Source organism: Streptomyces sp. WAC 01529 (genome assembly GCF_003945545.1).
Classification (GTDB): Bacteria; Actinomycetota; Actinomycetes; order Streptomycetales; family Streptomycetaceae; genus Streptomyces; species Streptomyces anatolicus.
In genome coordinates, this window is record NZ_CP029617.1 from 453009 (window position 1) to 683694 (window position 230686).

At 70.6% G+C, this 230686-nt stretch carries 149 protein-coding genes and 1 pseudogene (2 of these 150 only partly in view); 68 read left to right on the forward strand and 82 right to left on the reverse strand.

Going from position 1 to position 230686, the window contains the following annotated elements:
• From DMA15_RS01975 to DMA15_RS02045, 6 genes are all read right to left on the reverse strand, one after another.
• Positions 1 to 1515 carry the beginning of a type I polyketide synthase gene (locus tag DMA15_RS01975; protein WP_125510932.1) on the reverse strand. The gene continues 5088 nt to the left of window position 1, outside the view, so the window shows 1515 of its 6603 coding nt (coding positions 1–1515); the start codon lies at positions 1513 to 1515; its stop codon lies beyond the left edge, outside the window.
• On the reverse strand, positions 1512 to 20285 hold the full coding sequence (locus DMA15_RS37235; protein WP_276314315.1) for a type I polyketide synthase: 18774 nt from the start codon (positions 20283 to 20285) through the stop codon (positions 1512 to 1514). The genes DMA15_RS01975 and DMA15_RS37235 overlap by 4 nt, the downstream gene beginning before the upstream one ends.
• Before the next feature lie 65 nt (positions 20286 to 20350).
• The gene (locus DMA15_RS02030; RefSeq protein WP_125510933.1) at positions 20351 to 23473 is read right to left on the reverse strand and encodes a type I polyketide synthase; all 3123 of its coding nucleotides are present in this window, start codon (positions 23471 to 23473) and stop codon (positions 20351 to 20353) included.
• Positions 23474 to 23561: 88 nt separating this feature from the next.
• A complete protein-coding gene (locus DMA15_RS02035; RefSeq protein ID WP_125510934.1) occupies positions 23562 to 24299 on the reverse strand; it encodes a thioesterase domain-containing protein in 738 nt (245 codons plus the stop codon).
• Positions 24296 to 25546 (reverse strand): cytochrome P450, encoded by a 1251-nt coding sequence (locus DMA15_RS02040; RefSeq protein WP_125510935.1) that lies wholly within the window; start codon positions 25544 to 25546, stop codon positions 24296 to 24298. Before DMA15_RS02040 ends, DMA15_RS02035 begins: the two co-directional genes overlap by 4 nt.
• A complete protein-coding gene (locus tag DMA15_RS02045) occupies positions 25543 to 25812 on the reverse strand; it encodes a phosphopantetheine-binding protein (protein WP_125510936.1) in 270 nt (89 codons plus the stop codon). The genes DMA15_RS02040 and DMA15_RS02045 overlap by 4 nt, the downstream gene beginning before the upstream one ends.
• Before the next feature lie 231 nt (positions 25813 to 26043).
• Here DMA15_RS02045 and ddaH point away from each other — a divergent pair, with 231 nt between their 5' ends.
• On the forward strand, positions 26044 to 26862 hold the full coding sequence (ddaH, locus tag DMA15_RS02050) for a dimethylargininase (RefSeq protein WP_206302626.1): 819 nt from the start codon (positions 26044 to 26046) through the stop codon (positions 26860 to 26862).
• Positions 26863 to 26939: 77 nt separating this feature from the next.
• Complete coding sequence (locus DMA15_RS02055) at positions 26940 to 30107, forward strand: BTAD domain-containing putative transcriptional regulator (protein ID WP_125510937.1); 3168 nt, start codon at positions 26940 to 26942, stop codon at positions 30105 to 30107.
• Here DMA15_RS02055 and DMA15_RS02060 read toward each other — a convergent pair.
• The 11 genes from DMA15_RS02060 to DMA15_RS02110 form a co-directional block, all read right to left on the reverse strand.
• Positions 30091 to 30855 carry an ABC transporter permease gene (locus tag DMA15_RS02060; RefSeq protein ID WP_125510938.1) on the reverse strand — a complete coding sequence of 255 codons (765 nt, stop codon included), beginning with the start codon at positions 30853 to 30855 and terminating at the stop codon, positions 30091 to 30093. The genes DMA15_RS02055 and DMA15_RS02060 overlap by 17 nt on opposite strands.
• The gene (locus DMA15_RS02065; RefSeq protein ID WP_125510939.1) at positions 30852 to 31790 is read right to left on the reverse strand and encodes an ATP-binding cassette domain-containing protein; all 939 of its coding nucleotides are present in this window, start codon (positions 31788 to 31790) and stop codon (positions 30852 to 30854) included. Before DMA15_RS02065 ends, DMA15_RS02060 begins: the two co-directional genes overlap by 4 nt.
• A 25-nt stretch (positions 31791 to 31815) precedes the next feature.
• Entirely contained in the window at positions 31816 to 32568 is a 753-nt protein-coding gene (locus DMA15_RS02070; RefSeq protein WP_125510940.1) for an alpha/beta fold hydrolase, read from the reverse strand.
• Positions 32565 to 36386 carry a non-ribosomal peptide synthetase gene (locus DMA15_RS02075; RefSeq protein ID WP_125510941.1) on the reverse strand — a complete coding sequence of 1274 codons (3822 nt, stop codon included), beginning with the start codon at positions 36384 to 36386 and terminating at the stop codon, positions 32565 to 32567. Before DMA15_RS02075 ends, DMA15_RS02070 begins: the two co-directional genes overlap by 4 nt.
• Positions 36387 to 36391: 5 nt before the next feature.
• Positions 36392 to 45283 carry a non-ribosomal peptide synthetase gene (locus DMA15_RS02080; protein WP_125510942.1) on the reverse strand — a complete coding sequence of 2964 codons (8892 nt, stop codon included), beginning with the start codon at positions 45281 to 45283 and terminating at the stop codon, positions 36392 to 36394.
• A gap of 5 nt (positions 45284 to 45288) precedes the next feature.
• A complete protein-coding gene (locus tag DMA15_RS37885; RefSeq protein WP_125510943.1) occupies positions 45289 to 53940 on the reverse strand; it encodes a non-ribosomal peptide synthetase in 8652 nt (2883 codons plus the stop codon).
• Between the two features lie 42 nt (positions 53941 to 53982).
• Positions 53983 to 55170: an NAD(P)/FAD-dependent oxidoreductase gene (locus DMA15_RS02090; RefSeq protein ID WP_125510944.1), complete on the reverse strand. Its 1188-nt coding sequence runs from the start codon at positions 55168 to 55170 to the stop codon at positions 53983 to 53985.
• Positions 55171 to 55183: 13 nt separating this feature from the next.
• Entirely contained in the window at positions 55184 to 55414 is a 231-nt protein-coding gene (locus DMA15_RS02095) for a phosphopantetheine-binding protein (RefSeq protein WP_125510945.1), read from the reverse strand.
• Complete coding sequence (locus tag DMA15_RS02100) at positions 55414 to 56976, reverse strand: amino acid adenylation domain-containing protein (protein ID WP_125510946.1); 1563 nt, start codon at positions 56974 to 56976, stop codon at positions 55414 to 55416. The genes DMA15_RS02095 and DMA15_RS02100 overlap by 1 nt, the downstream gene beginning before the upstream one ends.
• Positions 56977 to 57051: 75 nt before the next feature.
• Entirely contained in the window at positions 57052 to 57735 is a 684-nt protein-coding gene (locus DMA15_RS02105; protein ID WP_276314316.1) for an LmbU family transcriptional regulator, read from the reverse strand.
• A 29-nt stretch (positions 57736 to 57764) separates the two neighbouring features.
• Positions 57765 to 57980, reverse strand: a complete 216-nt coding sequence (locus tag DMA15_RS02110; RefSeq protein ID WP_125510947.1) for an MbtH family protein — start codon at positions 57978 to 57980, stop codon at positions 57765 to 57767.
• Between the two features lie 430 nt (positions 57981 to 58410).
• On the opposite strand from DMA15_RS02110, the gene ccrA reads away from it, so the two are divergent.
• Genes ccrA through DMA15_RS02125 form a run of 3 tightly spaced genes read left to right on the forward strand, consistent with a single transcriptional unit; the run spans position 58411 to position 61684 of the window.
• Positions 58411 to 59793 carry a crotonyl-CoA carboxylase/reductase gene (gene ccrA / locus DMA15_RS02115; RefSeq protein WP_125510948.1) on the forward strand — a complete coding sequence of 461 codons (1383 nt, stop codon included), beginning with the start codon at positions 58411 to 58413 and terminating at the stop codon, positions 59791 to 59793.
• Positions 59794 to 59810: 17 nt separating this feature from the next.
• Positions 59811 to 60806, forward strand: coding sequence for a ketoacyl-ACP synthase III (locus DMA15_RS02120; protein ID WP_125510949.1), 996 nt, complete (start codon positions 59811 to 59813; stop codon positions 60804 to 60806).
• Entirely contained in the window at positions 60803 to 61684 is an 882-nt protein-coding gene (locus tag DMA15_RS02125) for a 3-hydroxybutyryl-CoA dehydrogenase (protein ID WP_125510950.1), read from the forward strand. Before DMA15_RS02120 ends, DMA15_RS02125 begins: the two co-directional genes overlap by 4 nt.
• 4 nt (positions 61685 to 61688) lie before the next feature.
• Here the strand turns inward: DMA15_RS02125 and DMA15_RS02130 are convergent, their stop codons facing one another.
• Entirely contained in the window at positions 61689 to 62792 is a 1104-nt protein-coding gene (locus DMA15_RS02130) for a hypothetical protein (RefSeq protein ID WP_125510951.1), read from the reverse strand.
• Positions 62793 to 63005: 213 nt separating this feature from the next.
• Between DMA15_RS02130 and DMA15_RS02135 the strand changes: the two genes are divergently transcribed.
• From DMA15_RS02135 to DMA15_RS37890, 3 genes are all read left to right on the forward strand, one after another.
• Positions 63006 to 63773, forward strand: coding sequence for a thioesterase domain-containing protein (locus DMA15_RS02135; RefSeq protein WP_125510952.1), 768 nt, complete (start codon positions 63006 to 63008; stop codon positions 63771 to 63773).
• Entirely contained in the window at positions 63760 to 64584 is an 825-nt protein-coding gene (locus tag DMA15_RS02140; protein WP_125510953.1) for an SDR family NAD(P)-dependent oxidoreductase, read from the forward strand. The genes DMA15_RS02135 and DMA15_RS02140 overlap by 14 nt, the downstream gene beginning before the upstream one ends.
• A gap of 71 nt (positions 64585 to 64655) precedes the next feature.
• Complete coding sequence (locus tag DMA15_RS37890) at positions 64656 to 67553, forward strand: amino acid adenylation domain-containing protein (protein WP_276314317.1); 2898 nt, start codon at positions 64656 to 64658, stop codon at positions 67551 to 67553.
• Positions 67554 to 67620: 67 nt separating this feature from the next.
• Here the strand turns inward: DMA15_RS37890 and DMA15_RS02150 are convergent, their stop codons facing one another.
• The 3 genes from DMA15_RS02150 to DMA15_RS02160 all read right to left on the reverse strand — a co-directional run bounded on the left by DMA15_RS02150 (position 67621) and on the right by DMA15_RS02160 (position 70443).
• Complete coding sequence (locus tag DMA15_RS02150; protein WP_125510954.1) at positions 67621 to 69342, reverse strand: acyl-CoA dehydrogenase family protein; 1722 nt, start codon at positions 69340 to 69342, stop codon at positions 67621 to 67623.
• Between the two features lie 46 nt (positions 69343 to 69388).
• Entirely contained in the window at positions 69389 to 69946 is a 558-nt protein-coding gene (locus DMA15_RS02155; protein ID WP_125510955.1) for a PadR family transcriptional regulator, read from the reverse strand.
• Between the two features lie 74 nt (positions 69947 to 70020).
• Positions 70021 to 70443, reverse strand: a complete 423-nt coding sequence (locus DMA15_RS02160) for a secondary thiamine-phosphate synthase enzyme YjbQ (RefSeq protein ID WP_125510956.1) — start codon at positions 70441 to 70443, stop codon at positions 70021 to 70023.
• A gap of 110 nt (positions 70444 to 70553) precedes the next feature.
• On the opposite strand from DMA15_RS02160, the gene DMA15_RS02165 reads away from it, so the two are divergent.
• Complete coding sequence (locus DMA15_RS02165) at positions 70554 to 71678, forward strand: NAD(P)-binding domain-containing protein (protein ID WP_206302908.1); 1125 nt, start codon at positions 70554 to 70556, stop codon at positions 71676 to 71678.
• Here DMA15_RS02165 and DMA15_RS02170 read toward each other — a convergent pair.
• The 5 genes from DMA15_RS02170 to DMA15_RS02190 form a co-directional block, all read right to left on the reverse strand.
• Positions 71627 to 72856 carry a PHB depolymerase family esterase gene (locus DMA15_RS02170; protein WP_125510957.1) on the reverse strand — a complete coding sequence of 410 codons (1230 nt, stop codon included), beginning with the start codon at positions 72854 to 72856 and terminating at the stop codon, positions 71627 to 71629. The genes DMA15_RS02165 and DMA15_RS02170 overlap by 52 nt on opposite strands.
• A 176-nt stretch (positions 72857 to 73032) precedes the next feature.
• Positions 73033 to 74958: a GAF domain-containing protein gene (locus DMA15_RS02175; protein WP_125510958.1), complete on the reverse strand. Its 1926-nt coding sequence runs from the start codon at positions 74956 to 74958 to the stop codon at positions 73033 to 73035.
• Positions 74959 to 74998: 40 nt separating this feature from the next.
• The gene (locus tag DMA15_RS02180; RefSeq protein WP_125510959.1) at positions 74999 to 76426 is read right to left on the reverse strand and encodes an MFS transporter; all 1428 of its coding nucleotides are present in this window, start codon (positions 76424 to 76426) and stop codon (positions 74999 to 75001) included.
• A 77-nt stretch (positions 76427 to 76503) separates the two neighbouring features.
• Positions 76504 to 77307, reverse strand: a complete 804-nt coding sequence (locus DMA15_RS02185) for a 3-hydroxybutyrate dehydrogenase (protein ID WP_125510960.1) — start codon at positions 77305 to 77307, stop codon at positions 76504 to 76506.
• A gap of 138 nt (positions 77308 to 77445) precedes the next feature.
• Entirely contained in the window at positions 77446 to 78873 is a 1428-nt protein-coding gene (locus DMA15_RS02190; protein ID WP_125510961.1) for a 3-hydroxybutyrate oligomer hydrolase family protein, read from the reverse strand.
• 301 nt (positions 78874 to 79174) lie between these two features.
• Here DMA15_RS02190 and DMA15_RS02195 point away from each other — a divergent pair, with 301 nt between their 5' ends.
• The gene (locus DMA15_RS02195; RefSeq protein ID WP_125517206.1) at positions 79175 to 79957 is read left to right on the forward strand and encodes a CoA transferase subunit A; all 783 of its coding nucleotides are present in this window, start codon (positions 79175 to 79177) and stop codon (positions 79955 to 79957) included.
• A 1-nt stretch (position 79958) separates the two neighbouring features.
• Positions 79959 to 80618 (forward strand): CoA transferase subunit B, encoded by a 660-nt coding sequence (locus DMA15_RS02200; protein ID WP_125510962.1) that lies wholly within the window; start codon positions 79959 to 79961, stop codon positions 80616 to 80618.
• Between the two features lie 54 nt (positions 80619 to 80672).
• Here DMA15_RS02200 and mltG read toward each other — a convergent pair whose 3' ends face one another.
• On the reverse strand, positions 80673 to 81485 hold the full coding sequence (gene mltG / locus DMA15_RS02205) for an endolytic transglycosylase MltG (protein ID WP_125510963.1): 813 nt from the start codon (positions 81483 to 81485) through the stop codon (positions 80673 to 80675).
• Between the two features lie 43 nt (positions 81486 to 81528).
• Positions 81529 to 83415, reverse strand: a complete 1887-nt coding sequence (locus DMA15_RS02210; protein WP_125510964.1) for an ABC transporter ATP-binding protein — start codon at positions 83413 to 83415, stop codon at positions 81529 to 81531.
• 104 nt (positions 83416 to 83519) lie between these two features.
• Between DMA15_RS02210 and DMA15_RS02215 the strand changes: the two genes are divergently transcribed.
• From DMA15_RS02215 to DMA15_RS02225, 3 genes are all read left to right on the forward strand, one after another.
• Positions 83520 to 83960 (forward strand): MarR family transcriptional regulator, encoded by a 441-nt coding sequence (locus DMA15_RS02215; RefSeq protein WP_125510965.1) that lies wholly within the window; start codon positions 83520 to 83522, stop codon positions 83958 to 83960.
• Between the two features lie 59 nt (positions 83961 to 84019).
• On the forward strand, positions 84020 to 86980 hold the full coding sequence (locus DMA15_RS02220) for an FAD-binding and (Fe-S)-binding domain-containing protein (RefSeq protein ID WP_125510966.1): 2961 nt from the start codon (positions 84020 to 84022) through the stop codon (positions 86978 to 86980).
• Positions 86981 to 87149: 169 nt separating this feature from the next.
• Complete coding sequence (locus tag DMA15_RS02225) at positions 87150 to 88631, forward strand: Gfo/Idh/MocA family oxidoreductase (RefSeq protein WP_125510967.1); 1482 nt, start codon at positions 87150 to 87152, stop codon at positions 88629 to 88631.
• 42 nt (positions 88632 to 88673) lie between these two features.
• On the opposite strand, the gene DMA15_RS02230 is transcribed toward DMA15_RS02225, so the two are convergent.
• Together DMA15_RS02230 and DMA15_RS02235 are read right to left on the reverse strand one after the other, a co-directional pair.
• Positions 88674 to 90392, reverse strand: a complete 1719-nt coding sequence (locus tag DMA15_RS02230; RefSeq protein ID WP_206302628.1) for a peptide-N4-asparagine amidase — start codon at positions 90390 to 90392, stop codon at positions 88674 to 88676.
• A 97-nt stretch (positions 90393 to 90489) separates the two neighbouring features.
• A complete protein-coding gene (locus tag DMA15_RS02235) occupies positions 90490 to 91245 on the reverse strand; it encodes a L,D-transpeptidase family protein (protein WP_125510968.1) in 756 nt (251 codons plus the stop codon).
• A 269-nt stretch (positions 91246 to 91514) separates the two neighbouring features.
• On the opposite strand from DMA15_RS02235, the gene DMA15_RS02240 reads away from it, so the two are divergent.
• From DMA15_RS02240 to DMA15_RS02255, 4 genes are all read left to right on the forward strand, one after another.
• A complete protein-coding gene (locus tag DMA15_RS02240) occupies positions 91515 to 93455 on the forward strand; it encodes an ABC transporter ATP-binding protein (RefSeq protein WP_125510969.1) in 1941 nt (646 codons plus the stop codon).
• Positions 93452 to 95233: an ABC transporter ATP-binding protein gene (locus DMA15_RS02245; RefSeq protein ID WP_125510970.1), complete on the forward strand. Its 1782-nt coding sequence runs from the start codon at positions 93452 to 93454 to the stop codon at positions 95231 to 95233. The genes DMA15_RS02240 and DMA15_RS02245 overlap by 4 nt, the downstream gene beginning before the upstream one ends.
• 126 nt (positions 95234 to 95359) lie before the next feature.
• Positions 95360 to 97198 (forward strand): ABC transporter ATP-binding protein, encoded by a 1839-nt coding sequence (locus tag DMA15_RS02250; RefSeq protein ID WP_125510971.1) that lies wholly within the window; start codon positions 95360 to 95362, stop codon positions 97196 to 97198.
• The gene (locus DMA15_RS02255) at positions 97195 to 99111 is read left to right on the forward strand and encodes an ABC transporter ATP-binding protein (protein ID WP_125510972.1); all 1917 of its coding nucleotides are present in this window, start codon (positions 97195 to 97197) and stop codon (positions 99109 to 99111) included. Before DMA15_RS02250 ends, DMA15_RS02255 begins: the two co-directional genes overlap by 4 nt.
• 41 nt (positions 99112 to 99152) lie before the next feature.
• Here the strand turns inward: DMA15_RS02255 and DMA15_RS02260 are convergent, their stop codons facing one another.
• A complete protein-coding gene (locus DMA15_RS02260) occupies positions 99153 to 99947 on the reverse strand; it encodes a metal-dependent hydrolase (protein WP_125510973.1) in 795 nt (264 codons plus the stop codon).
• Between the two features lie 121 nt (positions 99948 to 100068).
• Here DMA15_RS02260 and DMA15_RS02265 point away from each other — a divergent pair, with 121 nt between their 5' ends.
• The 4 genes from DMA15_RS02265 (at position 100069) to DMA15_RS02280 (ending at position 105395) form a co-directional block, all read left to right on the forward strand.
• Positions 100069 to 102582: a DEAD/DEAH box helicase gene (locus DMA15_RS02265; protein ID WP_125510974.1), complete on the forward strand. Its 2514-nt coding sequence runs from the start codon at positions 100069 to 100071 to the stop codon at positions 102580 to 102582.
• Between the two features lie 46 nt (positions 102583 to 102628).
• Complete coding sequence (locus tag DMA15_RS02270; protein ID WP_125510975.1) at positions 102629 to 103528, forward strand: acyl-CoA thioesterase II; 900 nt, start codon at positions 102629 to 102631, stop codon at positions 103526 to 103528.
• Positions 103529 to 103571: 43 nt separating this feature from the next.
• Entirely contained in the window at positions 103572 to 104747 is a 1176-nt protein-coding gene (locus tag DMA15_RS02275; RefSeq protein WP_240659653.1) for a winged helix DNA-binding domain-containing protein, read from the forward strand.
• Between the two features lie 138 nt (positions 104748 to 104885).
• Positions 104886 to 105395: a tetratricopeptide repeat protein gene (locus DMA15_RS02280; protein ID WP_125517211.1), complete on the forward strand. Its 510-nt coding sequence runs from the start codon at positions 104886 to 104888 to the stop codon at positions 105393 to 105395.
• Between the two features lie 33 nt (positions 105396 to 105428).
• Here the strand turns inward: DMA15_RS02280 and DMA15_RS02285 are convergent, their stop codons facing one another.
• Together DMA15_RS02285 and DMA15_RS02290 are read right to left on the reverse strand one after the other, a co-directional pair.
• Positions 105429 to 106352, reverse strand: a complete 924-nt coding sequence (locus tag DMA15_RS02285; RefSeq protein ID WP_125510977.1) for a DUF6397 family protein — start codon at positions 106350 to 106352, stop codon at positions 105429 to 105431.
• A gap of 155 nt (positions 106353 to 106507) precedes the next feature.
• The gene (locus DMA15_RS02290) at positions 106508 to 106921 is read right to left on the reverse strand and encodes a roadblock/LC7 domain-containing protein (protein WP_125510978.1); all 414 of its coding nucleotides are present in this window, start codon (positions 106919 to 106921) and stop codon (positions 106508 to 106510) included.
• 92 nt (positions 106922 to 107013) lie between these two features.
• Between DMA15_RS02290 and DMA15_RS02295 the strand changes: the two genes are divergently transcribed.
• A complete protein-coding gene (locus DMA15_RS02295; RefSeq protein ID WP_125510979.1) occupies positions 107014 to 107442 on the forward strand; it encodes a PPOX class F420-dependent oxidoreductase in 429 nt (142 codons plus the stop codon).
• A gap of 3 nt (positions 107443 to 107445) precedes the next feature.
• Here the strand turns inward: DMA15_RS02295 and DMA15_RS02300 are convergent, their stop codons facing one another.
• The 5 genes from DMA15_RS02300 to DMA15_RS02320 form a co-directional block, all read right to left on the reverse strand.
• A complete protein-coding gene (locus tag DMA15_RS02300; protein WP_125510980.1) occupies positions 107446 to 108051 on the reverse strand; it encodes an ATP/GTP-binding protein in 606 nt (201 codons plus the stop codon).
• Entirely contained in the window at positions 108032 to 108445 is a 414-nt protein-coding gene (locus tag DMA15_RS02305; protein WP_125510981.1) for a DUF742 domain-containing protein, read from the reverse strand. The genes DMA15_RS02300 and DMA15_RS02305 overlap by 20 nt, the downstream gene beginning before the upstream one ends.
• A gap of 19 nt (positions 108446 to 108464) precedes the next feature.
• Positions 108465 to 108899 (reverse strand): roadblock/LC7 domain-containing protein, encoded by a 435-nt coding sequence (locus tag DMA15_RS02310; RefSeq protein WP_125510982.1) that lies wholly within the window; start codon positions 108897 to 108899, stop codon positions 108465 to 108467.
• Positions 108896 to 111526, reverse strand: a complete 2631-nt coding sequence (locus DMA15_RS02315; protein WP_125510983.1) for a nitrate- and nitrite sensing domain-containing protein — start codon at positions 111524 to 111526, stop codon at positions 108896 to 108898. The genes DMA15_RS02310 and DMA15_RS02315 overlap by 4 nt, the downstream gene beginning before the upstream one ends.
• 77 nt (positions 111527 to 111603) lie before the next feature.
• Complete coding sequence (locus DMA15_RS02320) at positions 111604 to 112377, reverse strand: MHYT domain-containing protein (protein WP_125510984.1); 774 nt, start codon at positions 112375 to 112377, stop codon at positions 111604 to 111606.
• 151 nt (positions 112378 to 112528) lie between these two features.
• Between DMA15_RS02320 and DMA15_RS02325 the strand changes: the two genes are divergently transcribed.
• Complete coding sequence (locus DMA15_RS02325; protein WP_125510985.1) at positions 112529 to 113128, forward strand: class I SAM-dependent methyltransferase; 600 nt, start codon at positions 112529 to 112531, stop codon at positions 113126 to 113128.
• A gap of 12 nt (positions 113129 to 113140) precedes the next feature.
• Here the strand turns inward: DMA15_RS02325 and DMA15_RS02330 are convergent, their stop codons facing one another.
• Positions 113141 to 113917 (reverse strand): alpha/beta hydrolase, encoded by a 777-nt coding sequence (locus DMA15_RS02330; protein ID WP_125510986.1) that lies wholly within the window; start codon positions 113915 to 113917, stop codon positions 113141 to 113143.
• Positions 113918 to 114051: 134 nt separating this feature from the next.
• Here DMA15_RS02330 and DMA15_RS02335 point away from each other — a divergent pair, with 134 nt between their 5' ends.
• Complete coding sequence (locus DMA15_RS02335; RefSeq protein WP_125510987.1) at positions 114052 to 114585, forward strand: PadR family transcriptional regulator; 534 nt, start codon at positions 114052 to 114054, stop codon at positions 114583 to 114585.
• Here DMA15_RS02335 and DMA15_RS02340 read toward each other — a convergent pair.
• Complete coding sequence (locus DMA15_RS02340) at positions 114562 to 115467, reverse strand: oxygenase MpaB family protein (RefSeq protein ID WP_125510988.1); 906 nt, start codon at positions 115465 to 115467, stop codon at positions 114562 to 114564. The two genes, DMA15_RS02335 and DMA15_RS02340, sit on opposite strands and share 24 nt — an antisense overlap.
• A 98-nt stretch (positions 115468 to 115565) precedes the next feature.
• Here DMA15_RS02340 and DMA15_RS02345 point away from each other — a divergent pair, with 98 nt between their 5' ends.
• Together DMA15_RS02345 and DMA15_RS02350 are read left to right on the forward strand one after the other, a co-directional pair.
• Entirely contained in the window at positions 115566 to 115865 is a 300-nt protein-coding gene (locus DMA15_RS02345) for a hypothetical protein (protein WP_125510989.1), read from the forward strand.
• A gap of 127 nt (positions 115866 to 115992) precedes the next feature.
• The gene (locus DMA15_RS02350; protein ID WP_125510990.1) at positions 115993 to 116817 is read left to right on the forward strand and encodes a hypothetical protein; all 825 of its coding nucleotides are present in this window, start codon (positions 115993 to 115995) and stop codon (positions 116815 to 116817) included.
• 18 nt (positions 116818 to 116835) lie between these two features.
• On the opposite strand, the gene DMA15_RS02355 is transcribed toward DMA15_RS02350, so the two are convergent.
• Both DMA15_RS02355 and DMA15_RS02360 read right to left on the reverse strand, forming a co-directional pair.
• Positions 116836 to 117018 (reverse strand): hypothetical protein, encoded by a 183-nt coding sequence (locus tag DMA15_RS02355; protein ID WP_125510991.1) that lies wholly within the window; start codon positions 117016 to 117018, stop codon positions 116836 to 116838.
• Between the two features lie 165 nt (positions 117019 to 117183).
• Positions 117184 to 118233 (reverse strand): acyl-CoA desaturase, encoded by a 1050-nt coding sequence (locus DMA15_RS02360; RefSeq protein ID WP_125510992.1) that lies wholly within the window; start codon positions 118231 to 118233, stop codon positions 117184 to 117186.
• Positions 118234 to 118482: 249 nt separating this feature from the next.
• On the opposite strand from DMA15_RS02360, the gene DMA15_RS02365 reads away from it, so the two are divergent.
• Positions 118483 to 121362 (forward strand): DEAD/DEAH box helicase, encoded by a 2880-nt coding sequence (locus DMA15_RS02365; protein WP_125510993.1) that lies wholly within the window; start codon positions 118483 to 118485, stop codon positions 121360 to 121362.
• 83 nt (positions 121363 to 121445) lie between these two features.
• The gene (locus DMA15_RS02370; protein WP_125517213.1) at positions 121446 to 122681 is read left to right on the forward strand and encodes an SWF or SNF family helicase; all 1236 of its coding nucleotides are present in this window, start codon (positions 121446 to 121448) and stop codon (positions 122679 to 122681) included.
• A 456-nt stretch (positions 122682 to 123137) separates the two neighbouring features.
• Here DMA15_RS02370 and xylA read toward each other — a convergent pair whose 3' ends face one another.
• Complete coding sequence (xylA, locus tag DMA15_RS02375) at positions 123138 to 124304, reverse strand: xylose isomerase (protein WP_125510994.1); 1167 nt, start codon at positions 124302 to 124304, stop codon at positions 123138 to 123140.
• 121 nt (positions 124305 to 124425) lie between these two features.
• Between xylA and xylB the strand changes: the two genes are divergently transcribed.
• Positions 124426 to 125880 (forward strand): xylulokinase, encoded by a 1455-nt coding sequence (gene xylB, locus DMA15_RS02380; protein ID WP_125510995.1) that lies wholly within the window; start codon positions 124426 to 124428, stop codon positions 125878 to 125880.
• Between the two features lie 14 nt (positions 125881 to 125894).
• Positions 125895 to 127103, forward strand: coding sequence for an ROK family protein (locus tag DMA15_RS02385; protein WP_125510996.1), 1209 nt, complete (start codon positions 125895 to 125897; stop codon positions 127101 to 127103).
• A 14-nt stretch (positions 127104 to 127117) separates the two neighbouring features.
• On the opposite strand, the gene DMA15_RS02390 is transcribed toward DMA15_RS02385, so the two are convergent.
• On the reverse strand, positions 127118 to 127351 hold the full coding sequence (locus DMA15_RS02390; RefSeq protein ID WP_125510997.1) for a hypothetical protein: 234 nt from the start codon (positions 127349 to 127351) through the stop codon (positions 127118 to 127120).
• A 276-nt stretch (positions 127352 to 127627) separates the two neighbouring features.
• Between DMA15_RS02390 and DMA15_RS02395 the strand changes: the two genes are divergently transcribed.
• From DMA15_RS02395 to DMA15_RS02410, 4 genes are all read left to right on the forward strand, one after another.
• Positions 127628 to 128665 (forward strand): acetamidase/formamidase family protein, encoded by a 1038-nt coding sequence (locus DMA15_RS02395; protein ID WP_125510998.1) that lies wholly within the window; start codon positions 127628 to 127630, stop codon positions 128663 to 128665.
• A gap of 79 nt (positions 128666 to 128744) precedes the next feature.
• Entirely contained in the window at positions 128745 to 129341 is a 597-nt protein-coding gene (locus DMA15_RS02400) for a peptidoglycan recognition family protein (protein WP_125510999.1), read from the forward strand.
• 127 nt (positions 129342 to 129468) lie between these two features.
• The gene (locus DMA15_RS02405; RefSeq protein WP_125511000.1) at positions 129469 to 130746 is read left to right on the forward strand and encodes a GAF domain-containing protein; all 1278 of its coding nucleotides are present in this window, start codon (positions 129469 to 129471) and stop codon (positions 130744 to 130746) included.
• Between the two features lie 144 nt (positions 130747 to 130890).
• Positions 130891 to 132414: an aldehyde dehydrogenase family protein gene (locus DMA15_RS02410; RefSeq protein WP_125511001.1), complete on the forward strand. Its 1524-nt coding sequence runs from the start codon at positions 130891 to 130893 to the stop codon at positions 132412 to 132414.
• 105 nt (positions 132415 to 132519) lie between these two features.
• On the opposite strand, the gene DMA15_RS02415 is transcribed toward DMA15_RS02410, so the two are convergent.
• From DMA15_RS02415 to DMA15_RS02435, 5 genes are all read right to left on the reverse strand, one after another.
• The gene (locus DMA15_RS02415; protein ID WP_240659654.1) at positions 132520 to 132723 is read right to left on the reverse strand and encodes a hypothetical protein; all 204 of its coding nucleotides are present in this window, start codon (positions 132721 to 132723) and stop codon (positions 132520 to 132522) included.
• 468 nt (positions 132724 to 133191) lie between these two features.
• The gene (locus tag DMA15_RS02420) at positions 133192 to 134508 is read right to left on the reverse strand and encodes a hypothetical protein (RefSeq protein ID WP_164551664.1); all 1317 of its coding nucleotides are present in this window, start codon (positions 134506 to 134508) and stop codon (positions 133192 to 133194) included.
• A 26-nt stretch (positions 134509 to 134534) separates the two neighbouring features.
• Entirely contained in the window at positions 134535 to 138176 is a 3642-nt protein-coding gene (locus tag DMA15_RS02425) for a hypothetical protein (protein ID WP_125511003.1), read from the reverse strand.
• Entirely contained in the window at positions 138176 to 140413 is a 2238-nt protein-coding gene (locus DMA15_RS02430; protein ID WP_125511004.1) for a hypothetical protein, read from the reverse strand. The genes DMA15_RS02425 and DMA15_RS02430 overlap by 1 nt, the downstream gene beginning before the upstream one ends.
• 6 nt (positions 140414 to 140419) lie before the next feature.
• Complete coding sequence (locus DMA15_RS02435; RefSeq protein ID WP_125511005.1) at positions 140420 to 143698, reverse strand: DUF6603 domain-containing protein; 3279 nt, start codon at positions 143696 to 143698, stop codon at positions 140420 to 140422.
• Between the two features lie 129 nt (positions 143699 to 143827).
• Here DMA15_RS02435 and DMA15_RS02440 point away from each other — a divergent pair, with 129 nt between their 5' ends.
• Entirely contained in the window at positions 143828 to 144121 is a 294-nt protein-coding gene (locus DMA15_RS02440; RefSeq protein WP_125511006.1) for a hypothetical protein, read from the forward strand.
• A gap of 766 nt (positions 144122 to 144887) precedes the next feature.
• Here the strand turns inward: DMA15_RS02440 and DMA15_RS02445 are convergent.
• From DMA15_RS02445 to DMA15_RS02470, 6 genes are all read right to left on the reverse strand, one after another.
• The gene (locus DMA15_RS02445) at positions 144888 to 145724 is read right to left on the reverse strand and encodes a sulfotransferase (RefSeq protein WP_125511007.1); all 837 of its coding nucleotides are present in this window, start codon (positions 145722 to 145724) and stop codon (positions 144888 to 144890) included.
• Positions 145725 to 145763: 39 nt separating this feature from the next.
• Positions 145764 to 147641, reverse strand: coding sequence for an ATP-binding cassette domain-containing protein (locus DMA15_RS02450; protein ID WP_240659655.1), 1878 nt, complete (start codon positions 147639 to 147641; stop codon positions 145764 to 145766).
• Between the two features lie 107 nt (positions 147642 to 147748).
• Complete coding sequence (locus tag DMA15_RS02455; RefSeq protein WP_125511009.1) at positions 147749 to 149161, reverse strand: sulfotransferase; 1413 nt, start codon at positions 149159 to 149161, stop codon at positions 147749 to 147751.
• On the reverse strand, positions 149158 to 149787 hold the full coding sequence (locus DMA15_RS02460) for a sulfotransferase family protein (protein ID WP_125511010.1): 630 nt from the start codon (positions 149785 to 149787) through the stop codon (positions 149158 to 149160). The genes DMA15_RS02455 and DMA15_RS02460 overlap by 4 nt, the downstream gene beginning before the upstream one ends.
• A complete protein-coding gene (locus tag DMA15_RS02465; protein ID WP_125511011.1) occupies positions 149784 to 150776 on the reverse strand; it encodes an NAD-dependent epimerase/dehydratase family protein in 993 nt (330 codons plus the stop codon). Before DMA15_RS02465 ends, DMA15_RS02460 begins: the two co-directional genes overlap by 4 nt.
• Complete coding sequence (locus DMA15_RS02470) at positions 150773 to 151912, reverse strand: glycosyltransferase family 4 protein (protein ID WP_164551665.1); 1140 nt, start codon at positions 151910 to 151912, stop codon at positions 150773 to 150775. Before DMA15_RS02470 ends, DMA15_RS02465 begins: the two co-directional genes overlap by 4 nt.
• A gap of 644 nt (positions 151913 to 152556) precedes the next feature.
• Between DMA15_RS02470 and DMA15_RS02475 the strand changes: the two genes are divergently transcribed.
• The 7 genes from DMA15_RS02475 (at position 152557) to DMA15_RS02510 (ending at position 160424) form a co-directional block, all read left to right on the forward strand.
• Entirely contained in the window at positions 152557 to 153459 is a 903-nt protein-coding gene (locus DMA15_RS02475; RefSeq protein ID WP_125511013.1) for an HEXXH motif-containing putative peptide modification protein, read from the forward strand.
• A 23-nt stretch (positions 153460 to 153482) separates the two neighbouring features.
• Complete coding sequence (locus DMA15_RS02480; RefSeq protein ID WP_125511014.1) at positions 153483 to 154652, forward strand: YcaO-like family protein; 1170 nt, start codon at positions 153483 to 153485, stop codon at positions 154650 to 154652.
• A 20-nt stretch (positions 154653 to 154672) separates the two neighbouring features.
• Positions 154673 to 155413 (forward strand): class I SAM-dependent methyltransferase, encoded by a 741-nt coding sequence (locus DMA15_RS02485; protein WP_125511015.1) that lies wholly within the window; start codon positions 154673 to 154675, stop codon positions 155411 to 155413.
• On the forward strand, positions 155410 to 156270 hold the full coding sequence (locus DMA15_RS02490) for a class I SAM-dependent methyltransferase (RefSeq protein ID WP_125511016.1): 861 nt from the start codon (positions 155410 to 155412) through the stop codon (positions 156268 to 156270). Before DMA15_RS02485 ends, DMA15_RS02490 begins: the two co-directional genes overlap by 4 nt.
• Before the next feature lie 25 nt (positions 156271 to 156295).
• Complete coding sequence (locus tag DMA15_RS02495; RefSeq protein ID WP_164551666.1) at positions 156296 to 157174, forward strand: phytanoyl-CoA dioxygenase family protein; 879 nt, start codon at positions 156296 to 156298, stop codon at positions 157172 to 157174.
• A gap of 1172 nt (positions 157175 to 158346) precedes the next feature.
• The gene (locus tag DMA15_RS02505) at positions 158347 to 159603 is read left to right on the forward strand and encodes a DUF4365 domain-containing protein (protein ID WP_125511018.1); all 1257 of its coding nucleotides are present in this window, start codon (positions 158347 to 158349) and stop codon (positions 159601 to 159603) included.
• 215 nt (positions 159604 to 159818) lie between these two features.
• On the forward strand, positions 159819 to 160424 hold the full coding sequence (locus DMA15_RS02510) for a hypothetical protein (RefSeq protein WP_125511019.1): 606 nt from the start codon (positions 159819 to 159821) through the stop codon (positions 160422 to 160424).
• Positions 160425 to 160786: 362 nt separating this feature from the next.
• Here the strand turns inward: DMA15_RS02510 and DMA15_RS02515 are convergent, their stop codons facing one another.
• Positions 160787 to 161350 carry a hypothetical protein gene (locus DMA15_RS02515; protein WP_125511020.1) on the reverse strand — a complete coding sequence of 188 codons (564 nt, stop codon included), beginning with the start codon at positions 161348 to 161350 and terminating at the stop codon, positions 160787 to 160789.
• A gap of 107 nt (positions 161351 to 161457) precedes the next feature.
• Between DMA15_RS02515 and DMA15_RS37265 the strand changes: the two are divergent.
• Positions 161458 to 161597 (forward strand): annotated as a pseudogene (locus DMA15_RS37265) (transposase); the annotation flags it as partial.
• A gap of 412 nt (positions 161598 to 162009) precedes the next feature.
• Here DMA15_RS37265 and DMA15_RS02525 read toward each other — a convergent pair.
• Together DMA15_RS02525 and DMA15_RS02530 are read right to left on the reverse strand one after the other, a co-directional pair.
• On the reverse strand, positions 162010 to 162456 hold the full coding sequence (locus DMA15_RS02525) for a DUF4383 domain-containing protein (RefSeq protein WP_125511021.1): 447 nt from the start codon (positions 162454 to 162456) through the stop codon (positions 162010 to 162012).
• A gap of 27 nt (positions 162457 to 162483) precedes the next feature.
• On the reverse strand, positions 162484 to 164559 hold the full coding sequence (locus DMA15_RS02530; protein WP_125511022.1) for an MMPL family transporter: 2076 nt from the start codon (positions 164557 to 164559) through the stop codon (positions 162484 to 162486).
• 84 nt (positions 164560 to 164643) lie between these two features.
• Here DMA15_RS02530 and DMA15_RS02535 point away from each other — a divergent pair, with 84 nt between their 5' ends.
• Complete coding sequence (locus tag DMA15_RS02535) at positions 164644 to 165159, forward strand: MarR family winged helix-turn-helix transcriptional regulator (protein WP_125511023.1); 516 nt, start codon at positions 164644 to 164646, stop codon at positions 165157 to 165159.
• Between the two features lie 249 nt (positions 165160 to 165408).
• Positions 165409 to 167391, forward strand: a complete 1983-nt coding sequence (locus tag DMA15_RS02540; RefSeq protein WP_164551667.1) for an amino acid transporter — start codon at positions 165409 to 165411, stop codon at positions 167389 to 167391.
• A gap of 1105 nt (positions 167392 to 168496) precedes the next feature.
• Here the strand turns inward: DMA15_RS02540 and DMA15_RS02545 are convergent.
• The 10 genes from DMA15_RS02545 to vioD all read right to left on the reverse strand — a co-directional run bounded on the left by DMA15_RS02545 (position 168497) and on the right by vioD (position 184304).
• Entirely contained in the window at positions 168497 to 171673 is a 3177-nt protein-coding gene (locus tag DMA15_RS02545) for a non-ribosomal peptide synthetase (RefSeq protein WP_164551668.1), read from the reverse strand.
• Positions 171674 to 171750: 77 nt separating this feature from the next.
• Positions 171751 to 172551, reverse strand: coding sequence for an NAD(P)-dependent oxidoreductase (locus tag DMA15_RS02550; protein ID WP_164551669.1), 801 nt, complete (start codon positions 172549 to 172551; stop codon positions 171751 to 171753).
• A gap of 113 nt (positions 172552 to 172664) precedes the next feature.
• Positions 172665 to 174494, reverse strand: a complete 1830-nt coding sequence (locus DMA15_RS02555; RefSeq protein ID WP_125511026.1) for a non-ribosomal peptide synthetase — start codon at positions 174492 to 174494, stop codon at positions 172665 to 172667.
• Entirely contained in the window at positions 174491 to 175696 is a 1206-nt protein-coding gene (locus DMA15_RS02560; protein ID WP_125511027.1) for an alanine--glyoxylate aminotransferase family protein, read from the reverse strand. Before DMA15_RS02560 ends, DMA15_RS02555 begins: the two co-directional genes overlap by 4 nt.
• A gap of 66 nt (positions 175697 to 175762) precedes the next feature.
• Positions 175763 to 177067: an MFS transporter gene (locus DMA15_RS02565; RefSeq protein ID WP_125511028.1), complete on the reverse strand. Its 1305-nt coding sequence runs from the start codon at positions 177065 to 177067 to the stop codon at positions 175763 to 175765.
• Between the two features lie 28 nt (positions 177068 to 177095).
• Positions 177096 to 177308, reverse strand: coding sequence for an MbtH family protein (locus DMA15_RS02570; protein ID WP_125511029.1), 213 nt, complete (start codon positions 177306 to 177308; stop codon positions 177096 to 177098).
• A 46-nt stretch (positions 177309 to 177354) separates the two neighbouring features.
• A complete protein-coding gene (locus tag DMA15_RS02575) occupies positions 177355 to 178698 on the reverse strand; it encodes a condensation domain-containing protein (RefSeq protein WP_125511030.1) in 1344 nt (447 codons plus the stop codon).
• A gap of 163 nt (positions 178699 to 178861) precedes the next feature.
• Positions 178862 to 182041 carry a non-ribosomal peptide synthetase gene (locus DMA15_RS02580; RefSeq protein WP_125511031.1) on the reverse strand — a complete coding sequence of 1060 codons (3180 nt, stop codon included), beginning with the start codon at positions 182039 to 182041 and terminating at the stop codon, positions 178862 to 178864.
• A gap of 89 nt (positions 182042 to 182130) precedes the next feature.
• The gene (gene gntD / locus DMA15_RS02585) at positions 182131 to 183162 is read right to left on the reverse strand and encodes a guanitoxin biosynthesis L-enduracididine beta-hydroxylase GntD (RefSeq protein ID WP_125511032.1); all 1032 of its coding nucleotides are present in this window, start codon (positions 183160 to 183162) and stop codon (positions 182131 to 182133) included.
• Between the two features lie 23 nt (positions 183163 to 183185).
• Complete coding sequence (vioD, locus tag DMA15_RS02590; protein ID WP_125511033.1) at positions 183186 to 184304, reverse strand: capreomycidine synthase; 1119 nt, start codon at positions 184302 to 184304, stop codon at positions 183186 to 183188.
• A 569-nt stretch (positions 184305 to 184873) separates the two neighbouring features.
• On the opposite strand from vioD, the gene DMA15_RS02595 reads away from it, so the two are divergent.
• Positions 184874 to 186106: a cytochrome P450 gene (locus tag DMA15_RS02595; protein ID WP_125511034.1), complete on the forward strand. Its 1233-nt coding sequence runs from the start codon at positions 184874 to 184876 to the stop codon at positions 186104 to 186106.
• An 88-nt stretch (positions 186107 to 186194) separates the two neighbouring features.
• On the opposite strand, the gene DMA15_RS36970 is transcribed toward DMA15_RS02595, so the two are convergent.
• Together DMA15_RS36970 and DMA15_RS02610 are read right to left on the reverse strand one after the other, a co-directional pair.
• Positions 186195 to 189590 carry a thioester reductase domain-containing protein gene (locus DMA15_RS36970; protein ID WP_206302637.1) on the reverse strand — a complete coding sequence of 1132 codons (3396 nt, stop codon included), beginning with the start codon at positions 189588 to 189590 and terminating at the stop codon, positions 186195 to 186197.
• Positions 189591 to 189666: 76 nt separating this feature from the next.
• On the reverse strand, positions 189667 to 191559 hold the full coding sequence (locus DMA15_RS02610) for a non-ribosomal peptide synthetase (RefSeq protein ID WP_125511035.1): 1893 nt from the start codon (positions 191557 to 191559) through the stop codon (positions 189667 to 189669).
• A gap of 402 nt (positions 191560 to 191961) precedes the next feature.
• Here DMA15_RS02610 and DMA15_RS02615 point away from each other — a divergent pair, with 402 nt between their 5' ends.
• Positions 191962 to 193173 (forward strand): cytochrome P450, encoded by a 1212-nt coding sequence (locus DMA15_RS02615; protein WP_125511036.1) that lies wholly within the window; start codon positions 191962 to 191964, stop codon positions 193171 to 193173.
• 627 nt (positions 193174 to 193800) lie between these two features.
• On the opposite strand, the gene DMA15_RS02620 is transcribed toward DMA15_RS02615, so the two are convergent.
• The 3 genes from DMA15_RS02620 to DMA15_RS02630 form a co-directional block, all read right to left on the reverse strand.
• Positions 193801 to 194652, reverse strand: a complete 852-nt coding sequence (locus tag DMA15_RS02620; RefSeq protein ID WP_125511037.1) for an AraC family transcriptional regulator — start codon at positions 194650 to 194652, stop codon at positions 193801 to 193803.
• Between the two features lie 769 nt (positions 194653 to 195421).
• A complete protein-coding gene (locus DMA15_RS02625; protein ID WP_125511038.1) occupies positions 195422 to 196099 on the reverse strand; it encodes a hypothetical protein in 678 nt (225 codons plus the stop codon).
• A gap of 611 nt (positions 196100 to 196710) precedes the next feature.
• Positions 196711 to 197088, reverse strand: coding sequence for a MerR family DNA-binding transcriptional regulator (locus tag DMA15_RS02630; protein ID WP_125511039.1), 378 nt, complete (start codon positions 197086 to 197088; stop codon positions 196711 to 196713).
• Between the two features lie 76 nt (positions 197089 to 197164).
• Here DMA15_RS02630 and DMA15_RS02635 point away from each other — a divergent pair, with 76 nt between their 5' ends.
• Both DMA15_RS02635 and DMA15_RS37895 read left to right on the forward strand, forming a co-directional pair.
• A complete protein-coding gene (locus tag DMA15_RS02635; protein WP_125511040.1) occupies positions 197165 to 197893 on the forward strand; it encodes an SDR family oxidoreductase in 729 nt (242 codons plus the stop codon).
• 400 nt (positions 197894 to 198293) lie between these two features.
• Positions 198294 to 198425, forward strand: a complete 132-nt coding sequence (locus tag DMA15_RS37895) for a hypothetical protein (protein ID WP_276314319.1) — start codon at positions 198294 to 198296, stop codon at positions 198423 to 198425.
• Positions 198426 to 198487: 62 nt separating this feature from the next.
• Here the strand turns inward: DMA15_RS37895 and DMA15_RS02640 are convergent, their stop codons facing one another.
• A complete protein-coding gene (locus DMA15_RS02640) occupies positions 198488 to 199228 on the reverse strand; it encodes an alpha/beta hydrolase (protein WP_125511041.1) in 741 nt (246 codons plus the stop codon).
• Positions 199229 to 199794: 566 nt separating this feature from the next.
• On the opposite strand from DMA15_RS02640, the gene DMA15_RS02645 reads away from it, so the two are divergent.
• Positions 199795 to 200106: a hypothetical protein gene (locus tag DMA15_RS02645; RefSeq protein WP_125511042.1), complete on the forward strand. Its 312-nt coding sequence runs from the start codon at positions 199795 to 199797 to the stop codon at positions 200104 to 200106.
• Positions 200107 to 200266: 160 nt separating this feature from the next.
• The gene (locus DMA15_RS02650; protein ID WP_125511043.1) at positions 200267 to 200956 is read left to right on the forward strand and encodes a hypothetical protein; all 690 of its coding nucleotides are present in this window, start codon (positions 200267 to 200269) and stop codon (positions 200954 to 200956) included.
• A 3-nt stretch (positions 200957 to 200959) separates the two neighbouring features.
• Here the strand turns inward: DMA15_RS02650 and DMA15_RS02655 are convergent, their stop codons facing one another.
• From DMA15_RS02655 to DMA15_RS02665, 3 genes are read right to left on the reverse strand one after another with little or no spacing between them, the layout of a single operon-like run.
• A complete protein-coding gene (locus DMA15_RS02655; RefSeq protein ID WP_125511044.1) occupies positions 200960 to 201991 on the reverse strand; it encodes an NAD(P)/FAD-dependent oxidoreductase in 1032 nt (343 codons plus the stop codon).
• On the reverse strand, positions 201988 to 202503 hold the full coding sequence (locus DMA15_RS02660; RefSeq protein ID WP_125511045.1) for an isoprenylcysteine carboxyl methyltransferase family protein: 516 nt from the start codon (positions 202501 to 202503) through the stop codon (positions 201988 to 201990). The genes DMA15_RS02655 and DMA15_RS02660 overlap by 4 nt, the downstream gene beginning before the upstream one ends.
• A gap of 9 nt (positions 202504 to 202512) precedes the next feature.
• Positions 202513 to 203706 carry a 3-oxoacyl-[acyl-carrier-protein] synthase III C-terminal domain-containing protein gene (locus DMA15_RS02665; RefSeq protein WP_164551670.1) on the reverse strand — a complete coding sequence of 398 codons (1194 nt, stop codon included), beginning with the start codon at positions 203704 to 203706 and terminating at the stop codon, positions 202513 to 202515.
• A 135-nt stretch (positions 203707 to 203841) separates the two neighbouring features.
• On the opposite strand from DMA15_RS02665, the gene DMA15_RS02670 reads away from it, so the two are divergent.
• The 3 genes from DMA15_RS02670 (at position 203842) to DMA15_RS02680 (ending at position 206114) form a co-directional block, all read left to right on the forward strand.
• Positions 203842 to 204612, forward strand: a complete 771-nt coding sequence (locus DMA15_RS02670) for a UbiA family prenyltransferase (protein ID WP_240659656.1) — start codon at positions 203842 to 203844, stop codon at positions 204610 to 204612.
• A gap of 72 nt (positions 204613 to 204684) precedes the next feature.
• Positions 204685 to 205485, forward strand: coding sequence for a DUF2071 domain-containing protein (locus DMA15_RS02675; protein ID WP_125511047.1), 801 nt, complete (start codon positions 204685 to 204687; stop codon positions 205483 to 205485).
• Positions 205482 to 206114: a hypothetical protein gene (locus DMA15_RS02680; RefSeq protein ID WP_125511048.1), complete on the forward strand. Its 633-nt coding sequence runs from the start codon at positions 205482 to 205484 to the stop codon at positions 206112 to 206114. The genes DMA15_RS02675 and DMA15_RS02680 overlap by 4 nt, the downstream gene beginning before the upstream one ends.
• Positions 206115 to 206346: 232 nt before the next feature.
• Here the strand turns inward: DMA15_RS02680 and DMA15_RS02685 are convergent, their stop codons facing one another.
• Positions 206347 to 207426 carry a S1 family peptidase gene (locus DMA15_RS02685; RefSeq protein WP_125517219.1) on the reverse strand — a complete coding sequence of 360 codons (1080 nt, stop codon included), beginning with the start codon at positions 207424 to 207426 and terminating at the stop codon, positions 206347 to 206349.
• Between the two features lie 210 nt (positions 207427 to 207636).
• Here DMA15_RS02685 and DMA15_RS02690 point away from each other — a divergent pair, with 210 nt between their 5' ends.
• A complete protein-coding gene (locus DMA15_RS02690) occupies positions 207637 to 210090 on the forward strand; it encodes a SpoIIE family protein phosphatase (protein WP_125511049.1) in 2454 nt (817 codons plus the stop codon).
• Here the strand turns inward: DMA15_RS02690 and DMA15_RS02695 are convergent.
• Both DMA15_RS02695 and DMA15_RS02700 read right to left on the reverse strand, forming a co-directional pair.
• Positions 210068 to 210742 (reverse strand): alpha/beta fold hydrolase, encoded by a 675-nt coding sequence (locus tag DMA15_RS02695; protein WP_125517221.1) that lies wholly within the window; start codon positions 210740 to 210742, stop codon positions 210068 to 210070. The two genes, DMA15_RS02690 and DMA15_RS02695, sit on opposite strands and share 23 nt — an antisense overlap.
• Before the next feature lie 135 nt (positions 210743 to 210877).
• Entirely contained in the window at positions 210878 to 212485 is a 1608-nt protein-coding gene (locus DMA15_RS02700; protein WP_240659657.1) for an AMP-binding protein, read from the reverse strand.
• Between the two features lie 291 nt (positions 212486 to 212776).
• On the opposite strand from DMA15_RS02700, the gene DMA15_RS02705 reads away from it, so the two are divergent.
• From DMA15_RS02705 to DMA15_RS02720, 4 genes are all read left to right on the forward strand, one after another.
• Positions 212777 to 214399 (forward strand): hypothetical protein, encoded by a 1623-nt coding sequence (locus DMA15_RS02705; protein ID WP_125511051.1) that lies wholly within the window; start codon positions 212777 to 212779, stop codon positions 214397 to 214399.
• Between the two features lie 63 nt (positions 214400 to 214462).
• Complete coding sequence (locus DMA15_RS02710) at positions 214463 to 215209, forward strand: DUF4239 domain-containing protein (RefSeq protein WP_125511052.1); 747 nt, start codon at positions 214463 to 214465, stop codon at positions 215207 to 215209.
• Positions 215210 to 215345: 136 nt separating this feature from the next.
• On the forward strand, positions 215346 to 216764 hold the full coding sequence (locus DMA15_RS02715) for a lipase family protein (protein WP_125511053.1): 1419 nt from the start codon (positions 215346 to 215348) through the stop codon (positions 216762 to 216764).
• Between the two features lie 75 nt (positions 216765 to 216839).
• Entirely contained in the window at positions 216840 to 218315 is a 1476-nt protein-coding gene (locus DMA15_RS02720) for a hypothetical protein (protein WP_125511054.1), read from the forward strand.
• A 26-nt stretch (positions 218316 to 218341) separates the two neighbouring features.
• Here DMA15_RS02720 and DMA15_RS02725 read toward each other — a convergent pair whose 3' ends face one another.
• Positions 218342 to 219082, reverse strand: a complete 741-nt coding sequence (locus DMA15_RS02725; protein WP_125511055.1) for a 1-acyl-sn-glycerol-3-phosphate acyltransferase — start codon at positions 219080 to 219082, stop codon at positions 218342 to 218344.
• A 102-nt stretch (positions 219083 to 219184) separates the two neighbouring features.
• On the opposite strand from DMA15_RS02725, the gene DMA15_RS02730 reads away from it, so the two are divergent.
• The 7 genes from DMA15_RS02730 to DMA15_RS02760 all read left to right on the forward strand — a co-directional run bounded on the left by DMA15_RS02730 (position 219185) and on the right by DMA15_RS02760 (position 229250).
• Positions 219185 to 219484, forward strand: a complete 300-nt coding sequence (locus DMA15_RS02730; RefSeq protein ID WP_125511056.1) for an acyl carrier protein — start codon at positions 219185 to 219187, stop codon at positions 219482 to 219484.
• Complete coding sequence (locus DMA15_RS02735) at positions 219481 to 220683, forward strand: beta-ketoacyl-[acyl-carrier-protein] synthase family protein (protein ID WP_125511057.1); 1203 nt, start codon at positions 219481 to 219483, stop codon at positions 220681 to 220683. Before DMA15_RS02730 ends, DMA15_RS02735 begins: the two co-directional genes overlap by 4 nt.
• 70 nt (positions 220684 to 220753) lie before the next feature.
• Positions 220754 to 221161 carry a CU044_2847 family protein gene (locus tag DMA15_RS02740; protein ID WP_125511058.1) on the forward strand — a complete coding sequence of 136 codons (408 nt, stop codon included), beginning with the start codon at positions 220754 to 220756 and terminating at the stop codon, positions 221159 to 221161.
• A complete protein-coding gene (locus DMA15_RS02745) occupies positions 221158 to 223449 on the forward strand; it encodes a trypsin-like peptidase domain-containing protein (RefSeq protein WP_125511059.1) in 2292 nt (763 codons plus the stop codon). The genes DMA15_RS02740 and DMA15_RS02745 overlap by 4 nt, the downstream gene beginning before the upstream one ends.
• Positions 223446 to 224396 (forward strand): MoxR family ATPase, encoded by a 951-nt coding sequence (locus tag DMA15_RS02750; RefSeq protein WP_125511060.1) that lies wholly within the window; start codon positions 223446 to 223448, stop codon positions 224394 to 224396. Before DMA15_RS02745 ends, DMA15_RS02750 begins: the two co-directional genes overlap by 4 nt.
• Before the next feature lie 747 nt (positions 224397 to 225143).
• On the forward strand, positions 225144 to 228488 hold the full coding sequence (locus tag DMA15_RS02755) for an SAV_2336 N-terminal domain-related protein (RefSeq protein ID WP_125511061.1): 3345 nt from the start codon (positions 225144 to 225146) through the stop codon (positions 228486 to 228488).
• A gap of 18 nt (positions 228489 to 228506) precedes the next feature.
• Positions 228507 to 229250 carry a TioE family transcriptional regulator gene (locus DMA15_RS02760; RefSeq protein ID WP_125511062.1) on the forward strand — a complete coding sequence of 248 codons (744 nt, stop codon included), beginning with the start codon at positions 228507 to 228509 and terminating at the stop codon, positions 229248 to 229250.
• Here DMA15_RS02760 and DMA15_RS02765 read toward each other — a convergent pair.
• Positions 229171 to 230106, reverse strand: a complete 936-nt coding sequence (locus DMA15_RS02765) for a LysR substrate-binding domain-containing protein (protein WP_125511063.1) — start codon at positions 230104 to 230106, stop codon at positions 229171 to 229173. The two genes, DMA15_RS02760 and DMA15_RS02765, sit on opposite strands and share 80 nt — an antisense overlap.
• A gap of 149 nt (positions 230107 to 230255) precedes the next feature.
• Here DMA15_RS02765 and DMA15_RS02770 point away from each other — a divergent pair, with 149 nt between their 5' ends.
• Positions 230256 to 230686 carry the 5' portion of a cytochrome ubiquinol oxidase subunit I gene (locus tag DMA15_RS02770; protein ID WP_125511064.1) on the forward strand. It continues 847 nt past the right edge of the window, so the window shows 431 of its 1278 coding nt (coding positions 1–431); the start codon lies at positions 230256 to 230258; its stop codon lies beyond the right edge, outside the window.

Below are 230686 nucleotides of genomic sequence, written 5' to 3' on the forward strand. Positions count from 1 at the left end.
CAGCTTCGCCGCCTGCGCCCGCAGGGCTTGCCGCGACCGCGCGGACACGATCCACGGCACCAATCCGGCCGCGGTGCCGGGCGTCGTGTCCTGCTCGGGGGGCGGCTCGATGGCCGGGGCCTCGGGAGCCTGCTCGATGATCAGGTGCGCGTTGGTGCCGCTGACGCCGAACGCCGACACCGCCGCCCGCCGGGGCCGCCCCTCGGGCGTCGGCCAGGGCCGCGCCTTCGTGAGCGGTTCCACCGCGCCGGCCGACCAGTCCACGTGCGGCGTCGGCTCGTCCAGGTGCAGTGTCCTCGGGAGCGTGCCGTGGCGCATGGCCATGACCATCTTGATGACGCCCGCCGCGCCCGCCGCGCACTGCGGGTGGCCGATGTTCGACTTCACCGACCCCAGCCACAGCGGCCGGTCGGCGGGCCGGTCCTTGCCGTAGGTGGCGATCAGCGCCTGTGCCTCGATCGGATCGCCCAGCGTGGTGCCCGTGCCGTGTGCCTCGACGGCGTCCACCTGGTCCGCCGTCAGCCGCGCGTTGGCGAGGGCCTGGCGGATGACGCGTTGCTGGGAGGGGCCGTTGGGGGCGGTGAGGCCGTTGGAGGCGCCGTCCTGGTTGACGGCCGAGCCACGCACGACAGCAAGCACGTGATGGCCGTTTCGGCGCGCGTCGGAGAGGCGTTCGAGCAGCAGCATGCCCACGCCCTCACCCCAGGCCGTGCCGTCCGCGGCGGAGGCGAAGGGCTTGCACCGGCCGTCCGGGGCCAGCCCGCGCTGGCGGCTGAACTCGATGAACACGCCGGGCATCGCCATGACCGTCACGCCGCCCGCCAGGGCCATCGAGCACTCGCCGTTCCGCAGCGCCTGGGCCGCCATGTGCAGCGTCACCAGCGACGACGAGCACGCCGTGTCGATCGTGACGGCCGGCCCCTCGAACCCTCCGACGTAGGCGATGCGTCCCGAGGCGACCGCCACCGAGGTGCCCATCATCAGGTAGCCCTCGAGCGCTTCCGGTGACTCGTGCAGCGGCGGCCCGTACTCCTGGCGCGCGATGCCCACGAAGACCCCGGTGCGGCTGCCGCGCAGCGTCGTCGGGTCGATGCCGGCCCGCTCGATCGCCTCCCACGAGGATTGCAGCAGGAGGCGTTGCTGCGGTTCGATCGCCAGCGCCTCGCGCGGACTGATCTCGAAGAAGGCCGGGTCGAACTCGTCCGCGTCGTAGAGGAAGCCGCCTTCGCGCACGTACGACTTGCCGGGGGTGCCCGGCTCCGGCGTGTACAGCTCGTCGAGATCCCAGCCACGGTTGTGCGGAAATCCGGAGATGGCGTCCCGCTCGGCGGCGACCAGTTCCCACAGGTCTTCCGGAGAGCGCACTCCGCCCGGGTAGCGGCAGCTCATGCCCACGATCGCGATCGGCTCGTGCGATGCGGCCGACAGTTCGGCGTTGGCGCGGCGCAGGTGCTCGGTCTCCTTGAGTGAGGCCCGCAAGGCCTCGACCACGGCATCCTTCGATTCGGCCATCATGACCTCCGCGTCTCGTCAGGAACGTCGTTCTTCATCGCCATGCGCACCAGGTCGTCCACGCCCATGTCGTCGAGCGACGGCCCTTCGCCGTTCTCCGGCGCCCGCTCCGCACCGTTCGCTCCGCTCGTCCCGTTCACCCCGTCGCCCTCGCCGTCACCGTCGCCGCCGTCGGCCGTCCGCTGCGGGAACAGTTCCTCCCGCAGGTACCGCGCCGCGACGAGCGGCGTCGGGTAGTCGAACAGCAGCGTGCTGGGCAGTTGCAGCCCGGTCACGCGCCGCAGCCGGTTCCGTAGCTCCACGGAGGTCAGCGAGTCGAACCCGACCAGGCTGAACGCCCGTTCGGGGCCGATCGCGTCCGGTCCGCTCAGGCCGAGGACCGCCGCGGCGTGCGTTCGGACGGTCTCCAGCAGGGCGTCGTCGACCTTGCCGTCCGGGAGCCCTTTCAGCCGGGCCCGCAGGTCACCCTCCGGCGCTTCGGCCGCGAGGTCGCCGGAGTGGGCGGCGGGCACGGCGATGTCGGGGAGATCGGCGAGGAGCCGGCTGGGGCGGATCGCGGTGAACACGGGCGCGTACTCCGCCCACTCCACCTGGGCCACCATCACCTGCGTCTCGCCCTGGCCCAGCGACGCGGCAAGGGCCGCGAGCGCCGTGTCGGGATCCATCGGCGGCAACCCCAGCCGGCGCAGGCGTTCCTCCGCCTCGCCGGACACCATGCCGCCGCCGCCCCATGACCCCCAGGCCACGGAGGTCGCGGGCAGCCCTGCCGTACGCCGCACCTGCGCCAGCGCGTCGAGGAAGGCGTTCGCCGCGGCGTATCCGCCCTGGCCGCCGCTGCCCCAGATCCCGCCGACGGCTGAGGAGAAGAGCACGAACGCGTCCAGCTCCAGGTCGGCGGTGAGTTCGTGCAGCACCGTGGCGGCGGCCACCTTGGGCCTGAGCACGCGCTCCAGCTGCTTGGCCGTGAGGGATTCCACCAGCCCGTCCGCGAGTACCGCCGCGCCGTGGATCACCGCGGTCAGCGGGTACTCCCGCGGAAGCGAGGCCAGCACCTTCCGCAGCCCGTCCCGGTCGGCGGCATCGATCGCGGCCACGGTCACCCGCGTCCCGAGCTCCGTCAGTTCGGTCACCAACTCCGCGATGCCGGGCGTGTCCTTTCCTCGCCTGCCGACCAGCAGGAGGTGGGGCGCGCCGGCCCGGGCCAGCCAGCGGCAGACGTGCGAGCCGACCGCGCCCGCGCCGCCCGTCACCAGCACGGTGCCCCGGGGACGCCACTCCTGCGGCGGCGCGTCACCCAGCGGTGCCCGCGTCAGCCGCCGCCCGAACGCTCCCGAGGTGCGCACCGCCACCTCGTCCTCGCCATGGACTCCGTCCTTGGCGTCGACGCCGCCTAGGACCGCGCACAGCAGGTGCGCGGCGCGCCCGTCCAGCCGGGCGGGCAGGTCCACGAGCCCGCCCCACCGTTCGGGCCGCTCCAGCGCCACCACCCGGCCGAGTCCCCAAATCTGGGCCTGCAGCGGATTGGTGACGGTGTCGGCGTTGCCCGTGGACACCGCCTCGCGCGTCAGGCACCACAGCCGGGCCTCGACACCCGCGTCGTCCAGGGCCTGCACCAGGGCGACCGTGCCCGTCAGACCGTCGGAGACCGGTTCGTGCGCGGCGGCCAGGCCTTCGTCGACGAGTGCGGCGAGCGAGAGTACGCCGGTGAGACGGCTCGGGTTCTCCTCCTCCGCGAGCAAGGCGGCGAGCCCTCGGCCGAGGGCGGCGCGGTCCCGCAGGTCGGCCGGTGCGATGTCCCACCGGATCACCTGGGCACGGCGTTGCCGCAGCGCGTCGAGCACGGTCTCCACGGCGGGGTCCGCGGCGGCGGCCTCGGGGACGGCCACCAGCCAGGCGCTTCCCTCTCCGCCGGGTGTCGTGGGCCCGTCCCCGACGCCGGGCAGCGGCTTCCACGTGGCGCGGTAGCGACTGCTCTCCAGCGCCGACCGGTCCAGCCGGCGCCGCCGCCACGCCGCCATGGCGGACAGCACGGCGGGGAGAGCGGTGCTCACACCGTCGCGCTCACCCTGCGCGTCGCCGAGTCCCAGCGTGCTGATCAGCGCGTCCAGGTCCTCTCGGTCCACCGCGTCCCAGAACTCGGCCTCGACCGGGTCCTCGGAGGTGCCGGTCGCACGGTCGGTGTCGGCTTTGCCGGAGTCGAGCAGCCAGTAGTGCTGGTGTTGGAAGGGGTAGGTGGGCAGGTCGAGGTGGGTGGGTCGGGTGGCCGGGTAGAACGCGGTCCAGTCGGCGGCGGTTTGGGTGGTCGCCAGGGAGGTCAGCACGCGCTGCCAGGTGTCGTCGTCGCGGCGCAGGGTGCCCGTGACCAGAGCCCGTTCGCCCACCGCGTGCTCTTCGGCGGTCTCCTGGAGGGGGTGGGTGAGGACGGGGTGGGGGCTCGCCTCCACGAACAGGGTGTGCCCGTCGTCCAGAAGGGAGCGGGTGGCGCCCTGGAAGTCGACGGGGGTGGCCAGGTTGTCGTACCAGTACTGGGCGTTCATCACCGTGGTGTCGGCCATCGGACCACCCACATGACCGGTGACAGAGGAGTAGAACGCCACCATGGCCGCACGCGCCTCGACCGGCGCCAGCAGCTCCGCGAGCCGGTCCCGCAACGCCTCCACGTGCCAGGTGTGCGAGGCGTAGTCGACGGGGATGCGACGGGCCCTGATGCCCTCCCCTTCACAGTGGGCGAGCAACTCATCCAACGCGTCGGCGTCACCCGCGACCACCGTGGACGACGGCCCGTTCACCGCCGCCACCGCCACCCGGCCCGTCCACCGGGCGATCAACTCCGCGGCACCAGCCGCGGGCAGAGGCACCGAGACCATCCCGCCCCGGCCCGCGATGCCCGTGATGGCCTGCGACCGCAACGCCACCACCCGGGCAGCGTCCTCCAACGACAACACCCCAGCCACATGCGCGGCAGCGATCTCACCCTGCGAGTGACCCACCACCGCATCCGGCACCACACCCACGTGCTCCCACAACCGAGCCAGCGACACCATCACCGCCCACAGCGCAGGCTGCACCACATCCACTCGGTCAAAACCGGGAGCACCCTCCACCCCACTGAGCACATCGATCAAGTTCCACCCGGTGAACGGCTCAAGCGCCGCAGCACAGGCCGACAGATGCTCGGCGAAGACGGGGCTGGTGGCCATGAGTTCGACACCCATGCCCACCCACTGCGAACCCTGCCCGGGGAACACGAACACCGTCTTGCCGCGCTCAGCTGCCACCGTGCCGGTGACCACACGCGAGGAGGGCTGATCGGCGGCCAGAGCCGCCAACGCGTCCCGATAGTCGGCCGGTTCACGGCCGATCAGGACCGCCCGGTGATCGAACACCGAACGCCCCGCCACCAGCGCGTGCCCCACCTCGGCGGGCGTCACCTGCGGCTGCTGGTCCAGGTGGTCGAGGAGACGCCGCGCCTGATCACGCAACGCCGCATCCGACTTCGCCGACACCACCCACGGCAACGTCCCATCCGTCACCACCACCGGCTCCGGCACACCCCCACCAGTCGCCTGCTCACCCTCCGGAGCCTGCTCGACGATGAGGTGAGCGTTCGTACCACTCACACCGAACGACGACACACCGGCGCGACGAGGGCGGCCGGTCTCCGGCCACGACCGTGTCTCCGTCAGCAGTTCGACGGCTCCGGACGCCCAGTCGACGTGCGGGGTCGGCTCGTCGACGTGCAGCGTGCGGGGCAGCACGCCATTGCGCAGGGCCATCACCATCTTGATGACACCGCCCACACCCGCCGCGGCCTGCGTGTGACCGACGTTCGACTTCAGCGAACCCAGCCACAACGGCCTGTCCTCCGGCCTGCCCTGACCGTAGGTGGCGAGCAGCGCGTGAGCCTCGATGGGGTCACCGAGGGGGGTTCCGGTCCCGTGTGCCTCGACCGTGTCGATCTCGTCGGGGGTGAGGCGGGCGTTGGCGAGGGCCTGCCGGATGACGCGCTCCTGCGCGGGCCCGTTGGGGGCGGTCAGGCCGTTGCTGGCACCGTCCTGGTTGATGGCGGAACCGCGGACGACCGCCAGCACCTCATGGCCGTGTCGGCGCGCGTCGGAGAGGCGTTCCAGGAGCAGCAGGCCCACGCCCTCCGCCCATCCCGCGCCGTCGGCGGAGGCGGCGAAGGCCTTGCACCGCCCGTCGGCGGAGAGTCCGCGCTGCTTGCTGAACTCGGTGAAGACGTCGGGCGTCGCCATGACGGTGACGCCGCCGGCCAGGGCGAGCGAGCACTCGCCGTTGCGCAGGGCCTGCGCCGCCAGGTGGATGGCGACCAGGGAGGAGGAGCAGGCGGTGTCGACCGTCACCGCCGAACCCTCGAACCCGAAGGTGTAGGCGACACGGCCGGAGGCGACGCTGCCCGCGCTGCCGTTGAGCAGGTAGCCCTCCAGGTCTTCGGGGACGGAGCTGAGGCGGCTGCCGTAGTCGCCGTACATGACGCCGGTGAAGACGCCTGTGGGGGTGGCCTGAAGGGTGGTGGGGTCGATGCCCGCGCGTTCGACGGTTTCCCAGGCGACCTCGAGGAGGAGGCGCTGCTGGGGGTCCATGGCGAGGGCTTCGCGGGGGCTGATCCCGAAGAAGGCGGGGTCGAAGCCGTCGGCGTCGTAGAGGAAACCGCCCTCGCGCACATAGGTCTTGCCGGGCCGGTCGGGGTCGGGGTCGTAAAGGTTCTCGACGTCCCAGCCACGGGTGGTCGGGAACTCCGCGACGGCGTCGGACTCGTCCGCCACCAGGGACCACAGGTCGTCGGCGGATCGTACGCCGCCCGGGTACCGGCAGCCGATGGCCACGATGGCGATGGGCTCGTCGGAGGCGGCGGCGGTGGCGACCGTGTTGGCCGGGGTGACGCTCGGCGCTTGGGAGGCGGGGGCGAGGGCGGCGTGGAGGTGGGTGACCAGGCGGCGCGGGGTCGGGTGGTCGAAGACGAGGCCGGCGGGGAGGCGCAGGCCGGTCGCGGCGTTGAGCCGGTTACGGAACTCGACCGCGGTCAGCGAGTCGAATCCGAGGTCCTTGAACGCCTGGGTGGGGCTGATGGTGTCGGGCGTGGCATGGCCGAGGACGAGGGCCGCCTCGGCGCGGACGAGGGTCGCGAGGGTCTCCTCGGCCTCCTCGGGGGAGAGACGGGCCAGGCGATCGCGGAGCCCGGCGGCGTCGGTCGCCGTGGCGGCGGTGGCCCTGCGGACGGGAACGCGTACGAGGCCCTGGAGGACGGCGGGAACAGTGCCCGTCTCCAGGTGCGGGCGGAGCAGCGCGGGAACGATCTTGGCGGGGATCTGGCAGGCGCCGCGCGTGGCACGTGCGGCCTCGAACAGCGCCAGCCCCTCCTCGGCCGTGATGGCCTTGATCCCGAGGCGAGCCGCGCGGGTCAGGTCGGCGTCGTCCAGGTGGCCGGTCATGTCGCTGCGCTGTTCCCAGAAGCCCCAGGCCAGCGAGGTGGCGGGCAGGCCGTCGGCGTGACGGCGCTGGGCGAGCGCGTCGAGGAAGACGTTCGCCGCGGCGTAGTTGCCCTGCCCCGGAGTGCCCAGAACGCCCGCCATGGAGGAGAAGAGGACGAACTCCGCGAGGTCCAGTTCGCGGGTGAGTTCGTGCAGGTGCCAGGCGGCGTCGACCTTGGGCCGGAACACGCTGTCCACGCGTTCCGCCGTCAGGGAGGTGACGATGCCGTCGTCGAGGACACCGGCGCTGTGCACGACGACGGTGAGGGGGTGTTCGGCGGGGATCTGCGCGAGCAGCGCGGCGAGTGCGTCACGGTCGGCGGTGTCGCAAGCGGCGACGGTGACCTTCACGCCCAACTCTCGCAGCTCTGCGGCGAGTTCGGGCGCACCCGGCGCGTCGGGGCCTCGTCGGCTGGTCAGCAGCAGGTGGCCGGCCTGTCCGGTCATGGCGTAGCGGCGGGCGAACAGCGAGCCGAGGGTGCCCGTACCGCCGGTGATCAGGACCGTGCCGCCCCTGGCCGTTTCCGGCACGGCGCTGCCGTCGCGCGAGGTCTCCCGCACGAGCCGGGGAACGTACAGCTGTTGCTCATCATCGTCGCGGAGGGCCACCTGCGGCTCGCCGCCTCCCAGCGCCGCGAGGAACGACGCGGTGGGGACGGTGGTCTCGTCCGCGAGGTCGATCACGGTGAAGCGGCCGGGGTTCTCGGTCTGGGCCGTACGGATCAGACCCCAGGCGGCGGCGTCCGCGGGGTCGGGCGACTCGCTCTCGGCGTGGACGGCGACGGCTCGCCTCGTGAGGAACACCAGTCGGCTGTCGGCCAGGCGCTCTTCGGCCAGCCACGCCTGGACCGTGTCCAAGGCGTACTGAACGGCCTCGCGCGCGGCGCCGGGGACGTCCTCGGCCAGGCCGGAACTCCCCAGCAGGCCGGTGGCGATGACCAGGTCCGGGAGGGTGGCGTCGGCTGCCAGCAGGGTTGCAAGCTCCGGATGGCTCTCGACCGCGACACCCTCGGGGAGCGACGTGATCAGGGCGCCGGGAACGTCGGCGCCCAGGAATGCCACCCGGTCGGCCTCGATGCCCGTCACGGCGGGCATGGGGGTCCACTCCAGGCGGAACAGGTGGTCGTCGCCGCCCTTCGCGACGGCCTTCGCCAGCTGCTCGGCGGTGATCGGCCGCATGGCGAGCGACTCCACCTCGGCGACCGGCCGCCCGGCGGGGTCGGCAAGCCTGACGCCCACCGTCCCCGTCTCGGAGAAGGTGATCCGCACGCGCAGCGCCCGGGCCCCCACGGCGTGCAGCCGCACGTTCGACCAGGCGAAGAGCAGGGGCACTTCATCCGAGCGCTCTTCGGAACGGGCGAAGACAGTGGGGTGGAGCGCGGCGTCGAGAAGAGCGGGGTGGATGCCGTAGTGGTCGGCGTCGGTGGCGCCCTCGGAGTGGTCGCCGGCGGGGAGGCTCACCTCGGCGTAGAGGGTGTCGCCCTGACGCCAGGCGGCGGTCACGCCCTGGAAGGCGGGGCCGTACTGGTAACCGAACCCGGCGATGAGGTCGTACAGGGTATCGGCGGGCAAGGGGGTGGCACCGGTCGGCGGCCAGGCCGTCGGCTCCGCCCACGCCGTCGTGTCCGGCGTGGCGGACGGCTGCGGGCCGAGGGTGCCGGTGGCGTGGCGGGTCCAGGGCCGGTCGGGTGTGGCGTCGTCGGACCGGGAGTGGACGGTGAGGGCACGGCGGCCGTCGCCGCCGGGTGCCGCGACGTGCACCTGGAGGTGGCATCCGCCGGCGGTCGGGAGAGTCAGGGGTGCTTCGAGGGCCAGGTCCTCCAGGTACGGGGTGTCGATGGTGTGGCCGATGTGGAGGGCGAGGTCGACGAACGCGGTGCCGGGCACGAGGGGGGTGTCGTGGACGGCGTGGTCGGCCAGCCAGGGGTGGCTGCGCAGCGACAGGCTCCCGGTGAAGAGGTCGCCGTCGCCGTCCGCGAGGGTGACGGCGGCACCGAGCAGGCCGTGGTCGGTGGCGCGCAGGCCGAGGGTGTGGGGGTCGGTGGCGGTGGTCGTGTCGAGGAGCCAGTAGTGCTGGTGTTGGAAGGGGTAGGTGGGCAGGTCCAGGTGGGTGGGCCGGGTGGCGGGGTAGAACGCGGTCCAGTCGGCGGCGGTGTGGGTGGTCGCCAGGGAGGTCAGGACGCGCTGCCAGGTGTCGTCGTCGCGGCGCAGGGTGCCGGTGACGGTGACCTCAGCGGGGCCCGCGTGCTCTTCGGTGGTCTCCTGGAGCGGGTGGGTCAGGACGGGGTGGGGGCTCGCCTCCACGAACAAGGTGTGTCCGTCGTCCAGAAGGGAGCGGGTGGCGCCCTGGAAGTCGACGGGGGTAGCCAGATTGTCGTACCAGTACTGGGCGTTCATCACCGTGGTGTCGGCCATCGGACCACCCACATGACCCGAGACGCTGGAGTAGAACGCCACCGTGGCCGCACGCGCCTCAACCGGCGCCAAAAGCTCCAGCAGTTGGTCGTGGAGAGCTTCCACGTGCGGCGTGTGCGAGGCGTAGTCGACAGGGATACGACGGGCCCTGATGCCCTCACCCTCACAGTGCGCCACAAGCTCGGTCAACGCGTCGGCGTCACCGGCCACCACGGTGGACGACGGCCCGTTCACCGCGGCCACCGCAACCCGGCCCGCCCCCCGGACGATCAGCGCCGAGGCGTCAGAGACGGCGAGCGGCACCGAGACCATCCCGCCCCGGCCCGCGATGCCCGTGATGGCCTGAGACCGCAACGCCACCACCCGGGCAGCGTCCTCCAACGACAACACCCCAGCCACATGCGCGGCAGCGATCTCACCCTGCGAGTGACCCACCACCGCATCCGGCACCACACCCAAGTGCTCCCACAACCGAGCCAGGGACACCATCACCGCCCACAGAGCAGGCTGCACCACATCCACCCGCTCCAGGCTCGGAGCACCAGGCACCTGGTGGAGGACGTCAACCAGACTCCAGCCCGTGAACGGCTCAAGCGCCGCCGCACACGCCGCCACATGCTCGGCGAAGACGGGGCTGTTGGCCATGAGTTCGACACCCATGCCCACCCACTGGGCCCCTTGCCCGGGGAACACGAACACCGTCTTGCCGCGCTCAGCCGCCACGGTCGTGGTCACGACGTTCGCAGAGGGCTCACCGGCGGCCAGGGCCGCCAAAGCCCCTCGGTAGTCGGCCGGCTCACGGCCGATCAGGACCGCCCGGTGATCGAACACCGAACGCCCCGCCACCAGCGCGTGCCCCACCTCGGCGGGCGTCACCTGCGGCTGCTGGTCCAGGTGATCGAGGAGACGGCGCGCCTGATCACGCAACGCCGCGTCCGACTTCGCCGACACCACCCACGGCAACGTCCCATCCGTCACCACCACCGGCTCCGGCACACCCCCACCGGTAACACCGTCACCCTCCGGAGCCTGTTCGAGCACCAGGTGCACGTTGGTCCCGCTGACGCCGAAGGAGGAGATTCCGGCGCGGCGCGGACGTCCCGCCTCCGGCCAGGGCCGCTCCTCGGTCAGCAGCTCCAACGCGCCCGCCGACCAGTCGACGTGCGGGGTCGGCTCGTCCACGTGCAGCGTCTTCGGCAGCACGCCGTTGCGCAGAGCCATCACCATCTTGATGACGCTGCTCACGCCGGCCGCCGCTCCCAGATGGCCGATGTTGGACTTCAGCGAACCCAGCCACAGCGGCCGGTCCTCCGGCCTGCCCTGACCGTAGGTGGCGAGCAGTGCCTGGGCCTCGATCGGGTCACCGAGAGTGGTTCCGGTCCCGTGGGCCTCGACCACGTCGACCTCGTCGGCCTGGACCCGGGCGTTGGCCAGGGCCTGCCGGATGACGCGCTCCTGTGAAGGACCGTTCGGAGCGGCGAGCCCGTTGGAGGCGCCGTCCTGGTTGACGGCCGAGCCACGGATGACGGCGAGCACGGGATGGCCGTTGCGCCGAGCGTCCGAGAGGCGTTCCAACAGCAGCACGCCCGCGCCCTCGCCCCAGCCGGTGCCGTCGGCGGCGGCCGCGAACGCCTTGATGCGCCCGTCCGCCGCCAGCCCGCGCTGCCTGCTGAACTCGGTGAACAGGCCCGGGGTCGCCATCACGGACACGCCACCGGCGACCGCGAGGGTGCACTCCCCCTGCCGCAGCGCCTGCGCCGCCTGGTGCAACGCCACCAGCGACGACGAGCACGCCGTGTCCACGGTGATCGCCGGGCCCTCAAGCCCGAGGAAATAGGCCAGTCGGCCGGAGATCACGCTGGTCATCTTGCCGGTGACCAGGAGGCCGTCCATCCCCTCGGCGGCCTCGTGGAGCTGGGGCCCGTACTCCAGCCCCACCGCGCCGACGAATACGCCGGTCCGCGTGCCGTGCACCGACTCCGGGCGGATGCCCGCGCGCTCGAACGCCTCCCAGGCCGTCTCAAGGAGCAGCCGCTGCTGGGGGTCCATGGCGAGGGCTTCGCGGGGGCTGATCCCGAAGAAGGCGGCGTCGAACTCGGCCGCGCCGGAGAGGAACCCGGCCTCACGGACGTAGCTCTTGCCCGGTCGGTCCGGGTCGGGGTCGTAAAGGCCCTCGACATCCCAGCCGCGATCGGTCGGCAGCCCGGAGATCGCCTCACTGCCTGAGGCGACGAGGTCCCACAGTTCCTCGGGCGATCCCACGTCGCCGGGGAGGCGGCAGCCGATGCTCACCACGGCGATGGGCTCGTCCGGCGCGGTGGTCGTCACGACGGGTTCGGCGGCGGACGGCGTCTCCCCGAGCAGCGCGCCGCGCAGATGCCGGGCGATCGCGGCCGGTGTCGGATGGTCGAACACCGCCGTCGGCGACAGGCGCAGGCCGGTGGCCGCGGTCAGGCGTTTGCTCAGCTCGACCGCGGACAGCGACTGGAAGCCGAGGTCCTTGAACTTGCTGTCCGGCAGGACCGCCTCGGCCGTCGTGTGCCCGAGCACGGTGGCGGCGTGCGCGCACACCACCTCCAGCAACTCGCGCTCCGCCTCTGCCCCGGACAGCCCGGCGTACCGGTTCCCGCTCGCCACACCGTCCGCCGAACCGGTCGCCGCCGAAGCCGCCGCCGGTCCGGTCGCGCCCTCTCCGGCCGCGATCACGTTCACGGCGCTCCCGGACGTCTCCAGCCAGTACCGCTGGTGTTGGAAGGCGTAGGTGGGCAGGTCCACCACCCGTGCTCCCCGGCCCGCGAACACCGCGGGCCACTCCACCTCCACCCCCGACACCCACGCCTCACCCAACGAGGCATAAAACCGCCCCAGCCCACCCTCACCACGGCGCAACGTCCCCACCGCCGCCACCTCACACCCGACATCCTCAGCGGTATCCACCACCCCCAACGTCAACACCGGATGCGCACTGGACTCCACAAACACCCGAAACCCATCCCCCAACAACGACCGCACCACCGGCTCAAAACCCACCGGCCGACGGCAATTCTCAAACCAATACCCCGCATCCAACTCCGACCCGTCCAACACCCCACCCGTCACCGTCGAATACAACGGCACCGACCCCACCCGAGGCCGCACAAAACCAAGCAACCCAACCAACCGCTCCCGCAACCGATCCACCTGCCCACAATGCGAAGCAACCGTCGCCGGCACCACCCGCGCCCGCACACCCTCCACACCCAACGCGGCAACAAACTCCTCCAACGCCGCCACCTCACCCGCCACCGTCACCGCACGAGGACCATTCACCCCCGCCACAGACAACCGACCCCCAAACACCCCCAACCGCTCCTCCACCTCCCCACACGACAACGCCACCGACGCCACCGCACCACACCCCACCAACTCATCCGCGAACAACTGCGAACGCACCACCACCAACCGCGCCGCATCCCCCAACGACAACGCACCCGCCACACACGCCGCCGCAATCTCCCCCTGCGAACTCCCCACCACCGCCGAAGGCACCACCCCACACGAACGCCACAACTCCGCCAACGACACCATCACCGCGAACAACACCGGCTGCACCACCTCAATACGATCCAAAGACGGCGCACCCTCCACCCCCCTCAACACATCCACAACCCGCCACCCCACCCACTCCTCAACCGCCCCCGCACACTCCCCCAACCGCGCCGCGAACACCGGCGAAGAATCCAACAACTCCACCGCCATCCCCACCCACTGCGACCCCTGACCCGGAAACACCAACACCGTCCGGCCGGGTTCAGCGACCTGCGTGCCGGTGACCACCTGCGGGGAAGGACGGCCGGTGGTCAGCGCGGCCAGCGCGTCCTTGTGGTCCGCCTGCTCCCCGCCGATGACGACCGCGCGGTGCTCGAACGCCGACCGCGACACCGCGAGCGACAGCCCCACATCCGCCACCGACACATCCGCCCCGGCACCCGTGGCCAAGAACTCCCCGAGCCGCCCCGCCTGCGCCTCCAGCGCTGCCGCGCTCTTGCCCGACACCACCCACGGCAGCGGACCGTCCGTCGCCACCACCGGCTGCTCGGGTACGTCTTCTCCGGTGCCGTCCGTGCCCTGCGGGGCCTGTTCCAGCACCAGGTGCGCGTTGGTGCCGCTGATGCCGAAGGAGGAGATACCCGCGCGCCGCGGCCGGTCGGTCTCCGGCCAGGCCTGGTTCTCGGTCAGCAGTTCCACCGCGCCCGCCGACCAGTCGACGTGCGGGGTCGGCTCGTCCACGTGCAGCGTCTTGGGCAGCACACCATTGCGCAGGGCCATCACCATCTTGATCACACCTGCGGCCCCGGAGGCCGCCATGGTGTGGCCGATGTTGGACTTCAGCGAACCCAGCCACAGGGGCCGGTCCTCCGGCCTGCCCTGACCGTAGGTGGCGAGCAGCGCCTTCGCCTCGATCGGGTCGCCGAGGGTGGTGCCGGTGCCGTGGGCCTCGACCACGTCGACCTCGTCGGGCGTGAGGCGGGCGTTGGCCAGGGCCTGGCGGATGACGCGTTCCTGCGAAGGGCCGTGCGGCGCGGTCAGACCATTGCTCGCGCCGTCCTGGTTGACTGCTGAGCCACGGATGACGGCGAGCACGGGGTGGCCGTTGCGCCGAGCGTCCGAGAGGCGTTCCAGCAGCAGTACGCCCGCGCCCTCGCCCCAGCCGGTGCCGTCGGCGGCGGCCGCGAACGCCTTGATGCGTCCGTCCGCCGCCAGCCCGCGCTGCCTGCTCAGCTCGGTGAACACACCGGGCGTGGTCATCACCGACACACCGGCCGCGACCGCGAGGGTGCACTCGCCCTGCCGCAGCGCCTGCGCCGCCTGGTGCAACGCCACCAGCGACGACGAGCACGCCGTGTCCACGGTGATCGCCGGGCCCTCAAGCCCGAGGAAATAGGCCAGCCGGCCGGAGATCACGCTGGCTATCTTGCCGGTCAGCAGCAGGCCGTCCAGCCCTTCGGCGGGCTCGTGGAGCAACGGTCCGTACTCCTGGGTCATGGCGCCGACGAACACGCCGGTCGAGCTGCCGCGCAGCGTGGTCGGGTCGATGCCGGCCCGCTCGATCGCCTCCCAGGCGACCTCGAGGAGGAGCCGCTGCTGCGGGTCCATGGCCGTCGCCTCGCGCGGGCTGATCTCGAAGAACCCGGCGTCGAACGCCGCCGGGTCGGAGAGGAATCCGGCCTCGCGGACGTAGCTCTTGCCCGACTGGTCCGGGTCGGGGTCGTACAGGCCCGCGACATCCCAGCCACGGTTCGTCGGCAGACCGGAGATCGCCTCACTGCCGGAGGCGACCAGGTCCCACAGCTCCTCGGGCGATCCCACGCCGCCGGGAAGGCGGCAGCCGAGGCCCACCACGGCCACCGGCTCGTCGAGCGCGGCAGCCGCGACCGCGGGTCCGGCGGCGGAGGCCGTCTCCCCGAGCAGCGCGCCGCGCAGATGCCGGGCGAGGGCGGCCGGCGTCGGATGGTCGAACACCGCCGTCGGCGACAGGCGCAGGCCGGTGGCGGCGTTGAGGTGGTTGCGCAGCTCGACGGAGGCCAGCGAGTCGAAGCCGAGCTGCTTGAAGGCGCTGTCCGGCCGGACCGCCTCCGGCGTCGCGTGCCCCAGGACGGTCGCGGCGTGCGCGCGCACCATCTCCGTCAGCTCGCGCTCCGCCTCGGCCACGGACATCCCGGCGAACCGCTGCCCGCCCCCGGAACCGCTCGCCGAACCGGCCGCGGCCGTACGCCGGGTGGCACGGGAACGCACCAGGGCGCCGAGCACCGCGGGCAGCGGCCCACCGCCGCCCTGGGCGAGCCGCGCGGTGTCGAGGCGGGCGGGGACGAGCATCGGCTCGTCGAGAGCGACGGCCGCGTCGAACAGGGCAAGCCCCTCCCGCGACCGCAGGGGCGTCAGGCCGACCCTGGCCATCCGGGCCAGGTCCGCCCGGTCGAGCTCCCCCGTCATGTCGCTGCGCTGGTCCCACAGGCCCCAGGCCAGCGACGTGGCCGGAAGTCCCTCGGCCCTTCGGTGCGCGGCCAGGGCGTCGAGGTAGACGTTCGCCGCCGCGTAGTTGCCCTGCCCCGCGCCGCCGAGCGCGCCCATCACCGAGGAGAACAGGACGAACGCCGCCAGATCCCGGTCCCGGGTGAGCCGGTGCAGGTGCCATGCCGCGTCCGCCTTGGGCCGCAGCACGGCGTCGAGACGCTCGGGCGTCAGCGAGGAGACCAGGCCGTCGTCCAGCACGCCCGCCAGGTGTACGACCGCGGTCAGCGGATGCTCGGCGGGTATCGCCTCCAGTACGCCGGAAAGCGCCTCGGGGTCGGCGACGTCGCACGCCACCGCCGTGGCCGACGCCCCGAGCCCGGCCAGCCGCTCCACCAGCTCCTCGGCGCCCTCGGCCCCGGGCCCACGGCGGCTGACCAGCAGCAGATGCCGCACCCCGTGTTCGGTCACCAGGTGGTGGGCGAGCAGACCGCCCAGCGTGCCGGTGCCGCCGGTGACCAGGACCGTGCCCTCGGGGTCCCACGCCGTCTGCTCCCGCGAGGGAGTCGGTGCGCCATCGGCCGCGACCCGTACGAGCCGTGGCACCAGGACCGCGCCCCCGCGCACCGCCAGCTGCGGTTCCCCGCCCGCGAGCGCGGCGGGCAGGGCTCGCAGGGAACGCTCGTCCTCGTCGATGTCGAGGAGTACGAAACGGTCCGGGTTCTCCGTCTGCGCGGTGCGCAGCAGACCCCACACCGGCGCGGAGGCGAGATCCGGCCGCTCAGCGGGGTCGGCCGCCACCGCGCCGCGCGTGATCAGCACCAGCCGGGTGTCGGCGAACCGCTCGTCGGCGAGCCATGACCGCACCAGGGAGAGCGCCTTGAGGAGTTCGGTACGAGCGGCGGCGGGGGCGTGGCCGACGTCCTCGGCGTCGGTGGTGTCTTCGGTCGGGGCGGTGGTGTCGTCGGGCAGTTGGCAGGCCAGGACGAGTTCGGGTCGGGAGTCGGTGGCGGCGAGTTCCTCGAACGCGCCGCTGAGTTCGGACAGGTCCGCGTACCGTCGCACCCGCGCGCCGTCCAGGACGGCATCCAGCCCGAGTCCGTCGTCGCCCACCAGCGCCCACCGGCCGGCGGGGGTCTGCTCGGCATCCCGCACGGGCGGACTCACCGGCACCCATTCCATGCGGAACAACGCGTCGTGGCGTCCGTCCCGCGCCCCGTCCAGCTTCGCGGGATCGACGGAACGCATCGCCAGCGACCCGACCGACGCGACCGGCGCGCCCTCGGTGTCGGCGACCTGCACCGCGAAGGCGTCGTGACCGGTCGGGGTCATCCGCACCCGCACGTTCGTGGCACCGGTCGCGTGCAACCGTACGTCGGACCATACGAACGGCAGCCTCGGCGGCTCCGTTTCCCGCTCGGCCCCCGGGCCGACCGGGGTGAGCCCGGCGTGCAGGGCCGCGTCGAGCAGCGCGGGGTGGATCCCGAAGGCGGTGGCCTCGGTGTGCCGCTCCTGCGCCAGCACCACCTCGGCGTACACCTCGTCCCCGTGCTTCCACATCGCCCGCACTCCCTGGAAGGCGGGGCCGTACTGATAGCCGAGGGCGGTCAGCGACGGGTAGAGCCCGTCGATGTCCACCGGTACCGCGTCCACCGGCGGCCACACCCGCGGATTCCACGCGGACGTCGTGGGACCCCCCGAGGTGAGCGCGCCCGTGGCATGGCAGGTCCAGGGCACACCTGTCCCCTCGCCGTCGGGTCGGGAGTAGACGTGCACGGGGCGCCGTCCGGCGTCGTCGGCCTCGCCCACCTCGACCCGCAGTTGAACGCCGTCGGTCGCGGACAGGACGAGCGGCGCCCGCAGGGTGAGTTCCTCCAGGTGGTCGGCGCCCACCTCGTCGCCCGCGCGGAGCGCCATCTCGACGAAGGCCGTGCCGGGCAGCAGAACGGTGTCGGAGACCGCATGGTCGACCAGCCAGGGATGTGTCCGCGACGACAGCCGGCCGGTCAGCACGGTGACGTCCGTCCCCGCAAGCTCCACCGCCGCCCCGAGCAGGGGATGTTCCACCGCGGCCTGTCCGGTCGCACCCGCGTCCCCCGCGGCAGCGGTCGTCTCCAGCCAGTAGTGCTGGTGTTGGAAGGGGTAGGTGGGCAGGTCCAGGTGGGTGGGCCGGGTGGCCGGGTAGAACGCGGTCCAGTCGGCGGCGGTGTTAGTGGTCGCCAGGGAGGTCAGCACGCGCTGCCAGGTGTCGTCGTCGCGGCGCAGAGTGCCGGTGACGGTGACTTCGGCGGGGCCCGCGTGCTCCTCGGCGGTCTCCTGGAGCGGGTGGGTCAGGACAGGGTGGGGGCTCGCCTCCACGAACAGGGTGTGCCCGTCGTCCAGAAGGGAGCGGGTGGCACCCTGGAAATCGACGGGAGTGGCCAGGTTGTCGTACCAGTACCGGGCGTTCATCACCGTGGTGTCGGCCATCGGACCACCCACATGACCCGAGACACTGGAGTAGAACGCCACCGTCGCCGCACGCGCCTCAACCGGCGCCAGCAGCTCCGCCAGCCGGTCCCGCAACGCCTCCACGTGCCAGGTATGCGAGGCGTAATCCACCGGAATCTTCCGGGCCCTGATGCCCTCCACTTCACAGTGGGCGAGCAACTCATCCAACGCATCGGCGTCACCCGCGACCACCGTGGACGACGGCCCGTTCACCGCGGCCACCGCCACCCGGCCCGTCCACCGGACGATCAGCGCCGAGGCGTCAGAGACGGCGAGCGGCACCGAGACCATCCCGCCCCGGCCCGCGATGCCCGTGATGGCCTGAGACCGCAACGCCACCACCCGGGCAGCGTCCTCCAACGACAACACCCCAGCCACATGCGCGGCAGCGATCTCACCCTGCGAGTGACCCACCACCGCATCCGGCACCACACCCAAGTGCTCCCACAACCGAGCCAGGGACACCATCACCGCCCACAGAGCAGGCTGCACCACATCCACCCGCTCCAGGCTCGGAGCACCAGGCACCTGGTGGAGGACGTCAACCAGACTCCAGCCCGTGAACGGCTCAAGCGCCGCCGCACACGCCGCCACATGCTCGGCGAACACCGGCGAGGTGCGCATCAGCTCCACACCCATGCCCACCCACTGCGAACCCTGCCCGGGGAACACGAACACCGTCTTGCCGCGCTCAGCCGCCACCGTGGCGGTGACCACACGCGGCGAAGGCTCCCCTGCGGCCAGAGCCGCCAAGCCGCCCCGGAAGTCGGCCGGTTCACGGCCGACCACCACCGCGCGGTGGTCGAAGACGGAACGGCCGGCCACCAGCGCGTGGCCGAGCTGAGCGGGCGTCACCCGCGGCTGCTGGTCCAGGTGGTCGAGGAGACGCCGCGCCTGCTCACGCAACGCCGCATCCGACTTCGCCGACACCACCCACGGCAACGTCCCATCCGTCACCACCACCGGCTCCGGCACACCCCCACCGGTAACACCGTCACCCTCCGGAGCCTGCTCGACGATGAGGTGAGCGTTCGTACCACTCACACCGAACGACGACACACCGGCGCGACGCGGACGGCCGGTCTCCGGCCACGACCGGCTCTCGGTGAGGAGTTCCACGCCACCCGCGGCCCAGTCCACGTGCGAAGACGGTGCGTCCACGTGCAGCGTCTTCGGCAGCACGCCGTTGCGCAGAGCCATCACCATCTTGATGACACCGCCCACACCCGCCGCGGCCTGCGTGTGACCGACGTTCGACTTCAGCGAACCCAGCCACAACGGCCGGTCCTCCGGCCTGCCCTGACCGTAGGTGGCGAGCAGCGCCTCTGCCTCGATCGGATCGCCGAGGGTGGTCCCCGTCCCGTGGGCCTCGACGGCGTCGACGTCCTGCGCCGAGAGTCCCGCACCGGCGAGGGCCTGGCGGATCACGCGCTCCTGGGAGAGGCCGTTGGGGGCGGTCAGGCCGTTGGAGGCACCGTCCTGGTTGACGGCCGAGCCACGCACGACCGCCAGCACCTCGTGGCCGTGTCGGCGCGCGTCGGAGAGGCGTTCCAGGAGCAGCAGACCCGCGCCCTCCGCCCAGGCCGTGCCGTCCGCCGCCTCGGCGAACGCCTTGCACCGCCCGTCCGCCGCGAGCCCACGCTGCCTGCTGAACTCCACGAACATGCCAGGCGTGGCCATGACGGCGACGCCGCCCGCCAGGGCGAGCGAGCACTCGCCGTTGCGCAGCGCCTGGGCCGCCATGTGCATCGAGACCAGCGAGGAGGAGCAGGCGGTGTCGACCGTCACCGCGGGGCCCTCGAACCCGAAGGTGTAGGCGACACGGCCGGAGGCGACGCTCGCGGTGTTGCCGGTCAGCAGGTACCCGTCGAATCCGGCGGCGCCGTCGTGCAGGTGAGGGCCGTAATCCTGGGTCATGGCGCCGACGAACACGCCGGTCCGGCTGCCGCGCAGTGCGGCGGGGTCGATGCCCGCCCGCTCGAACGCCTCCCAGGAGGTCTCGAGGAGGAGGCGCTGCTGCGGGTCCATCGCCGTCGCCTCGCGCGGACTGATCCCGAAGAACGCGGGGTCGAACTCGGCCGCGCCGGAGAGGAATCCGCCCTTCGCGACATAGGACGTGCCGGGGCGGTCCGGGTCGGGGTCGAGGAGTTTCTCGGTGTCCCAGCCGCGGTCGGTGGGGAAGTCGCCGATGGCGTCGCCGCCTTCGCTGACGAGGCGCCAGAGGTCTTCGGGGGCGCGGACGTCTCCTGGGTAGCGGCAGGCCATGCCGACGATCGCGATGGGTTCGCGGGCGGAGTCCTCCAGCTCGCGGACCCGCTCGCGCAGGGCCTGCGCGTCGTCGACGGCGCGTCGCAAATAGGACCGGAGCTTGTCGACGTCTTTCACCAGGGCCTCCCCCAACGGTTGTTGCTTGGACGTACGGGCGGTGCTGCGGTGTCAGCGGTGCGGTCTCACGCGTATCCGCGGTCGATCAATTCGTACAATTCGTCGTCAGTCCGGCTCTCCGGGCTCGCTTCCCTCACCGTTTCCGGAGCATCGGGTGCCTCCGGTTCGAGACGGGCGCAGATGTGGCCCGCGAGCGCCCGCGGAGTGGGGTACGAGAACGCGACGGTGGCCGGGAGCCGCACTCCGGCCGTGGCGGTGAGCCGGTTGCGCAGACGCACCGCCATCGAGGAGTCGAAGCCCAGATCCTTGAAGGTCTCGGTGGGCCTCGCCGCGAGATCGGCGCCCGTCAGCTCCGCGTCCGCGCTGTTCAACACCGCTGCCGTTTCGGCGAAGACGAGGTCGAGGACCGCCTGCGGAGTCAGGACCGCCTGCGGAGTCAGGTCCGCCGCCCGGGTACCGGTGGCAGCCGGCCGCTGCGTGCCCGTGCCGCTCGCCTGCGCGGAGGGCCCCGTGGCGCCGGTGTCATCGGGCGCCGTCAGCCAGTACCGCTGCCGCTGGAACGCGTAGGTCGGCAGACCGACCCGGCGCGGCCGGTCCGCGGCGTACACCTCCGCCCAGTTCACCGGCACACCCCGCACGTGCAGTTCGGCCAGCGAGGTGACGATCTTGCGCGCGCTTCCGTCATCCTTGTGCAGGGTGCCCGCCACCACCGGCGAGAGCGCCAGCGCGTCGGCGGTCTCCTCCATCGCCACCGCGAGCACCGGATGCGGGCTGACCTCCACGAAGACCCCGCCGCGGGTACGCATCAGGTTTTCGACCACCTCGCCGAAACGTACCGGCGAGCGCAGATTGTCGTACCAGTACGATCCGTCGAGCCTGCGCGTGTCGAGCAGTCCCCCGGTGACCGTGGAGTGGAACTCCACCGCTGTCCGCTCCGGGGAGAGATCCGCGGCGGCCTCGAGCACCCGGTCACGGATGCGCTCGACCTGGTGGGAGTGGGACGCGTACTCGATCTTGACGCGGCGTACGCGGACACCGTCACCGGTCGCCATCGCGGCGAACTCGTCCAGTGCCGCGAGATCCCCGGAGATCACCACGGACGAAGGGCCGTTGACCGCGCCCACGCAGAGCCGCCCGGGCCACCGCCCCAGCCGCTCCTCGACCCAGGAGAGGGGCGCGGACACCGCGTTCAACCCGCCCAGACCGGCCAGGTCGGTCAGGGCCCGGCTGCGCAGGGCGACGATCCGCGCCGCGTCCTCCAGCGGAAGCGCACCCGCCACGCAGGCGGCGGCGATCTCTCCCTGCGAGTGCCCCACCACCGCGTCGGGGACCACCCCCAGCGACCGCCACACCCGGGCGAGGGAGACCATCATGGCGAAGAGCGCAGGCTGCACCACGTCGTCGCCCCGTTCCAGCGACGGTGCCGACTCCGCGCCGGTGACCACGTCCACCAGCGACCAGTCCACCCACGGCTCAAGAGCTCGCGCGCACTCGTCGATGCCGCGCGCGAAGGTCTCCGACTCCGCGTACAGCCGCCTTCCCATGCCCGTCCACTGCGACCCCTGGCCGGGGAAGACGAAGACGACCGGGCCCACCGGCCCCTCGGCCACCCCGCGCACCACCCGCGCCGAGCCGCTGCCCACCGCCACCTCCGCCAGGGCCGCCAAGGACTCCGTCCGGCCGCCGCCGAGCACCACCGCCCGGTGCTCGAACAGCGTCCGCGCCGCCACCAGCGAATGGCCCACGTCGGCCGCCGACACCGATGCGTCGGCTGCCACGAACTCCCGCAACCGCGCCGCCTGCTCCCGCAGAGCCGGTTCCGACCGCGCCGAGAGCACCCACGGCGCCACCCCGAAAGCGCTCGCGGAGGACTCCCCCGCGGTATCGGGCCCTGTCCGCTTCTCGGGAGCCTGCTCCAGGATCACGTGCGCGTGCGTGCCGCCCATTCCGAACGCCGACACCCCTGCCCGCCGCGGCCGGTCCGGCACGCCCGGCCAGGGACGAGCGGCGTCAAGGACCTCGAAGTCCTCCCGGAAGTCCGGGATGGCGGGGTTCGGGGAGCGGAAGTTCAGGCTCGGGACCAGCTGGGCGCGGTCCACACAGAGCGCCGCCTTTATGAAGCCGACGATTCCCGCGGCCGGCTCCAGGTGCCCGACATTCGTCTTCACGGAACCGATCGCCAGGGGGCGGCCGCGGCCGGTCTCCCGGAAGACCTCGCGCAGCCCGGATATCTCGGCGGGATCGCCGAGCCGGGTGCCGGTGCCGTGGGCCTCCACGTAGTCGATGTCGTCGAACGGAACGCCCGCGCGTCGCAGCGCGGCCAGCGCGGTCGCCGCCTGCGCGCCGGGGCTGGGGTCCGGCATCCGGGAGGTCGCGCCACCGCTGCCGACGCTCCAGCCGCGGACCACCGCGTAGATGTGATCACCGTCGGCGACGGCGAGGTCCCGCCGCTTGAGCAGGACGAATCCCCCGCCCTCGCCTCGGACGAAGCCGCTGGCGCGTTCGTCGAAGGTGAAGCAGCGGCCGTCGGGCGACAGGGCGCCCAGATTGGCCATGCCGAGTCCCGCTTCCGGGTCGACGATCAGGTTCACCCCGCCCGCGATCGCCATGTCGACCGCGCCGCCGCGTATGCGGTCGCATGCCAGCGCCAGCGCCACGAGCGACGAGGACTGGCCCGAATCCGCGCAGAAACTCATGCCGCGGACGTCGAAGAGGCTCGATATCCGGTTCGCGATCAGCGCGCCGCTCGAACCGAGCGCGGCGTAGTGGTCGTCCCGGTCGCTGCCGGACAGCGTGCGCAGCACGTCGTATCCGGAGGACGCGGCGCCGACCAGCACGTCGATCTCGCGGCCCGCGAGCGAGGTCGCCGTGATCCGGGCGTCTTCGACCGCCTCCCAGGCGAGTTCCAGCCCCAGTCGCTGTACGGGGTCCATGGCCGCCGCCTCCGCCGGACCCGTTCCGAAGAACTCCGCGTCGAACCCGTCGACGGCGTCGAAGAACGAACCCGCGCGGACGGTGGCGGCGTCCGGGTGGGACGCGTGCTTCGAGGGGACCGCCCGCTGCTCGGGGAACGTTCCGACGGTCGACTCCCCGTCGAGCAGGAGGCGCCAGAACTCCCCCGGCCCGGGAACGCCGGGGAAGCGGCACGACATCCCGATGACGGCGATATCGGTGGCTTCGCCACTCATGCGAATTCCTTCCGGTTGCCTCGGCGTACGGCGCTCAGGGGCCGCACCGCCTGCACCGCCCTCACTGCCTTTACTGCCTGCACTGCCTTCACCGCCAAGAGGTCAGCGACTTCCGCAGCTCGTCCGGTGCGTTCATGAAGTCGTGGTGGCCGCCGTCGACCACGAGGAGGTCGACCGAGTCCGCGTACGCGCGCCACCCGTCGAGCTGGTCGACGCTCACGTCGGGGTCGTCCCGCCAGTGCAGTACGACGATGGGGCAGCCCACCGCGACCGGCTCGGTCCGCCGGTAGGCACGGGCGGCGGCGAGATCGCGGAGCAGCACGGCCATGCCCAGATCGATCATGTCCGGCCTCGGTTCGATCCCCCGGCCGCGGATGACCGACTCCAACTCGGCGCGCAGCTCGGACTCGGTCATGGTGAGCATCCGGTCGCTCGCGGCATCGTGCGGGGCCGGCTGGCCCGACACGAAGAGGCAGGCAGGCCGGGGCAGGCCCCGTTCGGCGAGCCGGACCGCGGTCTCGTAGGCGGGCAGCGCACCCGCACAGTGCCCGAAGAGGGCGAACGGCCGGTCGAGCAGGGGGCTCAGTGGTCCGATGAGGTCGGCGGCGAGGTTCTCGTAGGTGCCGTAGTGAGGTTCGGCCAGCCGGTTCTCGCGGCCGGGGAACTGCACCGGGCAGACCTGGACGTCGTCGAGTGCGGCAGGCCAGGCGCTGAAGGCCGAGGCGCCGGAGCCGGAGTAGGGGAAGCAGAAGAGCCGGGCGGGGTGGTCGGCGGAGTGCGGCCGGACGAACCACGGCGACGCGGCGGGCGGGGAGCCGGATGTCATGGCGTCATCCGTTTCTTGGCGACGATGGGGAGGTGGGTCATCCCGGCGATGAAGTACGACCGCAGATGCCGCGGCTCGCCGTCGAGGGCGATCGATCCGCACCGCTGGAGCAGTTCCTCGAAGAAGACGCGCAGCGTCAGGCGGGCGAGCGGTGCCCCGACGCAGAAGTGCGGCCCGAAGCCGAACGCGACCTGACGCTTGGCGTTGTCCCGTGTGATGTCGAACTGGTGCGGATCGGCGAACTGGGACTCGTCCCGGTTGGCCGATCCGATCCAGGCGACGACCGCGCCACGGGCCGGAATCATGCCCCCGCCCAGTCGGATGTCGCTCACCGCGTACCGCATGAAGTTGCAGGCGGCCGACGTCCAGCGCAGCCCTTCCTCGACCAGGTTCGGGACCAGCGACGGGTCGGCCTGCGCCTTCGCGTACTGCTCCGGGCGTTCGATGAGGGCGTGCACCGTGCCGGAGACGGTGTGCGGCGTCGTCACGTTGGCGCCGAGGAGGATGCTGTAGCCGTCGAGGGCGATCTCCTCGTCGGTCAGCGGCGCCTCTCCCGCGCGGACGTTCATGAGGTGGTCGAGGAGGCTGCCGTCCGCGTCCCCGGTCGCCCGGCGCAGTTTGACCCACTCGGTGACGTAGGTGACCAGCTCGTGGTGGGCGATGGCCAGCGTGGCGGCTTCGCTGCCGTGCTGGAAGTGCGGGTCGGAGGGGGCCGTCACCATCGCGGTCAGCTGCACGAGTTCGGCCCAGTCCCGCTCGGGGATCCCGAGGAGTGGGCCGGTGACCATGGCCGGCAGGAGCAGCGCCTGCTCGGCGAGGTCGAAGGTGCCGCCTTCGAGGGCCGGTTGGAGGAAACGCGCGATCGTCTGCCGGATGCGGTCCTCCCAGGAGGCGACCGCCCGCGCGGTGAGCCTGGCGCCGATCGCCCTGCGGACCTGGGTGTGCCGCGGCGGGTCGGTGGAGGTCATCAGCTTGCCCGCCGCGACGTCGTCCACGCCGAGGTGGGTCACCACCGTGCCGCGCTCCGAGGTGAACTCACGGTGGTCGCCGAGCACCCGGCAGACGTCGTCATAGCGGGTCACCGACCAGAACTCCCGGCCGTCGGGCAGGACTTGGTGGTGCAGGGGTGCCTTCGCGCGCATCGCGTCCCAGACCGGGTGCGGATCGCCGGAGGCGTAGAGGTCCAGGTCGAAGAGGTCGACGCGATCGAGGTCGATCTCGCGTGCGGGACCCGGCGTCAACCTCACGTCCGTGTCCTCCCCTGTTCGATGAGCGCGGCGACCTTGGCCGGTGTCTGCGCCAGGTAGAAGTCGCGCACGGACAGCTCGACGCCGTAGTCCTCGGTCACCCGGTCGACGATCTTGATGCCGATCAGTGAATTGCCGCCGAGGACGAAGAAGTCGTCGTCCGCCCCGACTTCGCGCGTCCCGAGGTATTCCCCCCACAGCGCCGAGATCTCCCGCACGAGCGATTCAGGCGCACTTGAAGGCGCGGCTTGCGCTTCTGACTCCATTGCCAGCCTTTTCCTTTCCACTGTCCCGCTGGCGAGACACACCCGTTGACCGGAGGTGTTCGCCGACAGTGCACCGAGGGGGGCATCGCCACGCCAACGTAAAGGGCCCGGGAAACGCGACGCAAGGGGTGACGGAGGAGCCGCATTGACTTTGCCGTCGCCGCATTATTCGTTTCTCGGCCGGGCACCGTTCAAGAATTCTCGAACTCACAGCTACGGAAGGAACCAAAGATGTCGCACGAACAGCGAAAGGCCTCACCCAGGCAATATCTGATGTGCCGCCCCACGTACTTCGACGTCACGTACTCGATCAACCCGTGGATGGACCCGGACCGCCCGACCTCGATACAGACCGGTCTGTCCCAGTGGAAGTGGCTGTTCGACACCTTCGCCGGTCTGGGCCACGACGTACGGCTGATCGAGCCCGTACCGGGGCTGCCCGACATGGTCTTCGCCGCGAACGGCGCCCTCGTCGTGGACCGCAAGGTGCTCGTCGCGCGGTTCAGGCATCCCCAGCGCAGGGACGAGTCCGCAGCGTACCTGGAGTGGTTCGGCCGTGGCGGGTGGTCAGAGGTCCGGCAGGCGGAGTACGTCAACGAAGGCGAGGGCGACTTCCTCTGCACGGGCGGGGAGATCCTGGCCGGCACCGGCTTCCGCTCCGAAGCCCGCGCCCACGACGAGGTGCGCGAGTTCTTCGGGCGCCCGGTGATCGGCCTGACCCTGGTCGATCCGCGCTTCTACCACCTGGACACGGCGCTGGCGGTGCTCGGAGAGGGGGAGATCATGTACTACCCGGGGGCGTTCGACGCGGAGAGCCGGGCCGTGCTGGCCGAGCGGTTCCCGGACGCCGTCCTCGCCGAGGAGGCGGACGCCGCCGTGTTCGGCCTCAACGCGCTGTCGGACGGCCGCAATGTCGTCCTGCCCCGGGCGGCCACCGGTCTCGCGGCGCGGTTGCGCGAGCGCGGCTATCACCCCGTCGGCGCCGACCTGACCGAGCTGCTGAAGGCCGGCGGCAGCGTCAAGTGCTGCACGCTGGAACTACGGGAGTGAGGCGTCGAGGGGAGGCCCCGGGTTGTCCTGTCGGCGGGACAACCGCGAGGGCCAAATGCCCATGACAGAATCAGAGAGTGCAGATCGGGGTGCTGGGTCCGTTTGAAGTGCGTACCGACGAGGGTGACTTGGTCGATGTGCCGGGCGCGCGACTGCGCGGGCTGCTGATCGCCCTCGCCCTCAGGACGGGTCACGCGCTCCCGAAGGCGTCACTCGTCGACTGGATCTGGGGCGAACACCCGCCTTCGGATGCGACGAACGCCCTTCAGCGCTTGGTTTCCCGGCTGCGCAAGGTTCTGCCGGACGGGGTGATCGAGGGCAGGACGGACGGCTACCGGCTGACGCTGGAGCCCGACGCCGTCGACGCCGTGCGGTTCGAGCGGCTCGTCGCCGCGGGCCGGGCCCGCGCCGAGAACAGTCCCCGGCGGGTGCGGCTGCTCGGCGAAGCCCTCGGTCTGTGGCGCGGCGCGGCCCTGCAGGACGTCGGACTGCAGGACAGCGCCGCCTTCGACGCCGCCGTCAGCCGGCTGACGGCCTTGCGCCTCACCGCCACGGAGGAGCGCGTCGAGGCGGAGATCGCCCTGGGGCGCGGGCCGGAGATGGTCGACGAGCTGACCGACCTGGTCGCCGCGCACCCGGTGCGGGAGCGGTTCGTCGCCGCGCTGATGCGCGCCCTCGTCTCGGCCGGCCGGGACAGCGAGGCGCTGCTGGTGTACCAGCGCGCGCGGGAGGCCCTGGCCGACGCGCTGGGCGCCGACCCCTCCGCCGAGCTGGCGGCGCTGCACGTGGCGCTGTTACGGGGTGAGCTGGCGCGGGACCTGCGGCAGGGAGAGACCCACCGCAGGACCAATCTCCGCGCCGAGCTGACCACCTTCGTCGGCAGGGGCGCCGATGTCTCCGCCGTGCGCGGGCTCGTCGCCGAGCACCGGCTCACCACCGTGATCGGACCGGCCGGCTCGGGCAAGACCCGGCTCGCCGCGGAGACCGCGCGCACGCTGCTCGGCGAAGTGCCGGACGGCGTCTGGCAGGTGGAGCTGGCCGCCGTCCGCGTGAACGGCGGCGTGGCCGACGTGGCGCAGTCCACGCTCGCCGGTCTTGGCCTGCGGGACTCGCTGCTCGGCGGAGCGCCGAACGCGGAGCTGATGGACAGGCTCGTCGCCGCGATGCGTGAGCGGGAGGCGCTGCTGATCCTGGACAACTGCGAGCACGTCATCGAGTCGGCGGCGGTCTTCGCCCACCGGGTGCTCGGCGAGTGCCGGCGGCTGCGGATACTCGCGACGAGCCGGGAACCGCTCGGCATCACCGGCGAGGCGCTGTGGCTGGTCGAGCCGCTGGCCCTGCCGGGGGGTGACGCGAGCCCGGACGAGATCGAGGCCTCGCCCGCCGTCCGGCTGCTGCGGGACCGGGCCGGTGCGGTGCGCCGGGATCTCGGCGCCGACGCCCGTACCCTGGCGACCACGGCGCGGATCTGCCGGGCGCTGGACGGGATACCGCTGGCGATCGAACTGGCCGCGGCCCGCTTGCGCACCATGTCCGTCGACCAGCTCGGCCACCGGCTCGACGACCGGTTCCGCCTGCTGACCAGCGGCAGCCGCACCGCGCTGCCGCGCCACAAGACGCTGCGCGCGGCGGTGGACTGGAGCTGGGAGCTGCTCACCAACGCCGAGCGGACGGTGCTGCGCAGGCTGGCGGTCTTCTCCGGCGGAGCGAGCCTGGAGGCGGCCGAACGGGTCTGCGCGGGCGACGCGGTCGAGCCCGAGCAGGTGCTCGAACTGCTCACCGCGCTGACCGAGAAGTCGCTGCTGCTCGCCGAGGGCCACGGCGCACCGCGTTACCGCATGATCGGCACGATCAAGGAGTACGCGCGGCACCGGCTCGCGGAGGCCGGGGAGGCGCACCGCGCGCGCCACGCGCACCTGACCTACTTCACCGAGCTCGCCGAGACCGCGGAGCCGCATCTGCGCCGGGCCGCGCAACTGGACTGGCTGGCCACGCTCGACACCGAGCACGACAACATCGGCGCGGCGATGCGGGGTGCGCTCGCGGCGGGTGAGGCGCAGGCGGCGATGCGGCTCGCGGCGGTCGCGGGCTGGTACTGGTGGCTCGGCGGCCACAAGACCGAGGGCATGGAGCTGCTGACCACGGCCATCAGGATGCCCGGCGAGGTGACCGACGAGGTCCGCGCCATGGTGTACGCCCTCCTCGCGATGTTCATGAGTTCCGGGCGGGGCGGCGACGAACACCAGGCCGCGGAGTGGATCCACAAGGCGCACCGGTTCGGCGGGCGCAGTCGGCGCCGCCACCCGGTGCTGGAGTTCATCGGTCCGCTGGAGCGCATGCTCCAGGCGCCCGACGCCTTCCTGCCCGCGTTCGAACCGCTGTTGGACGACGAGGACCCCTGGGTGCGCGCGATGGCCCGGCTGCACCAGGGCAAGATGCGGATCATGCTCGGCCGGGACGGGTGGGAGGCGGACACGTATCTGAAGGAGGCGTTCGCCGAGTTCTCGGCACTCGGCGAACGGTTCGGGCTCTCGTTCGCCCTGACCGAGCTGGCGGACCGGATCGCCGTGCGCGGTGAGTTCGCCGCCGCGTGTCAGCATTACGAGCAGGCGATCGCGGTCGTCACCGAGGTCGGCGCCCGGGAGGACGTCGTCCGGATGCGGTCGCGGCAGGCGCAGTTGTACTGGCTGCTGGGCGACGAGGACGCCGGGGCGAGGGCCATCGCCGAGGCGCGGCGGAGCGCGGAGCGGGTGACCTGGCCGGACGCGCTGGCCGAGCTGGCCCTGTCGGAGGCGGAGCTCGCCCGGTGGGCCGGCGACACCGGGGAGGCGCACCGGCAGCTGGGCATCGCGGCGGCCATGCTGGGCGAGGAGGCGGAGCGGGCGAACATCCGCGCGGTCACCCATGACCTGCTCGGTTATCTCGCCGAGGACCTCGGTGAGGCCCGGGCGCACCGTGCGGCGGCCTGCGCGGCGGCGTCCGAGGGGGGACACGCGCCGCTGATCGCCCAGGTGCTCGTCGGGGTGGCGGACCTTGCGCTGCGCCGTGACGAGCACGAGCAGGCCGCGCGGCTGCTGGCGGCGAGCGTGGGCGTACGCGGGCTGCGGGACCGCTCGCTGCCGGACGAGGCGCGGATCGAGCGGGCAGCGCGGCGCCGCCTCGGCGACGCGGGGTTCGCCGAGGCGGCTCGGGAGGGGGAATTGGCCAGTTGGTCTCAGCTGGTCGAGGTCACGCTCGCTTCTTGAAGGTGGTGAGCGCCCAGACGTAGCCGAGGAGAGAGAGCCCGACGCACCAGGCGACGGCCGCGATCGCGTCGCCGCTGGAGGGGCCGGTCTCCACGAGCAACCCGCGCAGCGTCTCGATGATCGGGGTGAAGGGCTGGTACTCCGCGAACTGCCGCACGCCTGCCCCCATCGTCTCCGCGGGCACGAACGCGCTGCTCAAGAACGGCAGCAGGATCAGCGGGACGGCGGCGAGGCCGGCCGTCTCGGCGGTCTTCGCGGCAAGGCCCACGGCGACGGTCAACCAGCTCGTCGCGAAGGTGAGCAGTACGACGAGACCGAACACCGCGAGCCAGTCCATGGCGCTCGCGGTCGGGTTGAAGCCCATCGCGAAGGCCACCGCGACGATGGCCGCGTCGGCCACCAGACAGCGCACCGTGGTGATGACGACGTGGCCGGTGAGCACGGCGCCGCGGGAGACGTCCATGGCCTTGAAGCGGTTGATGATGCCCTTGGTCATGTCGTCGTTCACGGCGGTGGCGGTGGCGCCGAGACCGTAGCTGATGCCCATGACGAGCATTCCCGGTGTCGCGTAGTCGACGTAGTCGTCGCCGACGCTGAAGGCGCCACCGAAGACCTTGACGAACATGAGCATGACGAGGATCGGGATGAGGAGCGCGTTGAACACCGTGATCGGGTTGCGCAGGGAGTGCTTCAGGTTGCGGCGCAACATGATCGATGAATCGGTCAACGCCTCGGAAAGGGAGCTCACTTCACCGCCTCCTTCGTGCTCGCCCGCCCGGTGAGGGCGAGGAAGACGTCGTCGAGGTCCGGTGTGTGCACGGAGAACTCCTGGGCGTTGATCATGTGCTCGTCGAGCCGGTCGAGCAGGGCCCGCAGCGACTTCGAGTCGCCCGTGCCGGGCACCCGCAGGGTCACCTCCTGGTCGTCCCGGGTGGCGCCGGGCAGGATCCGCGCCGCCGTGTCGAGGTCGTCGAGGTCGGCGAACCTGAGCCGTACGTGGGTGCCGGGGACCTGGCGCTTGAGCTCCGCCGGGGTGCCCTCGGCGACCAGGTGGCCCTGGTCGAGCACCACGATCTGGTCGGACAGCTCGTCGGCCTCGTCGAGGTACTGGGTGGTGAGGAAGATGGTGGTGCCGTTGGCCACCAGATCGCGGACGATCCCCCACATCGTGCGCCTGCTGCGGGGGTCCAGGCCCGTGGTCGGCTCGTCCAGGAAGATGATCCGCGGCCGGCCGACCAGGGTCATCGCCAGGTCGAGCTTGCGGCGCATGCCGCCCGAATAGGTCGCCGTCATCTTGTCCGCGAACTCCACCAGGTCGAACTGGTCGAGCAGTTGCGCGACCGTCCGGTCACCGGAGGGGACGCGTTTCAGGTCCGCCATCAGCTGCAGGTTCTCCCGGCCCGTCAGCAGGGCGTCCACCGCGGCGAACTGCCCGGTCACACCGATGGCGGTGCGTACCTGCTTGGTCGCGGTCGCCACGTCGTGCCCGGCGACGTGCGCCGTCCCGGCGTCGGCCTTGAGCAGCGTCGCCAGGATGTTCACCGTCGTCGTCTTGCCCGCCCCGTTGGGGCCGAGCATGGAGAACACCGATCCCTCGGCGACCTCGAAGTCGATGCCGTCGAGCACGACCTTGTCGCCATATGCCTTGCGCAGTCCAGAGACTGCGATCGCCGAACTTCTCATGGGTCCACCGTCCTCGCCGCGACTGTCACCGATCTGTCACGTCCCTGACACGGCCACTGACATCCGGCGCCCCTCCGCTTCGTCCTTGACGCTCGATCACATCCAGCACCTCACGGCCGAGGTCGACCAGGTACATGTGATCGCCCGGAAGTTCCGCATAACTGAAGGTGCTCGTGGTCGCGTCCCGCCACTGTCGCGCCTCGTCCGCGGTGACCAGCCCGTCGGAATCGCCCCGCAGCGAGCAGATCGGCACCGACACCGGTTCGTCGGTGCTCGGGAGGTAGTTCTCGTGCATCTCACAGTCGGCCTGCAGTACGGGCAGGATCAGCTCACGCATCTCCGGGTGGTCGAGAGCCGGGTGCCGGAAGCCCGCGAACTCCTCGACCCGGGCGAGGAACTCCTCGTCGGGAAGGCCAGCCGCGCGCCTCTCCCGTTGCGTCCACGGTCCCGGCGAGCCGCTGACGACCAGGCGCTCGACGTGCACGTCGCGCTTGCTCAGCAGGTGGGTCAGTTCGTAGGCGAGCACCGCGCCCAGGCTGTGCCCGAACAGCACCACCCGCGCCCCCTCGCCGAGCGTCGCCGCGATGCCCTCGACCTCGTTCTCGGCCGCCTCGACGACATTGCGGTACGGCGTCTCCAGCATCCGCCGCTCCCTGCCGGGCATTTCGACGGCGACCACGGGCCAGCGGTCGCCGGCCAATGCCCGCCACGGGTGGAAGAAGGAGGCACCCGCTCCCGCGAACGGAACGCACAGCAACGTGGTCCGGGGCCCGGTCATGCCGCGAGCTTGCGGTTGATGACCTCCATGATTTCGGCCACCGGCCCGGGCATGTGCAATTCGTGATGCACGGCCCGTACGTCGTGCACTTCGATGGAGCCGAGTATGTACGGCCGCCAGAGGTGCGCGTACGAATTCTCTTCGAGCGTCGCGTTGAAGAACAGCACATCACCGCGGTAGACCGGCGATTCGAAATCCATCATGATGGCCGCGTTGTTGGCCAGGATCCTCGCCATGGCGTTCACCAGTTCCTGCCGGTTCTCGGTGCCGAAGTACTCGCCGAAGTGTTCCTCCAGTTCCTGTCGGTAGTCCTGCACCGTCCTGCCGGTGTGGAGCTCCTTGAAGTAGTTGCCGCCCGGCTGGGAGTCCAGGATGGCGACGAAGGCGATCTCGCGCCCGCGCCGGTCGACCGCCTCCGCGACGGCCTGCACCACCGTCCCGCCGTAGGACCATCCGATCAGGTGGAAGGGCCCTTCCGGCTGGACCCGCACCATCTCGTCGACGTAGTCCTCGACCATCTCCTCCACCGACCCCGCCAGCTTGTCCACGCCGTTCCACCCGCGCGACTGGAGGGCGTAGGCCGGCCTGTCCTGCGCGTGCAGCACGAAGCTGAAGAACGCCCAGCCGAGGCCGCCTCCTCCGTGGAGGAACCACAGCGGCAGCTTGCCCGTACCCGGATCGTTGTTCAGCGGCAGCACGACGGCGAACGGATCGGACAGTTCCTCGGAGGAGGCGACGAGCAGCAGCGCGGCCAACTCGGCCACCGTCGGGTACTTGATGATCGTGCGCAGGGGTACCTCGATGCCGAACTCGGCGCGGATGCGGGCGCTGAGCCGCGTGGCCATGAGCGAGTGCCCGCCGAGTTCGAAGAAGTCGTCGTCGATGCCGACCCGCTCAAGGCCGAGCAAGTCGGCGAAGAGGGCGCACATGCGCTCCTCCTGGGAGTTGCGCGGCTCCCGGCTGACCGTGGTGTCCGCGTCCTCGGACGGCAGCGCGTCCCGGTCGAGGTCCCCGTCCGGGGTCAGCGGGATCTCCGGGAGCGGGATCACCGCCGAGGGCACCGCAGGACGCGGGAGGTGTCCGCGCAGGTGCTCCGACACCTCGGCGAGCAGCCCCTGGACACCGGCGGCGGCCTCCGCGACCGCGGGCTCGGGCATCACATAGCCGACGACGCGCTCGGCGCCGTCCTGGTTCTCGCGCACCACGGCCGCCGCCCGCGCCACACCGGGATGTCCGCCCAGCACCCGCTCGATCTCCGCCAGCTCGACCTGGAACCCCCCGAGCCGCACCTGGCGATCGGTGCGCCCGACGTACTCCAGCTGGCCGTTGCTGTCCCAGCGCACCAGGTCCCCGGTGCGGTACATCCGTCCTCCTCGCCCGCCGTCGGCAGGGCCGAACGGGCACGCCACGAACCGCACCGCGGTCAGCCCCGACCGGTTCCGGTACCCGCGGGCCACCCCGGCACCGGCGACGTAGAGCTCACCGGGCACCCCGCGCGGCACCGGACGCAGCCGTCCGTCGAGCACGTACACCCGGGTGTTCCCGACGGGCAGCCCGATCGGCGCCCCCGCCCCTACCCGTACGCGCGCCTCGGTGCACCACGCGGTCGTCTCGGTCGGGCCGTACATGTGGAACACCTCGGCGGCCTGCTTCGCCAGGATCCTGGCGAGCCGCGCCGGCAGGGTCTCCCCGCCGACGATGATCCTCAGACCGTTGGCGGCGTGCGGCTCACGCATCGACAGCGTCTGCCAGAAGCCGGGCGTGGCCTGCACCGCCGTGACCTCGTGGCGGCGCAGCAGCTCCGCCACGGCCGACATGTCGTCGACGGTCCCTCCACCCGCCACCACCACGGTCGCGCCGGTGATGAGCGGCAGGTACAGCTCGGTGCCGGCCGTGTCGAGCGCCACGGTGGTGGCGAACAGCATCCGGTCCTCGGACGTCAGCGGGAACCGGCGCCGCATGGTGGCCAGGTAGTTGGCCACGGCAGCGCGCGGGACGGCCACACCCCTCGGCTCGTCCGTCGACTCCGTCGTGTAGCTGACGTACTGGGTGTTCTCGGGCCGGACGACCACCTCCGGCGCCGTGTCCGGGTACCCCGCCGTGTCCCTCCCGGCCGGCGTGTCCGCGTCCAGCACGAGCGTCGGCTGCGCGTGCTCAAGGATGCGGTCGATCCGGGCAGGCGGGTCGTCCGGGTCCACCGGAACGCAGGCTCCCCCGGCCTTCAGCACCGCCAGCAGCGCCACGACCAGGTCCACGGTGCGGGGCAGGCACACGGCGACCCGCGACTCCGCCCGCACACCCTGGTCGACCAGCCAGTGGGCCAGCCTGTTCGACCGTGTGTCCAGCTCCCGGTAGGTGACCGACTCGTCGTCGCCGATGACGGCGACCGCCTCCGGTGTCGCCTCTGCCTGCTCGCGCAACTCCGCGACAAGACCGCCCTCCAGCGAGGGCTCGGCGGTGTCGTTCACCTCGGCCACCATCCGCTGCCACTCCCCCGCCAGCAGCACGTCGACGTCCCCGACGCACATGTCCGGGTCGGCGGCCACCTGCTCCAGAACGCGCACGAACCGCGCGGCGATGGCCTCGACCGTCTCCCGGTCGAACAGGTCGGTCGCGTACAGGATGTCGCCCCGCAGCGCCCCGGAGTCGTCGGCGACGAGATTGAAGAAGAGGTCGACCTTGGAGGCCGACGCGGTGGCCGGCTCGACCGCCAGGGTGAGGCCGGGGAGTTCCAGCTCCGGCCGCTCGTAGTTCTGGAGGCCGAGCATCACCTGGAACAGCGGCTGGTACGCGGCCGAGCGTTCGGGATTGATCGCCTCGACCAGCATGTCGAAGGGCACGTCCTGGTGTTCGTAGGCCGCCAGCGCCTTGTCCCGCACCTGGGCGAGCAGATCGGTGAACGCGGGGTCACCGGAGAGGTCCACCCGGAGCACCTGGGTGTTGACGAAGAACCCGACCAGATCGTTCAGCGCCTCGTCGGTCCGCCCGGCGATCGAGCTGCCGATCGTCACGTCGTCACCGCCGCCGAGCTTGCGCAGCAGCACCGCGAGCCCGGCGTGCAGGACCATCGACATGGTCGATCCACGCCCGTCGGCCACCTTCTGCAGCCCGGCCGCCACCTCCGGCTCCACGACGAGCCCCACGGTGGCCCCGCGCCCTTTCGTCTCCGCGGGCCGCGGGCGGTCCAGCGGCAGGTTCAACGGCTGCGGCACTCCGGCCAGTTCCTCGCGCCAGTACTCGATCTGCGTCGCGGCGAGACTGTCCGGGTCCGAGGCATCGCCGAGCACCTCGCGCTGCCACATCGTGTAGTCCTTGTACTGCACGGGCAGCGGCTCCCACTGCGGAGCCCGGCCCTCCCTGCGGGCGGTGTAGGCCGCGGCGAGGTCCCGTGCCAGCGGCGCGCCCGAGCTGCCGTCCGTGGCGATGTGGTGGATGACCAGGACGAGCACGTGTTCCTCGGGAGAGATGCGGAACAGGCGCACCTGCACCGGGGGTTCGGCCGCCAGGTCGAAGCGGTACGCGATGGCCTTGTCGACCGCGCCGGACACGTCCTCGGGCGCCACCTCGGCCACCGCCACCTCCGGCGTGGCCTGCGCCGTCGGCAGGATCCGCTGGTGGAGTTCCCCGTCGTCGTCCGTCGCGTAGACCGTGCGCAGGATCTCGTGGCGGTCGACCACGTCGCGGATCGCCGCGGTGAGGGCCGCCTGGTCCAGGGATCCGGTCAGCCGGATGGCCGCCGGCATGTTCCAGTTCTCCGACCCGCCCTCCATCTGGTGCAGAATCCACATACGGCGTTGTGCGGCTGAAAGCGGAATCATCGCTGTTACTCCTCTACGAACATCTTGCGCAGGCCGGGTCGGCGCGGAGCAGCCGATTCCGCCGTCCACGCGGCGAGCGCGGCCACTGTCGGCAGGTCGAAGATCTTGCGGATGGGTATCTCTATCGCCAGTTCGGCACGGGCGCGGCTGATCAGCCGGGTGGCGAGCAGGGAGTGCCCGCCGAGCTCGAAGAAGCCGTCGTCGATGCCGACCCGGTCCACGCCGAGCACCTCGGCGAAGAGTTCGGCCAGGGTCTCCTCGCGGGGGGTGCGGGGGGCCCGGTAGGGGGCGGTGGTGTACTCCGGTTCGGGCAGTGCGCCCCGGTCGAGCTTGCCGTTCGGGGCCAGGGGCAGCCGGTCGAGGGTCACGAAGGCGGACGGCACCATGAAGTCCGGCAGCCGCTCCGAGACGAAGGCGTGCAGCTCCTTCGAGTGCGGGCCGCGCTGGTCGTCGGTGGTCGTGCTGCCGAGGGTGACGGCGGGGACGACGTACGCCACCAGCTGCTTGGTGCCGCCGCCGCGTCCCTCGCGGGCGATGACGGCGGCCTGCGCGACGCCGGGGTGCGCGGTGAGCGCGGCCTCGACCTCGGCGGGCTCGACGCGGAAGCCGCGCACCTTGACCTGCGTGTCCCCGCGGCCCACGTACTCCAGTTGGCCCTCGTCGTTGAGGCGGGCCAGGTCGCCGGTGCGGTACACGCGCGCGCCGGGCGGGCCGTACGGGTCGGCGACGAAGCGTTCGGCGGTCAGCGCGGGGCGTCCGTGGTAGCCGCGGCCCACGTTCCCGCCGACGTACAGCTCACCGACGGCTCCCGGCGGCACCGGGGCGAGGCCCGGACCGAGGACGTAGGTCCGCATGTTGCCGAGCGGGGTGCCGACGGGCGCGCTGCCCGTCCAGCCGCGCGGGTCGCCGTCGACGGTGAAGGTGGTGGCGTAGAACGTCTCGCTCTGCCCGTAGGCGTTGACGACCCGGACCCCCGGGAAGGCCTCCCGCGTCTTCTCGACGAGCGCCGCGGGCAGGGCCTCCCCGGCGAAGACGACCGTCTCCACGCTGGTGCGGCCGGAGATCTCCTCGACCAGCTCGGCGAAGGCGGACGGCACGGTGGAGATGACGCCGCCGCTCCAGCCCTTGCGGTCGCCCAACACCAGGACGTCCGGGACGAGTTCGACGACGCCGCCCGTGGCGAGTGTCGTGAAGATCTCGAACGCGGAGACGTCGAAGTTGATGGACGTCCCGGCGAGGAGCCGTTTGCCCGGCTCCGTGCCCACGCGGGAGGCGAGCCGCAGGACGCCGTTGACGACGTTCGCGTGGGTGATGGCGACGCCCTTGGGCTTGCCCGTGGAGCCGGAGGTGTACATCACGTAGGCCAACTGGTCCGCGTGGAGTGGCCGGTCGAGGAGCGGGGCGTCCGCCGACAGGTCGAGCGCGTCGAGGAAGACGTCCGGGGCGTCGTGCTCCGGCAGTACGGCGGCCGTCGCGGTGTCCGTCAGGACCAGGTGCGGCCGTGCCTCCTGGAAGATGGACGCCAGGCGGTGGCTGGGATACCTGGGGTCGACCGGCAGATACGCCCCACCGGCCTTCAGGACCGCGAGCAGGGCGACCACCAGGTCCGCCGTGCGCGGCAGCGAGACCGCGACCACCGACTCCGGGCCCACGCCGCGCCCGGCCAGTGCGCGCGCCAGGCGCTCGGCCCGGGCGGTCACCTCGCGGTACGTGAGCGACGCGTCCTCGGCGATCAGCGCGAGCTCGTCGGGGCTCCGCTCCGCCTGGGCCTCGACGAGCCCGGTGATCGTCACGTCCGGGGTCGGGACGGCCGTGTCGTTGAACTCCACGAGGAGGCGGTCGCGTTCGGCCGGCTCCAGGACGTCGAGCCGGGCGACCTTCCGTTCGGGGGTGGCCGCCAGCTGTTCCAGGATGCGCACGAACCGGGCCGCGTACGCCTCCACCGTGTCCCGGTCGAAGAGGCCGGGGGTGTACTGGAGGAGGAACTCCAGGCGCGTCTCGGCCGCCGCCATCAGGGCCAGTGGGTAGTGGGTGCCGTTGGTCGGGCGCAGGCCGGTGAAGGCGATGCCGTCCGCGGCCTCGGTGGCGGCGCTGATGCCCTCCCGGTCGACCGGGTAGGACTCGAAGACCACCAGCGTGTCGAAGAGGGCCGGCAGGCCGAGAGACCGCTGGATCTGCGGGAGGCTGTAGTGGTGGTGCTCCATGAGGCCGGCCTGCCGGTCCTGGAGCCGGGTCACGACCTCGGCGAGGGTGTCGCCCGGCGCGTACTCCACGCGTACGGGCAGGGTGTTGATGAACATCCCCACCATCGACTCGACGTCCGCCACCGCAGGCGGCCGCCCGGAGACGGTGGCGCCGAACACCAGGTCCTGGCGGCCGGTGAGCTGACCGAGCAGGAGCGCCCAGGCCCCCTGGACGAGGGTGTTGATCGTGACGCCCAACGCGGCGGCGCGCCGGTTGAGTTCGCCGGACATCTCGAGCGGGACGCTGAACTCGATCTGGTCGAGACCGTCACCGCCCGCCGCTCCCGGCACGAGCAGGGTCGGCTCGTCCACCCCGGCCAGCTCGGCCGCCCACGCCCGCGCCGCCTCGCCCTGGTCCTGCTGCGCGCGCCAGGCCAGGAACTCGCCGAAGCCGCGTGTGTGGGGCAGGCCGGATTCCTCGCCGTGGGAGGCGTAGAGCAGCAGCAGGTCCCGCATGAGCAGGGGCGCGGACCAGCCGTCGGACAGCACGTGGTGGACGGTGAGCACGAGTTCGGCCCGGCCGGGTTCCAGGACGGCGAGGGCGAGCCGTAGCAGGGGTGGGCTGTCCACGTCGAAGTGGGCGGCCCGGTCCTCGGTGAGGAACCGCTCGAAGGTCTCGGTCCGCTCCGCCTCACCGGCCCCGGTGAGGTCGAGGTACCGCCACGGCAGGGTCACCCCGTCGGCGGGCACCACCTGCACCTGCTCGCCGTCGGCCCGGTTGACGAACGCGGCACGGAGGTTGGGGTAGCGCCCGAGCAGTGCCTGCCCGGCCCGGCGCATCCGCTCCGGGTCGACCTCGCCGGACAGCTGGAACACCAGCTGTATGTGGTACGGGTCGAACGACGTTCCGGCCAGCAGCGAGTGGAACAGGATGCCGGACTGGGTCGGGGTGGTCGGCCATATCTCGGTCAGCCTGCCGAGCCGGGACTCCCAGGTGTCGATCTCCTCCTGGCTCACGTCGACGAGGGGGGCGTCGCTCGGGGTCAGCCCGCCGGCGTCCGGTGCTGTGGCGTGCCGGGCCAGGGCGGTGAGCGCCCGGATCCACAGCTCGCTTAGCTCGGTCACCTCCTCGCGGGAGAGCACACCGGTCGGAAAGCCGAAGTAGGCGGTCAGTTCCTCGCCGTCCTCGCCGGGAGTGGCTACCGCGTTGATCTCCAGCGCCGACAGCACGGGCATGTCGGCGTCCGGGGCGGCGATCAGGTCCTGGTGGGTGGTGTCCGGCCCCCAGCCCAGGCCGCGCAGCTCCTCGGGGATGTCGGCCCCGGAGGTACGGCCGAGGTAGTTGAAGCCGATCTGCGGTTCCGGCGCCGTGGCCAGCGCGGCGGCGGTGTCGGGGTTGAGGTGGCGCAGCAGGCCGTAGCCGATGCCGTTGTCCGGCACCGCCCGCAGCTGTTCCTTGACGGCCTTGATCGCCCGGCCCGCGCCCGGGCCGCCCGCGAGGGCGTCCGCCACGTCGATGCCGGCCACGTCGAGGCGCACGGGGTAGAGCGAAGTGAACCATCCGACCGTGCCCGACAGGTCCGCGCCCGGCACCACGTGCTCTTCCCGGCCGTGCCCTTCCATCCTGACCAGCGTCGAGGACCCGGCCAGGCCCCGGGTGCGGCGCCAGTCGGCGACGGCCAGGGCGAGTCCGGCCAGCAGGCCGTCGTCGGGCCCGCCACGGAACACCGCGGGCACCGTGGTGAGCAGCGCCTTGGTGACGTCCGCCGGGACGCGGACGCGCACCGTGTCGACGGTGGCCGTGACATCACGCGTGCGGTCCAGCGCGCGCGCTCCGAGCACGGGCTCGTCCGATGCCAGGACGCGCTGCCAGACGGGGAGTTCCGCGACCCGCTCCGGGTCGGCCGCCTCGTCGGCCAAGGCATGCGCCCACCGGCGCAGCGAGGTGCCCGCCCTCGCCGGTTCCGGGGCGCGGCCGTCCCGGACGCGCCGCCACGCCGCGATCAGGTCCGGAACGAGGATGCGCCACGAGACCCCGTCGACGACCAGGTGGTGCAGGACGATCAGCAATCGATCCGCACCCGTGCCGGAGGTGAACCACACGAACTGCGCCATGACGCCCGCGTCCGGGTCCAGTCTGCCCGCGGCGGCGTCCAGTTCGGCGTGCACGTCGGCGTCGCCGCGGGGGACCTCGCGCAGCAGCGCGTCGGCGTCCACACTGCCCGGCGGCGCGATCGACAGGCCCGATCGGGCCCGGTCGAGCCGGGAGCGCAGCACGTCGTGGCGGTCCAGCACATCCTGCACCGTCGCGACCAGCGCCGCCCGGTCGACATCCTCGGGCAGGGTGAGCATCCCGGACATGGAGAACCGGCCGAGGCCGCCGCCCAGCGCGAGAACGTGCGCCGCCATCGGGGGCAGCGGGGCCCAGCCGACGCCGCCGCCGGGCAGCTCGGCCAGGGTCGCGGCCTCCTCTCCCGCCCGTCCTTCGACGAGTTCCGCGAGCCGGGCGACGGTGCGGTGTTCGAAGACCTCCCGCGTGCTGACCGTCACGCCCCGCGCCTTGGCCCGCGCGACGACCTGGATGGAACGGATGCTGTCCCCGCCCGTGGCGAAGAAGTCGTCGTCGATCCCGACCCGTTCCAGGCCGAGCACTTCGGCGAAGAGCGCGCTGAAGGTCTCCTCGCACTGGTTGCGCGGCGCCCGGCCGGTCGAGCCCTGCGCGTAGTCCGGCGGCGGCAGCGCCCTGCGGTTCAGCTTCCCGCTCGGGGTCAGCGGTATCTCCGACAGCGGTACGACCGCGGTGGGCACCATGTAGTCCGGCAGGCACCCGTGGAGGTGTTCGCGCAGCTCGACGAGCATGGGGCCGATCGACTTGGCGAGCGCGGGGGCGTTCGCCCGGGCCCGCCGGCCCACGGCGCCGGGAACGAAGGTGCCCGAGACGGGCGGCTGCCCGGCCTGCCGCTCGGGCAGCAGCAGCGCGTCGAAGTAGCGCGCGTCCTCGCCGGACAAGGTGAGGACCGCGTCCCGGTGGTTCTCCCCCGCCCACCGCGACAGCTCCCGCGGATCGACCGGGCGACCGGGCATGGGCGCGGGGTCGAGGAGGCCTGCCGCGACCGCGACGGCGGTCTCCTCGACCAGCCGCGCGTTGGGTATGCCGGTCACCCGCACCGGGCCGAATCCCACCCGCTCCTCGACTTGGCCCAGGTCGGGCAGGTCGGACAGCTGGCCGCCCCAGGGCACCGAGGGCACGTCGGCCAGGTCGAGCGCTCCGGCGGGGTTCTTGTGCAGGACCACCTCATAGCGGTGCCGGGTCAGTTCGTTGTGCGCCTGCCCCGGCTTCAGCCGGATGTCGACGCCGACGGGGCGGTCCGCCGCCCACTCGGTGAACCACTCGGGGGCGACCACCAGTTCTCGTTCGGCGAGCAGTTCCTTCTCCACCAGCGTCCGCAGATCCTCGTACGAGGCGTGCGGGTGCGCCGCGCGCTGCACCGCGGTGAGCAGCAGCCGGAGCGTCGTGAGGTTGCGGACGTCACCGACGATGACCCGGCCGCCCGGCGCCAGCAGTTCCATGGCCCCGCTCAGGACCCGGTCCAGGTACTCCGCGCTCGGGAAGTACTGGACCACCGAGTTCAGCACCACGGTGTCGAACCGGCCGGGCGGCAACCCGGCCAGATCGTCGGCCGCCTGGGCGCTCAGCCGTATCCGGTCGCCGTAGCCCGCCTGTTCGGCCTGGGCCCTGACGCGGTCCACCACCGGCGCCGAGATGTCGGTGCCCCAGTACTCGTCGACCTCACCGACGATCTTCGCCATCAGCAGGCCGGCGCCCACCCCGATGTCCAGCACCCGCCGTGGCGCGTACCGCAGCACCTGGGCGACCGCCGCGTCCCGCCACTCCCGCATCTGTTCGCGCGGGATGGGTTCACCGTCGTACGAGGACGTCCACATCTGGAAGTCCTCGCCCCACTCCTGGTCCTCGGAGGCGCGGTAGCTGGCGTCGTAGACCTGGCGCCATTCATCGGCCTGACCGTCCACGTCCGCCACCGCGGCGCCCGGATCAGGCACCACGTAGCCCACGAGACGCTTGTCGCCCGGCTGCTCCTCGCGGACCACGACCGCCGCCTGCGCCACACCGGGGTGCCCGGTCAGCGCCTGCTCGATCTCGCTCAGTTCGATGCGGAAGCCGCGGATCTTGACCTGGAAGTCGGTGCGGCCGAGGTATTCGACCTGGCCGTCCTCGTTCCACCGGGCCAGGTCGCCGGTGCGGTACATCCGGGTGCCGGGTTCGCCGTAGGGGCAGGCGACGAAACGGTGCGCGGTCAGCGCGGACTGTCCGAGGTAGCCCCTGGCGAGCCCGGCACCGGCGAGGTACAGCTCGCCGGCCACTCCCGGCGGCACCGGGCGCAGCGCCACGTCCAGCACGTACACCTGGGTGTTCCACACGGGGGCGCCGATGGGCACCCGGTCGGCGCCCGGCACGTGCTGCCAGGCGGTGACCTCCACCGCCGCCTCGGTGGGTCCGTAGAGGTTGTGGACCCCGCAGCCCGGCAGCACGCCGGAGACCTTGTTGGCCAGCGCGGCCGGGAACGCCTCGCCCGCGACTTCCATCCAGCGCAGGCTGGTGCACTCCTTCGCCGCCGGCTCGGTGATGAACACCTCCAGCAAGGACGGCACGAAGTCCGCGCCCGTCACCCGCTCCCGCTTGATCAGCTCCGCCAGATAGGCCGGGTCGCGGCGGCCGTCGGGGCGTGCGATCACCACGGCGGCGCCCTTCTGCAGGGGCGCGAAGAGCTCCGGCACGGACACGTCGAAACTGGCGGACGTGCTGAGGAGCACCCGGTCCTCGGCCGTGACGTCGAAGTGGGCGAGGCCCCACGCCAGCCGGTTCATGATCGACCGGTGGGACACCTGCACCCCCTTCGGCCCGCCCGTGGAGCCGGAGGTGTAGATGACGTACGCCGCGTTGTCCGGCGACAGCGTCCGCTCCGGGTTCACCGTGGGGTGGCCCGATACCTCGGGAAGTGTGCCGTCGAGCACCAGCAGCGGCTGCGCGCTCTCCAGCAGATGCCGCGCCCGGTCCTCGGGCAGGTCGGTGTCGATCGGCAGGTAGGCGGCGCCCGCCTTGACCACCGCGTAGACCGCCACCATCAGGTCGACCGAGCGCGGGACGCGCACCGCGACCAGCCGCTCGGGGCCCGCGCCCCGCTCGATCAGCCAGTGCGCCAGCTGGTTGGCGCGCCGGTTGAACTCCGCGTACGACAGTCTCTCCTGCTCGCCGATGAGCGCCAGGCGGTCGGGGTCCCGCTCCACCTGCGCCTCGAACGCGCCCGGCAGGGTGTCCGCGGCCACCCGACGCGCGGTGTCGTTGACCTCCCGGACCAGCCGCTCCCGCTCGCCCGCCGCCAGCACGTCGATGTCCCCGAGACGCACGCTCGGGTCGGCGACCGCCTGGTGCAGGATGCGCACGAGCCGGTCGACGATGTCGACGGCCGTGGTGTGGTCGAACAGTTCCGCCGCGTACTCGAGCCGTCCGTAGGCGCGTCCGGACGCCTGCGGGACGATGTTGAAGAACAGGTCGAACTTCGCGGTGTCGGTGCCGGCGGGGGCGAGGGACGCCCGCAGGCCGGGCATCTCGATCTCCGGCCACACGAACTGCCAGGCGAGCATCACCTGGAAGAGCGGTTGGTAGGAGGTGGAACGTTCCAGGTCGAGCAGTTCCACCAGCCGCTCGAAGGGAACGTCCTGGTTGTCGTAGGCGGCGAGGGCCTTGTCCCGGACCTGCGCCACCAGATCGCCGAACGAGGGGTTCTTCGCGAGGTCGACGCGCAGCACCCAGGTGTTGACGAAGAACCCGATCAGGTCGGCCAGGGCCTCGTCGGTGCGGCCCTCGATCGGGCTGCCGATCGTCACGTCCTCGCCGGCCCCCAGCTTCTGCAGCAGCACCGCCAGCGCGGCCTGGACCACCATCGGGGCCGTGGCACCGCGTTCGGCGGCCAGCTTGCCGAGCCCGGCGACCAGGTCGGGTTCCATCAGGAAGTCGACGTGGCCGCCGTCGTAACCGGCCACCGCCGGCCGCGGCCGGTCCAGCGGCAGCTGCACCGGTTGCGGCACTTCGGCCAACTCCCGGCGCCAGTAGGCGATCTGCGGCGCGGCGACGCTCTCGCGGTCGCCGTCCTCGCCCAGCAGCTGCCGCTGCCACAGCGTGTAGTCCTTGTACTGCACCGGCAGGGGCGTCCACTGTGGCGCGTCCCCGCGGTGCCGGGCCGTGTAGGCCTCCACCAGGTCCCGCAGGAACGGTGCCATCGACGCCCCGTCCGCGGCGATGTGGTGGAACACGAACGTCAGGACGTGTTCCTTCGGGGAGAGACGGAAGACGAAGGTCCGCAGCGGGAGGTCGGCCTCCAGGTCGAAGCACTCGTTCGCCGCCCCGCTCATCGCGTCGTCCAGCTCCGCCGCGGCCACGTCGAGCACCCGGAACTGGACGTCCGCCTCCTGCGGGGCGAGGATCCGCTGCTCAGGTGTGCCGTCCGCGTTCTCGACGACCAGGGTGCGCAGGCTCTCGTGCCGGGTGACGACGTCCGTCACCGCCGCGGCCAGGGCCGCCGTGTCCAGCTCCCCGTCCAGGCGCAGCGCGAACGGGATGTTGTAGGTCGCGGACGAGCCTTCCAGACGGTGGAGGAACCACATCCGACGCTGGGCAAAGGACAACGGGATCATCGACGCTACTCCTGTACGGTCATCTGTCGCAGCTGGGGGCGCTTCGAGCGGGCCGACTTCTTGATCGTCTCCGCCAGTTGGGCGACGGTCGGATTGCGGAACACCGTCGTGACTTTCACGTCGACGTCGAGCTCGTTGCGGATGCGGCCGATCAGCCGGGTGGCCAGCAGCGAATGCCCTCCGTGGTCGAAGAAGTCGATGTCGATGCCGACCTCCTCCACCCCGAGCAGCTCCGCGAAGAGCCGGCAGAGCACTTCCTCGTTGTGGTCGCGCGGTCCTCGCCCGGCGGCGAGTTCCGGCTGGTCGGGTGCGGGCAGCGCGTTGCGGTCGACCTTGCCGTTCGGCGTCACCGGAATGCTGTCGAGGAGCACCAGGTGGGCGGGGACCATGTAGTCGGGCAGATGGCGCTCCAGGTGAGCGCGCACCTCGCGGGTGAGCTGGGCGGGGCTGTGCCATCCGGCGGACGCCGGGGCCGCCGGGGGCGGGGGCGGGGCGTCGTGGCTGTCGCGGGTGGCGTACAGCTGGCTCATCCCGGTGCCCTCAAGGCCTTGCGGGGTCTCCACGACGACGTGGAAGCCCTTGGTCTCCAGCATCTTCGTCACGACCGCGACCCGGTCGTCGACGTCGTGCACCTCGGCGACGACCTGGCGGATGATCGGCCAGTGCTCGGGCTCGATGCCGCGCAGGGCGGCCAGTTCGCTCTTCTCCGCGTCGACCTTCAGCACGTCCACCGCGGTGAGTCCGTTCTCCCGGATCACCTGTGACACGGTGCGCAGTTCCACGTCGACCCGTGTGCTCGCCAGCCGGTCGGCCAGCAGATCGGTCAGTTGGTCGTCCTCGACGGCGTTCGCACCGCGTTCGTTGGCGATGACCCGGCGCAGCGTCTCCTGCTCCGTCGCCTCGTCCGCGAACTGCCCCGACATCAGTGACATCTCGGGGTAGTAGGTGAACTCCGCGCGCCCGGGGGTGTCCGAGATGCCGCAGTCGGTCACCACGGCGTCCAGGCCGTGCAGCTGGGCGTTGATCCGGTAGAACTCGGCCGACTCGGGCATGGGCTCGACCGCGTACACCCGCACGTCGCGCGCCACCGACCCGGCCCACAGCCCGAACATGCCGACGTGGCCGCCCACGTCGACGACGCACGCGCCGTCGTCGAAGGTCACCCCGCCGCGCGCGTACTCGCCCCGCTGGAAGATCTCGTCGTAGAGATAGGAGATGTTCGACTTGTTGCGCCCGGCCACCAGCATGCCGTTGGGCAGTTCGTGCAGTTCGACGTCGGCCAGCCGCCCCGCCTTCTCCAGCTCGCGGTACTCGGTCACGCCCGGCGCCGCCTCGGGGTCCACCACCAGGTATCCGGCCAGCTGCCGGTCGCCGGTGGCGTCCTCGCGGGCGATCACCGTGGCCTGGCGCACGGCGGGGTGGCGGGTCAACTGGCTCTCGATCTCGCCCAGTTCGATGCGGAATCCGCGGATCTTCACCTGGAAGTCGGAGCGCCCGACGTAGTCCAGTTCGCCGTCCGGGTTCCACCGCACGATGTCGCCGGTGCGGTACATCCGGGCTCCCACCTCGCCGTAGGGGCACGCCACGAACCGGTCCGCGGTCAGTGCGGCCTGACCGAGGTAGCCCCGCGCGAGTCCGGCGCCGGCGAGGTACAGCTCGCCGTCGACGCCGGGCGGCACCGGGCGCAGCGCCGCGTCCAGCACGTATACCCGTGTGTTCCAGATCGGCAGGCCGATCGGCACGGGCCCGGAGCCCTCCGGCACACAGGTGTGGTGCGTCACGTCGACGGCGGCCTCGGTCGGGCCGTACAGGTTGTGCAAGGCGACGGCCGGCAGGGTGCGCGCGAAGGCGTGCGCGGTCTCGCGGGGCAGGGCCTCGCCGCTGCAGAACACCCGGCGCAGCGGCTCGTCACAGCGGGCGGCGGCCGGTTCGGCCAGGAAGGCCTGGAGCATCGACGGCACGAAGTGGCAGGTGGTGACGGACTGCTCGCGGATCAGCCGGGCCAGGTAGGCCGGATCCTTGTGTCCGTCGGGCTCCGCGATCACCAGGGCCGCGCCTTCCTGGAGCGGCCAGAAGAACTCCCACACCGATACGTCGAACGACGACGGTGTCTTCTGCAGTACGCGGTCCTCGGGAGTGAGCCGGTACGTGTCCTGCATCCAGCGCAGCCGGTTGTTGATCGCCCGGTGCGACACCTGTACGCCCTTGGGGGTGCCGCTGGAGCCCGAGGTGTAGATGACGTACGCGGCGTTGTCCGGTGCGAGCGTGCGCCGCGGGTTCACCGTCGGGTATCCGGAGACGTCCGGGAGGCGTTCGTCGAGGACCAGCAGCGGTTTCGCGGCCTCCAGCATGTGGCGTACGCGGTCCTCGGGCAGGTCGCTGCCGACCGGCAGATAGGCCGCGCCCGCCTTGACCACCGCGTGCAGGGCCACCAGCAGGTCCACGGAGCGGGGAACCCGGACCGCGACGACCTGCTCGGGGCCCGCGCCGCGCTCGACCAGCCAGTGCGCCAGCTGGTTGGCACGCCGGTTGAGTTCGCCGTAGGTCAGCGTCTCCCGCTCCCCGATCAGTGCGAGGCGCTCGGGGCCGCGCTCCACCTGGGCCTCGAAGGCGCTCGGCAGGGTGTCGTCGGCGACCGGGTGTGCCGTGTCGTTGACCCGGGAGACCGTCCACTCCCGCTCCTCGTCGCTGAGCACCCCGATGGTGCCGACGAGGACCGTCGGGTCGGTGCGCACCTGCTCCAGGACCCGGACGAGCCGGGCGGCGACCACCTCGGCCGCGTCGCGGTCGTAGAGGTTGTTCTGGTAGTCGATGGAGAGCCGCAGGTAGGGGTCGGCGGAGTTGAGGCTGAGCGGGTAGTGGGAGCCGGCGAACGGCCGGATGCCGTCGATCGTGAAGCCCGCCGAGGTGTTCGCGTCGACGATGCCCTCGCGGTCGATCGGGTAGTTCTCGAAGGCGATCATCGTGTCGAACAGGGCGGGCAGTCCGGCGTCGCGCTGGATGTCGGCAAGCCCGTAGGAGTGGTGGTCGAGCAGCGCGGTCTGGCGGTCCTGCAGCTCGGTGATGACGTCGGCGATGGTGCGGTCCGGTCGGCAGAACACCCTGATCGGCAGGGAGTTGACGAAGAGGCCGACCATCTCGTCCGAGCCGGGCAGCTCCGCCGGGCGGCCGTTGACGGCGGCCCCGAACACCACGTCCTGCTGCCCGGTCAGCTTCGAGAGCAGGATGCCCCACGCGCCTTGCAGGAGCGTGTTCAGGGTGACGCCGAACTCCGCGGCGCGCCGGGCGAGTTCACGCCCCTTGTCGATGCTCAGCGGTACCTCGACCCGCCCGAGCGCGGTCCCCGTTCCCTGGAGGGGAGCGTGCGGGGCGACCAGAGTCGGCTGGTCGAATCCGGCGAGTTCGGCGGCCCACCGGGCGGCGGACTCCTCCCGGTCCCGTGTGGCCAGCCAGGCCAGGTAGTCGCCGTAGCTCCGGACCGGAGCGAGTTCGCCGGTCCCGGAGTACAGCTGGATCAGGTCCTTGAACACCAACGGCGACGACCAGCCGTCGAACACGGTGTGGTGCGCCGTGATGATGAGTTTGGCCCGTCGCGGTCCGCAGGTGAGCAGAGCCAGCCGGAACAGTGGCGGCCTGGTGGGGTCGAGGCGGTCGGCCCGGTCGTCGGCGAGGGCCCTGTCGAGCGCCGCGTCCTGCTCGGCTTCGCTGTGGCCGGTCAGGTCGACGTGCCGCCAGGGTACGGCGACGTGCTCCGCGACGACCTGCACCGGGTCGCCGCCCGCCGCGGTGAAGAACGCGGCGCGCAGGTTCGGGTACCGGTCGAGGAGCGCCTGCCCGGCCGCCCGCATGCGCGCCGGGTCCACGTGTCCGGACAGATGCAGGACGAACTGCATGTGGTAGACGTCGAAGGAGCCGTCGGCGACCGCGGCCTGGAACTGGATGCCGGACTGCCCGGACGACTGCGGCCAGATCTCGACGAGCCGTCCGTAGCGCTTCTCCCAGCTCTCGATCTCGTCCTGCCGCACCGAGACCAGCGGGGTGTCCGAGGGCGTGAGCCCGCCGGCATCCGGGCGCGCCGCGTGCGCGGCCATGCCGTGCAGCACGTCGACCCACAGATCGGCCAGTTCGGTGATCCGCTCCCGGGAGAGGACCCCGGTGGGGAACATGAAGACGGTCTGCAGGCGGGTGCCGTCGGCGGTGTCCGTGGCGACCGAGTTGACCTCCAGGGCGGAGAGCGCGGGCAGGTCGGGGTCGGACGCCGGGAGCAGGTCGGCGGACCATGCCGCCGGTCCCCAGCCGTCCGCGCGCAGGTGCTCGGGCACGTCGGTGCCGGAGATCCGGCCGAGGTAGTTGAACCCGATCTGCGGCGCCGGGTACCCGGCGAGCCGCGGGGCGGTCTCCGGGTTCAGATGGCGCAGCAGTCCGTAGCCCACGCCCTTGTCCGGAATGCCGCGCAGCTGCTCCTTGACCAGCTTGATCGCCTTGCCGGCCGCGGGCCCCCCGGCCAGTACGTCGGCCAGGTCCACCCCGGCGACGTCGACCCGCGCCGGGTACATGCTGGTGAACCATCCGACGGTCCGGGAGAGGTCGGCCCCGGGGACGACGTCCTCCGTACGCCCGTGGCCTTCCAGCCGGATCAGGGTCGAGCGGTCCGCGCCGCGCCACCGGTTCACCGCAAGGGCGAGCGCGGCGAGCAGCACGTCGGTCCCGGTTCCCCTGAAGGCCGCGGGCAGCCTGGTCAGCACCGCCTCGGTGACGTCGGCGGGCAGGTGCACGCGCACGGTGTCGACGGTGGACATCACATCCACCGCCGGGTCGAACGCCCGCGTGCCCAGCGGGGGGTTCGGCGCCTCCAGCAGGTCCCGCCAGTACGTCAGTTCAGCTTCCCGCTCCGGGGAGAGCGCCTCGGTCTCCAGCGCCGAGGCCCAGCGGCGGGCGGACGTCCCGACCGCGGGCAGCTCCGGCGTCCGGCCCGCCCGGACCTGTTGCCATGCCTCGGCCAGGTCCGACATGAGGATCCGCCAGGAGACCCCGTCCACCACGAGGTGGTGCAGTACGGCGAGGAGTCGGCCCGCGCCCGACTCGGCGGCGAACCACACGAAGTCCGCCATGGTCCCGGCGGCCGGGTCAAGTCGTCCGACGGCGGCGTCCAGCTCCGCCTTGCCCGCCTCCAGCAGGTGCGGCTCCTCCCACCGGCCGTCGCAGTCGACGCGGTGGATCAGGTCCGCCGCCCGCACGCAGCCCCGCGGACGGACGACGAGGGAGGGCTCGTCGCCGCGCACCAGCTGGGCGCGCAGGAGGTCGTGCCGGTCGAGTACGGCGTCCAGCGTCGCGGCGAGCCCGCTCGCGTCGATGCCCACGGGCAGTTCGAGCACCATCGCCATGGCGAACCGGTCCGTCCCGCCGCCGTGCCCGAACACCTCCCGGGCCACGGGCTGCAACGGCATCGGACCGACGCCGCCGCCCTCCTCCTCCGCGAGCACGGGCACCCGGTCCCGGCGGGTGGCGGCCACCTCGGCGAGGCGCGCCGCCGTGCGGCACTCGAAGACCTCCCGGGTGGTGAGCTCAAGGCCCCGGGCCCGGGCCCGCGCGACCACCTGGAGGGAGCGCAGGCTGTCCCCGCCCACGGCGAAGAAGTCGTCGTCGGCACCGACCCGGTCCACGCCGAGTACGTCCGCGTAGGCGGCGGTGATGATCGCCTCGGCCTCGTTGCGCGGTGCCCGGTAGCTCTCGCCCGTGAACTCCGGTTCGGGCAGGGCCGCGCGGTCCAGCTTGCCGGTCGAGGTGAGCGGCATCCGGCCGAGGACCACGAAGGCCGACGGGACCATGTAGTCGGGCAGGCGTGCCGCGACGAACTTGCGCAGCTCGGCGGCCGAGGCACCGGCCAGCACGTCCACGTCGCCGATGCCACCGGCGCCGTCGTCACCGACGCCGCCCTCACCGGCGTACACCACGTACGCGACGAGCCGCCGTCCGCCCGAGGGCGTCTCCCGGCTGACCACCACCGCCTGGCCCACCGCGGGGTGCTGCATGCACGCGGCCTCGACCTCGGCCGTCTCGATGCGGAAGCCGCGCACCTTCACCTGGCCGTCGGCCCTGCCGACGCACTCCAGTTCGCCCCGCGCGTTGCGGCGGGCGAGGTCACCCGTGCGGTACATCCGCTCGCCCGGCGCCCCGAACGGGTTCGCCACGTAGCGTTCGGCGGTCAGGTCCGGGCGTCCGTGGTAGCCGCGCCCCAGGCAGGTCCCGACCACGTACAGCTCGCCGACCACGCCCTGCGGCACCGGGGCGAGCCCCGGGCCCAGCACGTAGGCCCGCATGTTGCCCAGCGGGGTTCCGATCGGCGCGACCTCGCTCTGCGCCCATTCCTCGGAGGCCGGGAGGGAGTACGTGGTGGCGTAGAAGCTCTCGCTCTGCCCGTAGGAGTTGACGATCTGCACCCCGGGCAGGGCCTCGCGCACCTCCCGCACCAGCCGGGCCGGGAGCACGTCACCGGCGAAGACGACCGTGCGCACGTCGGGTGCCTTCTCCAGGTGACTGATGAGTTCCCCGAAGACCGAGGGGACCGCGCTGATCACATGGCCGTCCCAGGAGTCCCGCTCGGCGAGGGCCAGCGCGTTCGGCACCACCTCGGCCGTGCCGCCGGTGGACAGGGTGGTCAGCAGCTCGAAGACCGAGACGTCGAAGTTGATTGAGGTGGCGGCCAGCATGCGCCACCCGGGCGGCGCGTCCAGGACGCGCACCAGCTCCCGCACTCCGTTGACGACGTTGCGGTGGGTGATCGCCGCGCCCTTCGGCTTGCCCGTGGAGCCGGAGGTGTACATGACGTACGCCAGGTTGTCCGGACCGAGCGGTGCGACCCGGGCCGCGTCGTCCAGCGGCTCCTCGGAAGAGGGCCACCGCTCGCGGTGGTCCAGGTGGATGGCCGACATGCCGTTCTGCGGCAGGTCCTGCCAGGTCTCGGTGTCGGTGACCACGAACCGCGCGGCCGCCTCGGACAGTACGGTCTCCGCCCGCGCGCCGAGGTAGCCCGGGTCCATCGGCAGGTACGCGGCACCGGACTTGAGGATGCCCAGCAGGCCGACGACCAGGTCCTCGGTGCGGGGCAGCGCCAGTACCACCAGGTCCTCGGGCCCGGCGCCCCGCCGCACCAGCTCCCGCGCCACGCCGTTCGCCCGCTCGTCGAGTTGCCGGTAGGTCAGTGTGCGGTCGCCGCAGACGATCGCCGGGGCGTCCGGGGTCCTGGCGACCTGGTCTTCGAACAGCTCCGGGATCGTCAGCTCGGGCACCGCCGTGGCGGTGTCGTTGAACCGGTTGAGCACCTGGTCCCGTTCGGCCGCGTCGAGCACGTCGATGCCGCCGGTCCCGCGCCCAGGGTCGGCCACGAGCCGGCCGAGGACGCGCACGAACCGGTGTGCGATGTCCTCGGCCGTGGTCCTGTCGAACAGGTCGGTGGCGTACTCCAGACGGCAGCGCGCTCCGCCCGAGCCGTTCGGGATGATGTCGAAGAAGAGGTCGAACTTGGCCGTCCTCGTCTCCAGCCTCTCGGCCCGGGCGTCGAGGCCGGGGAACTCCATCCGCGGCACGGGCGGCTGCCAGGCGAGCATCACCTGGAAGAACGGGTTGTAGGCGGTTGACCTGTCCGGGTTGAGGAGCTCCACCAGCCGCTCGAAGGGCATGTCCTGGTTGTCGTACGCGGCGAGCGCCCGGTCCCGCACCCGCTGGAGCACCTGGCGGAAGGTGGGGTTCCCGGAGAGGTCGACGCGCAGCACCCAGGTGTTGACGAAGAAGCCGACGAGGTCCCGCAGCTCCTCGTCGGTGCGGCCCGCGATCGGTGCGCCGATCGGCACGTCGTCACCGCAGCCGAGGTGGTGCAGGAGGACCGCGAGCGCGGAGTGCATGACCATGGAGACCGTGGTGTCCGCCTGGGCGGCCAGCTGCTCCACGGACCGCAGCAGATCGGGGTCGATGGAGAAGGGGACCATGTCGCCGCGGTGGCTCATCGCCTTGGGGCGCCGGCGGTCGGTGGGTATGGCCAGCGGCTGGGCCAGATCGGCCAGCGTCTGCCGCCAGTACTCCAGTTGCCTCGCCGCCAGGCTCTGCGGGTCGGACTCGTCGCCGAGCATGTCCCGCTGCCACAGCGTGTAGTCCGCGTACTGCACCGGAAGCGGCTCCCACGCCGGGGCCCGGCCCTCGGTGCGGGCCGCGTAGGCCATCAGGAGGTCGCGGAAGAGCGGCCCGAAGGACTCCCCGTCCACGGCGATGTGGTGCATCACCAGCACCATGGTGTGCTCGCGCGGTCCGCGTCGCAGCAGCCTGGCGCGGACCGGCACGTCGGCGGCGAGGTCGAAGGTGGCGGTGGCCACCTCATCGACGGCCGCAGGCTCCGCTTCCTCCGTGACCTCGACGACCGGCAGGTCGAACGGCCTGCTGTCGAAGGGGAGCACCTGCTGGTGCGGAACGCCGTCGTCATCCTCGACGATCACCGTACGAAGGGCCTCGTGCCGGTCGATGACATCGCGGAGCGCCGACTCCAGGGCGCCCACGTCCAGTTCGCCGGTCAGCCGCAGGGCGAAAGCGCCGTTGTACGTCGGCGAAGGGCCTTCGAACCGGTCCACGAACCACAGTCGGCGCTGCGCGAACGACAACGGAATCATTGTTCCTCCAAATCGATGGAGCCACCAGGGAGCGCTCCGCCCTCAGTTCTGATCGAGTACCGCCAGCAGTTCGGCGTTGTAGAAGTCGTCGAAGGAACACGCACCGGAGACCGTCGAGAAGTACCGGTCGATCAGCTCCTGGTGACCGACCAGTTTCCGCAGCATCTCCATACGCCCCTGCGGCTTCAGTTCGGCCACGTTGAGCGCGCCCTGGTAGATGTCGGAGAAGGTCTCCTCCAGGTCTTCCTCGTAGCACCGCAGCGCCTCTTCGAGCGCCGCCTCGTCGTGCAGCCGCTCTCCGATGTGCCCGGTGAGCGACTGGGCCTGGAGAAAGGCGTCGGTGATGCCGCGCGCGGTGATGGAGTCCTTGTGGTGGACCGCGTCACCGAGCAGCACCCACCCGGGCCCGTAGGCCTTGCGGAAGTAGTTCTCCTGGTGTCCGGTGCCGTACAGCTGCTCCACGCGCTCGCCCGCAGACATCCGTTCGGACAGCTCCGGGCTCGTCGAGCGGACGGCTTCGAGATAGGCGGGTTCCACCGCCTTGCGCACCTCGGAGAACTCGTCCTGCGGGAAGTACGTCATGATCAGCGTGAGGCCGTCGTGGGTGGGGGCGGCGACGATCCAGCGTCCGGGCCGCTCGTACAGCTCGAAGCCCGCGGGAACACCTGCCCAGTAGCTGTAGTAGACGCAGCTCATCCGCGGGTGCTCGACCACGTTCCGCGCACCGGCCTTGCGGGCCACGAGCGAGCGCATGCCGTCGGCGCCGACGACCAGCCGCGCCCGCTCCGTCGCCTCGGCGCCGCCGGGCGTCGTGTAGCGCACCCCCACGACCCGATCGCCTTCGAAGACCAGGTCGGTGACCGCGCAGGACTCCTGGAACTCCACCCCCGACGCCACGGCACCCTCGGCGAGGATGGGGTCGAGCACGAACCGCCTCGGCGCGTAGGTCGTGCGGTGGCCGTCGACGGGCAGGGAGAAGCCGTCGAGACGGACGCCGGGGCCCTCGTAGCTCTCGTGGTCGATCGGCGGGCAGCCGGTGTCGCGGAGCTTGTCGAGCAGCCCCCACCGGCCGAGCAGCGCGACGCCCGGCTGGTGGATGTAATGCGAGGACAGTGTGTCCTGCGGGAACCGCGCCTTCTCCAGGAGCAGGACGCGGTATCCCTGCCGGGCGAACAGCATGGCCGCCGGCGAACCCGCACAACGGGCTCCTATGACAATGACGTCGTACATGGCGCCTCTCCGATCAGGTGGTTTTCGCACCCATGGATTCGATGTACTCGGAAATCGACGCCACCGTCGGGTTGAGGAACATCTGGTCGACCGGAACCTCGACGTCCAGTTCATCGATGTAAGCCATCTGGATTTTGGCCATGATCACGGACTGGCCGCCCAGGGCGAAGAAATCGTCGTCGACCGCTATGTCGTCGAGCTGGAGTTCCCGGCACCAGATGCCGCGCACCCTTTCGGCAATCATCACAATCCCTTCAGTCGATCGACCAGCGCCGCCCGGTCCGCTTTTCCGTGCGGACTCAACGGAAGTCGCGGGATATTGAGGAACCGGGCGGGAACCATGGATCGCGGCAGCGTCTCGAGGAGGCGCGGGCGCACGTCGTCCTCCGCGAGATCGGCTCCCGCCGGGACGAGGAACGCGACCAGCTCCGCCTCACCCGCCTCGGTGTACCGCGCCACCACGGCGGCCTCCCGCACCCCGGCGAGCCTGCCGAGCGCGCGCTCGACGTCACTGGGGTCGATGCGCATGCCCCGCACCTTCACCTGCGCGTCCATCCGGCCGGCGACGACCAGGTCCCCGGCCTCGTTCACCCGGCCGCGATCGCCCGTGCGGTAGAGCCTGCGCGGCGCGCCGTCGATCACGACCGTCGTGAACCGCTCGGAGTCGGGGCCCGTGCCGCCCAGGTAGCCCGCGCCGACGCCGGCCCCGGAGATGCAGACCTCGCCGTACTCCCCCGCCCCGACACCGCGCATCCGCTCGTCGAGGAGGTGGATCTCGGTGTTGTACGCAGGCCTGCCGACCGGCGCGGTGTCGTGTTCGCCCGGCCGGTACTCGGCAAGGTCGTACGAGGTCGCGACGTCCGTGCACTCGGCGACGCCGTACTGGTGCAGGAGGGTGCACGTATTGCCCTCGCGTCGCGCCCAGTCGACGATCCGTTCGACCTTCAGCGGCTCCCCGCCGAAGAGCACGTAGTCCAGTCGGCTGAGCACCTCGCCCCCGCGTGCGGTCTCCCAGTCCACCAACAGGTACAGCGTGCTCGAAGCGCAGTGCACCGTGCGTATCCCGTGCTCACGGAGCATGCGGTAGGCCATCGCCGCGTCGAAGTTCCGGCTCGCCATCAGGTGTTGGGTGGCGCCGCAGAACAGCGGCGCCATCAGGCTGCGTTGGGAGAGGTCGAAGCCGAACGCGCTGACCACGAGGTTGTGCGACCCGCGGCCCAGGCGGTATTCGAGCGCCAGCCAGTTCAGCAGGTTGTACCAGCCCTCGTGCCGCACCGCGGTCACCTTCGGTGTGCCGGTCGACCCGGAGGTGAAGACCGCGTAGCACACGTCGTCCCCGGTGACCGCGGTCTCGGGGTCGGTGACCGGCAGGCCCGCCAGGTGGTCGGTCAGCTGCTCGACGCCGACGATCTCGACGGCCGCCGACTCGACGAGTCGGGCGGTCGCCGGGGAGGCCACGATCAGGGCGAGGCCGGGGACCTGCCCGAGCAGCAGGCGCAGTCTCGCCGCCGGGTAGGACGGGTCGAACGGTACGTAGGCCGCGCCCGCCTTCAGCGTGCCGAGGATGGCGACGACCATGTCGGTCGAGTAGTCGAGGCAGACCCCGACCTTCGCCCCCCGGCCGTGTCCGCGTGCGGTGAGGAAGTGCGCGAACCGGTTGGCCCGAGCGTTCAGTTCCGCGTACGTCACCTGTTGTCCGGCGCAGAAGACGGCGACGGCGTCGGGGGTGGCCGCCGCGTGCGCCTCGAACCGCTTGTGGACGACGGGTGTCGCGGGCAGGGCAACCCGCTTTCCCTGAAGGATCATCAACTGACTCCGATGTGGAGGTGTCCGGTCGGGCGGGCCCCCGGCGTGCCACGGGGAACGGAGCGTGCCGGGCGGTCAGGCGGTGCGCCGGTCGGCGGCGTCGAGCACCTGGGTCACCCATTTGTCGACGGGCAGACCGTGCGCGGCGGCCACCTTGGAGTAGAAGTCCAGTTGGCCCGCGGACAGTTCGATGGTGAGCGTGGTGACCTGGGGCGCGGGCTCGTCGACGGACGCCGGCCGCTCCGCGGGCCGGGGCGCCTCCTGCTCCCCGGCGCCGTCACCGCTCGGTGCGATGCCGGCCTTCTCGGACTGCTCGGCCAGGCTGGCACGGACCGCCCTGCGGAGTTCGTTGCGCGACCACTTCAACTGCTCGGCCTTGCGCAGCCAGTAGTCCTGCTCGGGGGGTGCCAAGCGGGTCACCTCGGCGTGGTGGGCGAAGCTGAGGCTCTCCCGTCGGCGGCGGTGCTCGAACCGCCGGGCCACCCAGGCGTAGTTGCGCAGGGTCTGGTAGTCGAGCCCCGTCCTCTCCACCGCCTCCCGGTACCGGCGCCACCCGTAGGCGGCCTCACCGAAGATCAGCCAGTCGCCGAGCCACCACGCCGAGGAGTTCGTCAGCTCGCGCAGATTGGCGCCGATCCGTTCCCAGGACCGCTCCGACAGGTTCTGCGGAAAGGTCATTCCCGTCTTCCGCGCCTGCGCCTGTTCCCCCACGAAGGAGAGGATCACATCGCGCTGCGCGAGTTCACCGCCGGTGCTCACCGGCCCGGTCTGGCAGCTGTTAGCCGTTCTCACTCCGCCGCCATGGCCTGGCGCAGGCTCCTGGGCCGCAAGTCGGTCCAGTGCCGCTCCACGTACTCCAGGCACTCGCCCCTGGCCGCCTCGCCGAAGACCACCCGCCAGCCCGCGGGCACCTCGGCGAACACGGGCCACAAGGAGTGCTGGTCCTCGTCGTTGGCCAGGACGTAGAAGCTGCCGTTCTCGTCATCGAAAGGGTTCGTGCTCATTGCCACCATCCTTAATCGCCACGGGGTTTCCCGAAGTCACGGAGGTTCCGAAGCCGCGGGGTTTCCCGAAGTCACGGGGTGTTCCGAATTCGGAAATCGACAGGGCCGCGCACCGGTTCGCGGATCGGCGTCGTCCTGTCGACAGGACACCGGGCATCCGCGGCCACCCTGGAATGCTGACGCCACGCTAGGACCCGGCCCGCCCAGGCCGCAAGGACGAGGGAATTTCCGCACTCCCGGTCGTCCGACCGCACCTGTATCCCACTGGGGTTCTGTGCCACGATGGCCGAGCGGTGGACCGTGACCGGCCCACTTGAATGTGCATTTGAGCAATCTGCTCCCACCAAGGCGACCGAGAGAACGCGCGGTGAATGACGCGCCCGTGCGGGTGTCCCGCCAGAGCCTGGTCCCCGAGTGAAGGAATTCCTGTATGGACGCATTGGCCGAAGCCGTGCTCGCGGGTGCTTCACCTGACGAACTGATGCGGGAGGACGTGCCGGGCGAGTACCTGGCCGCGTATCTGCACGCGGACGACACCCGAATGTTCGGCGACATCCCGGACAAGGACGTACGCCGCTCCCTTCGGGTCGGCCGGGTGCCGATGCCCGAACTGGCGCCGGACGAGGCTCTGGTCGCGGTCATGGCCAGCTCCGTCAACTACAACACCGTCTGGTCGGCGACGTTCGAACCGCTGCCCACCTTCGACTTCCTGCGCCGCTTCGGCCGCCAGGGCGGGTACGCCGCCCGGCACGACCGGCCGCACCACGTGCTCGGCTCCGACGGCGCCGGCGTGATCGTGCGCGTCGGCACGGGCGTGCGGCACTGGCGCGTCGGCGACCACGTCGTCGTCTCCCCGTCCTACGTGGACGACCAGGAGCCCGCGACCCACGCCGACGGGATGCTCGGCGCGGAGCAGCGCGTGTGGGGATTCGAGACCAACTTCGGCGGCCTGGCCCACTACGCGGTGGTACGGGTCAACCAGTTGGTGCCCAAGCCCACGCACCTGTCCTGGGAGGAGGCGGCTTCCGTGCCGCTGTGCGGCAGCACCGCCTACCGGATGCTGGTCGGCGACCGCGGTGCGCGCATCAAGCAGGGCGACATCGTGCTGATCTGGGGAGCGACCGGCGGTCTCGGGGCCTACGCGGTGCAGTTGGTGAAGGCGGGCGGCGGCATCCCGGTCGGTGTGGTCAGCTCGGAGGAGAAGGCGCGCGCGCTGCGCCGGCTGGACTGCGACGTGGTCATCAACCGCAACGACATCGGCCTCGGCCACCGGGTCCCGACCCCGGACGAGGCCATCGCCCTCGGCAAGCAGCTCGGCAGGCGGATCAGGGCCGAGGTCGGCGAGGACCCGCATGTGGTGTTCGACTACATCGGCGCCGCCACCTTCGGCATCTCGGTGTTCGTGGTGCGCAAGGGCGGCACGGTCATCACCTGCGGGTCGAGCACCGGCTACCAGCACCAGTACGACAACCGCTATCTGTGGATGCACCTCAAACGGATCATCGGCAGCCACGCGGCCAACTGGCAGGAGCTGCAGGAGTGCAACCGACTGGTGCAGCTGGGCAAGCTCGTCCCCGCGCTCTCCACGGTGTTCCCGCTCGACGAGATCGGCGAGGCCGCACGGCTGGTGCAGAACAACGGGCACACCGGCAAGGTCGGGGTGCTGTGTCTGGCCCCGCACACCGGGCTCGGGGTCACCGACCCCGCCTTGCGCGCCCGGTTCGGCACGGACCGGCTCACCCCGCTCTGGGACCCGTCCCGGCCCTCCCCGTCCTCGCCCCCGGCCCCGGCCGTATCCGGGCCCACCGGCTGACCAGGAGGGATCCGACCGTGACCGAGCACGCTGTGGGCATCGTGGGGACGGGCTCGTACGCCCCGAAGGAAGAGGTCGACAACGTCGAGTTGGCCGAGCGCGTGGGCGTGGATCCGGAGTGGATCCAGCGCAAGACGCAGATCGTGACCCGCCGGTACGCCGCCGCGACCGAGGCGACCTCCGACCTGGCGTCGCGGGCCGCTCAGCAGGCCCTGCGGAGTGCCGGGCTCACCGCCGACCAGGTGGACTACCTCATCGTGGCCACGTCGACCGGGGACTCTCCGCAGCCGCCGACCAGTTACGTGGTGCAGAACCGGCTGGACGCCTGGAACGCGGCCTGCTTCGACGTCAACGTGGTGTGCAGCGGTTTCGTGTACGGGCTGGTCCTTGCGCACGGCCTGATCGCGGTCTCCCCGGGCGCACGCGCGCTGGTGATCGGCGCCGACGTGTACTCGCGCATCCTGGACTTCTCCGACCGCAGGACCGCGGTCCTGTTCGGCGACGGCGCGGGCGCGGCCGTGGTCGCCGCCGCGCCCGGGCCCGGCCTCCTCGCGTTCGAGCTGGTGAGCCGGGGCGACGCCGGCGGCCTCATCCGGGTCGAGGCGGGCGGCAGCCGGCTGCCCAGCACTCACCGGACCCTGGACGAGGGCGCCCACTTCTTCCGGATGCGCGGGCGCGAGGTGCGGGACTTCGTGAGGGAGCAGGTGCCGCCGGTCCTCGCCGCGCTGTGCGCCGAGGCGGACGTCGGCCTCGACGAGGTGGACCACTTCGTGCCGCACCAGGCCAACGGGGTGCTGCTGGGCGAACTGGCGGAGCGGTCCGGGCTCTCCGGCGCCCGCACCCATCGAGTGGTCGAGGAGTACGGGAACATGGGCAGCGCGTCGGTGCCGTTCGCGCTCGACCGGGCCGTCAGGGACGACGCGCTGTCGGACGGTGATCTGGTGCTGCTGGCCGGTTTCGGGGGCGGGATGTCCATCGGCGCCTGCCTGCTGCGGTGGGGGGTGTCCGCATGACCGGGACCACCGGCCTGCCGGGTGGCATCCACCGGGTGGGGATCGTCGGCTGCGGCACGATGGGCTCCGGCATCGCCGACATCTGCGGCCGGGCCGGACTCGACGTCGTGGTCGTGGTCTCCGGGCCCGCCGCCGTGCCCGCGGGGCGGGGGCGGCTGGTCGCCTCGCTGGACCGGGCCGTGAGCCGCGGCAGGGTGTCCGAGGCCGACCGGGACGCCGCGCTGGCGCGCGTCGCGTTCACCGCCGACCTCGACCTCCTGGCCGACCGTGACCTCGTGGTGGAGACGATCCGGGAGGACGAGGAGGAGAAGGCCCAGCTCTTTGCGGTGCTGGACAAGGTCCTCGACTCGCCGGACGCCATCCTCGCGTCGAACACCTCGTCCATCCCCATCACGCGTCTTGCCGCGGTCACCAGCAGGCCGCAGCGGGTGGTCGGCGCGCACTTCTTCAACCCGGTGCCCGCGCTGCCGCTGGTGGAGCTGGTCGGTTCGCTGCTCACGGACGAGCGGACGCTGCGGCGCATGACCGAGTTCGTCGAGACGACTCTCGGCAAGACGCCGATCCGCACGCGGGACCGCTCCGGCTTCGTGGTCAACGCCCTGCTCATCCCGTACCTGCTGAGCGCGGTCAGGATGGTCGAGTCCGGCGTCGCCACGGCCGAAGTGATCGACCAGGGCATGACGCTCGGCTGCTCGCACCCCATGGGACCGCTGCGGCTGACCGACATGATCGGCCTGGACGTCGTCGCCGCGATCGCCGAATCCCTGCATAGGGAGTTCCGTGAACCGCAGTTCGCCCCGCCCGTACAGCTGCTCCGGATGGTCGAGGCCGGACTCCTCGGCAAGAAGTCCGGCCGCGGTTTCTACCTCTACTCCTGAGCGATTACTCCTGAGCGATGCCGCCGTCGGTGTCCTGTCCTGTGGACAGGACACCGCGGCAGGTCCAGACCGTCGGCTCGTCGTGGCCGCCGGGAATGCGCCAGCTCCGGCCGGCGATCGTGCCGTCGTCACTGGAGACGGTGAGTTCGAGCCCGCTCTCGTCGGTGCGGTGCAACGTGGCCGCGAGGGACGTCCCCTGCCACACGCCGAACTCCTGCCAGCTGGGGTCATCGGTGCGGCCGACGAGTTGGCCGTCGCGGTTGATGTCCCGGATGTCCGCGCCCCGCTCCACGACGCGCGGCTGTCCGTCGCGGTCCCACAGCACGCTCCGGGTCACGTTCCCCGCGGAGGTGACCTCGGCGATCACACGGCCGTTCGCTATGCCGCGCGGGATGTAGGCCTGGGCATTGTCGGGGGCGGCCAGCTTGCGTGCCGTGCCGCCCTTCCACAGATAGAGCTCCTCACTGACCTCGTGCTCCACGTCGACGAGTACGGTGCCGTCCTCGTCGATCCCGGTGGCGACGACGGACGCGTCGGGCAGGCCGGTCAGTCTCTGCACTGTTCCCGGCTTGTCGGCGGGCCAGATGACCGGATACCACTTCGCCACGTCCTCCGTGTCGGTCATGGCACCGACGATGTCCCCGCGGTCGTTGACGCCCTCCGCCGTCGAGGCGAACGCGCCGGGCAGTTCGGGCAGGCGCTTTATCCTGCCGTTGCTCGACCGGACGGCACTGGGGAACCCGTCACCCTCCCGCTCGACGCTTCCGACGACGGTCCCGGAACGGTTCACCCCGACGACGGTGACCCATTTCCGGTAGGCGGGGTCGGCCAGATTTCCGTAGTCGGTGAATCGCCCGTTCTTCCACAGCACGGCACGGCCGCCCTTCGCGGAATTCGCGCCGTACGAAATCGTGCCCGCGTACCCACCGCTTCCGTCGGCCGCGTCCACCACTCCGGCCCGCGCGCCGGTGGGCATCGGCAGGACCGCCGGTTTCCAGGCGCAGGCCGCCGGTTCGGCGGCGGTCGCCGCGGGCGTCACGGCGCCGAGCATCCCCGCCACCAGTACCGACGGGAGCAGGACGCGAGCGAGGCCATTCGTACGTCTCATGATTCTCCTCAGTCTGTGAATGTTCCGAATGAGGTCGCGTGGTGTCTCGCCGGCGGGACACAACACGACATCACGTGCGCCTTAGGCAGCAGCCCGGAAAGGCATTTCGCGCCGTCGCGGTGGCTAGCATGCGCACACGGTTCGACATCCACCATCCATCTGTCCCGGGCGGCTCATCCGAGCTGTCCGGGAGTCCCGCCTGGAGGCAATGCCGTGACCAAGCCGACGACTTCGGAGCGCGACAGGGTGCCGTTGCTGTGCCTTCCGTTCGCCGGAGGGGGAGCCAATTTCTTCCGCCCGTGGAACAGGATGGGCCTGAGCGGAGTGGTGGCCACGCCGCTCCAACTGCCCGGCCGCGAGCGTCTGTTGGACGCGGAGCCGTACCGGGACGTGCACGTCGCGGCGGACGGGCTGCTCCCGGCCGCGCTCGAAGCGGCGGGCGAAGGCCCCGTCGCCCTGTTCGGGCACTGCTTCCTCGGCGCCGTGCTCGCCTACGAACTCACTCGGCGCCTCACCGAGACCGGGGGCACCGAAGTGGTGCACCTGTTCGTCAGCGCGGCGCGCCCGCCGGCCTCGGGCCCGGTCAGCGACGTCTCCGGGCTGACCGACGAGGAGTTCCTCGCACACGTCGAGAAGACCACCGGACGCCGGTACCCCGCCTTCGACGTGCCGGAAGTGCGCGAGCTGCTGATACCGACCCTGCGAGCCGATTACGCGATGGACGAGAGCTACCGGCCGAGCGGCGGGCGCCCCCTCGACGTCCCGGTGACCGGGGTGTACGCCACGGACGACTCGTTCGTCTCCCGTGCGGAGGTGGCCGCGTGGCAGCACGTGACCACTGGTGGCTTCTTCCTGGCCGAACTGCCCGGAGAGCACATGTACCCGGCGGATGACGCCGAGCCGTTGCTCGCGCTGATCTCCCAGACCATCGCCGCGGGCCGCGTCGAATCCGGAAGGGGTCTCACCCATGGGACTGCGTGACAAGACCGTCGTGATCACGGGCGCGGCCAGGGGAATCGGACGGGCCTGCGCCGTACGGGCCGCCGAGGAGGGCGCCGACGTCGTACTCATCGACATCGGCGGCGACGTTCCGGAGGTTCCCTACGCCCTGGGCTCCGCGAGCCAGTTGGAGCAGACCGCGCGGCTGTGCCGCAAGAACGGCGCGTCCGTTCTCGTCGCCACGGCGGACGTGCGCTCGCGAGCCGCCGTGACAGCGGCCGTGACGGCCGCGGTGGACCGGTTCGGGCGGATCGACGCCCTGATCAACAACGCGGGGGTGGGCGCGCCCTCGGGGAAGGCCACCCACGACTTCACCGAGGAGGAGTGGAGGGTCATGCTGGACGTGAACCTCTCCGGGCCATGGCACCTGATCTCGGCGGTGGCGCCGGTCATGGTCGCCCAGAGGGCGGGCAGCATCGTCAACGTCGCGTCGACGGCCGGCCTCGTCGGCTACCGCCACTTCGCCGGCTACGTCGCCTCCAAGCACGGCCTGGTCGGCCTCACCAAGGCCGCCGCGCTGGACTACGCGCCGCTGAACATCCGGGTCAACGCGCTGTGCCCGGGCCCGGTCCGGGACGACCCGGCCGTGGACGGCCAGATGACCGCGGTCGTCGCCGACGCGCTCGGCATCGGCTACGAGGAACAGGAAGCCGTCTACCTGGAATCGGTGGCGACCGACTCACTGGTCGATCCCGCCGATGTCGCCGGTGCCGCGATCTGGCTCGCCGGCGACGACTCCCTCAAGGTCACCGGCACGGTGATCCCCGTGGACGCCGGCTTCTCCGCCCGCTGACCCTTCCCCCGACGCCCCTCTCCGGACCTCATCCAGCTGGCTCTTTCCCGGCCTCACCCAAAGGAGTGCGTGTGTCCGTCTCCAGCGAAGTGGCCGCGGAGGCCCTCGCGGCCCCTCACCCGAGCGGCCGGTTCTTCGCCCGCTCCGAGTTCGGCTCCGACCCGGCCCGTGCCTGCCACAGCCTCATCAGGCGGCTCCCCGCCGGAACCGACGCGGCGGCCCTACGCGACAACCTGGCCGCCCTGATGGAACGTCACCCTGCCCTCCACGGCACGCTGCTGTTCCATGAGGCGCTCGACGTCGACGCGGGCGACAGGGCCGCGCACCGGCACCGCTCCCGGGAGTCCGGCCGCGCGGTCAACGGCGCCCCGGCCCCCGCGCGAGCCGTCTTGCTCAGCTACGCCGACGGCGCCGCCGACCTGGTCCTGGTGGCACACCGCCGGGCGATGGACCGGCGCGCCCTGGACCAGCTGGCCACGGCGCTGACCGACCCGGCGCACCCCGTGACGCTGCCCGAGGCGGCGGCCGACTGGAGCGCACAGCACGACGGCCCGCCCGAACTGGCCTGGGGCCTCGGCGACCCTGCGAGGGCGGGCCGGGCGGGCACCGCAGTGCTGACCTCCACGGCGGTCTCGGACGGCACGGCACCGGCGGTGGCGTTGGCGGCCACCGCGCTCGTGCTGGCCCGCTACGGCGCAACGGAGCACGCCGAGTTCGCGCTGATCACCGGGGGCCCCGCGGCCGGGGACACGCACCGGTCGGTCGCACTCCCGGCAGGGGAGGCGGCCCTCGCCGCCGACCTGCTCGACGCGGCGGCACACGCCGGCGCCACGGGCGGCGAGGCACCGTCCGGCATTCCGGCGGTCGGAGTCCTGCTGACCGAGAAGCGCGACGGCGACGTCTACCGCCCCGTCCTGGCGCCGCCCTTTCCGGTGACGGTGGCGTGGCAGTACGGCACGGACGGCACGGACGGCACGGACGGCACGGACGGCACCCTGAGCGGTGTCCTGCACTACGACGAGGGCGTACTGGATCCGGTGATCGCCGGGCAGTTCGCCGGGCACGTCGCCCGCGTCGTGGACGCGCTCGTACAGGCCCCGGCCGGGGCCCGGGTCGGTGACATCGAGCTGGTGGACGCCGAGGAGGCCGCCGCCGTCATCGCCGCAGGACGCACCCCGGCGGAGGGTGACGCGGTGATCGCGCCCGTCCACGAGCTGTTCCGCAAGGTGGCGGCCGGGCGGCCGGACGCCCCGGCGCTGTCCGATCCGGAACACACGCTGAGCTACGCGGAGTTGGACGCCCGGTCCGACGCGGTGGCCGGTGCGCTGCGCGACCACGGGGTGGCACCGGGCGACCGGGTCGGCGTGTGCCTCGACCGAACCGCCGAGCTGGTGATCTCGCTCCTCGGGGTGGTCAAGGCCGGTGCCGCCTATGTCCCGATGGACGTCACCTATCCGGCGGAGCGGCTGCTCCACACGGTGAGCGACTCCGGCGCCCGGCTCGTGCTCTCCTCCGCCGAGGACTTCCCCGCGGCCGACGGGGTGACCGTGGTGCACCCGAGCGAGCTGTCCCGTACCGCCGATGGACCGATCGCGGACCCGGGCGGCAGCGCGGACGACATCGCCTATGTGATCTACACCTCCGGGTCCACCGGCCGGCCCAAGGGTGTCGCGGTCCCCCACCGCAACGTCGGCGCGCTGCTCGCCGCGACCACCGCCGATCTCGGACTCGGCCCCGAGGACACCTGGGCGCTCTTCCACTCCAGTGCGTTCGACTTCTCGGTGTGGGAGATCTGGGGCGCGCTGCTGACCGGCGGGCACCTGGTCGTGGTGCCGTACTTCGTCTCCCGGAGCCCGGAGGACTTCCACGACCTCCTGGTGCGGCACCGGGTCACCGTCCTGAGCCAGACCCCGTCCGCGTTCGCCATGCTCAAGGAGGTCGACCTGCGGCGCACCGCCGACCTCGCGGTGCGGCTGGTGGTCTTCGGTGGTGAGCCGCTGGACGTGCGGATGCTGCAGGACTGGTTCCGCGGGCATCCGCACACCCGGTGCCGGGTGGTCAACATGTACGGCATCACGGAGACCACCGTCCACGTCACCAGCCAGACCGTCACACCGCAGGACATCGGCGCCGGGTCGCGTTCGGTCGGCAGGGCGCTGCCGGGCTGGTCGGTGTCCGTACGGGACACGGCGGGCGGCGTCCAGCCGTTCGGGGTGCCCGGCGAGATCTACGTCGGTGGTGCGGGCGTGGCCTCCCACTACCTGAACCAGGAGGAGCTGACCGCCGCCCGGTTCGTCCACGACCCGGTCACCGGCGAGCGGGTCTACCGCAGCGGCGACCTGGGCAGGCTGCGCCCGGACGGGCGCCTGGACCATCTCGGGCGGATCGACGGCCAGGTCAAGGTGCGCGGCTTCCGCATTGAACTGGGCGAGATCCGCTCGGTCCTGCTGGAGGACCAGAACGTCACCGCGGCAGCGGTGGTGCTGGGCGGCGACGCCGATGACGCGGCCCAGGTCCGGCTGGATGCCTATGTGGTGCCGAGGTACGAGGCCGTCTCCGTGGCGGAGATCCGGGAGCGGGCGGCGCGGTATCTGCCCGACTACATGGTGCCGGCCACGTTCACCCTGCTGTCCGAGCTGCCCCTGACCGTCAACGGCAAGGTCGACACGAGCGGACTCGAGCCTGCCGCCGAGGCCACCCCGGCCGAGGCGGCCGGGCGACCGACGGACGACCCGGTGCTGCGCGTGTGGCGCGAGGTGCTCGGCAAGGACGTGGGACCGGACGACGACTTCTTCGTCTTCGGCGGCAACTCACTGCTCGCGGTCCGGCTTTCCGGCGCGCTGCGCCGGGCCGGGCTGCCCCCCGTCTCGCTGCGGGAGCTGTACGTGTATCCGACCGCGGCCGAGGTGAGCGCGCTCCTCGCCGCCCGCGAAGCCACCGAGGACCCGGGCGGGCACCCCGCGACGTGACCTCGGCACTGTCACCGCCCCGACCGCGCCCGCCCGTAGTACGGGCGCGGTCGGGGGCATGGGCGTCCTAGAGCGCCATCTCGTACGCCCCGGCCAGGGATTCGACGGTCTCCCACACCCGCGCCGAGCGCGCGCTGTCGACGACGGGGCGGCGCACCGCCTCCAGCGCCCAGCGCTGCTGTGCCTCGGTGGCGGAGTCCTTGCCGTGCAGTTCGACGGCGTGGGCGGAGAAGTCGCGCACCAGGACCGCGAAGAGTTCGTCGAGGACGTCCTCGTCGAGGCCGGTCAGGCGCGCCTGCTCCAGGATCAGCTGGCCGTGCACGACCAGGGCGAAGAGCTGGCCGACGGCGAGCAGGAGGTCGAGGTCGCGGCTCTGCTCCTCGTCGGGGGCGGCGGTCCTCACGAACTCGCAGAGGGCGTCGGCCTGTTCGCGGAAGCGGGCGACGTTGGGCACCTCGGCGAACGCGTCGTAGGCGGTGCGCCAGTCGTGGAAGCGGACGGCGCCCAGGCCCCGGGCCGGTCCCTGGCGGAAGAGGAAGTCGTCGTCGGCCGCGTCGAGGCGGGTCGGGACGGGCTCGTACGACACCGGGTCCAGGAGGTGGTTGCGCATGAACTTCAGGATCAGCGCGAGGTTGACGTGGACCGTGCCCTCCAGCTTGGGCAGGCCGCGGATCTCGATGGCCGCCTGGGCGAAGTAGTTGTCCTTCTCGAAGCCCTTGGCGGCGATCACGTCCCACATCAGGTCGATGACCTTCTCGCCCTCGGTGGTCACCTTCATCTTCGTCATGGGGTTGAAGAGGAGGTAGCGGCGGTCGTCGGGTCCCGCGGAGCGGAAGTAGTCGACGGCGCGGTCGCTGAACAGCTTCATGCCGACCAGGCGGACGTAGGCGTCGGTCAGCTCGCGGCGCACGTGCGGGAAGGCGGTGACGGGACGGCCGTAGAGGATGCGGTGGTGGGCGTGGGTGACGGCCTCGTACATCGCGTGCTCGCAGATGCCGATCGAGGCGGTGCAGAGGTTGAACTTGCCGACGTTGACGGTGTTGAGAGCGGCGTCGAAAGCGGCCTTGCCCGTGTGCAGTACGTCTTCGGCGGCGACCGGGTAGTTCTCCAGCCGGAACTCGCTGACGAACTTGGAGGAGTCGACGACGTTCTTCACCAGGTGGTACGCCTCGTGGCGGCTGTCGGCGGCGAAGAAGACGTAGCCGTCGGGGCCCTCGACGTCGGTGCGGCGGCCGAAGACGGAGACCAGTCCGGCGGCGTTGCCGTTGCCGATGTAGTACTTGGAGCCGGTGGCCAGGAACCCGCCGTCGCCGTCGGGCTCCAGGAGCATGTCGGTGGAGTAGATGTCGGCGCCGTGCGTCTTCTCCGACAGGCCGAAGGCGAACACCTCGCCCTGGGAGAGGAGTTCGGCCGCGCGCGTACGGGCCGCCGCGTTGTCGCTCTGCCAGACCGGGCCGAGGCCGAGGATGGTGACCTGCCACGCGTACCAGTAGTCGAGCCCGTAGAAGCCGAAGATCTCGTTGAGCGCGGCGATCCGGGCGGTGTCCCAGCGCTGCTCGCCCTGTCCGTCAGCGGCGGCGGCCGGGGTGAGGAAGGTGGCGAACAGCTTCTCCTTGGCGGAGAACTCCAGGAAGTCCGCGAGCCAGGCGCGGGAGCGGTAGTCCTCGATCAGCTTGCGCTTGCCGCGGGCCTCGAACCAGTCGACGGTCGCGCGCAGCAGCCTGCGGGTCTCGGGGTCGAAGTGGGTCGGGTCGTAGGTGCGCGGGTTGAACAGCAGCGCGTCGGCCATGGATATTCGCCTTTTCCTGGTCGGGAGTTGAGGTGCGGGTGCCGGTTCAGGCCTGGGGGCCGAGCCGGTGGAGGGTGGCGATCACGTCGTCGAGCCAGGCGAGCGTCATGCGTTCGTACGCGATGCCGCCGCGCAGCACGACGTGCTGGAGCTCCTGTCCGGCGTCGTGCGCCGCGGGAGCCTCGGGGCCTGTGAAGTCGCGCCGCTCCCCCGCGAGGTAGCGCGCGAGCCGGTCGGCGTGCGCCTGTCGGTGCCGCTCGACCTCACGGATCAGCGCGATCGGGTCGTCGAAGGCGGCGCCGCGGATCTTCACGGCAAGCTCGTGGCGGACGCTCTCGGGTGCGATGGGCTCGTGCAGCCACTGGGTCAGGACGGAGCGCCCCAGAGCGGTGACGGAGTACTCCTTCTTGTCCGGTCGCGTCTGCTGCGCCACCTCGCGGGCGTCGATCCAGCTCTCGCCCTCCATGCGTTTGAGGACGCGGTAGATCTGCTGATGGGTGGCGGTCCAGAAATATCCGATGGACCGCTCGAACCGCCGGGCCAGCTCATAGCCGGAGCCCGGCTGCTCCAGCAGCGAGACGAGGATCGCGTGCTCTAGCGCCATACGGCGATCCTTCTATGCAACTCGTTGCATAGACAAGAGGCGCCGGTCCGGTGAGACGCGGCTCACCCGGGGCGTCAGCCCAGGAAGCTCAGGCGGACCTGGCGGTCGGGGTTGTCCACGTTCGTGTCGACCAGGCACACCGACTGCCAGGTGCCCAGCTCCAGCTTCCCGCCCACGACCGGCAGCGTGGCGTGCGGCGGGACCAGGGCGGGCAGGACGTGGTCGCGGCCGTGACCGGGGCTGCCGTGGCGGTGCTGCCAGCGGTCGTCGGCGGGGAGCAGGGTGTGCAGCACGGCGAGCAGGTCGTCGTCGCTGCCGGCGCCCGTCTCCAGGACCGCGATGCCCGCCGTGGCGTGCGGGACGAAGACGTTGAGGAGGCCGTCACGGCCGGCCGCCGCCTCGCGCAGGAAGGCCTCGCACTCGCGGGTGAGGTCGTGGACGGTCTCGGTGGAGCCGGTGGCGACCCGCAGGACTCGGGTGGTGAACGCGTCGGACATGCGTCCATCCTCCCCCATCCACCGGGAAGATCCCCGACCCCGACACAGTTGGTAGAAACGTGAACGACATCGGGGTACGGGAAGCGGCCGCCACAGCGGCGGTACAGGACGTGGACGCAGCGGACGTGGTCGTCGGCGCCGACGTGGACGTGGTCGTCATCGGCGCGGGTCAGGCGGGCCTGTCCAGCGCCTACCACCTGCGTCGGGCCGGCTTCGAGCCGGACCGGGACTTCGTGGTCCTCGACCACGCGCCGCGGCCCGGCGGCGCCTGGCAGTTCCGGTGGCCTTCACTGACGTACGGCAAGGTGCACGGCATGCACGCGCTCCCCGGCATGGAGCTGACGGGCGCCGACCCCGGGCGTCCGTCGTCGGAGGTCATCGGGGAGTACTTCACCGCGTACGAGGACCGGTTCGGCCTGCGGGTGCGGCGCCCCGTCGACGTGCACAAGGTGCGTGAGGCCGAAGGCGGGCGGCTGCTCGTGGAGACCTCGGCGGGCACCTGGTCGACGCGTGCGGTGATCAACGCGACGGGCACCTGGGACCGGCCGTTCTGGCCCCGCTATCCGGGCCAGGAGACGTTCCTCGGACGGCAGTTGCACACGGCGCTCTATCCGGGACCCGAGGCTTTCGCGGGGCAGCGGGTGATCGTCGTGGGCGGTGGCGCGTCAGGCACGCAGCACCTGATGGAGATCGCCCCGTACGCGGCGGAGACCACCTGGGTCACCCGCCGCCCGCCGGTGTTCCGCGAGGGCCCTTTCGACGAGGACTGGGGGCGCTCGGCCGTCGCGATGGTCGAGGAACGCGTACGGCAGGGGCTGCCGCCGCGCAGTGTGGTGTCGGTGACCGGGCTGCCCGTGAACGACGCGATCCGCCGGGCGCGGGCCGACGGGGTCCTCGACCGGCTCCCGATGTTCGACAGGATCACGCCGACCGGCGCCGCGTGGGACGACGGGCGCCGCGTCGACGCGGACACGATCCTCTGGGCGACGGGCTTCCGCGCCGCCATCGACCACCTCGCGCCGCTGCGGCTGCGCGAGCCGGGCGGCGGCATCCGCGTGGAAGGCACGAGGGCCGCCGCCGACTCCCGCGTCCACCTGATGGGGTACGGGCCTTCGGCCAGCACCATCGGCGCCAATCGCGCGGGGCGCGCGGCCGTGCGGGAGATCCGGCGGAGCATCGCGGGTCAGATCGGTGAGCAGTCGGACTTGTCGGTCCAGCCCGCCACGCACTTGTAGAGGGTCAAGGGGGTGTTGTAGCCACGGGCCGCGCCGAGCCTGTTGTACTCGTCCACGGTGATGCGCTGCGCCACGTAGTGGTCGGTCGCGGTGCCCTCGGCCGTCTCGGAGTAAGGGGGTTGGGTGCCGGTCGGCGTGGGCGTGGGCGTGCTCGTGCCGGTCGGGGACGGGGTCGGTGTGGGCGAGGCGCTGTCGTCGATGTCCCAGAAGCGGACGAGGTGGTACGCGGAGCAGGTGTTCACGTCCAGGACATAGGAGGCGGCGGTCCCGCACTGGGCCGGCCCGGTGCCCGGGTCGACGGGGTGTCCGTGCCCCATGCCGGTGATCTCGTAGGTCTCCACCGTGTCGCCGTACACCCGGTGCGGATAGCCGGCGACCGTGTCCGTGGTGTCCGGCACTTGATCGGTGCCGTTCGCGTTGGTGAACTGCTCCATCAGTTCGGTGGCGTTCATGGGTTTCACGGTCGTGTCCGTGGTGCCCTGCCAGATCGAGACCTTCGGGCGCGGCCCGGAGTACGAGTGGGCCGCCCTGACCTTGTCTCCCCACTCCTTGGCGCTCTTGTTGACGCCAGGGCTCATACAGGTGAAGGCGGTGGAGACCGAGTTGGCGCAGCCGTGGGGCAGACCGGCGATTATCCCCCCGCCGGAGAAGACGTCGGGGTAGGCCGCCAGCATGGCGGAGACCATGCCCCCGCCCGCCGAGAGGCCGCTGGCGTAGGCGCTCTTCGCGCCGTTGTCCTTCTTCGCGCGGTCGACCATCTGCTTGATCGACAGCGCCTCTCCGGAGTCCCGCCGGGTGTCACCTGGCTCGAACCAGTTGAAGCAGGAGTTCGAGTTGTTCACTGACTGCTGCTGCGGCAGGACCAGTGCGAACTTGTACGTGTCGGCCAGGCCCAGCCAGCCGGTGTGGGCCCCGTAGGACGCGGCGTTCTGGGTGCAGCCGTGGAGGGCGACGACGACAGGACGTCCGTCGGGCAGCCCCGGGGGGACGTAACGGAACATGCGGAGGTTGCCGGGGTTGGATCCGAACCCCGTCACTTCTTGTGGGGTGGCCGCCGCGCGAGCCGGGCCGGACGACGACACGACGGAGAGTACGGCGAGGAGCAGGACGGCCAGTGCCGCGGCGATCGCGGCCGCTGGTCCGCGGCCGGCCGCGGGCAGGGTACGGAGATGTGGCATGGGGAGAGACCTCCACGTTCGGCTCTGTGCTGACGGCCCTCACGGGGTTGTGTGGAGGTTAGGGGCGCCGGTGACGTCCGCGCCTTGGCTGGGACCGCCACAATGTCGATCACCGCGGTGGTGCCGAACCCCATGGCCTGTTCCCGGCGGATACTGGCGGGATCGGCGGGGTGGCGTCAGTGGCTGCCCAGTCGGTGCAGTTTCAGGGCCAGTTGGAGTTCCAGGGCCCTGGTGGGGCTGTTCCAGTCGGCGCCGAGGAGTTGGGCGACCCGGTCCAGTCGCTGCACGACGGTGTTGACGTGCACGTGGAGGGCGTCCTTGGCCTTGGACAGGCTCGCGCCATGGGTGTAGTAGGCGTCGAGCGTCTGGACGAGTTCGGTGCCGCGCTGCTGGTCGTAGGCGAGGACGGGGCCCAGGTAGCGCTGCACGAAGCCGTCGAGGTCGGATCGGTCGCCGAGCAGGACGCCGAGGAACCCCAGTCCGGCGATGTCGCTGCCGTCGCCGGTGCGGCCCAGGGCGTGCAGGGCGTGGAGGCAGCGGCCGGCTTCCGTGTACGTGCCCGGGAGCTGTTCGGGGCCGGTGGCCGGTCCTGCGGAGCCCACGGTGACGGGCGTGCCGGCGGCCTTGCCGAGGTCCCTGGCCAGTTCGGCGGCGAGTGCGCCGGGATCCGACGAGGGTACGAGCAGCACGATGTGGCCGTCGTGGATGCCCGCGAGCCCGCCCAGCGAGCGGGCGTGGCGCACGGCCTCCGCGAACAGGTGCGAACGCGGCTCGTTGTCGGTGTCCAGGGTGAGTACGGCGTGGGGCCGGGAGAGGTTGATGCCGAGCTTGCGGGCGCGGAGGGTCATGCTGCCGCCGTCGTGGCGTCCGCCGGTCTTGTGGGAGGTGAGCAGGTCGTCGAGGAGTTCGCCGCGGACGCGGTCCTCGGCCTCGGCGACAGTGCGGCGCAGCAGCAGCAGGAGGGCGGCGACCAGGGCGGCGCGCTCGAACAGGCGGCGGTCGGGGTCGGCCAGGTCCGCGCGTGAGGTCAGGACGATGCTGCCGAGCAGTTCGGAGCCGGCCAGTACGGCGCACACCCAGGTGCCGTCCACCGGTACGGCACGGCCGCCGGTGCGGGAGGCCGTGATGCCCTGCGGCGAAGGGGTGAGAGGGGCGGTACCGGCGCGGGCCATCTCCGTGCCGTCGGGGTCGTGGAGGGCGATGCCGCCGCCGAGCAGCGCGGCGATCTCGCGGACCAGGTCGTCGACGGTCGCGCCGCGCAGGACCAGGTCGGTGAGGCGGTCGTGGGCGTCGGCGGCGCGGCGCAGCGCCGTGCTGTGGGCCCGGGCTGTCTCGTTGGCCGTGTTGAGTTCGACGAGCGCGGAGCGGGTCTCCTCCAGCATGCGTGCGCTGTCGATGGCGACGGCGGCGTGGTCGGCGAGCGAGGTGAGCAGCGCGATGGCTTCGGGCGGGAAGTCGCGCGTGGTGCGGTCGGCGGCGAAGAGCACGCCGATGACCCGCTTCCCGACGCGCAGCGGCACGCCGAGGATGCCGCGCAGCCCCTCCTCCAGCACCGCTTCGTCGATGGCCCGGGTGTGCTTGAAGCGCGGGTCGGTCTGGTAGTCGGCGCTGGTGTAGGGGCGGGCGGTCTGGGCGACGAGGCCGCCCAGACCCTCGCCCATGCCGAGACGCAGTTGCTGGAAGCGGGCGGAGACCGATCCGTCGGTGACGCGCATATAAGTGTCTTTGGCGACGGGGTCGTTCAGCGTGAGGTAGGCGGCGTCGGTGCCGACCAGGGTTCTGGCCCGGTGGACGATGGCGCGCAGGACCGCGTCCAGGTCGCGCAGAGCCGCGAGGTCGCTGGCGGTGTCGAAGAGGGCGGCCAGCTCGGCCTCGCGTCTGCGGTGCTGGTCGAGGGTGCGGCGGATCTCCAGCGCGATCCGTGTGGCGTCCTCCACAAGAGCCCGCTCCTCGGGGGGAAGCTGTGCGGTGGAGGCGTCGCCCGAGGGGCGGGTGAACTGCTCGGGGGAGGCTCCGGACGCCAGCAGGGTCAGCAGCTGTCTGAGGGCCACCATCGCACTGTGTGCCGCGGCGCGGTACGTGCGGTCGTTCACGGTGGTCATGATGGCACTCCTTGCGTCCGGATGCGCTGAACGCGTCGGTTCAGACCCTGTCGCTGCCGGCCGGCTCGGGCGTCTCCCGCCGCGGGCGGTCCGTGGGCTCGGCCGCCGTGGAGACGGTGAGGTCCCGGCCGCGTGTCTCCCTGGCGAGGGCGACGGTGACGGTGGTGACGACCGCAGCCAGAGAGAGGTAGAGGGCGACGGGGGTGGCGGAGTCGTACTCCTTGAGGAGTTCGACCGCGATGATCGGTGCCAGGGCTCCGGCCACGATGGAAGCGAGCTGGGAGCCCATCGACGCGCCGGAGTAGCGGACCTTGGTGTCGAACATCTCGGAGATGAAGGCGGCCTGTGGACCGTACATGGCTCCGTGCAGCAGCAGGCCTATGGTCACCGCGAAGGTGATGACGGCGAACGACTTGGAGTCGAGCAGGGCGAAGAACGCGAAGGCCCACAGGGCCATGCCGACCGAGCCGATCAGGGTGACCGGCCTGCGGCCGACGCGGTCGGAGAGCGCGCCCCACAGGGGGATGGTGATGAAGTGGACGGCCGAGGCGATCAGTACGGCGTTCAGCGCGGTGCTCTTGGGCAGGTCCAGGTGGTTGGTGACGTAGACCAGGAGGAAGGCGGTGAGGACGTAGTAGGAGATGTTCTCGCCGAAGCGGGTGCCGATCGCGGTCAGGACCTCCCGCCAGCTGCGGCGGAACACCTCGACCACCGGCGGCTTCTGCTTGATGCCGCGGGCGGCTTCGGCCTGGGTCTTGGCCTGGGCGGCGAGGAAGACGGGGGACTCCGAGACGGAGATGCGGATCCACAGGCCGAGGAGGACCAGGACGCCGGAGAGCAGGAACGGGATGCGCCAGCCCCAGGCGGTGAAGTCCTCCTCCGACTGGACGGCCGCGAGCAGGGCGAGGACGCCGGTGGCCAGGAGGTTGCCGCCCGGTGCTCCGGCCTGCGGCCAGGAGGCCCAGAAGCCGCGCTGTTTGTCCCCGCCGTGCTCGGAGACGATGAGCACCGCACCGCCCCATTCGCCGCCCAGCGCGAATCCCTGGACGAGGCGCAGCACGGTGAGCAGGATCGGGGCGCCGATGCCGATGCTGTCGTAGGTGGGCAGCAGGCCCATGGCGAAGGTGGCGCCGCCCATCATGAGCAGGCTGATGACGAGCAGCTTCTTGCGCCCGATCTTGTCGCCGAAGTGCCCGAAGACCACGCCGCCGATCGGCCTCGCGGCGAACCCGATCGCGTAGGTGACGAAGGCGATCAGGGTGCCGACGAGCGGGTCGGCGGTGGGGAAGAAGAGTGTGTTGAAGACCAGCGCGGCGGCGGAGCCGTAGAGGAAGAAGTCGTACCACTCGATGGTGGTGCCGATCAGGCTCGCGCTGACGATGCGGGCGATGCCGGGAGAGCGGCCCGGCGTGGTGGGGTCAGTGGAGGCCGGGGGCTCGGTGGGGTCGATGGCCGGAGCGTCGGACATGTGTCACCACTTTCGTGTGCGTCATGGGGCGAGGGCGTGGAGGGGGACGGGGACGGTAAGCGGGGTGGCGGGCGTGATCAGCTCGCGCCCCAGCCGCCGTCCATGGGCAGCGAGGCTCCGGTGATGTAGCTGGTGTGCGGACCGCACAGCCACAGGGCTGCGGCGGCGACCTCCTCGGCCTCCAGGAGCCGTTTGACCGGGGCGCGGGTGAGCAGGACGTCGGAGAGGACATCGCCGGGGCTGATGCCATGGGCCGCGGCCTGGTCCTGGATCTGGCCCTCGACCAGCGGGGTGCGGACATAGCCGGGGTTCACGCAGTTGCTGGTCACACCGTGCGGGGCGCCCTCGACGGCGGTGACCTTGCTCAGGCCCTCCAAGGCGTGCTTGGCCGTGACGTAGGCGCTCTTGAACGCGCTGGCGCGCAGCCCGTGGACGCTGGAGATGTTGATCACCCGGCCCCATCCGCCTGCGTACATGTGCGGCAGTACGCGGCGTATCAGCAGGAACGGCGCCGTGACCATCACCTGCTGCATGAGCGCGAAGCGATCCGGCGGGAACTCGTGGAGGGCGGCGACGTGCTGGATTCCGGCGTTGTTCACGAGGATGTCGATGTCGGAGGGGAGTGTGTCGATGACGTCCTGGTCGGCCAGGTCGGCGGTGTGCGCCACACCCCCGATGGCGTCGGCAACCGTCTTGGCCTTCTCGGCATCCAGGTCGACCACGTGGACCTCCGCACCGGCGGCGGCAAGGGCAGCGGCGCAGGCCAGGCCTATGCCGCTGCCGCCGCCGGTCACCAGTGCGGCACGGCCGGACAGGTTCACGCCACCCGTGGCCGAGACGGTCGACCCCAACTGTTTCGAGGATGCAAATTCCCTGGTCATGGCCGGAACAGTAGAGTCACCTCGGCATCTCTCCTATGGGAGCGAGCACCATAATGACCCGCCAGAAGGTGGTCGTCTCCCCCATGTCCGCGTCTGAAGTGGGTGTTTTGTCCCCACTGCTCGGCGGACCCTGGTGGCTCAGCGACCGAGGGGGCAGGTGGTCAGGAGCGTCGCCGCGTCGGCCGAGGGCGGACGGGGCACGGTGCGGCCGGCCGGTGGCGGGGCGGAGTGCGTCAGCCACCCCTCCAGCGCGGTGAACGCCGACCGGTGACACGGGACGAGCGGCCGCAGCCGGTCGGGGAAGGTGTCCACCAGGGAGTCGGTGTGCGTGCCGCCCTCGATGCGGTAGTAGCGGTGCAGCTCGCCGCGGCCGGCCCGGCGCACCATACGGGCGTACACGTCGGAGCCCCGGCTGATGGGCAGCAGCACGTCCAGGGTGCCGTGGACGGTGATCAAGGGCTTGCCGATGCGGCCGGTCAGCGCGATCCGCTGCACGGCGCGGCGTACTTCCGCGGGGCGCGAGGCGTAGTCGTAGTCCGCGTCGCAGGCCGCGCTTCCCGGGGCGCAGTACGGTGTGCCGGCTTCCGTCGGACCGTCGAAGTCGGGGTCGATCTCCTCGCGGTAGATGCGCTGGGTGAGGTCCCAGTAGACCTTGTGGTGGTACGGCCACAGGAACTCCGACCCGGCCGGGTACCCGGCGGCGTGCATCGCCTTGCGCGCCCCTTCGGCGCCGGGCCCTCCAGCCTCGTACGCGGGGTAGTGGCGCAGGGCGGGCGGCAGGAACGTGAGCAGGTTCGGCCCGTCGGCGCGCCAGAGCGTGCCTTCCCAGTCCACCCCGCCGTCGTACAGCTCGGGGTGGTTCTCCAGCTGCCAGCGCACCAGGTAGCCGGCGTTGGACATCCCGGTGGCCAGGGTCCGGGCGGGCGGGCGGTGGTAGCGCTGGGTGACCACGGCGCGGGCCGCCCGGGTGAGCTGGGTCATGCGCGTGTTCCACTCGGCGATGGCCTCGCCCGGCCGGTCGCCGTCGCGGTGGAAGGCGGGACCGGTGTTGCCCTTGTCGGTCGCGGCGTAGGCGTAGCCGCGGGACAGGACCCAGTCGGCGATGGCCCGGTCGTTGGCGTACTGCTCGCGGTTGCCGGGGGTGCCCGCCACGACCAGGCCGCCGTTCCAGCGGTCGGGGAGACGGATGACGAACTGCGCGTCGTGGTTCCAGCCGTGGTTGGTGTTGGTGGTGGAGCTGTCGGGGAAATAGCCGTCGATCTGGACGCCGGGCACGCCGCTCGGGGTCGCGAGGCCCTTCGGCGTCAGTCCCGCCCAGTCGGCCGGATCGGTGTGACCGGATCCCACGGTCCCTGCCGTGGTCAGCTCCTCCAGGCAGTCGGCCCGCTGGTGCGCGGCGCCGGGAACGACCGGCCGCGCCGGGCCGGCGCAGTGAGGGTCCCGTGCGGGGCTCGCGCCGGCAGGCGTGGCGGTCGCCGTGGGCGTGAAGGACAGCGAGGCCAGGAGCAGGGCGGCGAGGGTGGTGCGCGTACGTGGTCGTGTGCTTGTGGTGCGGGGCAAAGCCATGGAGCACCTCCGATTGGCGGACTGGCAACGGGCGGAGGTTAGGCGGGCGCGGCCTCGGGCGGATATGGGTGCGCACGCCACGGTGGAGGTCCATGAACAGGTGCTCATCGCTATACGGCGACCAAGGCCGCGACCTGTCGACCGGCGACTGTTCTCCCCACGCGAACACCCCGTCCCCCACACAGGGGCCTCCCAGTATGTGAACGGCAACCATGGTGAGAGGCGGCCCGCGATTCCTAGGCTCAGCGTCGGCTCGGTCGAGCAGCATCGTCGAGCAGCATCGATGACGAAGAGAGGTCGCATGGGTCTGGACAAGACGGTCGCGGACGTCGCCCAAGCGGTGAGAGGCATCCCCGACGGGGCATCACTCGCCGTCGGCGGATTCGGTCTCTGCGGCATACCGAGCGCGCTGATCGACGCGCTGCTGCGCGAGGGCACTTCCGGGCTGAAGATCGTCTCCAACAACTGCGGTGTGGACGACTGGGGGCTCGGCCTGCTCCTGCGGGCGGGCCGGATCGACCGGATGACCAGCTCGTACGTGGGCGAGAACAAGGAATTCGCCCGGCAGTACCTCAGTGGGGAGCTGGAGGTGGAGCTGGTGCCCCAGGGCACGCTCGCCGAGCGACTGCGTGCCGGGGGCGCGGGCATACCCGCCTTCTACACACCGGCCGGCGCCGGTACCCAGATCGCCGACGGCGGGCTGCCCTGGCGCTACGGCCCGGACGGCGCCATCACCGTGGCCTCACCGCCCAAGGAGAGTCGCGTCTTCGGCGGCATCGAGTACCTGCTGGAAGAGAGCATCACCACCGACTACGCGCTGGTGCGAGCCACCATCGGCGACCGCCACGGGAACCTGGTCTTCCACTCCTCCGCCCGCAACTTCAACCCGTTGGCGGCGATGGCCGGCAAGATCACGATCGCTGAGGTCGAGCACCTGGTCGAACCCGGCGCGCTGGACCCGGACGAGATCCACCTGCCCGGCGTGTACGTCCAGAGCGTGGTCCGCGTCCACCCCGGTGATCCCGCGGCCCGGCGGCGCGTCGAACGCCGCACCGTCCGCACCCAGCAGGAAGTCGGTACCTGACATGGCGCTCACCCGCGAGCAGATGGCCGCCCGGGCCGCCCGGGAACTGACCGATGGCACATACGTCAATCTCGGCATCGGCCTGCCCACCCTCATCCCCAACTACCTGCCGCCCGGCGTCGAAGTGGTGCTCCAGTCGGAGAACGGCATCCTCGGCGTGGGGCCCTACCCGACCGAGGACGAGGTCGACAGCGACCTGATCAACGCGGGCAAGGAGACGGTGACCACGCTGCCGGGAGCCTCGTTCTTCGACTCCGCGCTCTCCTTCGGCATGATCCGCGGCGGCCACATCGACGCCGCCGTCCTCGGCGCCATGCAGGTCTCCGCCCATGGTGACCTCGCCAACTGGATGATCCCGGGCAAGATGGTCAAGGGCATGGGCGGCGCCATGGACCTGGTGCACGGAGCCCGGCGGGTCATCGTGCTCATGGAGCACACGGCCAGGGACGGCAGCCCCAAGCTCGTGGAGCGGTGCACGCTCCCGCTCACCGGGCGCGGAGTGATCCAGCGCGTCATCACCGACCTCGCCGTCCTCGACCTCACGCCCGATGGGTTCGAACTGGTGGAGCTGGCGCCCGCTGTGACGGTCCAGGACGTCCGGGCGGCGACGGCGGCCGACCTGATCGTGCCCCCTCGGCTCATGGCACGGACCGCCGCCTGATCGGACACGGACCCGCGCGTTCGAGGGACCGGCGACGTGGTGGTCCGTCACCCGTCAGGTGTTCTTGTTGAACTCCACGACGTTCTTCTGGTGCTCCCCGAAGTCCGACGTGAAGCGCGTGTCACCCGGCTTCACCGTCACGAAGTACAGCCAGTTCCCCGGGGTCGGGCTGATCGCCGCGCGCATCGCCTCCTCGCCCGGGTTGCCGATGGGGGTGGGCGGCAGGCCCATGCGCGCGTAGGTGTTGTACGGGCTGTTCACCCTCGTGTCGCGGTCGCTGGTGGCCAGCGTCGAGCGGTTGAGCGCGTAGTTGATGGTGGAGTCCATCTGCAGGGGCATGCCCTGGTCGAGGCGGTTGTAGATGACGCGGGCCACCTTGCCCATGTCCTCCTTGGAGCCCGCCTCCGCCTCGATCATGCTCGCGATGGTGACGGTCTGGTAGACGTTCACCGCGTTGCGGTCGGCACCCGCCGTAACGTGGCCGCCGCTGAACTTCTCGTTGGCCGTGTTCACCATGTACGACAGGACGGACGCCGGCGTCGACTGGGAACTGATCGGATAGGTCGCCGGGAAGAGGTACCCCTCGGGGTTGCCCCCGGCGTCACTGGGGAGCTTGAGGTCGGCCTTGGGCAGGGCCTTCTTCGTGGTGCCCGCGGGCACCTTGAGGGCCTTGTCCACGGCGGCGTACACCTGGCCCGAGCGCCAGCCCTCGGGGATGGTCAGGGTCCGGGGCCGCGCGTCGTCGTCCGGGAGCAGCAGCGGCACCGCCACGGCGGTGGCCGCCGCGACGGCTCCGGTCGCGATCAGGGCGATCCGGCCCCGCCGCGTCAGTCGAATCGTTCCCCGTCGCGGAGTCTTGGTCTGCATGGGGGCACATTAACCCGTAAATACGGTTATTTCCGGCATATCTTTATGGCGTCGGCTCCAGTTGGGCGTCTCTGCGGACGAGGGCCGCGTAACGCCCGTCGCGCGCCAGCAGCTCCTCGTGCGTGCCGCGCTCGGCGGTGCGCCCGCCGTCCAGGACCACGATCTGGTCGGCGCCGCGGACCGTGGAGAGCCGGTGGGCGATGGTGAGGGTGGTCCGGTCGGCGGACAGGGCGTCGATGGCCTCCTGCACGGCCCGCTCGGTGCGGGTGTCCAGGGCGCTGGTCGCCTCGTCGAGGATGAGGACCGGCGGATCGCGCAGGATGGTGCGGGCGATGGCGAGGCGCTGCTTCTCGCCCCCGGAGAAGCGGTGGCCGCGCTCGCCGACGACGGTGTCGTACCCGTCGGGCAGGGACGCGATGTGGTCGTGGATCTGGGCGGCGCGGGCCGCGGCGACAAGCTCCTCGTCGGTGGCGTCGGGCTTGGCGAAGCGGAGGTTGTCGGCGACCGAGGCGTGGAAGAGGTACGTCTCCTGGGAGACCACGCCGACCGCGCGGGCGAGGGTGTCGAAGTCCAGGTCGCGCACGTCGACGCCGTCGAGGGTGACGCGGCCGCCCGTGACGTCGTACAGCCGGGGGACGAGGTGGCTCAGGGTCGACTTGCCGGAGCCGGTGGCCCCGACCACGGCGAGGCTGCCGCCGGCCGGGATCACGAGGTCGATGCCCTGGAGCGTGGGCCCCGGCCTCCCGCCGCGCCCGTCGTGCTCGGCGTGCTCAGAGGGCTCGGCACCCTCGGCGTGCCCAGAGGGCTCAGCGCGCTCGACGTGTTCCTCGTAGCGGAATTCGACGTCCTCGAACCGGACCTCCCCCTTGATCGTGTCGAGACGCACCGGCTTCTCGGGCTCGCTGATGTCGACGGGCAGGTCGAGGTACTCGAAGATGCGCTGGAAGAGCGCGAGCGAGGTCTGGATCTGCACGCCGGTGGAGAGCAGGCTCACGGTCGGCCGGAACAGGCCCTGCTGGAGCGAGACGAAGGCGACGAGCGTGCCGATCGAGACGGTCGGGCCGCCCATCTGGAAGGCGAGGCCCGCGCTCCAGTAGATGACGGCGGGCATCGCGGCCATCACGATCGAGATGACGGCCATCCGCCAGCGCCCCGCCATGTTCGACCGGATCTCCAGGTCGACCAACCGCTCGGACTCGTCCGCGAAGGACTTGGTGAGCGAGTCGGCGCGGCCCATCGTGCGGCCGAGGACGATGCCGCTCACGGAGAGGGACTCGGTGACGGTCGCGGCCATCGCGGCCATCTGCTTCTGGCGCTGCGTGGCGATCTTCTTGCGCTCACGGCCGACGCGGCGGCTGATCCACACGAACCCCGGGAGCAGCAGGAGCGAGACCACGGTCAGCCGCCAGTCCAGGGCGAGCATGGCGACGATGGTGGCGATCACGCTCGTGAGGTTGGAGACGAGGGAGGTCGCGGTGGAGGTGACGGTCGCCTGCATGCCGCCGATGTCGTTGGCGATGCGGGACTGGACCTCGCCCGTGCGGGTGCGGGTGAAGAAGGCCAGGGACATGCTCTGCAGCCGGCCGTAGACGGCCGTGCGCAGGTCGTGCATGACCCGCTGGCCCACGGAGGTGCTGATCAGGGTCTGCAGGACGCCGAAGACGCTCGTGACCACCGCGCTGAGGATCATCCCGAGCGCGAGCAGGCTCAGCAGGCCCGTGCGCCCCTGCGGGATCGCGGTGTCGAGGATCTCCCTCAGGAGGAAGGGGGTCGCGACCGAGACGAGGGAGGCGGCGCAGACCAGCAGGCCCACGATCGCGAGACGGCCTCGGTAGGGGCGGAAGAGACGGAGGATGCGGCGCATCTGGCGCGGCGGCTCCTGGCCGGGGGCCTGGGGCGGCGGCGTCCAGGCCGGTTCGTCGTGACGCATGGGCTCCTTACGGGGTGTCCACGGGAGGAGGCGGGAAAGCTCAGGGAGCATAGCTCACTGTTACCTATACTCACAATGTACTAGATCCTGATAATGTTCCGGCCATGAGCACCCCGGACACCGACGGCCCCCTCGCCGAACAGCTGCTGCGGCTCACCCGCAGGCTGCAACGCATCCAGAAGCGCCATCTGGGTCCGGTGGGCATCACCCCGGCCCAGTCCCGGCTGCTGCGCACCCTCGCGCACTACGAGGCGCCGCCGCGCATGGCCGATCTGGCGCAGCGCCTCGAAGTGGTCCCGCGCGCGGTGACGAGTCTGGTCGACGGCCTGGAGTCGGGCGATCTGGTGCGCCGCGTGCCGGACCCGGCCAATCGCCGCGTCATCCGCATCGAGCTGACCGATACGGGACAAGAAGCCCTCAAGAAGCTGCGCGCCGCGCGCCGGGCGGCGGCAGAGGACATCCTGGCTCCACTGACCGCCGAACAGCGCGAGGTCCTCGGCGGTCTGCTGGCCGCCCTGCTCGACGACCCGGAAGGTCGCTGCTGACACGTCGAGGTCGCCGCTGACACGCCGAAGGTCGTCGCTGACACCGCCGAGGAGTGCCCATGCCGTTGCTGGAGCCCGAGCCGGACGCCCTGCGCCCCGCGTCGCGCACGGAGGACCCGGCGCCGGACCGCGTGCCGGACGGCCGGGCCGCGGGAACCCCGGAACCGCTGCGCTCCGAGCTGACCGCACTGCTCGGCGCGGACAAGGTCCTGACGAAGATCTCGGACCTGGTGCGGTACGCCTCGGACGCGAGCCCCTACCGCTTCTTGCCGCAGGTCGTGGTCGTCCCCGAGGACATCGACGACGTCTCGGCCGTCCTGTCGTACGCGCACGGCAAGGGCCGCGAGGTCGTCTTCCGCGCCGCGGGCACCTCCCTGAACGGCCAGGCCCAGGGCGAGGACATCCTGGTCGACGTGCGCAAGCACTGGGCCGGAGTGGAAGTGCTCGGCGAGGGCGAACGCGCCCGCGTCGGCCCCGGCACCACGGTCGTACGCGCCAACGCCACGCTCGCCCGGTACGGCCGCGTACTCGGCCCGGACCCGGCGAGCGCGATCGCCTGCACCATCGGGGGCGTCGTCGCGAACAACGCCTCGGGCATGACGGCGGGCACCACCCGCAACTCCTACCGCACGGTCGCCTCGCTGACGTTCGTCCTGCCCTCGGGCACGGTCGTGGACACGGGCGAGCCGGACGCCGACGAGCGGCTGGCGCTCGCCGAACCCGCCCTGTGCGAGGGGCTGCTCGCGATCAAGCGGGAGATCGAGGCGGACGCCGAGCTGGTGGCCCGGATCCGGGCCAAGTACCAGATCAAGAACACCAACGGCTACCGCCTCGACGCCTTCCTTGACGGCACGACGCCCGTCCAGATCCTGCGCGGTCTGATGGTCGGCTCCGAGGGCACGTTCGGCTTCATCTCGGAGGTCGTCTTCGACACGCTGCCGCTGGACCGGCGCACCAGCACCGCACTGCTCTTCTTCCCCTCGCTGCCGGCGGCGGCCGCGGCGGTGCCGCTCTTCAACGCGGCGGGCGCGCTCGCCGTCGAGCTGATGGACGGCAACACCCTGCGTGCCTCGGTCAGCGTGCGGGGCGTGCCCGCCGACTGGGCCGGGCTCCCGAAGTCGACGGCCGCGCTCCTGGTGGAGTTCCGCGCGCCGGACGAGGCCACACAGGAGGCGTACGAAGCAGCCGCCGCCCAAGCCCTCGAAGGGCTCGAACTCATCTCCCCCGTCCCGTCGGTGACGAACGCCTTCACGCGCGACGCGAGGACGATCGGCGGCTACTGGAAGGCGCGCAAGGCGTTCGTCACGGCCGTCGGCGGCTCCCGCCCCTCGGGCACGACGCTGATCACCGAGGACTTCGCGGTGCCGCCGGGACAGCTCGCCGAGGCCTGCGAGGCGCTGCTCGACCTGCAGACGCGGCACGGCTTCGACGCCGCCGTCGCGGGCCACGCGGCGCACGGCAATCTGCACTTCCTGCTCGCCTTCGACGCGGCGCTGCCCTCCGACGTGGAGCGCTACGCCGCCTTCATGGACGAGTTCTGCCGCCTGACCGTGGAGCGGTTCGACGGCTCCCTGAAGGCCGAGCACGCCACGGGCCGCAACATCGCGCCCTTCCTCGAACTCGAATGGGGCCCGAAGGCCACGGAGTTGATGTGGCGCACCAAGCAGGTCATCGACCCGGACGGGGTCCTCGCGCCACGCATCGTCCTCGACCGTGACCCGAGGGCCCATCTGCGGGGCCTGAAGACCATCCCGAAGGTGGAGCCGATCGCGGACCCGTGCATCGAGTGCGGCTTCTGCGAACCCACCTGCCCCAGCGAGGACTTGACCACGACACCGCGCCAGCGCATCGTGCTGCGCCGCGAGATGACGCGCCAGGCGCCGGGCTCCCCGGTCGAGGACGGCCTCGTGGAGGCGTACGGCTATGACGCGGTGGACACCTGCGCGGGCGACTCGACCTGCAAGCTGGCGTGTCCGGTCGGCATCGACACGGGCGCCCTCATGAAGGAGTTCCGGCACGCGCGGCACTCGCCCCGCGAGGAGCGGATGGCAGCGCGCGCCGCGGAGAACTTCAAGGCGGTCGAGGCGTCCGCGCGGCTCGCGGTGGCCGCCGCCGACCGGATCAGCGACCGGCTGCTCACCGCCGTGACCCGCACCGCCCGCAAGGCCGTGCGGCCCGATCTCGTGCCGGAGTGGCTGCCGCGGATCCCCGGCGCCGCCGCCCGCCGACTGCCGCGCACCTCGCGGGTGGGCGCCGCGGCCGTCTACTACCCGGCGTGCGTCAACCGTATTTTCGGCGGCCCTGGCGACCGGTCCCTGGCCGAGGCAGTCGTCGCCGTGTCCGCGCGCGCGGGCAGGCCCGTGTGGCTCCCCGACGATGTGGCGGGGACGTGCTGCGCGACGATCTGGCACTCCAAGGGGTACGACGCCGGGAACAGGGTCATGGCCAACCGCATCGTCGAGGCGGCCTGGGGCTGGACCGCGGGCGGCCGGCTGCCGCTGGTCGTCGACGCCTCGTCGTGCACCCTCGGGATCGCGCAGGAGGTGGTGCCGTATCTGACGGCCGACAACCGCGCGCTGCACCAGGAGCTGACGGTCGTCGACTCGGTCGTCTGGGCCGCCGATGAGCTGCTGCCGCACCTGACCGTGCGCCGCACGATCGGCTCCGCCGTCCTGCACCCCACCTGTTCCATGCGCCATCTCGGCGACGAGGAGCAGCTGCGTGCCGTCGCCGAGGCCTGCGCGGACGAGGTGGTCGTGCCGGACGACGCCGGATGCTGCGCGTTCGCGGGCGACCGGGGCATGCTCCACAGGGAACTCACCGAGTCGGCCACCCGCAAGGAGGCCGCGGAGGTCGCCGCCCGATCCTTCGACGCCCATCTGTCGGCGAACCGCATGTGCGAGGTGGGCATGGACCACGCGACGGGCCGCGGCTACTACTCCGTGCTTCTGGAGCTGGAGCGCGCGACGCGTCCGGCGGCCCCCGCGCCCACTCCCTCGCCCCTGGGCAACGGTCACTGACGTCCCGACCGCCTCCCCCTTGCGCGACGGTCACCGACGCCCCGGACGCCTCGCGCACGGAAGTCCAACTCCCTGACTGCTTCAGCCTCTTGCGTCCCCGCCGTGGCCCCATCAGGGTGGCTTGCGCCCCAGTGGCAGAGACCAGCCGACATTCAGCTACGGAGGTCCGATGCACGACGAGAACGCGATACCGGCCCCTGACGGCGCCACCCCCGCCGAGGGAGCCGCCGACACGCCGGGAGAGGGCCGTTCGCGGCGCACGGTGCTGCGCGCGGCGGGCCTCGCCGGGGCCGGGATCGGAGTCGGCGCCTTCGCGGGCGGCCCGGCACACGCCGACGCGCCCGCGACGGCTCCCGCGGCCGCTCCCGCCGACGCCCCGGACACGGCGCGCGCCCCGGCCCGCAAGGGCGAGACGATGATCGGCGTGCCGTTCCAGCGGCGCTCGACGGTCCGGGTCGGGATCGTCGGGCTCGGCAACCGGGGCGGCTCCATGATCGACCTGTTCCTCGCGCTCCCCGGCGTGCGCGTCGTCGCGCTCTGCGACCCGGTCAAGGAGAAGACGGCGGCCGCCGCGAGGAAGGTCACCGCCGCGGGCCAGCCCGCCCCGGCGACGTACACCAAGGGCGAGCACGACTACGAGAACCTCTGCGAGCGCGGGGACGTCGACTTCGTGTACGTGGCGACGCCCTGGGACTCCCACTACGCCATCTGCAAGTCGGCGATGCTGGGCGGCAAGCATGTGGGCGTGGAGTGTCCCCTCGCCATGCGTCTGGACGAGCTGTGGGAGTTGGTGGACCTCTCGGAGCGGACCCGCAGGCACTGCATGCAGCTGGAGAACTGCTGCTACGGCAAGAACGAGATGCGTGTCCTGCGGATGGCGCACGCGGGGAAGTTCGGTGAGCTGCTGCACGGCGCGGGCGCGTACAACCACGATCTGCGCGGCCTGATGTTCGACCCCGACTACTACGAGGGCCCGTGGCGCCGCCTGTGGCACACGCGGCTGCGCGGCGACCTCTACCCCAACCACGGCTTTGGCCCGGTCGCCAACTACATGGACGTCAACCGCGGCGACCGCGTCACGCACATCTCCAGCTTCGGCACGCCCGCGCTCGGCCTCGCCGAGTACCGCGAGGCGCACATGCCCGCGGGCGACCCGAGCTGGAAGGAGACGTACATCGAGAGCGACCGCACCATCAGCCTCGTACAGACGGCGAAGGGGCGGGTGATCCGCCTGGAGCACGACGTCTCGACCCCCCACCCCTACAGCCGCATCAACAGCCTCGGCGGCACCAAGGGCGTCTTCGAGGACTACCCCGCCCGCATCTACATCGAGCCGGACCACACCGACGACAAGTGGGCCGACTTCTCCAAGTACGCCGACTTCGACCACTGGCTGTGGAAGGAGCACGCCAACCCGCCGGGCGGGCACGGCGGCATGGACTACATCATGATCTTCCGGCTGATGCAGACCATGCGGCTCGGCCTCGTCCCGGACTTCGACGTGTACGACGCGGCGACGTGGACGGCGCCCGTCCCGCTGAGTCACCTCTCGATCAAGGCGAAGGGCGCGCCACAGGCGATCCCCGACTTCACGCGCGGCCTGTGGAGGAAGGCACGTCCGGGAATGGACTCGGAGAAGCCGAAGGAGTAACGGCCGACAGGTCTTTTGGGGGGCCGGCTGATGCCACCGTGCTCAGCAGCGCAGCCGGTCCTCCGTCAGAACCCCTTGGACGGTGGCCAACGTGCGGTCGTGGCAGCCTCCGTCCCCGACCTGCCGGTAGCGCTCGCGCGAGGTGCCCACCGCGTGCCGTTCCTCTCGGGGAACGTTCGCGGTGTAGGTCGCGTCGCCGTCGTAACGGTCGTCGATCACCGACCTGCCGATCCGCCGGTCACCGCGCGTCGTGACGCTCTCGGCGCGGTCACCCAGGGAGATCTCGGTGCGCAGCCGGTCCCCCGCACCGAGCGTCGTGGTCCCGTCCATCGTGTACGTCCGGTCCGTGCGCACCGTCCGGGTCTGCGCTGCCCGGCCGCCCGTGGTGATCGCCTCGCGGTCGGTCCAGGTGGCCTTGAGCGCGTCCATCGCCTCGCCCTCGGTCCACCTGTGGGCGGAGGAGTGGGCCAGGGTGCGGGTCACGGTCGTGGTGACGCGGCCGTGCGAGGTGTTCACGTATCCGGAGACGCTCAGACGGTGGCCGCCCTTCGTGTCGAGCCGATGCGCGCTCTCCCCCGGGCCGGGCGAGGCGGGCGTGTACGTCGACTCGTTCGCGAGGCCGCCCTCCTTGTGGCGGGTCAGCTCGCCGGTCACGTGGGCGCGCTTCTCGTCCTGCCAGACCAGGACGTTGACCGGTGTGCTCCAGCCCGTCTGCCCCTTCGGCACTCCGACGACGGAGACCTCCACCTGATGCGGGCGGCCGTCGTTGAGGAGCCCGGCGTACGGCGTCAGGTCGTACTCGATGGGCTTGACGTCGAAGGCTCTGGGCCCCGGGATCACGTACCAGAGGAAGGGGTTGGACCAGCCGCCGGTCCACACGGTCGGGAACGGCGCGGCGATACCGGCGAGCCGGCCGTCCACCTTGATCTGTACCTCGCGGTAGGGGCCCTTGTCCGCCTTGCAGGAGTACGGCGCGGTCTCGGGCACCGTCATGTACCAGTACTCCTCGCAGCCGCCGCCGGAGCCGGTCGCGTAGACCTCGGCGACGATGCGTTCGCTGTTGCGCGGGGTGGTGAGGGTGGTGCCGTCCCCTAGGGGGAGGATGCGGTCGGGGGGTGTCGGCGGGGTGTCAGGGGCTGTCCGTGGGGCGTCAGGGGCTATCCCCGGGGCCTCAGGGGCTGTCCGCGGGGCGCCGTCCTTCTCCTTCTCGTAGAACGTCAGGGTGACCTTGACGTCGATGATGCCGGTGTACGTGTCGTTGACGACGTTGCCGATGAGCATCTCGACCCGCTGGTCGCGGCCCAGCGTCTCGCTGTAGCGGGTGACGTCCTTCTCCACGGACCAGGTGATGCCGTCGGGGGACGGCTGCGGCGTGGAGGTGCGGAACACCTCTACGCCCCCGATGCGCAAGTAGCCGAGACGGTCGTACTGCCGCCCCTTCACCTTGCCGTCCAGGCGCAGCACCACCTTTTCCCAGCGGTCGCCACATCCGGCGGGCGGTGCGTAGCCGCCCTCGTAAGGCGTGAAGTCCTTGAACCGCGCCTTGGCGACCGTCACTTCGCACGACTTGGTGCGCGGCTTGGAGACCGGGGGCGCGGCGGTCACCGGATCGTGCCAGTCGGTGCCGAACTCGGCCGGGGGCGGGACGGCGGGGGCGGCCGTGGCGGTGGCCGGTGCCGTGGCGGTGGCTGGGCCCGCGTTGAAGAGAGCGCTCGCGGCGAGGATGGTCCCCACGAGCATGGACATGACGCGTCTTCTCATGGGGGTGTTCTATGGGCAGCCGTCGATCTCCGCAACGGTGCCTTCGGGCAGCGGGTCACCGGGTCACCGGAGGCCCCCTGTCATCAGGGGTGGTGGCTCACGCCTTGAGGTGCGCCTTGTCCCCCATCACCACGACCGGGTGCTGCTTCGGATCCAGCGTGCGCAGCAGATGCTCCATGCCCGACTTGGAGAGGCTCACGCAACCCGACGTGCCGCTGCCGTGGTCCATGTGCAGCCAGATGCTGCCGCCCTTGGCCTGACCCTGGGGACGCGTCGGGTCGTTCGGCGGGGTGCCCTTGGCGCGGTTGTAGTCGATGGCGATGACGTAGTCGAAGTCGTGCCAGTGCGTCTTGGGCCAGTAGTGCGGCGCCTGCATGGAGACCGACTTCGTGTACGGGAACTTGGCGCCCGGATCCGCGAGGACACCGCCCGCGTCGGTGAGCGTGAACACCCCGACCGGGCTGCGCTTGTCGTTCTCGCGGTGGTCGGTGGTCCAGCCCTTCTTTCCGTTGTGCGCGGGCCAGCTCCTGTCCTTCTCCCAGGTGGTGTCCGTCGCCGACGATTTCGTGTAGAGCACGACGGTCGACTTCGCCGAGTCCTCGCCGTCGCCGTAGACCGCGACGACCTGGCGGGAGTCCTTGGGGATCTTCGCCTGCAAGCGGTCACCCACCTCGGGGATGCTCTTGAGGTCGGCGGAGTTCCGATGAGCGCTCCCCCCGCCCTTGGCCTGCCCCGCCCCGCCGCCACCCTTCGCCGTCTTCGCGGAGTCGTCGTCTCCGCTTCCACAGGACGTCAGAAGGACACCGCAGGCCGCTGCCGCGACCACCACTCGCACCGCACCGGCTATACGCATCCGTCCATGGTCGCACCCGGCCCGCGAAGTCCCCGTCCAGTGCCCCGGCCCACGAGAAGTCGGGGCCGATTCTTTACCCCGGGACGGAAAACCGTTTGCTTCGGGCCACCGTCCGAGGCGAACCTTTCACGGTTTGTTACCGCCGCCTGTTCCTCCTGGCTTCGGACCCGCCCGCGATCTCGCCCGCGCCACCCTCACGTCGATGGCGGCACCGCGTCGGATCCGAGGCTCAGGGACCGACGGCCGCCGCTTCCGAGTCCTGGGACGTCATGCAGATTCGCGATCTTCCGTATTCCGACCCCGGCGTCCCCGATGCCCGGTCAGGGCCGCGCTTCCTGCTGTGGCTGGGCCGGAACCAACTCGGGGGACAACTCAAGTCCCTCGCCTGGGGCCTGCTTCACTTCGGTTCCATCGCGGGCCTGCCCTACATGGTCGGCATCGCCGTCGAGGCCGTGCTCGACCGCTCCGGGTCCCGGCTCGCCCTCGCGGGCGCGCTGATCGTGCTGCTCGGTGCCGGCATCGCGCTGGGCGACACGATGCTGCACCGCACAGCGGTCACCAACTGGATCACGGCAGCCGCCCGAGTGCAGCAACTCCTCGCCCGCAGGACCGCCCTGCTCGGCTCCGCGCTCACCCGGCGCGTGGCGGCCGGTGAGGTCGTCGCGGTCTCGACGGGTGACGTCGAGAAGATCGGCTGGTTCGTCGAGGCGCTGTCGCGGTTCGCCGCGGCCGCCCTCACCGTCGTCCTGATCTGTGTCGGCCTCCTCGTCTACCAACCGGCGCTGGGTGTCGTCGTGGCGGTGGGCATCCCGGTGCTCGCGCTGTCCGTGCTCCCGCTGCTGCCGCGCGCCACGCGCCGGGCGGACTTTCAGCGCGAGAAGGCGGGGCGGGCAACCGAACTGGCGTCGGACACCGTCGCCGGGCTCCGGGTGCTGCGCGGCATCGGCGGTGAGGAACTCTTCCTCGACCGCTACCGCCGCGCCTCCCAGGAGGTCCGCACGGCCGCGGTACGCAGTGCCCGGATGTGGGCCGCGATCTCGGCGATCCAGGTCCTGATGCCGGGGCTGCTGCTGATCGCGGTCGTCTGGCACGGCGTGCACCTCGCCCGCGAGGGCCGGATCACGGTCGGCGAACTGGTCACCGTCTACAGCGCGGTGATGATGCTCAACTATCCGCTCCGGCACTTCGAGGAGATCGCCATGGCGTACTCCTTCTCCCGCCCTTCCGCGAAGCGGGCGGCGCGGGTGCTCTCCCTGGAGCGGACGGTGGCGCGGTCGGCAGAGGGGGCGGTTGCCCAAGCTGGGAGCGCCGAGCACGCCGATCACTCTCAGCGCTCCGGGCACTCCGGGCAGGGTTCCGGGCGGCTGGGGCACGCCGAGCACTCCGGGCAGGGTTCCGGGCAGCTGGGACGCGCCGAGCGCCCGTCGGCGGGCGGCGGCGCCCGGCCCGCCGGCGACCTGTACGACCCCGTGACGGGGCTCCTCGCCCCGGCCGGCCGCTTCACCGCCGTGGTCTGCGGCGACCCGGACGAGGCGGGCCGACTGGCCGAACGTCTCGGCGGGCACCCCGCGTTCGAGGAGGCCGAGGGCCTGCCCTCCGTACGCCTCGGAGACGTACCGCTCGACGAACTGCCCCTGTCCGCCGCCCGTACCGCCGTCCTGGTCCAGGACAAGGACCCCGTCCTCCTCTCCGGAACGCTCCACGCGCTCCTCGACGTACCGTCATCCGGAGCCGTCACCCCCGAGGAGGCCCTCGCGGCGGCGCAGTGCGCGGACGTCCTGGACGCCCTGGCACAGGCCTCGGTGGACGACGACCCGATGGCCGCCCACCTCACGGAACGCGGCCGCTCCCTCTCCGGAGGGCAACGCCAACGCCTCGCCCTGGCCCGCTCCCTGGTCACCGACCCCGAGGCACTCGTGCTCGACGAACCGACGTCCGCCGTCGACTCGCACACCGAGGCGCGGGTCGGCGACGGCATCCGGCGGCTGCGGGCCGGACGCACCACCGTGGTGCTCACCTCGTCGCCGCTGCTCCTCGACCGCGCCGAACGCGTCGTCTTCCTGGCCGACGGCGAGGTCGCGGCGGTGGGCGCACACCGCGAACTGGTGCACAGCGAACCGCGATACCGCGCGGTCGTGACCCGCGACACCGACGACGAGCGCGCCCGGGTGGACGCCCTCAAGGAATTCGAGATCGAGGAGACGGCATGATCGGCCTGGCGCCACCGGAGTACGACCCGGCGGCCCCCACGACGGCGGAGACCCTGCCCATCGGGGCGACAGCGACCGTCCGCACCTACGTACGCGAGCTGTTCCAGCGCCACCGCCGGGCCTTCGTCCTGCTCATCGGGGCGAACACGCTCGCCGTCGTCGCCTCGATGGTCGGCCCCTACCTCCTCGGTGACCTCGTCGAGAACGTCTCGGACAGCGCCCGCGACCTCCATCTGGAGCGCACCATCGGCCTGTTCGCGCTGGCACTCGCCGTGCAGGCCTTCTTCGTCCGCGAGGTGCGGCTGCGCGGCGCGATGCTCGGCGAGCGGATGCTGGCCGACCTGCGGGAGGACTTTCTCGTACGGTCCGTCGGGCTGCCGCCGGGGGTCCTGGAGCGAGCCGGGACCGGCGATCTGCTCTCGCGGATCACCACGGACATCGACCGGCTGGCCAACGCCATGCGTGAGGCCGTGCCGCAACTCGCGATCGGCGTGGTGTGGGTGGCGCTGCTCCTCGGCGGGCTCGTCGTGACCGCGCCGCCGCTGGCACCCGCCGTCCTCGTCGCCGTGCCGCTTCTTGTCGTGGGCTGCCGCTGGTACTTCAAGCGGGCGCCCTCCGCCTACCGTTCGGAGTCCGCAGGATACGCCGCCGTGGCCGCCGCCCTCGCCGAGACCGTCGACGCGGGCCGCACCATCGAGGCCCACCGGCTCGGTGAGCGCCGCATCGAACTGTCGGAACGCCGCATCAAGGAGTGGACCGCCTGGGAGCGCTACACCCTCTTCCTGCGGTCGGTGCTCTTCCCCGTGATCAACTTCACCCACACCACCGTGCTCTGCTCGACGCTGATGATCGGCGGGGTCTTCGTCCTTCAGGGCTGGATCGGCGTGGGCCAGCTGACCACGGGCGTGCTGATCTCCCAGATGCTCGTCGACCCGCTGGGGCTCATTCTGCGCTGGTACGACGAGTTGCAGGTGGCCCAGGTGTCGCTGGCCCGGCTCGTCGGTGTGCGCGACATCGAACCGGACGCGGGCGACGCCTCCGTCGTCCCGCAAGGGCGCCGCGTCCTCGCGGACGACGTGCACTTCGGATACCGCGAGGGCGTCGACGTGCTGCGTGAGGTGTCCCTGGCGGTCGAGCCCGGCTCGCGCGTCGCCCTGGTCGGTCCGTCGGGCGCGGGCAAGTCGACGCTCGGCAGGCTGCTCGCCGGCATCTACGGGCCGCGCACCGGACAGGTCACCCTGGGCGGCGCCGCGTTGTCGGCCATGCCCGCCGAGGGGGTGCGCGCCCATGTGGCGCTGGTCAACCAGGAGCACCACGTCTTCGTCGGCTCCCTGCGCGACAACCTCCTCCTCGCCAGGACCGGGGCACGGGACTCCGAACTCTGGGCGGCGCTCGGCGCGGTCGACGCGGCCGACTGGGCGCGGGGCCTCGACGAGGGCCTGGACACCGAGGTCGGCTCGGGCGGCTTCGCGCTGACCCCGGCGCAGGCGCAGCAGATCGCGCTGGCCCGACTCGTCCTCGCCGACCCGCACACCCTGGTCCTTGACGAGGCCACCTCGCTCCTCGACCCACGCGCGGCACGGCATCTGGAGCGCTCGCTCGCGCGTGTCCTGGACGGCCGAACGGTCGTGGCGATCGCCCACCGCCTGCACACCGCGCACGACGCGGACGTCATCGCGGTCGTCGAGAACGGCCGCATCAGCGAACTCGGCAGCCACGACCAACTGGTCTCCGCCGACGGCGCGTACGCGGCGCTGTGGCGGTCCTGGCATGGGTAGGGGCGGCGGTTGCTGATGCTGTTGACGGGGTGAGGGCAACTGTGTGGTGGGTGAGGGCGGTGCTGTCCTCCCCCACGACACAGGGCGCTCTACTCCCGCCACGGCAGCGGCAGTTAAGGTACGCGGATGGCTGCATCGCCCACGGATCCAGGCACCCCCGACCGTCGCGGCCCTGCTCGCTACCTCTGGTGGGTGATCGCCAGCCAGCGTCGACGGGTGACTGCCGGAGCTCTGTTGGGCAGTGCGTGGATGATCGGCCTGACCCTCCCTCCGTACCTGTTGTCGCGCGCCATCGACGACGGCTTGCGCCCCGGCGATCAGGGCGCGCTGGCCGGTTGGGTCGCGGCCCTCTTCGGAGTCGGGGTGCTGAACGCCGGGCTCGCGATCATGCGGCACCGCACGATGACCCGCATCCGGCTCGACGCCTACTTCCGCACCGTGCGCGTCGTCGTCGAACACGCCACGCGGCTCGGGGCCGCGCTGCCGCGCCGCGTCTCGGCGGGTGAGGTAGTCACGATCGGGCACGCCGACGTGGGCGTGATCGGCCAGACCCTGACCGTGACTGGCCCCGGCGTGGGCGCGGTGTTCGCCTACTTCGTGGTGGCCGCGCTTCTGCTGTCCGTCTCCCCTCTGCTCGCGGTGGTGGTCTTGCTCGGTGTGCCTCTGCTGGCCCTGCTGGTCGGCCCGTTCCTCGGCCGTCTCCAGGGTGCCGAGACCGCGTACCGGGACCGGCAGGGCGCCCTCGCCGCCGTGCTCGGCGACCTCGTCGGCGGGCTGCGGGTCCTCAACGGCCTCGGCGGCAAGGGTGTCTTCACCGCCCGCTACCGCCACGGCTCGCGGCAACTGCTCGACGAGGGCTACCGCGTGGGCTCGTCGATGAGCTGGATCCAGGCCTTCGGGCTCGGCCTGCCCACGGTGTTCCTGGCCACCGTGACATGGCTCGCCGCGCGCATGGCCGCGCAGGGGACCATCACGGTCGGCGAACTGGTGGCCGTCTACGGCTACGTCGCCGTCCTCGTCGTACCGGTGTCGTTCTTCATCGAGAGCGGCTACGACATCGGCCGGGGCCTGGTCTCGGCACGGCGTGTCGTGCACTTCCTGAACCTGGAACCGGAGGACTTCACGGCTGGGGCTCGGGGCGAGGCTGCGGCGCCCGAGGCACCGGCCCCGCTGCGTGACCCCGTATCCGGTGTGGAGGTCTCTCCCGGCATCCTCACCGCGCTCGTCAGTGCCCGTCCATCCGAGGCCACGGATGTCGTCGAGCGCCTCGGCCGCTTCACCCCCTCCCCCGCCACGTGGGGCACGGTCCGCCTCGACGCCGTCGCCCTGGACCAGGTCCGCGCCAGGATCCTCGTCGCGGACAACGAGGCCGACCTCTTCGCCGGTACGTTGCGCGCGGCGATCTCCGGCCGCCGTGCTCCCGACGAGCGGACGCTCGCCCGTGTCATCGACGAAGCCGTGGCCGGCGACATCGTGGCCGGTCTGCCCGGCGGGCTCGACGCCCGCCTCGCCGCCCACGGCCACAACCTCTCCGGCGGCCAGCGTCAGCGCGTCCGCCTGGCCCGGGCCCTGCTCGCCGACCCCGAGGTCCTGCTGGCCGTCGAACCCACATCGGCGGTCGACGCCCACACCGAGGCCCGGATGGCGGCCCGTCTGCGCGCCGCCCGCCGTGGCCGCACGACCCTCGTGACCAGTACGTCCCCCCTCGTCCTCGACCAGGCCGACGTCGTGTACTACCTGGTCGGCGGCCGAGTGAGCGCCATCGGCCACCACTCCGATCTGCTGGCCTCGCACCCCGACTACCGGAGCCTGGTGTCGCGCGGCTCCGTCCAGCAGGCCCCAGCGCGCGAGGCGACCGAGCAGATCGCGGAGGCGCGAGCCCCGGCAGATCACGGCCCACCAGCGCCACAAGACCATCAGAATCCCCGCCCCTCCGCCGAGCCGACTCACGAGACTCTCCGATGACGCCGCCCCGCCGCGCTGACGGCCCCGGGGCCGCACCGGGGCTTCTGCCCGTAGCCGGCCCGCGCCAGGTCCACCGCGCCGCGCTGCACCTGATACGCCGGGACGCGCGAGCCTTCACCGCCATGATCGTTCTCAATGCGCTCGCCGCGGCCGCGGGCCTCGTCGGGCCGTGGCTCCTCGGCCGAATCGTCAACACGGTCAAGGACGGCGGAGGCGTCGAGGCCGTGGACCGCCTCGCCCTCGGCATCCTCGTCGGAGCCGTCGCCCAGCTCCTCCTGGCGCGTCACGCCCGCTACCTCAGCCACCGCTTCGGCGAGCGCACCCTGGCCCGCATCCGCGAGCAGTTCGTCGACCGGGCCCTCGCGCTGCCCGCCTCGGTCGTCGAACGCGCGGGCGCGGGGGACCTGACGGCTCGCGGCACATCCGACGTCGCGACCGCCGGCCAGACGCTGCGTGACACCGGCCCCGACGTCTTCGTCGCGGCCTTGCAGGCGCTGTTCATCCTCGGCGCGGTGTTCCTGCTCGATCCGCTGCTCGGCGTCTGCGGCGTACTCGGCCTGACCGGCATCTGGTTCGCCACCCGCTGGTACCTGCGGCGTGCGCGCTCCGCCTACCTCGACCAGGGAGCAGCCCACTCCGCCCTCGCCGAGGTGCTCTCCGCCACCGCCTCCGGGGCGCGCACCATCGAGGCCTTCGGTCTGCGGGAGCGCCGCATCGCGGAATGCGAGGACGAGATCGAACAGTGCGTCGCCGCCCGAGAGCGCACCCTGTTCCTGCGCAGCGTCCTCTTTCCGTCCATCGACATCTCGTACGTGATCCCGGTGGCCGTCGTGCTCCTCATCGGCGGCGTGATGCACGACCGGGGCACGGTGAGCCTGGGCGCAGTGGTCGCCTCCGCGCTGTACCTGCGCCAGCTCTCCCAGCCGCTGGACACGATCTTGCAGCGGGTCGAGGAGTTGCAGAGCAGCGGCGCGGCCTTCGCCAGGGTCGAGGGCCTTGCCGCCGCCCCGGCGGGAACATCCGCACCCACAACCCCGGCCACTCCTTCCCGAGGTGATGACCTCGGTGATGCCCTCGGCGATGCTCCCGAGGACGACCGCATAGACGTCGACGGCGTGTACTTCGCGTACGGCGACGGCACCGACGTCCTGCGCGGCGTCGACCTGTCCATACGCCCCGGCGAACGCCTCGCCGTCGTCGGACCCTCCGGCGCGGGCAAGAGCACCCTGGGGCGACTTCTCGCGGGGATCGACACACCGACCAAGGGCACGGTGACCGTCGGCGGTGCCCCGATCGCCGACCTCTCCCCGGGCCGACCGCGCCGCCAGGTCATCCTCGTCACCCAGGAGCACCACGTGTTCCTCGGCACCCTCCGGGACAATCTGCTGATCGCGGCGGAGTCCGCCACAGACGCGGAGCTGCACGACGCGCTCGCGGCGGTCGGCGCCGAGTGGGCGGGGGAGCTGTCGGACGCTCTGGACACCGAGCTGGGCGCCGGCGGCCATCGGCTGAGCGGGGCGCAGACCCAGCAGCTGGCACTGGCCCGAGTCGTACTCGCCGACCCGCACACCCTGATACTCGACGAGGCCACCGCCCTCCTGGACCCGACGACAGCGCGCCACACCGAACGGGCTCTGGCCGCTGTCCTCCGTGAGCGGACCGTCATCGCCATCGCCCACCGGCTGCATACGGCCCACGACGCGGACCGCGTCGCGGTCATGGAGGACGGCCGGGTGACAGAGATCGGCACCCACGAAGACCTCGTGGCAGCCGGCGGCTCCTACGCGGCGCTCTGGCACTCCTGGCACGGCGACCGCCCGCCGACCAACAGCGCCCACATGGACACCCCCGGCACCGGCACACTGGCAGACCCGTCCGCCACCGGCGCCCGAAGCCACCGGCCCGGCAGCTGAGCCGAGACCCGCACTTTCCGTGCCCCTACGACGTCCGACCCTCAGATGAAGTTGAGCGCGGCGGCGCCGCCCACTCCCCCGAGCAGCATGAACACCGGCATCAGCACCTTCAGCTCGATCCAGCTGCCGGCCCGGAAGCGCAGCGCCTTCGGCGGCCCGATCGGGTACCAGCGCTTGCGGCCGATGGGGATGGGCCACAGGACCGGGCAGCCGGAGACCGTCAGCGCGTCCCCGAGGTCGTGGACCAGCGCGCCGAGGACGATCGGCAGCCCGAGCCACAGATACTCCTGGCCGGGCGCGGTGAACAGCCAGTCCGAGCCGTTGCCGGGTTTGTCGAGGACTCCGGCGAGGATCCAGGCGCTCGTCGCGGCGAGCAGCCACACCAGCACATCGCTGCTCGACCCGCGCGCGGCCCGCCACAGCAGGCCTTCGATGGCGAGGACCATGTGGACGAAGAGGAGTGTGAGGACCGCCCAGCGCCCGCCGAAGATCGCCAGGGCGGAGGCGCCCGCCCCTATCAGCACCGCCCACAGCCAGGTGTGCGTCAGCGTGCGGTGGCCCCCCGAGCGGCGCGGGTCGCCCTGCTTGCGCGTCGCCTTGTAGACGGCGTACGAGAGCTTGTCGACGATCTCGCACACCCCCCGCGAGATCGGCCCGAAGGCGCGCGAGATCGTCGCCGACTTGTGGTCGAGGTCGGGGGCGAGCGCCGCCCCGGCACAGATCAGGGCTCCTACGAGGAGGACCGGCCAGGGCATCATGTGCCCCGCGGCCGCGGCAGCCGCGCCGACCCCGAGCCAGGCCGCGGCCCCCGACAGTGAGTGCGCCGGTCCCATCATTGCTGCCGCCCGCCCCATTTCCATTGTTCTGACGCCCCGTTGGCGACACAGCGTAACCTTCGTGATCTTCGTGGGGCCCTCCGGTTCCCAGATCCGGTGAGAAGGAAGGCAAGATGGGGGTGTGACCCTTATCGATCAGCTGCCGCCGGATGCCGACCCAGATGCCCTCTTCGAAGCCTTCTCGTCGTGGGCCGAGAACCAGGGGATCACTCTCTACCCGGCCCAGGAGGAGGCGCTGATCGAGGTGGTCTCCGGAGCGAATGTGATCTTGTCCACTCCGACCGGCTCGGGCAAGAGCCTGGTCGCGGCGGGCGCCCACTTCACGGCACTCGCCCAGGACAAGGTCACCTTCTACACCGCTCCCATCAAGGCACTGGTGTCGGAGAAGTTCTTCGACCTGTGCAAGCTCTTCGGCACCGAGAACGTCGGCATGCTCACGGGCGACGCGTCGGTCAACTCCGACGCCCCCGTCATCTGCTGCACGGCCGAGGTCCTCGCCTCCATCGCGCTGCGGGACGGCAAGCACGCCGACATCGGCCAGGTCGTGATGGACGAGTTCCATTTCTACGCCGAGCCGGACCGCGGCTGGGCGTGGCAGATCCCGCTGCTCGAACTGCCGCAGGCGCAGTTCATCCTCATGTCGGCGACGCTCGGCGACGTCTCCATGTTCGAGAAGGACCTCACGCGCCGCACGGGCCGGCCCACCTCGGTGGTGCGGTCCGCGACACGGCCCGTTCCGCTGTCGTACGAGTACCGGCTGACGCCGATCACCGAGACGCTCACCGAACTGCTCGAGACCAAGCAGGCGCCCGTCTACATCGTGCACTTCACGCAGGCCCAGGCCGTCGAGCGCGCCCAGTCGCTGATGAGCATCAACATGTGCACGCGCGAGGAGAAGGACAAGATCGCCGACCTGATCGGCAACTTCCGCTTCACCACCAAGTTCGGCCGCAACCTCTCGCGCTACGTACGCCACGGGATCGGCGTGCACCACGCGGGCATGCTGCCCAAATACCGCCGCCTGGTGGAGAAGCTCGCCCAGGCAGGGCTCCTCAAGGTCATCTGCGGCACGGACACGCTCGGCGTCGGCGTCAACGTCCCGATCCGCACGGTGCTGTTCACGGCGCTGACCAAGTACGACGGCAACCGTGTCCGCACCCTGCGCGCGCGGGAGTTCCACCAGATCGCCGGGCGGGCCGGGCGCGCGGGCTTCGACACCGCGGGCCTGGTGGTCGCACAGGCGCCCGAGCACGTCATCGAGAACGAGAAGGCGCTCGCCAAGGCGGGCGACGATGCGAAGAAACGCCGCAAGGTGGTCCGCAAGAAGGCTCCCGAGGGCTTCGTCGGCTGGACGGAGAACACCTTCGAGAAGCTCATCGCCTCCGAGCCGGAGCCGCTGACCTCCCGCTTCCGGGTCACGCACACCATGCTGCTGTCGGTGATCGCCCGCCCCGGGAACGCCTTCGAGGCGATGCGTCACCTCCTCGAGGACAACCACGAGCCGCGCAAGCAGCAGCTGCGGCACATCCGACGGGCCATCGCGATCTACCGCTCGCTCCTCGCCGGCGGTGTCGTGGAGAAGCTGGACGAGCCGGACGCCACGGGCCGCGTCGTGCGCCTGACGGTCGACTTGCAGCAGGACTTCGCGCTCAACCAGCCGCTGTCGACATTCGCCCTCGCCGCTTTCGAGGTCCTGGACCCCGAGTCCCCTTCGTACGCTCTCGACATGGTGTCCGTCGTCGAGTCCACCCTCGACGACCCGCGTCAGATCCTCGCGGCCCAGCAGAACAAGGCGCGCGGCGAGGCCGTCGCCCTGATGAAGGCGGACGGGGTCGAGTACGAGGAGCGGATGGAACGGCTTCAGGACATCACGTACCCGAAGCCGCTGGAGGAGCTGCTCTTCCACGCCTACAACACGTACCGCACCAGTCACCCGTGGGTCGGCGACCACCCCCTTTCCCCGAAGTCCGTCGTCCGGGACATGTACGAACGGGCGCTGTCGTTCACCGAGTTCACGTCCTTCTACGAACTCGCCCGCACCGAGGGCATCGTGCTGCGCTACCTCGCCGGCGCGTACAAGGCCCTGGAGCACACCATCCCGGACGACCTGAAGTCCGAGGACCTGGAGGACCTGATCGCCTGGCTGGGCGAGATGGTCCGTCAGGTCGACTCCAGCCTCCTCGACGAGTGGGAGCAGCTGGCCAACCCCGAGGTCATGACGGCCGAGGAAGCCCAGGAGAAGGCCGACCAGGTCAAACCGGTCACGGCCAACGCCCGTGCCTTCCGTGTCCTGGTGCGCAACGCGCTGTTCCGCAGGGTCGAGCTGGCCGCCCTCGACCACGTCGAGGAGCTCGGCGAGCTGGACGGTGAATCCGGCTGGGACGCGGACGCCTGGGGTGAGGCCATGGACAAGTACTGGGACGAGTACGAAGATCTCGGGACCGGCCCCGACGCGCGTGGCCCCAAGCTGTTGCTCATCGAGGAGGATCCGGAGCACGGTCTGTGGCGCGTCCGGCAGACGTTCGCCGACCCGAACGGCGACCATGACTGGGGCATCAGCGCGGAGGTCGATCTCGCGGCCTCCGACGAGGAGGGCCGCGCCGTCGTCCGGGTCACGGACGTCGGCCAGCTCTGAGAGACCCGAGGATCCACGCGTCCCGGACAGGAGTCGAGGAACTGTCATGAACAATCCCGCCGAACGGCTGGTCGACCTGCTTGACCTGGAGCAGATCGAGGTCAACATCTTCCGCGGCCGCAGCCCCCAGGAGTCGCTGCAGCGGGTGTTCGGCGGGCAGGTCGCCGGGCAGGCCCTGGTGGCAGCGGGCCGCACCACCGAGGGCGACCGCCCGGTGCACTCGCTGCACGCGTACTTCCTGCGCCCGGGTCGCCCGGGGGTGCCCATCGTGTACCAGGTCGAGCGGGTCAGGGACGGGCGCTCCTTCACCACGCGCCGCGTCACCGCCGTCCAGCAGGGCCGCACCATCTTCAACCTCACCGCCTCCTTCCACCAGCCCGAGCAGGGCGCCTTCGAACACCAGCTGCCGCCGCGCATCGCCGCTCCCGACCCGGAGTCGCTTCCGACGGTCGCCGAGGAGATCAAGGCGCATCTCGGCGCGCTCCCGGAGCAGCTGGAGCGCATGGCCCGGCGTCAGCCCTTCGACATCCGCTATGTTGACCGGCTGCGCTGGACCGCCGAGGAGATCAAGGACGCCGAGCCGCGCAGCGCGGTGTGGATGCGTGCCGTCGGCCCGCTGGGTGACGACCCGCTCGTGCACACCTGCGCGCTCACGTACGCGAGCGACATGACACTCCTCGATGCCGTGCGCATCCCGGTGGAGCCGCTCTGGGGGCCCCGCGGGTACGACATGGCGTCACTCGATCACGCCATGTGGTTCCACCGTCCCTTCCGGGCGGACGAGTGGTTCCTGTACGACCAGGAGTCGCCCATCGTGACGGGGGGTCGCGGCCTCGCGCGTGGCCGTATCTATGACACCGAGGGGCGGCTGCTGGTGTCGGTCGTTCAGGAAGGGCTGTTCCGTCCGTACGGGGAACGCCACATGGACAGTCCAGCAAGCGCGTGAGCGGCAGGGGACCTGTACGGGAGGCATGGTGCGACGGTTCGACGTGGCTGAGCGCCGGGCACGGCTGGCTGTGCGCCATCGGTTGACGGCCGACACCAGGGCGGACGATCCGGTCGAGGTGGCGCGGTCCCTGCTGGCGCTGCACGGCACCGATCCGTCGTCGGTGTACGTGGGTGCCTGGGCGCGCATGCGGGACGGCCACGTGAGGGACGTGGAGCGGGCGCTGTACGAGGACCGGTCGTTGATTCGGTTGCTGGGGATGCGCCGCACGGTCTTTGTGACCTCCCTTGATGTCGCTCCCGTACTGCAGGCCGCGTGCTCGCGCGCGGTGGCCGCCCGGGAGCGCCGTCTCCTCCTGGCGAGGCTGACGGAGGCCGGCGTCGGCGCCGACGCGGCCGAGGTCTCGGCGTGGCTGACAGCGACCGAGGAAGTGGCGCTGCGGGCGCTCAAGGAACGAGGTGAGGCGACCGCGGCCGAGCTGGTGGGCGACGACCCGCGTCTGGGCACCGAGCTGGTGATGTCGCGCGGCAAGAGCTACGAGGGCCGGCAGAAACTGGCCAGCAGGCTCCTTCTGCTGCTCGCCGCCGAGGGCCTTGTCGTGCGGGGCCGTCCGCGTGGCACGTGGACCTCGCACCAGTACCGCTGGGCCCCGCTGACGCAGTGGCTTCCCAATGGGCTCGCCGACTGGTCCACCCAGGAGGCCGAGACCGAGCTCGCCCGGCGCTGGCTGCGGACGTTCGGTCCGGCACCGGCGGATGATCTGCGCTGGTGGGCGGGGTGGACCAAGACCCAGACGAAGCGGGCGTTGAGCGAACTGCGCCCCGTCGAGGTCGACTTGGACGGAGTGACCGGCCTCCTCCTTCCCGACGATGTGGCGGAGACTGCCCGGCCCGAGCCGTGGGCGGCCCTCCTGCCGGCGCTCGACTCGACCCCGATGGGCTGGCAGAACCGTGGCTGGTTTCTCGGCGACCACGGCCCTCGCCTGTTCGACAGGAACGGCAACATCGGCCCGTCCCTGTGGTGGAACGGTCGTATCGTCGGCGGCTGGGCGCAGGACAGCCAAGGCGAGATCGTCTGCCGGTTCCTCGAGGACGTGGGAGCGGACGCGCGGAGCGCCGTGCGGGCGGAGGCCGAGCGTCTGGCCTCGCGGCTGGGCGGAGTGCGGCTCACCGCGCGTACCAGAGGCCGGACTTGGCTCGAGGAGGAACTGGCCGCTTGACGACCGCAGGGCAGACTTGGGGTGGAGCGGTGCGGGCATGACGCCTCCATCCATAGGGGGTTCGAGATGAGCAACACAGACAGCTCGACGAATAGCGCGGACAGCGCGATGAGTACGGGCAGCGAGGGGGACGGGCAGATGAACGGGAATGTGGTCGACGGCAGGGATCAACTGCTTGACGAGGCCGTTGGCCTGCGCAAGGCAGGCCACCGGGAGGAAGCCCGAGAGCGCCTCGTCGCTCTCTCCGCACGTTTTCCGCAGGACGCGGAGATCGCGTACCAGACCGCGTGGGTCCACGACACGCTGGGACTGGAGGCGGAAGCGGTCCTGTACTACGAGCGGGCGCTCGCCGGGTCGGGGCTCTCCGATGAGGACCGTCGCGGCGCCCTTCTGGGGCTCGGCAGCACCTACCGGGTCCTTGGCCGTTACGACGAGGCCGTCGCCACACTCGGCGATGCGGCGGCCCAGTTTCCCGACGACGGAGCGCTCAAGACGTTCCTGGCCATGGCGCTGTACAACACCGGCCGGACCCATGACGCCATGGAGATCCTTCTGACCTTGCTCGCGGCCACGAGCAAGGCTCCGGAGATCGCGGGTTACCGACCCGCGATCGAGGAGTACGCCAAGGACCTCGACGCCACGATGTAGCGGCGCCGACGCCGTCGCCCCGATACCCCCGGCCTACGCCCGCCTACGGCGCAGCCACTTCAGCAGGCCACGCGACTCCTGAACCGAGGTGTCGAGCGCGACGTCCCTCGGCAGCTCGGGCTCTGGAGTGGGAGGTGCCGGTTCGACCATGGGCCGCGGCGCGGGTCGGGGCGCCGGGCGTTGCGCGCGGGCCTGGACGAGGCCGATCAGCAGGCTGGAGCGCAGCCAGCGAATCTCGTCCGGGTCGTCCGCCGTCGTGATGCGTTCGACGATTCGTGCCACGGGTGAATCCGGTGCTCCGTTGGCGCGTGGCACGGGCTTGAGCCGGTTGAGGTAGGCGCGTTCGTACGGATCCCTGATGGTCTCCGCGAGCTGCACCGGATCCAGCAGCGAGGCCATAGCGGCGACGCGCTCCCACGGGTCCTCGGACTGCCTCAGCAGAAAGTCCGCGTGGCGGCCCCGCCAGTTGCGCGCCCTCAGGTCCTGGCCCTTTTCCAGTCGTTCACGCAGCACTCCCGGCATGCGTCCGGTAAGAAGGTCGGCGTTGGTCTCTGTCTCGGCGAACTGCCGTAGTTCCTCGGCGAGATAGAGCCAGACAACAGCTCGATACCGGTTCAGGTAGAACTTCACCGGGACCAGCGCACCGACTCGGGCGAGCCGGGTGAAGCGGGCCGGGCTGATGTCCATGAGCCTCGCACCCTCTGTGGTGCCCACGGCTCTGATGCCTTCTCGCAGCGACTCGGGGAACCCTTCGCTTCCGCGCACGCGAGCGATCTCCTCACGCGTGACGCGCCGCTGACCGCCCGCTCCGTCCCCGACGGTGCGGATGCGCCCCAGCACCACCGCGAGATCGAACTCGCCGCGCTTGAGGCCCAGTTCCCTCGCGGCGCCGCTCGGCGTCAACGATGGCCGGGCGGCCGTCGCGGTGGCCGTCTGCGTGATGGTGTCACTTGCCATGATGGTTCTCCCCCGTGAGACGTGCTTGCTCTCGGGAAAAACCGTAGCCCGACCACCGCGATCCTCGCTCGGCCTGTGGATAACTCTTGTCGTGGCGATGTCAGCGCTGGTCAGACGTCGACGTCACACGTGCCGGAAGCCGGCGTCAGCGCTGGTCAGAGGTCCACGACAGGCGTGCGTTCCGGTTTCCGGGCCCCCACGCCCAAGTGTTCGCCGACACGGTTCACGAGCAGTGTCATCTCGTAGGCGACTTGGCCGATGTCTGCCTCCGCGGAGCTCAGGACGCAGAGGCAGCTGCCGTCGCCCGCCGCCGTGACGAAGAGGACGGCGTCGTCGAACTCGATCATCGTCTGGCGCACATTCCCGGCGTGGAAGTGGCGCCCCGACCCCTTGGCGAGGCTGTGAAGTCCCGAGGAGACCGCGGCGAGATGCTCCGCGTCCTCGCGCTCCAGATCCGAACTCGCGCCCGTCACAAGCCCGTCGTTGGACAGCACCAGCGCGTGCCGTACATGCTCCATCCGCTGCGTCAGGTCGTCCAGCAGCCAGCCCAGCCCCGTGCTCTGCCCCATGATCCCGTCTCCCCGCGTCCGCTCCCCCTGGCTGGAGGATCTGACCTGCCAGCCTTCCCCACGTCCGGCGCCCCGGCAAGCATGATGGGGACATGGCACAGAAGATGACCGATGAACAATGGCGGGCCTTCGTCTCGCACGGCACCCGAACCGGCAAGCTCTCGACGGTCAGGGCGGACGGCAGCCCGCACATCGCACCCATCTGGTTCCTGCTCGACGGGCAAGACCTGGTGTTCAACACCGGCAAGGAGACGGTGAAGGGCCGAAACCTCGCGCGCGACGGACGCGTGGCCCTGTGCGTGGACGACGATCAACCGCCGTTCGCGTACGTCGTTCTCCAAGGCCGCGCCGAACTGATCGAGGAGATCGACCAGGTCCGGCACTGGGCGGCCCGGCTCGGCGCGCGCTATATGGGCGAGGACCGGGCCGAGGAGTTCGGCAAGCGCAACGGCGTTCCCGGAGAACTCCTGGTGCGCGTGAGGATCGACAAGGTGCTCGCGTCCTCCGGAGTAGCCGACTGAGGTTCAGCCCACCGAGTCGAGCAGTCGGGCGGTATGCATCCGCCCGGCGTACTCGACCAGACGTATCAGCACCTCCTTCCCGGAGTCGCGGTCCCGCGCGTCGCACAGCACGACGGGGGTGCCGCGGTCGAGGTCCAAGGCCCGTGAGACGTCCTGCGCGCCGTACGTACGGGCGTGCGCGAAGCAGTTGACGGCCACGACGAACGGGATTCGCCGGTGCTCGAAGTAGTCCACGGCGGGGAAACAGTCCTCGAGCCGCCGCGTGTCCGCGAGGACGACGGCGCCCAGGGCTCCCTGCGACAGTTCGTCCCACAGGAACCAGAAACGGTCCTGCCCCGGAGTGCCGAAGAGGTACAGCGAAAGGCCCGACCTGATGGTGATGCGGCCGAAGTCCATGGCGACGGTCGTCGTGGTCTTCCGGTCGACGCCCTCGGTGTCGTCCACCGACTGACCTGCCTCGCTGAGCAGTTCTTCGGTGCGCAGGGGACGAATCTCGCTGACCGCGCCGACCAGAGTGGTCTTGCCCACCCCGAAACCGCCCGCTACCAGGATCTTCAGTGCCATGGCGGCGGTCTCGCCGTCCACGGCTTCAGAGCGCTCGGAGACCATCGATCACCTCTCGGAGGATCTTCTCGTCGGGAAGCTGCGCGGGCGGCACCGGTCGGTTGACCTTGATGAAGCCCATCTCCAGCAGGTCGCCGAGCAGCACCCTGACCACGCCCACAGGCAGATCGGCGCCCGCGGCGAGTTCGGCGACGGACTGTGTCTCGGCGCGGCACAGCCCGATGAGCGCCCGGTGTTCGGGGCCAAGAGCGGTGTCGTCCCCGAGTCCTATGGCGTCCGCGTCCAGCGTCACCAGTGCGATCAGGTCGAAACGGACGCCGCTCGGTCCCGGCTCGGTCCGCCCGCCCGTCATCGCGTAAGGCCGGACAAGGGGCCCGGCTTCGTTGTCGTACCACTGGCTGTCCACCTGACGCGGGGAGCCCTTTGATTCGTCGGTCATGGCTACCGGCCGTCCTCGGTCATCTGGCTGCCGGTGGTTGCGCGGCGAGGCGCGCTGGGGTGTGGAGGTGCTCGCCCACCCGCTTGACCAGGCGGGCCATTTCGTACGCCACGAGACCGATGTCGGCCGTCGCGGAGCTGAGGACCGTGAGACAGGAGCCGTCGCCGGCGGCCGCCACGAACAGGAAGGCGTCATCCATCTCGACCATGGTCTGGCGCACACCGCCGGCCCCGAAATGGCGGCCCGCCCCCTTGGCGAGACTGTGGAATCCCGAGGCGACGGCGGCCAGATGCTCGGCGTCCTCTCGGGTCAGGGCGGTCGAGGCGCCGACCGGCAGGCCGTCATTGGACAGCACCACCGCGTGCCGAACCTCACCGACGCGCAGCACCAAGTCGTCCAGCAGCCAGTCGAGTTCACCGATTCGCCCGGCGGGAATGCTCTGGTCCTGGATCATGCGGGGTCTCCTTCGCTGCCGTCCCGGCCCGATACGGGCCCTGAGGTGTCGGAGGCCGAACCGACGACGCCACCCGGGCGCGGACCGCCGCCGCGCGCCCAGCCGTCGCGGTAGGCGGCCATGCGGTCGCGCACCTGCTCGGGGCTGCGCTGCTCGTCCCCCTTGGAGACCGCGGGGGCCTCCGCTTCTACGGAGGGGCGCTCACGCAGTTGAGGGGCGAGGTTCGCCTGACGTACGCGGCGGGGCAGGTCGGCCGGCACTTCCTGGGCGTCCGCGCTAGCGATATCGCGTTCCTGGGCATCCGCCCTCGCGACATCGCGTTCCTGGACGTCCGCGCTCGCGACATCGAGGGATCCGGCGTCGTACGCCCTGGAGTCGTACCCCCTGTGCTGCCGCAACGTAGTGACACCTGGCGGCTGCGCCTGCACCGGGGCCGACAGGACGGGCCGGGCGGGGACGGCCGGAATGGAGACCTCGTGCATACGCTGCGCCGGGTGCGCCTCCACACTCTCCGCCGGGCCGCTGTGCAGTAGCGCGGTGGGCAGGAGCACGACCGCGGTGGTCCCTCCGTAGGGAGACGTACCCAGATGCACCTTGATGCCATGCCGAGCGGCGAGCCTGCTGACTACGAAGAGGCCCAGCTGATCGCTGTCGAACAGGTCGAGCGCTTCGGAGTGCTCGATGCGGCGGTTGGCCTCGGCCAGCATGTCCACCCCCATGCCGAGGCCGCGGTCCTCGACCTCCAGGGCATAGCCGTTGCCGACCGGTTCACCGCTGACCCGCACTTTGGTGTGGGGTGGAGAGAACTGTGCGGCGTTCTCGACGAGTTCGGCCAGAAGGTGTGTGAGGTCGGCGACCGCTGTTCCCAGAACCGAGGCGGCGGGCAGTTGGCGAACCTCCACGCGCGCGTAGTCCTCGACTTCGGAGACCGCCGCCCGGACGACGTCGGTCAGGGACACCGGCATCCGCCAGGCCCGCCCCGGGGCGGCTCCGGAGAGGATGATCAGGCTCTCCGCATGGCGCCTCATCCGGGTCGTCAGGTGGTCGAGGCGGAAGAGATCGCTGAGTTCGTCGGGGTCATCGGCTCTGCGCTCCATCATGTCGAGAAGGCTGAGCTGGCGGTGCACGAGGACCTGGCTCCTGCGGGCCAGGTTGACAAAGACCCCGGAGATGCCGCTGGCGAGTTCCGCGCGCTCGATCGCCGCGTGCAGTGCTGCCCGGTGGACCGTGCCGAGGGCCTCGGAGACCTGCCCCGTCTCATCCTCGGCGGGCGGTCCAGGTGGCGCCTCGGCACGGATGTCGATCTCCTCCCCGGCGCGCAACCGCCGCATGGCGTGCGGAAGTTTGCGGCGGGCGATCTCCAGGGCGCCATTGCGCAGGCTGACCAACTCGATGACGAGACCCCGGCCGATGCGTACGGAGATGACGAGTGAGGCGGCGACCGCGGCGAGGCCGAGGAGAACGGCGGCGCCCGCCGGGGTGAGCACACCGTGGGTGAACGGGTCGGCCCGGTCCACGGCGCCGCTGTCCGCCGCGTCCTCGATCGCGTGGAGTTCTTTCCGCACGGCCGCGTAGGCCCTGTCCCAGTCCCCGGCAGGGGCCGCGGCCAGGGCCTTGCGGCCGGGCTCGGCGGCCAGCACCTTGTCCTCGACGGCTTGGACATCGCCGTACGCGCCTGCCTCTTCCAGGCCGCGCCAGGCGGCCCGTTCGGGTCCACGGAGGTCTGCGACCGCCGCTTCGGTCAGGGTCCGACGGGTATCGACGGCACCGGTGAACAGGCGGAGCCGCTCGCCGTCCAGAGTGCCGGCCAGCCGTGCCGCCGCGAGCACCGCGTCCTCGCGGGCCAGCATTTCGCCCGCCCTGGAGAATTCGAGCAGCACGCGCGCGTGGGTGCCCGGTTCGGCTTCGTGCATTCCCGTGAGCGCACCACCCACCGCGAAGGCCTGCGAAATCGACTTCGTGTACTGGCCGTACGCGGCGTCCCAGCCCATGCGGCGGTCCAGCACGTCGGTCCGCAGGGAACGCAGCTCCTCGGCTCCGCTCACGAACGCGTCGAGTCGGTCGGCCACTCCGTCCGGGAGTCCCGCTCCGTCGGCGACGGTCCGGTTGTTGCCGAGGCGCAGCCTCGCCACCGCCCGATTTGTGCGGGTCGCCTGTCTCTCCAGGGCCGCGCCGCGGTCGGCGCCGGGTTCGGCCACGTAGCGCACGGCGGCGGTGCGTTCTGCTTGGAGCGAGGTCAGAGCCGTGTCCACAGGGGCGCGCACCTCGGCGTGCACACGCTGCAACTGCCGCAGGCGTGCCACGTCGTGAGCCGTACTGACGGTGGCGTACCCCCAGAGGGCGAGCAGCGAGACGACCGGCACCATCAGCAAGCACACGATCTTGGCGCGTACGGTGCGGGGGCGTATCCGCCACCGCCCCGAGCGCGTCGGTGCCTCATGTCGTGGCGGGCCGGTGAACTGCTCCTCCTCGTCAAGGCGTTCGTCGCGGTGGTCGTCGGTGTGGTTGTCGCGGTGGCCGTCACGCTGTTCGTCGGCGGGTGGACCGGCATGGGCGCGGCGACCGCGTGCCGGTGGTGACGGCACGGCGTCGCCGATGGGGTCATGGGTCCTACGGGGTGTACGCATGGCCTCCTCGCTCGGATGGGGATCGGGACGTACTCCGGGATCGGGGCGTATTCCGGTGCCGCCGCCCTTGCCCGCCGCTATCGAGCAGCGCTCTCGACCGGTCGCTGAGCGGACTCGGAGGCCTCGCGCTCGTCCGCTGTGGGAGACAGCGCGACGAAGGCCGAGGTCAGGAAGAGATAGGAACCGAGGCCGACAGCCAGGGGGAAGATGAACTGCATCGTCGTGGCCCCGGAGAGCGCGGCTTCGGAGGGCGTGACGCGCACACTCACCGCGAGCATCCCGGTGTAGTGCATGCTGCTCACCGCCCCGCCCATGACGAGCGACGCGCCCGCGACCGCCAGGGGCGATTTGATGTTGAGCCCGGCCCACAGCGCGGCGGTCGCCGCGACAACGGCGATGACTACGGAGAGACCGACGAGCACCGGGTCGTACCGCACGTCCCCGTGCAGGCGCAGCGCCGCCATCCCCAGGTAGTGCATGCTCGCGACGCCGAGGCCGGTGGTGAGGCCGCCGAGCGCCAGCGCCCGTCCCCGGTCTCGGCCGTACCCGACGGCGAAGACACCGGCGCCCACGACGGCCATCGCGACCAAGAGGCTCAGGATGGTCAGCGGCACGTTGTAGTGGATCTCCGTGCCGGTGACTCCGAAGCCGAGCATGGCGACGAAGTGCATCGTCCAGATGCCGGTGCCCAGCGCGGAAGCGGCGGTGAGGAGCCAGTTCCTGCGCGAGCGCCCCGAGGCGCCCAGGGCGCGGACGGTGCAGCGCAGCCCTAGGGCGGCGCCGATGCAGGCCATCGCGTACGACAGCACGGGAGTAAGCCAGCCGAAGGTGGCGTGGTCCAGGTGTCCCATGGCCCAGGGACGCTAGCCCGGCCAGGGGCGCACAACGGGGGCGCATTTCGAAAGCTGGTGGAATATGACAGAGAGAGGGCACTGAACGATCGCGTCACGGTCGAACGAGTGCACCCAACGTACGTGCGGTTCTTACAGGATCATGGGTCGCATGAGCGACGATCCGACACAAGTCCAGGATTTCTTCACAGCCCGCGCGGCCGACTGGGACACCCGGTTCCCCGACGACGGGCCCGCCTATGAGGCTGCCGTGACCGAGCTCGGACTCCGTCCGGGCTCTCGCGTACTCGACGCCGGATGTGGCACGGGTCGCGCCCTCCCGGCCCTCAGGGACGCCGTAGGCCCCTCGGGAGTCGTACTGGGCGCCGATCTGACGCCCGCCATGCTGGAGGTCGCCAGGCACGCGGGCAGGGATCGCGACGGACAGCTTCTGCTCGCCGATGTGGCGCGGCTGCCGGTGCTCTCCGGGTCGCTCGACGCCGTCTTCGGCGCCGGACTGATCTCACATCTGCCGGATCCGGCGGAGAACTTGCGGGAGTTGAGGCGCGTGGTGCGCCCTGGTGGGTTGCTCGCCCTCTTCCACCCGATCGGCCGGGCAGCGCTGGCGGCCAGGCAGGGGCGACAGATCACGCCGGACGATCTGCGGGCGGAGGCCAACCTCCGCCCCCTCCTCGCCGGCTCCGGCTGGCGCATGACGTCGTACGTCGACGAGGACGCCCGCTTCCTCGCCCTCTCCGTACGCGAAGGCTGAGCGGACCGGTCTTCAGGGCGTCGCCCCGGGCGGCGTGCGGCCCGCCACCTCGGCGGCGAACGCGTCGGCGTTGTCGAACATGACGTTGTGGCCCGCTTCCGGCACGGTCACCACCCTGACTCCCGAAGCAGTCAGGGCATCCCGCCCCGGGAGGACCCCGCTCCACGCGCCCTGCAAGTAGACGCGGTCCATGGTCAGCGCCATCAGCATCCGGCGCATCGTGGGCCGCGTCCCCGCTATGAGCCCGACCGCGCTTCGATGCAGGCCGCGGGGGTCGGCGAGGCGCATGGTTGCCGCCCAAGTGGGCCCCACTTCGTCCAGCACGCGCGCGTAGCCACCGCCGACGACGAAGTCCTCCTCCTCGTAGGCGGCGATGCCGCTGCTGCCCGCCGTCAGGGGCGGGTTCGGGTCGAGATTGGCTTCCGCGAGGACCAGCCGCGACACGAGGTCGGGACGACGGTGCGCGAGCACGATGGCCACGGAGCCGCCCATGCTGTGGGCGATCACCTCCGCTCCCGCGACCCGGGCCTCGTCCAGCACCGCGGCCAACGCGGCCGCGTGCTCCTCCAGCGTGTAACCGAAGTCGGCAGGCCGGTCGCTGATGCCGTGCCCGGGCAGGTCGACGAACAACGAGCGGCGGCCGACCAGTTCGGGCCTGGCGGCGATGTGCGCGTGATAGACGGTCGAGGTCGCGCCAAGACCGTGCACGTACACCCTTGCGGGGTCGACGCCGTCAACCTCTGTCCACCGCACGCGGCTCCCCCGCGTGTCGAACCGTGCCTCACGCATGGCTGACTCCCGTCCCCTGTCGTCGTATCCAGCACCTCGCCCGGCGCGAGCCGTCAGGGACGATACCTCGTGACCGATGTATTACGTTACTGATGTACACCGCAGACGACAGAACATGCGGCAGAATGCGGCGCATGCTCGAACTGGCCATCCTCGGTTTCCTCCACGACACCCCCCTCCACGGCTACGAGCTGCGCAAGCGCATCACCGCGCTGACCGGGCATGTACGGCCCGTCGCGGAGAGCACGCTGTACCCCGCCATCAAGCGGCTCGAGAAAGCGGGACTGCTCGCCCGCGAGACCCGGCTGGGGGCCGTCGCGGCGCCGCGCCATGTCCTCACTCTCACGCCGGAGGGCAGGCAGGAGCTGCGCAAGCGGCTCGCGGAACCGGCGCGGGGGGACATCACCGACGAGAACCGATGGTTCACGCTTCTCGCCTTCCTGCGCCACTTGGACGACGAGGCGGCCCAGGCGGCGGTGCTGCGCAGGCGGCTGGCCTTTCTGGAGGAGCCCGCGAGCTTCTTCTACGAGGGTGAACGGCCGCTGAGCGCGGAAGAGCTCGACGACCCCTTCCGGCGCGGCATCCTCACGATCGCCCGCGCGACCAGCCGGGCCGAACTCACCTGGCTGCGCGCGACCTTGACGTCACTCGGTGGGGGTAACCGCTGAGCTGCCCTTGTGCGGCACCGGGCAGCCTCGGACGCCGGGCATCGGGAACGAGCCGAGTTCGGCGACCTCGTACCCGTCGGGGTACCCCTTGATCTCCCAGTTCTGCCGTGCGTAGTGCGGCGCGCTCCGCGGCGGCATCAGGCGTACGGCACGCCCCCGCAGGCGCACCGCTCCCCTGACCAGCGAACGGGTGACGGCACCCGGCTGGTCGTAGCGGAACGCGCGCAGCAGGGGCTCGTCCAGCAGGGCGAGGGTCGCGGAGCGCACAACGGGTGCCAGAGGGCGCGGATACCAGGAGGCCATCAGGTCGAGGGTCGCGTCGGACACCTTGCGCGCGCCTTGGTCCCAGCCGAAGTTGGCCTCTTCGTAGCCATCGAGGCAGTTTTCGAACTCTTCGTAGGTGCGGGGGATTTCCTTGATGCCCATGTGCTGGCCGAGGGTGCGGTAGTACGCGGCGCCGGCGGCCATCTCGTGACGCGAGAGCCTGCGCCAGCCGTAGGAGTCGATCCACCGCTTGGGCATCACCACGAAGGTGCACAGTACGTAGCGCATGTCGTCATTGCTGATGTCGTAACTGCGGTGCATCTGGTTGATGCGGCGGATGGCGGTGCGGCCCTCGTCGCTACCGAATCCGTGTTCTACGACGGCGTCGAGGAGCAGGGCCGTGTCGTCGTATCGCTTCTGCGTACGATCCGTCAGCTCGGCTGTGTCCGCGAGCAGTCGGCCGATGCTGGGCACGGCATAGGTGCGGTACAGGGCGAGTTCGAGTGCGCGCGTATAGTCCCAAGGGAATTCGAACGTCGCGGTGAGCCGGTAGATCTCGAGGAAGTCCTTTTCCGGGTCCAGGCGCCTGATCTGCTCGAGCCGCTCGAAACGCTTCACGCGTTGTCCCCTTCTGTGACCGGAACACCAACTCTACTTTGGTGAGGGGAAGATGAGTGTTCAGCGGGTGCGGCCATACCCGGGGGAAGGCAGACCACATGATTGACAGGCTCCGCAAGTTCTGGCGCGCCGGCAAGCGTGAGGAGGGCGAGCGCCCCCAGGCCATCGACAAGCGCAAGCGCCCGCACAATCTTTTCGAGGCCGCCGCTGTCTACGTGGCGGCCTGCGCCGAGGACGATCGGGACCAGATGGACGAGGCCGCGGGGTGGGTCTCCCCGGAGGCGCTGTCCTTCGGCGTCAGCGAGCTCGCGTGCCGGGCTGTCATCGCTCTCGCGCGGGAGCGTGACGAGTCGCCTCGGGACGTGGCCCGTACGCTCATGGGGCTGCCCGCCGCCTGACCCTTCGTCCGTCTGGAGAAGTCGGAACGAGGCGAACCTTCGGGGGTTTTCCCGCTCATCCACCCCTCGACGATCTCTGGGGCGACTGGTTAGGGTGCGCCGACGGACGAAGCGAGGGGAGGCCGGCATGGCGAGGACGGACGACGCCGGCGCCGCCGAGGACGACGCGCTGTATGTGCTGACGGCGGTTCTCCTGACACCCGCGAAGTTCCCCAGCGTGCTGGGTGACGACTACCCGGAGGCGTGCGCGGCGCTCGGCCTCACACCGCTCGCCGCCGGTTACGGACTGGTGCTCGGCCAGGACGGCGACGGCGCGCGATGGACGGTCGTCGTCGACGATGTGTCGCTCGTGGCCGTCGCGATCGCCTCCTGGGACTGCGGTATGGAGTACGACCTGTCCCCCGACGCACGTACTGTCGTGGCCGCACTGCCCGGCTGGCCCCTCGCGGTCGCTGTCGCGGCCCCGGGCGTGCCTGCCCCGCACGACCCGGAGCCAGATGCCGGGGACGAGGGCCGGCAGCCACTCACGCCACCGGAGTCGGACGTGTGGGGACCGGCCCAGCGGCGGCTCGGCGCCGATGAAATAGCCCTGCGATGGGCGGCGTGGCGGGAGCAGATCGACGACGCCGACTTCGCGGTGGACGACCCCGAGGAAACGTTTCCGACGGACTCCGGGAAGGCGCCGTTGACTGGAGTGCGACGTGTACTCGCCGAAGCACGTGCGTACCTGGACACTCCCCCGCCTCTCGGGCGAGTGCGGTCCTCCTTCGCTTCGGGAGACGCCCGAATCCTTAGGGCCGACGGTCCCGGCTGGTCCTTGGTCGCCAGGACCGACGACATCGCCTTCGTACTCTTGGACGAGGAGCCGCGTGAGGTGCTCCCCGTCGGCCGCGGACCTGAGCTACCGGTGCTCTTGAAGGCTCTCGACGAGATGGCGGTCCGCCCGTCCTGAGCGCTCTCTACTGCGGGCTCAGCGGCCTATCTCCTTGCGGGTGACTCGGCGCAGCCTGCGCCGCTGCCCGGGGTCGAGTGTCAGATAGGCCGCCGCGGGCACTCCGAGCACGATCAAGAGTGCGGCCCACCACGGCAGCCAGAACAGCATGATGAGCCCGGCCGCCACACCTCCTGCGGCGATCTTCGCGTTCCTCGACATGTGTGTCGCCTCCTTCGCGGCTGGCGCCGCTCTCTGTCTGGGAAAACGGGATCTGACCTCCTACGGTTCCAGGTCGCGCCCCTGAGACATCCCTGACAGACCCCTGAGCCGACCCCTACTGGCTCCCCACCGCCTACTGCGCCACCCACCGGCCTCGCCCACCGCCTACTCGACCCGCAGCGGCTCGCCGACTTCGTACATGTGGCGCAGCACCTGCCGGTAGGAGTCGACGAATCCGGCCTCCGTGTAGGACATACCCACAGCGGCACAGTGATCGCGCACGACAGGCTGGACAAGTCGCAGGTGAGGCCTGGGCATGCTGGGAAACAGGTGGTGCTCGATCTGGTAGTTGAGCCCCCCGAGGAACCAGTCGGTGACCGGGCCACCGCGGATGTTGCGCGAAGTGAGCACCTGTCGGCGCAGATGGCCCCAGCGCTCGCCGTCCGGATCGGGCATCTCCATGCCCTTGTGGTTGGGCGCGAAGGCGAGTCCGAGGTGCAGGCCGAACAGTGCCTGGTGGATGGCGGCGAAGACGATCGCGTGACCCAGCGGCATGGCGGCGAGCAGCAGCGTTACGTACCCCACGAGGTGGGCGACGAGAAGGAGCCCTTCCACCACGCGCTCACGCGGAGACTGACGTCGCAGGTCCTGGAAGCCGTAGAGCTTCATGGCGAGGCCCTGGAGGAGCGTCAGCGGGAAGAAGAGCCACGCCTGGTTGCGGGTGAGCCAGCCCCGGAAGCCCACGCGGACCTTCGCCTGCTGACTGGTCCAGACGAGGACGTCGGCGGCGACATCGGGGTCCTTGTCGACGTGGTTGGGGTTGGCGTGGTGCCTGTTGTGCTTGTCGTTCCACCAGGCGGAGCTCATCCCCAGGAGGAGGTTGCCGTGCACCAGGCCGATGGCTCGGCTGATGGACCGGTCGCCGGTTATCTGCGCGTGCCCCGCGTCATGACCGATGAATGCCGTTCTGGCACACAGGATGGACAGCACAGGGGCCAGCAGCAGCACCCACCAAGAAGCTCCGATGGCGAACATCCCGGTACCCACAGCCGCAAGCGCCAGAGCGTTGACCGCGATGGTGCGGGTGTACCAACCGGTGCGGCGGTCCAGGAGCCCCTTCTCCTTGACGGTGCGCAGGAGGGGTGTGAAATCACTTCCGGCGGCCTGCTTGCGGGCGCCGAGGGAAGGGCGTTCCGCGACTGCTGCCTGGGGCATGGGTGGGTCTCCGGTCTGCGTGACGGCGGGGCTGACCTGATCAAACGTACGGCGAGGTGACCCGGGGCAACCATGGCGCCACCACCCGTGTCAGAGGGGGGTCAGCACCGCCCGCCAGGGGGGCTGACGACACCCCTCCGAGGTGGAGTGATCGGGATCACCGTCGATACGCGCCCGTTGCATGCTCGGCGTGATGTACTCTCGGCCGCTCCGGTGTCAGTAGTCAAATTTGAGGAATGCGCTATCGCCGTGCCAAGGCTCCCTGCCGTCTCCGCCTCCAAGATCTCCGAACTGTCGCGCTGTTCCGTACTCTTCGTGCCCGCTGATCCCGCGCGCGGGGGGCGGGTCGCCTTCTGGTGTCCCGATGGCACCGAGTCGCCTTTGGTCGGTGACGCCACTTCCGAGGAACTGGCCGTCGCCGTCCCCACGGACGACGGCGTCGAGCTCAGTGCCGTACCCGCGGTCCTGCTTCCCGTACGCGCCGCGCTGCCCGTCCTCACACGCGCGCGTGCCGCGTCGGGGACCCACCCGACAGCTGCCTTCTGGGGGACGGCGGGGGTCCTCGCGCTGCAACTCGCGGCTCGTGGACTGCTGTTGCCGGGCCTGACGGCCAGTGATCAAGATTCCTGGCGTGCCGGCCCGTTGGGGGCCGAGGACCTGCAGCGACTGCGTGACCTCGCCGCGGCGATGCCACCGGCCGCCCACTCGCTGCCGTTGGACGCCGACGCGCCTCTGCGGCTGCCCGAGCCGGAGCGGCTGCTGCGCCAGTTCCTCGATGCCGTGGCCGATACTCTGCCGCGCTCCCCTGCCGCAGCCCTGGCGGCCGGTGGGCCCGTCTTCGCGTCGATGAAGCCACAGCACGTTCCCGAACAACGGTCCTGGGCCACGGACGTGGCGGCGGGACACGACGCCGGAGTGCGGATCTCGCTGCGCGTGGAGATCCCCGGCCTGGTCTCGGTCGCCGAGGACGGCACCCGGCTGACCTTCCGCGCCGTTCTGCAGTTGCACAGCGTCAGCGACCCCACGCTCGTGGCGGACGCTGCCGAGGTGTGGGCCGGGGGCGGGACGACGGAACAGGCCTTCGGTCCGCGGTCACGCATGGATGCCCTCCTGGCGCTACGACGCGCCACGCGCGCGTGGTCCCCGCTCGCCCCGTTGCTTTCGGCCACCGTGCCCGACGCGATCGAACTCGCCGACGAAGAGGTCACCGACCTCCTGGGTGAGGGCGCCCGGGCGCTCGCGGGCGCGGGCGTCGACGTGCACTGGCCGAGGGAATTGGCGCGCAGCCTCACCGCGCGTGCGGTCATCGGCCCTCCGGACGAGGAACAGGACGGAGACGGCAGGAGCCCAGTCAAGCCGGCGTCCGACACACCCTCGTTCCTCTCCCCCGATGCCCTGCTCGCGTTCAACTGGCGCTTCGCGCTGGGAGACCAGCAGCTGACGCGCGCCGAACTCGACCGGCTCGCCGAAGCGAACCGCCCCGTGGTGCGCCTGCGTGACCAATGGGTGCTGATCGCTCCCGAGGAGGCACGCCGCGCCCGCGATCGGCAGGACCGCAAGGTCACGCCGATCGAAGCCCTCAGTGCCGCTCTGAGCGGCACTACAGAGGTCGGGGGGCAGCGCGTCGACGTGGAGCCGACGGGTTGGCTCGCCACGTTGCGTGAACGGCTCGCGGACCCGGAAGGCATGGAGCCCGTCGGCCAGCCCGAGGCACTCGCGGCGGAGCTTCGCGACTACCAGCTGCGTGGTCTGAACTGGCTGGCCCGGATGACCTCGCTCGGCCTCGGTGGCTGCCTCGCCGACGACATGGGCCTCGGCAAGACGATCACCCTGATCTCGTTGCATCTGCACCGCCAGACCCAGGAGGAAACGGCGGGGCCCACGCTGGTGGTCTGCCCGACATCGTTGATGGGCAACTGGCAGCGCGAGATCGAGAAGTTCGCGCCCGGCACGCGCGTACGGCGATTCCACGGAGCCCAGCGCAATCTGGAGGGCCTGGCGGACGGCGAGTTCGTCCTCACCACCTACGGAACGATGCGGCTCGACGCGGAGAGGCTGGGCCAGACCCCCTGGGGCATGGTCGTCGCCGACGAGGCGCAACACGTCAAGAACCCGTACTCGGCGACGGCGAGGCAACTGCGCACCATCGGGGCACGCGCGCGCGTGGCGCTCACCGGCACCCCCGTGGAGAACAACCTCTCCGAGCTGTGGGCCATTCTGGACTGGACCACTCCCGGCCTGCTCGGCAAACTCAGCACCTTCCGCACGCGCTACGCCCAGGCCGTGGAGGGCGGCGCGGATCCGGGCGCGGCCGAGCGCCTCGGGCAACTCGTACGGCCGTTCCTGCTGCGCCGACGCAAGTCGGATCCAGGGATCGCGCCCGAGTTGCCGCCGAAGACGGAGACCGACCGCGCCGTCTCGCTCAGCGCGGAACAAGCGGGCCTCTACGAAGCCGTGGTGCGGGAAACGCTCGCGGAGATCTCCGGGGCCGACGGTTTCGCGCGCCGGGGGCTGATCGTCAAACTCCTCACCGGCCTCAAGCAGATCTGCAACCACCCGGCGCAGTACCTCAAGGAGGACGGGCCGCGGATCCCGGGACGCTCCGGAAAGCTGGAACTGCTCGACGAGTTGCTGGACACGATCCTCGCCGAGGACGCCAGCGTGCTCGTCTTCACGCAGTACGTCCAGATGGCCCGGCTCATCGAGCGGCATCTGGCGGACCGTGGTGTCCCGTCGCAGTTCCTGCACGGCGGCACGCCCGTCGCGGAGCGCGAGGCGATGGTGCAGCGCTTCCAGGACGGCGAGGTCCCGGTCTTCCTGCTGTCCCTGAAGGCGGCGGGTATCGGGCTGAACCTGACACGTGCCGAGCACGTCGTGCACTACGACCGCTGGTGGAACCCCGCAGTCGAGGCACAGGCCACCGACCGTGCGTACCGCATCGGGCAGACGCAGCCGGTGCAGGTGCACCGCCTGATCGCGGAAGGCACGATCGAGGACCGCATCGCCGACATGCTGCTGCGCAAGCGGGAGTTGGCCGATTCCGTCCTCGGTTCGGGCGAGGCCGGTCTCACCGAGCTGACCGACGCCGAACTGTCCGACCTGGTGGAGCTGCGAGGGGGCACGCGATGAGTGACATCCATGACGAGGCGTACGGAGCCGAAGACGGCGACGGGCGCGGCGAGGCGGCCACGGACGAGCGCACGTTCGAGGCCATGCCGCCCGCGCACGGGCGGGGTTTCGCGCAGACCTGGTGGGGCCAGGCCTGGCTGAAGGCACTGGAGGACACGGCCCTGGACCTGGGTCAGCTCAAGGCAGGGCGTCGCCTCGCGCGCGCGGGTGCCGTGGGTGCGGTCTCGGTGCGACCTGGCCGGATAACGGCGGTCGTCCAGGATCGCGACGGCACGCCGCACCGTTCCGACGTGCTGCTGCAGGAACTGAGCCCGGAGGAGTGGGACCGCTTCCTGGAAATGGCCGTCGAGCGGGCCGGGCACATCGCGGCGCTCCTCGACCGTGACATGCCGCCGCACCTGGTGGAGGACTCGGCCGCGGCGGGCGTCGAACTCCTGCCGGGGATCGGTGACCTGGAAGCGGAGTGCGACTGCGAGGCGTGGGACCACTGCGGGCACACGGCCGCCCTCTGCTACCAGGTGGCGCGGCTGCTCGACCAGGATCCCTTCGTGCTCCTGCTGATGCGGGGCCGTGGCGAGCGCGAGCTGCTGGACGAACTGCACGTGCGCAGCATCGCTCGGGTCGACTCCCCCGAGCGGCGTGAGGAGCCTCACGAGGCGGCTCCAGAGGGCGTCAGCGCCGCGGAGGCGTACGCGGACGGCGCCATCCTGCCCCCGCTGCCCGGCCTGCCCGTGCTGCCGTCCGAGCCAGGTCTGCCGCCCAGGCTCGACACGGAGGCCGGGCCCGCGCAGGGCCTCGATGTGGAGGCGGTCGAGTTCCTGACGGCGCAGGCGGCCGTCGAGGCCTACCGGCTGCTGGCCGAGGCGCTCGCTCCGGGGCATGAACGGCTCGCGGTCGAGGATGAGCTGACCGTGAGCGAGGATGCCGTACGCCTGGCCGCCGCCGATCCGGGCCCGGCCGTCGAGGCCCGGCTGGCCGCGGCGTCCGAGCGCGGCCGTGACGGTCTCGCGATCGCCGTCCGGGCCTGGCGGTACGGAGGACGGGCCGCGCTTCGCGTGCTTGAGGAGGAGTGGGTTCCCGAGGAGGCTTCGCTGGCACGCGCGCGTGCCGCGCTCGCAGCGGCCTGGGAGGACAGCGAGCGCCCGGAGCTGCGAACCGTTCGCAATCGGTGGACCGTGGTCGGCTCGGACGTGCAGCTCCGCCACGGGCGCGACGGCCGTTGGTGGCCCTACCGCAAGGAGCGGGGCCGCTGGACCCCGGCGGGGCCGGCGGCACACGATCCGGCGACCGCTCTGGCCGTGGCGAGCGGCAGCGAGTGACAAGGGCGCGCTCGGCCCGCGGGTGACCCGGGACGGCGCGGACACCGGTGCTTGGCCGAGAAGCAGGGGGCGCTCACCGGCGTGTTCGCGTCGGGCACCGGTGCGCCGGGAACACCGGCGCACGCACTCACCCTGGTCAGCGATTGAGCGCGGCCATGTCATCCGCGAGCGTGGAGGACGTCGGGATCAGGGAGGTCTGACGGCACGAGCCGTCCCCAGGCCCGGCAGCGGGGAACCGGATGCGTCAGCTCTGTCGGCGCGACCTACGTGGAGGGGGTGAGCAGGGCACCGCGCCCCATCACGGCTGAACGGATCGGTGGTTGCCGACGTCGCCTCCTGCCCCTCGCGGGAGGCGACGTCGACGCGCCTGCGTCCATTCGCCTTGTGCCTCCTTCGTGTCCGTGGGGGCGGCGCGACCACACGGCTCTCTCCGGAGCGGCTCGACGAGCGAAGGCTTCAGCCGCGTGCTCCCAGGAGGTGGTCCATGGCCAGTTGGTCGAGGCGTTCGAACGCCATCCCGCGCGCGGCGGCCGCCTCCACGTCGAAGGCCTCGTAGGCTCCCCGGTCGGCGAGCAGCCCGGAAAGACCGTCATCGGCGGTGGGCAGCGCAAGCTCGTCGAGACGGGAGACGCTCAGCGCCTCGCGCACCTCGGGGTCGGCACGGAAGGCAGCTGACCGCTCCCGGAGGATCAGGTAGTTGCGCATGCAGCCGGCGGCCGATGCCCACACCCCTTCGTAATCCTCCGTACGGGGCGGCTTGAAGTCGAAGTGGCGCGGCCCCCCGTAACCGCCCCTCTCCAGGAGGTCCACCAACCAGAAGGCGCTGCGCAGATCGCCCGCGCCGAACCGCAGGTCCTGGTCGTACTTGATGCCTGTCTGGCCGTTCAGGTCGATGTGGAAGAGCTTGTCGGCCCACAGTGCTTGGGCGATGGAGTGCGGGAAGTTCAGTCCCGCCATTTGTTCATGGCCCACTTCGGGGTTGACGCCGAACAGTTCGGGCCGCTCCAGTCGCTCGATGAAGGCGAGGGCGTGACCGACTGTGGGCAGCAGGATGTCGCCGCGCGGCTCGTTCGGCTTCGGCTCGATCGCGAAGCGCAGGTCGTAGCCCTGGGAGGTGACGTACTCGGCGAGCAGGTCGAAGGCCTCCTTCATGCGGTCGAGTGCGTCGCGTACGTCCTTGGCGGCCCCGGATTCGGCTCCTTCCCTGCCGCCCCAGGCGACGTAGGTGTGCGCGCCCAGCTCCACCGCCAGGTCGATGTTGCGGATCGTCTTGCGCAGCGCGTAACGGCGGATGTCGCGGTCGTTGGCGGTGAACGCGCCGTCCTTGAAGACGGGGTGGGTGAAGAGGTTCGTGGTGGCCATCGGCACGACCAGGCCTGTCGCGTCCAGTGCCTGTCGGAAGCGCTTGATGTGGCCTTCACGTTCCGCGTCGGACGACCCGAACGGGATCAGGTCGTCGTCGTGGAAGGTCACTCCGTAGGCGCCCAGTTCGGCGAGGTGGCGCACCGCGTCGGCCGGGTCGAGCGCACTGCGGGTGGCGTCGCCGAACGGGTCACGTCCCTGCCAGCCGACGGTCCACAGGCCGAAGCTGAACTTGTCCTCAGGAGTGGGCTGGTAGTTCATGTGCGGCTCCCTCGACTATTTCGTCATGGCACTTTACAAATTAGTATCCGAAGGCTCCGCTGGGAAGGTCGGGGAGGAAACTCCGGGATGTACCCAGGCGAGCCGCAGGAACGGAGACCTCATGTCATCAGCGCCCTCAGCACAGGGACCTCTTGTCGTCGGCGTGGACAGCTCCACGCAGTCCACCAAGGCACTGGTCGTCGACGCGGCCACCGGCCGGGTCGTGGCGAGCGGTCAGGCGCCGCACCGGGTCAGCTCTGGCGCGGCACGCGAGAGTGACCCCCAGGAGTGGTGGGAAGCTCTGTGCGCGGCCCTGCGGCAGTGCGGTCCCGTGGCGCGGGAGGCCGCAGCGGTGTCGGTCGGTGGCCAGCAGCACGGGCTGGTCACGCTCGACAAGGGCGGCGACCCGGTGCGGCCCGCTCTCCTGTGGAACGACGTGCGCTCCGCCGCGCAGGCGCGGAGCCTCCTGGAACGGCTCGGCGGCCCCAAGGAGTGGGCCGACCGGGTGGGCAGTGTGCCGGGGCCCTCCTTCACCGTGACGAAATGGGCCTGGCTCACCGAGCACGAGCCGGCCGCCGCCCGCTCCACAGCCGCCGTGCGTCTGCCCCATGACTACCTCACCGAGCGCCTCACAGGGCTCGGCACGACCGACCGCGGCGACGCCTCGGGGACGGGCTGGTGGGCGTCGGCTTCGGAGACGTACGACGAGGAGATCCTCGGCATGGTGGGGCTGGACCCTGCGTTGCTGCCCCGCGTGGCGCGACCCGGCGAGGTCGTCGGCACGGTGCGCGGCGGCGGTGAACTGCCCTTCTCCAAGGGCACGCTGGTCGCCCCGGGCACCGGCGACAATGCCGCGGCCGCACTGGGCCTCGGCCTGCACCCCGGCACTCCGGTACTGAGCCTCGGTACCTCGGGCACGGTGTACGCGGTCTCGGAGCACCGCCCCGCGGACCCGACCGGCACGGTGGCGGGCTTCGCCGACGCGCGGGGCGCTTGGCTGCCGTTGGCCTGCACCCTCAACTGCACGCTGGCCGTCGACCGGATGGCCACGCTGCTGAACCTGGACCGGGAGGCGGTGGCACCGGGCGGCGCGGTCACGCTCCTGCCCTACCTGGACGGCGAGCGGACGCCGAACCTCCCCCACGCCACTGGGATGGTGCACGGCCTACGACACGACACGACACCTGGGCAGCTGCTCCAGGCGGCGTACGACGGGGCCGTGCACTCGCTGCTCGGCGCTCTCGACCTCGTCCTGGACACGGACGCCGACAGGTCGTCCCCGCTGCTGCTCATCGGAGGCGGAGCGCGCGGCGCCGCATGGCAGCACACCGTACGTCGCCTCTCCGGCCGCCCCGTTCAGGTGCCCGAGGCTCAGGAACTGGTCGCGCTCGGTGCCGCCGCGCAGGCGGCGGGTCTCCTCACCGGCGAGGACCCGAGCGCGATCGCGCGGCGCTGGGGCACCGCGCGGGGGCCCGTGCTCGACCCCATGGAGCGGGACGACGAGACGCTGTCCCGGATCTCCGGGGTACTCTCCGACGCGGCGCCGCTCCTGGACAGGGCGCCCCATGAGGAGTGAGGACTGACCGAGGCATGACCGCACCGCTGCACGAACAACGCTCGGGTACGTCGGGTGCGCGGTTGCCCGACACCCAGCAGGGGATGCGCCGCCGCAACCTCTCCCGGGTCATGCACACCGTGGCCGCGCACGGCCCCCTGTCACGTGCCGCTGTGGCCTCCAGGATCGGGTTGACGCGGGCTGCCGTCTCCACGCTGGTGGACGAGTTGATCCGCTCCGAGCTCCTGGACGAGCTCGGGCCCGAGCGGCCCGGGCGGGTGGGCCGCCCCGGTTCAGCTCTCGCGGTCAGCGCGCGGGGGCCTGTCGGTATCGGGGCGGAGGTGGGCGTGGACCATCTCGCGGTCTGCGCGGTCGACCTGCGCGGCGAGACGCGTGCACGGGTCATCCAGCAGGTCGGCAATCGCGGGCGCTCACCCGAGCCGGTGCTGCGGGAACTCGCCGCCCTGGTGCAACGCGTCTGCGCCGAGGTTCGCTCGGCGGGCCTGTCCCCCGCGGGGCTCGCGGTGGCCGTGCCGGGCCTGGTCGCCAGGGACACCCACTCGGTCGTCCGCGCTCCCAACCTCGGCTGGCACGACATCGACCTCGGCTCGCACCTCCCCTCCGAGCTACCGCTGACGGTGGACAACGAAGCCAACTTCGGGGCACTCGCCGAGCTGTGGCTGGGTGAGGGCACGCCGGAGCACTTCCTCCACGTCTCGGCGGAGATCGGCGTTGGCGCCGCGCTGGTCGTCGACGGTCGGCTCTTGCGCGGAGCACACGGTTTCGCGGGCGAGTTCGGGCATATGCCGGTATGGCCGGGGGGCCCGAGCTGCCCCTGCGGTGGTCGTGGCTGCCTGGAGCAGTACGCGGGCGAGGAGGCTGTGCTTCGCGCAGCGGGGCTAGAACCGGGCGAGGACCGCGTGGGGCTCCTCGCCGAGCGCGCCGCGGCGGGTGACAAGGCGGTGCGGCGAGCGCTGCGCGGCGCGGGGGCGGCCCTCGGCATCGCGCTCACGGGCGCCGTCAATCTGCTGGATCCTCAGGCGGTGGTGCTCGGCGGGGCGCTGTCCCGCCTCGCGCCGTGGCTGCTTCCGTCCCTGGAGCGGGAGCTTGCGGGACGCACGGCAGGCAGGGCCCGCGGGGTCACGGTCTCCGGGCTCGGGTCGGACGGGCCTCTGCTGGGCGCCGCGCATTCGGTCGCTCGGGCGGTGCTGGACGATCCGGCGGGGGTCGGCGCGGCGGGGTAGGGGCATCGCGGCTCCTACCGCGGAGTGCGGCACAGCTGGTTCGGCGAAGCCGGCATGGCTTCGTTGACGCCTGGCATGGCTGCGTCGGCGATGCCCGGCACAGCTGATCCGGCGAAGCGCGGCATGGCTGCCTCGGCGAAGCCCATGGCCGCCTCGGCGGCCTCAGCACGGACCCCTCCGCGTAGCTCCACAGCCGTCGGGTCCCCCATTCGAGTGGCCGAGATTTCCACAATCTCGATGCTGTGCACAGATGCGAGTTTCGCCCTTCCACCCCAACCGGCAGGCGCCGTAACGTAATTCACGCGAGGCGCTGCCGACCTGGTGACGGCGGCGTTTTCGCGGATCGGGGGATTCACATGTCGGGGGAGACCAGTCCAGGCCTGCGCCGTGAGGCCATCGGGCTCCACGAGGCCCTGTTCCAGAGCGTTACGGCACTGGCCTGGCCGCGTCCACCTCGACGACGAGCCCATACCCGTCCCCGATCAGAACGAGGGCCTTTCGGGCCAGAGTGGAGCAGTGGAGCGATGAGCGACCCTCGAATCCTGACCGTGCGGCCCGAACCGGGCGAGTACGCCTGGACGTTCGGCGGCGCCCCGCCCGTGGCGCGCATCGCGCCGGGCACAGTCCTCGACCTGTTCACGGAAGACTGCTTCGCCGGGAACGTGCGCTCGGAGAAGGACCTCGTCTCCAAGGTCTGCGAATTCCCGTTCCTTAACCCGCAGACAGGCCCCTTCTACGTGGAGGGCGCGGAGCCCGGCGACACCGTGGCCGTGCACTTCGTGTCGATCGAACCGGCCCGCGACTGGGCGGCCTCCACGACAGTGCCTCTCTTCGGCGCTCTCACGTCCACGCACGCGACCGCCTCGCTTCAGCCGCCGCTGCCCGAGGCCGTGTGGATCTGGCAGCTCGACCGGGCCCGCCGGACCGCGCGGTTCAGCTCGCGGGACCGTGACTTCGAGGTAGATCTGCCCATGGACCCCATGCACGGCACGGTCGGGGTGGCCCCGGCCAACCTGGAGGTGCGCTCTGCGCTCGTGCCCGACGCCCATGGCGGCAACATGGACACACCCGAGATGCGGTCGGGCGTCACCTGCTATTTGGGGGTGAACGTGGAAGGCGCCTTGCTGAGCCTGGGCGACGGGCACGCGCGGCAGGGCGAGGGCGAGACGTGCGGGGTCGCCGTCGAGTGCGCCATGAACACCGTGGTGATCGTCGAACTCCTCAAAGGGGTGGCCACTCCCTGGCCCCGCCTGGAGTCCGATACGCACATCATCTCGACCGGGTCGGCACGCCCGCTGGAGGACGCGTTCCGCATATCCCAGCTCGACCTCGTGCAGTGGCTGGTCCGGGACTATGGCTTCAGCGAGCTGGACGCCTATCAGTTCGCGACGCAGACCGTCGAGTCGCCGCTCGCCAATGTCTGCGACACCAACTACACGTGTGTGGCAAAGCTCCGTAAGGAGTGGCTGCCCGCGCGTGAGACACACCGCGGCCTGCACGCCCGGCTGCGCGAGACAGCCGCCACGCTCCCTTATGCAACAGTCCCCCGCACCTCCCGTTAACCGAAGCCGCTCTCTCCAGTGCAGTGCACCCGCCCGTCCAGTCGTCCCCCTCCCCCACCCATTGAGAGGCAGATCAGTCATGGATCGAACAAGACGCTTCCCGAGCAGGCGCCGACTGCTCCAGGGCGCGGCCGCCGCCGTGCCCGCAGCGCTCCTGCCCGCCGGCCACGCGGGCGCCCAAGCCCTGGCCGTCGACTACCCCGCCGCCGAGTGGGTGCCGGCCAGCACGTCCAACTACACGGCTGCCAACCGCCCCAGCACCTATCCCATCGACTACGTAGTCATCCACGTCACCCAGGAGACATACGCGGACACGCTCGCCATCTTCCAGAATCCGGCGAGGAGGGTCTCGGCCCACTACGTGGTGCGCTCTCAAGACGGTCACATCGCGCAGTGCGTCCGCGACCGCAACGTCGGGTGGCACGCGGGTAATTGGACCTACAACACACGCAGTATCGGTATCGAGCACGAAGGATGGGTCGACAAACCTCAGTACTTCACCCACGCGATGTACGAGCAGTCCGCCGCGCTCACCGCCGCCATCTGCTCGAAGTACGGCATCCCCAAGGACCGGGAACACATCATCGGTCACCACCAAGTCCCTGGCTCGGACCACACGGACCCCGGCCCGTACTGGGACTGGACGCGCTACATCCGGCTCGTCAACTTCGCCTGAGGGGCTACCTCGACGCACCACACCCGAGAACGAGCAGTTCCGCACATCGCGGCACGCTTGTCGGCTTCCGTTTCCGGGACGACGATGGCACCACCGCGTCACCGCATCGCCGTCCCGGGAGGCCGAGTTGACCGATCCATGGGTGGCCCTGGAGCCGGGTGCCGACCCCGCCGAGCGGGTGCGGGTGCTGCGTCGGGCGCACGAGAGGTTCACCGCCGCGGGGACGGTCGCCCGCCCGGTGCGTTCCGTCGTGGCCGAGTCATGGCGCAGGTCGGCTAGAGCGCATGTCAGCCCGGAGGGCGACGGCGCCGCCGTGGAGCTGACCGACGCCGACCTCGGGGCGTATCGGGCGGAGCATCCGCTGGCGAAGGTGATGCCGCTGTTCCGTGAGTTGATGGGCACCTTCGCCACGGATGGGGAGCATCTGCTCGCCGTGTGCGACGCGCAGGGCAGGTTGCTGTGGGTCGAGGGGCATGCGGTGACGCGGCGGCACGCAGGGCGGATCAACTTCGTGCCGGGGGCACGGTGGGCGGAGTCCGCCGTGGGGACCAACGCGCCGGGTACGGCGGTCGCCGAGGACCGGCCGGTGCAGGTCTTCGCCACCGAGCACTTCATGCGGCATGTGCAGCCGTGGACGTGCGCGGCGGCTCCGGTGCACGATCCGCGCACCGGGAGGCTGATCGGGGCGGTCGACATCACCGGCGGGAACGGCCTCGCGCACCCGCACAGCCTCGCCTTCGTCCAGGCGGTCGCGAGGGCGGCGGAGTCCCAACTGGCGCTGCTGGCCCCGTCGGCGAGGACCGGGGGCACGGTCGAGGTCTCGGCGCTTGGCCGGGACGAGGCGCTGCTCGTGGCGGGTGGGCGGAAGGTGCGGCTCAGCCGTAGGCACAGCGAGATCGTCGTGCTGCTCGCCCGTCATCCGGAGGGGCTGAGCGGGGACGAGCTGCTGTACGCGCTGTATGAGGACGAGTCGGTGCCGCAGGTGACGTTGCGGGCGGAGATGGCGCGGCTGCGGCGGGTTCTCGGGGCAGAGCTGCTGCGGTCGCGTCCGTACCGCTTGGCCGTGCCTGTCGAGTGCGATGTCGACACGGTCGAGCGTCGTCTGGGGGCCGGCGCGGTGGCGGCGGCCGCCGCCGCGTACGACGGGCCGCTGCTGCCGCAGTCGCAGGCGCCCGCCCTGGTCCGTCTCCGCCGCAGGCTCGCCGACCAGCTACGGGCGGCGCTCATCGACCGGAGCGACCCTGACCTGCTGGCGGACTGGGCCCATGCTCCGTGGGCCGAGGACGACCTGGCGGCGTGGCGGGCCCTGGCCGCGCTGCGTCCGACGCCTGCCGTCCTGGCCCGCCTGCGGGAACTGGACACCGAGCTGGCCCTCGCCGGACCGGGCCCCGCGCCGACACGCTGACCGCAAGGATCTCCAAGCCGACTGCCCGCGCTGACCGCCGACCGCCGACGAAGGGAGCGCAACGTAGATGCAACGTCCGTGGTTCTAGCCTCCGGGCGAGAGCTGCCCAACGGCGGGCAGTCTTCCCCCGGGAGGCCAGCCAAGATGACCCGTTACGCAGCGCCCGGCACCGAGGGCGCGATCGTCTCCTACCAGTCGCGCTACGACCACTTCATCGGCGGCGAGTACGTGGCTCCCGCCCGTGGCCAGTACTTCGAGAACCCCAGCCCGGTCAATGGGCGGCCGTTCACCGAGATCGCCCGGGGCACCGCCGAGGACGTCGAGCGTGCTCTCGACGCGGCGCACGCGGCGGCGCCCGCTTGGGGGCGGGCCTCGGTCACCGAGCGCGCGGACGTTCTGCGGAGGATCGCAGACCGGATGGAGGCCAATCTCGAACAGCTCGCGGTCGCCGAGAGCTGGGAGAACGGCAAGCCGATCCGCGAGACGCTGGCGGCCGACATTCCGCTCGCCATCGACCACTTCCGCTACTTCGCGGGCGTCATCCGGGCGCAGGAGGGTTCGCTGAGCGAGGTCGACGAGGACACCATCGCGTATCACTTCCATGAGCCGCTCGGTGTCGTGGCGCAGATCATCCCGTGGAACTTTCCGATCCTCATGGCGACGTGGAAGCTGGCGCCGGCGCTCGCGGCGGGCAACACGGTCGTCCTCAAGCCCGCCGAGCAGACCCCGGCCTCCATCCACTACTGGATGAGCCTGGTCGCCGATCTGCTGCCGCCGGGTGTCGTCAACATCGTCAACGGTTTCGGGGTCGAGGCGGGCAAACCGCTGGCCTCCAGCCCGCGCGTGGCGAAGGTCGCCTTCACCGGGGAGACCACCACGGGGCGGTTGATCATGCAGTACGCCTCGGAGAACATCAAGCCGGTGACGTTGGAGCTGGGCGGGAAGTCGCCGAACATCTTCTTCGACGACGTGTGGGCCGCCGACGACGACTTCCGGGACAAGGCGCTCGAGGGCTTCACGATGTTCGCCCTGAATCAGGGCGAGGTCTGCACCTGTCCGTCGCGGGCGCTGGTGCAGCGCGGGCAGTACAGCGAGTTCCTCGAAGCGGCGATCGCCCGCACCGAGCAGATCAAGGCAGGGCACCCGCTCGACACCGACACCATGATCGGCGCGCAGGCCTCCAACGACCAGCTGGAGAAGATCCTCTCCTACCTGGACATCGGTCAGCAGGAAGGCGCGAAGGTGCTGACGGGCGGCCAGCGGATCGATTACGACGGTGAGTTGGAGGGCGGCTACTACGTCCAGCCGACGATCTTCGAGGGCGACAACCGCATGCGGATCTTCCAGGAGGAGATCTTCGGCCCGGTCGTCTCGGTCGCGTCGTTCAACGACTTCGACGACGCCATCAAGATCGCGAACGACACGCTCTACGGGCTGGGTGCCGGGGTGTGGACGCGGGACATCAACACCGCGTACCGGGCGGGCCGTTCGATCCAGGCGGGGCGCGTCTGGACGAACTGCTACCACGCCTACCCGGCGCACGCGGCGTTCGGCGGTTACAAGCAGTCGGGCATCGGCCGCGAGACGCACAAGATGATGCTGGAGCACTATCAGCAGACGAAGAATCTTTTGGTGTCGTACTCGGCGAAGAAGCTCGGCTTCTTCTAGAGGCACAAAAAGGCGCCTGACCTGCGCTTTATCCGGTCAGGCGCCTTCCGCTCGGCCGCTCAGAGCAGGGCTCGCCTTACGTCATAATCCCGGTTTCTCCCACCGCTATCCCGCTCCTGACCAGCTCTTCCGGTCTATTTCCGGTCCAAGTCCCGACTCAGCCCGCAGGACGCGCACGAACTTCGGCGGGATCGGCACCGGCCGGGTCGCGGTAGCCGCACGGCGCTTGAGCGAGTGCACCTGGTGCACCGCGCCGTCGTCCGTCCACTCCTTGCCCGCTGCGATGACGCCACCCGACAGATCGAGCATCCCCCCCCACCCGGCAGCTTGCGACACAGGGTACAGCGCCCGCCGCAGCACGTCGGCTTCCGCGAGCGCACCGACGGGCAAGGAGTTTCGCTTCTGCCAGTCCAGGGCCTTCCGCCACTCCTCGGTCGGCTCTTGGGCCCATACGTTCTTGTTGAACGCCCGCGAGTACAAGGCGCGTGAGCAAGGTAGTACCACGTCGTTCGCTGCTTGATGGCCCGCAGCTCGGGCGCCGGCAGCCCCGTGTGCTCATCGAAAGGCTCGCCCTCGCGCGCCGCCGTCATCAGCTTCGCATGTCGGCTCTCGGCGGGCCCGGCAGTGCTGAACGATTCCGCATTCTCCCGCCCGTTGACGGTCCATCGCGCCCCTCACCCTCACCGGATGACAGGCAAACGAGCAGGTCGACCAGAATGCCCCAAAGTTTACGGGACACCCTCTAACACATCATCGAGCAGAATGGTGCCCGCGCCGTCAGAGTTCCGGGTCTGCGGTGAGAGTCCGCTCATCCTGTGCGCGGTCTTCCGGCTCCTGTTTTCCCTCCGGCTCCTCCCCAAACGAGCTGGCAGAGGAGAGATGCCGTGTCTGCCAGGCGGCGTTGCTGTAGAGGGTCCTAGAGGTTTGGGCTATCTCCTTCTCGCCGCCATAGTCGGGACCCTCCTGCAGGTACCTATTCCTGTGGCTTACGAAGCGGAGCGTGTCGCCCGCCCGGAGCACCCGATTTCCTCCGGCTGTGATATTGCCTGCGGCTGTGACGTTGTTGCCGGGCAAAACGTTGACGTGGCTGTTGATTTTGAGCGGTTCGCCGTACGGGCCGCGAAGGTCGGCAATGCGGACGGTCCCTTTCCCGACGGCGTTGATGCTGTCGTTGAAGGTGCTCGCCCCGGTGACGTTCAGGACCGCGTCGACTTTCAGGCCCGCGTTCTGGCTGACCCGCAGCGGGTTGCTGCCCGCGCCGCGCACCGATCCGGCGACCGTCAGGTCCTTGGCGGTGTTGCTGAGGCTGACGCTGTCGGCGAATGTGGCCGGGCCTTGGACGGTGAGGTTCCTGACGACGAGGTCAGGGATGCGTACGGTGACCGCCGTGGTCAGGGTGTGGGTGAGGGTGACGCCACCGGCTGTGACTTCGGCGCGCAGCATGAAACCGGTGACGGTGGTCAGACCGCGCGGGGTGGACCAGACACGTTCCTTGTCGAGGGAGACTCCGGCGGGGGTGTCGCCCCAGTGCATCGTGTACTTCGCGTCCGAACCCTCCCAGCGGAGCACGGCGACCTCACCGTTCTCCACCATGATCTTCTCGGGCGCGAAATTCCGGAACACGAACCCGGCCGGGAACTTGTCCACCTCGACCGCAGCGTCCTTGTTGGTGAAGCTCCCGTTCGTCCTTGACGAACTCTCGATGATCTCGATGGAGGCCTGACCCGCCGTGCGGTTGACTGCGATGTTGGACAGGGTGAGGGTGACGATCTGCCCGGTGAACTGCACCGCGCGGGCCGGGGTGAAGGTGATGACCGCGAAGCCGCCGGAGACGGTGGGGGCGGAAGGCGTCCAGCCGGTGCTGGCACCGGTCTTGATTTCGGTGCCTTCGGTGGTGAGGTGCTCGGCCCCCGCGCCGACCGGCACCCGGACGGTGATTTTGTTGCACCAGGCCGACGTGGTGATGCCGCCGCCGACATTGATGTTGACGGAGCCGTATTCGGTTTCCTCGGCGGAGCTCACCCGCAACGGCTTCGGGTCGGTCGACGGTTCGTACGGCAGCAGGTTGGTGGTGTTCACCATGACAACGCTCATGCAACAGCCTTTCTATGGGCGGAGGTTCAGGACGTCTCGGTCGCGTCGAGCAGCAGGTATCCGTACCGGGCCTCCGCCTGCGGATCGCCGAAGTGCGCCGCGGAATCAGCCGGAACGATCGGCAGCTCCACCCACTCGGTTTCCGAGCCGCGCGGCTCGGCCCAACTCCACGTTCCGTGCCACGACGCGGGCTGCGGTAGCACCACGCCTGCCTCCGTCGGTTCCTCTCCCGCTCGTGCCCGCCGGGCTTCCTCGGCCTTGTCGACCCGCTCGGCCGCGAGCAGTGGGCCGAGCCGGAAGGACGCCCGGATCCGCCGCATCGCCTCGGACACCAGGTCGTCGGGCAGCTGGACCTTGGTCACCGGGAGGATGTCCGTGGTGGCATGCACCGCCGCGTAGGGATCCATCAGCAGTGTCAGGTGGTGCGTCACCGGCTGGTCCGGGGTGCGCGCGGGCACGGCCAGGCCGTGGCCTTTGTCGATCGGGGTCAGGTAGCCTCCGCCGCCCTGGGGCATGACCGCGTGGAAGAGTTCGTACGAGGTCTCCTGGTCGGGCCCGGTCGGCCCGGCGAAGTATCCGATGAGGCCGTCGCCGAGCCGCTTTTCGTTGCCGAGCCGGACCGGCCAGCGGTAGCCGTCGTACTCCTCCTCCGACTCCCCAAGGACCTGGTCCCAGCTCGGGTTGCTCAGCAGCGGCCCTTCGAGCTCGACGCCCAGATCGGCGCGCACCAGTGCGAGCGGGCGGCCGATGAGCCGCAGCGGAGAGCCGTCCTCCTGGGCCGCGTCGTCGAGGATGGTGTCGAGGGTCTGGTCGATGGTGTCGAGCAGGCCGGTGAGTGCGGCGGCGGGTTTGTCCTTCAGGGTGCGGACGAACCGGGCCAGGTGCGGCATGGCGTCCTCGAACTCCTGGGCGTCGATGTCGGGATGGGGCGAGCCGGGGAGCGGTAGCCACACGCTGTCGTCCGCGCCGTCGATGTCCTTGACGACGCGGAGTTCACCGAGGGAGACGCCGTCGGGTCCGTGGACGACGAGGGTCTGGTCGAGATGGTTGAGCAGCAGCCAGCCGGCCAGGGGGTTTTCCGTCGTGGCCGCGCGGGCCATCGGCGAGAGCCGCTGTCCGTCCACGGCGCGTACGGTCTCCAGCCGAACGCGGGCGCCTTGGAGAAGGCGCGGCCCGAGCTGGACGAAGCGGGCCGTGCCGATGAGGTCCTCGTGCAGGACGCTGTCGGGGGTAACGCTCTCCGCGCGGGTGAGAGAGACCTGTTCGTAGTTGCCGCTGTTGACGATGTCGTAGGTGCGCCCGAAGCGGTCGACGATGCGCAGGTCGTGGAAGGTGAACTGGCCGGCGCGGACCGGCTGGAACGGTGTTCCGGGGTCGTCGGCGGGCGGTTCGGGCGGGCCGCCTTCCGGGACACTCTGGATGTCGCCGACGAGCCTGGCGGTGGCCTCGGGTACGTGCACGGTGGTCCTGGCGGTGGAGTCCTGCTGGACGAGCCAGTCGTGGAAGCCGTCGAGGCGCTGGGAGAGCATTCCGGGGTGGCCGAGTTCCTCGCGCAGGGCGAGCAGGCCTTCGGCGGGAGCGCCGGAGTAGGTGTCGAGGTAGCGGTCTATCTGCTTCTGCAGGACCCACGGCACGCTCGGGGTGAGGAACGCCCGGTTCTTGAAGGTGAGCCAGCGCAGGTTGGCTTCGCCGCCGCCGGGCTGGGCTCCCCGGCCGGACCATTCGTAGCGGCTGCCGTTGAAGGTCCAGTAGGTGGTGTCACCGGCCTGGAAGGGCGTGGGGCAGTACTTCAGTTCGTATTCGAGGTGCATGGGCAGCCAGGGCTGCTGCCACGGCGCGGTGTGCTCGGGGACGGGCCCGGCGACGGCGGCGGGGTCCTTGAGCGCCGCGTCGAGAGCGCCGGGGACCCTGGCCACCTGGTCCAGGAGGGCGAACTCGGCGAGCAGCGGGGTGCAGGCGTCGGGGAGTCCGGCCAGTCCCGGGCTGGGCGGGGTGGTGGGCCGGTCGTAGGTCGTGCCGCCGACGGTGATCCGGGTGATCAGGGCCTCGGGAAGGCGGCAGGGCAGCGGGGTGTCCCGGGTGAGGGGTTCCTTGGCACCGGTGTCCTTGATGAGCACGACCGGGTCGGCGGGGCGGTAGTAGGACTCGCGGGCGGTGCGCTCCAGCTGGTAGCGCACGTCGAGTCCGCGTTCGGTCGCGTACCTCGCGATGTCGGCCGCGAGTTCCTCCGGGGTCCCGCCGGTGGGCAGTTGCCTCGACAGCACGAACTGCTCGTCGAGCAGAGCCTTGGTCCGCCCGGCCAGACTCGTCGCATCGCTCTCGTTGAGCTGGACGTCAGCTGCGGCGTCGAACCCCGCGGGGTGCTCAGGGGTGAACGGGGGAACCGGCTTGTTGCGCAGCCACCAGATGTTCCACAGGCGCTGCTGGGAGCGGCGGAGCCTGGGCGTGAGGTCGTCGTACCGCCGTTGGACATCGTTGAGTTCGGCCAGCCACCCGGGTTCCGGCGGCGGGGGCGGCAGCTCGTCGTCGCCCTCGACGGGGCGCGCGGTCACCTTCCACACATGACCGCCGTCGGAACCGGAGAACCAGGAGTGATGGGTGAGGGTGTCGAGGTCCTCTTCGCCGTCGGCGGTGTCGAGTGTTTCGAGGGTGCCGTGGAAGAGGGAGCGTACGAGGTCCCCGGTGCGCGCGGACCGGGTCTGGCGGGCGGCCAGCCGGCCGAGGGCCTCGGCGCTGCTGCTGCCCAGCGTGAGGATCTTGCTGAGCTCGATGTTGCTCGGTTTGTCGGACTCGTGGGTGGCGCCTTCGCGCTGCCAGTCGACTCCCAGCGCCGAGCCGCTGTAGAGGGTGCGGTCCAGGGCGTCGGCGGCGGTGCCCTCGGGGGTGCCCCAGCCGAGGGCTTCCAGGAGGTCGGCCGTCCCGCTCGCGTCCGGCGGGAGCAGGCCGGGCACGGACGCGGCGTGGTTGAGGTAGTCGAGGGCGTCGTCGCTGTACCAGCCGACGACGAAGTAGCTCAGCGTCGCGTCGGGCGGGTAGTTGTCCAGGTCGCCTTTGAGGTCCTCAAGGGTGTCGTGGATCGAGAACACGTCTTTGTTGTACGGCTGGTAGGCAGCGAAGCCGGGCAGTCCGGGCCCGGCCGCGGTCAGGTGCGGCTCTTGGGCGGGTGGTTCGGTCCACGGCGCCTGGGTGAGGTCGTGGCGGCGGCCGAGGAAGGTCAGCTCCAGCGGAGCGCCCTCCGGTGTATCGGGGTTCGGGTGCTTGTTGGTGCCGTAGATGTCGTTGCCGTCGGCGTCCTGGACCGGGCGGCTCTCCAGGTAGTCGCTCTGCACGATCCACCCGACGGCCTTGCGGTCCGCCGCCGCCGCTGTGGTGCTGTAGCGCACGACCAGCCAGCGGTTGGGGACGAAGGGGAAGGTCGTCTCCCCTGTCGTCTGGTCGTAGTGCCCGTTGGCCAGCGCCTCGGGCAGCTGCCAGTGGACGTAGACGCCTTCGCTCTCCGGGCCCATGGTCTCGGTGCCGACGCCGGGGGGCGGTTCCGCGCTCGCGCCCTCCTGGATCATGGCGTCGAAGTTCGGTGTCCAACGGTTGAACGTCTCGGTGGTGCGGGTCAGCCGGTTGACGACAAGGGCGTTCACCTTGACGGGGACGATCAGGTCCGTGGCGCTCATCAGGCGGTCTCCGTCCGGGCGGCGGTGCCGGTGGGGCTGAGGATTTCCTGTTCCAGCGGGGCGTTGACGAGTTGCAGGGCCAGTTGTCCGGGGTCCAGGTCGGTGAGACCGAACCTCCGGGCCAGGGCGGGCACCAGGCCGCCGGTGCCGAACATCTGAAGCACCGCGGGTCCGGTGTCCGGGTCGGAGCGCAGGTGGAGGTCGAAGAGGCTGCCGGTGGCGGGGTAGTAGGTCTCGAGCGGGGTGCCGATCGGCGGGTCGGTGGCCAGGCTGCGCAGGCCGAGGCGGTTCCCGGCGTCGATGCCGTAGTGGATGCCCTGTCCCGGTTCGCGGATGACGACCTTGTCGGGAACGCCGTCCCAGAGGACGAGCATGATCCTCTTGTCCGGTTTGGCGCGGCGCAGTTCGGTGAGGAGGGTGCCGTCCTCGAGGTAGGCGTTGACCTTGATGTCCGGCCAGGCGGGAATGAGTTCGGAGTGGATGAGGAGCCCGCCGGCGGCCCGCTTCGTGTTGCCCGACCGGGCGGTGGCCCGGTTGAGTTCGGGGGCGAGGCGGCTGTCGACGGAGGTGTGCACGCCGACGTCGGCGGCTCCGGCGACGAGCGCGTCCAGCCAGCCCTGGTCGAGGCGGAACATCCGCAGGGATTCCAGGGGCAGCATGCGCGGGTCGGGCACGAGGTGGTGGAACGGCACGCCCTGGAGCAGGCCGAGGCGGGCCTGCCAGGCGGCGATGGCCTCGGCGTTGCGTTCCGCGGTGGTCCGCAGCAGGGAGACGGCGCGTTCTTCCGCGAGCACGGACCTTGACTGTGCACGTGTCACTCTCAGCTGCGGTGTCCTGCGTCCGGCGTCGTCCGGGAGCTGCGGGCTCGTGAGCCCGGAGCTGAGCCGCTCGCGGAAGCCTGCGGAAGCGAGTTCACGCAGCGCGCCGAGGGCGGGCGGGGCATCCGGGTCGACCGAGGCGCGCGCCGGATCTCCGGCCAGCGCCATCAGCGTCGTCGCCCGGTTGGCGAGTTCGCGGCGGGCCCGGCCGACGGCGGTGGTGTATTCGGGGTCGGCCAGGCCGATGGTGCGACCGAGAGTCCAGGCGACGGCATAGCTGACGTCGAAGATCCCGTGCTCGCGCTCGTAGATGAGCGCGTGGTCGGACGTGGTGTGCGGGCCGGGGCTGTGCTCGGTGGGCACGTCGAAAGCGGTGACCGGCGTGGCCGGGCCGCGGTACCAGGCGAAGGTGCGTTCGCCGGAGAGGGTCAGCTGCGGGACGGCGGTGTAGCCACGTGTAAGGCGGTCGCGGACATAGTCGTCCTCGGGGTCGTCGGTGACCGGTGCGGTCACCGGCAGGCGCAGGGCGAGCGCTTCGGGCTTTTCGGGGTCCGCGGTGCTAGGGGCGACGAGGTTCTCCAGCAGCGCTCCGGGGTCGGCGGCGGGCCCTTCACTGCTGGTGAAGCTCCAGCTGTGCAGCGAGCACAGGCGGACGGCCGTGGTGCCGCCGGGCAGGGTGCCGGACAGGCGGCCCTCGAAGCCTTCGAGGGAGACGAGGTGGACGGCGTAGTTACCGGGGTTGTGGGGGAAGCGGTTGGCGTTGACGACCGCGTACTCCCCTTCTTCGAGGACTTCGCCGTCGGCCCGGGTCTTGTTCGCGTCGACGACCTTGCGGACGTGGGCAAGGTAGTACATCTCGTCGTCGCGCGGGGCCACCGCGTTGAAGAGGTCCGCCGGGACGTCGATGGTCTGGCACTTGCTCCGAGCCTCAGCCTCGTCAACGCCGCCGGACGGCAGGTTCGGGCCCTTGACCCCCGCCTCGGCAGGGTTGCGGAGCTCCTCGACGGTGCGCAGCACGGTGTCCCCGGACGCGGCGGGGTCGTCGGGCAGTTCGTTCTCGCCGAAGACGAGCAGGGCGAGCCAGGGCGGGCGGGCCGGAGGCTGCTCGGCGCGGGTTCCGGCGAGGTTGCGTTCCCAGGGCAGGACCGACCGGCTGAGGGTGATGTGCGGCAGCGTCCTGGTGTAGGCGCCGGTGCTCTCGCGCGGCGGGTAGTAGGCGTGGACGGACGCTTCGCTGAGCACGAAGCGGACGGCCTTGATCTCGAAGGTCTCCTCGGACGGGAGCAGCTTGTCCTGGGCGTCCAGTTCGCCGCCGGGGTCGCTGAGGGTGTTCTTGACCACGACCCGGTAGTCGCCGGGGGTGGCACGCGGGATCAGGTGGTCGAGGAAGTGGATGCGCAGATCCGGTTCAGCGGGCACGGCCGGTCACCTCGTCGCGGTGGTGGTCAGGGGCGGGGTGGTCAGGCTGCGGCCGGCGAGTGCGGCGTAGCCGGTGAGCGGACTGTCGGTGTCGGCGCCGGGTCCCGCGCCGAGCCGGGCGAGGGTGCTGAGCACGGCGGTACGGCAGGCCTTGACGGTGGGGGCGGCGACGGTGTCGACGATGATCCGGATGCTCTGGTCGTCGGCCCGCGGCTCGGGCCCGGCGGGGTCGGACACGCGCAGGGGCATGCGGCCGTCCGGGAGTCCTTCGTACGAGAGCGCCTTCGAGGTGACGGGCCCGGTGTCGGTGCCGTAGTCCGGCTCGGGGAGGGTGATCCTCAGTCCGGTGAGGCGGTTTTCGAGCAGCTGGTCGCCGTCGAGCGCATCACCGGGTTTGGCCAGGGGCTTGCCCCACAGGCCGGGGGCGACCGTGCCGGTGACCGGCTTGACCACCCAGTGATGGTCGGTGGGGTGGAAGGTCGTGCCGTCCTTGGTGATGGTGACCCGGTGGGCGGAGGTGACACCGGTCTTCCGCATGGGGCGGATGTCGATGCTCCCCGCATCGGACTGCTTGATCAGCCGGTCGTTGATGTAGAGGTGCGAGGCGGGGATGCCGGATTCGGTGGTGAAGGTGAATCCGGCCGAGGAGACGAGGGTCGGTTCCTTGGCGGCCGCGCGCCGGGCGATCTCGCCCTGGTCGGCGTCGGCGAGCAGGCCCTCGTTGGGGATGACCCGGGCGGGTGCGGGGATCTGGGTGCGGAACTCGGGCCAGTCCACGGTGGGGGTGTTGTCGCGGGAGGAGCCGAAGCCGAAGCTGAAGGAGATGAACCAGAGTTTGACGGTGGCCCGGCCCCCGAAGGGCGGCAGCCACAGGTGGAGGTCGATGCCGACCTCGACGGAGATGCGCACCCGGACGAACCAGACCTTGATGGTGGCCGCGACACCGATGCTGATGCCGAGCCGGACATCGAGGTAGAAGGGTTTCCACTGGACCAGCACGTCGAGGTGGGCGGTGAACCACGCGGAGAAGATGCCCTTGTCGTAGACGGCTGCCAGGCGCCCGCCGAACATGAACGCGGCGGGGGTGATCGCGGCGTAGGCCTCGGCCCGTACGGTGATGTCGCTGGCCGGGGACCACACGAACCCCAGGCGCTTGGGCCGGGGATAGTGGGCGGGGACGTTGTAGTCGGGGTGGTAGCCGCCGAGGCTGATGGCGAAGTCCCCGGCGCGGCCTCCGCCGGTCCAGACGTAGACGGCAATGCCACCGGTGAGTTCGATCGACGGATCGAGCACATAGCTGCCGGGCAGCAGGGCCACGTCCATGGACAGGCAGTGCTCGGCGGAGCTGAAGCCGAGGCTCAGACCGATGTTCACCCTGGCGATGGCCCGGGCGCTCGGGTTGAGGGTGCGCGGCAGGCTGACGGAGGTGCGGCCGAGCAGCATGGCCTTGACGGAGTCGCCGAATTCGATGACGGCGAGGGCCTTGGTCTCGATGAAGCCGAAACTGGTGAACTTCACCCCGGCGGCGACCCAGTACTGGCCCTCGGTGGGGCGGATCCAGCCGGTGGGACCGGTGAGGGCCTTGAGCGCGTCCTCGGGGGTGTACGGCGTCGGGGCGGGCATGCCGGGCAGGGCCTGGGCCGCGTCCAGTCGTGCCACCAGAGGGAATTCGGCGATCTCGGCGCCGGTGGGGACCTTCTTGAAGGAGCTGTTGATCCCGAATCCGGCGGAGAAGCCGGTGACGGTGAAGGGCGGCGGGCCGAAGACCGAGGCGCCACCGAGGAGGGAGAGCTCACCGTAGATGAAGACTGAGTGCCAGCCTTCGACGCTGCGTGCCCACACGGCCTGAGCGCCAAGTTCGACCACCATCGCCTGGACCAGGATCAGTCCGGCGAGTTCGAAGTCGAGGGCGGGGTCGTCCGGTGTCTTGTTGAGCAGTCCGCCCTTGAAGCCGATGAGCCCGTCGGCGGCGGTGGCTTCGATGTTCATGCCGTGCAGGAAGGGCAGCAGCGGGAAGCCGCCGCTCATGCCGACGTAGAAGCCGAGTCCGGCGACCTGCCAGGTGAGAGAACCGATCGTGACCTGGCCCTGGAGCTCGATCAGCAGGCCCTTCTTGAAGTCGTAGCGGAAGACGATCGACGAGAGGTAGACCGGCCCGAACTGCTTGCCGATCACAAACTCGTATTCGAGCTTCGGCTTGTCCGGGCTCTGCGGATCCGGTCCGAACTTCGGCGGAACGGTGATCACCAGTGCCGGGATCGGCTTGCCCATGACCGCGAGGTGGACCGCCGCACTCACGTTCTTGCCCAGCGGGACCCCTGCCGCCTCGTTCGCCACCGGCAACTGCTGGAGCGGGCCGAGGTTGTACTCCGTGACGACCCGGTTGATCTTGATGACGTCTTCGGCGCTGAGGTTCTCGGAGACGTACATGATCTGGAGCGCGGGCAGGGACAGCAGCCCGTTGCCGATCATCGGTCCGACCACCGGCAGCCCGGAACCGTCCCAGTCCGTGCGGGCCCGGACCATGGCGACGGTGGTGGCCTTGGGTTTGCCGTCCTGGCCGGTGCGGCCGAGCGCCGTGGTCCGCAGCACCAGCAGTTCCACCGGGTTCGCGCCGGTGCCGTGGTCCACCGGCGCTTCGGCGGTGACCATCAGGTTGTCCATCTTGCCCATCGGGTGCTGGTGCAGCTGGACCCGCTCCAGCCAGTCGACCAGCGGTCCGGGCAGTTCCACGCCGTACTCGCCGAGGGCTTCGAGCAGCGGGGTGATCAGCAGCGGCGGCCCGTCGAGGGGCTGGGCCGTGCCGATGGACTCCTTGCGCAGTTCGGCGCGGAATTCCAGCGGGTCGGCGACCGCCCCGCCGAGCTGGAAGCCCACCCACGGCCCGGTGCCGGGGCACCGTCCTGCCGCGGCCGCGGCCTGTCCGGCGGCCAGCAGGACCCGCAGTGACCGGCCGCCGGACAGTCCGGACAGGTCGACGCGGGCGACGGCGGTCTGGAGCAGCCAGGTCGCCGGGCTCGCCTCGAAGAGCAGCGCGTCGACCGCCGTGCCGGCGGCGAAGAACCGGGCACTGGCCGGCATCTCCTCACCGGCCAAAGTGACTTTGCCGGTCACTGTCAGAGCGGCGCTGTCGGCAGTCGCCTCAGTGAGGGTCAGAACGCCGCTGGGCAGGTGCTCCAGGGACTCGGACTCGCCGCTCAGCCCGAGCCGCCCGGTGTCGAGCTCGAACGTACCGGCACCCCCCGCCGGGAACAGTGCAACCAGTTCGTCGACCGTCAGCGCCATGGGTGACCCCCGCCTGTGGACACGGTTTGGTGAGGCGCCCGCGGGAATGCGGGGCCCCTGTGCCGTTATGTGCCATTACGGAAAATAAAATAGGCGAGGGTCATAAAAACATCAATACGGAGAGTACGGGTGGCACAGTCATCCGGCCAATACGTCTGGAAAACACCGGCCAGAAACCTGGAAATGGCCGCCGCTTTCTCGCCAAACTCGCTTTCACGTGAGGAGATTCAGGATATTTCACGGGCCGCCGGAAGCGGACACCTGACCGAAGGACCGTTCGGAGAATCGATTCGGCCAGCGCATTTTCAGACGACCGAATCCGCTGCCCGCCACCCTCCCCGCTTCGCGATCCGCTGTCCCGAATCAACGCCCGAATTACAGGATTCAGCCATGCACCCCCAGGACAGCGCCAAAGTCAGTTGATCAGGTGGCGGGGCGGGCCAGACCGACGGGAGGATGATGCGACCGCACACTTCATCGTTCCAGTTGATGGGCCGCCGCCGTTCCGCGGGGCAGAGGTCTCCCGACGTTCCGCGGGGCAGAGGTCTCCCGAGCCGTCCCCGGTCACGCTTCCTGCACGGTCAGGTGAAATAGGTCGGTGGGTCCCTTGACTAACTTACGTTGCAAATCCGCGGAATGGCTCACAAGGCGGCCCCCGCAGCGAACCGTGCCTGACAGACATTTACTGATTGTTCATTGGCTCTGCATCATCCGCGGCGATCGGCCGGCTGCGAGTGCTGCGTCTCGTTGCGCGCGCAGTTCCTCCATCAGGTCGCGGTGGCGTTGAAGGTACTGCGGGTTGACGGTCGGCTGGTCCAGACGCCGCTGCCCGGCCAGAACCGCCGCTCGCCGCGCTCAACGGTCCCGCGGTAAGCACGCCGCCGTAGGCGCTCTCCAGCGCAGCGAGCTGCTCCGCCTTCCCGGCGCGCAACTGGCGCAACTCGGGCAGGTGGGTGAAGTCGGTGGCCCAGAAGGTGCAGGAGAAGCAGCGGTTGTACGTGCCCGGCCCGGGCCACGTGGGAGGAGTGGTTCCAGTACGAGGTGCCCGGTGCTTCTTGGAGACCGCGGTCCAGCCCGGACGCGGGCTGGAGACGTACGGGTCGATGTAGACGGGGCTGGCCGTCGCCCACCTGGGTCGGCATGCGGGACTGCCCGCGCCGGCCGGAAGAATCCTGAGACTCGGCAACCGTCAACGCGCATAGGGCACGTTGGTCTCGCCCGCGATCGCGTCGAAGGCGCGCAGCGCGGGCTCGGACATCTCCTCACGCCAGCGCAGGTCCAGCACGATCGCGGGTGGGTGGCCGAGGTAGTAGGCGCGCTCGGTGCGCTTCAGGTTGACGGGCCGGCCCGTGGCCCGTGCGGCGCGTTCCCGCGCCACGATGTACTGAGTGCCCGCGTTGCCGCCCAACGGATGCTGGACGCTGAGCCAAGGGTCGAGCATCGCGGGAAGGAAGGAGAAGCCCAGTGTCGCGCTCAGGTGGGACAGGACGTCTTCGGGGTGGGTGGCGACGTCCTCGTAGTGCACCCGGCTGACGATGCCGGGCCAGCGGGCCGCAAGATCCTCTGTCCGGCGCATCTGGGCGACCCACTCCGCGGCCAGCTCCGCGGGGTTGGCGTCGGGGTACTTGCGCAGGAGGGAGTTGACCACCGCCCGGCCATCGCGGGCCAGCACCACCAAATGACGGTGGACGGCGCCGGGCAGCAGTGCCGTCTGCTGATCGATCCAGCCGACCGCTTTCGTGGAGTCCACGACGAAGGGGCGGCCGGAGCGCCGGGCCAGCACCTCGTAGAGGTCGGGGCCGGTGCTCGGCAGCGGGTCGCCCCACACGGGGCAGCCGTCGGTGCAGAAGTTGCAGCCGACGGTCCGCCCCTGTGCGTTGATGGTGCCGAGGCGGGTGCTGTTCCACGCCTCGCCGGCGAAGCAGACCGCCGGATGCGCACCCAGCATCAGCCCGAGCAGCGTGGTACCGGAGTGCCCGGCCCCCATGATGAAGATCACCGTCTTGTTGCGCCGCTCACTGTTCATCACTTCACAGCACCTCCGTCGCCGGGGTCGGGGAACCGGTCACCGATCTTGTGACAGCTTGTGGAGTTCCGCGAACAGCTCGCCTCGCTCGAGGAGTTCATCGAAGGTTCCCTCCTCCGCGACGCTCCCCCCGGCCAGCACGACGATGCGGTCGGCGACGCGGGTGTTGGTGAGGTTGTGCGTGACGAACACGGCGGTCCGGCCTTCGGCCAGCGTCTTGAAGCGGCTGATCACCCGGTGTTCGGCACGCGGATCCATCGCGGAAGTGGGCTCGTCAAGGACCAGCACGCCGGCCTCTCGGTAGCAGGCGCGGGCGACGGCGAGGCGCTGCCACTGACCGCCCGAGAGATCGTGTCCGCCCCAGAACGACTTGGCCAGCAGTGTGTCGAGACCGTTCGGCAGTCCTGCCAGCACGCTGTCCGCGCCGGCCTCGCGGGCGGCAGCGTGTACGAGGTCGTCCTCGCCGCGGGCCTGACCGAGCGTGATGTTCTCTCTCGCGGCCATCGGCCACTTGGTGTAGTCCTGGGGCACCAGACCGACGCGCGACCAGACCGAGTGCGGATCCGCCTGGGCCAGATCGATGCCGTCCCAGCTGACCGTGCCGTGTGTGGGCAGGTAGAGGCCGGTGAGGAGGTGGGCGAGAGTCGTCTTGCCGGAACCGTTCTCACCCACCAGGGCGACGACCTCACCGCTGCGCAGGGTCAGGCTGACGTCGTGAACCGCGAAGGCGTTCGCCGGGCTGCCGGGGTGACGGTAGGAGACTCGGTGGGCGCGGATCTCCCGGGGGCCGGCCGAGTCGATCGCCAGCGGTCCACGCGTGGCGCGCAGGGTGTCGGCGAGAGCCAGGAAGCTCCGCCAGTCCTGGAGGTGGAGCGAGGTGCGGAACAGCCGGGCGCTCGCCACCACCAGGGAGTTGAGCGCGCCGGTGGAAGAGCGGACGGCGACCACGGCCGTGACGGCGACCGCGAGCGCGATGGTGCCGTTCATCGTCAGCAGCCCGACGGTGAGCCAGGTGAGGGTGAGCATGATGCCGGTCCCGGCCGCTCCGCCGAGTGTCACCAGCAGCACTCTGGGTGCGGCCGCCCGGTGCCTGGTCCTGATCCGCGTCGCGACTTGGGCGTACCACTGGCGCAGGAACGCGGCCATGGTGCCCGCCCTGACTTCGGCGGCCGTCCGGCGGTCCGTGCTGTGCTGGCGCAGGATGTAGCGCAGGCGGTTGTCGGCGAGGCTGGTGTGAGCGGTGTGGTGGGCGATACGAGCCGCGCCCAGAGCGGCCGCTCCCTTGGGAAGCATCGCGAGAACCAGCAGCGGCAGCAGCAGGGGGTTCAGCAGGGTGAGGACGGTCGCCGCGGCCGTCAACTGCGCCACCGCGGAGATCAATTGCTGCGCGTCGGCGATCAGGTCCTGCGTGGCCATCGCCCCCAGGCCGGCTGCCTGGAGCGAGTCGTTGAACTCCGGCTGGTCGTAAGCGGTCAGCTCGACCTCCGGGGTCTTGGCGAGGATGCGTTCCTCGGCGAGGGCGGTCACCTCCGGCCCCAGTTTCACCGCCGCGTACTGGGAGACCGCGTCCGACGCCGCCCGGGTGGCGGCCGCACCCGCCGCGATGAGCAGAGCCGGCACCGCGGCGTGCAGCCGCTCGCCGGCCTGGCCCTGCCCGACAAGGGCTCCGATCACCTGGGCGGTCGCGGCCAGGACCACCGCGGCGGAGGCAGCCGCGAGCAGTTGTGCCACCAGCAGTTGGAGGGCCGCCCACCGGTCGGCGGCCCAGCTCAACCGGGCGGCGGCGGCGATCGTGGCGGGCAGACGGGCCGCCATCTGCGCCAGACCCGCCGCCGCGACGTGGTCGTGATGCGGGTCGTCCCAGCCCAGGCGCAGTTCGGGCTGTTGAGCGGAGGTCGAGGGAGCATGGGTCGGCACCCGTGTCATCCTGCCGTCACTTCCGGTGCCGCACGGTGACACCGCACCGGGCCGCGCCTCTCCGGGCGCGGAAACCCCACGTGCGGATGACAGTGCGGTGGAGGATCTCACACCGCCGGGAACGGTCCCGGTGGAATCGGCCGGCCGAGAAAAGGGGCGAGCTTCTCCCAGCCCTCGCCCGCGCAGATGTCCAATACCAGCAGATCCCCGGGGCGCCGGGCGAAGTGACGCTGTACGCGGACGAGTTGTTCCTGGTAGGCCCGAGCCAATCGAACCGGGTCGAAGGTCTCCCCGCCACAGATCCGCGTACGGAACAGATACGCCGCCTCCCTGTGGGCGGCCCGCTCGGCCGCGGGCGCCCCCGCCGGCCAGCCGGTGTCCCAGAGCCGCTCCACCGCACGCAACCAGCTCTCCGTCTCCCGTACGGTGACGACGAACCGTGCCCGCGGATGCCGCGCGTCCAGTGCCGTCAGGGATGCGAGTGCGAAGACGCTCGTCAGGCCGTCGTAGTGCCGCAGCGCCGGGAAGTCACCGTCCCCGCGGCGCAGGGCCGCCAGGTCCGCCGCGCCCAACGGGTAGTGGGCGAGGTCGAAACCGAGCAGGTGGAGGGCCTCGACCAGGCTCCGGGTCGCCGTACCGGGCAGGCCGAGGGAAAATACCTTGGGCCGGTCGGCGGCGGGGCCAAGGGTCTGCGGGGCGCGGGCCACGGCCTTCCGGACCTTGGCCATGGTCAGCCGAGGACGGCTGGGCAGGCGCAGCTCCCCGACCACGCGGGCCGCCAGTTCGGGCAGGCCGTCGAGGTACTGGCCCAGCGCGTGCGGGGTGACATCTGCGGGTACCACCGAGCGGCTGTGCCGTATCGCCTTTCTGGCGACCACGAAGTCCAGGTCGTCTCCCCAGCTCAGCAGGGCCGACTCCAGCACCGCGTGTGCGCTTTCGGTACGGCTGCGCACCTCGCGCAGAGCGTACTTGGCGAAGATGTGGTGATAGTGCTGGAAGTGGTCGTGCAGGATGTGGAAGCCCTTCAGCTGCACATCGGGCTGGAGATGGCGTCGGGCGAGGTGCCGCCGGAACGCCTCGGGCCGCAGCATCGGCCCGCGCCCCGCCGCTGGTGCCTCCGCTTCGACATCCACCCCCCGCATCGCCCGGACCAGGTCGGTTCGGCAGATGTGCACCCCGCAGTGGACCCGGCCGCGGAACCGGTCGTGGACGAAGCAGTCGACGTATGCCAGGTCGTTGGCGTCGAGAAAGGGCCTCATGTCCTCGAGGATCAGGCAGTCGGCGTCGACGTGGACGACATGCGAGGCCTCGCCGTGGTCGATGTGCACCTGGCGGTCCACGGCACGGGCGAGCGGCCGGATGTTCTCTGCGATGTGAACCCGGCGTGGGCGGATGTGCCGGATCGCGAGGTCGAGAGCGAGGCGGGTGGTGCGCTCACCGACCGTGCGGAGCACCAGATCGACCGGACGGCCTGCGGGCGGTGACCAGTCGCCGGGGAGGGTGCGGATCGCGCCGCTCACGGCCGGTCCTGGGCGGGCGAGGGCCGGTTGACGTTCGGGAAGGGCTGGTCGGGGACCTGCTTGCCCAGGAAGGGGGCCAGCCGTTCGTAGCCCTCGCCACCGGCGATGTCGAGGACGAGCAGGTCGTCGTCCCGGCCCGCGAAGTGGTGCAGCACCCGCTCGACGTGACGGCGGTGGACGCGGGCGAAGCGTTCCGGGTTGAATTCGAGACACCCGTAGACGGCAGCACGCAGGAAGCGCTGCATGTCCGGATACCCCTCGCCACGGTCGGTCTTGCTGTCCACCGGTCGTGCCCAGTGTGTCGCGCACGAGCGCAGCCAGGCCTGCTCCTCCCGGACCGTCAGGATGAATTTGGCTCCGGGCCAGTCGAGATCGAGTTCCTCGTAGTACGGAACCACGCTGATGTCAGTGATCCCGTCATGGTCCGCCAGCAGCGGAAAGCGCCCGGTGCCCGCGAGCAGGGTCCGGTAGGTGGCGGGGTCGGAGGGGTAGTGCACGATGTCGAAACCCAGGGTGCGCAGCGCGGCGGTCAGCGAGCGGGTGCCGGTGCGCGAGAGGCCGATACCGAAGACCTTGGGACGACGACGGGAGCGGTGCGGTGCCGCACCGGTAATCCCACCGGTCACGTGACACCCCTCCACGTGGCTCGTGGGCCGGTGCTTCCGGACTCGGGCCGACGCGCCAGATCGATGACGGTCTGGTCGGCCATCGCCGCCAGACCGTCGTCCAGCTCCGTGCGGGGCCGATATCCGAACGCCCGCGCCGCCAGGGCGATGTCGGCCGCGGTGTGCCGGGCCTCGCCGCGGCCGCCGGGCCGTGGATCCAGGTTCACCGGGCCGACGAGACGCTCGACGGCCGCGATGGCGTGCTTCATGGACACCGGGGCGTCACCGCCGAGGTTGGCCACGCCGGTGAAAGAGGAACCGGCCGCGTCCCGCATCGCCGTGACGACATCGCGCACGTAGGTGAAGTCGCGGATCTGCTCGCCGTTCCCGTGGAGCGGGAAGGGCCCGCCGGTCAGAGCTGCCTCGATCAGCCGGGCCAGGGCCATGTCGGGCCTCTGCCGTGGGCCGTACACGCTGAACAGGCGTAGTGACACCGCGGGCAGGCCAAAGGACATCCGATAGATCTCGCACAGATGTTCCGCCGACAGCTTGGTCACGCCGTACGGCGTGAGCGGCCGGGGGCACACCGACTCACTCGTGGGAATGACCGGGGCGTCGCCGTACACGGAGGAACTGGAGGCGTAGACGAACTTCCGCAACGGTCGGTCCCGCACTGCTTCCAGGAGCCTTTGCGAGGCGAGCACATTGCGACGGGCATACAGCTCGAAGTCCTTTCCCCAGGAAGGCCGTACGCCTGGTTGACCGGCCAGGTGGTAGACGACATCCGCTCCGTCGAGGAGGGGTTCGAGAGCGGCTTCCAGCAGGTCCCCGCGGCGGAAGGTGAAGGACGGGTGCGGGATCAGGTCGCGCAGGTTGCGGTCTTTCAGTGCCGGGTCGTAGTAGTCGGTGAGCGAGTCGATGCCGAGGACGCTGTCACCGGACGCGAGCAGGTGAGCGCAGAGGTGGGAGCCGATGAAGCCGGCGGCGCCGGTCACCACGGCCCGCGTCAAGGCCGCGGCCCTGTTGTGTCGCCGAGCCCGGCCAGCACCCGGTCGGCCCGGATCCGCCAGGTGTGCCGGTCGTGGAGCTGCCGTCTTGCCTCGCCGCCCAGGGTGGCGCGCAGGTGCGCATCACCGACGAGCCTCTTGACCGCGGCCGCCCAGGCTTCGGCGGAGTCCGGCGGGCAGAGCAGGCAGTTGACTCCGTCGGTCAGGATCTCCCGGAGTACCGGCAGATCCGAGGCGATGACGGCCTTGCCGTAGGACATGTACTCGAACAGCTTCATCGGCGATACCCAACGGCTGATCTCGCCCACGCCTCCGGCACAGTACGTCCGGCGCTGGTAAGGCGCCAGGGCGATGTCGAACGCACGCTGGTAGGGCGCCAGCTCGGCAGGCGGCAGATGCCCGTGGAAGTAGACGTTGGGGCGTGTGCAGCGGCTCTGCCAGTGGGCGCGGTCGGCCGCGGTGCCGCCGACGAGGTGGAAGTCGGCCTCGGGTACGCGGGCGGCGAGTTCGAGAATGACGTCGGTGCCACGCCCCGGGTACAGATGACCGACGTAGCCGATCTTCGGTGCCTCCGGGCGGCCCGGCAGGTCCGCCACCGGCCCGTCGGCCGGAGCGGGGTCGGCACAGTCATGAGCCGTCACCAGATCCGCCCACCGCGACGAGTCGAGCTCCGGAAAGACGCGACGGTAGTCGTCGGCGAGCGCCTGTGAGACGAAAACCACGCGTCGCAGGTTCCTTCTGCGGAACAGGACGCCTTCGATCCTCCGGACGATCCGTCGCGGCCACATCAGATGCGTCTCGTACACCAGAGGGGTCTGGCCCGACGAGACGAGCAGGGCGCGCAGGTCTCGTCCGTACAGCAGATCGGGGGTGCCTCGTCGGCGGAGGTCGGCGCGGATCCGCCAGGCACGGATCCATACGCCGAGCCCCCGCAGGCCGGGCTGAGCGATGCTCCGCACCTCGAATCGGTTGCGGGTGCCGTAGTAGCGGTGCACGTCGCCGGCGGGCACGGTCCCCGGCAGCGCGTAGAGGACGACCTCGTGCCCCGCGTCGGTGAAGGCATCGCACATCCGCATGACGTGGACGCCGTTCGCGTAGACGGAGGGGATGCTGCCGGAGTGCAGGTAGGCGATCCGCATGACTGGATGGGCCTCCGAGATGCCGGTGAGGGACACCCATGCTCCGCAGCGGGGCGTCGGGGCACAATGCCCGCCACCGGGCGGCCGTGGCACACAGGGGCGCACGGCAGCGCACGGGCGGGCCCGGCCTCACCCTTGCCAGCCAGATTTGACGGGCCGACAGAGCCCATGGCGCCCCACACGTCACACGCGCATCGACAAGGGCCGGTCACCGGAACGCCGTTCGCCTGTTCCATGCCGTGGCGGGCAGGCCGGAGCACGGAAACCCGGACCTGTCCGGTTCCCGCACCGGCCTGTCTCCCCCGATGGTGTGCCGTCCTGGTGTGCGGTACTTCTGATCGGGGCGTCACCCGACGCTTCCACCGGGCCCGCGAGCAGCCATGGAGGACATCGTGGAGAACGAGGACATCGAGCAGGTCACCGAGGAACTCCCCGAGTACGCGCTCATGATCGACATTCCGGACCAGGACTGAGCGGTCCGGACAGGTCGCACCCCGCCCGTTGTGCCGGTGCTCCTGTCGGCGAGGTTCGTTCCGTCGGAGCCACGGCAGTCCGGCGGAGGACGGGCCTTGCCGGACATAGCACCGGCCCCTCCCCCGTCGAGTTCCTTGCCCCGGAGAGAGTGAACGCGTGGAGGTGAGCAGTTGCTGCGAGTAGCACCCGACACGCGCGAGGCGGTGCGCGATGAGGGAGCGGTCCATCGAGTGGTCTGTTCCGTCCTGACGGCGGCGGGACTCCCCGCGCCGCCGCAGGCGCATCCCGCCGTGGTGGCCGCCGCGTTCGCCCTTCGGACGGAGCCAGGACTCGCTCCTTCGGCGATCTTGCGCAGCGTGCGTGGCGCCGAGGCCCGCGAGAGCCTGGCGCCCGCGGAGCCGTCCCCCCACCTCGTCCGATCGGTGACCCGCGCACTGTCCGCACTGCCAGACGGAGCCGACGCCTCCGAGGGCTCCCGGGTGACGTCCTGGCAGCGATCGGACCGGGCCGTGCTTGACGAGAGCGTCGCGCGGCTGGCGGCCACCTGGCCGCTGATGCTGAGCGAACTGCGCATCGGTGTCGCGCAAGTGGCTCTCTTGGAGGGCCCGGCGATCGACGGCTTCACCGACTTCACGACTCATGGCGCCATCTACGTCAACCGGTCGCGGCTGCGCACCAGTCCTCGCGGGCTGCCCGGTCCGGTGCGGTGCGCGGAGGCACTGGTGCACGAAGGCACCCACACCCGCTGCAACGCCGCCCAGCTGACGGCTCCGTTCCTCACCCCGGCAGCGGACTCCGCACATCCCCTGCGCACCCCCCTGCGCGCCGATCCCCGGCCTGTGGCGGGGCTGTTCCAGCAAATGGTCGTCCTGGCCCGGAGCAGCGCGCTCTACGCGCTGCTTCTCGGCGGCGACACCACGGCCGCGGACGCGCTGGACGCCCGCCGGGCCCTGCTGGTGAAGAGGGCGCGGCAGGCGATCGACACCCTGCGGGACCGTACCTCGCTGCTCACCGGACACGGGCTAAGCGTGCTGGAGGAGTGTTCCGCCTTGCTGAGGACCATCGCCGACTGACCCGACACCCCGGAGCCACGCCGATGCCACAGCCCGCAGCTCCCTCCTCACCGACCGCGTGGGAACCTCAGGTCTTCGTACCGTTCCCCGTCGAACCCGCGGTGTTCTTCGGGCGGGTCGCGGCCCGCAGCGCGCTGTTCGCCGCCACGGACAGCGCCGGGGGCGACCACGTCCTGATCGGCAGCGCTTCGGGGGCACACCCCGAGGACGTCGCCGTACGGGCCCGCGGCGAGCTGCTGGAGCGCCTGGGCAACGTGCTGGCGGCCCGCGCCGCCGAGGAGGCCTGCACTCTCCTCGCCGATCACGCCGAGCTGGTCCGTCGAGGCGCTCCCGCCCTGGACCCCGCGCCCTGGTCCGGGCCGGACACCCGAAGCGTGCGCCAGCTGTGGGTCACCGGGCACTCCCTGCTCTCCGGTTCGGAAGTACTGGTTCCGGCAGGTCTGGCCTACCTGCAGCACCGTCCGCCCGCGGGTTGCGCGGCGCCCGACCGGGCCGGCTCCACGGGCCTCGCGGCCCACCCCGACCCGGGCACCGCCGTCGAGCATGCCGCCTGGGAGACACTCGAACGCGATCTGCTCCGCCGGAGCTGGCAGGATCCGGCACGGCATCCGCCCCGCCACCGGCCCGTGCACGACGAACTGCCCCTCCCCCTACGTCGCGTATGCGAGCACCTCGGACTGCGGGCGACCGCCTTCACCCTGCCCGCGCCCGGCTTCCACGCCGTCGCGATCTGTCTGCACACGCCCGAGCACACCGAGCAGACCTTCGGTGCTCGTTGCGGCCCTTCAGGGCAGGAGGCGGAGCTGATCGCCCGCGCGGCCCACGAGGCGCTCATGGTCCGCTGGAGCATGAGCACGTCGGCGGCCCGACGGGTCCGTGGGCGGTCCTTACCCGGCAACGGGCCGGTCTCCGCGGTCGAGCACGCGGTGTGGACGTATCTCGGCTGCCAGGACGCGATGGCGCGTTGGCTGCCGCACACCACGGCGGACCGGTGCCCGACCGGGCAGGGGCCGGTGGACCCTGTGCGCCTGCTCTCCGAGCACACCGGCCAGGACGTGATCGCGGTCGACACGACCCCCGCCGCGTTCGCCGCCTCCGGTACGGCCGTCGTCCGGCTGATCGCCCCCGGCGCCCTGCCGCTGCCGTCCGCCTCTCCCATCGGCTCGCGTATTCCGCCGCACCCCTTCGGCTGAACCACTCACAGAGGAGCAGCATGCCCCCGAGTCCCGATTACGCGGACCTGGCCGACCACTACGACGACTGGTTCACCCCGCCGACGGCCACCACCGACGCGACGGTGTCCCTGCTCGACCGGCTGGCGGCGACCGCACCGGAAGGTCCCATGCTCGAACTGGGCATCGGCACAGGGCGGATAGCCCTTCCGCTCGCGGCGCTCGGGCACGACCTCCACGGCATCGATGCCGCGAAGGCCATGGTCGAACAACTCCGCGCCAAGACCGGGGGAACCGAAATCGCCATCAGCATCGGCGACTTCTCCGATGTGGACCACGACGGCCGGTTCGGGATGATCTACGTGGTCAACGGCACGTTCTCCGAGCTGACCTCCCAGGAAGCGCAGATCCACTGCCTGGCCCGGGCCGCGGCGCGGTTGCTCCCGGGCGGGCTCTTTGTCCTGGACGCGCATCTTCCGGAGGTCCTGGCCGTCGGAGCCGGGGCTGATGCCCAGCCCGTCCGGGCGGCCGGCGGCGACGCGGTCACTCGTATCCGCCGGATCCACCCGGCGACCCAGCGCTACACCTCCGACTACAAGGTCGTCCACGACGGCGAGGTTCGGCACATCCGGGTGGCCTTCCGCTACGCCTCTGTCGGTGAACTCGACCTGATGGCCGCCATGGCCGGCCTGCGACTGCGCCAACGGTTCGGCGGCTGGTCCGGGGGCCCGTTCACCGACAGCAGCAACTACCACGTCAGCGTGTACGAGCTGCCGGCATGAGCGCGGCCGACTTGCCCCGTGGGGCTCGTGACGCAGAGGCGTACCTGCGCAACAATCGCGAACTGTGGCGCCTGTGGACGCCATTGAAGGCCGCGTCGGCCCAGTACGACCTGGCCGGTTTCCGGGTCGGCGGCTCACGCATGCGCGCACTTGAACGTGCTGAGGTCGGCGAGGTGCGCGGCCGCTCGCTGCTGCACCTGCAGTGCCATGTCGGCATCGACACACTCTCCTGGGCGCGGCTGGGTGCCCGGGTGACCGGTGTCGACTTCGCCGCCGAGGGCGTGGCGACGGCGCGCTCCCTGGCCGCCGACATCGACCCGTCGGCGGTCTTCGTGGAGGCGGATGTCCTGGCACTGCCCGACCATCTGGACGGCCATTTCGACATCGTGTACACCTCTCACGGTGTGCTGGGCTGGCTGCCCGATCTGCGCCGCTGGGCCGAGGTCGTCGCCCACTTCGTCGCACCGGGCGGCTTCGTCTACGTCTTCGAGTCCCATCCCGCGGCCTGGATGCTCGACAACCGCCTCGACACAGCCGAATTACGCCTCCGCTACTCGTATTTCGGTGAACCGGAGCCCCTTTCCTTCGAGTACCGCAGTCCAACAGCTGTACCGGACCGCGAGGTACCAGGAGTCGAATACGCCTGGGGACACTCACTCGGCGAGATCGTCAGCGCCCTGGCGTCGGCGGGACTGACCATCGAATTCCTTCACGAATGGCCCTTCGTGGCTTGGCGAATGCTCCCCTGCATGGTGGAGCACGACGACTACTGGTGGCGGCTGCCGGATGGCCTGCCGTCCATACCCCTGTCCTTCTCTCTCCGTGCTTCCAAGCCACCCGCCCAACAGCGGTTCTGAGACAGGGAGAAGCAGCGTGCCCGCCGTGACGTCACACCGCTCCCTCGACGCACTCGATCTCCGCCACGTCCTCGACGGCCGGATGGTGGTCGTCCGGGACGGTCTCGCACAGCTCACTCCCGCAGGATCATGGACCCGGGCGGCACTGGCAGCCATCGCCTCCGCCGTCTCGCCGGAGGCCGCCGAGCAGGTGTCGGAGCGAGGGCTGGAGCACATCCACACCGTCGCCGACATCGACCAGTTGCGCGCCGTCCGCGACGACCTGGACCGTCGCCTCAGACCCGCCGCACGTCACCTGCTGCTGCGCTTCGCCGACCTGCTCCCGCCGCAGAGCCGCAAGGTGTACGTCAGCGACCACTTGGGTGTACGGATCATGCCCCCAAGGGCCACTGTCCACGGCCGGGAAGAAGAACTGGGCGGGTACACCGGCTTCATGGTCCCGACCGGCGCCCACGTGGACTCGTGGTTCAACACAGCCGTCAATTCCGTCAACCTCTGGATGGCTCTCAGCCGGGTCCGCCGCGACAACGGCCTGCTCATCTGGCCCGGGGCATATCGGCGCTCGCTGCTCCACGAGGGGGTACGCCTGCTCCCCGACCAAGCGGTCGGCGAACCGGTGGAAGTCCAGCTCGACCCGGGTGACCTGCTGCTCTTCGCAGGCGACCATCTCCATGCCACTCGTCCCAACAGTGGGCCGGAGACCCGGTGGGTGGTCACCAAGCGCGTCTGCCTCGGCCCACCCCGCTACCACCCGCGCGCCACCGGCTGGGTGCCGTACCTCGATCCGCGCCTGCTCGGCACACCGCTTCGCCCCCTGGCACCGCTGCGGTCGGTTCTGACCGCCGGACGCGCCCGCCAACTCGTTCGTCAGACCCGCCGCCGTGTCAGCTCGCGCGGAACTTGAGCATGTGCGGAGTACCACTCGGTGCTCCGCACGACTTCCCACTATTGGCCGCTCCCTGCCGCCTGTGCAGTGGCTACCAAGATCCGGACCAGCTCCGGACCCGCCACCGCGTCCCGGTTCCTCCCATCGCTATCCGGGCACCGCGCCCTGACTGACGCGGTCCCACTCCTGCATGGACTGCTCAATCAGCCGGTTGGCCTGCTCCCCGACGCCATCCAGGAACTTGCCGTAGTACCGGAAGAGGACCTCGATACTCTGGCCCGCGCGGCGAGCGCATTAAGCGGGGTCCACACCGGAGTACAGCCAGAACGAGATCCCGGCGTGCCGCAGATCGTAGGGCCGCTTGGCCAGCCCGGAGGCGAGTTCCGTGCGGGACAGGACATGCTTCCGTGCCCGCGCCCACGTAATGCCATACGCAGACGCGTCCACGTAGTTGCCGGCCTGGTTCCGGAACACCCGACCGTCCGGCGCCCCGCCGAACCGATTGATGTGCGCCCGCAGGACGCACACGAACTGCGGCGGGATAGGCACCGGCCGGGTCGCAGTAGCCGCACGGCGCTCAAGCGAGTGCACCTCGCGCACCGCGCCGTCGTCCCGGGTCCCCCTCCTCGCTGACTGTCAGAGCGTTCCACCTGAACCCGTTGAGAGGGTTCATCGCGAAGTAACCCTTCTCCACTGCGGTGTTGAGCACTTGGTTGAACGCAGCCCGCTTGCACCGCGCCGTCTTGGCCGCAGCCGCCTTGCCGTCCAGCTTGTGACACAGGGCGTACAGCACCCCTCGCAGCACATCTGCTTCCTCGAGAGCACTGACGGGCAAAGAGTTTCGCTTCAGCCACTTCAAGGCCTTCCGCCAGTCCTCGGTCGGCTCTTGGGCCCATGCGTTCTTTTTGAACGCCCACGAGTACAAGGCGCGCGCCGCAGTACCCGCGGCTCCGGATATGTTGAGCCAGGGTGCGCCAGGGCAGGTGTTTCCCGGTGTGTGGTCCCACCGTTGGTCGAGCTCACCGAGCTGGGCCTTCGTCGCTGTCGAGCTGTGCCAAACCAATCCGTAGCGGGCTCCTGCATCCCTCCTCCAAGGTCCGATGTCAGAGGCGTGAGGCAGGATGATGGGGAAAAGACTGCCCCGGAACCCACCCGGCGCAGGCGAGGGGGTCTCGGGGGGGGAGAGTGGTATGCCGAAAATCCCGAAAGGGCGACGCGTGGGGCAGGCGGCTGTGAACGCGCTGCGCGCCCTGCTTGAAGAGCACGATCACATCGTTCAAGAGATATCCGGGCAGAACGACTTCGGTGAGGACCTCTACGTCACCTTTACCGACAACGGAGATGTCAGCAGCGACACGATCAAGGTCCAGGTCAAGGGTGGGGAAAGCTGGCGCCGAGGCAACGGTTACTCGGTGCCTGTCGACCACCACGGTGACACCTGGGCAGACGGAAACATCCCTGTCTACTGTGTGGTGTACGACCCGGACACCAAGCGACTGCACTGGGCGAACGCCACCCAACAGCTCCGCCGACTCGGTCCGCTCAACCCACCACGCTTCGTCGGCGTCAGCCCCAACGCGGTGTTGAACGACACCACCATGGAGTTCTTCGTTGCTCAGGCCCGCCGCTATGTCGGGCGCTACCGAGGACGACAGGCCGTCCTCACCCACCTGGGCGAGATGTCCGGAGTCGAATTCGACCCGGCGGATCACGTTCTGCACTTTGTCAACGGCGACGATGAGGACCTCATCTTCTGGAAACGTCCGGGGGATGCGGTGGCGACGCTGCTGCTCAGCACCCAAGGCTGGGACCCGGTTCTCGTCAGCCTTGAGTCCCTGATGTCCTCCGAGCTTCCGATGCCGAATGACGGTAGAGGCGGCGGACCCGCCGACCCCGACCTGTGGACCGCCGAGGACCTGGAGCTGAGTCGATCCGAGACCATGTGGGTAGCCTCATGCTTCATCTCCACCCGGCAAGCGGACGAAGGGCCCGAAGGCGATCTTGTCGGCACCGTCGATTGTGACGGGTGTCCGAGCTGTACAGGCGAGGAGCACGGGAGGATCGAGGCGGACGTGATCCATGACTACGTCCTTGCCCGAATTCTCGAACGCATCGCAGCCGAGCCCGACTTGATGCAGCGCTCGATTCTGGCCCTGCGCGAGGACGGCGAGCTCGAACCGGAGATCGTCGCCGAACTGGGCCCTCTTGAATCCGAACCTCGCATCGTCCGCCAGGTGAACAAGCTGAGCCGGGCGAGGGTGGCAACGATGGACGACATCGAGCCGGAGGCATTCCGGCTGGCCATCCTTTACCTGATCCGCTGCATCTACGTCGGTGGCCCTTCGCTCCCCCTTGACGAGCAGGTCCGAATAGTCTGGCGCATCCCCGTGCCGGGCTCCACGGCGGCATCCATGGGGATCCAGAACAGGGTTTCGGCCGCTCGGTGACAAGTCCGAGTCGGGTGAAGCGCGCAGGCGGCCGCAGCACAAGTATCGACTGCCCAGCATCACGACGGCTCAATGCCGGCAGCTTAGCGATGGCCGCTGACATCCAGGGCCGGCTCAGGAGGGGATTCCTCCCAGGCTGGCCCTTCGTCGTGTCCGGGGTCGTGTCACGCACGTGCCTCTACAGCCATGCCTCACCGACCTGACAGACTGCGGCTATGAAGCAGTCTGCCTGTCGACCGTTAAGCCCGCGACCCATACCTCCGCTCCATGGCGACGAGTCGGTCGTCGGCGTCCCGGACGCCACCGTGGTCGACTTCTGGCGGTTCGCCATGCCGGACCTCCGTATGAACAACACACGCGGCCTGTTCGCCGAATTCCTGGTCCACCAGGCGGTCGGCTCCCGCGAGCCCCGGGTGGAGTGGGCAAGCCACGATGTCGAGACGGATGACGGACTGCGCATCGAGGTCAAGGCCGGTGCCTATCTGCAAGCCTGGGAGCAGCGCACACCCTCTCAAGTCCGCTTCAGTGGGCTTCGGGCTTGCACATGGTCATCCGAGGGCGGTTACTCGGATGCGAAGTCGTACAACGCCGACGTCTACGTGTTCGCCGTCCAAACCGCCCGTGAACACGCTGACTACAACCCACTCGACACGGCCCAGTGGAAGTTCTACGTACTCTCCCGCCCAGCAGTCGCTGCCCTGGACGCGGACAGCGTCAGCCTGAGTACCGTTAGGGCGGCGGCCGGTCCACCCATGTCCTTTGCCGCCCTCAACGACTGCATCCGATCGGCCGATCCCCGCCCCGGGACCAACGGTGGTTGACGAGCGAAGTCCGTGCCACAGCCGTGCCAGATACAGGGGTTAGCCGCGGTCAGCACCAGTGTTCGCGGTCTAGTACTCGTCTGCCGGCGAAGCCGCAGCTCAGCCGTAAGGTCCGCCAGCCTCTCTCCTGAAGTGGTTGTCCAGACCGCTCACCGAGTCCACACGCACTGGAACTCTTCGGCCGGGAGGGCCTCCAGCGGATCCTGTCCAAGATCGATTCCACCAACACCGAAGCGACCCGGATGTCACTTAAAGTGATCGCATCACAGAAGTTGAGCCAGAGCTGAGTTCGGCCCTCACGGGTTGTTGCCGTCGACGTCCTTCGCCCGTCTGGTCTGCCCGTGCGTCGAGCGACCGTGCTGTCAGTCGGACACGATGTGGAGGATCGCCGTACCGTCCTCGCCGGTCGCCGCCTGGATCACCACGGCGTCGGGCTGGGAACTCGGCCGGGTGGCGTCCCCCAGACCGCCGCAGGAGTTCCCGCTTCCGTTGTTGCGGAGGACCGTGATGCACCCTTGCCCCGGGCCGGTCGCCCTGCCCCGGGAGTGGCCGTTGCCCGACTTCACTGTGTATTCGACCTTATTCGGGCCAACCTCGCTTACGGACAGGGTCGCTGGACCGGCCGGGCCCTTGAAACGGAGCGTCGCCGGCTCGGATACCGCGATCTCGCAGTTGCCGTCCGCGCATGCGGTGACGTCATGCCCGTCCGCCGCCGACACCGACGGCTTCGCCGACGGCTGCCCGGAGGAGGGGCGTTTGGGCGGGGACTTCGAGGTCCGCTGATCAGGTGAGGATGCCCCGTCGGTCTCGTCCGAGCCGCTGCAGCCGGGCACCATCAGGCCGACCAGTGCGGCAAGTACGATGCCCGTTGCGCACCGCTCCGCACGTCCTGCCCGCAGCCTGCGTGCCGATGGTGTCGCGGCCATGATGTTTCCCCCATGCCCGGCCTGCCTCGGTTCGGTTCGGTTCGGTTCGACTGCCAGTCTTCCCTCTTGTCATCGTCGTCACGCGCTACGGCGGCAGGAAGGAAAAAGTGGGTCGTCCGCCGGTGTCGACGCGGCGGCAGTTGATCGACGGCATACGGTGGCGGACCCAGACCGGTGCTCCCTGGCGCGACGTGCCGGAACGCTACGGACCGTATACCGGGTCTGCGACCTGTTCCGGCGCTGGCAACGCGACGCCACCTGGGCCCGCATCGTCACCCGGCTCCAGGCCGAGGCCGACGCGCAGGGTCTGCCGTCGAGAGCGCCCAGCCCGGTCCCTGCGGAGCGCCTTCGCAACCGTCGGAAGCTAGGCGACTGTTTTGGTCGCAGCTCTCAATGAATGGCTGTGACCAGCACTGTGCGACAGGCCCCAGCTGCACGAGGCGTTGCCGGCATCTTGCGACAGTTCGGGTGCCCGAAGTGCGGGCCACAGTGGTCGCCAGCACGCCCTCGAACAATGCCCGGTACTGCTCCCTGGACACCAGTGACAAGCCCTCGCCACGCGAGCCCATTGCCAACACCAGGGCTGCCAGGGCGGCTTTCTCGCCAGGCGGCCGGTGGGGCGCACGAGGCCACCCGTGCACTCCGCCGGTCCCCGGGGTTCAGCGGGTGGCCGCGGGTGTGGTGCGGCGGGTGAGCAGGACGCCGAGAGCGATCATGCCGACGCCGAGAACGAAGTGGAGCCAGTTGTCCGCGGTGTTGACGGGGACGAAGTTGGCGGCGCTGTCGTGGTCGATGATCAGTCCGTAGATCCACAGCACCAGGTAGATGGTGCCGCCGCCGATGAGGTAGTTGCGGGCAGCCGGGGCGGTGCGGGCCATAGCGATGCCGGCGATGCCGAACAGCAGGTGGACGATGTTGTGCAGGGTCGACACCTCGAACAGGCCGAGGAGTCTGGCGTCGGAGTGGTGGGAGGCGAATTCCATGGTGTCGTAGTCGGTGGTGATGCCGGGGATGAAGCCGAGGATGCCGACCAGCAGGAACACGGCGCCGACGGCGAGGGCGGCCTGCTGGACACGGGTGCGCGCTGCGCGGGTGGGGGTGGTCATGACCGTCAGTCCTTTCGGTGGATTCGTTCAGGGTTGGATGGCGCGGTTGGGCCACCACACGGTGGGGCCGATGTGGCGGACGAGTGCGGGGACGAGCAGGGAGCGCACTACGAGGGTGTCGAGCAGGACGCCGAAGGCGACGATGAAGGCGATCTGCGCCATGAAGGCCAGCGGGATGACGACCAGGGCGGCGAAGGTGGCGGCCAGGACGACACCGGCGGAGGTGATGACGCCGCCGGTTGCCGTGAGTCCTCTCAGGACGCCTGTGCGGTTGCCGTCGCGGCGGGCCTCTTCACGGACCCGGGTCATGAGGAAGATGTTGTAGTCCACGCCGAGCGCGACGAGGAAGACGAACCCGTACAGCGGTACGGAGGCATCGGTGCCGGAGAAGCCGAAACCGTGGGTGAAGACCAGGGCGGTCACCCCGAGGGTGGCCAGGTAGTTCAGCGCGACGCTGGCCACCAGCAGCACGGGCAGCAGCACGCTGCGCAGCAGCGTGACGAGGATGAGCAGGATGATGACCAGGACCAGGGGGATGATCAGGGTGCGGTCGTGGGCTGAGGTCTGCTGGGTGTCGTACTGCTCGGCGGTGTAACCGCCCACGAGTGCGTCGGCACCGCTGACGGCGTGGACGGCTTCGCGCAGGCGCGGAATCGTCTGCTTGGCCGCGTCGCTGTCCGCGGCCGCCGTGAGCGTTGCGTCGATACGTACCCGGCCGTCGACCACGGCGGGTTTCCCCGCCCCAGGCCGGCCGCCTTCGCCCGTCGGCACCGCCTGGTCGACCCCTTGTGTCTCCTCGACCGCGGCGATGACCTGCTGGGTGCGGTCGGCGCGGGCGATGATGACCGCCGGGTTCCCGGCGCCGGCCGGGAAGTGCTCCGCCAGGGCCTTCTGGCCCGCGACGGAGCGGGCGTCATTGATGAAGATCTCATCCAGCGGCACGCCCTGCGCTTTGAGCAGGGGCGAGAACGCGGCGCACGCTGCCAGCGCGACGAGCGTGGCGGCCCAGATACGCCGCGGACGGCGGTCGACCACCGCGGCGACGCGCTGCCACACCTCCCGCCGCTCGGACCGACCGGCGGCCGCCGGCTGGGGGCGGGCGGGCCAGTAGGCGGTGCGGCCCAGGAGCACCAGCACCGCCGGGAGGAAGGTCATGGCGGCGATCACGGCGCAGACGACGCCGATGGCTCCCACCGGGCCGAGAGCCTGGTTGTTGGTCAGGTCGCTGACCAACAAGGCCAGCAGTCCCAGCGCGACGGTGGCGGCACTTGCGGTGATCGCTCCGACCGAACGCCGCCACGCCACCTTCATCGCCGCCCACCGGTGGTGACCTGCGGTGAGCTCCTCGCGGAACCGGGCGGTCAGCAGCAGCGCGTAGTCGGTGGCCGCGCCGATGACCAGGATGAACAAGATGCCCTGCACCTGACCATCGACGCGTACGACGTCCCGGTCGGCCAGCGCGTACACCACGGCGGAGGCCAGCGCGAGCGCGAAGACGGCCGTCACGATCACGATCAGCGGCAGCAGCACACTGCGGTACACCACCAGCAAGATCACAAGCACGACGCTCAGTGCCACACCGAGCAGGACTCCGTCGATCCCGGCGAACGCCTTCGACAGATCCGCCTGTGTCGCAGCCGGCCCGGTGACGTACGCGCGGGCGCCGGGCACCTGCTCGGCGACCTCCCGGATGGTGTCGATGGCCGGCTGCACCTCCTCGCCCAGGTCGGCCTTCAACGGCACCACTGCCTGCAGGGCCCGGCCGTCCTTGGAGCTGATGGCGGGGCTGCCAGGTCCCGCCGCCCCTTCAACCTTCCCCGCTGCCTGTACGGCTTTCGCGGCCTGCTCCCGCTGCCCGGCGGTGATCTTCCCGGAGTCAAAGACCCACACGACGATCGCGGGGACGGTCTCATCCGTCTGGAACTGCCGCTGCAACTCATTGACGCGGGTGGACTCGGCCGCCTCCGGCAGGAAGGCCGCCTGATCATTGGTGGCGACCTGGCCCAGCTTGCCGGCGAACGGGCCCATCGCGCCCCCCGCCAGCAGCCACAGCACCACGGCCAGCGCAGGAAGCAGCCAGTGCCACCGGCCAGATCTCGACATCAACGTCCTCCGCATCCCTCAGGGGCAGGCGGTCACCGCGTACCCCTCCCAGCCCACCACAATCTTTGTCATTGAGATACTTCTGTGGTGGATAGCCTTTCGGATGTGCCGCCGACCGATCTGCAGACCTTCGCCGTACTCCTGAGGCGCCTGACCAGCGAGCTCAGCAACGTCACACACGCCTTCGCGCACGCCCAGGGGCTGCATCCCACCGATGTGCAGGCGCTGATCGTCATCCTCGACGGCCCCGCCGCCGGCACATCACCGACCGAGCGGCAGCCTGTGACTCCCGGAATGCTGCGGGAGCACCTCGGGCTCACCTCAGGTGCCGTCAGTGCCTGCCTCGGCCGCCTGGAGGCATCCGGTCACATACGCCGCGTCCGTGAGGCAGCCGACAAGCGCGTCGTCCACCTCTACTACGAGCCCAAGGCCCGCGAACTGGCCCGCGCCTTCTTCGCTCCCCTCGCGCAGGCCACCGACACCGCACGCTCGCAGTTCACCGACGAAGAACTGCAAACCGTCGTACGCTTCCTCGCCGCCATGAACACCCAGCTCACCCTGCTACGCCAACGCCCCGGCCAAGCCGACACCCAGAATTGACTCCCCCCGCCCTGCTACGTGCGCATCCGCCCGTCTGCATGGACCGGCGGCAGGCGGCGGCCGAGGTCACCACGGGAGCGTGGAGGTCTCGAAGCCGGCGATCGCGTCCCGCTTCCCCGGCGGGGGCCGAGGTGTGGCTCGGGTCCATGGGGTAGTGGCTGACCTGTGGCGGCGCGCTGAAGGGATCACGCGTGCTTGCTGATCGGCAAGTCGACGCTTGCTGCGGCGAATGCAGGAGAGAAAGGGCTCATGGGGGCTATGAAGGACACGAACGCTCTGGCCGTGCCGGAAGAGGTGGGCAGCCCCGCGCTGCGCGCGCAGCCCAGCGGAGGTCTGGCGCGGTGGATGCTCAGGCATCAGGTCCAGCCGGTGGGGCCGGCGGCGGGCGAGGCACATGCCGAGCCGCACGCCTGGTGGAAGGTGATGTGCCTGACCGGCGTCGACTACTTCTCCAGCCTCGCCTACGTACCCGCCATCGCCGCGCTGGCGGCCGGCGCTGTCTCTCCGCTGGCGACGCTGCTGATCGTGGCTCTGACTCTGGTGGGCATGCTGCCGATGTACCGGCGCGTGGCGAAGGCGAGCCCGCACGGCGCGGGCTCGGTGGCCATGCTGGAGGACTTGCTGCCCTTCTGGTGGGGCAAGCTGTTCGTCCTCGTACTGCTCGGCTTCGTCGCCACCTCGTGGATCATCACCATTACGCTGTCCACGGCCGACGCTTCCGTACATGTGGTCGAAAACCCCTTCTTCCCCGCCGCCCTGCACGGCCATGAGGTCGCCCTGACCGTGGCACTGCTGCTGGTGCTGGGAGGGGTCTTCCTCCTCGGATTCAGTGAGGCCGTCAAGGTCGCCATTCCCCTCGTGGCCGTCTTTCTGGTCCTCAACGCGGTCGTGATCGTTGTCGGGTTGGTTCACGTGGTGACCACACCGGAAGCCTTGTCCGCATGGACCGACTCCTTGACAGAAGGTGGCGGCGGCCTCGCGGGGCCCGCGCTGCTCGCCTTCCCGCTGCTGGTGCTGGGTCTGTCCGGGTTCGAGACCGGGGTGAGCATGATGCCGCTGGTGGCCGCGGACGGAGCCGACGCCGAACAGCGACTCCGCTCCCGGATCCGCAACACCCGCCGCCTGCTGACGACCGCCGCGCTCATCATGAGCGTCTACCTGCTGGCCGCCAGTTTCGTGACCACCGTTCTGATTCCGCACGAGGAGTTCGAACCGGGCGGCGCGGCCAACGGCCGGGCCCTGGCCTGGCTTGCCCACGAACACGTCGGTGATGCGTTCGGCACCCTCTACGACATCAGCACGATTCTCATCCTGTGGTTCGCCGGTGCCTCCGCGATGGCCGGTCTGATCAACATCGTGCCGCGCTATCTGCCCGGCTACGGCATGGCTCCCGAATGGGGACGCGCCGTGCGCCCCGTCGTACTCGTCTACGCCGCCCTGTGCATCGTCATCACCATCGTCTTCGGCGCGGACGTCGACAAACAGGCCGGCGCCTACGCCACGGGCATCCTGGCCATGATGGTCTCCGGGGCCTTCGCCGTCACCGTCTCCGTCGCACGCGGGCGGCGCCGCGCGGCCGCCACCGGCTTCGCGTTCCTTACCGCGATCCTGTTCTACGCCTTGATCGCCAACATCGTCGACAAGCCTGATGGCATCGCCATCTCTGGTGCGTTCATCCTCGGCATCATCACCGTCTCGCTGGTCTCACGCATCTCCCGCACCACCGAACTGCGCGCCGACCGCCTGGTCTTCGACGAGAAGGCCCGCCGGTTCATCACCGACACCCTCGCCCACGACGCGTCCATCAACATCATCGCCAACCGTCGGCAAGCCGGCGATCGTGCCGAGTACTCGGCCAAGGAACTCGAACAGCGCGGCATCAACCCCGTCCCAGGCCAGGCCGACGTGCTGTTCCTGGAGATCGACGTGGTCGACCCCTCCGACTTCAGCGACACCCTCGCCGTCCACGGAGCCGAAGTCGACGGGTACCGGATCCTGCGCACCGCGGCACCGGCCGCACCGAACGCCATCGCGGCCATCCTTCTCGCCCTGCGCGACGCCACCGGTGTCAAGCCGCACTGCTACTTCGCCTGGGCCGAGGGAAGCCCCTTGAAGCACATGTTCCGCTACTTCCTCCTGGGCCGCGGCGACACGGCCCCCGTCACCCGCGAAATCATCCGCAGCAACGAACCCGACCCCGACCGCCGCCCCGGCATCCACGTCGGCGGCTGACCGGCCGACCAGGCGTGTGAGGGCCCCATCCCGGCGGCGGCACACGTCAACGCGCGCGACGAGCTGCGCACGTACAGCAGCGGAGCCCTTCAGGCATGTGCCGAATGTGAGTGCCGCAGGCGGTTTCGGACGTACTTGAAAGGCTCAGCACGGCCCGAAACGGCCGCGCAGACCCGGCTACCTATCTGTACGTGACCTGCCGTCAAAGGCTGGCGCGGAGGCCGGGGAGCGCTTGGCGGGCCGGAACGCAACCTACAGCCACCTGGCGTGCTTCGCGGCGTTGACCTGCGGTGTGTGCTCTTCGTCAGCCGTGCTGGTCGGCCGTGACTGGTGTGAGCACTCAGCTGTGGATCATGGACGACCACTCATGGACTTTGATCGAGCCTCTGCTGCCGTTCAACCCGATGATTTCGATGTCGGGGTCATAGTGGCGCGCCGCGAATCGGGAGAGGCCGGTGGGGGTCCTGATAGCCGCCGGCGAAGCGGTAGGGCTATGTGGCTTTTCGCTGGTCGCGTCCCGGGCCACGCCTCGGGGGCTGCACGAGTAGCCGTTGACCTTCATCCCCGCTTGCAGCGGGGATGAATCGTTCCGTGAAATGCTCAGAGCCGCCATGATGACGACAAGTGGCGAGTACGGCCTACCGCCAGTATTTTCTGTCAGCCTTCTTCGTGGTGTCCACTCTGCATCAAACGGCGCCACAGTGAAGCGAGAGGGCACGCAGCAATGCCGACTACCGCCGCCCATGCCACAAGCCGCCACATGTCCAGCGTTCCCCAGTCAACCGCAGGGATCACGAACGGTCCTGCGACGATAAGCAGAATGACGGCGATGGTAAGTCTTGCCTGATCGCTGTCTCGCACGACTTGCACTCCTCCGGCAGATTATTTCACTGCAGCTCTTCATAGGCCCCCTGAACAGCCATACCGACCGCGCCAGCATCCGCCGACAACCGCCCCTTCGACGCATCCAGCCATGAGGGTCGTAATGCAACCCGCAACTCCGCGCGTCCGACAAGAACGCCGGGGCCCAAGAGCCGACCGAGGACTGGCGGAAGACCCTGGACCGGCTGAAGCGAAACTCATTAAAGCCTGGTGGGACGCGCGGTCAGCCGACGGGTTGGTCGGCCCCCGCCGCCACGATCAGTCGGGCGGCGTTGGTGACGGAGGAGTCCACGAAGAACTCGGCAATCGGAACTTCCACCGTGAACACACTCTTGAGGCGGGAAACGAGCCGCAGCGCGGCCAGAGAGTGGAAACCCAGCGCGAAGATGTCCGTCCGCAGGTCGATCGTCGGTACTTTGAGTACCGCACAGTAGACCTCCGCGACCTTCACTTCGAGCTCGCTGCCCAGCGCCTCCTCGGGGACGACACGCTCGCGGCTCTGCAGCGCGAGCAAGGCCGCTTGGTCGACCTTGCCGTGCGAGGTGAGCGGGAACCGTTCCACTACTGAGAACTGAGCCGGAACCAGGTGCGGGGGAAGCTGGGTACGCACGTACGCCGCGACTGCTGCCTCGTCGGCGTACGTACCGATCAGGAATGCGATCAGCTCAAGCTCGGCCGCTGGGTCAGTCTCGGTGCGCCGAGGCACGACCACACTGCGCACCACGTCCGGATGACCGTCGAGCACCGATTCGATCTCGGCGAGCTCGACCCGATGGCCGCGCAGTTTGAGCTGCCGGTCCACGCGGCCGAGGAATTCGAGGTCGCCTTCGGTGGTCCAGCGGCCTTGGTCGCCGGTGCGGTACATACGTGCGCCCGGCTCGGCCGCGAAGGGGTCCGCCACGAAGCGCTCGGCGGTCTGCTCGGGCCGGTTGAGCAGGCCGTCACAGACGCCGGGGCCGGCGAGGTAGATCTCCCCTGGCACGCCGCGTCCCACCGGTGCGAGCAAGGCGTCGAGCACGTAGACGGCGGCGTGCGGCATCGGTCGTCCGATCGGCAGCGCCTCGCGGTCGAAGTCAGCACCGGGCTGGTAGGTCGTGCTGGTCACCGCCGTTTCGGTGAGCCCATAGACATTGGTGAGCGGAATCCCGAAGTCCAACCAGCGCTGGTAGACCTCGATCGGCGCGCGTTCGCCGCCGACCAGCACTCGCCGCAAGGTTCGCGGAATGGGGACGACGGCCGGGTCGATCAGGCGCACTACTTCGATCCAGTAGGCGGTGGGTAGCTCACAAATGGTGATCTCGCGCTCTCCGAGGAGGTGCAGCAGTTCCTCCGGGCCGGTCCGGCCGAGCACGCCGTCGAAAAAGACGACGCAGCCACCGGCCAGCCAGGTGGGGAAGAACTCCTCGACATGTACGTCGAAGGTCATCGCGGCGAGCTGCAGCATCCTGTCTTCGGGGCCCAGATCGAACGTGTCCACCGCGGCACGGGTGAACGCGGTCAGGTTGGCATGGGTGACGAGGGTGCCCTTGGGCACACCCGTCGAGCCGGAGGTGAACGGGACGTACGCGACCTGACGGCCTGTCACAGCGATGCCCTCGAGATCTTCACCGCTCTGGGCCTCGATCGAGGAAGCAACCGCCGGATCGTCGAGGGCGACCACATGGTGGGCCCCGGCGAGGTCCTCGGCAAGGTCCACGAGCGTGAGCACCAGGCGGGGCGCGGTCTCGGCGAGGACATGTGCCTTGCGGCTGCCGGGCGCGTCCGGTGCCACAGGGACGTAGGCCCCGCCCGCCTTCAGCACGGCGAGCACGGCGGACGGCCAGGAGGAGCCATGGGGCAAGGCGAGCGCGACCCGCTCCCCCGTGCGTAGACCTAGCTGACGCAGATGCCGCGCGAGCCGGTTGGCCTCGCTGTTGAGCTGTGCGTAAGTGACTGGAGTACCGTCTTCACGCTCGATCGCCGGCGCATCCGGGCTCTGTCGGACCCGTCGCTCGAACAGCGCGTGCAGGGTGGCCGGCCCGTCCCCCGGCACGGGCCGACCGGCCGGCTCCCGACCGGTCAGCTCCCGATCGGGCTCGGCCTCGGCCGACGTGCGAAGCGCTCCCAGAGGGAACTCGGGATGGGCCGCGGCCTCGCCGAGCAGCGCCAGGTAGCTCTCGGCCATGGCCTCGATGGTGCCCGGGTCGAACAGCTCCCTGTCGTATTCGAATTGGAGGCTCAGCTCCCCCAGCGCGTCCACGGCGCCGAGATTGAGACGGAACCGGGCCCCGCCATTGGACAACTCGTACAGCTCCGTCACCGCGCAGCCCGGGAGCGTGGCCTCGAACTCCGTGGACTGCTCGAAGGAGAACACCGTCTGGAAGAGCGGGGTCTCATGCGAGGTGCGTTTGGAGTCGACCCGTTTGACAAGCTCGGTGAAAGGCGCGTCCTGCGAGGAGAGCGCGTCGAAAGTACTCAGCTGGAGTTCGCGGACCAGCGAGGCGAAGGACACGTCCGCATCCAGCCGCAGTCGCAGCGGCATGGTGTTGGCGAACAGCCCGATGAGCGACTGGTACTCGGGCCGGGTCCGGCCGGCCAGCGGCGTTCCGATCAGCAGGTCGTCCTGACGGGTGTAGCGGGCCAGCAGTACGCCCCAGACACCGCCGAGCATCGCGAACGGTGTGACCCCGAGCCGCTTGGCGCAGGCGTAGGCATCGGCCCGAAGCTGCTCTGGCACCACTGTCGTGAACTCGTCCCCCCGGTACTCCCGAGACGCTCCTGAACTGTGGTCGACCGGCAGTGCAAGGGTCGTCGTCGCACCGGCCAGTTCCCGAGCCCACGCGTCGAGCGCGTCGCCGTACCCGCCGTCCTCGGTGAGGCGCCGCTGTTCGGCCGCGAAGTCGCGGTACTGCAGGGTGAGGTCAGGCAGATCGGGCTCCTCGCCCGAGTGCCATGCGGTGTAGAGCGCGGCGAACTCGGTCCAGAACAGACGCAGCGACCAGCCGTCCGCGACGATGTGGTGCATGTTGAGGAAAAGCGCGTAGGCGTCATCCTCAAGACGTAGCGCAGCAGCCCGCAGCAGCGGGCCGTGCACGAGGTCGAAGGGCTCGCGAGCGGCGGTCTCGACGAACACACGCCACTCGTCGGGCCGGGAGCGAAAGTCGAACACGGGCAGCACGAAGGGCTGCGGCGGATCTGTGACGAGGCACAGTTCACCGTTTTCCTCGCACACCCGGGAGCGCAGCACCTCATGCCGACGCACGATCTCGCTCACGCAGCGCGCGGCGAGTTCCGTGTCCAACGCCCCACGCACTCGGATCACCATGGGTATTCCGTAAACGCTGCGGCCCGGGGCGAGTTGTTCGGCAATCCAGATCTGCTCCTGCAGGAGGGAGATCCTCTCGGTCTGTCGGTCGCCCATGGGTGCTCCGGTCGGGTGCGTGGCCTTCGGATTGGTGGTTGACCCGGTCATCGTGATCCGCTCTTCCTGACAGTCGGCTAGTAACCGAGTTCCCGGTCGACCAGGCCGATCGGCTCGAGGCCGTCCGCCAGTCGACGAATGTTGCGCCGGACCAGGTCGACGAAGGGGCCGAGTGCGTGGTCCAGATCGCCCGCGCAGTGCGCGGTGATCACACAGGTGGGAAGGGACCACAGCGGGTGCTCCGGAGGAAGCGGCTCGGGGTCGGTGACGTCCAGGCCGGCGCCGGCGATCCACCCGGAGGTCAGCGCACGAACAAGGTCATCCGTGAGGACAAGCCCGCCGCGCGCCACGTTCACCAGGCACGCGTCCCGACGCATGGACCTGAGTCTGACCGCGTCGATCAGCCCGGCCGTCTCCGCGGTCAGCGGCGCCGCGAGGAAGACCACACGGGCCTCGGGCAGCCATTCGTCGAGGCGATCGGGCGTGCCGACCTCGGCGCCCGCCATCGGGGCGCCGCCGCGGCACACCACCTTGGGGTGGACCTTGAACGGGCGCAGCAGTGCGAGCAGTGCCCGGGCGACCCCGCCGCCGCCCACCACAAGGACTTCGGCGTTCGTCAGCCCGATGGCGGGGCGCGGCAGCCACGCGCCGGCCCTCACGGAGGCAGTGCCCTGACGCAGCACGGTCAGCGCGAGCATGAGGGCGTGTTCCGCCACCAGCTCGGACTGGACGCCGACGGCCCGGCTCCAGCGGATCCGCTGATCCATGAGCGGCAGGTAGCTTTCGACGCCGCTGCTCGCCAGTTGGACCCAGCGCACCGACGGCGCGCGCTCCAGTGCGGCTGCCAGCGCCGAGGGCTGATCGCCGGTCCAGATCAAGCCCTGAGCTTGGCCCAGCGGAGCTAGTCGAACGCCTGAAGAACGCAGCGCTGTCATGAGATCCGCGGGTGCCGGTTCCGGAAGCACTGCCACTGGCAGGTCGGGAGGCATGGTCACCGGCCACCGCCCGGCCTACCCACCGCCGTGACGTCCGCCGTCGCGCCGACCAGCGCTGCCACTCCGCGTACCGAATACGCGCCGAAGACCTCGCGCGGACCGAGGCTGACGCCCAAGTGTTTGCGGATCCAGCTGATCAGCCGCAACATGAACAGCGAATCCCCGCCCAGGTCGAGCAGGTTGTCGAGCACACCGATCTCGTCGAGTCCCAGTAGCTCCGCCGCGGCGGCACCGATGCGCCGCTCGATCTCACCTGCCGGCGGCACGAACTCGGTGGGCAGGTCGGGCCGGCGCTTCGGCGGCTGCGGAAGCATCGCGTGGTCGATCTTCCGATGCGTCGTCAGCGGGAACTCGTCCAGCCGGATCAGCGCTGAGGGGATCAGATGGGTCGGCAGTTCGTCGGCGAGGAAGGAACGCAGCTCACCGACGCTCACCTTGTCCCGGTCAGCGGTCACGTAGCCGATCAGACGCTGCTCACCCGACGCGTCCCGACCAGTCGTGACCAGGGCTTGACGCACCGCTGGGTGCCGGTCGAGCGCGGCCTCGATCTCGCCCGGTTCGACGCGATATCCACGCACCTTGACCTGCTGGTCGCTGCGTCCGAGGAACTGCAGCCGACCGTCGGGAAGACGGCGTACCCGATCGCCGGTGCGGTACAACCTGGCCCCGGGAATCCCCGAGTAGCGGTCGGCGACGAACTTCTCCGCGGTGACGTCGGGTCTGCCCAGGTACCCGCGTGCCAGCGAGTCACCACCGATGAGCAGCTCGCCCTCGGTATCCGCGGGAACGAGTTCGAGCCGCTCGTCGACGACGAACATGCGGGTTCCGTCGATGGCATCGCCTATGGACAGCACCCCGTCCTTGGGTGTCTGTCCGGGCGGCACGCTCCAGTACGACGCGGTCGCGGTGGTCTCGGTCGGCCCGTAGACGTGCACCAGCGGAAGGCGGAAGCGGTTCCACTGCTGGACGGCTTCGGGCATGGCGCGGTCTCCGCCCATGACGACCGTGCGCAGTGACGGGGGCAGTGCCCCGCCGGTGTCCACGAGGTGGTGGACCAGCAGGTGCCAGTGCGCGGTCTGCATCTCCAGCAGCGTGACGTCGTGCGCGGTGAGGAAGTCGAGCAGGGCCTCCACCGGGGAGAGCGCGACCCGGTCGGTCGGGAACACGCTTGTCCCGCCCTGCACGAGTGGGGGGAACAGCTCCTCGAGTGAGGCGGAGAACGCGGCGGCGGCCAGCATCAGGTAGCGATCACGCGGCCCCATGCCGAACTCGGCGCTCGCGGCGGCTGCGAGATTCGCCAGGCCGAGATGGGTGATCATGACGCCTTTGGGCGCTCCGGTGGAACCTGAGGTGTAGATCACGCAGGCCAGGTCGTCCGGCGCGGCTGCGGGGGCGCCCGGACGGGGAGTCGAGCGCCCTCGGTCCGGCGCAAGCGTCGTGAGGGGCAAGCTGGTCGGCCCCTCATGCGCTCCGTCCACGATGAGAATCTTGATGCCGGAGTCGGCCGCGAGAAAACTCTTGCGCTGGTCGGGGTAGTCCGGGTCGATGGGCACATAGGCCGCTCTCGCACGCAGCACGCCGAGAATCGCGACAAGCAGGTCGACGGAGTGGCGCATCATGACGCCGACGCGATCGCCGGGAAGCACTCCCGCCTCCGCCAGGCGCGCCGCCATGTGCTCGGCTTCGGCGGCGAGTTCGGCGTAGGTCAGCGCCCGCTGTGCGTCCTCGGTGGCGGGGGCGTGCGGCGTCACCCTCGCGTGCTGTTCGAGCAGGCTCGGGATGAGCGTCGGCGCGTCGTTGCGCGCTGATCGGACGTCGGCGTTCACGCGGCGGACTCCTCTGGGTCGGGCGACGTCGACGTCAAGGGGCCTGCGGCGGCGGCAACCTGCTCCGCCATCAGCTTCACCACGGGTGTGACGCCGCTGCCCGGCAGCACCGGGGCGCCGAGGACCGCGAACCCGGTCTCGAGTGCGGCCAGCGCGGTGACCAGGTCGAGCGGGTCGACGTGGCCGCAGTGACCGATCCGCACGACTTGGTCGGCCAGTTCTCCGTTGCCGGCAGCCAGCTGGACGCCCGTGTGCTCGACCACCGCATCGACGAGGGATTGTGCGCCCACTCCCGGCGGTGTGAACGCGGCCGTCACGATGCCGTTGCGCGCCACTTCTGGGGTCAGCAGCCGGAGCCCGAGGCCGCGCAGGCCCGCTCTGGCCATCCGGCCCAGCTCCGCATGTCGCCGGTGGCGCCGCTCCATGCCTTCGGCGAGTACCTGTTCGAGCGCCGCGGACAACTGGAGCAGCACGCCGACCGCCGGCGTCCAGGGGGTACGCGGGATGGGGTGGTTCAGGCTGTCACGCGTGATCGTCCAGTCGAAGTAGTACCGCATATGCCTGGCCTCGGCGTGCCGGCGCCAGGCGCGCTCACTGACCGAGACGAAAGAGACCCCTGGCGGCGCCATCAGCGCCTTCTGGGTCCCGCTGACCACGACGTCCAACCCCCACGCGTCGGCCTGCATTTCGCAGCCGCCGACCCCGGAGGCCGAGTCCACTATCGTCAGTACGTTGCGAGTCGCCCGACCGAAGGCCTCAAGGTCGGTGACGACGCCGGTGGAGGTCTCGCAGTGCACGACGATCGCCGCGACGATCTGCGAGTCGGCCTCCAGACAGGTTTCGACGACGGCAGGGTCCGGTTCGCGACCTGGCGCGACGTCGAGCACGACGGTCTCGAGGCCGTAAGCGCGGCACAGCTCCACCCAGCGCCTTCCAAAGGCGCCGTTCTCCACCACGAGTACCTTTTCCCCTGGACTGAAGAGGTTCTGCACCGCGCTCTCGAACGCACCGGTGGTGCTTGACGTGAAGACCAGCACGTCCCCCGCGGTACCGAGCACATGCCTGAGCCCGTCGATGATGCGTGTGAATACGCGTGCGAAGTCCCCGGTGCGCTCGTCGACCATGGGATGCGTCGCCGCCGCGATGACCGCGGGCGGCAGCGGGGTCGGTCCGGGTATGGCCAGTCTGTCCTTGTAGATCATCTTCCTGATTCCTCCGTGCCGCGGTGGTCCGGCTTCGTCAAAGGCTCGTCCGCAGTCGAGTACCGCTCAGCTGACCTTCGCCTCACTGCCGCTGTCCGGCACGTGCGGTTCGTTCTGCACCTGTAGCTCTGGTTGTTCGACCTTGGTCAGGGCAAGGGCGAACAGTGCCGTGCCCACCACCGCGACCACAGCACAGCCCACCAGCACCGGGCGCAGGCCGAACAGGATGCCCAGTGGGCCCGCCACGGCGAAGCCGACCGGCTGGGCGATCTCCGAGGCCATCAAATCGAAGGCGGCCACCCGGCCGAGTACCGCGCTCGGTACGGCTCGCTGCATGAGGGTCTGGAAAAACACTCCTTGCAGGCCGATCGCGCAGCCGGAGAGCACTGCGGCACCCGCCACCACCACCGTCGGCACGCCAGAACCAAGGGCCAACGCCTCGAAGACGATCAGCGGTGGCAGCCACGCTATGAAGACCACCGGTCGCTTCGGCTTGATCCGCCCGGAGGTGAACTCCGCGCAGAGCACGCCGAGGGTCATGCAGGTGCCGATGACACCCCAGGCCGCGGGACCGCCCAGATGGGTGTCGGCCACCAACGGGCCGAGGACCGCGAGGGGAGCCAGCAGGACGAGCGAGAACAACGTCCACTGCAAGGTGAGCAGCCATAGCCAGGGGCGCTTTCGAAACTCCTGCCAGCCTTGCTTCAGCTGCGTGAGCGTCCCGCCTTCGTGATCCGGTGCGGCTTCGCCCCGGGCGGGGATCTTGGCGAATATGAGACAGAGAGTGATGAAAGCCATCAGCACGCTCTCCACCAGGAAAGCGGCTCCCGAACCGTACGCCGCCACGACCATTCCCGCCGCCGCAGGGGCCACCGTCCAAGCCAGCGAGGAAAAAGCGCCGACCAGCGCATTGGCCTCGTCCAGGTCTTCTCTCGCGACGACGTCCGGCATGATCGCCATGCTGGCCGGACCGAACAGCGCGTCAGCGCCGCCGTACACGACTGCCAGAGCGAAGAACCAGGCGAGGGTCGCGGTATCCGTGAGGAGCCCTATCGCCAAGGTCGCCGCCGCGACCAGGCGTACGATCGACGAAACGATGAGCAGAGCGGCACGCGGAAAGCGGTCCGCCGCGACGCCGGCAAACAGCGACAAGGTGAGCGAGACCGCCGCCTGAACTCCGAGGACAAGGCCGAGGTCACTCGCGGAACCAGTGGTGTGGAGGATGCCGAAGCTCTCCGCGACCGGCAGGAAGCCGTTGGCCATGCTGGAGCCCAGCCGGGCGGCCAATAGGCAGGTGAAGTTTCGGTCGGTCAGCAGCCTTCTGCGTTTGCTTCGGCGTCCTTTTTTGTCGGAGACCTCTACATCGCTCATTGCGTCTCTTTCCGCGCGTGCTGGGCCCTCAAGAGGTTGTCGCTGCCTCGATCAGGGACTTGGGCCGCATGTCCGTCCAGTTCCGTTTCACGTACTCCAGGCAGTCCTCTCGCCCGGCTTCACCGTGCACTGCGGTCCAGCCCTCGGGCACGGTGATGGCGGCGGGCCACAACGAGTGCTGTCCCTCGGAATTGACAAGGACCAGGTACACGCCGTCTTGGTCCTCGAAAGGATTCGCCACTGCTTTCACTCCCCTAGGTAAGTTGTCAACATTCGTCAACGGGTACTCAACCCGATACGCGTGGCACGTCGACTGCGCTGATCGGCGCATCCGGGTCTGCGGCAAGAGCGGCCAGCATCCGCCGGTAACCTTCGGCCACGTTCTGGGCGGTCTCCCGTTCAAACAGGTCGAGCTGGTACTCCAGGAACGCGGCCATCCCCGCCGGCTCCTTGTCCGGGCCGAAGTTCTCCCGCAGGCTCAACGCCAAGTCGAGCATGGAGCTGCCGGCGTCGATGTCCAGGGGCACGTCGGTCAATCCGTCGAACTCGAGCCCGGCGTCGGTGTTGTCCTCCAGGGTCAACATGACCTGGAAAAGCGGGTGACGGGTCCGTGCGCGGGCAGGATTGAGTTCCCTGACCAGGCGATCGAAGGGGATGTCCTGGTTGTCGTAGGCATCAAGGGCGACGGCCTGGACCCGCTTGATCAGGTCTCGCAGACTCGGGTCGCCGGAGACGTCGACGCGGAACACCAGCATATTGACGAAGTACCCGACGAGATCGGTCAGCGCATCATCCATGCGGCCGGCCACAGGTGAGCCGATCGGAATGTCGGCACCCGCACCGAACTTGCTCAGCAGCGCCGCGAAACCGGCCTGCAATACCATGAACATGGTCGCGTTTTCGGTGCGGGCGATCTCGGCCAGTGCCGTATGCAGTTCGGCGTCGAGGGTGAACTCAATGGTGCCCCCGGCGAAGTCGGACATCGGTGGGCGCGGGTGGTCCACCGGCAACCGCAGTTCCTGGGGAATGCCGTCGAGCGCCGAACGCCAGTACGCGAGCTGTCTCGACGCCAGGCTGTCCGGGTCCTCCTCGCGGCCCAGCAACCGCCTCTGCCAGAGTGCGTAGTCGGCGTACTGGACGGGCAGCGGCGGCATATCCGGCTCGGCACCACGGCGCCGCGCCGCGTAGGCCCGGGCGAGGTCTCGGGTGAGCGGCCCCAGCGACCAGCCATCGCTGACGATGTGGTGCATCGATATGAGCAGTACGTGTTCCTGCGGCCCCACTGCGAACAGCCATGCCCGAAAAGGCAGGTCGTGCCGGAGGTCGAAAGGGTGCTCCGAGGCCTCGTGCATCGCCTCGTACACCTCTTCCTCAGCAAGCTCCTCGTACTCCAGTCTGACCGCGTATTCCGAGAGGTCCAGGACGATCTGGTGCGGCCCGCCCTTACCGTCCCGGATCACCGTGCGAAGCGATTCATGTCGCTGCACGACGTCTCGCAATGCCTCCTCCAGGGCTTTTCTGTCCAGCTGCCCCGTCAGCCGCGAAGCGAGCTGCATGGTGTATATCGAGTTGCCCGGATTCATCTGATGGATGAACCACAGTCCGAGCTGGCCAAACGACAGAGGGATCATGACTGGTCCCAAGTAATGTTGGCGGTACGTACGAGACCGCGCCGACCACGATGTGGTGACTCGCCCCCTCGCGGAATTACCACCGCAAAAACAATCATGGAGATCCCTACTGTTCCGTGCGGGCCCACCGACCACGCAGAAGCCATCCGGCGCCCGCCGTGGGTCAGCGGACCCTCGGGAGGAGTGCCGGCCGGGTGACGGCGGCGATCTGACCAGAGTCGATCTGCGCGGCGAGCAACGCCGCGGTAGGCGCCTGGAACAGGGCCTTGATACCGATCTCCACACCCATGACACTGCGGATCCGGCTCAGCAGACGCACCGCGTGCAGAGACCGGCCGCCGAGTTCGAAGAAGCTCTCGTCCACGCCGACCGCGGAGAGGTCCAGCACCTCGCTGATCAGCTTGCACAGTTGCTGCTCGCGCGGGGTGCCCGGGCTGCGATCGGTGACAGATGTCCGGTCATCCGGAGCAGGCAGGTTACGCCGGTCCACCTTGCCGTTCGTGGTCAACGGCAGGTTCTGCAAGCGCACCACGGCAGACGGGAGCATGTAACCGGGCAACTGTGACGCGGCGTGGGCGAGGATCTCCTCGTTGGGCGCCTGGGCCACTACGTAGGCGACGACTTGCCGCAGCCCCGGCCTGTCCTCGCGTACCACCACGGCGGTCTGTTCCACACCTGGGTGCGCTGCGATCACGTTCTCGATCTCGCCGAGCTCGATCCGGAAGCCGTTCATCTTGACCTGGTCGTCCCGGCGCCCGACGAACTCGAGATTCCCGTCGCTACGCCAGCGGGCCCGATCTCCGGTGCGATACATCCGCGCCCCGGCCGGACCGAAGGGACAAGCAACGAAGCCGGCCGCAGTGACGTCGGGTCGGCTGAGATATCCGCGGGCCAGCCCGGCGCCGCCAAGGTACAGCTCGCCCGCCACGCCCACGGGCAGCGGCCGCAGGCCCTCGTCCAGGACGAAGATCTGGGTGCCGGCGATCGGCCCGCCGATGGGTGGCGGTTCCTTCCCCGCGTTACCCGTCAGCGGGCCGATCAGCGTTGCGCACACCGTGGCCTCGGTAGGCCCGTAAGCGTTGAACAGACGGCAACGCCCGGACCAGCGTGTGGCGAGGTCGGCGGTCAGGCTTTCCCCGGCAACCACGATGGTCAGGTCCGCGGGCAGATCCTCGTCGGGGGAGAGTGAGGCGAGTACCGAGGGCGGCAGGGTTACGTGCGTCACGGTCTCTCGGACAAGCACTGCTTCGAACGAACCCCCGACGAAATCGTGCAGGCCCGGGACGAACACCGCCGTAGCGCCGCTGAGCAGAGCCATGCACAGCTCCGAGACGGAGGCGTCGAAACTTGGACTGGCGAATTGCAGGACCCTGCTGTCGGACCGTACGCCGAATGCCTCGATCTGCGCGCCGGAGAGCCCGGCGAGGCCCTTGTGCGTGACCGTCACGCCCTTCGGTGTCCCGGTCGAACCGGAGGTGTAAATGACGTATGCGGGGTGCGCGAAGGTGAGTGGGTGCGACCGCTGTGCGTCGGAAACGTTCGATGCGTCCGCGTCCGCGTCGCGCCCGGTCTGCTGTTCGTCGAGGACCAGGATCGGCGTCGTCCAGGGCTGGGCCGTGGCGCCGGCGGCATCGGTCAGCAGCAGGGCGGGACGTGCGTCGCCGACGATGTACTCGATGCGCTTGGTCGGATAGGCCGGGTCGAGCGGGAGGAACGCGGCACCCGCCTTGCTGATCGCGAGGATGGCCAGGACGAGGAGCGGGCCGCTGGGCAACGCGACCCCCACCAGCTTCTCGGGTCCCATGCCGCGGGCAATCAGGGCTCTGGCGAGGCGGTTGGCCCGCTCGTTGAGTTGTCGGTAGCTCCATTGCGATTCGCCGCAGGAGACCGCGCATGCGTCGGGGCGCCGCGCGACCTGGGCCTCGAAGAGCGAGGGGAGGACGACGGGATCGTAGGAAGCGCCGTCTCCGCTCTGCTGCGTTGCCGGCAGAGCGTGCTCTTCCTTTGAGGCCAGTGGAATCTCGCACAGCGGTCGGTTCGGCGAACGGACCGCGTTGGCGAGGAAGGTGGTGTAGTGCGTTGCGATGCGGCGGATCGTCTCCGGCGCGAACAGGTCGGTCGCGTACTCGATTTCCGCTTCGAGTCGCCCGTCCCGCTCGACGACCTCGATACTCAGGTCGAGTTTGCTGGAGGTGCGCGGTGGCGGTGCGGCGCCCTCGATCGTCAGTCCCGCGACGCGTATGGACTCCTCAAGTGCCTCGTCGTAGATGAACGCCGTCTGGAACAGCGGATTGCGGCTCGGGTCGCGTGGCGTCCGGAGTCGCTCGATGACTTTCTCGATCGGCGCTTCCTGATGGACGAGGCCTTCGATGGAAGCCCGGCGTGTCTGGGTGACCAGGCCGTGGAAGGTCTGATCTCGCTCTGGGCGCACCCGGAGGGCCAGGACATTGACGAACATGCCGATCATTTCCTCGGTGCCCGGCTCGGTCCGACCGGCCATGGCGGTGCCCACCAGCAGGTCCTCTTGGCCTGCGTAGCGGCCGAGAACGGCGGCCCAGCCGGCGAGCATGACCACGTAGGGGGTGACGCTCCAGCGGCGGGCCGCCTCCGCAAGTTCGGTGCCCAGCGAAGCCGGCAAGGTGAAGGAGTGGCTGGCGCCATGGAAGCTCGTGTGTGAGGGGCGCCGGTAATCGGTGGGCAGATCAAGTGTGAAGGACGCGTCCCTGAGCTGGGTGCACCAGTGCTCGATCTGACCGTCCAACAGGCCCTCGTCGAGCGAGCGACGTTGCGCGACGGCGTACTCCCCGTAGGCGAAAGGCAGCACGGGGAGCTCGGGTGTGCGGCCCTCGGCCCCCGCGGCAAGAAGTTCGGCGAGCTCCTGGACCAACACGGCGGCCGAGACTCCGTCGAAGATCAGGTGATGGATGTCCACCAGCAGGCGGTGGTCCGCGGGACCGAGGCGGTACAAGCCGAACCGCACGAGCGGCCCGTGCAAGAGGTCGAACGGAGCTGCCGTCGCGGCGCTCACCCGCTCTGTCATCTCCTGCTCCGAGGTCACATCCTGTGGATCGAGTCGTACGGGGCGCGCGGGGACGACGACGAACCGGGGCGAGCCAGACGCGATGGAGACCACAGAGTGCAGCACTTCGTGCCGTTCAACGACGTGGGTCAGAGCCACCTCGAGCAGCCCGGGGTCCAACTCGCCGCGCAGGGCGAACACAACCGGGGCCCCGTAGTGCGAGCCCGCGTCGGTGAGCTGCTCGGATACCCAGATCCGCTCCTGTGCCAGGGAAAGGGGGAAATGCCTGCCAACGCGGGGGTCCTGGCTGTCTTTCGGTTGCATCGCAGAGTCTTGGGTAGTCGACACCGACGTCTCCCAGTCGTTTCCGGGTAGGGTCCGTCCGGCCGCGCGGGCCGAGGCGCTGTAGGTCGTCAATGGATCACTCGCGCGTCGTGGCTGATTCTGCGATCGCGCGACTTCCGCAGGTCGCGCGCCACGTTCAGCCTCTTGAGCCAGCGGTCCGTGCCGTCGAAGCGGGCAGTGAAGGGCACCCTGCCGTGCACGATCTTGTAGTTGTCCAGGAAGAGCAGTTCACCCGGTTCGAGCACGTAATCCCGTATGTTGCGATCGACCTCCGCGACGATGGCCTTCATCGCGCGGGCGCTGTCCGGGACGGCGTATGCGTCCTCCATGAAGAATGGATCGATGCGCAGATAGGGTGCTTCGCGGTCGCCGAAGAGGATTGCGACTCGGTCGGGCTCGCTGTCCTTGGCCATGATCCATTCATAGCTGCGCGAGAGCAGCTCGCGTTCGCGCGTGGACATTTCCCGGTTGTCCTCGGCGTGGTGCGGCAGATGCGAGCGGTCGGGCCTGATCGGGTACCGCTCCTGACAGAGCAGATCCCTGATCTCACCGGGGAGTTCGAGGTCGTCGACCGAGGCGAAGGTCGTTGCCACCCGGTCGTGGTTGCGTAGACAGGCCAGGCCGAGGTAGTCGGCCCGCAGCGGGTGGAAGGCCTCCTCGGTGTGCCAGGTCAGCAGTTCTTCGCTGCCAGAGCCAAGCTGCTCGTTCTCGTGACCCTTGATCGGAAAGATGTCGTGCATGATCCGGCCGTCCTGCTGTGTCGCCCAGGCGATGGGGTCGCCCAGCAGGGATGTGCAGAGCATGAAGTACACCTCGGCGGGCAGCGTGGCCGCTCGGCCGACGTGGGAACGCCAGTGCTCGGGAGTGGGCCCGATGGCGGCGTCGTCAATCCGGAAGCCGCGGATGGACAGCACGCCACCGGAAGCCTCCAGGCGGAACGCGTTCAACTCGGCCCGCAGCCGCTGCGGCAGCTCGTGTGCGTACACCGCGCACTGCCGGACGAACTCCGGGTCACTGGTCGAGTGGAACTTCTCCGTGAGCGATGCGAGTACTTCGTTGACCGTCTTCAACTCGATGTCTGAGAGTTCGATGCTCTGCATGTTCGTCAGGGCTCCTTTCCGCCTCACGGTTGGGGACTCGCGGCGAACTCAGCGCCCAAGATGTCCAGGCCTTTGCTCAGTTGACTGCGATCGCCGCCGAAACCGAGCCGGACGCGACACGGGTGGTCGAATGCCCGGCCGGGGACGAGCAGTATGTTGCTGGTCTCTCCCAGCCGGCGGCACAGCTCGGTCGTGTCCCGCCACGGGCGTAGTCGCGGGAACGCTGTCACTCCTCCGAGGGGCAGCGGGAGGTCGACATGATCCTCGTGCCGCGCGGCCCAGTCGGCCAACAGGCGTCGGTTGGCGTTGGCGTTCCGCAGCCTGGGAGTGATGAAGACGTCCGCACGCTGTACGACGCGCAGCGCTATGTACTCGAGAAGCGGAGAGAGGCTGAGGGTGATGCGGTCGCGCAGGTAGGTCATCGCCCGCAGCAGCTCCGGGTCGGCCATGCACCATCCGAAACGCATGCCGGGCAGACCAAAGGCTTTTGAAAAGGTTCCGATCGACACAGTACGCGGATAGGTCAGTCCGGGGTCCGGCAGCGGTGCGTCATCGTAGACCAGGTCCGTGAAAGCGCCGTCCCACAGGAGATGGGCGCCCACACTGTCAGCAATCTCGAGCAGGCGACGGAATCCAGCGAGGTCGAGTGTCGCGCCGGTCGGGTTGTGCGGAAAGTTGACCACGATAACCTTTGTGCGCGCAGTGACAAGCCTCGCGAGCTCCTCCACGTCAGGCCGGAATTTGTCCTCCTCGCGCAGCCGCCAGCGCAGAACTTCGCACCCCATGGACTCTGCGACGGATACGTGCGAGTGGTAGGCCGGGTGCAGGGCGACGACTTGGTCACCTGGCTCGAGGAGGGTCTGGAGCGCGACGTAGATGGCCTCGCTGCCGCCGTGCGTAAGCATCACCCGGCGCGCGTCACCGTCCCCCCAGCGCGCGGCGATTGCCTCGCGCAGGTCGTCCCGGCCCAGGCACGGACTGTCCCGGAAAACGATCTCGTCCAAATCACCGGGCTGGATGCCGGCGAGTTCCCGCACCTGTCCGAGCGAGTAGTCAAGAACTCCACTCGACCCGATGTCTATCGCAGCGTCATGATAGTGGTCGCGCATCCAGTCTTCGAGCAATGCCCCATCAAAATTCATCGTTCTCCAGAACCTTATCCACGCGACCCCTGGAACCGCGACCCCGTACAGGGATCACAAGAGGTAAGCAGATTCTTTCGGCAGAGCTGCCGATCTCGTGTTTCTGGCCCAATGACTGTGCTTCCTCACACTCCCCGATCGAGGGCGTGAGGTCTTCTGTGGAGCAATGTATGTCCTCCCCGATATGGGCAGTTGACAGATATTGCCCGCTGCGGGATCCGCGTTGCTGCCCATGCGTCGACGAGTCGGGGGTCCCATCTGTCGCTGGCCGACCTCGCGGAGGAAGAGGACGCCGGCGAAGCCCACCCGGCACCGGCCTACGACCAGCCTGACCTGTCTGACGGGGCGTCGGCGACTACACCAGAAGAACGAGTCCCACAGCTGAAGGCCACGACTTGTTTCCCGGCAAGCCCTTGACGACCAAACCCCACCGAAGAATCGAGGCTGAATTCGGTGACCCAGAATGGGCTGTTGTCGATCGTTGCTCGATATTCGATCAAAATTGCTGCGTCATCTGCCGTCGCCGATGGGGCTGTTAAGGTTACGGAGCGCGATACCGAGCAAACTCCGTGACAGCGAAGGTGATTTCCTTGGTGGACATGCGAGCAGGGTTCGACTATGACAGTCATGACCCGGCGATAGCGGTGGATCCGTTTCCGACCTATGCGAAACTCCGCGAATCCTGCCCGGTGCAGTGGAGCCGCGCCTGGGACGGCTATTGGGTCGCGACCGGCCACCATGAGGTCTCCTCGGCGGCCCGCGATGCCCGGACCTTCCAGACCGCGCAGGACAGGGCGGACGGCACGGTGCAGGGGGTGACCATTCCCTCACTCGGGCAGAGCAACCGGATGATTCCGCTGGAACTCGACTCGCCGGAGTGCCTGAAGTACCGCAAGCTCATCTCCGTGTTCTATTCCCCGAGGCAGGTCGCCGCGCGCGCCGGCGAGGTCCGGCAGTTGGCGGCGGCTTGTATCGACGAGGTGATCGAGCGCGGCGAGTGCGACATCGTTCTGGCGATGACCGAGAAGCTGCCCAGCATTCTGACCATGCGGGACATCGGACTGCCGGACGAGCGGTGGTTCGACATCGACTCCCTGCTCTACCGGGCGCTTTTCGCCGCTCCGCACGATCCGGCGACAGCCCGCGAATGCGCGCAACTCATCTGCCTGGAGCTGGTGGAGGCACTCGACGCGCAACGGGACGGCGACAAGCGGGGACTGCTCGGGCACCTGGCGACCTGTGAGGTGGACGGAGCACCCGTACCGGACGATGACATCGTCTCGATGATGTATTTGCTGCTGCTCGGCATCCATCCGACGTCAAGCGTGACCGCGATCGCGCTCCGTACCCTCGCCCAGCAACCCGAGCTGCGGTCCCGGCTGATGTCCGACCGCTCGATGATCCGCACCGCCGTGGACGAGTTCCTGCGTTGGGTCTCGCCCGTTCAAAGCACGGGCCGGTTCGCCGCCGAGGACGTCGAACTCGGTGGGCAGCGCATCACCCGGGGCGAGCAGGTGCTGCTCGGGTGGGCCGCGGCCAACCGTGACGATTCCGTCTTCCCGCACTCGGACCAAATCGACCTGAACCGCGATGCCGGCCGCCACCTCGCTTTCGGTGCCGGCCAGCACTATTGCGTGGGTGCGGCCATGGTGCGAGAGATGTTCACGGCGATGCTGGAGGAAGTGTTCGACCGGATACCGGACTACACCGTCGCCGATGACGCGGCGATCGAATGGTTTCCGGATCTGACCCCCGTATACGGGATCAAGGCTCTGCCGATACGGTTCACGCCCGGCCGATGAGCCGGGCGTCGTTCATCCCCGGTGCTGTACCGCTGGACGCGGAGCCGGGGACGGGGGATGACCCCGGCTCCGCGTCCCGGGCGGCACGTCAGTGGTTGACGTGGCCGCCGTCCATGGGGCGCCCCGCTGCCATCAGGTTCTTCAGGTCCCGGGCGTACTTGGTGACGAGGTCGCGCGTGAGGCTCGGGATGTCGCCGTGCCCTGTGATGGCGCCGGCCCGGACGGCGGCGCGGAACCGGTCGGAGGGGATGACGGATCCGAGTACCGGGTCCTCGGGCTCCTGGAAGCCGTGCCGGATGGGCAGCGCCGTGTACTGCCGCTGTGCCTCGGGCAAGGCGCGCATCGCCGCCTCGAACCGCTGGTACCACTCGGCGTAGTCGTCCACCCGCTCGATGGCGTGGCCGTCCTGCGCGAGCCAGTCGACGATGGCGTCGAGGGAGACGCCGTCGTCGTGGGGGTTCACGAGGCTGAACGTCCGGTATCCGGACGGGACTTCAGCGGTGCCGCGGCCCCCCAGCGCCACCACGGCGGCGACGGTGAAGTCGACCGGCAGGCCGTCGTAGTGGGCGCGTTCGCCGTCCGCACGGTAGAAGCTGCGCGGCGCGAGCCCGGTGGCGAGCACGCTGAACAGGAGGCGGCTGAACACATCGGTGACGTTGAGCTGTCCGCCGTACCGGCTGTGCGCGAGGACCATGCTGGACCGGAAGGTCGTGACGGGCAGTCCGCACAGGTCGTGCGCCTCCCGCAGCAGCACTTCGCCGGCCCATTTGCTGGCCGCGTACCCATTGGCGTAGCCATCGTCGACGTCCAGGGCCGGTATGGCGACGCGGACGTCGGTGTCCTCGTCGAGGGCCGGTCGGCAGGAGTCAGCGACCCCGACGCTGGAGATATAGGTGATCGGCTTCGCCCGGCGGGTGAGGGCCAGCCGGACGAGTTCGGCGGTGCCGACGACGTTGGCCTCGAAGAGGTACGGGTAGGGCAGGAGGTGGTTCACCAGCGCACCGGCGTGGACGATCAGGTCGACCTCGTCGGCCAGCCGGTCCCACGCCGCCTCGTCGAGGCCGAGCCGCGGTTCCGCCATGTCGCCCGCCACGACCTCGAGATGGACCGAGGCCAGTTCCTCGTACGTCCGCACCAGCTCCGGGTCGCCGCTTTCGAAGGCCGCGTCCAGCCGCTGCCGGGCCGCGGCGGCGTCCTTGCCGCGCACCAGGGCGATCAGCCGGCCGCCGTCCGGCGCCAGGTTGCGCATCCACTCCAGGGCGAGGAAGCGGCCGAGGTAGCCGTTCGCGCCGGTCAGCAGCACGGTGCGCGGCTCCCGCTCGGCGCGGGGCAGCGCGGGGGCGTCGGCGAGGAGGCGTGCGTCGAGGAACTTGTCGAGGGTGAGGTCCTGCGCGTTGACCTTGGTCACGCCCTCGCCGTGCACCGAGGCGAAGGTGGGCCGCCGCACGGCCGTGACTCGGTGAGCAGGGCGCCCGGCGCCCTCGCCGCCTTCCTTGATCTCCACGATGCGGATCGTCATTTCCTTGAGCGTGACCGGTTCCAGGAACAGCTGGATCGGTACGTCGATGTCCAGCTCGTCGCGGAGCCGTCCGACCAGGTGCACGGACGTCAGCGAGTCGCCGCCCGCCTCGAGGTACGTCTTCTCCAGACCGGCGGGCCCGTCGAGATCCAGTGCCTCGATCACCAACTCGGCGACCCTGGCCTCCAGTTCGCCCCCCAGTGCGGGCGCCGCGCTCTCGGCCGGTGCCTGAGCGGCCGGGCCGCGCAGCGTCAGGGCGCCGTGGCTCTCGCCCGCGAACGGGTACGACGGCAGCCGTACCCGGCGCACCTCACCGTCGAGCGTCGGCCAGGTCACCTCCTCGCCGCGCAGCCACGCCTCCCCCGCCGGGTCCCGCACCGGATCCGGGTGGCCCTCGGCCAGTGCCGTGAGCTTGTCCGACGCCTCCTGCACGCCGGTGGCGACCACGTAGGCACGCACGGGCATCCTGACCCGGCCGGTGCGCAGGGTGTGCGCGACATCGGCGAGGGCGAGGGCGGGGGCGTCGGCCTCGCGCAGACGTGCCGCCAACCGCGATGCCGCGAGTGCGAGTTGATGCTCGGTGCGGGCCGACAGCGGCAGGACCGTCGGGCGGGCGTCGGCCTTCGCGCGCGGCTCGCGTGCCGGTGCCTCCTCCACCACCACGTGCACGTTCGTGCCGCCCATGCCGACCGAGGTCACGCCGGCCAGCCGGGGCAGGTCCGGCCTGCGCGGCCAGTGACGGGTCTCGGTCACCAGCCGCAGCGGCGAGTCCCGCAGGGCGGCCATCGGGCTCGTGACGTTCACCGTCGGGGCCAGGGTGGCGTGCTCCAGCATCAGGACCGTTTTGATCAGCGCCGCCACACCGGCCGCCGCGTCGGCGTGCCCGATGTTCGACTTCACCGAACCGAGCGCGATGCCTGCGCCGCCGTCGAGTCCGGCCCGGGCGGTGAACGCCGCGCTCGCCGCCTCCAGTTCGATCCGGTCGCCCAGCTCGGTCCCGGTCCCGTGCGCCTCCACGTACTGCGCCGCCGACGGCTCCAGCCCCGCCGCCGTCCATGCCTCGGTGATCGCGGCCGTCTGCCGGGCCACGCCCGGAGCGGTGAAGCCGATCTTGCCGGCCCCGTCGTTGGTGACGGCCGTGCCCCGGATCACCGCGCGCACCGGGTCGCCGTCGGCGAGCGCGTCCTCCAGCCGCCGCAGCACCAGCACGCCCACCCCGCTGCCCGGCACCGTGCCGGCCGCCTTCTCGTCGAAGGGGCGGCAGCGGCCGTCAGGGGAGGAGGTCCCGCCCTGGTAGTAGACGTAGCCCTCCTTGCGCGGGGCGCCGATGGCGACACCGCCCGCGAGCGCGGTGTCGCACTCGCCGAGCAGCAGGGCCTGGACGGCGACATGGATCGCCGTCAGCGAGGACGAGCAGGCCGTCTGGACCATCATGCTCGGCCCGTCCAGGCCGAGCCGGTAGGAGATCCAGGGCGCCAGGAACTCGCGGTCGGTGAGGAGACGCACCTGAATCGCGCCGAGCGACGCGGCGAGCGCCGGGTCCGTCTCGGCGGCCAGCGCGTGCTCCGTCGAGCTGCCGCCCATGTAGACGCCGGTGCGGGACGGTGCGTTCAGCGGGGCGTACCCGGCGTCCTCCAGCGCCGACCAGGCGGTCTCCAGGAGAACCCGGTGCTGCGGGTCAAGTGCGGCCGCCTCGGTGCGGTTGAAGCCGAAGAGCTCGGCCTCAAAGCGGTCCGCGTCAGCCAGATACCCCTGCACCGGGACGAACGCGGGATTGCGCAGCTCGGCCGGGTCCGCACCGTCGGCGAGCAGTTCCTTCTCGGTGAACTCGGACAGCGAGCAGACGCCGTCGCGAAGGTTGGCCCAGTAGGCGTCGAGGTCGGGGGCGCCCGGGAAGCGCCCGCTCATCCCCACGACGGCCACCGCTTGCTCAAGGTCGTGCTGTGTGGCTTCCTCGGTCGTCATCGCGTCGTGCCTTTCCTGGAACGGAGCTTGTGCAGGGAGGGCCCATACGGTGAGGGGGCCCAGGTCAACTCCACCGTCACCGCCACCCCCCTCCCCCCAAACGCTGGCGCCGTACTCGCAGTGCGCGAGTGCGTCTCGCCGATGCCGCTTGCCCAGCCGCAGCCGAACCCTCGTCCGAGGGCACGCCGTCACGGAGCAGCGTTGCCTGCGCCGCCACCGTGGTGTGCGAGAACAGAGAAACAATCGAGAGCCGAACTCCCGTACGCTGCTCAAGGGCGTTCTGAAGCTCAAAGAGCTTGATCGAGTGGCCGCCCAGATCGAAGAAATTGACGTCGGCCGGAATGTCTTTCCGATTCAACACCTCGGCCCACGCGGCGGATACCCGTCCAGTCGTGTCGTCAGTGGGGGCGGCGGCTCCCCCGTCTGTCTGGGAGTCCGGACAGGTTTCTGCCAGAGCGCCAAGGTGTTTTCGGTCGATTTTTCCGTTGCCAGTCACAGGGAACCGATCGAGCACATGAATCCAGTTCGGAACCATGGCTTGCGGCAGCCTGCTGGCCACATGCTTGCGGATTGATTCTGGAGAAATGTCAGGAGGCGACAGAACGAACCCGACAAGGTGGGTCCGCTCCGCGTTCGTCACTACGGCGGCGTCGGTGACCCCTGGTGCAGTACGCAGATGAGCCTCGACTGCGCCGAGTTCGATCCGATGGCCACGGATCTTGACTTGTTGATCGCGGCGGCCGAGGAATTCCAACTCGCCATCGTCTTTCCGCAGGGCGAGGTCTCCCGTGCGGTACATCTTGGCACCCTCGACGTCTGTGAAAGGGTCGCCGATGAAAGCCTGGGCAGTCGCTCCAGGGCGGCCGAAGTATCCTCGGGCTACCCCTGTGCCGCCGATGAACAACTCGCCGCTCTCGCCGCGTGGGACCGGCTCCAGTTCCTCATTCAGCAGGTATAGGCGGACACCAGGCACCGGCCCGCCGATGGATATCGGTCCAGGTGCCTCATAGCGGCGGAAGCTGGCCCATACAGTGGCCTCGGTCGGGCCGTACTCATTGACCAGGGCGACTGTGCGGCCGAGCAAGGCGAAGTGGCGTTCCACCAATGCCTCAGTCGGCGACTCGCCGGCCACGATGACCGTGTCCAGCGCATCCAGCCGCGTGCCCTGCCGTGCCGCCGCGTCCAGCAATGCGCTGTAGAGGAGCGGTACACAGAGCAGCCGGGTCACCTGCAAGCGTTCCACCAGGCGGGCCAGCCGCTCAGGATCGCGGATTTCATCGGATGCGGCTACGACCAGGCATCCCCCCGCGGTCAAGGTCCCCCACACCCCGGCAACCGAGGAATCGAAGGCCAAGGGGGACACAAGCAGGAAGACTGGAGCGCCGGGATACACCGCGCGGCGTGCCCAAGTGGAAGCGGACAGCTGACTGTGCTCGACCAGGACGCCTTTGGGCTCGCCGGTGCTGCCCGAGGTGTAGATGATGTAAGCGGCGTCATGGGGTGTCACCGCGACTGCCGCCGCCGCGGCCTCTTCCCCTTCTCGAGCGTCCTCCGCTCGAATGACCGGGCATGTGAGCGTGGGCAGTCGGGCAGACGTGCCGTCTGCGACGATCACGGCGGACACGCGCGCGTCAGCGAACACATCAGCGATCCGCTGATCAGGGTGGGCCGGGTCCGCCGGGACGTACGCGGCACCCGCGTACAGGATTCCGAGCACGGCGGCGATCATCGCGTTCGAAGGTTCAACGAGCACACCGATTCGCTCGCCCCTGCCCGCGCCTGCCGCACGGACGGACGCTGCGATGCGCCTGGCCCAAGCGTCGAGCTCGCCATAGGTCAGCTCGGTGCCCCTGCTCCGAACGGCGACCCTCAGCGGATCGCTGCCGGCTATCCGGGCCACGACTCCATGGACTGGGCTGAGTTCCTCGTGTGGAGCGCTCGACACAAAGTTCTGTTCTCGCAAGGTCATCAAAATTCCCACACTAATTCGTCGTCACGGAGATCGGTGTGTCCAAGCAGTTCAGTCCGCAACCCGGCCGGCGTTGCCTACGGATCAGGTACTACCGGTATTGACTCCCGAAAACAGACTGCCGACCGGAGATGATTCACTCTGGCATCCGCTCACCCCAGCGTCAATGCCGAAAGAAGGGCCGGTGAGGGGGGCGCGCAATACGTGTCCAGAAGAGCGCAATAACTGTCAACCGTGCTTTACTGACGACACTTGACTCCAGCTCGGGGACATTGCTAGCTTGTCTCGATATTCCATCGGGCCCAAAATATCTGAAGGCCGACTTCTATCGATCCATCCCCCCTACCCACCAGAAGCCACGGGTTTTCGACTTCTTCGACGCGGTGAACTGGAGGATCTTCCATGCGCACTCTCCATACGACGAATCTTGCTCAGCTGCTCGATCCCGAACATGCGGCGGAGCCATACTCATTCTATGCCGAGTCACTTACAAAATCACCGGTGCAGTGGGATGAATGGATGCAGACCTGGGCGGTGTTCGGCCATCCGGAAATCCTCGATCTCTCGAAAGACAGCCGTCTTTCTGTAGCCAGAATATCGGATTTCTACGAGAGCCTCCCCGCACAGGCCCGTGGCGATGTCACACTATTGGCTCGCACGTTGTCAGACATGATGCTGTTCAATGATCCGCCGCATCACACCCGGCTACGCCGACTGATCAGGCCGAGCCTCTCTCCCCGGCTCGCCCGGGAACTACGCTTTCATGTCCAGGAGTTGGCCGACGCACTGCTCGACAAGGTCCTGCCGAGCGGGCGCATGGACATCATTCACGACTTCTCGGAACCGCTCAGCCGTGGCGTCATCGCGAAACTGGCAGGCGTATCCGACGATGCCACCCACCTCATGGAGAGCTGGCAAGGGCTGTTGCATGAGTTCTTTACCCAGTCCGACTCCCAGAACGCGCGGATACAAGCACTGAGGGAGTCCTTCGACCGCACTGCCGCCGCTCGCCGGAACGGCACGGCCGACGACTTCTTCAGCCGGATGATCAGTCCCCAACTCCGGGCAGCCGACTACACCGAGGACGAAGTCTTCGCCAACCTCCTGCTGCTCATCGACGCGGGACAGGCGACGACCACACATCTGATCGGGAACGCGGTCCTTGCCCTGTTGAACAACGACGAGCAAACTCAGCGGCTGCGCAGAGATCCTGAGCTGATCTCACCCGCCACGCACGAACTGATGAGATACGACAGTTCGGTCCAGTTCACCACTCGGAAGGCGCTCGCCGACATCGACCTGGGTGAGCACCTGATCCAAGCCGGCCAGTCGGTGACCCTGGTTCTTGGTTCAGGGAATCGTGACCCCCGCCGCTACACCGACCCTGACATATTGGATGTCTCCCGACCGGCCGCCGATCACCTGTCGTTCGGGCACGGCATCCACTACTGCCTGGGCGCCTCACTGGCTCTCACCGAGATCGACGTCGCGCTGCGGGCGCTGCTGCGTCGGACCACCAACTGGAAGTGCGAGGTGGCGCAGCCCCAGTGGCTCGAAAGCATCAACTTCCGCTTCCTCGCTTCCCTTCCGATCACTTTTGAGGAAATCGCCTGAATGCGGCATTCGCCTCGGCCGAGGAGAGTTCCTTGGGACATGTTGACGGCGCGCTACCGCTGACGGAGCAGCGGCTCGCGTTGATCCGGAGTCGTGAGTTGGGCGACAGCGGGCCGACCCGTAACGCCGACCTTCGCGTGATCGCGGACACCGACACCCGGAGGCGCGTTTTTGAGGATGCCGTGCAGCAACCGGCGGACCGCCGGTTCGACCTCGGCCAAGCACCGTTGCTGCGAGTCCTTCCCGGGTGTCGCAGGGTTGATGGCAGGTCAGGCTGGTCGTAGGCCGGGGCCAGGAGTCAACTGGCTTGGGGGCTGAAGATGACTGCTCGCCGCCCGTGCCCGCCTACGCCGGGGCCGCCAGAGGAGTACGCGGCCCGGCTTGATGCCACTCCGGACCTAAAGGCTTGCCCCGCCTGCTGAACGCTGGACGCATTCCGAGCCGCCTGCCGTGATCATTTCGGTGAGGTCGCGACATTCCCCGCTTCCGGCCCCACTCAAGATCGGCACGCCCTTACGCCGAAGACCGACGACCCTACAGACCCCGGGGGACTCGTCCGACAGGTGTCTGCTGCCTTCTCCGCCACCATGTCCGCTGGGGCCATGGCCCGTCGTCATGTGTCGGCGTTCAAGGAGAGGGCGGACACTGCCCCCGCTGCCGGTACTCCGAGGGCGAGCAGCCCATGTGCTTCCTGAACACCCGCGCGAAGTTCTCCGGGTTCGGGAAACCACAGAGCCTGCCGACCTGGGATATGGGGTCGCTGCCCGCTGTGAGCAAATGACGGGCAGCATCGATGCGTAACCCGGTCAAGTACCGCATGGGCGTCTTCCCCGTGGTGACAGAGAATCGGCGCAGAAAGTGGTAACGGCTGAGACGCGCTTCTCTGGCCAACTGGTCGAGTGTGATGTTCTCGGACAGGTGCATCTCCATGTAGGCCTGCAGGGTGAGCAGTTGTTCCGGGCTGAGGCCCCCCGTGCCCGGTGATGCGGGACGGAATGGATGGAGCAGGTGCTCGGCCAGGTAGTGGGCTGCACTCAGGGCATAGCGCTCTCCTGCACCTGTCTTTCGGGCGTGAAGTATCGCTTGCGCCATGGATGCGACATGTGGATCGAAGGCGCGCAGTGTCTGCAATTCCGAAACATCACGGACAGGGGCGGCGGAGTGTGTGTCCAGTGCTCGCTGAAGGAATTCTACGGAAAGCTGTATATAGACGACTTCGAATGGGAGAAGTCTGGGCGGTGTCCTGCTGAGCCGGATCAGGTTGTTGGGCGCGACCCGGCAGACCTCTCCAGGCGTGAGCGTGGTACCCCGCCAACCATGACTGTCTCGACGTTCAATTTGACACACACCTCGTATTGGCGTGACGATGCCGAACCACTGATCCGACAATTGGTATGTCCAGGCGCCGCTGTCGTGTCCAGCGGATTGCTCTTCCACAACGAGTTTCAGACAGGATTGGTCTTGCCACGTAATGGTCACGTAGTTCTCCCTTGCGTGGGTCGGAGAAACGAGGAGTGACAGGCGCCAGGTTCGTCATACTTCGAATCGGGCCGGAAAGAATGATCTTCTGCGTCACGCAACGGTCAGCGACACGTTATTGGAGCTGGTGCCCACTCTGGTTCACGATTTATTTCGGCGTTCACCGCCGCCTCGTACGGGAGGCTCTCTCCTCGCCAGTTCTCCCCCAGCGCCGCCAGCCGGTGCGGACGTCCCGCGATGCCGGGAATTGGTGCGCGTGTGAGGTGAAGGGTCAGCTGGTACGGCTGGTCAGCCGGAGAAGTGCGTCAGCTCGGTGACCGTGAAGGTCAGGTCGTCGGTTACGCAGGCCGGTGCGGCGGTGCTGCAGCTATCAGCCGGGGCGGCGGTCGTCGCGGCGCCGGTGAGGGCCAGCGTGCATCTAGATCTCCATGGTGCGGAAGTGGTTCGTTCAACGGGTTCCTGAGATGACCGCAGCTTGTTCGGTGATCCGTCCCGCCCGCCACAGATGACGACCACTACGGGACGCCGGAACGCCGAAACGTGTCCTGACCAGCACAGACTTCGTGGGCGTGGAACGGGACGCCGGGACGCCGGTTGCCGAACGCTCTCCCCCAAGCTGCTCCGACCAGCCGGACGACCACCGGTCCGAGGATGACCACGAGACGAGAGACATGAGCCGTGCCCATAGGGCGCAGACAAGCGGGTGGATCTGCCTCACTTCGGTTCCGGTCGGCGAGCCCCGGCCGTTGCGCCGGGGCTGTGCGCAACGCTACGGATCCGCCGGCTTCGAATCGTCGCCGTGCGGTGGACACGGCCGCGTAGCTCGCACGGGGGAGCGGCCGTCGGAGTGCTCGTGCGGGGCGAAGCCCGCCTTGTTGCCGTTCTTTTTGACGTAGTCCCACTTCGCGGTGGGGGCCGCCGCGTTCCAGGAGTCCTCCGCGCTGGAGTTGAAATCCTTGATGCCATAACCGCCGGCTTCCGCATTGTCGAAGCCGGCCAGGGCCAGCTTGCCGCGGACGTCCCCCAGCCTGGGAATGCCCGCCTTGCCGTTCCCCTTCACCGAGTCGGCATAGAAGAGGCCGGGGTACTCCTTCACGTAAGTCTCGTGCGCGTTGGCTTTGAGGAAGTTTCGCGTCTTCTTGAAGACGTCGCCGTAATTCCCCTTCGTCTCCACGTAGTTACCGCCGTGGACGGACAGCGTGTCGTGAGCCCCTGGGACGGACACGTCCGACGGCATGGTGTTGCTCGCGACGCCCCACATCCGCTCGTTCCGCTCCGGTGCGCCGAGGTTGTGGTAGGCGTCATCATTGGTCGACCCGGCCGCCCCAGCGGCGGTCGGGGTCAGCAGCGCCGCGCCGAGCGCGCCACAGACCGTCATCAGGTGTGCCAGCGGGCGGGACCGTCTGCGCGATCCGGCGCAGGCGGCGCGAGGAGTGGGGCCGGGCATGGGACTCCTGTCCAAAGCGGGGCGTTACGCGGTACAGCGTGAGATCCGCCGCTCACGTTTCGCTTACGTTTCGCTCACACTCCGAGCACACGCCCCGCACCGACCTGACACCCCGCTACCCCGCGTTCAGTCAGGCCAGCACGGCCAGCACCCGCCGATGTCCGTCGTCGCTCGGCGGCAATCCCAGCCTGGGGAGGGCGCCGAGTCGTCGGCGCCATGCGGGTACTGCCGCCGTCAGCGCGCTCGCCGTGACGGTGACCGCGGAGGGCGCCGAGGACTTCAACTACGCGGCGTTCTCCGGCGGCACGGTGCGCTTCGACGAGGTGTCAGGTTCAGCCCCCGGCGCTTCTCACCGCCGTCGGCTGCTCTTCTGTCGGCACGGCATCCTTCCCCAGCACTGCCGTCCGACCCAACCGATCCCCATCCGTCGTACCGGCCGTCCTCACCCGGCTTGACCGCTGGTTCTGTGCAGCGCTTGATTCGTGCCGTCGGGCCCTCCATGAGTGCTGGCCCGGCGGGAAAGGCCTCCTGTTCGTCGAACAGCCTGTGGTGCTGGGTGGGTGATCGGTGGTGACCGCTGCAGGAGGATGAGGCGTGTGGACCGATCGCGGCTACGGGTGCGTGTCCGTGATGGCGATGACCTCGTCCAGGTGGTTCAGGGCGGCCCGTAGGTCGTCGATCTTGGCCTGGATGCGCTCGCGCTCGGCGCGGAGCATGGCGCGTTGCTCGGCGTCGGTGTGTCCGGAGTCCCAGCACGGCAGGAGTTCGTTGATCCTTCGGCTGGTGAGGCCGGCGGCGTACATCTGCTGGAAGAAGCGGACCAGGGGGATGGCGTCCGGCCGGTACAGGCGCTGGCCGGACGGGCTGCGCTCGGCGATGAGCAGCCCTTGCTGCTCGTAGTAGCGCACGGCGCGCACGGAGACACCGGCTCCTCGTGCCACCTCGCCGATGCGGATCAGCCGCTCGGCTGCGGCCGCTGTGACGCTCATGGTGATTCCTCTCACCCCTGGCCCCGACGGCCGGCACTTGCCTCTGACGCTAGCGTCAGGTTTTAGCGTACCGGCCATGGACATCAACAACTCAGTTGCCCTTGTCACCGGAGCCAACCGCGGCCTGGGCCGCGCCTTCGCCCAGCGCCTGCTCGAACGGGGTGCCCGCAAGGTCTACGCGACGGCTCGCCGGCCCGAGACCTTGGACCTGCCCGGGGTCGAGGTGCTGCCCCTCGACATCGCCGATCCCGCATCCGTGAGGGCCGCAGCCGAGGCCGCCCCGGACATCTCGCTGCTGATCAACAACGCGGGGATCCAGACGGGGACCGACCTGGTGACCGGTTCGCTGGACGCGGTGCGGCACGAGCTGGAGACCAACATGTTCGGGCACCTGGGGGTGATCCGGGAGTTCGCACCGACGCTCGCCAGGGAAGGCGGTGGCGCGATCGTCAACGTCCTCTCCGCCATGTCGTGGTTCGGGGGCAAGGGCGCCAACGCCTACCACCTGACCAAGGCCGCCGCCTGGGCCATGACCAACGGCGTCCGCCTGGAGCTCGCCGAGCAGGGAACGCTCGTCACCGCGGTACACCTCGGCCTGGCCGACACCGACATGGCGGCGGGCTGGCCCGTGGACAAGATCGCTCCGTCCGATCTGGCCGACGCGGCGCTCGACGGTGTCGAGGCGGGCGCCGCCGAGGTCCTCGCCGACCAGTGGAGTCGGGACGTCAAGTCCCGACTGCCGCTGACGCCGGAAGAGTTCAACGCCGCGATGGACCGCGCCTTGGCGGCGCTGACGGCGGCCTGAAGAGCCCCTCGGTTCGCACGGGGCACATGCGGCGCATGGGTTGACGTGACCACCGCGATTCGTAAGCAGATGGGCAGAGGGGCCGGTGAACGTGGGTGGCGGACTAACCGCACTCCCGGCCGGGATGGGCCCCTTCTACGCCTCCAGCGCCGTGGGCAGCGGGGCCGCCGGACCAGTACGAGTCGCTCCGCTTCACGTCCGCGGGTTGCCGCACCGTCGGGCGCGCAGCTGGATCGTGCTCGTCGACAGACCGAGAGGTGTCAGCAGAAGGCTGCCCTGGGCGTTGGCCGAGGCGAGGACGTTCCACCTGGGGGCTCACGGCCATAGGGTCCAACGTCATCGCCACCCTGAAGGGGGCTTCGCCGTCGCCCCGGGGATCGCCGCGATCGACCTGGCGGTCATGACGCGCATGCCGGACACCCAGCGGCTGGGGTTCGGGGCGTACGGCAAGTGGGCCCGCCAGGCCATCGAGTCGGGCCCCTGGCAGCAATCCGAGGACGCACTGCGGTTCTCGGCATCGGCCAGGACGTAGCCTTTGCCGGCTGCTTCCTGGCCAACACGGCTAACGTCCGCTGGTGGCCCGACAGTTCGGCGTCACTTCAGGTGGCGGGTGAAGAACTGGGCCGCGGCCTCCCCCGCGAACTGCGGGACGCCGGTGTGCCCGCCCATGTTGGCGTGCAGCGTCTTCTCCCTGGAGCCGAAGGCGTCGAACAGGTTCAGGGCCGCCTGCCGGTCGTTCCCTTCGTCGTCCCACTGCAGCAGGACGTGCAGAGGGATGGTGACCTGACGGGCCTCCTCGAACATGGCGCGGGGGATGAAACTCCCGGCGAACAGAACAGCGGCCGAGATGCGTGGCTCGACCGCCGCCAGCCGGGTCCCGATGGAGATCACTCCCCCCGAGTACCCGACCGGGCCGCCGATCTCGGGCAGCGACAGGAGGGCGTCCAGGGTGGTCTGCCATTCCGGGACCGCCTTGTCGACCAGGGGGAGGATGAGGGCGTCGATGATCTCGTCGCTGACCGGGGCACCGGCCTCCATAGCCCGGCGCAGGTCGGCTAGGGCCTTCTCGGCTGCGGGCAGGCGGGGCCGGTCGCCGCTTCCGGGGAGTTCGATGGTGGCCGTGGTGAAGCCGTCCGCCGCGGAGTGCCGGGCTCGGGCCACCAGGCGGGGGTAGGTCTTGCGCAGCCCGAGAGGAGGGGGGCCGAGCAGGATCAGCGGCGCCGGTGCGGATGCGGATGTGGATCCGGGCGTCCATAGGATGCCGGGGATCTCGCCGAGGGTGAATTCGCGCTCGAGGACCGCCTCGTCGAGGCGCTGTTCAGAAGTGAATTGCATGGTCGTGCCTTTCGGAGTGCCATGGAACGGCGCTCCCGGACGACCTATCGCCCGACCGTGACCCTGGAGGGGAGCACCCATGTCGAAACGTTCACGGGTACCACCTCCTCGCTCTCTTGCCCGGCCTCCAGGAACGTAGCAGTGGCTGCCGTCGTTCCGCCAACGGGTTCTTACGGAGGCTCTGTGGCCGGACACCACGGCGTCGGAGTCGCGCCTGCCACCGGTCGGGAAGCGCACGTCCGCCACCGATTCGAGCACCGAGAAACCGGCGACCAACCGCGTCCGGCACAGCCTTCAGCGACCTGGAACGCGGCCAACGTGTCGGTGACGAGCCCGTAGACGACGCGGTGCGGCGGCGCCTGCGCTCCCCCGACATTCGGACCGCAAGGGCCTCCTCGTGCGCACCGTCCAGCACGCGGCCAGCGCCTACTCCACTTGGCGAAGGGGATCACTCGCACAGATGTCCGCAGGTGCCGCACCGTCACAGATCAGTCACGCCGCCCCCGGTGCCCACAGAAAGCGGGCAATCTGCGGCCCACCATCCACCCGCACCCAAGGGACCCCACATGCTCAAGCGCGCCGCCTGGACACTTCTGCCCGTCATCACCGCCGGGCTGCTCTCCTTCGCGCCGTTCCTCTACCTCACGCTCACTCGCCGCACTGCTCGTGACCGCTTCCTGCTCGGTGTGTTCGCCGCGGGAACCGCGGTCGAGGTAGTCATCCTTGCCCTGGTCGGAGCGGACAAGGTAGAGGGCGCCCCCGACTTCCTCGGCGGCGTCTACATCGTCGTCCTCGCCGCTGTCGCCGCCATCATGGCGTGGGTCGAGATGCGCCCCGGCAAAGAAGCCGCCGCCCTCCCCGGCCGCGCCTACCTCTAACCCGCGACCGAGCGCCGTCCAGCCGCCGCAGCCTCCGGCGTCGTGATGGTCGGGGGGCAGGCGCGCCGCGTGAGCCCGTTCTGCGTCCGGGCAGCGCCTCGACGCGTCCTCAAGTGCGCAGCCGCTGTCGGTTCATGATCACGATGGATAGGCTCTGTTCATGTCACGCGCACGCCTCGCACTCCTCCCTGCCGTCGCACTCGTCGGGCTGGTCGCCCTCACCGCCTGCTCCTCCAGCGGTGACGAGCCGGACTCCGCCTCCAGCACTCAAGGCGGCGACAAGCAGGTCTCCCCTCCGGCTCCGAAGCCGATCACGAAGGCCCTCACTCAGGCCGACCTCACCCAAGCGGTGCTGGGTGACGGCGAGGGGCTGCCGGGGTACACCGTGCACGGCACCAAAGAGGTGACGGACGGGCAGTACTGCGGCCCCGCACAAGACGACTCCGTCCCGAAGGGGTGGGTCCGGGGCAGTGACGCCTCGTACGAGTACAACGGCTCCACGCTCAACATGGCCGACGTGCACATCTGCCTCTTCGGCACGGCCAAGGACGCGCACAACGCCTACCTGGCGTGGAAGGGCGCCGAGAAGAGCATGGAGCAGCCCGCGAAGCCGCCGGTCGGCGATGAGAGCACGCTTGTGATCAACCCTGGCGGCAGTGAGGACAACGTCTACGGCTACAGCCGCTCGGGGAAGGTCGTCATCCGCGTGCAGGTCGATGGCAACACCGGTGGTGACCCCTCGGGGGCGCGGGCCATGCTCGGCGCGACGTTGACGCGTCTTCAGCAGCTCCAGGACGGGAAGCCCGCCTCGGCCACGGTCGCGGAGGAGCAGGCCGCCGCAGCGAAGTAGGTGTCATGCCAGGGCGTTCACCGCTGCCGCGAACAGGCGCGGCAGGCGTGCGGCCGTGGGCATGATGTGCGGGGCGAGCACGGGTTGTTGCCGGGCCCTGATCAGGAGGTCGGTCAGGAGCCGGTGGCGGCGCGTCGCTCGGCTCCAGTCGCTCTCATAGCGATGCGGTGTGCCACGGCGCAGGTTGGCGATCAGTGCTTCGGCGCCGGCAAGGGCGAGGGAGACACCCTCGCCGGTCAGCGCGTCGATGTATCCGGCGGCGTCGCCGACCAGCAGTACCCGCCCGTGGGCGCGGGTGCGGGCTCTCTGACGCAGTGGCCCCGCGCCTCGCACCGCCGTGACGGCCGTCTCCGGGGCGAGGCGCGCCGCCAGTTCGGGGAAGCTCTCCAGCTGAGTGGTGAAAGGGGCTCGCCGGGTCGTCAGCAGGGCGACGCCGAGGAGTTCCGGGCCGAGCGGGGTGACGTACGCCTCCGCGTGCGCTCCCCAGTGCACCTCGACGTAAGGCGACCACGGGGGCACCGCGTAGTGCCGACGCAGTCCGTACCGGGGTGTGCCCCGGGTCCTCACCCCCAGTCCGAGGGAGCGGCGTACGGGTGAGTGCAGGCCGTCCGCGGCGACCAGCCACCGGGCGCGCAGTCCTGTGCCGGGGACGGTCACGCCCGTGGCGTCCTGTCGTACTTCCTCCACCCGCAGAGGCAGTACGGGCACCCCCGCGTCCAGGACGGCCCGGTGGAGGGCGCTGTGCAGGCCGGTGCGGCGCACGCCGAGGCCGGGGCCGTGCCGGAACGCGGCCTGCACTTGGCGGGGGCCTTGGATATAGCGGATGCCGGTGAGGGGCTGGCCGGGGATCTCCAGGCCGAGGGCGGTGAGGGCGCGCACGGCGCTGGGCATCAGACCCTCACCGCACGCCTTGTCGACCGGTATCGGGCGTGGCTCGGCGATGACGGTGTCGAGGCCGGCGCGCGCGGCGTGCAGGGCGGTGGCGAGGCCGGCGGGTCCGCCCCCGGCGATCAGCAGGTCGTGGCCGCCGCTCACGCGGGCACCGCTTGGCCGAGGGCCGTGTTCTCGCAACGGATGCGTACGGTGAGCAGCACCGCGTTGGCGACGGAGAACACCGCCGCGGTCAGCCACGCGGAGTGCACCAGCGGCAGGGCGGCGATCTCCACGACGACCGCGACGTAGTTGGGGTGGCGCAGGAAGCGATAGGGCCCGGCACCGACCAGGTGTGCTCCGGGAACGACGATCACCCGGGTGTTCCAGTACGGCCCGAGTGTGGTGACGCACCACCAGCGCAGGGTCTGCGCCAGGAGGACGAGCGCCAGCATGGGCCACCCCAGGGCGGGCAGGAACGGCCGGGCGGCGAGCGCGGGTTCGAGCAGGCAGCACGTGAGCAGGCCCAGGTGCAGGACGACCATGGCCGGATAGTGGCCCTGGCCGTGCTCCACACCTCCCCTGGTGAAGGCGCGTGCCGCGTTGCGTCGGGCGACGACCAGCTCGACGAGGCGCTCAGCGGCGACGGCGAGCACGAGAAGCGTGTACCAGGTCATGGGCCTCACTCACCAGCGCAGTAGGACGAGTTCGGAACAGAATCCCGGCCCCATCGCCAGGAGCAGCCCCCACGTGCCGGGCTCGGGCCGACGGGACTCCCGGATGTTCTGCAGGATGTGCAGTACGGAGACGGAGGACATGTTCCCCACCGACGCCAGGGAGCGCCACGTGGGGTCGAGGGCATCGTCGGGCAGGCCGAGGGTGTCGGTGACCGCGGAGAGGATTTTGGGGCCTCCCGGGTGGCACACCCAGGTTCCGATGTCGTCGACGGTGAGGCCGTGTTCGGCCAGGAAGGCGCGCAGGTGCCCACCGAGGTGGTCCCGCACGACGCCGGGGACCGCGGCGTCGATCACGACACGGAATCCGCCGGCGCCGATGTCCCATCCCAGGAGTTGTTCGGTGTCCGGGTACAGGCGGCTGCGGGTGGCGACGACGGAGGGCCCCGCAGGCTCCGGTTCCGTGCCGCCGTGGGCTGTGCCGCTGCCGGTTGCGCCATTGCCGGTTGTGCCGCAGCCGACTGCGCCGCTGCCGCGTGCGACGAGCGCTGCCGCACCGTCGCCGAACAGGGCGCCCGCGACGAGGTTGGCGCGGGAGTCGTCGCGCTGTTGGAGCGTCAGCGAGCACAGTTCGACGGTGAGCAGGACAGCGGTGTCGTCGGGGTGCCCGCGCAGGTAGTCGTGCACCCGGGCGAGGCCGGCGGCCCCCGCCACGCAGCCCAGGCCGAAGACGGGGAGTCTCTTGATGTCGGGCCGCAGCCCTATACGCCCGGCCAGCCGGGCGTCGAGCGACGGAGCGGCGACGCCGGTGATGGAGGCGCACACCAGCAGATCGATATCCGCCGCGTCCAGCCCCGCCTTCTTCAACGCGCCGGTGAGAGCCTCCTCGCCCAGTTCGAGACCCACCTTCAGCCACGCGTCGTTGCTCTGCCCGAAGTCGCCGAGGCCGGTGTGCGCCTCGATCGGCAGGGCGAGATGACGCGTGCGTACACCGGCGGATGCGTGCAGACGGCGCAGCAGAGCACGGTCCGCCCCCGGGGGCAGGCACAGGTCACCGATCGGCTCGACGAGGTCGTCCTGGGGGTAACGGTGCGGGGGCAGCGCGGTGTGGACGGCCGCGATCGTGGTCGCCACGGCGGGCGCTGACGTCCGGACCGGGACAGCGGACAGGGAAGCGGCGGGGTCGACGAGCACGGGGACACGCATGCCGGTAATGCCTCCCGCACCGGCGGCACTGATTACCTTGCCCACGTGTCTCTCCACCCATCTGGAGTTCTCTCGCGCACGACACGCCGTGCTCCGGCGCTGCTGCGCTCTTGTCACCCGGGGCCGGCGCTCGCCGTGACGGTCTTCGTGACGGCCCTGGCCGTGGCGGCGGGCCGAGGGGCGGCGGGGTCGGTGGCGGTGGCCGCGGCCGTGCTGGCCGGTCAGCTCTCCGTGGGCTGGTGCAACGACGCGGCCGACGCGCGGCGCGACACGGTGTGCGAGCGCCGCGACAAGCCGGTGGCCACCGGCGAACTCTCCTCCCGGGCCGTAGCGCTCGCGGCCGGGACGGCGCTGACGCTGTGCGTGCCGCTGTCACTGCTGAGCGGCGCCGCCGCGGGAGCGGCGCACCTGGGCATGGTCGCCGCGGGATGGGCCTACAACCTGAGGTTGAAGCACACGGTGCTCTCGCCGCTGCCCTATGCCACGGCCTTCGGCGCGCTGCCGGCCTTCGTCACTCTCGGCCTGCCCACGCCGTCCTGGCCCGCCTGGTGGGCGGTGACCGCGGGGGCGTTGCTGGGGGTGGGGGCGCACTTGGTGAACGTCCTTCCCGACATCGAGGACGATCTCGCGACCGGTGTACGCGGAGCGCCGCAGCGGCTGGGCCGTCCGGCCTGCCGGTGGCTGGCCCCCTTCGTGATGCTGGCGGCCGTGGGCGTGCTCGTCGCGGGGGCGCCCGGGGCAGGAGGGATCCCCGATCGGGTACTGGCGACGGCCGCAGTGATCGTCGCCGTCACGGGTACGGCCCTGCCGTCGGGGGCGCGGAGCCGATGGCCGTTCCGGGCGGCGATCGTGGCGTCCGGCATGGCGGTGGCGCTGCTGTTGCTACGAGGTTCGGACATGGCATGACCCCGGGCGCCCCGGCCAGGCAGGGCGGGTGCTGTGCGTTTCCGGTCGCCACACCTGGGGCATGGGCTCCATATGGTGGGATATCGGGCGAATCCCCGGGTGCGTCTGCCCGCGCTGCGGGCCGCGTGGCTGACGCAGACTTTCGTCCACTGGCCCTTCCGGCCGGAGGCCGTGCGGCCTCTGGTGCCCGAGGACTTGGCCTTGGACGAGTACGAGGGGGCCGCCTGGGTGGGACTCACGCCCTTTGTCATGGCGGGGGTGCGCCCGCCCGGGACCCCCAGGGCGCTGCCCGGACTCCCGGCCTTCGCGGAGACCAACCTGCGGACCTACGTCCGCCACCGGAACGGGCGGGACGGGCTGTGGTTCCTGTCCCTGGAGGTCGCCTGCCCCCTGATGGTGGCGGCCCGGGCCGTCGGTGCGCCGTACCACCCGGGCACTCTCAGCGTGTCCGTGAGCGGGAACACCGTCACGTACGCGGGTGCGCGGTGGGCCGACGGGGCTTCCTACCGCATGGTCGTCCGCCACGGCGACCCGGTCCGGGCGGCGGAGAGAGACGTCTGGATGACCGCGCGCCGGCGGGCGTACACGCGCCGACTGGGCATGCTCTGGGAGACCCCTGTCGAGCACGAGCCGTGGCCGCTGGCCGAGGCCGCCGTCGAGGTGCTGGAGGAGACACTGACGACCGCAGCGGGCCTTCCCGCCCCTCTCGGCGATCCCGTGGTGCACTTCTCGCGAGGAGTCAGGGATGTGCGCCTCGGGCCCTCCCGTCCGTCGCGGTGGGCTCTCGCTGATCGCGGGCGGCCGCCGCGCCGTCGTAACGCCGGGGCACCTCGAGGTTCTACGAGCAGAGACCAGTGGGATGGAGCCGGATGAGACCCAGCAGAGTCAGGCGGCGCCCGCTGCTGCGCTTCGAGGGATGGATCGCGGGCATGGGCACCTCGTCCGGGACCCGCATCGTGCTCGGCCACTGGCCCCGGTCGCCGTTCGGGCCGTTCAGCGATGTGATGCTCGAACGGGCCGACGGGGAGCGGCTCTTGCTGGCCCCCACGCAGGAGACGGCGGACTTTGTCGGCGGCACCTACACCTTCGACACCGTACGCGTTGTCCCGGTAGAGGTCGGCCGCGCCGCCGGTTCGTGGACCGTGGCCGCCGGACCACTCGACTTGCGCTTCACCACCGGCCGGCGAGGGCTCCTCGGGCTACTGCTGCGCGCCGTTCCCGGCGCGCTCGCCCGCCGTCCGGCGTGGAGCGCGCTGACGGACCGGTTCGCCGGCCTGCTGCTGCCCGGGGTTCGAACCCGCGGCAGCACCATCGGGGGACGTCGTGAGTGGTACGGGGCCCGGGACCTGCGGCCGATCCGCGCGGTGACGGCGGCCTTCGAGGGCACCGATCTCGGTGCGTTGGCCCCCGTTGAACCGCCCGTGCGCTTCGGGTTCAGCTCGGTGCCGAGAAATCCTGCCGTCACCCGGGTCACCACCACGATCGCGCTCGGACCCGAGTAGGGGTGGCCCGGGCGCCTGGTGCTGGGCCGCAGCCACCGGTCAAGGCTCGGACAGTGCCGACTCGAAGGAGCATCTTCCCGCCGTTGGGCCGGGTGGACGTGACGCCCCATCAGAGTCGACGCGGCCGGGACAGCGCGTTGAATCCGCGCGAGTCCCAGAACCTCCCGTCCAATGACCTCGGTCCGCTCATACGCACCGCGGGCGGGGGCGCATGGCCCGCTTCCCCCCGCGCTCAGCCGTCACCGGCGGTGATCTCGGCGCCGACCGCGGCCAGCGCCGTGGTGACGGGCTGGAAGAACGTCTCGCCGCCCGCCGTGCAGTCGCCGCTGCCGCCCGAGGTGAGGCCGATCGCGCTGCCGTCGCGGGTGAACAGCGAGCCCCCGCTGTCTCCCGGCTCGGCGCAGACGTCGGTCTGGATGAGCCCGGTGACAGTGCCTTCCGGGTAGTTCACCGTGGCGTTGAGCCCGGTGACCACTCCCTCTCGCAGCCCGGTCGTGCTGCCCATGCGGGCCACTTCCAGCCCGACCGCCGCGTCGGCGGCCCGAACGATCTGAGTGGTCTGGCCGTCACCCGTATCGACCACTCCCGGCGCGGCCGCGGCCGGATCGTCGTACGTGACGAGCGCGAAGTCACCGTCCCCTGGGAACGTGGCCGCCTGGACGGTGCCGATGGGCGCCCCGTTCGGGTCCTCCGACCACTGCTGGGCGGCGACGCCGCAGTGTCCCGCCGTGAGGAAGCCGGGGCTCCCGTCCTCGGCCGTCACGTTGAACCCGAGCGAGCAGCGCGCGCCGCCTCCGAAGATGGCGTCACCGCCCGAGGCGAAGAGCTTGAACTCTCCCGCGGACTTCTCGATGCGGGCCACTCCCGTGCCGAGCGACGCGACGGTCGCCTCCAGCCTGCCCCACTTCTTCCCGGTGACCGTGCGGTCGGCCGTGACCAGGATCTGATTGGTCCTGGGGTCGGTGGCCCACGCGGTCCCCGGCACGTCGGCCCGGCCGGCCAGCGTCCGCGTGGCAGCCCCCAGTGTGTCCGCGCTGTTGCGGACGCTGCGCGGCACCGCCCCGGCTTTGCGCACCCGCGCCTTCGCGTCCTCGTCGTCGCCCACGACGTTGACGACGAGTCGTCGCTCGTCCCCGTCGTAGAACGCTCCGCCATATGCGTCGCCGAGCCGGGGGGCCAATCGCTCGGCGAGCCGTGTCGCCGACGCCGCGCTGACCTGTTGTGCTTGTGCCGCGGGCCCCGCGGCACCCTCCGCCCCGGGCTCCGCAGCACCGGCGTGCTGCAACAGGACACCCACCGTGGCCGCGCCCATCGCCGCGGCTCCGGCCAGAACGGCCTTTCGCTTGGGTATTCGCTTGTGCCTCAACTCGTCGCCTCCTGTGGGAATGCAGAGTCCGCTCGCCGACCGGAGCCGGAAACGCGTTCGGTCCCTGGATACGGACGGGACACGAGTTGCGTTCAACTTGTGCCCGTCTCGGGGACGGTCGATTCTGTAGGGGATGAACGGGGCTGGTGTGGCGTCATGACTGCATGGAATGCGGAGCAGAGTGCTGACTTTCGTGGTCCCCTCGACGTCACAAGGGCGGCCACCGCGGTCGTCGACGCGCGGAGCGTGGTCATCGGGTGGAGCCCGGCGGCGGAGCGGCTGCTCGGGTACCGGCCGCAGGAGATCGTCGGTCGGCCGCTGGCCACGCTGCTGCTGTCACCCGATCCGGCGTCCTCCGCCCTTCCGCCCCCGCCCGAGTTCCTGGGGAACGAGATCTGCCTCGCCCGGCACCGGGACGGGCGAGAGCTGGTGGTGGCCACCGCGGTGTGTGCCCTGGCGGGCGCCGGGGACGCGATGCGGGTCGTCGTCGTCACGGAGCTGCGGGACCTGCGGCTGTGGGAGTCCCGCCTCGCCCTGCTGCACGGACTGGCCACCCGGTCGCCCGTAGGCCTCGCCATCTATGACACCGACCTCCGTCTGACCTGGTGCAACGCGGCGTACGAAGGGGACATGGGGCGCCCGTTCGCCGAGTTCCGCGGCGCTCGGGCCGATGAGCTGTACTCCGAGGGGAAGTTCGTCAGCAAAGGGCATCCGCCCACCCTCGACGCGGTCATGCGGCACGTACTGGAGACGGGCGAGTCATTCCTCGATCTGCACTTCCAGGGGCGGCCGCCGAGCGATCCGGAGACCGACCACCTGTGGTCCTGTGCCTACTACCGGCTCCAGGACGCCGACGGACACGTGTTCGGAGTGTGCGAGGACGCGTTCGACATCTCCGACCGCTACAAGGCCCAGCGGCGGCTCGCCCTGCTCGTCGAAGCGGGCCGCGGGATCGGGGCCGCCCTCGATGTGGTGGTCACCGCCGAGAAGATCACCGAGGTGGCGGTGCCGGAGTTCGCCGCGACGGTGACGGTCGACCTCGCGAGGGCGGTACTGGAGGGCGAGGTCCCGGCCACCAGCGGCGCGGCGGCGATGTCTCTGGTACGGGTCGCCCGCTACTCCGCCGAAAAAGCCGAGGGGGCCAAGACGGCCGAGGCGACCGGCCAGGAGAAGGCGGAACGGCGGCCTCCGCCCGTGGAGTACCCGTCCGGTTCGCCGCAGGACCGCAGCCTCTCCTCAGGCGGCCTCGTGCTCGACGACACGACCCTGGTGGTGCCGCTGCGGGCCGGGAACAGCATCCTGGGGCTCGTCACCTTCATGCGCGACGCCGGTACGGCCACCTTCGACAGCGGGGAGGTGGCGCTGGCCGACGAGCTGGTCGCCCGTACGGCCGTATCCATCGACAACGCCCGCCGCTTCACCCGTGAGCGCACCGCGTCCCTCGCCCTCCAGCGCCAGTTGCTGCCGCGCCAGGTGCCGGAGCAGTCGGCGGTCGACCTGGCCTACCGCTACCTCCCCACGGACGACGTGACGGGGGTCGGCGGTGACTGGTTCGACGTCATCCCGCTCTCCGGGACCCGGGTCGGACTCGTGGTCGGGGACGTGGTCGGCCACGGTCTGCAGGCGGCCGCCACCATGGGGCGGCTACGGACGACCGTGCGCGCGTTCGCCCAGATGGACATGGATCCCGTCGAGCTGCTGTCGCGGCTCGACGATCTGGTGGCGCAGTCGGCGGACGAGCAGTGGGGGGACCCTGGCACGTCCGGCGACGCCTACGCGGATGTGACGACCGGGGCGACCTGTCTCTACGCGGTCTACGACCCGGTCTCGCGGCGCTGCGTCATGGCCAGAGCCGGGCATCTGCCGCCCGCGGTCGTCGACCCGGACGGGCGGCTGTCCTTCCCGGACCTGCCGGCCGGTCCGCCCCTGGGCCTCGGCGGCCTGCCCTTCGAGTCCCTGGAGGTCGAGCTGCCGGTGGGCAGTCTGCTGGCTCTCTTCACCGACGGCCTGGTCGAGGCCCGTGACCGCGACATCGATCACGGACTCGACACCCTGGGGCGCGTACTGAGCGACCGGCACGCCTCACTCGAAGACCTCTGCGACCGGGCGGTGGCGGAACTGCTGCCGGACGGCTCGACGGCCGACGACACCGCCCTGCTCCTCGTCCGTACCCGCCAACTCGACACTTCGCGGGTCGCCGACTGGGAGCTGCCCGCGCGGCCGGTCTCCGCGGGCCGCGCCCGGGAGCTGGCCACCCAGCAGCTGCACGAATGGGGCCTCGGGGAGCTGTCGTTCGCGACCGAGCTGGTCGTCAGCGAGCTGGTGACCAACGCGGTCAGATACGCCGAAGGCCCTATCCAGGTACGCCTCATCCGTGACCGCACCCTCCTGTGCGAGGTCTCGGACCGGGGCCACACCTCACCGCACCTGCGCCACAGCGGTGAGGACGACGAGGGCGGGCGCGGCCTGTTCATCGTCGCGCAGCTCGTCCAGCGGTGGGGAACGCGCTACACCCGCTCCGGCAAGACCATCTGGACCGAACAGGCCTTCCCTACGAGCCCTACGAGCCCTACGAGCCCCGCGAGCCCTACGAGTCGATGTGCGCCCTGACTTGGCGGTAGACGCCCGCGTCGGTGTGCACCCGGGTGTGGGAGAGGCAGCCGGTCTTCGTGTTGGCCGCGCCGGTCAAGGGAGTGCTGGCCTGGGGGACGATCTGGTCGCACTCCGAGGACCACGTGGCGTAGCGGACTTTGCCGGGGGTCTCGTCGCCGGCGTTGAGGCTGGTGAGGAAGGCGGAGTTCGGGCGCATCTCGACGCAGGAGGGACTGCCGCACCAGCGGGCCATGTCGGTGCCGTGGTTGGGGCCGGCCAGGGACACGAACGCGTCGACCTTCTTGCGGACACCGCCGGACTTCTTGAGGTGGTGGCGGGAGGGCAGGGCGCCCATCGAGTGGGTGACGAGGTCGACCTTCTTGGCCCCGGTGGCCTTCAGGACGCGGTCGATCTCCTGGGCGAGCCTGGTGGCGGTGGTGGCGTTGGACTGGGCGGTGTCGTAGCTCCACTGGTCCAGGCGGGCCTTCGGCCATCCGTCGGCGCGGAAGCGGTCGGCCATGGCGTTCCAGGTGGAGCCGTTGGAGCCGTAGCCGTGCACGAACACGACCGGGTCGGGGTGCGGCGCCGCGGTCTGCGCGGCGGCGGGCAGAGGGAAGAGCGGCACCGCGCCCAGGACGAACGCGGGGACGGTGCGCAGCAAGTTCTTCATCACGGGACGGTTCTAGCTCCCGGGCCCGCGCGACGGCGGGCACAGGAGCGTGCACTCACCCGCACGGGGGCACAGTTTCACCGCAGAACCGTCACGGCTGGCCCCCTCCGCCCCCTCTACCGGGCCGGACCGGATTCAGCTCACCCACGCGGCGCGCAGCGCCTTCTTGTCCACCTTCCCGACCTTGGTCGTCGGCAGCTGATCCAGCAGGACCGTCTTGCGTGGCGTGTACAGCTCGCCCAACTCGGCGGTCACCGCCGCGCCGACCGCGCCCGGGTCGACGTCGGCGTTTTCGGCCGTGGCCAGGAAGACCTGGACGGCCTCCCCGTACTCCTCGTCCGGCACGCCGAGCGCCGCCGCGTTGCGCACACCGGGCAGCGTGAGCAGGAAGTCCTCCAGGACCCTGGAGTAGACGTTGTCGCTGGTGCTGCCGGTGACGATGATGTCCTTGGCCCGGTCGACGAGGTACAGGTAGCCGTCGGCGTCGAGATAGCCCATGTCGCCCGTGCGCAGCCAGCCGTCGTGCAGTGCCTCCGCCGTACGCTCCGGGTCCTCGTAGTAGCCGAGCATCACCGTCTCGCCCCGGACGCACACCTCGCCGACCCGGCCCACGGGCAGCGCCGCCGCGCTGTCCTCGCCGCGGATCTCGATATCGGTGTCGGATATCGCGCGGCCGCAGCTGCGCCACAGCTCGGGCCGCCGGGGTGCCTCCGAGGCGAGTTCCTCCGCGCCGAACGCGGCGATGCCGAGTGCCTCCGACTGCCCGTAGCCCTGGCTGAGCACCGGTCCGAAGACCTCGACCGCCTGCTGCAGCCGGCTGGGCGAGGAGGCCGCGCCGCCCACGACGATCCGGCGCAGCGCGGGGAGGGCGCCCGGTACGCACTCCGGGTGGTCGAGGAGCGCGTACAGCATCGGCGGCACGAACATGGTGGCGGTGATCCGCTCCTCGCGCAGCACCGCCAGCGCCGCGCCCGCCTCGAACTCGGGCAGCACGACGAGGGCGGACCCCGTCACCAGCGCCTGGACCGAGGTGAGATGGCCGCTGCCGTGGGTGAGGAGCGTGGAGACGAGCACCCGGTCCGTGTCCGGGTCCATGGTCGGGAAGACCGTGGGGCGCGCGTCGCGCGGGGCGTCCTCCGCCAGGTCCACCAGCGTGTCGTAGAGCCGGTGGCTGTGGGCGGCGAGCTTGGGGCGGCCCAGGGTGCCGCCGGTGTAGAGGACGGTGACGGCCTCGTCCGCCCCGGGTGCGGGCACGCCGTCGGGGCGCTCCGCCGGGCATGCGGCCGCCACCGCCAGCAGGTCCGTGCACGGCTCCTCGCAGGGCCCCAGGCTGAGCAGCGTGGGGGCGTGGACGCTGCGGCCCGCCGCGTCGGCGGCGCGCTCGGCGAAGAGCGGGTCGGTGACCACGGCGCGCGCCCGGGACTGCTCGACCAGCGCGGCGAGTTCACCGGGGCCCGGCTCGGGCGGCAGGAACACGACGCGGCAGCCGATGAGATGGACCGCGAGCTGCACCAGGACGGAGTCCACGCGATTGGCCAGGAAGAGCCCCACTCCGTCGCCGGGCACGAGCCCCTGCCCGCGCAGCGCGTGCCCCAGCTTGAACAGTCGCCGCCGCGCCTCCCCCCGGGTCAGCCGGTACCCGCCCTGGACGAGTGCCTCGGCGTCCTCGTCCTTGTGCCAGTGCTCCAGGATGTGGTCCAGGTAGGTCCGCGACGAGGATGTTTGCTGTGCGTTAACGATCATGGACACATGCAAACATGCTGCTCAGGAGGTGTGGCCCCGGAGGGTGCGACTTCGGCCATCGACTGACGGAGTATCATGCCCCGGCAGCAGGTCGGAGAGGTTGTGATCGGCCGTCAGCGGGCCGTGCGGGGCGCGGACATTCGCACCCGGTGCCCTCACGCCGACTCTTGCGACCGTTGCGGGCGCTATGGCGGTGGCAATCGAGGGCCATGGGGGTGATTATCACACCGCAACCGTGCAGGGGGCGCGTTCCGTTCAGCCCGGCATGTGGTCGTCGTCGAGCATGACGGCATGCGTACCCGCAGGAAGAAGGAGCGCGCGTGGCCTCTTCACCTCTTCGCACTGCTGATCCTGGTCTGCGCCGTCGCCCTGCCGGGCGGAGGGCGTGCGACCGCCGACGGGGCGGGGAACGGCGGCCTGGCACTGCAGGTGAACGTCAACTCCCGGCCGGGAACCGGAGCGATGGAGCCCGGCATCAGGGTCGGTGACCCGGTGCACAAGGTCTACCGCCTGATCAATCGCACGGGGGCCGACCTCTATGACGTACGGGTGACCGACCCCGCCCTCCCCCGGGGCACGGCCGTCACCTGTGGGGGCCGCGGCACGGTGGCGATGCTGCGCGGTCTCAGCTCGACCACGTGTGCGGCCGAGTCACGGGCCCTCCCCGGGGTGCGGGCGGCCGACGTCACCGCCGTCGGCCGTATCCCGTCGTTGAACATGGAGTCCCGGGCCCGCGCACGGGCGGGATACCGCGGTATCGGAGGTGCCCTCGCCCTCGCCCAGACGGTCGGTGTCACCCAGCAGCTCGGCGTCATCCAGTACGTCGTCGCCAACCGGGGAGACCGGGTCGTGCACGACGTCCGGGTCAGCGACGCGCTGCCGCAGGCGAAGGTTGTGGACTGCGGGGGCGGCCGGCCGGTGGTGCCGCAGATCGCGCCCGGACGCTCCGCGGTATGCCGCTCGCACGCCCGTGCGGCGCCGGGCACCTATGTGAGCAGGGGTTTCGCCGAAGCCGGTGACCGCACCCCGACGCTGGGGCGCTCCGGCGCGCTTGTCCCTCCTCCGCGCCTCACGGCACGTTCCTCGGTACAGTTCACCCTCCTGGCGCCTCCTGTCCAGGCCGCTCGCGTCCAGCCCCCTCCTCTCCCACCGCCTCGCCCGCCTCGGTCCAGGGACCAGGCCGGGCGGGGGAACGCCCGTCCTCCCTCTCCGCCCAGAACTCCGGCCGGGCAGCGGGGCGCTCCTCCTCCCGCCGCCGCGCGGCCCGTCTCCCCTCCGGCGGCGCCCGCGGCCGGGTTCTTCCTGCCCCCCTTCGTCGCCCCGCTCGTCCCGCCGCCCTTGCTGCGCGCGCCCGCCGGTCCTCCTCTCCCCGCCGGGGCAGCGGCCCCACCGGGGGCCGGGGCACCGGGGGTCGGAGCGCCGGGGGTCGGAGCGCCGGGGGTCGGAGCGCCGGGGGTCGGAGCGCCGGGGGTCCCTCCGCCGCTCGGGGCGGGGGCAGCCCCACCAGGTCCGCCGGCCGGAGCGGTCCCACCGCCGATCGGAGCCGGGGCGGCCCCACCGCTCCCCCCGGGCGGAGCAGCCCCGCCACCCGTCCCGGCCGGTGCGGCCCCGGCCCCCGTGCCGGCCGGGGTGCCCCCGGCCCCGCCCCCCGCCGGAGTGGCCCCACCGCCGCTCGCGGCCGGGGTCGTCCCGCCGCCCTTCGTGGCCGGAGTGGCCCCGCCGCCGCTCCTGGACCCCGGTACCACCAGCGTCGCACCGGTGCAGCCGCGGCAGGCCGCTCAAGATGTAGCGATCCTCGACGGCCTCTATCGTCCGGGACATGGCCCCACCGGGATCGGCCTGCTCGCCCTCCTGTTCCTCGTCATCCTCCCGGCTGTCCTGGCGGCGGTCCTTCTCGGCTCCCGTGTGAAGTGATCCGAGGGTCCGAAGTGATCCGAGGGTGCCCCCGTAGCCGCACCGGCCGCAGAAAGGGCGTAGATGACCGAGACGATCGGGCTGGTCCTGGGCGTGTCCCTGCTGGCTGCCGCAGGCGTGCTCGTACGCCACCGCTTCTGGCCGAACGAGGACTGCGAGCCGCGCGAGGACGTGGCCGAGTACATCGCGATGATGGTCGGCGTGCTGTACGCGCTGCTGCTGGGGCTCTCGCTGGTGTCGGTCTGGGAGGGCCGGTCCAGCGCGGAGGAGCACGTGCACGAGGAGGCGAGCGCGGCCCACGAGATCTACCAGCTCGCCGACAGCCTGCCGGCGGCCGACGCGCTGCGCCTGCGCGAAAGCGTGACCCAGTACGTGCGGCACACGGTCCGCGTCGAACTGCCCGCCCTGGCGGAAGGGCGGCCGCCGCCCCAGGAAGGCTGGCACCTCCTGCGGAACGTCCGTACGGCGAACCAGCTGCCCGCCGACGCGAAGGCCATCCAGCAGGCCACCGTGGGGGAAGTGCTGACCCAGCTCTGGCTCCTGAACGACGCGCGCCGGGGGCGGGAGGCGGACGCACGCGACGGCCTGTCGCCGGTCCTCTGGTTCGGCCTGCTGACCGGCGGGCTGCTCACCATCGCCTTCATGTTCATGTTCGGCATCCAGCGCAGCGCCACCCATGTCGTCATGGTGATGGGCCTCACCGGCCTGATCACCCTGACCGTGCTGCTCATCTACCAGCTCGACCAGCCGTTCACGGGCCCCATGGCGGTCGACTCGTCGTCATTCAGCCTGTACTTCCCCGGCACCTGACCGCCGCGTTCAGCCCGGCGCGCACACACCGTGATGCACCCGAACGGTCGCAGCGGCCCTGCCTCACGCCGGTCCGCCGGATCTACTACGGAGAGACCGGCTGAGATCCCCGGGACCCTGGAGCGAGGTGGGCACGATGACAGCCGACACGGCGGGCGAGGTGACCGAGCGGGCCCCGGCCGGTGCGCCGTACGCCGACGCGGCGACGGGTCGCACCGACCCCGCTCTCCTGATCGAGGCGTCGGTCCTCCTCGCGGACGCGGCCCTGGCGGCACGGAGGACCGGGGCGGAGCTGACCGCGGCCTGCTCCGGCTGGCGGTTCGGGGTGCGAGCCGTCCGCCACCCGGTGTGGGGCCTGGGCACGGCGCTGGCCGTGGGGCGCGCCGTGACGAACTCCAGGGGGCTCGGGTTCGCCGTCAACGGCGGCGCGGTCGGCGAGATCGTCCGGTCCCTGGGCACCCTCACCCGGCGCGAGGCGGCCCCGGTGACGATGGCCGTCGACGCTTTCACCCTGCGCATCGAAGCCGCGACGGGCGAGCATCCCAACCTGACCGTGCCGCTCGCCAAGCGCCTCACCGACGCCGTCGTGGCCGGGCGGAGAGTGGAAGCGCTGCGGGCCGCACGGGAGTTGGTGCAGCTGCTCGGCGTCACCCGCACGCTCACCACCCTCAGCCCCGTGATCATGGAACTGCTCGCGCTCCTCGCGCTCCTCGACGAGAACCCCACCAACGACAGTTTCGCCTGGGTCACCCTGGCCGGCGGCGTGCCCACCACCGAGCCCCTGCTCGGGCTGCCCCGCGGAGTGCTCCAGCGCTTCAACCAAGGCTCGGGCCGGGCCGAACGCGCCGAGGCGGACACCCTGCTCGCTCGTGTCCTCGCCCGCTCCGACAACGACATCGTCCGCTACATCGACGACATCTCCGCTCTCGGCAACCACGGTCTGGCGCTGCTGCGCCGGGTCCGTGGCGCCGACGGCACGGAGCGATATGTCCTGCTGCTGCCGGGCACCAGCTTCGGACACCTCAGGAACCGTGGCCCGCAGGATCTCGTCGGGGCATTCGACGGGTTGCTGCGCGCCGACACCACGTACACCCGTTCCATCAAACACCTCCTGGTGCGCGCGGGGGTGCCCGAGGGTGCCGAGCTGATGATCGTCGGGCACAGCCTCGGTGGCATCACCGCCATGAACCTGGCGTCCGATCTGGATTTCGTGTCCACGTACCGGCTCACCCATGTGATCACCGTCGGCTCACCCATCGACACCAAGCGCGCGGTCGATCCCACCGTCCGCGTGGTCAGTCTCGTCAACAAGCACGACGTCATCCCCGGCCTCGACGGGCGCGGTCCGGCCTCGGCCGTCAGCGTGCCCGACGCCTGGCTCGAACTGTCGTGGGTGGACGAGACGTACGACTACCCCCTGTCGCACTCACCACAGGCGTACGCCACCACGCTGCGCGGTGACCAACTGCCGTACCGCACCCGGGTGAACGAGCTGATCACCATGTACGACGGCGAGATCGTCGCCAATCAGCCCTATCTGCTGCTCGACAAGTGACCCACAGGTGGCCCTCGCCGTGACTCACGCACGGCCTGACACTCGGCCCCGCACTCGTTTCCCTGGAGACCGGCGATGAACGCCAGCGACATCACGACCGCGGTCCGTCGGCCCACGACGGCCTGGCCTCTGGAGAACGCCCTGGTCAGTGCGGCCATGGCGGCCCAGCGCATCTCGTGGATCGACGCCCCGGCCCGGGCACTCGGGCTCAAGCCGTTCACCCGGCAGCATCTGACGCGGCAGGTCCTCGCCCAACTGCGGCGTACCGCGCGCGGCCGGCCGATCCTGCTGCGCACGGCGTTCGGCACCTTCTTGGCCCCGCTGAACGCCGAGGACGCCCGGAGCCTGATCGGCCGGGCGGAGGAGGCCGGTGCCCGTGGCGCCGTCACCGGTCTGACCTCCCACGGCCGTCGGCTGCGGCTCTCGGCTCACACCCCGCTGCCCGTCACCCTGGCGTCCCTGAACACGCGGGTGAGGGCGATCGCCGCCGAGGAGGCCCTGGAACTGCTCGCCTCGCGTGGTGCCGACTCCGTCCTCGACCGGGCCGAGTGGTGTGCCGTCACCCGCCGTATCGCCCGGCGGCTCGTGCTCGGTGACGGGGCGTGCGACGACACGCTCATCGGCGACATCCTCGAAGCGACCCTCCAGGCGGCGGACGCCACCGAGTACACCGCTCGCGTCGCCGCGCTGCGCCGCCGCCTCGACCCGTACCTCCACGATCCGGGCCCGAACCCGGGCCCGACCCCGGACGCACTGATCGCGGTGCTCCCGGACGACGGCTCGCGGAACGGCGTGATCGAGCACGTCCTGGAGACCGTCACCCGGGCGCTGACCGAAACGGTTCCCCAGGCGCTGGCCCTCGCGTCGGTCGGTCCCGTCGCACCTGGCACCGACCGGGTGGAGCAGGCGGTGGGTTCGGCGCTGCGCCGCTACCCGCCCCTGTCCACCACCGTGCATGAGGTGCGTGCCCCGTTCCAGTGGCGTGGCATGGGCGTCGACTCGGGCACCGAGATCCTCTACGCGACCGCCTGGCTACGCGACGTGGACCAAGGGCGGGGGCACGGTGACGAGGCCCCGTCGGCATCGCTGTGTGCGGCCCCCGCGCCCTGTGCCGCGGCCGAACTGGCCGTGCTGGTCGCCTCCGAGCTGACCCGCGCCCTGCTGCGGCACGCCGAACCCGTCCTGCTCGCCCCGCACATCGAGCGTGACGCGTTGCCCGCCGACCTCCCCGCCGACTCCCTCGACCTCGCCCTCACGGACGTCGACCCGTACATGACGGACGGGACGCTCGCTCCAGGGGCGGGCGTCCTCACTCCAGGGGCGGGCGCCCTCGCCGCCGGAAGCGGTTGTGCCCGCCACGCCGCGCTCGCCGCCGAGAGCGCCCGCAGCCTTGAGGAGCACGCGCGGCAGCTCGCGGCGTGCGCGCAGCGGCCCGGCTGGAATCACGACGCCTTCGGGGAGCAGTGCCGCATGACCCTGCTGGCCCATGCCGAACGCTGCGCCCGCGCGGCCGTGGACGTGAGCCGCGCCGCGCGGTGGCTCGCGAGGTGAGCAGCCCTCCGCTCGGGCCGGGGCGGTCACCAGAACGGATTCCTGCGCTGTCGCACGTCCCGGCCGACCATGCCCTGAACGGTGATCCAGACCGCGTCGCACAACCGTCGCGTCGCCGCGGAGCGTTCGGCGAAGTCGTCAGGGGGCTCGGGGGCAGGAACTGGTTCCCCGACGGTGATGCGCCATTTCGCCGGGAGCGGCAGGAGCGTGGTGACGGGAAAATAGGGGAGATCGAACCGGCGGGCCAGCGGTGCGATGCTTCCCAGTTTCGGCAAGGACTCCTCGGCCCCCACGATCGACACCGGAATGACGGGTGCACCCGTCTGCATCGCGGTGACCGCGAATCCGGGGCTGAAGGGCCGCAGACGATAGCGCTGTGAGAACGGTTTGCCGACCCCGTCGAACCCTTCGGGGAAGACCCCGACGAGGTGACCGTCGGCCAGCCGGTCACGGCCCAGTGTCGGATCGTCGGCGAAAGCGCCGTGATGTCGCGCGTACGAGGCCAGGGCGGGCATCCGGAAGACGACTCGGGAGGCGTAGAAGTACACCGGGCGGCCCAGTTCCCGGTGCAACAGGTTATGCAGCACGAACGCGTCGAGTCCCCAGGCCCCGGAGTGATTGGCGATGAGCATGGCGGGCCCGCACTCCGGGATGTTGCCAAGCCCCGACACCTCGACGCGGAGGTACTCGTCGGCCAACCAGCCGAGGACGTTGTCCAATGCGTCGGTGGCGATCTCGTCGAGCGACCGGGGATTCGATTCCGCCATAAGTTCTCACTTTCTACTGAAAATGGACTACCGCAAGACTGACGAAGTCAATCAGCGGGTCCCTATGAGTACCGGCTGGGTTCATCCATCAGGGAAGGCGCCATGAATTCCTCCGCTGCACCCGTTACACCCGCTGCGGTCTCCGCACCCGCGACGGTCCCTGCACCCGCGCCCACGACGACGGAAATCATCACGGGCCTGCTCGTCGACAAGTTTCAGGTCAGCCCGGCGGCCATCAGAGCCGATGCCCCCATGGCCCATGTGCTCGCCGACTCGCTGATGGTCGTGGAGATGGCCATCACGCTCAAGGACGAACTCGGCATCAGCGCCACGGAGGATGAGCTGCGCGAACTCACCTTCGCCGAGTTCGCCGCACGCGTCGACCAGCGGCGTGCCGGGTGAGCCGGAACGCCGACTGCACCGTGACCGGCCTCGGCCTGGTCACCGCGGCGGGCCCCGACACGGAATCCACCTGGGCCGCGGTCCGCGAGGGCCGTGCCACGGCCCGGAGGGATCCGGAGCTGCGGGGCCTGCCTGTCACCCTCAGCTGCCGCACCGACCTCGCGGACAAGGTGCCGAGGCACAGCCCCGCCCTGCGGCCCGACCCCTGTGCGCGCATGGGCCTCACCGCCGTCGCGCAAGCGCTGGACCGGGCCAAACTGGAGCCCGCCGACTGGGACCCGGCCCGCGTGGCCGTCGTCACCGGCTGCTCCCTGGGCGGGATGCACAGCGCGCAGGTCGCCGCCGCGAGGTTCGCCGCCGACGGCCCGACGAGCGTCTCGCCGTACTTCCTCACCGGCTACCTGATCAACATGGTCTCCGCCACCATCGCCCTGCATCTGGGCGCCCGGGGCCCGGTCCTCAATGTCGCCACCGCGTGCGCTTCCGGGGCCACCGCGCTCGGCGCGGCCCGCGACCTGCTCGCCTCGGACCAGTGCGACATCGCCGTCGTGTGCGGCGCCGACGCCGGGGTGACCCCGTCCGTCGTGACCGGATTCACCCAGCTGGGCGCACTCTCCGACCAGGGTTCCCGCCCGTTCGACACCGCCCGCGACGGATTCGTCATCGCCGAGGGAGCGGGGGCCCTGATCCTGGAGCGGCCCGCGCACGCCGCCGCCCGCTCGGCGCCGCACCTCGCGCGGCTCATCGGTTACGCGACCACCACCGACGCCCATCACCTGGTCGCGCCGCACCCCGAAGGACGGGAGGCGGAGCGGGCCCTGCGGAGCGCGCTCGCCGAGGCCGGCGTCGGTCCCGGCGATGTCGGTCACGTCAACGCGCACGGCACGTCCACCCCGCGCGGCGACGCGGTGGAAGCGGCCCTCCTTGCCCGGGTCTTTCCGCACGGTCCACCCGTCACCTCCGCCAAGGGCGCCCTCGGCCACACCCTGGGCGCGGCGGGGGCGATCGAGGCCGCCTTGACCGTGCTCGCCCTGCGGGCGGACATCGTCCCGCCCGTCGCGGGGCTGAGTGAGCCCGATCCGGCGTTCGCCATCGACCTCGTCACCGCCGCGCCCCGTCGGCAGGAGACGACCGTCGCCGTCAGCAACTCCTTCGGCTTCGGCGGACACAACGCGGTCGTGGTCCTGGCGGGGGCGTAACCGGCGGCTGCGCATCCGACTTCGTCAACTCCGCTGTTCAGCCGCTTAGTTGGTGTGCACAATGCTTGCTGTGCCGCCTTATGACTACATGGAGTTCACGCTCGACGACGGAGCGCAGGTCCGGCTCGAACTGGCTGCCGCCGGTGAGACTCCGGGCGCCGTCCGCGGCGATACGGACGCCGGTGCGCCGGACGCCGATCTGCCGGGTGGCATCTCCGGCGTGACGCCGGTGGGACGCGGCGCCCGCGTGGGCGCGGCCGCCACCGACGCGCTGCGCACCGTGCTGAGCCCCCTGGGCCCGATCCTGCAGCAGGTGCACGACGCCGTGCGGGGCATCCCCGACCCTCCCGACCAGATCTCGGTGGACTTCGGCATCCAGGTCGGCCAGGACCTGCGGCTCGGTATCGTCGGCGCCAGCGGCCAGGCGAGCATGACGGTCTCGGCGACCTGGCAGCTGGCCCCGCGGGCCGAGGCATGACGTGGTTCCAGGCGGCCGGCGGCGACCAGGACGCCGACGCCCGCGGAGCACTCGTGCGGGTGCTGACCGCGGACCGCTCGCGCACCGCGGGGGCGGGTGTCTACCTCTCCGAGCGCACGCTGCTGACCTGCGCGCACGTGGTCAACGCGGCCCTGGGCGAGGAGATGTTCAGCGCCCGCGACCCAGGGGACGTCACGCTCGGCGTCTCCTTCCCCGTGCTCTCCCCCACCGAGATACGCCGGGCCCGGCTCGTGGCATGGATCCCGCCCCGCTCGCACCTGCGCGGCCCGGTCCCCGACGGCGCCCTGAGATGGGAGGGCGATCTGGCCGTCCTGGAACTGGGTGAGGAACCCCCGCCGCCCGTCGGCCCGGTGCGCTGGCTGGAGATGGCGCGAGGGCAGGAGGTCAGGGCCTGGTACGGCGGCGGGCAGGCGTTCTCCTACGCCGATGTGCGCGTGGCCGCGTACGACGACGGCGTCGGCTACCTCGACGGACAGCTCTCCGGTGCCGCCGTGGACGAGGGCTACAGCGGCGGCCCCCTGTGGTGTGTCGCCGACGGCGCCGCCGTGGGGCTCGTCATGGGGCGCATCACCGCGCCGGGTCACGCGCTCTCCGCCCAGCACACGGTCCGGCGCAGCTGGGGGCTCGGCTGGCAGTCCGTCCTGCTGGAGCTGCGCCACGCCGGGGCCCTTCCCGAGGGCCACTTGTCCGGGCTCACCCACCAGCGGACGGCGTCGCGCGCCCCCGGGCCCGCCCTCCGCTCCGGCTCCGGCCCCGACCTCGATGCCGACTCCGTCGAAACGGTACGGGACATGATGGTCGGTCCCCTGCACCTCCTGCTCGGCGACCCCGCCGCACGCGCCGCCCACGCCACCGCCCTCGCCACCGAACTCGGTCTGCGCGCCCCCGCCGACGGCACCGCGCCCTCCGTGGCCGAACTGGCCGACCTGCTCACCCGCGCCGACAGGGCGCTGCCCACCCTCGCGGAGGCCCTGGCCCCCGCCGTCGCCGACGATCCGCGCGGCCGTGGCGAACTCGACCGGCTCCTGGCCCTGGGCCGCATGACGAACGCCGCCGGACTCCTGTCGGTGGCCGAACACCGGCTGGTGCGGGCCAAGTTCGAGCACCTGTGCCGACTCGACCCCGGCCTGCTGCCCCGCTCGGCGACCGCCGCCCTGCCCTACCTCGATCTGCCGCGTTCCCTCCAAGCGGCGCGGCTCGCGCCCGCCGCCGTCGCCGGAGTCCTCGCCGAGCTGGAGACCTGGGCCGGTGACTGCTCCCCGGTGCCCGACGAGACGCCCCGCCTGCCCGCCCTGTTGCGGGTCGTCGAGTACGTGGCCGCCGAGACCGGCGGCCTGGCCTGCCGCGCGCTGCAGGAGTGGAGCGGCCGGGTCGCCGCTCGTCTCGGCATCCACGCGTCGGCGCTGCGGGAGCGCCGGGCCGACGCCGAGCGCTGGTCGCAGCGGGCCTCCACGGCCGGCGCGCGGATCCTGGTGGAGCTCGACCGGCACGCCAAAGATCCCGCAGGTCAGTTCCGTTGCGCGGTGTGGCGGTTGCGGGCGGACGGCAGCGCCGCCCGTGCCGTGCCCCGCACCGACGGGCCCCGCACCGGCCATGAGATCGCCCGCCTGATCCGGGAGGTCGCGGGCGGCACCGAGGGAGCCGAGCACGGCGTGGTCCTGGTCGCCGTCTCCGTACCGCCGGATGCCCTGGAACTGCCGGTGGACGAGTGGGACGGGGCGGGCCTCGACGAGTACATCCCCGCCCCGCTCGGCGAGGACTTCCACCTCATCCTGCGCTGCCCGGCCCTGCGGCGCCGCTCGCGCACCGGAGCCGCCGACCTGACCCGGCGCTGGAACGCCCGCCACCGCGGCGAGGCGCTCCGCGCCGACCGTGCCGTCGGCGGCAGGGCCGGGCTCATCGGACTGCTCAAGACAACCCATCGGGACACCGCACGCGTCCTCCTCCAGGGGACAGCCGTCCAGCGCGGCGAACTGCTCCCCGTCTGCCTGGTGATGGGCGTGCCCATCGTGCTGTGGGACCGCGCGTCCCAGGAGAGCGGCCCAGGTCTCGACGCGGTCGCGCCCGACGGCCCGGTGGACGGACTCCCCGAGCGCGTACGGCACTTCAGGGTCCGCGCCTACGCCGACATGGTGGCCCCGGCGCGTCCCACGCTGGTGTGGGAGGACGCCGAGATGCCGCTGCCGGACGAACTGCAGCTCGCCGACCCGGCGGAAGGGCTCGCCCGCCCCGCCGACGGCCCCGACACGACGGAGCAGGCGATATGAGTCAGCACGAACAGTGGCGGCTGTTCCGGGGCGACCGGGTCGCCCGTCGGGTGGCCCTGCCCGAAGCCCCGCCCTGGCGCCGCTTCGGCGACGACTGCGGTGACCGTCCCCGGCCGCGCCCCTACCTCATCGGCCGTGCCGAGGCCGACGTGGTGAGCGCGGCCCTGCACCTGCGGCGCCCGCTGCTGGTCACCGGCCATCCCGGCACCGGCAAGTCGTCCCTCGCGCACGCCATCGCGCACGAACTCACCCTGGGGCCGGTGCTGCAATGGGCGATCAACAGCCGCTCGGCCCTCAAGGACGCCCTGTACGGCTACGACGCGATCGGCAGGCTGCGGGAGACGCATCTGCGCCAGGAGCGCGGCGCCGAGGAGCCGGGCATCGGCACCTTCGTCCGACTCGGGCCGCTGGGTACGGCCCTGGTCCCCCGCGACCGGCCCCGTGTGCTGCTCGTCGACGAACTGGACAAGGGTGACGTGGACTTGCCCAATGACCTGCTCACCGTGTTCGAGGAGGGCGAGTTCGAGATCCCGGAGCTGTCCCGGCTGCCGGAGGATCAGGCCGAGGTGCCGGTACTCACCCACGGCGGCGACGGCGAATGGGTGACGGTCACTCGCGGCCGGGTGCGGTGCCGCGAGTTCCCCGTCGTGGTCATCACCAGCAACGGCGAGCGCGACTTCCCGCCCGCCTTCATGCGCCGCTGTGTGCGGCTGGCCCTGCCGGACCCGGGTGAGGAGCGGCTGCGCGACATCGTCTCCGCCCATCTCGGCGAGGGGGCGCTGGCCGGGGTGGACGACCTGCTGCACGCCTTCCTCAACCGCCGCGCGCCGGGCGAACTCGCCACCGACCAGTTACTCAACGCGGTGTTCCTGCGGAAGGGCGGCGTCGACCTGGACGCCGAGGGCCTTTTGGACGCGGTGCTGCACCGCCTCGGCGGGGCGCTGTAGATGCCACCGTCGCGGCCGCCGGGCGGCGGCGACTCTTCCGGCCAGGTGCCGTTGGGCGGTGGTGACCCTCCCGGCCAGGTGGCGCCGGGCGGTGGTGACCCTTGCGCCCAAGTGGCGCCGGGCAGTGGTGATCCTCCCGGCCAGATGGCGCCGGGTGGCGGCGACTCTTCCGCGCAGGTGCCGTTGGGCGGCGGTGACCCTTCCGGTCAGGTGGCGTCGGGCGGTGGAGACCCTTGCGCCCCAGTGGCGCCGGGCAGTGGTGATCCTCCCGGCCAGATGGCGCCGGGTGGCGGCGACTCTTCCGCGCAGGTGCCGTTGGGCGGTGGTGGCCCTCCCGGCCAGGTGCCGCCGGACGGCGGTGACCCTCGCGCCCAGGTGGCGCCGGGCGGCGGTGACTCTTCCGCCCAGGTGCCGTTGGGCGGTGGTGACCTTTCCGGCCAAGTGACGCCAAGCAGCGGTCACCCTTCAGCCCAGATGCCGCCGGGTAGCGGTGACCCTTCCGGCCAGGTGCCGCCGGACGGCGTTGACACTTCCGGCCAAATGCCGTCGGGCAGCGGTCACCCTTCCGCCCAGGCGCCGCCGACCGATGGCGACCCTTCCACCCAGTCGCCCCCGAGCAACGCCGAGCCATCCCCCCAGCGGCCGCCCTCCGGTAACGGAGGACCCTCCAGCCCGCCACCCCCACCCGACCCCGACGCCCCGCCCCACCCCTCCCTCGGTCTGCTCGGTCGGATTACCGGGCATGAGATGTCCATTCATGAACTGCTCGACGCCGTCTGGCTCGCCACCCGTATTCCCACGGACGGCGACGCGCCCCTCGCTCAGGCGCTCCACGGGGCCGCCCTTTCCGCGCCGCCGCCCGCGGCCGCCCAAGAAGCGGCGTCGTCCTGCGCCACCCCGCCGGGCCAGGACGCGCCCGGTGACTCCCCCGCGCCCGGCGCCCCGGCGCCGCCCCCGGCTCAGCTCCTGGGTGCTCTGCACGCGGCCGCCGCCGCCCACAGCGCCCCCGAGTTCGCCGAGCTGGGGTCCGGTGGTGAGCGCGCGACGGACGACGGCGCGCTGCCGGTGCGCGTACCGGAGGAGAAGGCGCTCGGCCATGAGGAGCTGCGCTTCGGGCGCGCGCTGCGCCTGCTGAAACAGCCCCAGCCGCACCCGCACCGGCGCGAGTTCGACGAACAGGCCACGGCCGCCGCGCTCGCCGAGACGGGGCTGCTCGACATCGTGACGCGGCCCGCGCGCCAGCGCTGGCTCGATCTGGTGCTGCTCATCGACGACGGCATCTCCATGCTGCTGTGGCGGCGCCTTGCGATCGAACTGCGCGCCCTGCTGGAGCGGTTGGGCGCCTTCCGGGGCATCCGCGTCCTCGGTCTTGACACCCGGTCGCGGCGGGCGCCCCTGCTGCGGGGCCGCCCCTTCGACACGAACACCCCGCTGCTCTCGCCCGCCTCCGTCGTCGACCCCTCCGGCGGCACCCTGGTCCTGGTGATCAGCGACGGCGTCGGCGCCTGCTGGCGCGACGGGCGGATGCGCCTGGCACTCAACCGGTGGGCGCGCCAGGGCCCGACGGCCATCCTGCACACCCTGCCCGCGCACCTGTGGGGCGGCTCCGGCATCCGCTCCGAACCCTGGCTGGTCACCACGCGTCGGCGCGGCGCCGCCAACGACACCTGGGACGTGTCCGACCCGCTGCTTCCGCCCGGCCTCGGCGAGGACTTCACGGACGTGCCGGTGCCGGTGCTCGAACCGTATCCGCCCGCCGTCGCCGCCTGGGCGCGCCTAGTGGCGTCGCCCGGGGGGAGCGCCGAACTGCCCCTGCTCATCCCGCCGCACGCGCCGGCCCCGCGCGGCCGGGCCGACACCCGTGGCTCCGACGCGTCCACCGCCGTCCTGCGGTTCCGGGACGCGGCGTCGCCCGAGGCCTACCGGCTCGCCGCGCACCTCGCCGCCGTGTCACCGCTGACCGTGCCCGTGATGCGGCTCGTGCAGGCGGCGGTGCCGTGGCAGACGGACACCGCGCATCTCGCCGAGGTGTTCCTGGGCGGGCTCATGCAGCAGGTCGAGCCCGGCGACGCGCGGCTGCCCCCGCAGCACCTGCGGTTCGGGTTCACCCGGGACGCGCAGGACATCCTGCTCGACACCGCGTCCCCGATCGATCTGCTGCGCACGACCCGGACCGTCACCGAGCGGCTGCGCGCGCTCGTGGGCCGCTCCCCCGACTTCCCCGCCTGGCTCGCGCACCCCTCCGGCACCAGCGAACTGCTCCCCGGCACCCGCCCGTTCGCCTGGCTGGAGGACCGGCTGCTGACCCACCTGGGCGCCCGGCCGATGGCGGCGCCCGCGCCGGAGGAGACCGGCGTCCAGGAGCAGGTCCGCCTGCCGTCCGGCCTGGAGGCCGCCCCGTACTGGCTGCCCCTGCGGTTGCAGGACCTGCACGCGCTCGGCCCGTACACGCTCCAGCGCCGCGACGGCAGCAGCGGCACCCCCACCGCGTACATCGGGGAGGACCAGGAGGGACGGCAGGTCCTGCTGCGCGTGTCGTCCTCCTCCGCCTCGCCGGTGGCCCGGGAGCTGCTCGGCATCGAGCGCCGGGCGCTGCTCCGCATGGACGGCGTGTACGCCCCGGCCCTCGTGGCGAGCGATCTGCGTGACGTACGCGTGCCGTGGCTGGCCCTGCGTCTGGACACCCTCGGCGACGGGCGGCCCGCGCCCACCTTGCGTGCCGTGTTCGACGCGGTCGGGCCGCTGGCGGGCACCCCGCTGTTCCTCTGGCTCGGCTGGCACCTGGCGCGGGCCGTGAACCGCTGCCACCGGCGGGGCATCGTGCACGGCTCGCTCACCCCGGGCGCGATCCTGGTGACCGAGTCCACCTTGCACATCATCGGCTGGACCTCGGCACGCATCGACGGGGCGTGGAGCGCGTCGGTGTCGGCGATGCCGCCCGCCTCGCCCTACCGGGCCCCGGAGGTGACGTACTGGGGCGAGTCCCGGATCACCGCCGGGGACGTCTACGCGCTCGGCGCCCTGCTGCTGCACGCGGCCACGGGCCGCACCTGGCAGCCGTACGAGCACGACACCCTGCGCGGGCACCCCCACTTCGCGGAACTCGACGCGGAACTCGCCGACCTCCTCTTGCGCTGTGTCACCCCGGAACCGGAGAGCAGGCCCACGGTACGAGAGGTGGCCGACGCCCTCGCCGCGCGCCTGCCCGGTGCTCAGCCGTGGGACGAGCCCGAGTACGACGCCGACGCCCTCGCGTCCGCGCCCCGGGAGCACGAGTCCGCGGCGCAGGCGGAGGAGGACGACAGCGAGAGCTGGACGCGCACCATCCGGGCGCCGCTGAGACAGCCGTTGCGGATCGCGCTGGTCGGCGTGAAGGACGGCGTCGGCTGCACGACGACGACGATGATGCTGGGGGCCGTCCTCGCCGACCAGCGCCAGGAACGGGTGCTCGCGCTCGACGCCGACCGGCACGCGGGGCGGCATGTGCGCATCGGCGGCCGCGTCTTCCGCAGCACGCTCGCGGGCCTGACCGACCTGGCGTCCGCCCTGCCCGACGTACGCAGCTTCGAGGATCTCGGGCTCTTCCTCTCCCCGCACCGCTCCGGCCTGATGGTCCTCGCCAACGACTCGGTGACCCGGCCCTCGGCGGGCGGCCAGTACACGGACCAGGACTTCCGCGAGGTGGCGTGGGCGACGCGGCAGTACTTCCGGCTCACCCTCGTCGACTCCGACAAGCCGACGCAGCTGCTCCTGGAACACGCCGACCGCGTCGTCATCGTCTCGCGCGCCGACCCCGCCGGGCTGACCCAGGCTCAGCAGACCATGGACCGGCTCGTCACCCTCAACCGTCCCGACCTGGTGGAGGAGGCCGTCGTCGTCCTCAACCACAGCCGCCCCGCCGCGGGCTGGATCCTCGACTCGGGCGGTGTGCGGGGGCTGCGCTCACGCTGCCGCGGCATCGTCACCGTGCCCCGCGACGGCCACCTCGCCATGGCGAGCACCATCGAACTGTCCTGGCTGACCCCCGACGCGTACAAGGCCTACCTGCGCCTCGCGGCGCTGCTTCTGGGCCCGCGCCCGATGTTCCCGTGAGGGGTAAAGTTTCAGCCCATGAAACACCTCCGCCCGGTCGATCTCGCCCGTGAGCACGGCATTTCCACCCAGGCGGTCCGCAACTACGAGCAGGACGGATGCATCCCCGCGGCCGACCGCACCGCCAGCGGCTACCGGGTCTACACCGAGGCGCACGCAGCGGCTCTGCGCGCCTATCTGGCGCTCGTCCCGGCGCACGGGTACGCGGTGAGCGGGCAGATCATGAGAGGGCTCAACACGGGAAGCGTCGACGCGGCGCTGACGGCCATCGACCGCGGCCACGCGCAGTCGCTGCGCGACCGGGAGACGCTCGACGCGGTCGAGGAAGCGATGGAGGGGCTCGCGTCCTCGGCGGGTTCCGCTCCACAACTGCCCAGCGGCACGAAGGCGTTCAGCATCGGGGAACTCGCCCGCCGCCTGGGCGTCACCGCGGCGACGCTGCGCAACTGGGAACAGGCGGGCATCCTCACCCCCCGGCGCGAGCCCGTCTCCGGGCGCCGCACCTACGGCGCCCACGACGTACGCGACGCGGAGCTGACGCTGCTGCTCCGGCGGGGCGGCCACCGGCTCGGCCACATCCGCACCATTGTCGAGCAGATCCGGACGGCAGGCGGTACGCAGGCCCTCCACGAGGCCCTCGGTGACTGGCGGCGGGCACTCACCACCCGGGGCCTCGCCATGCTCAGCGCGTCGGTCCTGGTCGCACGGTACGTCGAGCTGGACCGGGGAGGTGATGGGTCTCGAAGGGCCTCGCCATCGTGAACTCCCGGAATTTCAGGGCCGCTTCGGAGAGATGGGTCTCGCGGTTCCACACCAGGGTGAGCACGCGCAGGCAGTCGGGCGCGTCCAGCCGCACCCAGGCGACGGGGACGCGCGCGTGCGAACCGACCCGGCGGGAGACCGACGGGATGAGGCCGATGCCGAGGCCCGCGCTGATCATGTCCTGGCTGGCGGCCGGTTCGTCGCCCTCGCAGGAGACCAGCGGGGTAAGGCCCTCGGACGCGAACAGCCGGTCGAGCAGGGCGCGTTGCCAGTGGCCGACGCGTGTGGTGACGAAGGGCTCGTCGGCGATCTCCCGGATCGTCACGCACTCCCGCCCCTCCAGCCGGTGCCCGTGAGGGACCGCGAGCAGCACCTCCTCGCGGGCCAGCTCGACCGATTCGAGGTTCGCGCCGGCCAACGGCTGTGACGCCACACAGAAGTCGACCTCCCTGGCGCGCAGCCGGCGGTCCATGTCCTCCGCGTTCGACTGGAAGAGGCGTACGTCGGCGCGGGGGTGGGCGGCCCGGAAGCTGCCGAGGAGCGGGGTGATCGTCAGCAGCGTCTCGGAGGCGACGCTGACCCTGCCGAGCCCCGTGTCCCGGGCTTCCCGCACGGCCCTGCGGCCGTCGTCGAGTTCGCTCAGGGCGCGGTCGACGTGGCGCAGGAAGATCGTGCCGTACTGATTGAGCCGGATGCGGCGGCCCTGCCGGTCGAAGAGCGCGGAGCCCAGATCGGCCTCCAGGCGCGCGATGGCGCGGCTGAGCGAGGGCTGGGCGACCCGCAGCTCCTCGGCGGCGCGGCTGATGTGCTCGTAACGGGCCACGGCCTGGAAATAGCGCAGTTGGAGAAGATCCACGGTCCACCTTCACTGACGTTCACTTATGCCTTCAGGGCTATCTGTACATGACGAAACCGGTCTTGGAACGCATAAGCAATTCTCCCTACGGTCGTCTTAGCGGGGCCACCGCCCCCGACCCTCCGTCTCCCACAGAAGCAGGCCGCATCATGAGCGCTGCGGATCTGGCCCGACTCCAGTTCGCGGCCACGACCGGCATCCACTGGCTGTTCGTGATCCTCACCATGGGGCTCGTCCCCCTCGTGGCGATCATGCACACACGGGCCGCGTGCACCCGAGATCCCGTCAGAAGAGCCGTCCGGGAGCGCATGACCCGCTTCTGGGGACAGCTCTACGTCATCAACTACGCGGTCGGCATCGTCACCGGCCTCGTCATGGAGTTCCAGTTCGGGCTCAGCTGGAGCGGGCTGAGCAAGTTCGCGGGCAACGTCTTCGGCGCCCCGCTGGCGCTGGAGACCCTCATCGCGTTCTTCGCCGAGTCCACCTTCCTCGGCATGTGGATCTTCGGCTGGGGGCGCCTGCGCAAGGGCGTGCACGTCACGCTCATCTGGCTCGTCGCCCTCACCGCGTACGCCTCCGC

Excerpts from the sequence above, each read along its gene's own strand:
- DMA15_RS02185 (WP_125510960.1), bottom strand. The coding sequence starts at position 77,307 with ATGACCAGGGAATTTGCATCCTCGAAACAGTTGGGGTCGACCGTCTCG.
- DMA15_RS02575 (WP_125511030.1), bottom strand. The coding sequence starts at position 178,698 with ATGATCCCTCTGTCGTTTGGCCAGCTCGGACTGTGGTTCATCCATCAG.
- DMA15_RS02560 (WP_125511027.1), bottom strand. The coding sequence starts at position 175,696 with ATGATCTACAAGGACAGACTGGCCATACCCGGACCGACCCCGCTGCCG.
- DMA15_RS02530 (WP_125511022.1), bottom strand. The coding sequence starts at position 164,559 with ATGTCGAGATCTGGCCGGTGGCACTGGCTGCTTCCTGCGCTGGCCGTG.
- DMA15_RS02030 (WP_125510933.1), bottom strand. The coding sequence starts at position 23,473 with ATGAGTGGCGAAGCCACCGATATCGCCGTCATCGGGATGTCGTGCCGC.
- DMA15_RS02695 (WP_125517221.1), bottom strand. The coding sequence starts at position 210,742 with ATGAAGAACTTGCTGCGCACCGTCCCCGCGTTCGTCCTGGGCGCGGTG.
- DMA15_RS02420 (WP_164551664.1), bottom strand. The coding sequence starts at position 134,508 with ATGAGCGTTGTCATGGTGAACACCACCAACCTGCTGCCGTACGAACCG.
- DMA15_RS02650 (WP_125511043.1), top strand. The coding sequence starts at position 200,267 with ATGTCACGCGCACGCCTCGCACTCCTCCCTGCCGTCGCACTCGTCGGG.
- DMA15_RS02290 (WP_125510978.1), bottom strand. The coding sequence starts at position 106,921 with ATGGGGCAGAGCACGGGGCTGGGCTGGCTGCTGGACGACCTGACGCAG.
- DMA15_RS37895 (WP_276314319.1), top strand. The coding sequence starts at position 198,294 with ATGACGCGCATGCCGGACACCCAGCGGCTGGGGTTCGGGGCGTACGGC.
- DMA15_RS02710 (WP_125511052.1), top strand. The coding sequence starts at position 214,463 with ATGACCGAGACGATCGGGCTGGTCCTGGGCGTGTCCCTGCTGGCTGCC.
- DMA15_RS02230 (WP_206302628.1), bottom strand. The coding sequence starts at position 90,392 with ATGAGAAGACGCGTCATGTCCATGCTCGTGGGGACCATCCTCGCCGCG.
- DMA15_RS02320 (WP_125510984.1), bottom strand. The coding sequence starts at position 112,377 with ATGGGACACCTGGACCACGCCACCTTCGGCTGGCTTACTCCCGTGCTG.
- DMA15_RS02260 (WP_125510973.1), bottom strand. The coding sequence starts at position 99,947 with ATGATGGGACCGGCGCACTCACTGTCGGGGGCCGCGGCCTGGCTCGGG.
- DMA15_RS02210 (WP_125510964.1), bottom strand. The coding sequence starts at position 83,415 with ATGCGTCACGACGAACCGGCCTGGACGCCGCCGCCCCAGGCCCCCGGC.
- DMA15_RS02730 (WP_125511056.1), top strand. The coding sequence starts at position 219,185 with ATGAATTCCTCCGCTGCACCCGTTACACCCGCTGCGGTCTCCGCACCC.
- DMA15_RS36970 (WP_206302637.1), bottom strand. The coding sequence starts at position 189,590 with ATGACGACCGAGGAAGCCACACAGCACGACCTTGAGCAAGCGGTGGCC.
- DMA15_RS02410 (WP_125511001.1), top strand. The coding sequence starts at position 130,891 with ATGACCCGTTACGCAGCGCCCGGCACCGAGGGCGCGATCGTCTCCTAC.
- DMA15_RS02150 (WP_125510954.1), bottom strand. The coding sequence starts at position 69,342 with ATGGCCGACGCGCTGCTGTTCAACCCGCGCACCTACGACCCGACCCAC.
- DMA15_RS02070 (WP_125510940.1), bottom strand. The coding sequence starts at position 32,568 with ATGACCGGGCCCCGGACCACGTTGCTGTGCGTTCCGTTCGCGGGAGCG.
- DMA15_RS02505 (WP_125511018.1), top strand. The coding sequence starts at position 158,347 with ATGCCGAAAATCCCGAAAGGGCGACGCGTGGGGCAGGCGGCTGTGAAC.
- DMA15_RS02745 (WP_125511059.1), top strand. The coding sequence starts at position 221,158 with ATGACGTGGTTCCAGGCGGCCGGCGGCGACCAGGACGCCGACGCCCGC.
- xylA (WP_125510994.1), bottom strand. The coding sequence starts at position 124,304 with ATGAACTACCAGCCCACTCCTGAGGACAAGTTCAGCTTCGGCCTGTGG.
- DMA15_RS02485 (WP_125511015.1), top strand. The coding sequence starts at position 154,673 with ATGCCCCCGAGTCCCGATTACGCGGACCTGGCCGACCACTACGACGAC.
- DMA15_RS02625 (WP_125511038.1), bottom strand. The coding sequence starts at position 196,099 with ATGCCCGGCCCCACTCCTCGCGCCGCCTGCGCCGGATCGCGCAGACGG.
- DMA15_RS02285 (WP_125510977.1), bottom strand. The coding sequence starts at position 106,352 with ATGGCAAGTGACACCATCACGCAGACGGCCACCGCGACGGCCGCCCGG.
- DMA15_RS02400 (WP_125510999.1), top strand. The coding sequence starts at position 128,745 with ATGGATCGAACAAGACGCTTCCCGAGCAGGCGCCGACTGCTCCAGGGC.
- DMA15_RS02470 (WP_164551665.1), bottom strand. The coding sequence starts at position 151,912 with ATGCGGATCGCCTACCTGCACTCCGGCAGCATCCCCTCCGTCTACGCG.
- DMA15_RS02725 (WP_125511055.1), bottom strand. The coding sequence starts at position 219,082 with ATGGCGGAATCGAATCCCCGGTCGCTCGACGAGATCGCCACCGACGCA.
- DMA15_RS02615 (WP_125511036.1), top strand. The coding sequence starts at position 191,962 with ATGCGCACTCTCCATACGACGAATCTTGCTCAGCTGCTCGATCCCGAA.
- DMA15_RS02250 (WP_125510971.1), top strand. The coding sequence starts at position 95,360 with ATGGCTGCATCGCCCACGGATCCAGGCACCCCCGACCGTCGCGGCCCT.
- DMA15_RS02480 (WP_125511014.1), top strand. The coding sequence starts at position 153,483 with ATGCCACAGCCCGCAGCTCCCTCCTCACCGACCGCGTGGGAACCTCAG.
- DMA15_RS02140 (WP_125510953.1), top strand. The coding sequence starts at position 63,760 with ATGGGACTGCGTGACAAGACCGTCGTGATCACGGGCGCGGCCAGGGGA.
- DMA15_RS02435 (WP_125511005.1), bottom strand. The coding sequence starts at position 143,698 with ATGGCGCTGACGGTCGACGAACTGGTTGCACTGTTCCCGGCGGGGGGT.
- xylB (WP_125510995.1), top strand. The coding sequence starts at position 124,426 with ATGTCATCAGCGCCCTCAGCACAGGGACCTCTTGTCGTCGGCGTGGAC.
- DMA15_RS02255 (WP_125510972.1), top strand. The coding sequence starts at position 97,195 with ATGACGCCGCCCCGCCGCGCTGACGGCCCCGGGGCCGCACCGGGGCTT.
- DMA15_RS02100 (WP_125510946.1), bottom strand. The coding sequence starts at position 56,976 with ATGATCCTTCAGGGAAAGCGGGTTGCCCTGCCCGCGACACCCGTCGTC.
- DMA15_RS02630 (WP_125511039.1), bottom strand. The coding sequence starts at position 197,088 with ATGAGCGTCACAGCGGCCGCAGCCGAGCGGCTGATCCGCATCGGCGAG.
- DMA15_RS37885 (WP_125510943.1), bottom strand. The coding sequence starts at position 53,940 with ATGATTCCGTTGTCGTTCGCGCAGCGCCGACTGTGGTTCGTGGACCGG.
- DMA15_RS02540 (WP_164551667.1), top strand. The coding sequence starts at position 165,409 with ATGGGGGCTATGAAGGACACGAACGCTCTGGCCGTGCCGGAAGAGGTG.
- DMA15_RS02110 (WP_125510947.1), bottom strand. The coding sequence starts at position 57,980 with ATGAGCACGAACCCTTTCGATGACGAGAACGGCAGCTTCTACGTCCTG.
- DMA15_RS02330 (WP_125510986.1), bottom strand. The coding sequence starts at position 113,917 with ATGCGTGAGGCACGGTTCGACACGCGGGGGAGCCGCGTGCGGTGGACA.
- DMA15_RS02510 (WP_125511019.1), top strand. The coding sequence starts at position 159,819 with ATGAAGCAGTCTGCCTGTCGACCGTTAAGCCCGCGACCCATACCTCCG.
- DMA15_RS02180 (WP_125510959.1), bottom strand. The coding sequence starts at position 76,426 with ATGTCCGACGCTCCGGCCATCGACCCCACCGAGCCCCCGGCCTCCACT.
- DMA15_RS02220 (WP_125510966.1), top strand. The coding sequence starts at position 84,020 with ATGCCGTTGCTGGAGCCCGAGCCGGACGCCCTGCGCCCCGCGTCGCGC.
- DMA15_RS02370 (WP_125517213.1), top strand. The coding sequence starts at position 121,446 with ATGCCGCCCGCGCACGGGCGGGGTTTCGCGCAGACCTGGTGGGGCCAG.
- DMA15_RS02700 (WP_240659657.1), bottom strand. The coding sequence starts at position 212,485 with ATGATCGTTAACGCACAGCAAACATCCTCGTCGCGGACCTACCTGGAC.
- DMA15_RS02580 (WP_125511031.1), bottom strand. The coding sequence starts at position 182,041 with ATGCAACCGAAAGACAGCCAGGACCCCCGCGTTGGCAGGCATTTCCCC.
- DMA15_RS02325 (WP_125510985.1), top strand. The coding sequence starts at position 112,529 with ATGAGCGACGATCCGACACAAGTCCAGGATTTCTTCACAGCCCGCGCG.
- DMA15_RS02665 (WP_164551670.1), bottom strand. The coding sequence starts at position 203,706 with ATGCGTGTCCCCGTGCTCGTCGACCCCGCCGCTTCCCTGTCCGCTGTC.
- DMA15_RS02270 (WP_125510975.1), top strand. The coding sequence starts at position 102,629 with ATGAACAATCCCGCCGAACGGCTGGTCGACCTGCTTGACCTGGAGCAG.
- DMA15_RS02610 (WP_125511035.1), bottom strand. The coding sequence starts at position 191,559 with ATGACCTTGCGAGAACAGAACTTTGTGTCGAGCGCTCCACACGAGGAA.
- DMA15_RS02225 (WP_125510967.1), top strand. The coding sequence starts at position 87,150 with ATGCACGACGAGAACGCGATACCGGCCCCTGACGGCGCCACCCCCGCC.
- DMA15_RS02705 (WP_125511051.1), top strand. The coding sequence starts at position 212,777 with ATGCGTACCCGCAGGAAGAAGGAGCGCGCGTGGCCTCTTCACCTCTTC.
- DMA15_RS02755 (WP_125511061.1), top strand. The coding sequence starts at position 225,144 with ATGTCCATTCATGAACTGCTCGACGCCGTCTGGCTCGCCACCCGTATT.
- DMA15_RS02095 (WP_125510945.1), bottom strand. The coding sequence starts at position 55,414 with ATGATTGCCGAAAGGGTGCGCGGCATCTGGTGCCGGGAACTCCAGCTC.
- DMA15_RS02160 (WP_125510956.1), bottom strand. The coding sequence starts at position 70,443 with ATGTCCGACGCGTTCACCACCCGAGTCCTGCGGGTCGCCACCGGCTCC.
- DMA15_RS02155 (WP_125510955.1), bottom strand. The coding sequence starts at position 69,946 with ATGGCGCTAGAGCACGCGATCCTCGTCTCGCTGCTGGAGCAGCCGGGC.
- DMA15_RS02200 (WP_125510962.1), top strand. The coding sequence starts at position 79,959 with ATGGCGCTCACCCGCGAGCAGATGGCCGCCCGGGCCGCCCGGGAACTG.
- DMA15_RS02750 (WP_125511060.1), top strand. The coding sequence starts at position 223,446 with ATGAGTCAGCACGAACAGTGGCGGCTGTTCCGGGGCGACCGGGTCGCC.
- DMA15_RS02315 (WP_125510983.1), bottom strand. The coding sequence starts at position 111,526 with ATGCGTACACCCCGTAGGACCCATGACCCCATCGGCGACGCCGTGCCG.
- DMA15_RS02645 (WP_125511042.1), top strand. The coding sequence starts at position 199,795 with ATGCTCAAGCGCGCCGCCTGGACACTTCTGCCCGTCATCACCGCCGGG.
- gntD (WP_125511032.1), bottom strand. The coding sequence starts at position 183,162 with ATGCAGAGCATCGAACTCTCAGACATCGAGTTGAAGACGGTCAACGAA.
- ddaH (WP_206302626.1), top strand. The coding sequence starts at position 26,044 with ATGTCGCACGAACAGCGAAAGGCCTCACCCAGGCAATATCTGATGTGC.
- DMA15_RS02385 (WP_125510996.1), top strand. The coding sequence starts at position 125,895 with ATGACCGCACCGCTGCACGAACAACGCTCGGGTACGTCGGGTGCGCGG.
- DMA15_RS02715 (WP_125511053.1), top strand. The coding sequence starts at position 215,346 with ATGACAGCCGACACGGCGGGCGAGGTGACCGAGCGGGCCCCGGCCGGT.
- DMA15_RS02490 (WP_125511016.1), top strand. The coding sequence starts at position 155,410 with ATGAGCGCGGCCGACTTGCCCCGTGGGGCTCGTGACGCAGAGGCGTAC.
- DMA15_RS02545 (WP_164551668.1), bottom strand. The coding sequence starts at position 171,673 with ATGGGCGACCGACAGACCGAGAGGATCTCCCTCCTGCAGGAGCAGATC.
- DMA15_RS02350 (WP_125510990.1), top strand. The coding sequence starts at position 115,993 with ATGGCGAGGACGGACGACGCCGGCGCCGCCGAGGACGACGCGCTGTAT.
- DMA15_RS02345 (WP_125510989.1), top strand. The coding sequence starts at position 115,566 with ATGATTGACAGGCTCCGCAAGTTCTGGCGCGCCGGCAAGCGTGAGGAG.
- DMA15_RS02355 (WP_125510991.1), bottom strand. The coding sequence starts at position 117,018 with ATGTCGAGGAACGCGAAGATCGCCGCAGGAGGTGTGGCGGCCGGGCTC.
- mltG (WP_125510963.1), bottom strand. The coding sequence starts at position 81,485 with ATGCAGACCAAGACTCCGCGACGGGGAACGATTCGACTGACGCGGCGG.
- DMA15_RS02565 (WP_125511028.1), bottom strand. The coding sequence starts at position 177,067 with ATGAGCGATGTAGAGGTCTCCGACAAAAAAGGACGCCGAAGCAAACGC.
- vioD (WP_125511033.1), bottom strand. The coding sequence starts at position 184,304 with ATGAATTTTGATGGGGCATTGCTCGAAGACTGGATGCGCGACCACTAT.
- DMA15_RS02680 (WP_125511048.1), top strand. The coding sequence starts at position 205,482 with ATGAGACCCAGCAGAGTCAGGCGGCGCCCGCTGCTGCGCTTCGAGGGA.
- DMA15_RS02295 (WP_125510979.1), top strand. The coding sequence starts at position 107,014 with ATGGCACAGAAGATGACCGATGAACAATGGCGGGCCTTCGTCTCGCAC.
- DMA15_RS02690 (WP_125511049.1), top strand. The coding sequence starts at position 207,637 with ATGACTGCATGGAATGCGGAGCAGAGTGCTGACTTTCGTGGTCCCCTC.
- DMA15_RS02685 (WP_125517219.1), bottom strand. The coding sequence starts at position 207,426 with ATGGGCGCGGCCACGGTGGGTGTCCTGTTGCAGCACGCCGGTGCTGCG.
- DMA15_RS02125 (WP_125510950.1), top strand. The coding sequence starts at position 60,803 with ATGACCGGGACCACCGGCCTGCCGGGTGGCATCCACCGGGTGGGGATC.
- DMA15_RS02445 (WP_125511007.1), bottom strand. The coding sequence starts at position 145,724 with ATGAACAGTGAGCGGCGCAACAAGACGGTGATCTTCATCATGGGGGCC.
- DMA15_RS02360 (WP_125510992.1), bottom strand. The coding sequence starts at position 118,233 with ATGCCCCAGGCAGCAGTCGCGGAACGCCCTTCCCTCGGCGCCCGCAAG.
- DMA15_RS02300 (WP_125510980.1), bottom strand. The coding sequence starts at position 108,051 with ATGGTCTCCGAGCGCTCTGAAGCCGTGGACGGCGAGACCGCCGCCATG.
- DMA15_RS02305 (WP_125510981.1), bottom strand. The coding sequence starts at position 108,445 with ATGACCGACGAATCAAAGGGCTCCCCGCGTCAGGTGGACAGCCAGTGG.
- DMA15_RS02235 (WP_125510968.1), bottom strand. The coding sequence starts at position 91,245 with ATGCGTATAGCCGGTGCGGTGCGAGTGGTGGTCGCGGCAGCGGCCTGC.
- DMA15_RS02190 (WP_125510961.1), bottom strand. The coding sequence starts at position 78,873 with ATGGCTTTGCCCCGCACCACAAGCACACGACCACGTACGCGCACCACC.
- DMA15_RS02395 (WP_125510998.1), top strand. The coding sequence starts at position 127,628 with ATGAGCGACCCTCGAATCCTGACCGTGCGGCCCGAACCGGGCGAGTAC.
- DMA15_RS02760 (WP_125511062.1), top strand. The coding sequence starts at position 228,507 with ATGAAACACCTCCGCCCGGTCGATCTCGCCCGTGAGCACGGCATTTCC.
- DMA15_RS02130 (WP_125510951.1), bottom strand. The coding sequence starts at position 62,792 with ATGAGACGTACGAATGGCCTCGCTCGCGTCCTGCTCCCGTCGGTACTG.
- DMA15_RS02720 (WP_125511054.1), top strand. The coding sequence starts at position 216,840 with ATGAACGCCAGCGACATCACGACCGCGGTCCGTCGGCCCACGACGGCC.
- DMA15_RS02660 (WP_125511045.1), bottom strand. The coding sequence starts at position 202,503 with ATGACCTGGTACACGCTTCTCGTGCTCGCCGTCGCCGCTGAGCGCCTC.
- DMA15_RS02175 (WP_125510958.1), bottom strand. The coding sequence starts at position 74,958 with ATGACCACCGTGAACGACCGCACGTACCGCGCCGCGGCACACAGTGCG.
- DMA15_RS02335 (WP_125510987.1), top strand. The coding sequence starts at position 114,052 with ATGCTCGAACTGGCCATCCTCGGTTTCCTCCACGACACCCCCCTCCAC.
- DMA15_RS02240 (WP_125510969.1), top strand. The coding sequence starts at position 91,515 with ATGCAGATTCGCGATCTTCCGTATTCCGACCCCGGCGTCCCCGATGCC.
- DMA15_RS02170 (WP_125510957.1), bottom strand. The coding sequence starts at position 72,856 with ATGCCACATCTCCGTACCCTGCCCGCGGCCGGCCGCGGACCAGCGGCC.
- DMA15_RS02195 (WP_125517206.1), top strand. The coding sequence starts at position 79,175 with ATGGGTCTGGACAAGACGGTCGCGGACGTCGCCCAAGCGGTGAGAGGC.
- DMA15_RS02310 (WP_125510982.1), bottom strand. The coding sequence starts at position 108,899 with ATGATCCAGGACCAGAGCATTCCCGCCGGGCGAATCGGTGAACTCGAC.
- DMA15_RS02075 (WP_125510941.1), bottom strand. The coding sequence starts at position 36,386 with ATGATTCCGCTTTCAGCCGCACAACGCCGTATGTGGATTCTGCACCAG.
- DMA15_RS02525 (WP_125511021.1), bottom strand. The coding sequence starts at position 162,456 with ATGACCACCCCCACCCGCGCAGCGCGCACCCGTGTCCAGCAGGCCGCC.
- DMA15_RS02090 (WP_125510944.1), bottom strand. The coding sequence starts at position 55,170 with ATGTACGACGTCATTGTCATAGGAGCCCGTTGTGCGGGTTCGCCGGCG.
- DMA15_RS02415 (WP_240659654.1), bottom strand. The coding sequence starts at position 132,723 with ATGCTCGATCTGTCGGGTGGCGTCATCGCAGCGGGCAAGGAGTGGACG.
- DMA15_RS02245 (WP_125510970.1), top strand. The coding sequence starts at position 93,452 with ATGATCGGCCTGGCGCCACCGGAGTACGACCCGGCGGCCCCCACGACG.
- DMA15_RS02065 (WP_125510939.1), bottom strand. The coding sequence starts at position 31,790 with ATGAGAAGTTCGGCGATCGCAGTCTCTGGACTGCGCAAGGCATATGGC.
- DMA15_RS02215 (WP_125510965.1), top strand. The coding sequence starts at position 83,520 with ATGAGCACCCCGGACACCGACGGCCCCCTCGCCGAACAGCTGCTGCGG.
- ccrA (WP_125510948.1), top strand. The coding sequence starts at position 58,411 with ATGGACGCATTGGCCGAAGCCGTGCTCGCGGGTGCTTCACCTGACGAA.
- DMA15_RS02675 (WP_125511047.1), top strand. The coding sequence starts at position 204,685 with ATGGTGGGATATCGGGCGAATCCCCGGGTGCGTCTGCCCGCGCTGCGG.
- DMA15_RS02635 (WP_125511040.1), top strand. The coding sequence starts at position 197,165 with ATGGACATCAACAACTCAGTTGCCCTTGTCACCGGAGCCAACCGCGGC.
- DMA15_RS02045 (WP_125510936.1), bottom strand. The coding sequence starts at position 25,812 with ATGGAGTCAGAAGCGCAAGCCGCGCCTTCAAGTGCGCCTGAATCGCTC.
- DMA15_RS02080 (WP_125510942.1), bottom strand. The coding sequence starts at position 45,283 with ATGATCCCGTTGTCCTTTGCCCAGCGTCGGATGTGGTTCCTCCACCGT.
- DMA15_RS02515 (WP_125511020.1), bottom strand. The coding sequence starts at position 161,350 with ATGGCCGCGACACCATCGGCACGCAGGCTGCGGGCAGGACGTGCGGAG.
- DMA15_RS02035 (WP_125510934.1), bottom strand. The coding sequence starts at position 24,299 with ATGACATCCGGCTCCCCGCCCGCCGCGTCGCCGTGGTTCGTCCGGCCG.
- DMA15_RS02425 (WP_125511003.1), bottom strand. The coding sequence starts at position 138,176 with ATGAGCGCCACGGACCTGATCGTCCCCGTCAAGGTGAACGCCCTTGTC.
- DMA15_RS02280 (WP_125517211.1), top strand. The coding sequence starts at position 104,886 with ATGAACGGGAATGTGGTCGACGGCAGGGATCAACTGCTTGACGAGGCC.
- DMA15_RS02640 (WP_125511041.1), bottom strand. The coding sequence starts at position 199,228 with ATGCAATTCACTTCTGAACAGCGCCTCGACGAGGCGGTCCTCGAGCGC.